Origin of the sequence: Rhodococcus sp. NJ-530, from assembly GCF_003860625.1 — a bacterium.
GTDB classification, from domain to species: domain Bacteria; phylum Actinomycetota; class Actinomycetes; order Mycobacteriales; family Mycobacteriaceae; genus Rhodococcus_F; species Rhodococcus_F qingshengii.
Map to the genome: position 1 here is coordinate 4,102,059 of NZ_CP034152.1, position 230,686 is coordinate 4,332,744.

Below are 230,686 nucleotides of genomic sequence, written 5' to 3' on the forward strand. Positions count from 1 at the left end.
CTGGGTCCGGGGTTCGAGTCCCTGTGGGCGCACTTGCAAGAAGGCCCCCACCTCACCAGGTGGGGGCCTTCTTCATGTTCTGTCTTCGACAACTCGGGTCAGCGAATGATCTTCCGGACCACGAGTATTCCCACCACTGAACCGACTGCGATCAGCGCGTACTTCACTGCCGGCTCGTTGAGCTTGGCGAGCACCGTCTTCTTGGTGTTCTCGACCAGCCGCTTCGGGTTGGTGCGGACCGTCAGTTCGTCGAGTGTGCTCGCGAGCTGGTTACGCGCCTTCTCGATCTCGCGTTCGATGCTCTCGGTGTCCCTGGGCACGTGTCCTCCAACTTGTCTGTGTTCTGCTGCTCTGTGTGCGGGTCTGCTGTGCGGACGCAGCGCGCCGACACTTCGCTCTACCGTAGAGGAGCAGAATGCCCTCGCGCCCACCTGCCGCGCAATTTCTCGACTAACCTCGATTCCCGTGACCGAGAACAGTAGATTGTCCGCCGGCGACGTCGCGCCGGATTTCACGCTCCCAGACGCCGATGGCAACGAGGTTTCCCTTCACGATTACCGCGGCCGCAAGGTCATCGTGTACTTCTACCCGGCGGCCAGCACCCCGGGGTGCACCAAGCAGGCCTGCGACTTCCGTGACAGCCTCGCCGAGCTGAACGGCGCCGGCCTCGAAGTCATCGGAATCTCGCCGGACAAGCCCGCAAAACTCGCGAAGTTCCGCGATACCGAAGAGTTGACCTTCCCGCTGCTCTCCGATCCCGAGAAGGCGACGCTCGAAGCCTGGGGCGCGTTCGGTGAGAAGAAGATGTACGGCAAGACCGTCCAGGGCGTCATCCGCTCGACGTTCCTCGTCGACGAGGAAGGCAAGATCGAGGTGGCCCAGTACAACGTCCGGGCCACCGGCCACGTCGCCAAGCTACGACGCGATCTGTCGGTCTAACTCCCGTACCGGCTCAAGAACAGAGCCTCCGCGAAAGCGAGATTCTCGATCTCCGACGGGTCGACGCTTTCGTCGGGCGCATGAATGCGGCATTGCGGTTCCTCGACGCCGATCAACGCGATCTCCGCGTCGGGGAACTGCTCGGCCAGTGCACTGCACAGCGGTATCGATCCCCCTTGGCCGGCAAATCCGACTTCGCGGCCGTAGGCATCGGTGAGCGCGGACTTCAGCTGCGCGAAACCTGCACCCTCCGTCGAGGACGAGAACGGCGATCCCGTCGATTCCGGAACGACCTCGATGTGGACGCCCCACGGCGCCGCCGCGCGGAGGTGGTCCGTCAACAACTTCTGTGCCTGCGCCGGATCCGTGCCAGGCGGGACACGAAGATTCAGGCGCGCCGACGCGCGGGGCGTGATCGCCGCCGCCGAACCCACGACCGGCGGGCAGTCGATACCCAGGATGGTCAGCGCCGGACGAGCCCACACCTGCTCGGCGACCGAACCGGAACCAGTCAGCTGCACCCCTTCGAGCACCCCGGCGTCGGAGCGGAACTGATCGCCGTCATAACTGACACCCGCCCATTCCTGGTCGTTGGTCAAGCCTTCGACAGTGGTGTTTCCGGCGCTGTCGTGCAGCGTCGAGAGTATGTGCACCAGCGCGGTGATCGCATCGGGCGCCGGTCCACCGAAGACACCGGAGTGAATCTCACCCTCGAGCGTCGACACGTGGACCACAACGTTCGCGATCCCGCGCAATGACGTCGTGATCGTCGGCTCCCCGACTTCGGTGTTGCCGGTATCGGCGATCAGGATCATGTCGGCTGCAAAAAGTTCGGGCCGCTCTCGCACCAGATCCTCGAGACCGCCAGTGCCCATCTCCTCGGATCCTTCGGCGACGAGCGTCAGGTGGACGCTCGGATCCACACCGGCTGCGGCGAGCGCTCGCAGAGCTGTCAGATGCATGACGACGTTGCCCTTGCAGTCGGAAGCGCCCCGTCCGTACCACCGTCCGTCGCGCTCGGTGAGCGTGAAAGGCGGGGAGCCCCAGAGCTCTTCGTTTCCGGGCGGCTGAACGTCGTAGTGGCAGTACAGCAGAACGGTCGGAGCACCGCCCGGGCCTGGTCGACGCCCGACAACCGCGGCCGAACCGTCGGAGGTCTCGATCGCCTCGATATCGGCGAAACCCTGAGCCCGGAATGCCTCCAGGACCCAATGCGCAGCGGCCGCGCATTCTTCCGGCGGGTACTGCCGTGCATCGGCAACGGACTTCATCGCCACAAGTGCACTCAGATCCTCACGGGCACGCGGCATGAGTTCACCTACCGCGGTTCGCAGTTCTTCCGTCATCGTCTCCCTCTCCTCGGCATCGAATCTCGGTGTGCCCGAAGAATCTCAGTCTGCCCGAATCGGACGTAGGCAGGCGCCAGGATCGCCGTTGCGCCACACCGCGCAGCAACCTCTTCGGCTACTGGACAGTTGGTCACCTAGTATCGAGGTGTGGCAACAGCATCGGGACTCGTGTGCGCGCACCTGCGCGGTGCGTTTCGACCGATCACGACCGCCGAAGTAGGTGGCCGATGACACCGGATAATGCACAAGTCCCAAATTCGACAGAAAACACCGATAGCCTGGAAGACGTGCAGCCCACGACTCGTCACCGCGCGCGGCGACGAGTCGACCCAGCACTGGAGAATCCCCAGAGCCTCGAAGAACCGCAGGAACTGCTGCCGCGCAAGCGTCCGACGCAAGAGCGCAGCCAGCGTAAATTCGACGCACTCCTGGCTGCGTCACGGGAACTCCTCACCGATGTCGGTTTCGAATCGTTCACCTGTGAAGAAGTCGCGGCACGTGCTGACGTCCCGATTGGGACGCTTTACCAGTTCTTCGCGAACAAGTACGTCATCGTGTGCGAATTGAACCGCCAGGACCTCGTCGGGGTCCAGCACGAGCTTGCTCAGTTCGGCGGCGAAGTACCCTCGCTCGACTGGTTGCGGTTCCTGAACAGTTTCGTCGATCACATGGCCGGGCTGTGGACGTCAGATCCGTCGCGCCGCGAGGTCTGGCTGGCGATGCAGTCGACGCCGTCCACGCGGGCAACCGGAGTCATTCACGAAAAGCAGTTCGCCGAGACCGTAGCGAAAATGCTCGGCCCGTTGACGCCTCGTACGCGGCGAGATCGTCGCCTGATGATGGCGGAAGTTCTTGTCCACGTGGTGTATTCGATGCTCAATTTCTCGGTTCAGGACGGTCAGTCGCATGCCGACGCCGTCGCCGAACTGAAAAGGTTGATGATCGCGTATCTCCTCGTCGCCGAGAAGGAATCCCGCACGAAGGACTAGTCGAACGACAAAGAGCCGGTCTCCCCTTGGGAGACCGGCTCTTTCGTGTGCGGCAGTGCTACTCCGGGTCGGATTCGATGACCGCGAAAGCGCCCGCCATGTCCCCGTCGTGGGTGAGCGAGATATGAATCTTCACTCCGGTCAGGTGTTTGGCCACGTCACCGCGAAGCCGGATGCCGGGGCGCCCCCAGGCGTCCGAGACGACCTCGATCTGATTGTGGATCATTTCCCCCAGCACCGGTGGGCCGGCGAAGAGAGCAGTTGACCATGCCTTGATCACTGCTTCCTTCGCAGCCCACCGGGCGGCGAAATGTCGTGCCGGTTCGGAGCTCCGGGTAGCGGCGTCTCGACGCTCGCCCGGTGTGAAGTTGTCGAGCATTGCCGTTCCCGGCCTGTTCAATTGCTCGGCGAACTCCGACACCGTCACGAGGTCGAAACCGATACCCAGAACTCCCATACCGTGACTACTACTTGCAGCCGGGCAGATTCGCGCGGTACACCTGGTCTGCGCCGAGTCGTGCGTCCTCGCTCAGCAGCATGTCCGCTTCGAGCTGACGCGACGCCTTGGCCGGCGTTCCGTCGGCACCGAGGCGACGATCCGCCGGGCGCTCGTAGAGGCTGTCGCCACCGCACATCGCCTTCGCGAGGCGACGCTGACCGTCGATCGTCCGCTGCTGGGCCGCAGCAACATAGGCGTCACGCTTGTCGGCCGGAACCGACTCGACGAATGCCTGCGGGTGCACGACTGCGATCAGTCCGGAGACGTGACCGAAGCCGAGGCTGGTCAGCAGGCCCGCGCGCAGCGGAAGATGCTCACCGAACTTGAGCGGCTGACGTGCCCACACGAGGTGCTCGAATTCGGCCATCTTGTCGTCGACGCAGTCGAGGCTGCGGTTCGGCGGGACGATGCCCTGGCTCAGTACCTGGCAGAGCCCGATCAGCTGGAAGGCTGCGGCACCACCCTTGGCGTGACCGGTCAGGCTCTTCTGCGAGACCACGAACATCGGCGCGCCTTCACTGCGTCCCAATGCCCCGGCGAGGCGCTCGTGCAGCTCTGCCTCGTTGGGATCGTTGGCGGCAGTGGAGGTGTCGTGCTTGGAGATCACGGCGATGTCGTCGGCGCTCACGCCGAGTGCGTTGAGCGAGAGTGCGAGCTGCGAATCCGCTCCCCCACGTCCGGCGCCCAGTGCTCCGAGTCCCGGTGCCGGGATCGAGGTGTGGACACCGTCGGCGAACGATCCGGCCCAGGCGACCACACCGAGGACGGGAAGGCCCATCTCGAGTGCCAGGTCACCGCGAGCGAGGAGAATCGTTCCGCCACCGGCCGACTCGACGAATCCGCCGCGGCGACGATCGTTGGCCCGCGAGAAGCGGCGATCCTCGATGCCCTTGGCATGCATGTCCCCGGTCTTGGCAGTGGCCGACATGTCGCCGAAGCCGATGATGCCTTCCGTGCTCAGATCGTCGAACCCGCCGGCAACAACCAACTGCGCCTTGCCGAGTCGGATCTTGTCGACGCCTTCTTCGACGGATACCGCTGCCGTGGCGCAGGCGGCGACGGGGTGAACCATCGCGCCGTAACCGCCGACGTACGACTGAACGACGTGCGCCGCAATGACGTTCGGCAGCGCTTCCTGCAGGATGTCGTTCGGACGGTTCTCGCCGAGCAGCGTGTCGATGTACAGGCTCCTCATGGAGGTCATGCCGCCCATGCCGGTGCCCTGCGTGTTGGCGACCAGGCTCGGGTGTACCCAGCGGAGCAGTTCGCTCGGAGTGAAGCCGCCGGTGAGGAAGGCGTCCACCGTTGCGACGATGTTCCAGAGGCCGACGCGGTCGACCGAATCTGCCATGTCGGCGGGGATGCCCCACTTGGTGACGTCGAAGTTGGTCGGAATCTGACCGCCCACACTACGAGTCAGCTTCATCTTGCGCGGGACGCGGATCTCGGTGCCTGCGCGGCGGGTGACCGTCCAGTCGCCGGACTCGGCGGAAACCGTCGCCGTCGTGTTCTCCGGATCGGATTCGACGAAGGCCTGAGCCTCTGCCTCACTGCCGACCACGAAGCTCAGATCCTTGTCCAGGAACACGGAGGTGAGCAGCGGAGCGGTGTTGTCGATCATCGCGCCCTCGTCGACGTAACGACGGATGCCGCAACGCTCGACGACTGCGTCGTGGTACTTGTCGGCGATTTCCGCCTCGGGTACCAGGTCACCGGATTCGACGTCGTACCAGCCCGGCCTGGGGTCGTTCTCCCAGACGATGAGTCCGGTGTTCCACGCCAATTCGAGAACGCCTGCGGCAGAGAGCTGCTCGTCGACCTCCATCTCGAAGCGGGTACGCGAGGAACCGTAGGGTCCGAGCTCTCCGGCACCCACGATGACCACGAGGTCCGCGGGGGTGACGTCCAGTTCGGGCCAGCTCGGAGCCTTGACCGAGTCGTCGATGCGAGCCGGCGCGGGCAGCGCCAGGATGCTGGACTCGTCCACTGCTTCGTCGACAGCCTCGGCGATCTCGGCCACCTCGGCAGCTTCCTTGGCCAGTGCGGCGAGGTCGAGGTTCGCCTCGGCGAGCCCACCGGTCAGGTCGACCTCGAGCGGAGCCTCGGCAGCAGCGCGCCGCGACTCGCGGGTTGCCGTCTTCAGCAGTTCGGTCGCCATCTCCTGGGTGGACCAGGTGCGGACGCCCGCAGCTTCGACTGCGTCGACGATCGGATCGTTGTGACCCATGAGTCCGGTTCCGCGAACCCAACCGATGACCGCATGTGCCAACGTGACCCGCTCGGCCCAGTTGCGCTCGGCCTTCCAGCGATTGACCACGGCGATCAGCGAAGCCTTGGCCTCGCCGTAAGCACCGTCGCCGCCGAACGTTCCGCGGTTCGGCGAACCGGGCAGCACCACGTGCAGGTGCGTGTCGACGTCGCTGTCGTAACCGATCTTCGACAGACCGCCGATGAGGCGCTCCACCGACCAGAGCAGCACGCGCATTTCCATTTCGGCGCGAGCGCCGGCGTCGGAGAGTTCGCCGCCGACACGGGGAGCTGCGAACGGGAAGAGCATCGTCGGCGTCATGGCCGGCTTGATGAGCTTCTTTGCGCCGCCTGCGTTCTCGGTGGCTTCGTTGCCGATCCAGTCGATCAGTGCGTCGACGTCGGTGTACGACGCCATGTTCGCGGGAACCACCCAGAGGGCGGCACCGGCGCGAGCATTCTCGCGGTACAGGTCGCGGTAGAAGCCCAGACGCTGACCGTCGAGTCGCGAGGTGGTCACGAATACCGTTGCGCCACCGGCAAGGAGCTTGCCCGTGACCGCTGCCGCGATGGAACCCTTGCTGGCGCCCGTCACTACTGCGACCTCGCCTGCCCACTCGGGTGCGTCGGATTCTGCCGCAGCAGCCGCATCAGCGATGCGGGTGTAGACCTCGGCGAGTGCGGTGCGGCCTTCGTCGGTCGCACGGGTGGCCCACCACTTCGCCTGTGCGGCGACGGTGGAGCCGGCACCGATGAAGTTCTCGACCGACAACACGGTGTCACCGAGCCAAATGCGAGCGAGATCCTCACGCGCACTTGCCCAGCGGTCGTCCAGCAGAACGGCCTTCTGCGCGTCGAATGCCGGAGCAACCAGACGCGGCCAGTCGGAGCCGAGTTCAGCCGAGACCAGGTCGACCAGTTCGGTGTCCTCGACCGTCGCGACTGCCGTTTCTTCGTTCAGTCCGAGCTGCTCGAGTACCAGGCGTGCGGCCGAGGCCAGAACGCCGTTGCGACCGGTGATGTTCTCGGTGAACTCACCCAGAGCGGCTGCGTCGACGGTTCCGCCGCTTCCGCCGCCGGTAGCCGGCAACGAGACGCTGACTCCGCGAGCAGACCCGACCGAGGCAACTGCGCTGTCGATGACTGCGTCCACTGCTGCCGCGTCGGCCAGTGCGCCGGAGCTCAGGCCACCGAGGTCGCCGCCGCGGATGCTGGCGCCGTCACGGGTACCGAGAGCCACTGCTGCGGTGACGTGATGTGCCCAGCCGTCGCCCAGCTCCCAGACCTTCTTGACGCGGTCGGCGATGTAGCCGGGACGCTTGCCCGAGGGGCCGAAGACCTTACGCAGGTGATCGTTGATCGAATCGGAGAGCACCGGTCCGAACGGCTTGTACGTACGGGCGAGCTTGTCGACGGTTGCCCCCAGGGAGCCCATGTCGGCGTCTGCGGCCCCGTCGATGGCACCGAGGGAGAGCTCGGAGCCGAGGTCGACCAGAAGCTGGTTGCGACGCGAGGAAACGCCGTCGCACAGTGCCTCGATCGTGTCCGCGGGGCCGACCTGATCGGGACGGAGCTTGGTCCACAGGCTGATCAGGACCTTCGTGGCGTCGGGCGCCTTGAAGGTGAGGTCGTCCGGACGCGGTCCACCCGAAGGTGCAGCCGGCGCGGCAGCGGCAACCGGAGCAGCGGCCGCGGCGGCCGGAGCAGCCTGCGCGGCAGGCGCTTCGATCTCGTCGTCGTCATCGACAGCGGGGTCGACGTCGGTGCCGTAGACGATCGCGGCTTCGCGCTCGACGTTGAGAACCTCGACCGGGTAGCCGAAGCGGCCCGGCAGCTTGAGGGTCTGCGACGCGAGGTTTGCAACGGTCGGGGCAGCGCCGAGACCGATCTCGACGAAGCGTTCGACCCCGAGTCCACCTTCGGACTCGTCACCGAAGAGCAGGTCCTGCGTCTCGATCCAACGGACCGGGCTGGCGAACTGCCAAGCCAGCAGCTCGATCAGGATGATGCGGGACAACTCGTGAGTGCGCGTTGCGTAGCTGTCGAAGTCTGCGAGGACTTCCTGCAGCGGCTCGGACGGCACCAGGTCGGCGATTTCCTGAACGAAGTCACGACGCAGCGAGAACGGCTTCGGAACCAGGTTCGGGATGTAGCGGCCGATCAGGATGTCCGGATCGATGTCGTGCGGGAGCAAGTCCTGCAGGCACACGCGGAAGTCCGCCACGCCACCGCGAAGGACGGTGGAGTGGAACGGCACGTCGATGCCGGGAACCTGGATGTATGCCCGCTTGCCACCGAATTCTGCTCGGCGACGATCGATTTCGACCTCGAGTGCGTCGAGACCGGCTACCGAACCGGCAATGGCGTACTGGCTGCCGCGCAGGTTCAGGTTGACGATTTCGAGGAACTCACCGGAAGACTCGGCGACACCGGCGACGAAGCCCTGCACGTCGTCGTCGGAAACACCGATCTGCGACGGGCGAATAGCGGCCATGCGGTAGTCGGAGCGTCCGGCTTCGTCACGGGGAACGAGCTGGTGCATGGCGGAGCCACGCTGGAAGACGACCTCGAGAAGTGCTTCGAGCGGGAAAACCTCGGCGACAGCAGCGAGTGCGTTGTACTCACCGACCGAGTGACCGGCCAGAAGGGAATCCTCGATGAAGGTTCCGGATTCGCGCAGCTCGGCAACCTGGGCAACACCGAGAACGGCCATGGCCACCTGGGTGAACTGAGTCAGGTGCAGGACACCGTCGGGATGCCTGTGCTCCACACCACGGGCCTTGACGGTCACCGGGTTGTCGCGCACGACAGCGAGAATCGAGAATCCGAGTGCCTTACGAGTGTGCTTGTCCGCGCGCTCCCAGACGTCGCGGGCGGCCTTGGAGCGTGCGCGAGCGTCGAGGCCCATGCCCGGGCGCTGAATGCCCTGGCCGGGGAAGGCGTAGACGGTCTTCGGTGCGGCAGTGCGGCCGGTGGCGACCATGACCAGTTCGCCGTCGATGCGGCAGCCGACCTCGACGATTTCCGCGCCCTGGTCGATGCCGACACGGTCGACGCGGACGTCGATCTCGGCGCCGGGGCGAACCATCCCGAGGAAGCGGGCGGTCCAGGCGGTCAGGCGGCGCGGCGGGACGCGGGTCTCGGCCGGGTCGACTGCGGTGACTACCTGCTGCGCTGCGGCGGAGAGCCACATGCCGTGCACGATCGGGGTTCCGAGGCCGGCCAGCAGAGCGGCGTTGTCGGAGGTGTGAATCGGGTTGTGGTCACCGGAAACCTGAGCGAACGCGCCCATGCTGACCGGAGCGAGGATCTTCGCGTCACGGCGACGACGACGCGAGGTGTCGACAGCCGCATCGCTGATCGATCCACCGGCGCGAGCCGGGTCGGCGAGTTCGCCTGCACCGGTGCGTCCGCGGATCGCGAAACGCTCGGTCATGGTGACGACTGCGGGGGCGTCGAGGCCCTCGCCGAGCATGGCACCGACCTCGACCTTGACCTCGACGACACGACCGAGGTCGGTGTCGAGAACCGAGGCGACCTCGGCATTGACCACGAGAATGCTTGTCTCGGAGGGAAGTTCACCGACGAAGTCGACGGTGTGGTCGAGGTGGACCAGGTCGAGCATGCCTTCGATAACGGAAAGACTGTCGAGCTTGGCTGCGCCGAGGACTGCGAACACTGCAGGCCAGCATGCTCCGACGACGACGTCCGGAACAGCCTTGCCGCTGACACTGAGCGTGGTGGGCAGACCCGAACCGGTGACACCGGCGTGATCGGCGATGCGATCGGGAACCCACGCGACGTTGAGGCGAGCCTTGCCGTTCTTGACTGTCGGAAGTTCCTGTCCGGCAGCAACTGCCAGGAGCGCGGACATCGCACCTTCGGCATCGGCTTCGGTGACAACCGGAGCGCCGCCGTCGACGACGGACTCGGGGATCGTGATCGTGATGTCGACGGACTTGCCTGCCACCAACGGAACCGAAAGCAGCACGTGCGAGGAATCGACGACGGTCAGACTGGAACCGGTGGTGCCGTGAACTGCCTTGTCGGCAGACTCTGCACTCCACTCGTCGAGGTCGCCGAGACGACGGACGGGGTTCTGGGTCAGGCGGCCGGCCCACTGGAGGTCGGGAGCCGAGAGAACGGCGTCGAGAAGTCCGGGTGCGGAATCCTGGTGGCGACGGCTCGCAAGTGCAACCGGAGTGGTTCCGGCAGCAACCAATTCGTCGTAGGTCGCCTTCTCGAAGCGATCGAGCAGGTCACCGACCGGCTCGTCGACACGGGTGATGCCGGCGACGGCAACGGTGCCGGGGATGACGCAAACCTGATCGGCGGTGTAGCGGGGGTCGTGTGCCTGCCACAGGGAGTCGCTGCGCCACCAACGACGCACGTCACCGTCGACGACGGGAACGAAGTTGACCGGCTTGCCCGTCGTCTTGCACAACGAGATGAAGAACGAGACGTCTGCGGGATGCAGAACGGTGGTCGAGTAGTCCGGGTACGACGCCTGCAGTGCGCAGATTGCAGCCTCGGGGCGCTCGAGGGTCTCGGCGTCAGCGAACAGCGTGGGGATCGGGCCGCGGTCGACCGGGTGCAGACGCGCCTCGGTGCGCTGGAGCATCTCGCCGAAGCGAGCACGCCAGGTGATGTCGAGCCACGGGCTCGACGTCGCCTCGACGATGGCGTCCTGAAGATCGGCGCCGCAGTCGAATTCCTTCGCCGCGTCGATGCCGACGGTCAGCTCGAGGTAGCGGCGCAGCCACTGTGCGTACGTCATGGTCTCGACGTCGCCGAAGTACGGCTTGGCGGTGACGTCGAGGGCGGCGATGATCTCGTCACGGCGCTCGGCCACTGCCTCGGAATCGCCGGCAACCTCGTCGAGGAGGCGCCCGGTACGCGAAGCCGCGTTGTCGATCTCGTGGATGTCGGCACCGAGCTGGCTACGGCCGGAGGCCATTCCGCCTTCAGCGGTACCTGCACCGACCCAGTCCGGCGTACCGGGTGTGTCGACGAGGAGCTGCTTGACCTCGGGAGAGGTGGTGGCCTCGAGAGTCGCCATGGCTGCGGTGCCGACCAGGATGCCGTCGACGGGCATGGCCGGGAAACCGGCTGCGGCAGACCAGCGACCGGTCAGGTAATCGGCTGCGCGCTCGGGTGTTCCGATGCCGCCACCGACGCAGATGACCAGGTTCGGGCGTGTACGCAGCTCGGCGTACGTGTCGAGGAGCAGGTCGTCGAGGTCTTCCCACGAGTGGTGTCCGCCGGCGCGGCCGCCTTCGATGTGGACGATGACCGGGAAGTTCGGAACCTCGTTGGCGATGCGGATCACGGAGCGGATCTGCGCCACGGTGCCGGGCTTGAATGCAATGTTGGTGATGCCGATCTCGGACAACTCGTCGATGAGAGCAACAGCCTCTTCGAGTTCCGGGATACCGGCGGTGACGATGACGCCGTCGATGGGAGCACCGGCGGTACGGGCACGCTGCACGAGGCGCTTGCCACCGAGTTGCAGCTTCCACAGGTACGGGTCGAGGAACAGGGAGTTGAACTGGACCGCGCGGCCCGGCTCGAGCAGCATCTTCAGCTCTGCGACACGGTCTTCGAAGATTTCTTCGGTGACCTGCCCGCCACCGGCAAGCTCGGCCCAGTGACCGGCATTGGCTGCCGCGGCAACGATCTTGGCGTCGACCGTCGTCGGCGTCATACCTGCGAGCAGGATGGGTGAACGACCGGTCAGCTTCGTGAACGCGGTCTCGACGCCGATACGGCCGCCGGGAAGCGCAACGGGCTTCGGCGCGAACTCGGACCACGAACGTGAGACCTCAGGTGCTGCACCGGGGGTGAGCAGATTGCGGTGTCCGCCGCGGGTGGCTGCGGCAATGATGCCGATGCCCTGTCCACGCAGCGAAGATGACGTCATACGGGTCAGCTGATCGCTGGGTCCGAGATCGAGAATCCACTTGGCGCCGGCGGAGATTGCGCCGTCGACAGCCTCGACCCAGTCGACCGGATCGACGAGGACACCCTGCGCAAGTTCGCGCGCACGGTCCGCGTCGAGACCGCAACGGGTCGCCCAGCTGCCGACGAGTTCGACGGCCTCGGTCAATGCGGGGTGATGGAAGCCGATTTCGGTGTCGAGCGGATCGAAGGACGGCGCGAAGACGGAACCGCCACGCTTCTTACCCTCACGCTCGCGGGCTTCCTCGGCTTCGATCTGCTCGCAACGCTCTTGCACGCGTGCCAGCTGAGCGGGCGGCCCGGCGAGAACGACGCGGCGACGGCCGTTGCGGATAGCGAGGACAGCCGCGCGCTCAGGCGCCACACCCTCGGCAAGCTCGGCGACGATGGCCGCGAGACGCTCGGGATCGACGCCCGAGACCGCAACCATCGGCTTCGCGGAGGCGCCGGCGATGACGCCGCGGCGACGGCCGACCAAGCTGGCAGCAGCACCGACGAGCTGTGCGACGGCGAGGAGTTCACCGTCGTCATTGCCCTGCGCGGCTACGGCAGCCGTGGCCAGAAGGCCCTGCGAGTGGCCGATGACGGCAGCCGGCGGGTTACCGGCTACATCCAGACCCTGAGCGGAGAGTGCACGCAACGCCGCAAGCTGCGTGAGGAAGACGCCGGGGAGTGACACCGGAGCTGCGGTGAGCGCGGCAGCGGAAGGCCCGGCCGACTTCTCACCTTCTTCTTCGTCGACGATCTCGGCTTCGAGCATCCACGCGATCGGATCGAATCCGACCGGGCGAACCACGAGGAGATCCTGCGCGACGGGCGCGAGGCGTGCTGCTGCGTCATTGACCAGATCGGTCAGAACGGGCTCCAGTCCGTTGTCACGGCTGAGCTCCTCGAGCGAGGTGAGCCAGGGAGCGCCCTGTCCACCGAAAGCGATTGCGTAGGAAACGCCGTTGTTCAGCGAATCGACGAGGGCACCTTTGCTGGTCGTGCGGGACTGTCCCCCATCGACGCCGAAACGGCGTCCACCCTTCGAGTCGCGTCCGTTTCCTGTAGGTGTCGTGTCATCGATCGTCACGCGTACGTCCTCTCCTGGTCACCTCTGCGGCGAGGTGGGATTTGCGGTGTGCTGCCCGGCTGAAGTGCTCGCGAATTCGTCGAGAGAATCGACGGAGTCAGGGCGTTCGTGCAAGACAAGGTTTACACAGAATCATGAGGATTTCCTCACGTTTGTCGGCACCCTGGAAATCTGGACTTTCGGGGCCGTGATCTTCCTCACGAGACTTCGAGAAAGTGACTCGCGAGTAGGTCGCGAACGCCCTGCCTGGGACTGTTACCGGGATTTTCAGAAACCTGAGGAACCCCTCATATTTATTGTTACCAATTCGTGACCTCCTTGACGGACGGTCGATCCCGTGCGTCCGGGCCACAATCTGTCGGACCCCCTCGCTACGTTCAGCGCGTCCACACCGGACAACTTCTCGGGGGGAGAAATCATGAAAGACACAGACGTAGTCAGAGCGGCCGAATTCATCGGCGCCGAGCTTCCGTGCGAGGCGTGGCCGCATTGGAACCAGGGATGGCCGCGCGAGTCCGAAGCCGCCCTTCTCGATGCGATCTTCTCGTCGCGCGCCGCCTATGGAACACCGAAGACCGGAGTCCGCGCCGTCGTCGACCGTTGGCGCACACACCGCTCGGTAGCCGCCGACGATCGCCTCGACAGCTTGCCCGCTCTCGCCGCCTTCACCGACCGTGGCGACGAGCTCGCAACGATTCTCGGCAATCGCCAGCGCGTGCCGGGCAACTACTTCACCAAGGCCGAGGGTGCGGCTCGTGCGGCCAAGGCGCTCGTCGAATCCGGTTGCCGGTCCAGTGCCGACGTCGAGGACACCGAAAGCCTCCGTTCGGCAGTCGTCTCCGTTCCGGGGCTCGGCCCCAGGACCTTCGAGACACTGATGTTCCTGTCCGGGAGGTTGACGGTAACTTCGATCGACCTGCTTGCACGGTTCGCCACCGAAGCAAGCAGTAGCGAGAAATTGTTGTCGAGCACCGACGCAGCCGAGTTGCTCGTTGCGGTTGCCGAACATCTCGATGTCGATGTTCAAACGCTCACCCACGCTGCGTGGCGATATCAACGCACCGCTGAGCAACCGCGCCGATCGGAGAGATCCGCTACGCCGCCGGCAGCGGATCCACTTGCCACAACGGCGTGAGAGCGCCCGGGCACATCCCGACCAGGGTGGTGTGCCCGCGAGCGATTCCACTCGCGTATCCTTTGAATTCCGCGCGCGAGTGGCGGAATTGGCAGACGCGCTGGATTTAGGTTCCAGTGTCTCAGGACGTGGGGGTTCAAGTCCCCCCTCGCGCACAACGAAAAGCCCCGCCGGATCAGATCCGGCGGGGCTTTTTCGGTTCTAGATCAGGCTCAGCGCTTTCGAGCCTTGACCGGCGGGGTCATGTATGTCGTCCGGCTCGGCGTCAGCCCCAAACGGACCGAGCTCTCCAACCACGTGATCGCCGACGCCGTCGGATCCACAACCGGAACGTGAATCCCTTTGCCATGCAGCCTGTCTCGGACTGCACTGGTCACACCGAGCATCCCGGTGCAACCGAGAACGACGGAATCGGCCTCGCCGTTCTCCACTGCCACAGACGCCTGAGCGGCCAGTCGATCGATCAGTTCCTCCCGATCGGTGAGGCCCAGCACCGGCATGTCCACGACTCGAATACTGCCCAGCCGACTATCGAGCCCATACCGCCGAGTGAGCGATCGCAGCATCGGCACGACGTTCGGCAGGATAGTCACGACACCGACGCGATCGCCCAGACTCATCGCTGTCAGAAATGACGGCTCGAAGCCGCCGACCACCGGTGCGTCGATGATCTCTCGGGCGGCATGCACTCCGGGATCGGCGAAACACGTGATGAATACACCGTCGACGCCGTCGACTGCCGCCTCTTCGACCCTCTGCACGATCCCGGGGCCGGCAAGTGCCTCGTCGTACTCGGACTCGATGCTCGCCGTACCGGTAGGCAGCGAAACGACGTCGACCGTCGTGCCGGGCGCCGCCCAGTGCTCCACCTCGGCTGTCACCGCCGGAGTCAGTGTGGTGTCGATGACCGGGCGAATCACTCTGATGTGCATGAAACACTCCCCTGCTTTCGGATACGCGCCGAGGTTATCGATGCAGCACAGCCGGGAGAATGTGTTCAGTGCCCTGGCGTTGCGGGTGAGGATGGGCATAGCGCACAGGTGCTGTGGGACGCCCTCTACGACACGCCGTGGCACGGCCTCTACGACACGCCGTGGCACGGCTCCTACGACACGCCGTGGCACGGCTTCTACGACACCGTGTCGGAGATCGCAGGGCGAGGCACTATAGCTCTCAGGTACCGTCTTAGTGTGTCCAAGAACGCTACTAAACGCCGACCTGCGCTGATTCTGCTGGTCATCGTGTCAGCTGCCGGCTGCCTCGCGCTCGGCTGGTGGCAGTGGGAGCGCTTCGAAGCCGTCGGAGGCTCGGGACAGAATCTCGGGTACGCGTTCCAGTGGCCGCTGTTCGCGGCGTTTGTCGTGTACGCGTATCGCAAGTTCGTTCAGCTCGAAGACGTGGACCCCGAAGAGGCCGAAGCCGAGGAAGCCGCCGCGGAGCCGCGTGAGATTCCCGTCGACCTCTTGCCGCAACGCCCGCGGGCCGAGTTCGACGATGTGAACCTCGACGTCGACGACCCTGAAGCCCGCCAAATGCTGGAATACAACGACTACCTTGCGCAGCTCGCCGCTCGCGAGTCCGATAGGAGCACGACGTGAGTACCGGTTCGGAAGCGAGCATCGCTACCCCCGCAGTCAACGCAGACAAGCAGAAGAAGGTTGCGTCGGCGCTGGTCCGATACCGCGTTCTCGCCTGGATCACCGGCCTCTGGCTGCTGTTCCTGACCGGTGAGATGGTCTACAAGTACCTGATTCTCGACAATTCGGCGGACGCACCGTCGTGGTTGTTCTACATCGGCCAGATCCACGGCCTGTTCTACATGCTCTACCTCGTGTTCACGATCGACTTGGCGATCAAGGCCCGGTGGAAGCCCGGTACGACGGTTGCCACCGCGCTTGCCGGCACGATCCCGTTCCTGTCGTTCGTGTTCGAGCACAAGCGGACTGCCCAGGTGAAGCAGGCTTATCAGCTCTGAGAGTTCCGAAAAGTGGAGCCCTGAACGCAGACGCGTTCAGGGCTCTACTTTTCGGATTCGGTTCAGCCGGCCAGCGCCGCCAGAGCGGGAACGAGCTGTACGAGCGCGCGCCCTCGATGTGACGCCGCATCCTTCTCGGCCGGGGTGAGTTCTGCGGCCGAGCGGGTGTCGCCGTCCGGACGGAAGATGGGGTCGTATCCGAAGCCGCCGTCGCCGGCTGGTTCGCGGCCGATCACCCCGCGCCATTCGCCGCGCACGACGGTCTCGTCGCCGCCGGGGATCACCAGTGCACAGGCGGAGACGAATGCCGCGCCTCGACGCTCGTCCGGCACGTCTCCCAGCTGAGCCAGGACCAGAGCTGTGTTGGCGCCGTCGTTTCCGTGAGTGCCCGACCATCGCGCGGACAGCACACCCGGCATTCCGTTGAGTGCGTCGATCTCGACACCGGAATCGTCTGCGATGCAGGGCATTCCGGTTGCAGCTGCTCCGTCACGCGCTTTGGCGAGCGCATTCTCCTCGAACGTCGCTCCGGTCTCGGGGGCTTCGGCGAACGGCGGGACCTCGTCGAGCCCGACCAGTTCGATTCCGTTCACTCCAGCGGCGTCGAGCACCCGGTGAAGTTCCTTCAGTTTCTTGGCATTTCGGCTGGCAACCAGTACTCGTACGCTCACAGCTCAGGCACCGAACTTCTTCTTGGGTTCCGGATTCTTCGGTTCGGGTAGCACCCCGGGATACGGCTCGGCCAACGCTTGACGCTGGATCTCGAAAAGTTGCTCACAACCAGCCAGAGCGGAGTCGAGCAGCTTGTCCAGCGTCGAGCGTGGGAAGGTGGCGCCCTCACCGGTTCCCTGAATTTCCACCAGCGTGCCGGTATCGGTGGCCACGACATTCATGTCGACCTCGGCACGCGAATCCTCTTCGTACGGAAGATCGAGGCGCACTCGTCCGTCCACGACGCCGACGCTGACGGCCGCTATGCCACACGAGATGGGCTGAGGGTCGGATAGCAGGTCGGCTGCGCGCAGGTACGTCACGGCGTCGACCAGGGCTACGTATGCCCCCGTCACTGCCGCGGTGCGAGTGCCACCGTCGGCTTGGAGGACATCACAGTCGAGGGCGATGGTGTTCTCGCCGATCGCAGCGAGATCGATGCAGGCCCGAAGTGATCGGCCGATGAGTCGACTGATCTCCTGCGTGCGGCCGCCGACCTTGCCCTTGACCGATTCGCGGCCACTGCGTGTGTGCGTGGCGGCGGGAAGCATCGCGTATTCGGCTGTCAGCCAACCCAAGCCGGAGCCCTTGCGCCAGCGGGGTACACCCTCTTCGACGCTGGCGGTGCACATGACGCGAGTGTTCCCGAACTCGACCAGAACGGATCCGGCCGGGTGACTGGTGAACCCGCGGGTGATCTTGACCGTGCGGAGCTCGTCGTCCGCCCTACCGTCTTCTCGTGTAGTCACCTTCGTGAGCCTAGCGGTCGCCCGGTGAGCGCTGCACCGAATGTGAGGGGAATCAGATGTCGTAGACACTTCCGGCGGAGACGGCATGCACTGGTCCGGAGAATTCGGATTTCGCTTCGGCGATCACGTCTTCACGCGATGTCCACGGCGGAATGTGGGTGAGGAGAAGTTCCTTGACGCCGGCGAGCGCAGCCACACGGCCGGCTTCCTTGCCGGAGAGATGGACTCCCTCAGGTCGATCGGGGCTGTCGGTCCACGACGCTTCGGAGAGCAACACGTCTGCACCACGCGCGAGTTCGACGACGTTGTCGCACATTCCGGTGTCGCCTGTATAGACGAGGACGCGGCCGTCGGCGCCGGTGATCCGGAAACCGTAAGCCTCGGGTGGATGATTCATACGGCGGGCGACGACGCTCAGTTCACCGAACGTCACCGGCTCGTTCTCGGCCCAGAGCCGGACGTCGATGGTGTCGGAGATGTCGTCCATCTCGCCGGCGCACTCGGCGGAGGACACTCCGATGCGGCACGCGGTGTCGGTGGGGCCGTAAACCAGAGCCCTACCGACCGGCGGGTTGGGGTGATAGCGACGCCAGACGAGCAGGCCGGGCATGTCTAGACAGTGGTCCGCATGAAGGTGCGAAAGCAGGATCGTCACCTCGCCCGGATCGGCGTATCGCTGCAACGCCCCAAGAACTCCCGGGCCGAAGTCGATCACGAGCGGCGGAGTTCCCGGTGCCGTGAGCAGGTATCCCGAAGCCGGTGAATCCGGACCCGTGACGCTGCCGGAACACCCCAGGACGGTCATGCGCATACCGGTCATGCTGCCACGTCTACCCGTCTGGGAAAAAGCTCTTGGTGGTTTTGGCGCGTCGAAGTCACACCGCAGTGAGGGTGTGACCCACGTCCGTTCAGAAACTCGGTGGTCGAACGGCCGGCGCCGACCCGGCGCGCTTGGCCCTCTCCCCCGACGTCAACGCCCAGGCGGCAACCACGCCGCCGATCGCTCCGAACAGATGCCCTTGCCAGGAAACCCGTGGATCGCTCGGCAGAACGCCCCAGAGCACTCCGCCGTACACGACGAAGACGGCAACGCCGATCAGGATCTGTGTGAAGCTCCGCGTGAAGAACCCGCGCACCAGCAGGTAGGTGACCCAGCCGAAGATCAGCACGGACGCACCGACGTGATTCGAGTTCGAGCCGGCGAACAACCAGGTCCCGACGCCGCCGATCACCCAGATGATGCCGGTCGCCGCGAGTCCCCGCGCAATTCCCGACACCAGCACGAGGTATCCGAGGATCAGCACCGGAATGGTGTTGGCGATCAGATGACCCCAGTCGTCGTGCAGCACCGGGGCGAACAGGATTCCCCACAGGCCGTCGAGCGTGCGCGGGGTGACGCCGGCGTTCTGGACATTCTGACCGGAGATGACATCCACGATCTCGATCACGTAGAGCAGGATCGCGAAGCCGCCCACCAACACGGCCGACTGCTTCCACACCGAGGGCGGACCGGATTTCGGTGCCGGCGTCCGGGTGCCGAAGTCCGGACTGTTGAAATCCATCGTCATCGTGTGCGTCCTCCACCGTCGATCCGGTTTTCTGATCCGGTCACTCGCGACCAGGCTCAATTCGAGATTACCGCCGATTCCAGGAGTGCTGCCTAGAGAAATGCGGACGGGAAGAGTTCGCGGTAACTCGGGATTCCGGCTACCGACGTGGCGTCGAGAATCGCTGTGACGATCGCACGTTCGACCACCTGGGCCGAAGCCGCGCACACCGCGTCGAGTATCGGCAGATCGTTCGGGAAAGCGTCCGGAACCGTGATCTCCGAATTCGGAGTGTGATCACCGGTGGCGAGCGCAAAGATCGTGTCGCCGTCGAGCGGCGAATGTGCGGGCCGAATCGCTCGGGCCAGGCCGTCATGACCTGCGACGGCGACGCGTCGGCACCCGGCTTTCGTCAAGGCGGCGTCAGTGGCGACCACACCGATCGTGGTGTTGAGGACGGTTCCCTTGGCTGCAACGGCGTTGGCCGCCGCGAGTTCGGACGCGTCGGGGAGCCTGAGGCCGAACGACTCCGCGCCGTCCGAGCCGACGCCCCACGGCAGGCCTGTTCTGGGGTCGAAGACCGAACCCACCGGATTCGCCACGATCAAGGCGGAGACCGTCGTCCCCTCGGCGGGGCCGTCGGCGATCACGACGCTGGCCGTTCCCACCCCACCCTTGAGCGCTCCGGCTCTGGCACCTACCCCCGCGCCGACCGTGCCCGTGGCGAATTCGCGCGAAGCAGTGTCGGCAGCGAGGAATCCGAAATCGCCGGTCGGACGAACGGTCCAGTCCCCCACCGGCAGATCGAAGATCACGGCACCGGGCACGATCGGTACCACCTGGCCGGGAGCGCCCATCGCGATCCCGTGATCGTGTTCCTCGAGCCAGCGCATCACTCCGTCGGCCGCGGCAAGTCCGTAGGCACTACCGCCGGTCAACAGCACGGCATTGACCTGCTGGACCGAATGGCTCGGGTCGAGCAGATCGGTCTCGCGGGTACCCGGACCGCCGCCCCGGACGTCGACTCCGGCGACCACACCGGCCGACGCGAGCACGACCGTGCAGCCGGTGGCTGCGCCGCTTCCGAGAGTGGCTCCCTCGTCGAGCTTGTGGTGATGACCGACGGCGAGGCCGGCGACATCTGTCAGTGAATCAGTGGGCCCGGTCCGCGTTGTGGTCATGGCATGAGCGCCTGGACGAGGGAGTCCTGCATCCACGTCAACCAGTGATAGACGTCGAGATGCGGGGCTCGCGGGTCGTCGGGTTCGAGGCTTTCCGGTGTGTCGGCGTCGATGCCGAGATTGGTTCCGAGCGCGAGACGGACGTCGTTGAGCGAGGACAGCCAGGCGTCGGCCTGTTCCTGCGTGAGAACGACCTTGCCGCCGGCCTCCGGAAGCGAAGCCAACAACATGCGAGCGGACTCACGCTTGGCGTCGATGATCTCGGGTTCGTGCAAACTGCGCAGCGCGCCGTTGACATTGGCGCCGGCGTCGTCGAGATCGTCACTGTCCGGAGCGACCTTGTCCGGATCGGTGCGCTGGAAGTCGGGAAGCAAACGCGCCAACACCGGATTGTCGGGCGGCTCCGAATTTCCGGTACGAAGACCCGTCAGCGCGGCGAGCTCGTCTTGCGGCGCCGAAGACGCGCGCTCGTCGAGAAGCCCGGTCACCGACTCCACGAGCGAGCGCAGAACCGCCGCCTCGTGGCCGTCCATCTCGGATTTGAACTTCACTCCGCCGAGTGAACTCTTCCTACTCCACGTCCGCACGCGTCGGACTCCCGTCTACGAGTTAGGCGAACAAATCGGTCGAAAAAGTGCTTTTCTCAGGTGTCGTCGCGTTGCATCGTGGCCCAGAGACCGGCAGCGTGGAGGCGACGAACATCGGCCTCCATCTTGTCGCGCGAACCGCTCGAGACCACGGCCTTGCCCTCCGAATGGACCTGCATCATCAGGTCGGTGGCCTTGGCTTTGCTGTAGCCGAACAACTTCTGGAACACGTAAGTCACGTAATGCATGAGATTGACCGGGTCGTCCCAGACGATGGTCACCCAGGGCCGATCTGCGGCTTCGATGGTCGCAACAGCCTCCGACTGCTCGGGCGTGGCTTGAGGAGAAGAGGCCGTAGCGCCTCTCATCGTTACGTTCGCCGAGTAAGTGCCGGACACGGTCGCGCCGCCGAAAACCATGTATCCAGGGTACGGCGCGACGAGAGGCGACAACACCCACCCACGTCGTCTCGCGCATAGAGTTGTGTGCGTGCCTACGCAAATTTCCGACATCCGCGACGCCGGTGCCAGCACCGCACTGCTCACCGATCAGTACGAACTGACCATGCTCTCGGCGGCTCTCGCCGACGGATCTGCCTTCCGCAACTGCAGTTTCGAGGTATTTGCACGGCGGCTGCCAGACGGTCGTCGCTACGGCGTCGTCGCCGGTACCGAGCGCCTTCTCGACGCACTCGAGCAGTTCCGGTTCGGTGAACCGGAACTGGCGATCGTTGCAAAATTTCTCGACGACACGACCGTCGAGTGGCTGCGCAACTATCGATTCTCCGGTGACATCGACGGCTACCGCGAGGGCGATTTCTACTTCCCCGGATCACCGATCCTTTCGGTCCGCGGAACTTTCGCCGAGTGCGTCATCCTCGAAACCTTGATTCTCTCGATCCTCAACCACGACAGCGCGATCGCTTCGGCCGCTGCCCGCATGGTGAGCGCAGCGGGCGGTCGACGGATGATCGAGATGGGCTCGCGTCGTACACACGAACAGGCCGCCGTCGCCGCTTCACGTGCCGCGTATCTCGCCGGCTTCGACGCCACCTCCAACCTCGAAGCCGCGCGGCGTCACGACGTACCCAGTGCAGGTACCAGCGCGCACGCCTTCACTCTCCTGCACACCACCGAAGACGGTCCGGACGAGGCAGCGGCATTCCGCGGTCAGGTCGCGGCACTCGGCGTATCCACCACGTTGCTCGTCGATACCTATGACATCACCGAGGGTGTGAAAACGGCTGTCGCCGTTGCCGGTCCCGAGCTGGGCGGGGTTCGCATCGACTCCGGCGATCTCGGCGTTCTTGCTCGTCAGGTACGCCAACAACTCGACGATCTCGGTGCTACCAAAACACGCATCGTCGTCTCCGGCGACCTGGACGAGTACGCGATCGCGGCTCTGCGCGCCGAACCCGTCGACTCGTACGGCGTCGGCACTTCCCTGGTCACCGGATCAGGCGCCCCCACCGCCGGCATGGTCTACAAACTTGTCGAGGTCGACGGAATCGCGGTCGAGAAGAGAAGCACCAACAAGGCATCTCGCGGCGGCGCAAAGAAGGCACTGCGCGTAGTGCGTCCGACCGGCACGATCGTCGAAGAAGTCATCTACCCCGCCGGATCACCGTCACCTGTCTCCGAGGCGGACGGAGCGACCGAACTGCTGATCCCGCTGGTTCGCGAAGGCAAGGTCGTCGACAGCGCGCCGACGCTCGAAGAGAGCAGAGCGGTTCTGAAGGCAGGGCTCGTGAGCCTGCCGTGGGAAGGCCTCAAGCTCTCGCGCGGAGACTCGGCTGTGCCCGTTCGATTCACCGGAGGTGAGCACCAGTGAGTGCAAAAGCACTGATAATTGTCGACGTTCAGAACGATTTCTGTGAAGGTGGCGCTCTTGCAGTCGACGGCGGTGCTGCGGTTGCGGGAGCCGTCAACGATTTCGTCAACTCCCACGAGTACGACGCCGTAGTCGCGACTCGCGATTTCCACATCGACCCTGGGGCGCACTTCTCCGAGAATCCCGACTTCATCGACAGCTGGCCGGTTCACTGCGTCGTCGGGACAGCCGGCGCCGAGTTCCATCCGGCGTTCGACGCTTCCGTCGCCGGGTCGGCGATCTTCTCCAAGGGCGCCTACAGCGCGGCCTACTCCGGTTTCGAAGGAGCAGCCGAGGACGGCACGACGCTCGAGGACTGGCTCCGCGCCCACGAGATCACCGACGTCGACGTGATCGGAATTGCCACGGATCACTGTGTCAAGGCCACGGCCGTCGATGCCGCGCGCGCGGGGTTCGCCACGACAGTCCTTCTCCCCTTCACCGCTGGTGTGTCGACCGCCACGATCGAGTCGGCATTGGTGCAGATGCGGGAGGCGGGAGTGCAGCTGATCGGGCGAGACGAGGCCTCGTCGCAAGAAGACTCGAATGCCGGGGAACCACCCCGGGAATCATCCGTGGACGTTTCTGACGTAGGGATCCATTAACCTTCGTGGGTGGCCGATCAACTCCCGAACGTTCCCGAACTGCTCCAGACAGCGGTGCGGTCGCTCGGCGGTGCCGAACGAACCAGTCAGCTGACGATGGCGTCCGCCGTGGCGCACTCGATCGACACCGGTGAGCATCTGGCCGTCCAGGCCGGCACCGGTACCGGTAAGTCGCTCGCCTACCTCGTTCCGAGCCTGCGCCACGCGGTCGAATCGGGACGCACCGTGGTCGTGTCCACCGCCACCATCGCGCTGCAGCGTCAGCTCGTCGACCGAGATCTGCCTCGACTCGCCGATGCCCTGAAGAAGCCACTCGGCCGACGCGCAGAGTTCGCAATCCTCAAGGGCCGCAACAACTATCTGTGCATGAACAAGATCCATACCGGCGCGTCCGAGCAGCCACCCGAGGACGAGTTGTTCGATCCGTTCACGGTCTCGCGTCTCGGCCGGGAGGTCGTCCGCCTCACCGAATGGTCCTCCGACACCGAAACCGGTGATCGGGACGAATTGGTGCCGGGCGTATCCGATCAGGCGTGGCGGCAGGTCAGTGTCACCTCCCGCGAATGCATCGGTAAGAACCAGTGCCCGGTCGGTGAGGACTGCTTCGCCGAGCGCGCCCGAGTCGAGGCGTCGAAGGCCGACGTAGTGGTCACCAACCACGCACTGCTCGCGATCGACGCCATCACCGGCATCCAGATCCTGCCTGACCACGATGTCGTGGTGATCGACGAGGCCCACGAGTTGGTCGACCGCGTCACCGGCGTCGCCACGGCCGATCTCACAGCTTCGTCGATCAGTGCCGCGGCCCGGCGTTGCGGCAAGATCGCCGAAGAGCAGGACGCCGACCGACTCGAAGCTGCCGGCGAGGGGTGGGCTGGACTCCTCGAGGAATTGCGCCCAGGTCGCTGGGAAGGCCTCCCGGACGGGGCGGCACCCGCACTGGCTGCGATCCGCGACGCGGCCTGGTCGCTGCGCACCGCTATCGGTCCGGCCAAACCGGGAATGGCTGCTGCAGATCCCGAAGCCGCTGCGGCCCGCAACGCCGCACTCTCGTCCGTCGACGACGTCCACGACAGTGCCGTGCGTATTCTCACCGCTTTCGACGAACCCGACCCGGCCAAGCGCAAGGACGTCGTCTGGCTGTCCTCGGACGAGTTCCGCGGATCGGTGCGGCGCTCCGTCCGGATGGCTCCGCTCTCGGTCGGCGGATTGCTGCGCTCGCGACTGTTCGCCGAATCCACCGTCGTTCTCACTTCCGCGACACTGACCGTCGGCGGATCGTTCGACGGTCTCGCCGTCAACTGGGGTCTTCCTGCGGAATCGTCCGCGCGCCCCGACTCGGGTACCGCCATCGGCACCGAAGCACCTTCTGACGCTTCGGCTTTCCGCTGGAACTCACTCGACGTCGGGTCGCCCTTCGACCATGCAAAGGCCGGCATCATCTACATTGCCCGCCACCTGCCCACGCCCGGCCGCGACGGCCTCTCCCCGGTCTATCTCGACGAGATCGCCGAACTCGTCGAGGCTGCGGGCGGACGCACCCTCGGCCTGTTCTCGTCGATGCGCGCCGCCAAAGCCGCCTCGGAGGCGATGCGTGAACGCCTCGACACCCCCATCCTGTGCCAGGGCGACGACGCCACCGGCACCCTCGTCAAGGCCTTCGCCAAGGACGAACCCACGTCACTGTTCGGCACGTTGTCCCTGTGGCAGGGCGTCGATGTTCCGGGTCCGTCACTGAGCCTCGTCATATTGGACCGGATTCCGTTCCCGCGCCCGGACGATCCACTGTTGATGGCTCGCCAGCAGGCTATCGAATCCCATGGCGGTAACGGCTTTCTCAGCGTCTCGGCCAATCACGCGGCGCTGCTCCTGGCACAGGGCGTGGGTCGCCTGCTTCGTAGCACCGACGACAAAGGTGTGGTGGCCGTGCTCGATCCGCGTCTGGCCACGGCGAGATACGCGGGTTACCTTCGCGCATCACTGCCTCCGTTCTGGGAGACGACCAACCCCGAAGTCGTCCGCAAGGCACTCACCCGCATCCGCGACTCACGTCCCTGACCCAGTTCTCACGCGGGCACAATTCTGCCCCGGTACCGACCGAGGCAGAATGTATTACGTCAGACGCTCGGAGTGGTCACCAACCCGAGTTCGGACGCATCGACCAACAACCGGTGATGCGGCAACACCCGCACGGTGTAACCCACGGAGCCGGAGACCGGAAGCGCAACCTCGGCTTCGAAGATCTCGGCTCCGTCCTCGGTTCCGAAATGTGTCATCGGGAACGTCACCACGTCGGTGAGTTCCTCGCCTGGGCTGACGCGTCCCAGGACTGCCTGAACCTCCACATCCGAGACCGACAAGCCGCCGAGGCGGACCTTGGCTTTCAAAGAGATGGTCGCACCGATCTCCGGAGTGTCCGGCAGGCCGGAACCGTCCACCTGCTCGACGGCGACCGACGGCCACTGCGACTCGATACGGCGACGGAACTCGGCCACCTCACGCGCGCCGGCAAAATCATCCGCCACTACCGCTCGAGCTGATTCCGCCGAAGGGGCGTAGTAGTCGACGGCGTAGTCACGAACCATGCGTGATGCCAACACCTTCGGGCCCAGATTCTCGAGGGTGTGGCGAACCCTCTCGACCCAGCGCGTCGGCAGATCGGCTGCATCACGGTCGTAGAACGTCGGCAGTACCGCGTGCTCGAGAAGTTCGTAGAGGGCGCTGGCTTCCAGATCGTCACGCCGCACGTCGTCGAGAACACCGTCGGCCGTCGGAATGGCCCACCCGTTCTCGCCGTCGTACATCTCGTCCCACCATCCGTCGCGAATGGAGAGGTTGAGGCCGCCGTTGAGCGCGGATTTCATGCCTGAAGTACCGCACGCCTCGAGGGGGCGAAGCGGGTTGTTGAGCCACACGTCGCAGCCCCAGTACAGGTAGCGGGCCATCGACATGTCGTAATCAGGCAGGAAGACGATGCGGTGACGCACATCCGCTTCGTCTGCGAACCGCACGACCTGCTGGATGAGTGCCTTACCGCCGTCGTCGGCGGGGTGCGACTTGCCGGCCACCACCAACTGCACCGGACGTTTCTCGTCGAGCAACATCGCACGCAGACGCTCGGGATCACGCAGCATCAGCGTCAACCGCTTGTACGTCGGAACGCGCCTCGCGAATCCGACTGTCAAGACGTTGGGATCGAATACTCCAGTGGTCCAGCCGAGTTCGGCCTCGGTCGCGCCGCGTTCGAGCCAGGACGCTCGGACACGACGACGAACTTCGTCGACCAACTTGCCGCGCAACGCATTACGTGTTTCCCACAGTTCGGTTGCCGACAACTCGTGCAGGCGCTCCCACCCGCGTGCTTCTTCGAGTTGCTCCTGACCGACGATCCGCCTGGCCACGTCCATCCACTCCGGCGCCGCCCACGTCGGCGCGTGAACACCGTTGGTGACCGAACCGATCGGCACCTCGTCGGCGTCGAAGCCCGGCCAGAGACCGTTGAACATGTCGCGACTGACGATGCCGTGCAACTTCGAGACGCCGTTGGCTCGCTGGCCCAAGCGAAGACCCATGTGCGCCATGTTGAAGATCGACGGATCGGCTTCGCGCCCCATCCCGACGATGCGGTCTACGGTCAGGCCGGGAAGCAAACTCGATTCGTTCTCGCCGTTCGCTCCGCCGAAGTAGTGACGGACCAGATCCGCCGGGAAGCGGTCGATTCCGGCGGGAACCGGAGTGTGCGTCGTGAAGACCGTTCCGGCACGGACCGCGGCCAGAGCCGAATCGAAGTCCAGACCGCTGGTGGTGACAAGTTCCCGAATCCGTTCGATGCCGAGGAATCCGGCATGCCCCTCGTTCATGTGGAACACCTCGGGATCGGGCAATCCGTACGCCGCGGTGTAGGCGCGCACCGCGCGGACGCCGCCGATACCCGCGAGGATCTCCTGCTTGATGCGGTGATCCTGGTCCCCGCCGTAGAGACGGTCCGTGACGCCGCGCAGATCCGCGTCGTTCTCGGCGATGTCGGAATCGAGCAGCAGCAACGGCACTCGTCCGACCTGAGCGATCCACACTCGCGCACGCAGCACCCGGCCACCGGGCATGGCGACGTGAATGACGACCGGCGATCCGTCTTCGGAAGCCGGGCCTGCGTCCGTCAGCAAACGAAGAGGCAACCCTTGAGGGTCGTGCGGCGGGTAGTGCTCGGCCTGCCAACCGTCGGCGGTCAGCGACTGGCGGAAGTAGCCGGATCGGTAGAGCAGTCCGACGCCGATGAGCGGCAGCCCGAGGTCGGACGCGGCCTTGAGGTGATCGCCCGCGAGGATGCCCAATCCGCCGGAGTAGTTGGGCAGAACTTCGCTGACTCCGAACTCCATGGAGAAGTACGCAATTCCGCTGGCTAACGATGTGCCCTTGGCCTGCTGGGATTGGTACCAGCGCGGGGTGCTCAGATAAGCATCGAGATCGGCTGCTGCAGTGTCGAGGTCACCGAGAAATGCCTCGTCACTGCTGAGTTCGTCGAGACGGGTGGGGTCGACTTCCCCGAGCATGCGGACCGGATCGAACTGGACTGCTTGCCAGAGTTCGGGGTCGAGTCGCGAGAACAGATCCTGTGTCTCGGGATGCCACGACCACCGAAGGTTGGTGGACAGGGGGCCGAGCGCGGCGAGGCGCTCCGGAAGGTGGGCTCGGACAGTGAACCGACGCAAGGCTTTCACCCCGCGAACCCTAGTCGAGTTCCTTGCACTCTGTCCGGTGGAACCGAACGCCCGAGCCGACCTGACCACCGACAGACCCGAATTCGTCGTTATCAGCACTCCAGCGCCGCACCCACTACGGTTGAACCCGGCGAAAGAAAGTTTTACCGCGATCCATCACCAGAAATGGAGCTTCCCGTGTCAGGACGCCTCGGTATCGACGACGTGGTACCCGAGATCTCGGGTAACTATCCGGCAAAGGCCGTGGTCGGTGAAGTCTTCCCAGTGCACGCCACCGTGTGGCGAGAAGGCCACGACGCCATTTCCGCCACTCTTGTCGTGCGTGGTCCGCGCGGTACCAAGCCGCTGCGCATTCCGATGGATCCCGGGACCGAACCGGACACCGTCGACGCGGTGTTCACGCCGTCCGCCGAAGGCATGTGGTCGTTCCGGATCGAGGCGTGGAGCGATCCCATCGCCACCTGGAAGCACGCCGTGGAAGCAAAGCTCGCCGTCGGGCAAGGGGCGGCCGAGTTGGCCAACGACCTGGAAATCGGTGCGCGCCTGTTCGAACAGGCCGCGCACGAGGTACCGCGGGGCAACAGGTCCAGGCTCGAGGCCGTCACGGCGTCGCTGCGCAGCGATCAGGCGCTGACGGCTCGCGTCGCGCCGGCCTTCGCCTCCGACGTCGCCGAACTGCTCCGCGCCACTCCGCTCCGTGAACTGGTCACCAAGGGCGAGTCCCACCCCGTCGTCGTCGATCGCAACCGTGCACTGTTCGGATCGTGGTACGAGTTCTTCCCCCGCTCGACGGGCGGTTGGGACGAGAACGGGGTGCCGCAACACGGTACTTTCCGAACCTCGGCCGAAGACCTACCCCGCATCGCCGCAATGGGTTTCGACGTCGTCTACCTTCCGCCGATCCATCCCATCGGCGAGATCAACCGCAAGGGACGCAACAACACTCTCACTCCCGAACCCGGTGACGTCGGCTCGCCGTGGGCCATCGGCTCGGTCGACGGCGGGCACGACGCTGTTCACCCGCAGCTCGGCACGCTCAAGGACTTCAAGGCGTTCGTCGCTGCGGCCCGCAAGCTCGATCTCGAAGTGGCACTGGATCTCGCGCTGCAGTGCGCCCCGGATCATCCATGGGCCAAGAAGCATCCGGAGTGGTTCAACGTCCTTCCTGACGGCACCATCGCCTACGCCGAGAACCCGCCCAAGAAGTATCAGGACATCTACCCGATCAACTTCGACACCGATCCTCGCGGTCTGGACAAGGAAATCCTGCGAGTCGTCCGACACTGGATCAGTGCCGGCGTCAAGATCTTCCGGGTAGACAACCCGCACACCAAGCCGCCGAACTTCTGGGAGGCACTCATCTCGGAGGTCAAGAAAACTGACCCCGACGTCTTGTTCCTCGCCGAGGCTTTCACTCGTCCGGCGCGCATGTACGGCCTTGCCCGGCGCGGGTTCACGCAGTCGTACACGTACTTCACCTGGCGAGTTGCGAAGTGGGAGCTCACCGAATTCGGTAACGAGCTGGCGGCGAAGGCCGACGAAGCCCGACCGAACCTCTTCGTGAACACGCCGGACATCCTGCACGAGTCCCTCCAGCACGGTGGGCCCGGAATGTTTGCACTGCGAGCAGCTCTCGCCGCCACCCTGGCGCCGACGTGGGGCGTCTACTCCGGTTACGAACTCTACGAACACCAAGCCGTTCGCCCCGGCAGCGAGGAATACCTCGACTCCGAGAAATACGAACTTCGGCCGCGCCGTTTCGCCGAAGCAGCAGCGCGAGGCGAGTCTCTCGAGCCGTGGATCACCGCGCTCAACCGCATCCGGCGTGCACATCCGGCCCTGCAACAGTTGCGGAACCTGCACTTTCACCACATCGACAACGACGCGTTGATCGCCTACTCGAAGTTCGACGCCTCGACCGGTGACGCCGTCCTGACGGTGATCAACCTCAACCCGTTCGCTGCAGAAGAGGGCACCGTCTGGTTGGACATGCCGGCGCTCGGACGCGAATGGCACGACCACATGACCGTGCTCGACGAGGTAACCGGTGAGCAGTTCAATTGGGGCCAAGCCAATTTCGTCCGCCTCGAGCCCTGGCGTTCGGTGGCGCACATCCTCGCGCTCCCACCCGTTCCGTATCCGGCCCGGATCTCTCTGGCCTATCAAGCACGCAATGCGCACCGCGCAGGTGGAGGCAAGTGATGTCAACCGAGAAGTTCCGTTCGGGTATCGCACCGGACAATCACGATCTGGAGCTGTTGGCGCGCGGTGAACATCACGATCCGCACAGTGTCCTCGGCGCCCATCCCCACGCCGACGGCACCGTTCTGCGTGCGTTGCGTCCCAACGCCGAGTCCGTCAGTGCCGTCATCGGCGGCAAAGACTTTCCTCTCGAACATGTTTCGAACGGAATCTTCGTGGCTCTGGTCCCCTACCCCGACCTGATCGACTATCGCTATTCCGTGACGTACCCGGGTGGACACACGGTTCTCGCAGCCGACCCTTACCGATTCCTGCCGACTCTCGGTGAACTCGACCTTCACCTGTTCGGCGAAGGTCGGCACGAACGACTGTGGGACATCCTCGGTGCACATCCGCGTTCTTACGAGACACCGGATGGACCCGTCGACGGCACCTCGTTCGCCGTCTGGGCTCCGGCCGCCCGCGGCGTGACCGTCGTCGGCGACTTCGACGGGTGGAGTGGGCAATTCGCCCCCATGCGAGTCCTCGGATCCACTGGGGTCTGGGAACTCTTCCTGCCCGACATCGCAGTCGGTTCGCTGTACAAGTTCCGGGTCCACGGCCACGACGGCTCCGTTCGCGACAAGGCCGATCCCATGGCATTCGGTACCGAGGTCCCGCCGGCGACTGCATCGCGAGTGACCACCAGTTCGCATGAGTGGAACGACGCGGCCTGGCTCGAAACCCGCGCCGGTGTCGATCCTTCGCAGTCCCCGATGAGCGTGTACGAGGTGCACCTCGGATCGTGGCGTCCGGGACTCGACTACCGGCAGATGGCCGAGCAACTCGCCGTCTACGTCACCGAAACCGGATTCACCCACGTCGAACTGCTGCCCGTCTCCGAGCATCCGTTCGGTGGATCGTGGGGATACCAGGTCACCTCGTACTACGCACCGACCTCCCGCTTCGGCACCCCGGACGACTTCCGCTGGTTCGTCGACCACCTGCACGCCGCAGGGATAGGTGTCATCGTCGATTGGGTGCCTGCACACTTCCCCAAAGACGAGTGGGCCCTGGCTCGTTTCGACGGAACTCCCCTGTACGAGCACGCCGATCCGCGTCGCGGCGAGCAGTTGGACTGGGGCACATACGTATTCGACTTCGGTCGCCGCGAGGTGCGGAACTTCCTCGTCGCCAATGCACTCTTCTGGCTCGAGGAGTTCCACATCGACGGACTTCGCGTCGACGCTGTCGCATCGATGCTGTACCTGGACTACTCACGCCCGGAAGGTGGATGGACTCCCAACATTCACGGCGGCCGCGAGAATCTCGAAGCCGTTGCGTTCCTGCAGGAGATGAACGCCACCGTCCACAAGAACCATCGAGGAGTCGTCACCGTCGCCGAGGAGTCGACGGCGTGGCCCGGAGTCACTCGGGCGACCAATGTCGGCGGCCTCGGATTCAACATGAAGTGGAACATGGGGTGGATGCACGACACCCTCGGGTTCCTCGGTCACGACCCGGTACACCGGACCTACCACCATCACGAGATCACGTTCTCACTGATGTACGCGTGGAGTGAGAACTACCTGCTACCGATCAGCCATGACGAAGTGGTGCACGGCAAAGGAACTCTGTGGACCCGGATGCCCGGGAACGACTTCGCCAAGGCGTCCGGCCTGCGCTCACTGCTTGCATACATGTGGGCGCATCCTGGCAAGCAACTGCTGTTCATGGGACAGGAGTTCGGTCAGAGTGCGGAATGGTCCGAAGAACGCGGCCTCGACTGGTGGCAGCTCGACGATCAGTACACCGGCACTCTCCATCGCGGCGTCCAGCGACTGGTCGGCGATCTCAACTCCGCGTATCGACGTCATCCGGCCATGTGGACCCTCGACACCTCGCCCGGTGGATACTCCTGGATCGACGCCAACGACACCGAGAACAACGTCCTCAGTTTTCTGCGTTACGGTACTGACGGTTCGATTGTCGCCTGCCTGTTCAACTTCTCGGGCAGTGAGCACTCGAGCTACCGCGTCGGGCTACCAGAGCCCGGCCGATGGGTGGAAATTCTCAACACCGATGCCGAGGTGTACGGCGGCTCCGGAGTCGGGAACCTCGGAGCGGTCACAGCAACGTCGCATTCGTGGCACGGTCGGCCAGCCTCCGCACAGGTGGCGCTGCCAGCTGCTGGAGCGATTTGGATAAGTCTGGAGCGTTGATGGTCGGCCGGCGAGTAGTCATTGTCACGTCGTCATTGTTGGCAGTGGCCGCACTGCTCGCCGGTTGTGCCCAGGGAACGAGTGGCCACGCCGTCTCGATTTATCACGATCCCTTCCGCGTCGCCGGACTCGACGCAACGGCAGGACCAAGTGGGTTGCGTCCGGGAGCCCCCAACGCCGACCGAGCAATCACCGGCACCGACGGCGGGGACATCGACGCGCTGGCAGCCAACGCCATCACAGACATCGAAACCTACTGGGCCGCCGAGTACCCGGCTCTGTTCGACAAGCCCTTCGAACCGGTCGACGAGCTGATCTCGTGGGACCCCACCGAATCGAACGGCCCGGACTTCTGTGAGGAGACCACCGAAGAACTCATCAACGCCGGGTACTGCAGCATCGATCACACCATCGGTTGGGATCGTGAATTGCTGCTGCCCGAGGTGCGGGAGAAGTTCGGTGACGTGGCCGTCGCGTTCATCTTTGCGCACGAGTACGGCCATGCCGTTCAACGCAAGGCCGGGATCGTCGGCGGTAAACGAGACGCAGCCCTGGTGCGCGAACAGCAAGCCGACTGTTTCGGTGGCGCCTTCTTGCGGCACGTCGCCGAGGACAAGGCCGCGCACTTCACGATGAACACCTCCGACGGACTCAACAAGGTGTTGGCGTCGGCGGTCGCCATCCGCGACGAAGACCCTAATGATCCTGAGAGCCACCATGGTTCGGCGTTCGAGCGCGTCACCGCCACTCAGATCGGCTTCACCGACGGCGCCGGTGCGTGCGCGAAGATGGACGCCGACGAAATCGAGTCACGACGTGCAGACCTCCCGCAGCAGTTCGCCGAGGGCAACGATTCCGGAGAACTGCCCGTCACCGAGGCAACTCTCGACGAGTTCGTGAAGACCTTCCAAGCGATCTTCGATCTACCTCAGCCACCGAAGGTCGTGTTCACCGGCGCAGACACCGGGTGCAGCGATGCCGTTGCGACCGAACCCGTCTCGTACTGCCCGTCGACGAACACCATCGGAATCAGCGTCGACGACCTTGCCGAGCGCGGCACGCCGGGTCGCGTCGGGCGACGCGAGTTGATCCAGACCAACATCACCGGTGACTACAACGCCTATGTCCTGCTCGCGTCGAGGTACACCCTCGCGATGCAGAAGGAGAACGGCCAATCGCTCGACACTCCGCAGACTGCCCTGCGCGCGGCCTGCTTGTCCGGCGTCATCACCGCAGCACTCAGTCCCACCAACGCCGCGGCGTCCGGAGCACAGGTCACACTCTCCCCCGGCGACCTCGACGAAGCCGTATCGGGGCTGCTGACCGACGGCCTGGCTGCCAGTGACGTCAACGGTGAGACGGTTCCGAGCGGGTTCGCACGTGTCGACGCGTTCCGGACCGGCGTTCTCGGTGGTCGGGAAGTGTGCGACAGCCGCTACACGGAGTAGCGACTGCCGGTCCACACGTCAGTAGAGAGCGGAAGCCAACTTACGACGGGCCGCGATGACGATCGGTTCTGCCGGGTCGAACAGTTCGAACAGTTCGAGCAAGCGCGTCCGAGCGGCAGCCTTGTCGTCGCCGGCAGTTCGCGAGACCACCGAGATCAAGCGGGCGAACGACGCCTCGGGTTGCTGGGCGAACATTTCCAGGTCGGCCGCAGCGAACTGCAGTTCGAGATCGGACGGATCAGCATCCGCGGCCGCAATCGACTCGGGATCGACACCCTGAACCCGAGCCATGAACTTCACCTGGCGGACAGCGCTCTTGGCCTCCGCATTGTTGGGTTCGGCGTCGAGAATTTCCTGGTACGCAGCGATGGCGGCGTCGAGATCGCCCTCGTCCAGCGCGGTTTCAGCGGCCACGAAGCGAGGATCCTCGACCTCCTCCGCCGGTTCGTCCGCGTCGGAGACCGGCCCACTCAACTTGCCCTCGACAGCTTGGAGGACTGCGTCGAACCACTGGCTGAGCTGCGCCTCTGGCTGAGCGCCCTGAAAATCGGCCAACGGCTGACCAGCCGCGACAGCAACAACCGTCGGAACCGACTGGACACCGAATGCCTGCGCGATACGAGGGCTCACGTCGACGTCGACGTTGGCAAGAATCCACTTGCCGCCGGCTCGCGCTGCAAATGATTCGAGAACTTCGGTGAATACGACCGAGGGCTCGTATGCGCGGCCACCGATGTTGACGATCACCGGCACCTGGCTCGACTTCAGCAGGACTTCGCTTTCGAAGTTCTCCTCGGTCACCTCGATCACTGCCCCGGAGACAGCAGAAACGGCCCCGTCGCCGCTGGTGTTACGCGGCGGTGGTGGGGCCGTGGCCCGCTCTTTGAAGGCGGACAAGTCGACTGCGCCGCTCATGGCGGCAGCAACTGCGGACGAACGCGCGGGGGGCCTGGAACCTGGTCGAGTCACGGCTCCCAGTTTGTCACGAGTTGCGAGAAGCTACGTAGAGGGATGCAGCACTCAGACGAGCGCCGCGTTGCCCTTGGACGCCTCGAACTCCGTGGACAGCTCACCGAGCTTGCCGTTTCGCACTGCCCAGCGTTCGAAGATGACGGTGCCGAAGGGCGGAACGCTCGAGATCAGCGCAAGGATCGTGGTCTTGACGTCCCACTTGAGCGACCACGCGGTCAGGAGTGCAACAACGATGAACACCAGGAAGCCGGCGGTTCCGTGGACCATTCCGGGGATGCGAATCGCTTCTTCGTGTCCGAGGACCCACTTGAAGAACATGGCAACCAGCAAGGCCGCCCAGGTCACAGCTTCCCACCACGCCACCAGACGGAAGCGTTTCGCGGGAGTGGATACGTCAAAGATGTTCGCCATGAGGCCATTGTGCCCGAACAACTACGACGCCCCGTAGTTGTGTGAGGAAAACCACGGGGCGTCGCAGAGCGAGAGCGCTCGTTCAGGTGTATTTAGACACTCACGCCTTGGGGACGCGGACGATGAGTGCGTCGCCTTGTCCGCCGCCGCCGCAGAGTGCGGCTGCGCCGATGCCGCCGCCGCGGCGTTGCAGTTCGAGGGCGAGGTGCAGGGCGATGCGGGCGCCGGACATGCCGAGGGGGTGGCCGACGGCGATGGCGCCGCCGTTGACGTTGACCTTGGCGGGGTCGAGGCCGAGTTCGCGGGTGGAGGCGATCCCGACGGCGGCGAATGCTTCGTTGATTTCGACGAGGTCGAGGTCGGTGGGGTCGATGCCTTCCTTCGCGCAGGCTTTGGCGATGGCCCGGGCGGGTTGGGACTGGAGGGTGGAGTCGGGTCCGGCGACGACGCCGTGGGCGCCGATTTCCGCGATCCAGGTCAGGCCGAGTTCTTCGGCTTTGGTTTTGCTCATCACGATCACGGCGGCGGCGCCGTCGGAGATCGGGGAGGCGGAGCCGGCGGTGATGGTGCCGTCCTTGCTGAACGCGGGACGCAGTTTGCCGAGGGATTCGGTGGTGGTGTCGGCGCGGATGCCTTCGTCCTGGGCGAAGACGATGGGCTCGCCCTTGCGTTGGGGGATGGAGACGGGGACGACTTCGTTGTCGAAGAGGCCGTCTTTCCAGGCGCGGGCCGCGTTCTGGTGTGAGGCGGCGGCGAAGGCGTCCTGCTCGGCGCGGGTGATGTGGGTGGTTTCTTGTTGGTTGACCTGTTCGGTGAGCAGGCCCATGGCCTGGTCGGTGAAGATGTCGTGGAGGCCGTCGTAGGCCATGTGGTCGCGGAGGGTGACGTCGCCGTATTTGAAGCCTTCGCGGCTTTTTTCGAGCATGTGGGGTGCGCGGGACATCGATTCCTGCCCGCCGGCGACGACGATGTCGAATTCGCCGGCGCGGATGAGTTGGTCGGCGAGGGCGATGGCGTCGATGCCGGAGAGGCACACTTTATTGATGCTCAGGGCGGGGACGTTCATGGGGATGCCGGCGGCGACGGCGGCTTGGCGGGCGGGCATCTGGCCGGCGCCGGCGGTGAGGACCTGTCCCATGATGACGTAGTCGACCTGTTCGGGTGCGACTCCGGACTTGTCGAGGGCGCCTTTGATGGCGATGCCGCCGAGGTCGGACCCGGAAAGGTCTTTCAACGATCCGAGGAGTCGACCCATCGGGGTACGAGCTCCCGCAACAATCACAGAACTGGTCACGATTTCCTCCGGCTGCAAAAGAGAGATAGTCGTCGGTTCCGTGCGGCCTAAGAGCCAAGTCACATCCCGACGTGTACTCCTCAAACGGTAGCGCTACCGTGAAAGGTATGACACAGACCTCCCCCAGTTCTGCACTCGCACCTTTGTCGTCCGACCTCGTCGTCGCGATCGATCACGTCGGGATCGCGGTGCCCGATCTCGACGTGGCAATCGAGTGGTACACGCAGCACCTGGGCATGGTGTCGACCCACGAGGAAATCAACGAATCGCAGGGCGTGCGTGAGGCCATGCTCTCCGTCGTCGGCTCCCCCGCCGGATCCACTGCCGTTCAGCTGCTCGCGCCTCTGGACGAGAATTCGACCATCGCCAAGTTCATCGACCGAAGCGGCCCCGGACTCCAGCAGCTCGCCTACCGGGTCACCGACATCGACGCCATCTCCGCCGAGCTTCGCGACCGCGGGGTTCGGTTGCTGTATGACGCTCCCCGACGCGGTACGGCCAACTCGCGCATCAACTTCATTCACCCGAAGGACGCCGGCGGCGTCCTGGTGGAACTGGTCGAACCCGACGCGAGCCACTAGCAGACCCGACTCCAGCTCGTATGCCAGGTAGATTGTCGCCATGGCATACGAGCAGGACCGCGGTTCGATCCAACTTCCGTTCCAGATCGCACGGAAGGGATACGACCGCGACGAGGTACGCAACTACTTCGAGCGATTCGACGCGGAGCTGCGAGTTACCGCGGCTGATCGTGATGCTGCCGCTGCGCAGGCCCGTGACCTCGCCAAGCAGCTCGACGATGCACGCGACGACATCGACGACCTCCGCAAGGACGTCGACCGCCTCTCGGTACCGCCCACCACTGCGGAGGGCATGAGCGATCGCATCAGCCGCATGCTGCGCCTTGCCTCCGACGAGGCCTCGGAGGTGCGCGCGAAGGCCGAGGCCGACGCAGCCGAGATGACCTCCATCGCCGAACAGGACGGCGCCCGCCTTCGTGGGCACTACGAGTCGCTGATCGCCGAACTCGAGGACCGTCGCAACGCGATGGAAACCATGCACGAGCAGACCATGGCGCAGGCCCGTACCGAAGCCGCCCGGATCGTCGAAGCCGCGCAGGCCGAGCGGGATCGACTGGCTGCCGAGTCCGAGGCCAAGCGCACTCAGATCCGCGAAGACTTCGACATCTCGATGTCGGAGCGCCGCGCCAAGGTCGTCGCCGCCGTCAACGAGCTGGAGTCGTCGAGCAAAGCAGAGGCCGAGCGTCGACTCGCCGATGCGTCGCACGAGGCCCAGCGCAGGCTGCAGGCCGCCACTGATCAGTCAGAGCGCAAGATCGCTCACGCGAAGGAACTCACCGAAGAACTGCGCGTTCTCCGAGGCCGAATCCTGGCTCAGCTCTTGGGTATTCGCGGACAACTCGATTCGGTTCCGGCTATGCTCGCATCGGTCAACCGGGAGAGCGAACTCCTCGATGCACCGCCCGCTCCGGTCATCGTCGAAGCCGAGGAAGATCTCGAGATCGAAGACAAGAAGGCCGACGCAGATCCGGTCGACTCAGATAAGGTCAAATCAGAACCGAGTATCGACGAAGACGACGTTCTCGAGGACTCGGACGAGACGAACACCGCCGAGATCGACACCCGCGCCGTCGAGCAGCGAGCCCAGTCCAGGAACTGATCGACGCTCAGGACCACCGTCTGGTCAGGCTGCGCGTACCGCGGCCTGACCAGCATCCGGTGTGCCAGTGTCGACGCTCGTTCGCGCCGCCCGGTTCCGAAGGCCACGTCACCACGTGAGCGACGCCGGGTCTGATGTCGTGATCACAACCGGGGCATCGATAGAACTTCGTCGCGTTGGAGCCGGGTATCGGCCTCACCATGTACATTTCACCGCCCGGCCCGGGTTCCTCCCGGACCAGCGCTCCGCCGAACAACACGCCGCTTGGTGACGCCGACTCCGCGCTCGAATCCCGAGCACGCCGAGTATCCGTTCGACGGGTTTGCTTCGGCGAAGGTTTGCGGCGCGGCATGGTTCGAGTCTAAACAGCGTCAGAAGAGGCGGAACTCGGTGCTTTCGGTGCCCCGCAAGGCCTCGTAGTCAAGGACCAGGCAACGGATCCCACGGTCGTTGGCCAAAGTCTTTGCCTGCGGCTTGATCTGTTGCGCTGCAAAAACTCCCGTGACCGGCGCGAGCAGCGGATCGCGGTTGAGCAATTCGAGGTAGCGCGTCAACTGCTCGACGCCGTCGATCTCACCGCGACGCTTGATCTCCACCGCCACCGATGCACCGTCCGCGTCTCGGACCAGAAGATCGACCGGCCCGATGGCCGTCATGTACTCACGCCGCACCAACGTGTAGCCGGGGCCGAGTGTCTCGACATGCTCCGCCAGAAGTTCTTGAAGGTGTGCCTCGACACCGTCCTTGATCAATCCCGGATCGAGACCGAGTTCATACGACGAATCGTGCTCGACCTCTTCGAGAGTGATCCGCAGTTCCTCGCCCGCCTTGTTGGTGACGACCCACAGGATGTCGTCGCTGTCCCCGGTGGTCTCGACCAACCAGCACGGCGGACTCATCCAGTTGAGCGGCTTGTACGCCCGATCGTCGGCATGGATACTGACCGAGCCGTCGGCTTTGACCAACAGCAGTCGTCTTGCGGTAGGGAGGTGGGAGGTCAGGCGTCCCACATAGTCGACACGGCAACGAGCAATAACTAGGCGCACCGGACCACCCTAAGCGATCATTACGACTACTCTCGACACACTATGCAGCGAAGCCGTGTCCCGAGTGCGCCCCTGGGGTCGTGGCTGCTCGGATCCACCGACGAAAGCCCCAGGCGCCGCCGAATCCGCGTCCAGGCACTACTCACCGCCCCCCTCCTGGTCACAAACCTGATCGGAGCGGTACTGGCGATCGTGCTCATCGGATTCGTGGTTCCCGGACCCGCGATCATCCACCCCGAATTCGCATGGATCAACTTCATTGCCGTGCCCGTCTTCATCGGGTGTGTCTTTCTCATCGGACTGCTGTGGGGCACCAAACGGCTGATGCGGGATCTTCGATGGGCCACCGAGGATCACCCACCGACAGAGCAGAATCAACGCGCGGCGCTGCGCGGGCCGTGGCGACTGACCCGAGTGCAAGCCGTCCTGTGGACGGCCGCGCTCATCACCTTCACGACCATGTACGGAATCGTCGACCCCGACACCATTCCGAAAGTTCTGTTCACCGTGGCTTTCAGCGGTATCACCACGTGCGCCTTCTGCTACCTGCTCAGCGAGTTCGCACTCCGCCCGATTGCCGCGCGTGCACTCGAATCCGGAGCACCCCGCAAGGCTGCCGTTCTCGGACTGACCGGCCGAACAATCCTCGTCTGGCTGCTCGGAAGCGGAGTCCCCGTCACCGGTTTGATGCTCGTAGCGGTCTTCAGCTTCATCCGGCCTGCTTCGTGGCAAGCCCTCGCGACCGCGATCCTCGTCATCGGCGGGATCACTCTGTGCGTCGGACTCGGGCTGACATACATCAACATTCGGTCCGCCGCGGCCCCCATTCGGTCCGTGCGACGAGGAATGGAACAAGTCACCCGTGGCGACCTCACCGCGTCCGTCGTCGTGTACGACGGAACGGAACTGGGACTACTGCAGGCCGGCTTCAATCGCATGGCCGAGGGTCTGCGCGAGCGAGAGCGAATACGCGACCTCTTCGGGCGCCACGTCGGACACGAGGTTGCCGCAAACGCGGTTCGCCGAAACCCGGAACTCGGCGGTGAAGAACGTGACGTTGCCGTACTCTTCGTCGACGTCATCGGATCGACCACCATCGCGGCCACCAACTCCCCTACGGCGGTGGTCGCTCTACTCAACCGTTTCTTCGACGTCATAGTCGACGAGGTCGACGCACACGGCGGATTCGTCAACAAGTTCGAGGGCGACGCAGCGCTGGCGATCTTCGGAGCGCCGACGACACTCGACGATCACGCCGGCAGCGCACTCGCCGCTGCCCGCAAGATTCAGCAGCGCCTGCGTGCCGAGGTTCCGGAAGTGAGCGCGGGAATCGGCGTCGCCGCAGGTGTTGCCGTAGCCGGGAACGTCGGTGCGCGAGAAAGATTCGAGTACACCGTCATCGGTGATCCCGTCAACGAAGCGGCGCGACTGTCCGAAGTTGCCAAGACGGTTCCGGGTAACGTCGCCGCATCCGGTCGGGCTGTGGCTGCCGCTGACAGCGCCGAGGCTGCACAGTGGTCGATCACCGAGAACATCACCCTTCGCGGCCGCCTCGAACAGACCGAGCTCGCGATTCCGTGCGACGCCCTGGAGTCCGAGACCAGCCCGTCAGACTCCGTGCCCGTTCAGCCCTGACCCCACCTCCCCCCCTGAGCGAACGGCACGTTCGGTCGGTCCAAGGCGATCAACGCCACGTTCGCTCGATGACTTTCCCGCTTCTCGACGGTCTATATCGGCACAGCGGAAATCCGACGACGCCTGGGAGATGGGTACGACTATGAAACTGACGACCTTTACCATCGCCACTCTCGACGGGGTGATGCAAGGACTCGGTGGGCCGGACGAAGATCGGCGAGGTGGATTCGAGCGGGGCGGCTGGTCCGCGCCATTGGTGGACACCGAAGCCATGGATTACCTCGTCCAGGTCTACCAGCGCGCTGACGCGTTCCTGTTCGGGCGACACACGTACGAGATCTTCGCCGGCTATTGGGGCGCGTTCGAGAATCCCGACGTCAACCCCATTGCAAGCGCACTGAATTCGCGGCCCAAGTACCTTGCGTCGACGACGCTCACCGATCCGCAATGGAAGAACACCACGGCCCTTTCAGGTGACACCGCCACAGCGATCGGCGAACTGAAAGCCAGACCCGGCGGTGAGCTTCAGGTGCACGGCAGTGGCAACCTGTGCCGCTGGCTTTTCGCGAACGATCTTGTCGACGAGATGATCCTGCTGATCGTTCCGGTGGTGATAGGCCAGGGCACGCGACTGTTTCCCGACTCCGGACCGGACATCGCACTAGAGCTGGCCGAATCGCGAGCCACATCAAAGGGCGTGACGATTCAGAGGTATCTGCCGGCTGGCCGGCCGAAGTATGCGACTGCCACCGCCGACGGCATCGACTGATCCGGGCAAAGTGCCTGTCGTCCTCAGTCGTGTTCCCGCCCCTGATGGTGTGAACGTACCGTTCCCCTCGCCCAAGAGGGTGAGAGTGCCGTTCACTCGGTCCCGGACGGGGTGGTGAGTCGGCGGCGTGCCCGCCCCTGATGGTGTGAACGGTACGTTGGGTCGATCTGAGGCGACGAACGTACCGTTCGCTCGAAGTCGGGGGTGCCGGCGGGGGTGCTTTCGGGTGTTGGCGGGGTGGGGTGTTTTGGGTACGAGAAAGCCCCCCAACCATCACTGGTTGGGGGGCTTCTCTAATGTGTGTTCGGCGGTGTCCTACTCTCCCACACCCTGTCGAGTGCAGTACCATCGGCGCTGAAGGGCTTAGCTTCCGGGTTCGGAATGGGACCGGGCGTTTCCCCTTCGCTATGACCGCCGTAACTCTATGAAACTGTCACAGTAACCTTCTTCTGATCACCTGGTTTCACCACCCGTCAACACCAGTTTCTGGTGTTGGGGGATGGAGAAAACAGGGTTTCTCATCAGTATCTGTGTGTTGTTTCAGATACCGCACAGTGGACGCGTAGCTTCTTTGTGGTAAGTCCTCGGCCTATTAGTACCAGTCACCTGCATGCATTACTGCACTTCCAGTTCTGGCCTATCAACCCGGTGGTCTGCCGGGGGCCTTACCCCCTCGAGGGGGTGAGAAACCTCATCTTGGAACAGGCTTCCCGCTTAGATGCTTTCAGCGGTTATCCCTTCCGAACGTAGCTAACCAGCGGTGCTCCTGGCGGAACAACTGGCACACCAGAGGTTCGTCCGTCCCGGTCCTCTCGTACTAGGGACAGCCTTCCTCAAGTTTCTAACGCGCGCGGCGGATAGAGACCGAACTGTCTCACGACGTTCTAAACCCAGCTCGCGTGCCGCTTTAATGGGCGAACAGCCCAACCCTTGGGACCTACTCCAGCCCCAGGATGCGACGAGCCGACATCGAGGTGCCAAACCATCCCGTCGATATGGACTCTTGGGGAAGATCAGCCTGTTATCCCCGGGGTACCTTTTATCCGTTGAGCGACACCGCTTCCACTTGCCGGTGCCGGATCACTAGTCCCGACTTTCGTCCCTGCTCGACCTGTCAGTCTCACAGTCAAGCTCCCTTGTGCACTTGCACTCGACACCTGATTGCCAACCAGGCTGAGGGAACCTTTGGGCGCCTCCGTTACATTTTGGGAGGCAACCGCCCCAGTTAAACTACCCACCAGGCACTGTCCCTGAACCAGATCATGGTCCGAGGTTAGAGGTCCAATTCGATCAGAGTGGTATTTCAACAACGACTCCACGATAACTGGCGTCACCGTTTCACAGTCTCCCACCTATCCTACACAAACCGAACCGAACACCAATACCAAGCTGTAGTGAAGGTCCCGGGGTCTTTTCGTCCTGCCGCGCGTAACGAGCATCTTTACTCGTAATGCAATTTCGCCGAGTCTACGGTTGAGACAGCTGAGAAGTCGTTACGCCATTCGTGCAGGTCGGAACTTACCCGACAAGGAATTTCGCTACCTTAGGATGGTTATAGTTACCACCGCCGTTTACTGGGGCTTAAATTCTCAGCTTCGCTCCCGAAGGAACTAACCGGTCCTCTTAACCTTCCAGCACCGGGCAGGCGTCAGTCCGTATACATCGTCTTACGACTTCGCACGGACCTGTGTTTTTAGTAAACAGTCGCTTCTCACTGGTCTCTGCGGCCCCACCCAGCTCAGACAGTAAATGTCGTCACCAGACAGGGCCCCCCTTCTCCCGAAGTTACGGGGGCATTTTGCCGAGTTCCTTAACCATAGTTATCTCGATCGCCTTAGTATTCTCTACCTGACCACCTGTGTCGGTTTGGGGTACGGGCCGTGTGAAAGCTCGCTAGAGGCTTTTCTCGGCAGCATAGGATCACTGAATTCGCCTCAATCGGCTACGCATCACGTCTCAGGCTATGTGCGACCCGGATTTGCCTAGGTCACGCCCTACACGCTTACACCAGTATTACCACTGACTGGCTCAGCTACCTTCCTGCGTCACCCCATCGCTTGGCTACTACCAGATCAGGTCCCATGCATCCACCAACTCGAGACCCGAAGGTCTTCTCGTGGCTTCAGGATGGTTAGTATCACTGATTCACCATGGGCGCGTTCACACGGGTACGGGAATATCAACCCGTTGTCCATCGGCTACGCCTGTCGGCCTCGTCTTAGGTCCCGACTCACCCTGGGCGGATTAACCTGGCCCAGGAACCCTTGGTCATTCGGCGGACGAGTTTCTCACTCGTCTTTCGCTACTCATGCCTGCATTCTCACTCGTGTGGCCTCCACGGCTAGGTCACCCTGCCGCTTCCATGGCCACACGACGCTCCCCTACCCATCCACACACCTGCCAGAAAATCCCTGGATCAACTGGGGCTATTGCGTGAATGCCGCAGCTTCGGTGGTGTACTTGAGCCCCGCTACATTGTCGGCGCAGGATCACTTGACCAGTGAGCTATTACGCACTCTTTCAAGGGTGGCTGCTTCTAAGCCAACCTCCTGGTTGTCTTCGCGACCCCACATCCTTTTCCACTTAGTACACGCTTAGGGACCTTAGCTGGCGATCTGGGCTGTTTCCCTCTCGACTACGAACCTTATCGCCCGCAGTCTCACTGCCGCGCTCTCACTCACCGGCATTCGGAGTTTGGCTGATTTCGGTAAGCTTGTGGGCCCCCTAGACCATCCAGTAGCTCTACCTCCGGTGAGAAACACGCGACGCTGCACCTAAATGCATTTCGGGGAGAACCAGCTATCACGGAGTTTGATTGGCCTTTCACCCCTACCCACAACTCATCCCCTCAGTTTTCAACCTAAGTGGGTTCGGTCCTCCACGACGTCTTACCGTCGCTTCAACCTGGCCATGGGTAGATCACTCCGCTTCGGGTCTAGAGCATGCCACTACGATCGCCCTATTCGGACTCGCTTTCGCTACGGCTACCCCACACGGGTTAACCTCGCGACATGCCACTAACTCGCAGGCTCATTCTTCAAAAGGCACGCCATCACCCCCAGCAGTAAACTGCTCGAAGGCTCTGACGGATTGTAAGCGCACGGTTTCAGGTACTATTTCACTCCCCTCCCGGGGTACTTTTCACCTTTCCCTCACGGTACTAGTCCGCTATCGGTCACCAGGGAGTATTCAGGCTTATCGGGTGGTCCCGACAGATTCACACCAGATTTCACGGGCCCGGTGCTACTTGGGTTTCCATTACAACAGTCACAAAGTTTTCGTGTACGGGATTCTCACCCTCTACGACAGGCCGTTCCAGACCACTTCCACTAACCCTGTGATTTCTTACTGTTGGCCTGCTCGGCAGAACAGACAAAATGAACCCCACAACCCCACGAATGCAACACCTGCCGGCTATCACACACCCATGGTTTAGCCTCTTCCGCTTTCGCTCGCCACTACTCACGGAATCACGGTTGTTTTCTCTTCCTGTGGGTACTGAGATGTTTCACTTCCCCACGTTCCCTCCACACGCCCTATATATTCAGGCGCGGGTAACACGACATCACTCGTGCTGGGTTTCCCCATTCGGACATCCTCGGATCACAGCTCGGTTGACAGCTCCCCGAGGCTTATCGCAGCCTCCTACGTCCTTCATCGGCTCCTGGTGCCAAGGCATCCACCGTACGCTCTTCATTACTTACAACAAAGATGCTCGCGTCCACTGTGCAGTTCTCAAACAACACACAACACTCAGGCTCCAAGCAGACACCAACAAGAAAAAATTCTTGCGGTATGACCGCGCCTGAACATTGTCGTTACTTCCTAGAGAGGAAACACTCGCGTGTTCTCTCAGGACCCAACAGTATGCCGATATAATTTGTTCTCCCACCAGCACTGAGGCCGGCAGTAACGAAAACGAATGCTTGTCAGCGTCCACCCATGAGCAACCACCGTTCCACATACGGGAACGAAATGGCCTCTGCTTTCCTCAACCACACCTGTGTGCAGCGAGCGAAAGAGATGCTCCTTAGAAAGGAGGTGATCCAGCCGCACCTTCCGGTACGGCTACCTTGTTACGACTTCGTCCCAATCGCCGATCCCACCTTCGACGGCTCCCTCCCACAAGGGGTTAAGCCACCGGCTTCGGGTGTTACCGACTTTCATGACGTGACGGGCGGTGTGTACAAGGCCCGGGAACGTATTCACCGCAGCGTTGCTGATCTGCGATTACTAGCGACTCCGACTTCACGGGGTCGAGTTGCAGACCCCGATCCGAACTGAGACCAGCTTTAAGGGATTCGCTCCACCTCACGGTCTCGCAGCCCTCTGTACTGGCCATTGTAGCATGTGTGAAGCCCTGGACATAAGGGGCATGATGACTTGACGTCGTCCCCACCTTCCTCCGAGTTGACCCCGGCAGTCTCTTACGAGTCCCCACCATAACGTGCTGGCAACATAAGATAGGGGTTGCGCTCGTTGCGGGACTTAACCCAACATCTCACGACACGAGCTGACGACAGCCATGCACCACCTGTATACCGACCACAAGGGGGGCCACATCTCTGCAGCTTTCCGGTATATGTCAAACCCAGGTAAGGTTCTTCGCGTTGCATCGAATTAATCCACATGCTCCGCCGCTTGTGCGGGCCCCCGTCAATTCCTTTGAGTTTTAGCCTTGCGGCCGTACTCCCCAGGCGGGGCGCTTAATGCGTTAGCTACGGCACGGATTCCGTGGAAGGAACCCACACCTAGCGCCCACCGTTTACGGCGTGGACTACCAGGGTATCTAATCCTGTTCGCTACCCACGCTTTCGTTCCTCAGCGTCAGTTACTGCCCAGAGACCCGCCTTCGCCACCGGTGTTCCTCCTGATATCTGCGCATTTCACCGCTACACCAGGAATTCCAGTCTCCCCTGCAGTACTCAAGTCTGCCCGTATCGCCTGCAAGCCAGCAGTTGAGCTGCTGGTTTTCACAAACGACGCGACAAACCGCCTACGAACTCTTTACGCCCAGTAATTCCGGACAACGCTTGCACCCTACGTATTACCGCGGCTGCTGGCACGTAGTTAGCCGGTGCTTCTTCTGCAGGTACCGTCACTTGCGCTTCGTCCCTGCTGAAAGAGGTTTACAACCCGAAGGCCGTCATCCCTCACGCGGCGTCGCTGCATCAGGCTTTCGCCCATTGTGCAATATTCCCCACTGCTGCCTCCCGTAGGAGTCTGGGCCGTGTCTCAGTCCCAGTGTGGCCGGTCACCCTCTCAGGTCGGCTACCCGTCGTCGCCTTGGTAGGCCATTACCCCACCAACAAGCTGATAGGCCGCGGGCCCATCCTGCACCGATAAATCTTTCCACCACCCACCATGCGATAGGAGGTCATATCCGGTATTAGACCCAGTTTCCCAGGCTTATCCCGAAGTGCAGGGCAGATCACCCACGTGTTACTCACCCGTTCGCCGCTCGTGTACCCCGAAAGGCCTTACCGCTCGACTTGCATGTGTTAAGCACGCCGCCAGCGTTCGTCCTGAGCCAGGATCAAACTCTCCGTTGAAGACTCTAGATATCACAGCCGAAACTGCTAATCAGTCATAGACAAAAAGAGTCAAATCACTAGCAAAAAAACTCAACTAGCAAAAAATGTGTCGGCAACCATTCAGACGGAAGAATGAACAATCACCGACGAAAAATACTCACACCACACACAAACCAACCAAACCCCAAGAGGCGGTTGATCATTCGCGGATGTGAAGTACCAAAAAAATTTTGGCACTGACATTCATCGACACACTGTTGAGTTCTCAAAGAACACGCACACACCATCACCACGACCCTATGGCCGCCGCTCCGGGGCAACTTTTCCAGCCTATCCCAACCTGGCCACCGGCGCAAACCGGAACCCCGAGAAGAAAAACTGGATTGTGTTCGCCAGGCACTTCGTACAACCTCGTGTCCCTCACCCTCGCAGGTGGGAGTCGGTGTCCGTGTCGCTCTGACTTGGAATAAGTTACGCGAACCTTCAATCAATTCACAAATCGCCTGGTCACCACACCGAATTGGCCGATTAAGGCCAGGTCAGACCGTTGAGCCTTTCCGCCAACTGCGAATAGGCCCGAGTGTGACGCCGAGCACCGAAGCTATTCGGAGCCCACCCGCTCGATCACTCCCCCGAGTCCACGGAGATTCTCGACGAATCGCGGGTACCCACGGTCGATGTGGAAGATGTCGTGAACTTCGGTGGTTCCGTCCGCAACCAACCCCGCAAGCACGAGCCCGGCGCCGGCCCGAATGTCCGAAGACCACACCGGTGCACTCGACAACACCGGAACTCCGCGGATCACCGCATGGTGACCGTCAGTACGAGCGTCGGCGCCGAGTCGGATCATTTCCTCGACAAATCGGAAACGCGATTCGAATACGTTCTCGGTGATCATCGACGTGCCTTCGGCAACCGCAGCCAAACCGATTGCCATCGGCTGCAGGTCGGTCGGGAATCCGGGGTACGGCAATGTTGCGAAATTGACCGCTTTAGGCCGTTCACGCTGAATGACGCGGAAACCGTCAACCTCGGGAGTCACCTCCGCGCCGGCCGTCCGAAGCTTGTCGAGGACCAGTCCGAGATGCTTGTGGTTCACCCCACGAACGCGGACGTCACCCCTGGTCATGGATGCCGCGACACCCCACGTTGCAGCGACGATCCGATCGCCGATGACACGGTGCGTAGTCGGTTCCAACTTGCGGACGCCTTGAATGGTGAGCGTCGAACTTCCGCCGCCAGATACCTTGGCGCCCATCTCGTTGAGCATGTTGCACAGATCCACGATCTCGGGCTCACGTGCAGCGTTGTCGATCACTGTCTCACCACGGGCGAGGACCGCTGCCATCAAGATGTTCTCGGTTGCACCCACAGACGGGAAGACCAGGCGGATGTTCGCTCCATGCAGGTCGTCTGCCTCGGCAACTACACATCCGTGTTCGATCTCGCTGCGCGCACCCAACAGGCGGAGCCCGGATTGGTGCATGTCGAGGGGCCGAGAACCGATGGCGTCACCGCCAGGCAAGGCAACAACAGCGCGTCTACAACGCGCGACCAGCGGACCGAGAACACACACTGACGCTCGGAACTGTTTCACCGCATCGAAGTCAGCGTGATACTTCGGCTCGGCCGGCGTCGTGATCCGCACTTCGGAATCTTCGAGTTCGACTTCGCAGCCCAGACCTCGCAGAACGTCCGCCATCAGCGGTACGTCGAGAATGTCCGGGCAGTTGGTCACGACAGTGGTGCCTTCGGCCAACAGCGCCGCGGCCATCAGCTTCAGCACACTGTTCTTGGCCCCTCCCACCAGTACTTCACCTTCGAGGCGGTTACCCCCGGTCACAAGAAAGTGCTCACTCACGGTTCACAGCCTAGAGCCACAACCTCGTCGGCACCGCGCCGGTACCGTAGCCCTATGTCTGTTCACCTGACGAAGATCTACACCCGGACCGGCGACGACGGGACCACGGGCCTCAGCGATTTTTCCCGCGTGTCCAAGAACGATCCGCGTCTGATCGCCTACGCGGATTGCGACGAGACCAATGCAGCGATCGGTGTGGCCGTTGCCCTCGGCACTCCCCCGGAGAATCTCCTCGCAATGCTGCGCCAGATCCAGAACGACCTTTTCGACGCAGGGGCCGACTTGTCCACCCCCGTGGTCGAGAACCCGAAGTACCCGCCGCTACGAGTGACTCAGTCCTACATCGATCGACTCGAAGGATGGTGCGATGAACTCAATGAGCAACTGGCACCGTTGAATTCGTTCATTCTGCCGGGCGGAACCGCCTTGGGAGCCCTGCTTCACGTAGCAAGAACCGTCTCGCGGCGTGCTGAGCGTGCGGCTTGGTCCGCCATCAATGCGAACCCGGAGGACACGAGCGTGCTCCCCGCGAAATACCTCAACAGATTGTCGGATCTGCTCTTCATCATGGGAAGAGTGGCAAATCCTGAAGGCGATGTGCTCTGGAAGCCCGGCGCCGGGGCTTGAGCGGGACCGGTCAGGCGGTGCGTCGCCTACGGGCGCGCCCGTCCGGCCGAGATTCCACCCAGGACAGGAACGCTGTCAATGCTCCACTGTCCAAAGCGATTTCGTAGGCCGACGAGCCGTCATTGACCTTGACCACGACGATGTCGTCGCTCATGATGTCGAATTCGGTACCCGAGGGAGAACGACGGCTCTCGACCTCGATACCTTGACGATCGATCCTGGAGTCCGGGCCCGGCCGCAGACTCGACAGTTTGAAAAAGACAAAGGTGCTTTCGCCGTAGCGAATGATTCCGTGACGCCACCCGCTGTCCCCCGGAGATGGCAGAACACGAAGCAGTGCAGCGGTACCGCCGCGACGCAGAACCAGCAGACGATACAGAAAAGCCGCGACGAGAACCGCGAGCAGCACAACCAGAATGATCAACACAGTCATTCCGAATGTCACTGTTCGTCGGCTCCCGTCGCGGCTTTACTCGAGTAACTTACGCGCGCTCGACGGCCCGGAGCTGACCCTTGGCGACCGCAATCGCTTCGAGGTCGCCCGAGTTCTCGGCCAAGACAGCCTTGGCTGCCTCGACGTCGATGTCCTGTGCCATGTCCGCGGACTCGGCAAGGATCGTCACCGTCGTCGCAGTGACGGAGAGAAATCCTCCGTGTACCGCAGCAACGATACGCTCGCCGTCGACCGAGGTGATCGACACGGTTCCGCCCTCGATCAGCTGGCCGAGGACCGGCTCATGCCCAGGCATGATTCCGATTTCACCCTCGGTGGTCTGAGCGCTGACCAGCGTCGCCGAACCAGACCACAAGCGCTGCTCGACGGCAACGAGTTCTACGGTCATCTCAGCCATCGTGGACTACTTCCCGGCCATCTTCTTGGCTGCAGCCTCGACGTCGTCGAGTCCACCGCAGCTGTTGAATGCCTGCTCGGGCAGGTGATCGAACTCGCCCTTGCAGACGCGGTCGAAGGCTTCGATCGTGTCGCGGAGCGGCACGACGGAGCCGGGCTCACCGGTGAACTTCTCGGCAACGATGAAGTTCTGGCCGAGGAACTTCTGGATACGACGGGCGCGGCCGACGAGGACCTTGTCCTCTTCCTGAAGCTCGTCCATACCGAGGATGGCGATGATGTCCTGCAGTTCCTTGTACTTCTGCAGAATGCGCTTGACCTCGTTGGCGACGCGGAAGTGCTCGGCACCGACGATGCCGGGCTCCAGGATGCGGGAGGTCGAGCTCAGCGGATCCACAGCGGGGTAGATACCCATCTGCGAAATCGGGCGCGAAAGCTCGGTGGTGGCATCGAGGTGCGCGAAGGTCGTAGCCGGCGCGGGGTCGGTGTAGTCGTCGGCGGGCACGTAAATAGCCTGCAGCGAGGTGATCGAGCGACCGCGAGTCGAGGTGATGCGCTCCTGGAGCTCACCCATCTCGTCCGCCAGCGTGGGCTGGTAGCCCACTGCCGAAGGCATACGGCCGAGGAGGGTGGAAACCTCGGAGCCTGCCTGCGTGAAGCGGAAGATGTTGTCGATGAACAGCAGAACGTCCTGGCCCTGGACGTCGCGGAAGTACTCCGCCATCGTCAGTGCGGACAGGGCGACGCGCATACGCGTTCCGGGCGGCTCGTCCATCTGGCCGAAGACAAGGGCGGTGTCCTGGAGGACGCCCATCTCTTCCATTTCCAGGTGGAGGTCGGTGCCCTCACGGGTACGCTCACCGACGCCTGCGAACACCGAGGTGCCCGAGAACTCGCGAGCGATACGCGTGATCATTTCCTGGATCAGAACGGTCTTGCCGACGCCGGCGCCACCGAACAGGCCGATCTTTCCACCCTTGACGTACGGGGTGAGAAGGTCGATGACCTTGATGCCGGTCTCGAGGATCTCGGTCTTACCTTCGAGCTGATCGAAGGCTGGTGGCTTGCGGTGGATGCCCCACTGCTCGCCGTCGCGGCCGAGGCCGGGGGTGTCGAGGCAATCGCCCAGGGCGTTGAACACGTGGCCCTTGACGACGTCACCGACGGGAACCGAGATCGGCTTGCCCGAGTCGGTCACTGCAGTGCCGCGGACGAGGCCGTCGGTGGGCTGCATGGAGACGGTGCGGACCAGGTTGTCACCGAGGTGCTGTGCAACCTCGAGCGTCAGCGTCTTGGCGACCGAGGGAAGCGTGATCTCGGCGTTCAGGGCGTTGAACAGTTCAGGAACAGCGCCACGCGGGAATTCAACGTCCACGACGGGACCGATGACCCGCACGACGCGGCCGGCTACGGCCGAAGCCGAACCTGCCCCGTTGTTTTCGGTTACTGCTGCGGTCATGTGCTAGTCACTTCCTGCGCTCGAGGCGAGCGCGTTGGCGCCGCCGACGATCTCGCTGATTTCCTGGGTGATCTGGGCCTGGCGAGCCTGGTTGGCCTGACGGCTCAACGTGTTCACCAGTTCGTTTGCGTTGTCCGTCGCGGCCTTCATGGCAGTACGACGGGCTGCCGACTCCGATGCCGCAGCATCGAGAAGCGACGAGAAGATACGAGTGCTGACGTACTTCGGGAGAAGAGCGCCGAGAAGCTTCTCGGGCTCGGGCTCGAAGCTGAAGTCCGCGACGGGGCCATTGTCATGGTCGTCGTCGTGGCCGTTGGTCAGCATGTCGTCACCGAGTTCGATGCGCTCTTCCGACACGAAGACCTCGAGAGGAGCCATACGGCGAACCTCGGGAGTCTGCGTCAGCATCGACACGAAGCGGGTGTAGACGATATGGAGTTCGTCGACGCCCTCGATCGTGCCTTCACCGTTCGGAGCGGCAACCTGGTTACCCGAACCAGCCATGAACAGCTCCACCAGGTGGCGGCTGGCCTTCGCGGCATCCGAGTAACCCGGATCCTGCGAGAAGCCCGTCCACGCAGCACCGATGTCGCGGCCGCGGAACGTGTAGTAGCCGAGCCCCTTGGAACCGAGCACGTACACGACCGGCTCCTTGCCCTCGCTGCGGAGGAGAGCCATGAGCTCTTCTGCCTGCTTGAGGACGTTGGAGTTGTAGCCCCCACACATGCCGCGGTCACTGGTGACAACGAGGACCGCTGCCCGCTTGGGCTCCGGACGCTCGTTGAGCAACGGGTGATCGAGCGAAGCAGACGCACTCGCCAATTCGGTGAGTACCTTCGTGATCTCCTCGGCATACGGCTTGGACGCGGCGACGCGAATCTGAGCCTTGGTGATACGCGAAGTCGCGATCAGTTCCTGTGCCTTGGTGATCTTCTTGGTCGAGTTGACCGACTTGATACGAGACCGCAATTCGAGAATGCTCGCCATCGATCAATCACTCTCCCTTCGGAATTCGCAGTGTCATGGGCGCGTACGTCACTTGCTGACGGTCTTGCGCTTGACGTTGATCTGCTCGTTCGCGACCTCGTCGGCGCCCAAAGCGTCAGCCTCGGCTTCGTTCACGACCCGGCTTCCGTCGGATGCGATGAAGCCTTCCTTGAACTTGTTCGTTGCAGCGATCAGCTCAGCAGCGTTGTCGGCATCGAGTGCCTTACCGCCGTTGATGCTGGAGTAGACGCCTGCAGCCGAGTGCTTGAGGTCTTCGAGCAGTTCCTTCTCGAAGCGACGGACGTCGCCGATCGGAACGCTGTCGAAGATGCCTTCGCCGGCGAGGTAGATCGAGACGATCTGGTCCTCGACGGGGATCGGGCTGTACTGATCCTGCTTGAGCAGCTCGACCAGGCGGGCACCGCGCTCGAGCTGAGCCTTGGAGGCAGCGTCGAGGTCGGATGCGAAGGCGGAGAACGCTTCGAGCTCACGGAACTGAGCCAGTTCCAGACGCAGCGAACCGGAAACCTTCTTCATGCCCTTGGTCTGTGCAGCGCCACCGACGCGGGAGACCGAGATACCGACGTTGATCGCGGGGCGAACGCCCTTGTTGAACAGGTCGGACTCGAGGAACACCTGACCGTCGGTGATGGAGATGACGTTGGTCGGGATGTAAGCCGAGACGTCGTTCGCCTTCGTCTCGATGATCGGCAGAGCCGTCAGCGAGCCACCGCCGAGTGCGTCGGACAGCTTCGCCGAACGCTCCAGCAGACGGGAGTGCAAGTAGAAGACGTCGCCGGGGTAAGCCTCGCGTCCCGGCGGGCGACGCAGCAGGAGCGAGATGGCGCGGTACGCCTCTGCCTGCTTGGTCAGGTCGTCGAACACGACCAGAACGTGCTTGCCCTGGTACATCCAGTGCTGGCCGATGGCCGAGCCGGTGTACGGTGCGAGCCACTTGAAGCCTGCGGAATCAGATGCCGGGGCAGCAACGATGGTGGTGTACTCCATCGCGCCCTTCTCCTCGAGGGCAGCCTTGACGCCCGCGATGGTGGAACCCTTCTGACCGATGGCAACGTAGATGCAGCGCACCTGCTTGTTGACATCGCCGGAATCCCAGTTGGCCTTCTGGTTCAGGATGGCGTCGATGCAGACCGCGGTCTTGCCGGTCTTGCGGTCGCCGATGATGAGCTGGCGCTGGCCGCGGCCGATCGGGGTCATGGCGTCGATAGCCTTGATACCGGTCTGGAGCGGCTCTTCGACCGGCTGGCGCTCGAGCACCGAAGCGGCCTGGAGCTCGAGTGCACGGTTCTCGGTGCTCTCGATCTCGCCGAGGCCGTCGATGGGCGCACCCAGCGGGTCGATGACGCGGCCGAGGAAAGCATCGCCGACGGGAACCGACAGAACGTCGCCCGTGCGCTTTACTTCCTGGCCTTCTTGAATGTTCTGGTAATCGCCAAGGATGACGGCACCGATTTCGGTGGCATCCAGGTTGAGCGCGACGCCGACGATTCCACCGGGGAACTCCAACAGCTCGTTGGACATAGCCGAAGGCAGGCCAGAGACGTGCGCAATGCCGTCACTGGTGTCGGTCACTGTGCCGACCTCCTCACGGGAGGCCTCCGGGGAGTAGCTCGCGGTGTAGTTGTCGATCGCGCTACGGATCTCGTCGGAGGAGATCGTCAGCTCCGCCATGTTTTTCCTGCTCTCGGTGTCTGGTCTTCGAAAAGATCTGGAGTATGTGTTCGGCTGAAGGACTACTTGAGGTTCTTCCGCAGTGCTGCGAGTCGACCCGCTGCGCTGCCGTCGATAACCTCGTCGCCCACCCGGACGACCAAGCCGCTGAGGAGTTCTGGATCGACCTCGACGTGCACTGCTACCGGCTTCCCGTAGGTGCGGGTAAGAGTGCTCGCCAAGCGATCCGACTGCTCCGAGCTCAACGCCGAGGCGCTGCGAACGTGAGCAACGGTGGTATCGCGCTGCGCTGCGGCAAGATTCGACAGCTGATCGAAAGTGTCTGCGGGTGCAGACTTCAACCGGCCGACAGCCTGTCCGGCGAGTGCCTCGGTGACCGCGGTGACCTTGCCGTAGAGCAAGCGGGAGAGGAACTCACGCTTGCGGGCTGCGGGAACCGACAGATCCGAGAGCGTCTGCTCCAGGCTGGGATCCCCTGCCACGATGCGACCGAGACGGAAGAGCTCGTCCTCAACGGTGTCCAACTGGCTCTGATCGGCTGCGGCGCGGAGCAGAGCTTCGCGTCCGAGCAGTTCGAGCGAGTTGACCAAGTCGCGGGCCGCAGACCAGTCCTGGCCTGCAGCTGCCTTCACGGTGGCGAGCGCCTCGGCGCCGACCTTTCCGGAGAACAACTGCTCTGCCAAAGCCTGGCGACCAGCGGCCGGTGCCGAAGCGTCAGCCAGCGCGCTGCGAAGAGCGCGCTGGCCGTCGAGTACCTCGACCACCGAGAAGAGCTCGGACCCAGCCTGAGCAGAAGCAGCAGTTGCGGCTCCTGCAGAGACGGCGCCCAGGGCACTGCTCAGCGCAGAACGAGTCTGCGCCAAGGCTTCACGGCTCGCTGCGTACATGTTGCTCACTTCCTGGCTGAATCAGCGCTGACGGTGTCGAGCTCGTTGAGGAAACGATCAACCGTTCCGGCGCGCTTCACGTCGTCGGCGAGGGACTCCCCGATGACCTTCTCGGCCAGGTCTACAGCGGTCTTGCCGAGATCCGAGCGGAGCTCAGCGACGATCTGCTGACGCTGGGCGACGAGCTGGCTGTGGCCTGCGGCCACGATGCGGTCGCTCTCGTCCTGCGCCTGAACCTTCATGTCAGCGATGATCTGCTGACCCTGGGTACGCGCTTCCTCACGGATCTGCGCTGCCTCGGTACGAGCTTCGGCGAGCTGCGCGCGGTACTGCTCGAGCGCTGCTGCTGCCTCTGCCTGTGCTGCTTCGGCCTTTTGTATACCGCCCTCGATCTGCTCGGTGCGTTCGGCCAAGACCTTCTGGAACTTCGGAAGAACGAGCTTCCAGAAGACGAAACCGACTACTACGAGCGCGACCGCGGACCACACGATGTCGTATGTCTCGGGGATGAGGGGGTTGTGTTCAGTCGTCCCCTCCGCCGCGAGAATTGCGATGGTGGCTGCCATGTCGGTCTTAGAAGATGAAGCCGGCGACGAGGCCGATCAGCGCGAGGGCCTCGGTGAATGCAATACCGAGGAACATCGTGGTGCGAACCTGTCCGGCCATCTCGGGCTGGCGGACCATGCCTTCGATTGCCTTGCCAACAACGATACCCACGCCGATGCCGGGGCCGATCGCTGCGAGGCCGTAGCCGATGGCTCCGAAGCCCTTGGAGCGAGAGACAGTCTCGGCAGTTTCCTGTGCCAGGTATGCGAGGCTCATGGTGTTCCGTTCCCTTTCTGTTGACCTCCGCCGGATTCGGCAAGAGGCTCAGTTCTTGGTGTAGCTGGTGAGGAGGTAAAAGGTCAGTGCTCGTCGGCGTGGAGCGCCAGATCGATGTACACCGCGGTCAGCAGCGCGAACACGTAAGCCTGCAGGAAGATGACCAGCAGCTCGAAGAACGTGAATGCGATACCGGCAATGATCGACGGAACACCGAAGATCGCCTGGAATCCGCCGGACACGAAGAGGAAGTAGTTCGTCGCGCTGAAGAACAGCACCAGCAGGATGTGGCCGGCCAACATGTTGGCCATGAGACGAACCATCAGCGTGAACGGGCGCAGGATGAAGGTCGAGATGAACTCGATGGGCACCAACAGGAAGTGCAGGGGCAGCGGGACGCCGGGAACGACGATGCTGCTCTTGACGTACTTGAAGAAGCCGTACTTCTTGATTCCCACGTAGTTGAACACGATGTAGGCGAGCGCTGCGAGTACCAGCGGCATACCGATTCGTGCGTTCGGCGAGATGTTCAGGAAGGGAATGACGCTGGCCAGGTTGCTGGCGACCACGATGAAGAAGATCGTCGTGATGACCGGCAGGAAGCGCTTGCCCTGTTCCTTGCCCAGGATCTCCTCGGCGATGTTGATACGAACGAAGTCGAGCGCGAGCTCAGCTGCGTTCTGCAGTCCACGGGGAACCAGTCGAGGGCTGCGCATTGCGATCACGAAGAAGGCTGCGACCAGCACCGACATCAGCAGACGAATCAGCATCAGACGGTCGAGCTCGAAGGGGCCCGCGTGAATCAACACGGAGGGCGGGAAAAAATCGTCTAGTGACGGCGCATGGAATTCATCCGCGGCCAGGGTGGTGACGCTCAGCGTTCTCTCCCGTAGTCGGTCCGCAGCCATCATTGACTGCGGTTCGATCGGACATTGACGATCTACAAGTCGACAAGTTCGACTCGCGCATTCGTCAGCAGCTGGAGAACCCTAGAGGGGCCTGGCGTCTGTCGGTGTCGGCGACTCTCGTCGACTCAGTGGTCAGAATTTCGACCACCTGCGAGCACATGGCATCGTCGGCTGAGTGTTACTCGGCCCACCATTGCTCTCGCTTGAACCGAACCTTATCAAGTCATCTACGACATTGTGTAGATGGGGTACCTGGAAGTCCGATTAGTTACCTCTTGTAGTACTACTCGTCGTCGTCGACGTTGCTGCTGGGAGCGGGATCGACGTACGGAGTTTTGGTTCCCAGGACGCCGTAAGTCTCCGCACCGAGCACCACGACCAGCGACATGATGATGACCAGGACGAGGGCGGTCTTGTTGTAGAAATCCATGTCCGAGAGGACAAAGAGAACAACCATCGCGAGAATCATCTTCAGCAGCCACGTGCCGAGAAGAACTGCACCGGCCGTGAGCGCAGGCAACTTCGCTGTGAGCAGCACGCCCAGCGCCGTGAACAGGATGAACCCGCCGCCGACGGCTGCGCCGATCAAAGCGCCGTAGACGCCTTCCTTACCGGCGAAGAGCCCGCCCAGGAGCGCGCCGACCACGGCCAGCGCGATCAGCCCCATCACACCCCACTTCACGGCCGACTTCATGGCGGCGGTCGAATCAGGGATGGGTTGCGAGGCAGGTACAGGCTGCGGCGTGTTCGTCACGATGCCCAAGGGTAATGGATCGGAAAACTTGGCTAGCGACGCTGCTGCTTGCGATCGATCAGGGAAGGCACCGCAGTGAAGAACAACGCAAGAACCAAACCGGCCGCGACGAGTACAACAACCAGCTGACGATTGAGCAGCGAGGATCCGACGGCACCGAACGCCAGGACGCTGACCCACAGGTAGATGACCAGCACAACTCGTCGGTGCGTGTGTCCGATCTGCAAGAGGCGATGATGCAGGTGCATCTTGTCCGGACTGAACGGACTGACGCCCGCTTTCGTCCGGCGGATCACGGCCAGGAGCATGTCCAGCATCGGGATGAACATCACAGCCCCGACCAGCAACAACGGCGCGAGGAGGCCGACGAGGTCGCGGGTTCCGTAGGCAGTCAGCGGAATACGACCGGATGCACTGGTGGAGATCGCGGCCAGCATGAGACCGATCAACATCGACCCGGAATCGCCCATGAAAATGCGCGCTGGATTGAAGTTGTGTGGAAGAAAACCGAGACAAGCGCCTGCCAAAGCCGCCGCGATCATCGCCGGCGGGTAGACACTCGCGTCGCCGCCCTGATCGTGGAGAAGACCGATCGAGAAGATGAGGATGGCGAGCGCCGCGATCAGACCCAACCCGGCGGCCAATCCGTCGAGACCGTCGACAAAATTCATGGCGTTGATGGTCGCGACGGCAACAGCAACGGTGAACAGTCCGGATTGAATCTGATCGAGGATGATGGTGGACCCACCGTCACCGCCGAACGGGTTGTAGATGATGAACCAGCTGACGCCCATCACCACGAGAACGCCGGCAGCAGTCACCTGACCGACAAATTTGGTGAGGGCGTCGAGGCCCCACCTGTCGTCGATCACACCCACGAGGACGATGACGGCGCCAGCTACGAGCGCAGCGTGTACGTCAGGACTGCCGAAGCCGAAACCTCTTGTGAGCGCGGGTAATTGCTGCGCGAACAGCAGACCGACAGCCATGCCGACATACATTCCGACGCCACCGAGGCGCGGAATCGGCTCGACGTGAACGTCCCGATCACGAGGAATCGCGACAGCGCCGAACCTCAGCGCCAACAACCGGACTGCGCCAGTCGCCAGGTAGGTCACCACCGCCGCCGTACACAGCACGAGCAAAAGTTCACGGATGGGAACACCCGCTCCCCCGCCACCCTGTGCCAGATACGTGGTCGCCTCGTAGGAAGTGATCACTGCTCGAGATCACCCGTCTGGCGGGCATAGGCAGGCTTTGCCCGGACCAGTTCGCGAACGCCGTCGGCAACTGCTGCCAACTCGGCCTCTCCTGACGTGGTGGCGGGGTCCGCGACAACTGCGCGCGCGATCAACTCCCCCACCACGCTCATGTCGGAGCGGTTGAAACCCTGGGTCGTCACGGCCGCGGACCCGACGCGGATTCCGGACGTGACGGCGGGCGACTGCGGATCGAACGGAATCGCGTTCTTGTTGAGCGTGATCGAAGCCAGTCCGCACCTACGCTCGGCGTCGACTCCGGTGACACCGCTTGCGCGCAGGTCGAGAAGCGCCAGATGTGTGTCGGTTCCACCGGACACGGTGCGCAGGCCGCGAGCTTCCAACGACTGCGCGAGTGCCGATGCGTTGGCAACCACTTCCTGTGCATACCAACGATATTCCGGCGTCGACGCTTCCTTGAAGGCAACCGCCTTCCCGGCGATCGCATGCATCATCGGGCCGCCTTGAATGAAGGGGAACACCGCGCGATCTACAGCCGAGGCGTGCTCGCTGCGGCACAGGATCATTCCGCCGCGCGGGCCTCTGAGGACTTTGTGCGTCGTCGCGGAGACGACGTCGGCGTACGGAACGCACGAAGGTATCGCCCGGCCTGCCACCAGTCCGATGAAGTGGGCGGCGTCGACCCACAGGATCGCACCGACCTCGTCTGCGATCGAGCGGAAGGCTGCGAAGTCGATGGTGCGGGAGTACGCGGTCGCGCCGGCGACGATGATTTTCGGCTTGTGCGCCAGAGCCAGGGTGCGAACCTCGTCGTAGTCGATCAATTCGGTGGCCGAATCGACGTGATAGGGAACGGTGGTGAACCACTGCCCAGAAAAGCTGACGCGAGACCCGTGAGTCAGATGCCCACCGTGCGGCAGACTCATCGCCAATACGGTGTCGCCGGGCTTGGCGAATGCGGCGTACACCGCGAGATTCGCAGTGGCCCCCGAATGCGGTTGGACGTTGACGTGCTCGGCGCCGAACAGCGCCTTTGCCCGATCGATCGCCAGATTCTCGGCTACGTCGACGTACTCGCACCCGCCGTAGTAACGCCGACCCGGATAGCCCTCGGCGTACTTGTTGCTCAGGGTCGAACCCAAGGCAGCCAGTACGGCAGGGCTGGTGAAGTTCTCGCTCGCGATGAGTTGAAGTCCGTCGCGCTGACGCTCGAGTTCGGCCAGCGCAACAGCCGCGATCTCGGGGTCTGCCGTGGCAAGCTCACCGAAATCCGGTCCCCAATACGTGGATTCCCCCGCGCGCTCGCCGCCGGCGCCGACCATCGTTACGAAACTCCCTCTACGAGACTTTCCGGACTGGTGCCCAATACCTCGGCGATGGATTCTGCCGAGACGGCACCCACTCGCAAGATACGCGGTGAATTGCCGGTCAGGTCGACGATCGTGGAAGCAACGGCGTGTTCGGCCTTGCCCCCGTCGAGATACACGCTGGCAGATCCGCCGAGCTGATCTCGGGCTTCCTCGACGGTAGTTGCCGGCGGACGCCCCGAAATGTTGGCGCTCGAGACGGCAAGCGGTCCGACATCGCGCAACAGTTCGAGAGCAACCGGATGCAAGGGCATGCGGAGCATGACGGTTCCGCGGGTATCACCGAGGTCCCAGGCAAGTGAAGGCGCCTGCTCGACGACCAGGCTCAGTCCGCCGGGCCAGAATGCGCGGATCAGATCCCGTGCCTGCGGGCGCACGCTGTAGACGAGCCCGTCGATGGTGTTCCACGATCCGACCAGAACCGGGACGGGCATGTCTCGCCCGCGTCCCTTGGCGCGCAAAAGACTCGTGACAGCTTCGCTGTCGAACGCGTCGGCGGCGAGTCCGTAAAGGGTGTCGGTAGGGAGAACTACGAGTCGGCCGGCCTTGAGCGCGTTCTTCGCGGCGGCCAAGCCTGCGGTTCGGGAATCTGTCTGACTGCAGTCGTACACGGTGCTCACTCAGCCATCCTTTCACTCTGCGCTTCGGGCGTTCGATTCCGCTGTGCTTCGACGTCGGTGGCGACACGTCTGGCGACGACGAATCGCGGACGACCGGCAAGATCTGGATGCTGCGCGACCTCGCCGAATACCCGGCGCGCCGAGAACAGCGCAGCGACGCCGTCCCCGTTGGTGTCGTCGTGCTCGATGCCTGCCGCGCCGCCGATTCGAAGCCACCGCGCGATGTTGCTGATCATGGGTTTGATGACGGACAGACCGTCGACGCCACCGAACAACGCGGTGTGCGGGTCGTAATCCATGACCTCAGGCTGCAATTGCACGCCTTCGGGGATGTACGGCGGATTGGAAACGACCAGATCGACGCCGCCCTCGAGCCCTGGCAACAGGTTCCGATCGGTGACATCGCCCTGATGCAGATGGATCGGTGTATCACCGGCGGCCTCGCGGTCGGCAGCATTACGACGCGCCCACGCCAACGCGGCGGGCTCCTTCTCCACGGCGTGAACGACGGCGTCCGGACGGGCCTCGGCGATGGACAGCGCGAGTACACCCGATCCCGTACACAGGTCCAGAACTACCGGCGGCTTGCTTCCGCAACCTTCGAGGAACGAGAGTGCCCAACCCATGAGCAGTTCGGTTTCCGGCCGCGGAATGAAGACACCCGGCCCGACAGCGACGTCGATGTTGCCCATCGACGCGACTCCGATGATGTGCTGCAACGGAATCCGCTTCACCCGTTGGGCAACCAACTCGTCGAACGCCGCGATGACCTCGGGATCGACCAACGGAATCAGTCCGAGACGCGTGCGTTCGACCCCGAGCAGGTGGGATGCCAACAACTCGGCGTCGGTGCGTGGGCTGGGCACACCTGCGGCGTCGAGCTGTTTTGCAGCTTCGATCAGCGCCAAACGAAGTGGAAGTCGACTCACGGGTACAGCCTGCCACGCTCGACCGACACGCGGTTCACCGAGTTCCCGGCGGGATGGAGGTCAGTCATGGTCTGCATCTACTCGGCCGCGAGACGCGCCTCTCGGTCCGCCTTGCCCAATGCATCGAGAAGTGCGTCGAGCTCACCGTCGAGCACCGCGTCGAGGTTGTGCGACTTGAATCCGATGCGGTGATCGGTGATGCGGTTCTCGGGGAAGTTGTAGGTGCGGATGCGCTCCGAACGGTCCACCGTCCGAACCTGACTCTGGCGACCTGCCGACGCTTCAGCGTCCGCGGCTTCCTCGGCGACTACCTGCAAACGGGCTGCAAGGACCTGCATGGCGCGCGCCTTGTTCTGGAGCTGCGAACGCTCGTTCTGGCAGGTGACGACGATGCCGGTCGGAAGGTGCGTGATTCGGACAGCAGAGTCGGTCGTGTTGACGCCCTGACCGCCCTTGCCGGACGAACGGTAGACGTCGATACGCAGGTCACTTTCGTCGATCTGGACCTGCTCGACCTCTTCGGGCTCCGGGTAGACCAGAACGCCGGCAGCCGAAGTGTGAACGCGTCCCTGGGATTCGGTGACGGGCACTCGCTGGACGCGGTGAACGCCGCCCTCGAACTTCAGCCGCGCCCACACTCCGTCCGGGGTGTCCGACTTGCTCTTGATCGACAGCGTGGCTTCCTTGTATCCGCCGAGATCGGAGACCGTCGCGTCGAGAATCTCGACGCGCCAGCCATGCCGTTCCGCGTAGCGGACGTACATGCGGGCCAGGTCCGAGGCGAAGAGCGCGGATTCTTCGCCGCCCTCACCGGACTTCACTTCGAGGACGATGTCGTCGCCGTCATGCGGATCACGCGGCGCCAACTGATCGGTAAGCGTCTGCTCGAGCTGCGCGACCTCGGCTTCGAGATCGGGGATCTCGGCGGCGAAGCTGGAATCGTCGGCGGCTAGTTCGCGCGCGGCTTCCAGATCGTCCTGCGCAGCGGTGAGCTTGTTGTACGTCGACATGATCGGCGAGAGCTCGGAGAACCGCTTACCGACGCGCCTGGCAGCGGCAGGGTCGTTGTGCAGCGCCGGATCGGACATCTGTGCTTCGAGACCGGCGTGCTCCGCCAAGATGTCGTCGATGGCCGAGGGCTGGGTTGCGCCTGCCATGGTTCGCTCCGCTCTGAGTTTCGATTCCTACGGTGCGCGCTTGAAGGTATTTCGACGCCGGGACCCGGGAAACGCGCAAACCGAGTGCAGGCACAAAAAAGCCGACGCCCGATCTGCGCATGGCAGATCGGGCGTCGGCGGAACAGCTAGGACTCGGTGGCCGGGACCTTGCTGTCTGCGCGCTTGCCGTAGCGAGCCTCGAAGCGAGCGACGCGTCCACCGGTGTCGAGAATCTTCTGCTTGCCCGTGTAGAACGGGTGGCACTGCGAGCAAACCTCGACGTTGATGCGTCCGGACTCCTTGGTGCTGTGGGTCTCGAACGTGTTACCGCAACCGCAGACGACGGTGGTCGCTACGTAGGTTGGGTGGATTCCTGCCTTCATGGTGTCCCTTTCAATGGTCGCCGGGTCGACGTCGCCAATCGACATCGTGAACCGGAACCGGACTCGGCCGTTCAGTATGCCAGATGCGGTACCTCACCGGATAATCCGCGTCTCGCACGCCTCGGGGTGGCTGTACGAAGTTGTCAACGCACTGCCCCTCGGTTTTGTTCCGCCCACGCAAAAGGCCCACAACCAGCTGGTTGTGGGCCTTTGACGTCGAGTCGATCAGTCGTCGATCGCACCCGGTGCGGTCTTGGAGACCTGCATCAGGAACTCGAGGTTGTTCTTGCTCTTCTTCAGTCGATCGATCAGCAGATCGATGGCCTGATGCGAGTCCAGACCGGACAGGACGCGACGGAGCTTGTGCAGCACCGCAGCTTCGTCCGGGCTCAGGAGCAACTCGTCCTTACGCGTGCTGGACGGGTTGACGTCCACGGCCGGGAACACGCGGCGTTCGGCGATCTTGCGATCGAGCTTGAGCTCGGCGTTGCCGGTGCCCTTGAACTCTTCGAAGATCACGGTGTCGCCGGTGGATCCGGTCTCGACCATTGCGGTAGCGATGATGGTGAGCGATCCACCGTTCTCGATGTTGCGGGCAGCACCGAGGAAACGCTTCGGCGGGTAGAGCGCCGTCGAGTCGACACCACCGGAGAGGATGCGTCCCGACGCCGGCGAGGAGTTGTTGTACGCACGACCCAGACGCGTGATGGAGTCGAGCAGTACGACGACGTCCTTACCCATCTCGACCAGGCGCTTCGCACGCTCGATTGCCAGCTCGGCAACTGCGGTGTGATCTCCCGGCGGGCGGTCGAAGGTGGAGGAAATGACCTCACCCTTCACGCTGCGCTGCATGTCGGTCACTTCCTCGGGACGCTCGTCCACGAGGATGACCATCAGGTAGCACTCAGGATTGTTGGTGGCGACGGCATTCGCGATCGCCTGCAACACGCTGGTCTTACCGGCCTTGGGCGGGCTCACGATGAGGGCGCGCTGGCCCTTACCGATGGGCATCACCAGGTCGATGACACGCGTGGTGAGAATGTGCTGCTCGGTCTCGAGGCGCAGACGCTGGTTCGGGTACAGCGGCGTGAGCTTGTTGAACTCGGGGCGCTTCTTCGCGGCCTCGACGTCGCCGCCGTTGACCGTGTCGATACGGACCAGCGGGTTGAACTTCTGACGCTGGCTACCCTGCTCACCGTCACGCGAGACGCGGACGGCACCGGTGATGGCGTCGCCACGGCGAAGGCCGTTCTTGCGGATCAGGTTCATGGAGACGTAGACGTCGTTGGGGCCGGCGAGGTACCCGGACGTACGCACGAAGGCGTAATTGTCGAGGACGTCGAGGATGCCGGCGACCGGCTGCAGGACGTCGTCCTCACGAATCTCGGTCTCGCGTGAATCGTTGGGTGCGCCACCCTCACCGCGATCGCGACCACGGCCACGGCGCTCGCGGAAACGGCGTCCGCGGCGTCCGCGTCCACCCTCTTCGTCGTCGTCCGGCCCGTTGTTGCGGTTGTCCGTGCGAGGACCGGCGTTGTTCTGGCCGGCGTTGTTCTGATTGCCGCGATCCTGACGGTCCTGGCGATCCTGGTTACCCCGGTTGCCCTGGTTCTCGCGCTGGCCCTGGTTGTCCCGCTGGCCCTGGTTGTCCCGGTTTCGCTCGCGGCGGGGACGCTCGTTGCCCTGCTCGGCAGGAGCCTGATCAGCGTCGGACTTGCCCTCGGTGCGCGCAGGACGCTCGGCCGGAGCCTCGGCCTTGGCGGTCTCGGCGACCTTCGAAGAATCGGCGGCCTTCGCGGTGTCCGCGTCGGACTTCGCCGAAGGAGCTTCCTGCTCGATGCTCAGTTCGCCCTGGTCGGGTGAACCTGCACGACGAGCGGCGCCACGACGCTGACGTCCGCGACGGGGTGCGCTCTGATCGGAATCCTCGGCGGATTCGGTACGCGCAGGCGCGGCCTCGGCAGGAGCCGATTCGGCTGCCGGAGCTGTTTCGGCTGCGGGGGTTTCGGTGCGTGCGGCGCGAGTGCTCTTGGCACGAGTGCGCGCAACGGGTGCGTCGTCGAGAGTGAGTTCACTCTGTGCGGGTGCAGCCTTTGCGCTGCCGCCCTGGCGCTCTTTGATGGCTGCGATCAGGTCACCCTTGCGCATGCCGGAAGTGCCTTTGATGCCCAGTTCACCCGCAAGAGTGCGGAGTTCGGTGAGCACCATGCCGGAGAGTCCGGCACCACGGCGCGTTTCGGCACGCTTCGTGGAGGTCGCCACCGCACCGTTCGATGCTGAAGATGACGCCTGAGAATTGTCGCCTGATTCCGACCCGGCGGGTGCAGAAGTGGCGATGAGGTCCGTATCGGTCACGGAGGTCCTTTCCTTCCCTCACTCGCACTGCGCAAAGTCGAGGGTTCGTCCCGCAGTTCGATTGAATACCGAACTCGGTGGTGCCGTACGTGGTTGCTGTCCAGAACTGCCGGCTTGTCCGCCGTCACATGATTGTCGGAAACTCTCGCCTCAAACTTTTCATGCGCTCGCAAACCTGCCCAACGCGCCTTCGTCGACGATTCACTCCCCCGTGTGTTGAACCCCAGAGTGATGGAACCTCTGAGTGTTCGATCCGCGGAGGATTCAAACCTTCGGAGAAGGTACAAGCGTGAGGATCATGCCTGCGAGAATCATGCCAAGGACTGTGGACCCCGATTGGGAAGGAGTTTTGCCCCCTGGTGATGCACCGGCGACTGACGCGCACGATGTACGGACATAGCCCAGGATAGCGCCCAAACCTGAGTCCGGCAAGAATTTGGACGACTGGGTGTGTCAGTTCACTACCGATCGGTAGTGGGCGATCACCTGGACCAAGGCAGGGATCAGACCGTCGTCGTGGATACTTCGACGCCGTCGGCGATGTCCAATTCGAGCACACGTAGTCCGTCTGCCCGCGCCGCTTCCGCGAGTTCGTCGGGGAAAGGTTCTGTGCTGAGCGCCAACACGGTGGGGCCGGCTCCCGAAACGGTCGCAGCAATACCCGCCTCGCGCAGGATCCCGATCCATCGCGTCGTGAGCGGAAGCGCGGGTGCGCGCTGTGCCTGATGCAGGCGATCCTCGGTGGCCGCCATCAACAGATCGGGCCGAGCAGTGAGCGCAACGACGGCGAGCGCGCTGCGGCTCGCGTTGAACGAGGCATCCTGGTGCGGAACCAATTCGGGCAGGAGCCCGCGAGTGTGTGCGGTGGACGACCGCTCCTCGGGAACCAGTGCCACAGCACGGATGTCGGGATGGACGTCGAGTTTGGCCGCGGAGTAGATCGGCTCGTCGCCTTCGACGGCCGGTGGGCAACTCCACGAGACGACTGCGCCACCGAGAACACTGGCAGACGCGTTGTCCGGGTGACCTTCGAACTCGGACGAGAGTTGAACCAACTGCTCTTCCGTCAAGCCGATCTCGGCATCGAGAGCGCGCGCCAGACCGTTGGCTGCTGCCAATCCACCGACAGCCGCGGAAGCCGAGGATCCCAACCCGCGCGAATGTGGAATCGCGTTGCGACACAACACGTCCAGGCCACTGGCCCACACTCCGGCCGCTTCGAGACCACGCTCGATGGCGCGGACCACGAGATGCGAAGGACCCCAGGGTACGTCGGCAGCGCCTTCACCTTCGACGCGGATCTGAAGGCCTGAATCCGTTGTGGTGACTACGATTTCGTCGTACAACCCCAACGCCAGGCCGAGGGTGTCGAACCCCGGCCCCAAGTTCGCACTCGAGGCCGGGACGCGAGCAGTCACCGAAAGGCCGATAGGCAGGGTTATAGTCATGTCAGACACCGGATTCCGCGGAGTGGTCGATGAATCCACGGACACTATGCAAGCTCGAGGGCAGCCGCGACGGCAACGGGATCGACACCGATCGGCTCGACGTTCGGCATACCCTTCAAAGCCGTGTCAGGATCCTTGAGACCGTTACCGGTCACCGTGCACACGACGGTCAGGCCCGGCTCGAGCCAGCCCTCTGCACGTGCGGCGAGCAGGCCGGCGACACTGGCTGCCGACGCCGGTTCGACGAAGACGCCCTCGGTGGCGGCGATCAGACGGTAAGCCTCGAGGATCTTCTCGTCGGTGGCGGCACGGAATGCACCGTTCGACTCTTCCTTCGCGGCGACAGCGCCGTTCCAGGACGCGGGAGAACCGATTCGGATTGCGGTGGCGATGGTTTCGGGATCCTTGACGGGTGCACCGTTGACCAGCGGAGCCGCTCCGGCTGCCTGGACACCGAGCATGCGGGGCTTGACCGTGGTCAGACCGTCCGCGTAGTACTCGGAGTATCCGCGCCAGTACGCGGTGATGTTACCGGCGTTTCCGACCGGGAGTGCGTGCACGTCGGGAGCCTTGCCGAGGACGTCCATGATCTCGAATGCCGCGGTCTTCTGGCCTTCGATGCGCACCGGGTTGACCGAGTTGACGAGACCGATGGTGGGGAATTCGGCCGTGGTCTTGCGTGCCAGCTCGAGGCAGTCGTCGAAGTTGCCCTGGACCTGAATGATCTTGGCGCCGTGCATGACTGCCTGCGCAAGCTTGCCCATGGCGATCTTGCCCTGCGGGATGAGCACGGCGCAGGTCATGCCGGCCTTGGCTGCATACGCAGCGGCCGAGGCGGAGGTGTTGCCGGTGGACGCGCACAGAACTGCGCGCTGGCCACGGGCCAAGGCGTCGGTGACGGCCATCGTCATGCCGCGGTCCTTGAAGGAACCGGTGGGGTTGAGGCCCTCGACCTTGAGGTAGACGTCGCAGCCGGTGATCTCGGAGAGGTGGCCGGCCGGCAGGAGCGGGGTGCCGCCTTCGCGCAGGGTGACGGTCTTCCAGTTGTCACCGATCGCGAGACGGTCCCGGTATGCCTCGATGAGACCCGGCCATGCCTTGTGGACGGGGTTGACGATGCCGGTCATTGTTCAGTGCCTTCCAGTCGCAGCACGCTGGTCACAGCGGTGACGAATTCGAGTTCGTTGAGGGCCGCCACGGTCTCGGAGAGAGCCGCGTCGGTTGCTACATGAGTGACGACCACCAGACGCGCGCCGGCGCCGGCGCCCTCCTGGCGGACGACGGAGATGCTCACGCCGTGCTTGGCGAACTCGGCGGCGACTGCGGACAGCACACCTTCCTTGTCCGCGACCTCCATGTTCACGTAGTAGCGCGTGAGGATGTCGCCCATCGGGGCGACCTTGAGCTTGGCGTACTTGGACTCGCGGGGGCCGCGTCCGCCGTGAACCTTGTTGCGCGCAGCCATCACCAGGTCACCCATCACCGCGGAAGCGGTGGGGGCGCCGCCTGCACCCTGGCCGTAGAACATGAGCCGGCCGGCGTTCTCTGCTTCCACGACAACGGCGTTGAACGCGCCGTTGACCGAGGCCAGCGGATGGCTGAGCGGAACCAGCGCCGGGTACACGCGAGCGGAAATCCGCTCCTTGCCCTTGGGCGTGACGATGCGCTCGCAGATCGAGAGCAACTTGATCGTGCAGTCGAGTGCCTTCGCCGAAGCCAGGTCGGCGGAGGTGATCGTGGAGATTCCTTCGCGGTACACGTCCGCGGCAGTGACGCGGGTGTGGAACGCGATCGACGCGAGGATCGCTGCCTTCGCCGCGGCGTCGTAGCCTTCGACGTCCGCGGTCGGGTCGGCTTCCGCGTATCCGAGGCGTCCGGCTTCGGCCAAGGTCTCTTCGTAGTCGGCGCCGGTCTCGTCCATCGCCGAAAGGATGAAATTGGTGGTGCCGTTCACGATTCCGGCGACCTTGTTGACACGGTCTCCGGCCAACGACTGTGTGAGCGGGCGGATCACGGGGATCGCGCCGGCAACAGCGGCCTCGAAGTACAGGTCGACAGAGTTGGCCTCTGCAGCCTCCGCCAATTCACCGGTGTGGTCCGCGAGCAGCGCCTTGTTGGCGGTCACGACCGACTTGCCGGAGTTGAGCGAAGAGAGAATCAGCTTGCGAGGGAGCTCGATTCCGCCGATCACCTCGACCACGATGTCGACGTCGTCACGACCGACCAGGGACTCGGCGTCCGTCGTCTGCAGTTCCTCGGGAATTCCGCGGTCCGAGCCGATACGGCGGACGGCAACCCCCCGCAGTTCCAACGGGGCGCCGACGCGAGCTTCGAGTTCCTCGGCCTGCTCACGAATGATCCGGACGACCTCGCTCCCGACGTTGCCGAGGCCGAGAACGGCCACACCGATAGCGCGATGCGCCGATTCGCTCGTCACTGCGATACCTCCAAGCTGAGCAGATCTTCCACTGTTTCCCTCCGCAGAATCACGCGTGAGACTCCGTCACGCACCGCCACCACGGCTGGGCGGGTGAGCAGGTTGTACCTGCTCGACATCGAATAGCAGTATGCACCGGTCGCTGCTACCGCTAGTAAATCACCGGGCCCGACGTCCTCGGGCATCCAGGTGTCCCGAATGACCACGTCACCGGACTCGCAGTGCTTACCGACGATACGTGCAACGACGGGATCAGCCTCGGAAGTTCGCGAAACCAACTTGGCTTCGTACTCCGCACCGTAGAGGGACGTGCGGATGTTGTCGCTCATCCCGCCGTCGACGCTGATGTAGCGGCGTGTCAGCGAGCTACCCACCGTGACGTCCTTGATGGTGCCGACCTCGTAGAGCGTCACCGTGCCAGGTCCGGCGATGGCGCGGCCGGGTTCGACGGCAAGCGTCGGCTCCGGCAATCCGGCCAGTGCTGACTCGTTGCGCACGATGTGGCCGAGCTTTGCTGCCAGTTCGTCGACGGGCGGCGGGTCGTCGGAGGGGATATACGAGATCCCCATGCCGCCGCCGAGGTCGATGATCGAAATCTGCTTGGTCTTCTCGACTCCGAACTCGGTGACGACGTCGCGGAGCAAACCGATCACACGGTGCGCTGCCACCTCGAAACCGTCGACGTCGAAGATCTGCGAACCGATGTGGCTGTGCAGGCCGACCAGGCGCAAGTTGTCGGCAGCGAAGACGCGACGGACCGCGTCGATCGCCGCTCCCCCGGCCAGCGAGAAACCGAACTTCTGGTCCTCGTGTGCGGTGGAGATGAATTCGTGAGTATGCGCTTCGACGCCGACGGTCAGTCGGATCAACACGTCCTGAACGACACCGGCCTCACCGGCGACACGATCGAGTCGGTCGATCTCGATCGACGAGTCGAGCACGACGTGTCCGACGCCCGCGGCGACACCAGCGGCCAGTTCGGCGACTGACTTGTTGTTGCCGTGCATGGCAATTCGCTCGGCCGGGAAGTCCGCGTGCAACGCGATCGCCAGTTCGCCGCCGGAGCAGACGTCGAGCGAGAGGCCTTCGTCGGCGACCCAGCGTGCGATCTCGCCACAGAGGAATGCCTTGGATGCGTAGTGCACCTTGGCATCCGGGCCGAAGGCGCGGGCCATGTCACGGCAGCGCGAGCGGAAGTCGTCCTCGTCGATGACGAACAGCGGGGTGCCGTACTTCTCGGCAAGTTCACCGACCTTGACACCCGCGAGGGTCACTTCACCGTCGTCGCCACGAGAAGCGTTGCGCGGCCACACCTGCGGTGAGAGTTCGCCGAAGGCTTCGGGGCTGGTCGGACGGTCGGGCAAGCCGGGGGCCTGCAACTGCTCGGCGTGCTTGGGGCCGGCGGGGTGCGCGTTCACATTTGCTCCGGTGCGGTGACGCCGAGCAGTTCGAGACCGTTGGCCAGGACCTGTCGGGTGGCGGCGCAGAGAGCCAGACGCGCGCGGTGCACGTCGGTGGCGTCTTCGTCGCCTTGCGGAAGGATGCGGCACGCGCCGTAGAAGCGGTGGTACGCACCCGCGAGTTCTTCGAGGTAGCGGGCAATACGGTGCGGCTCACGCAGATTCGCAGCGCTCGACACGACGCGTGGATACTCGCCGATCGTGCGGATGAGGTCACCCTCCTGCTCGACGGTGAGCAGGGCGAGGTTGCTCGCGTCGGCGGACAGACCGAGGTCTGCGGCGTTGCGGGCGATCGCCGAGAGGCGTGCGTGCGCGTACTGCACGTAGTAGACGGGGTTCTCGCTGCTGGTCTTGGTCCACAGGTCGAGGTCGATGTCGATGCTCGAGTCGACCGACGAGCGGATCATGACGTAACGCGAGGCGTCGACGCCGATTGCCTCGACCAGGTCGTCGAGGGTGATGACGGTGCCTGCACGCTTGCTCATCTTGACGGCAGTGCCGTCCTTGACGAGGTTGACCATCTGGCCGATCAGCACCTCGACGGTGTCCGGATCGTCGCCGAATGCGGCAGCGGCAGCCTTGAGACGGCCGATGTAACCGTGATGGTCGGCGCCGAGCATGTAGATACAGAGGTCGAACCCACGGGCGCGCTTGTTCTGGAAGTAGGCGATGTCACCGGCGATGTAGGCGGCGTTGCCATCGCTCTTGATGACGACGCGGTCCTTGTCGTCGCCGTAGTCGGTGCTCTTGAGCCACCACGCACCGTCTTCGTGGAAGAGGTTGCCCGAACCCTTGAGGGATTCGACGGCCTTCTCGACCGCACCGGATTCGAAGAGCGAGTTCTCGTGGAAGTAGACGTCGAAGTCGACGCCGAAGTCGTGCAGGGTCTGCTTGATGTGCGTGAACATCAATTCGACGCCGATGGCGCGGAAGGTTTCCTGCTGCTCGTCGGCAGGCAGATCCATGACGTCGGGACGCTGCTTCAGAACCGAGGCGGCGATGTCGGCGATGTATGCACCGGCGTAACCGTCTTCGGGAGCAGGTTCACCCTTCGCTGCAGCGATCAGCGAACGCGAGAAGCGGTCGATCTGGGCACCGTGATCGTTGAAGTAGTACTCACGTGTTACCAAACCACCCTGCGCGGACAGAATGCGTCCGAGCGCGTCTCCGACTGCGGCCCAACGGGTTCCACCGAGGTGAATCGGTCCGGTGGGGTTGGCGGAGACGAATTCGAGGTTGATCTTCTTGCCGGCGAGGGAGTCACCCGAGCCGTACGACGCACCGGCTTCGAGAACCGACACGACGATCGCGCCCTGGGCGTCCTTGTCCAACCGAATGTTGAGGAAGCCGGGCCCGGCGATCTCGGCGGATTCGATTCCGTCGGCAGCGGTGAGGGCTTCGGCGATCCAGCCCGCCAGCTCGCGGGGATTCGTGCCGACCTTCTTGGCTACCTGCATGGCAATGTTGGTGGCGTAATCGCCGTGCTCGGGGTTGCGTGGTCGCTCGACGGTGAGGGTTTCGGGTAGCACGGATACGTCGAGGCCACGATCGGCAAGGACGCTCGCTGCGGTTCCGCGGAGCAGTTCGGCAAGGTCAGCTGGAGTCACAGGTATTCATCCTATTGCCTGCACACCGGAAGTGGAGACTCGCCTCACGCCTCGCTCTCCGTGAACGTGCGCGGGGCCGCTGTGGCGTGTCGCACGCCACTCTCAAAGTTTGCCCTCAGACTCGGAAAGTACAGTGGTAATGCCCGAGCTACCACCGCGTACCTTCATGCGCGGGCGCGCCACACCTCAAGCCCACACACCGAAAGAGCCCAATCGATGCCAAGCGGTTCCGATAGTCGCGGTCCCAACAAGAACTCCGGGGCCAAATCAGCCAAGGCCATCAAGGCCGCCAACAAGAACAGTCGGCCGGCCAAGAAGGGCAAGGGCGGCGTCCCCGCTCCCCGCCAGATCCCCTGGCTGTCGATCGGCGCCGGTGTGGCTGTGCTCGCACTCATCGCCGTGCTCGGTATCAATCTGTGGCCCAAGGTCGAGGAGCGGCAGGCCCTCGAGCCGTACAAGTACAGCTCCGAGAACAAGGATCCGTCCGACAAGATCGACGGCGTCCTCAAGATCGAGTACCCGGCCGGCCAGCACGTCGATTCCACTCAGCGCGTGGCGTACGACCAGACCCCGCCGTTCGGTGGCCCGCACGACGCCACCTGGGCTAACTGCACCGGAACCGTGTACGCCGACCCGATTCGCACCGAGAACGCCGTCCACTCGCTCGAGCACGGCGCCATCTGGATCACGTACAACCCCGATCTCGTCGACCAGGACCAGATCGACAGTCTCGCCGGACGCGTGAACGGCAAGTCCTACATGCTGATGTCGCCGTACCCCGGTCAGAGCAGCCCCATTTCTCTGCAGTCGTGGGGCCATCGCCTCGAGATCGACAAGGCCGACGACGATCGCATCGATCAGTTCATCACTGCGCTGAACCAGAACCCGAACGTCTACCCCGAGGTCGGCGCGAGCTGCACCAACCCGCTGTTCACTCCGTCGACGTCGCCGTTCGATCCGACACCTCCGGGCGCCGACGCCATCCAGATGGACGGCACGGGCGCTACCCCGGCCACCGACGAACAGATTCCCGCCGGTGGATAGTTCGACGAACACCGATCAGTCTTCGAAGCCGAGTCAGCGCACCGCACTGCTGATCATCGGTCTGATCGGCGCGATCGCCGTCGGTTTTGCGCTCGGCGCACTGACCAACCTCCTCGGACCCGATGCGAAGTCGTCACTGACCGTTCCGGCTTCGGATTCGGTGGACGTGGGCTTCGCGCAGGACATGAGCGTGCATCACAGCCAGGCCGTCGACATGGCGTCCATCGCCCTGACGAAGTCCACCGACAACGACGTACGCACGCTCGCGTTCGACATCTTGACCACGCAGCAGAACCAGCTCGGTCAGATGCAGGCGTGGCTGACTATGTGGGATCAGCCGCTGTCCAAGGTGGGCCCGTACATGGAGTGGATGTCGTCCGATTCGGGCTCCGGCCATGGATCGCACGGGACTTCGGCCACGATGGACATGAGTCATTCCGGGCCGGTCGACACGATGCCCGGCATGGCGTCCCCCGAGGACCTTGCGGCTCTCCGCGCAGCGGAAGGTCTGCAACTCGACACTTTGTTCCTGCAGCTGATGCTTCGTCACCACGAAGGTGGGCTTCCGATGATGGAGTACGCAGCAGCCGACGCCACCGAGGGGCCGGTGCGCAGCCTGGCGCAGACGATGGTCAACACGCAGCAGAGCGAGTCCAAGCTGATGACCGACATGTTGGCAGCTCGCGGCGCAGTGCCACTGCCCATGAACTGAGCTGCACTGCACTGAGCCGAAATTGTTCAGACCCAACTGGGCCTGGTCCTGAATTTCAGGACCAGGTCCAGTTTTCTACTTCCGGCATGTCTTCGAGGTGCTCGACGATGTAACGCGAGTGCTTTTCGAGCTGTGTGCGGCAGAACTCCGCCAACTCGGACGCCCCGGCCGGCCGACGCTTGGAGCGTCGTAGCGCCTCGATCACCAGGTGGTAGCGGCTCATCTTGTTGAGGACAACCATGTCGAACGGTGTTGTGGTTGTTCCCTGTTCACTGAATCCGCGAACGTGGAAGCGCTCGGGACTCGGACGCCCGTGAATCAGTTCGTGCACGGCACGCGAGTATCCGTGGAATGCGAACACGACGTCGGTCTGCGCGGTGAACAGATCGAGGAAAACCCGCTCCCCGAATCCGTGGGGATGCTCGGTGGGGGTCAGCAACGCCATCAGATCGACGACGTTGACGACGCGGGTGATCAGTTCGGGTGTGTGATCGCGCAGCAACTGTGCAGCAGCCAGGATCTCCTGCGTCGGCACATCTCCCGCGGCGGCCAGGACCACGTCCGGTTCCTGTCCGCGAGCCTCGGTTCCGGCCCATTCCCAGACCGAAGCGCCCGCCGCGCAGTGCTCGTGCGCTTGCTCGAGCGTGAGGTACTGCAGGTGCGGTTGCTTGTCCACGACTATCAGGTTGACGTGGTCGGTACTACGCAGGCAGTGATCCGAGATCGAGAGCAACGTGTTGGAATCCGGCGGCAGCCACACGCGGATCACACTGGGTGCCAAGGGAATAACGGCGTCGATCATGCCGGGGCCCTGGTGACTGAATCCGTTGTGGTCGTTGCGCCAGCACGTACTGGTCAACAGCACGTTGAGCGAAGCAACAGACGCCCGCCACGGCAGGTCGACGGCATGTTGGAGCCACTTGGCGTGCTGGATGAGCATCGACACGCTCACCATCGCAAATGCTTCGTAGCTCGCGAACATCCCGTGTCGGCCCGACAGCAGATAGCCCTCGAGCCATCCCTCGCAGAGGTGCTCGCTGAGGACCTCCATGACACGACCGTCCGCGGACAGCCCGTCGTCGTAGTCGGTGATCGGCAGTTGCCAGCAGCGATCGGTTGTCTCGAATACGGCGCCGAGGCGATTGCTCGACGTCTCGTCCGGACAGAAGAGTCGGAAGATCCCGCCGCTGTCCTCGGTTTCCGTGGCGGCGTAGATGTCGCGCAGAAGCTCGCCGAGAACTCGCGTCGTCTCGTGGAAGGTCGAACCCGGGGATTGGATGGGAAGCGCATACTTTTCGAGCGGCGGCATCGGGAGATCGACGCGAAGTCGTCCACCGTTCGCGTAGGGAGTGCTCCCCATGCGCTTGTCCCCCGTCGGCGAGAGCGCCGCCAGTTCCGCGGCCAGTGATCCGTTGGCGTCGAACAACTCGTCCGGACGGTACGACCGCATCCACTCTTCGAGTTGCCGCAGATGTGATTCGTTGCTTCGCACGCCGGACAACGGCACCTGGTGCGCACGATGTGTGCCCTCGACCAAGATTCCGTCGACGGTGTGTGGACCGGTCCATCCTTTCGGCGTCCGCAACACGATTGCCGGCCACGAACCCGTCCACTCCTCTCCGCGGCGTGCGGCACCCTGCATCTCGCGGATCTTCTCGTGCGCCTGCGAGATCGCTTGATACAGCTGAGGAAACACCGCGTCGGGGTCGTCACCGGAGACGACGATCGGCGCCCACCCCTGTCCACCAAGATAGGCCTGGATGTCTTCGTCGCTGCTGCGTCCGTAGACCGTCGGCCCGGCGATCTTGGCACCGTTCACGTGCAGGATCGGCAGTACCGCGCCGTCGCGTCGTGGATTCAGGAACGCCGGGAGCTTCCACGAACCGGACAACGGCCCGGTCTCCGCTTCGCCGTCGCCGATCACACAGGCCACCACGAGGTTCGGATGATCGAAGGCAGCGCCGGCCGCATGGGCAAGGGCGTAGCCGAGCTCGCCGCCTTCGTGGATGCTTCCGGGTGTCTGCACACTCACATGGCTGGGCACTCCGCCGGGAGCGGAGAATCGCCGACACATCCGGTGGATGCCCTCGGCGTCGTCCGAGACTTCCGGATAGATCTCCGAGTACGTTCCCTCGAGATACGTCGACGCGACCAGCGCCGGACCGCCGTGCCCGGGACCGGTCACGTAAAGCCAGTCTGCGCCGGTGGCGACGATGTGCCGATTGAGGAGCGTGTAGATCATCGACAAGCCGGGGCTGGTCCCCCAGTGCCCGAGCAGTCGGGGCTTGATGTGCTCGGCACGCAACGGTTCCCGCAGAAGCGTGTTGTCCTTCAGATAGATCTGCGCGACGGTCAGGTAGTTGGCCGCTGCCCACCACTTCAGGTCGAGCGCGAGCTGGTCTTCGGAATAGTGGTGATCGGTCATCAACGACTCCCGTACCTCACGAGGGTGCCCGAGCGGTCCGCCCGAGCCTGTGCTCAGAGCCGAGCCTAGGCGTAAAAAGCATCCGAGTCAGTCGGTACAGATGATTCGACGACCATGGTCCCGGCCGCATCCTCGACTACCTCCCGCGAGGACGCCATGCCGAGACGGGTGCCGGTTTGGTCTTGTCCCCCCGTGATGCGCTACGCTAACGCAGCCCAATCGGCACACCGAAAGTTCGGTGCGCCCCCGTAGCTCAGGGGATAGAGCGTTCGCCTCCGGAGCGAAAGGTCGCAGGTTCGAATCCTGCCGGGGGCACCACGAAGACGCAGGTCAGCGATTGATCGTCGACCTCTTCACGGTGCCACACCAAAATATTCAGGGCAATCTACCCGACTACTGTCGATCTCATGCCTCGCATCGATCCTGCTCCCACGTACACGATGCGTCAGCTGGCCGCGTTTGTCGCGGTAGCCGAGACCGGAACGATCAGTGCCGCGGCCGAGCGCCTGCACCTCTCTCCTTCCGCCCTGTCCGCGGCGCTCACCGAACTCGAACGCGCGCTCAAAGTTCAACTGTGCGTTCGCCGTCGCTCATTCGGCATTCAACTGACCCGCACCGGCGAATCCGTTCTGGTGCGCGCCCGGGCGCTACTTCAGCAAGCCGGGGAACTCGAATCCGATGCGCTCGGAACCGGCGGAAGCGTGTCGGGGCCCATCGCGATCGGCTGTTATCCCGCTCTGGGGCCGACGGTATTGCCGTCGATGATCGCCGGGTTCACCCGTGAGAATCCTGACGCGCAGGTGGAGTTCCGCGAGGACACTCAGAATCGGCTCCAGACACATCTCGAGAACGGCGAGTTGGACCTCGCAATCGCTTACGACCTGGACCTGTCTCCACAATTGCGCACAGTTCCGTTGGCCATCCGCGAACCCTTGATCGTCCTGGGTGCAGAACACCCACTCGCGCGGTCCGAGCGACCGATCCATCTTCCGGACCTCGCGGAACACCCGATGGTTCTCCTCGACGCGCCGCCGAGCACCAAACACGCGCTCGACGTCTGTCGCGCAGGCGGATTCGCCCCGAAGGTTGCCTACAGAACTGCGAACTTCGAGACGGCGCGAGCATTTGTCGGCCGTGGCCTCGGCTGGACGCTGCTACTCCAGCGGCCCAAGATCGACGTCACGTACGAGGGGCTCGAGGTGGTCGTCAAGACCATCGCTTCCCCCGCCGTGCCGTCGGTGCACGTAGTTCTCGCTTGGCACCAGAACACTCGCCTCAGCCGCGTCGCACGCGCTTTCATAGAATTCGTTTCACCCTCAGAACCTGCCCAATAGTCCCGCTACCAGGCAGCGGAGCTGGTTCCACGTATTTTCCGTGCAAGAACCTCCAATTCTTTCGCTTTTCAATTGTTGTGGCGCACGTCATTGTTTCTTCAAGCCACATTCATCTCGAAAGGCACTTCATGACCTCCATCGCCTCACCGACCGCAACGCGCGCCGCCGCGACGGTCAAGGCGCGTAAGGCCGCCCTCGGCAGCTTTGTCGGCACCGCCATCGAGTGGTACGACTTCTTCATCTACGGCACCGCCGCCGCACTCGTGCTCGGCAAGCAGTTCTTCCCCGGCACGTCCGATCTGGCCGGCACCCTCGCCGCCTTCGCCACCCTCGCCGTCGGATTCGTCGCGCGTCCCATCGGCGGAATCGTGATGGGCCACTTCGGCGACCGCATCGGACGCAAATCCATGTTGGTCACCTCGTTGATGCTGATGGGCTGCGCCACCGTTGCCATCGGGCTGCTACCCAACTACGCCGCTATCGGCGTCTTTGCCCCCATACTCCTGGTGACCTTGCGATTCGTTCAGGGACTCGGTGTCGGCGGCGAGTGGGGCGGCGCAGTTCTGGTCGCCACCGAAAACGCACCGGAGGGCAGGAAGGGGCTGTACGGCAGCGCACCACAAATCGGTGTTCCCGCAGGCGTACTGGTGGCCAATCTCGTCTATCTCCCCCTCGCCGCCTTCATGGACGACGATGCATTCAACTCCTGGGGATGGCGAATCCCGTTCCTGCTCAGCGCAGTTCTGGTGGGCGTTGCGATGTGGATCCGTCTCGGCCTCGAGGAAAGTGACGAGTTCACCGCGTCGAAGTCCGAGGCACCGGCGGAGTCCATGCCGATTCTCGAGGTTCTCACCAGACACTGGAAGACTGTGCTCCTCGCCGGTGGAACCTTCATCGCCACCAACGGAATCGCGTACGCGTACATGGTTTACGTCCTCAAGTACGGCGAGACCGAACTTGGCTTCAGCAAGACCACGATGCTCTTTCTTCTCATCGCGTCCTGCCCGTTCTGGATGGCGGGAATGGCTTTCAGCGCTCACAAGTCGGACACTCTCGGACGCCGGACCGTCTACATCCGCAGTTCGATCACCCTGGTAGTGGCGGCAGCGGTGTTCTTTCCGCTGATCGACACAGCGATCGTTCCGGTGATGCTCGTATCGATGATCGCCCTCGGCTTCACGCTCGGCTGCTGCGCCGGCCCACAAGCGGCACTGTTCGCCGAATTGTTTCCCGCACACATCCGCTACAGCGGAGCGTCACTCGGCTACCAGATCGGCGCAATCCTCGGCGGCGGTCTGGCCCCGATGATCGCCACCGCGCTCTACGCCGCCTTCGATACCTCGTTCGCCATCACCGCCTACTTCGTGATCATTGCCGTGATCAGCCTGGTTTCCATCCTGCTGCTCCCGGAACCTCAATTGATCCCGAAAAACACTGCCGCACAGAAAGCCTCGTGACCATGTCGACCTACTTTCATCCGAAGAAGTACGCACCCGAGGACTTCGCCTCCCTGGCGCCTTCGGCCGACGCACTTCCCGTCGTGATCGTCGGAGCCGGCCCCGTCGGCATGGGCGTAGCCATGGGCTTGGCGCAGCGCGGCATTGCCGTCACGATTCTCGAAGCAGCCGATCAGGTCTCGTTCGGCAGTCGCGCGATCTGCGTGTCACGCCACAGCCTCGAAGTTGCCGAACGCCTCGGCTTCGGTGCCGAGCTCGAAGACATCGTTCTGCCGTGGGTGGGTGGTCGGAGTTACTACCGCGATCAGGAAGTACTGCAGTTCCGCATGGCATCCGCCGAGCACGACGCGCGTGGACCCATGGTCAACGTCTCGCAATCCGAGTTCGAGCAGATCATGACCGACAAGCTGCTCGCTTACCCACTGGTGAACTTCCACTGGTCGTCGTCGATCGCCGGCATCTCCGTCGGTGACGACGAGGTGACTCTGACCGTCGACACCGCGTTCGGAACCCGCGAACTGCGCGCGGCGTGGGTCGTTGCCGCCGATGGTGGACGCAGCAAGATGCGCGAACTCAGCGGAATCCGCTTGCAGGGCAACAGCTACGAGGGCAACTACGTCATTGCCGACATTCATTGGGAATCGGAACTCCCGGCCGAGCGTCTGGTGTGGTTCGACGCACCCAGCAACCCGGGGTCCACGATCATCATGCATCGCCAACCACGGGACATCTGGCGCATCGACTACCAGCTCGACGCCTCGGACGATCCGGAAGCGGAGACGCAAGAAGATCGCATCCGTGACCGCATCACGCGTCACCTCGAATGGCTCCAGAGCGACATCCCCTGGACCCTGGAATGGTTCGGCTTCTACCGCGCCCACGCACTCGCTCTGGAAGATTTCACTCACGGCCGTGTGCTTTTTGCCGGCGACGCCGCGCATCTCGTTCCGATCTTCGGTGTTCGCGGCCTGAACTCGGGCATGGAAGACGCCGAGACCTTGGTGTGGCAACTAGCCGCCGTCATCAACGGAGCTGCCGATTCCACCATCCTCGACGCGTATTCGAAGGAACGTCGCAGCGCGTGGCAGCAGAACGTCGACAACGCAGGCAAGTCGACGCTCATCATGTCGCCGGGAAGTCACGGCTACCGGACCACCCGCGATGCCGTACTCGAAATCGCCACCAAGCGAAGCGAATTCGCGCACCTCATCAACCCGCGCCAGTCGAGTGCGACGCACGCCCGGCTCTCCCCGCTGACGTGGCCCACAGCTGCGGGCGCCGAGGGCGTACTACCCGGCGATCCGTTGGAAGACAGGGTCGTCCAGGTCTCGGCGGACGGTTCATCTACCTCCTTGAACAGTCTGCGCGGTACTGGATTCGGCCTGCTGGCTTTCGGACTGTCAGCTGAGCTGGTATCCGAACTCGACACGCAAGCCGAAATCCTTGCTCAGGCCCTTGCACCGGAAACCGTACGCGTGATCACCGTGGGAACTACCGACTCCACGGTTCCCGATGCCGAAGGCAATCTCGCATCTGCCCTCGGCGCACGTGTCGGCGAGATCTTCGTGATTCGGCCCGACGGACTGGCGCTGTGCCGCATCAGCGATCCCACGCAATTGAACGACGTGGCCAAACACCTCACCGCCGGCACTGCGCCGACGCACTTCGATACGGCACAGTCGGCGACAACTGCGGTGGTCGACGACGAGGGCCATCGCGAGCACGTCTGGTTGGCACTGTCGAACGCACTCGATCAGGCTGATCCGTCCGACCGCGAAGCCATGTTGGTGCGCCTTGCCTTGATTCTCGGTTCGCAAGCTACGTCGACGAGCTTCGACGTAGCACTGAAAGACGCTGCCCTGAAAGACGCTGCCCTGAAATCTGCCACCCGATAGTTCAGACACAGCAACTCGGCCGCGCAGGATTGTCTCCTACGCGGCCGAGCGCATTCGCGGATGAAGCAAGTATTCAGTTGACCTCGGCCAATTCCTTTTCTTCCTCAGCGCGCCTTTCACGCACGGATCTTCCCCGCTGCGACCTTCCACGTAACAGCGGCGAGACGGTGATCGCCAACCCCACCAGCGCGACTCCGGTAACCAGGATCAGTCCGGGATGGAACTGCTCGAATCCGGCGGTACCGGCGCCGGACGCGGTGTGCGATCCAGCGGTCACGAGGGCAGTGGTCAGAGCGAGCACGAGCGCCGCACCGACCTGAGCGGAGGTGTTCACCAGCCCGGACGCCAAACCCTGCTCCGAGTCGTCGACACCCGAGGTGGCCTGGGCCATGATCGAGGTGTACCCCAGCGCGAATCCGAGTCCGAGCAGGATGACGCTCGGCAGAATCGCCACGACGTACGACGGTGAATCGCTGCCCGCGAAGAGGAACCAGAGGTACCCGACGCTGAGCGAGGTCAGTGCCGCGATGATGAGCTTGGCACTGCCGTACAGGTCGACCAGCCGTCCGACGAACGGCGATCCGAATGCGACGATGATGCCCGCGGGCAGCAGTGCCATCGCCATCTTCAGGGGCGACCAGCCGAGGGCCGACTGCAGGAAGATCGTCATCATGAACTGGAAGCTCAGGTAGGAACCGAAGAGCGCGATGATGGCCAGATTTGCACGAACGATGGTGCCGACGCGCAGAAGCCCAAGTCGCACAAGCGGATGCGCCACCTTCTTCTCCACGAAGAAGAACGTCGCCAGAAGCACGGCTGCGACAGCGAACGAACCCAGCGTCATCGGGTGTGCCCATCCACGGGTCGGAGCCGAAACCATCGTGTACACCGTGAGAAGCATTCCCGTCACCAGGGTGACGGCGCCGACGAGGTCGTGTCCCCCGGTATCTGCGGGACGGTCCCGCGGAATGAGGAAGTACCCACCGATCAGCGCGAGGACGGCAAACGGAACCGGCATAAGGAACGTGAATCGCCAACCGGCACTGGTCAACAGCCCACCGAGGATCAGACCGGACGAGTAACCACTGGCGCCGAACACGGAGAACACCGACAGCGCACGGTTACGGGCCGGACCTTCCTTGAACGTCGTGGTGAGAATGGACATTGCGGTCGGAGCGGTGAAGGCCGCGGCCAATCCCTTCACGAATCGTGATGCGATCAGCAGTGTTCCGTTGTCGACAAGGCCACCGACCAGCGAGGCGATTGCGAACACGGTCAGTGCGATCAGGAAGACCTTCCTGCGCCCGAGAAGATCGGCGGTACGTCCACCGAGTAGCAACAGGCCGCCGAATCCGAGGACGTAGCCGTTGATGATCCACTGCAGCGAGGTAGTGGACAGGCCCAGTTCATTGCCGATGGACGGAAGCGCGACGCCCACCATCGACACATCGAGACCGTCGAGGAACAACACGAGGCAGAGCACCGCGAGGATGCCCCACAGCTTGAGGGACCAGCCCTCCCCTGTGGCCGGATCCGAGGATTCCGTAGAAACCGGGGCGTCCGGCGAATCGAATGGTTTGAGTGTCGAGTCTGTGCAAGTCACGTCAGCGAGAATAGATGCACATGCACATAATGCACAAGCATTTAATGCAATTGCACGTAATCGAGTCTTCAACTAGAATGCGGTCGTGACGTCGGAATCCGAATTGCGCAACACCTGGCGCTCGCTGTCGACCAGCTACAACGACATCGCGTGCGAACTCGATCGCCAGATGCAGTCGGCGCATGGGCTGAGCATGAGCGACTTCGAGGCTCTCGACCGACTCATGGACGCCACGTGCGAACGTCCACGCATGCAGGAGCTTGCCTCGGAGATGTACCTGAGTCCCAGCGCGCTCTCCCGTAGCGTGGCCCGTCTCGAGAAGGCCGGACTGGTTCAGCGAGCACTGTGCGAGGCCGACCGGCGCGGAGTCTTCGTCGACGTCACCGACAAAGGACGTCAGGTACACGCGGACGCCAGCAAAATTCAACTGGCCGTACTGGATTCACGCCTGCGCGAGCAGTAGCCACACGTCAGCGGAGCACAACACAGCGCCCGGCCACCGGGCGAGGGCCGTTCCGGACTAGACTGAGCACATACCGACGCGCCTTTCTGTTGCCGTCGGCGATCGACAGCAGCGCAGCCAGCACGCTTTCACGCGGTCCTGGCCGAGGCAATCTGCCAGCGTTCCTGCGGCTTCTGCTAGTCCCTCAGGCTCCTGCCTGACATCTCTACCTGCTCCTATCGAGAGATACACAATTGAACAACGCACGCACCCTTGGAGTCATCGGACAGTCGAGCAAACCGGCAGAACGCCGGTTGCCGATCCATCCTGCGCATTTCGATCGCATCGATGCCGAACTACGTTCTCGGATCTACCTCGAAGAAGGCTACGGTCACCCCTTCGGCTACTCCGACGACTACCTCTCGCGCCTCGTTGCCGGAATCCGCACGCGCAAGCAGATTTTGGCGGAAACCGATGTGGTTCTGCTACCGAAGCCGTTGGTGCGTGACCTCGCCGAGCTACGATCAGGTCAGGTTCTCTGGGGCTGGCCGCACTGTGTCCAGGACACCGAACTGACACAGATCGCGATCGACAAGAAACTGACTCTCATCGCCTTCGAGGCCATGAACTTCTGGCACAGCGACGGATCGTTCAATCTGCATGTGTTCCACAAGAACAACGAGCTCGCCGGTTATTGCTCGGTACTGCACGCCCTGCAGTTGATCGGTTCCACCGGTGACTACGGCCGGCGTCTCACCGCTGCCGTGATCGGTTTCGGAGCCACTGCACGCGGCGCGGTCACAGCACTCAAGGCGCACGGTATCCACGAAGTGGACGTCCTCACCCAGCGTGGAGTCACCGCCGTCAGCTCCCCCATCCACTCGGCGCGCATGGTCTCGTTCGACAACAACAACGGTGACGTCCGTGGCAGCCACGTCATGCTCGACAACCACAGCGTGCCGGTGCCCGGTTTCTTGGCCGAGCACGACATCGTCGTCAACTGCGTACTGCAGAACACGGACGCCCCACTGACGTTCCTGACCGAGGAAGACCTCATGGACTTCCAACCCGGCAGCCTCATCGTGGACGTATCGTGCGACGAAGGCATGGGCTTCAGTTGGGCTCGCCCCACCTCGTTTGCCGAGCCGACCTTCATCGTCGGTGACAACATCACCTACTACGGTGTCGACCACAGTCCGTCATACCTGTGGAACTCCGCGTCGTGGGAGATCAGCGAATCACTTCTTCCCTACCTGCCCACTGTGATGGCAGGAGAGACGGCCTGGAAGGCAGACGAGACCGTCGACCGCGCCATCGAAATCCGTGACGGCGTCATCGTGAATCCCGCCATTACGCGTTTCCAGCACCGTTCGGCGGACTACCCGCACGCTGTCATCGCGGAGTAGACGCCCCGATCAGGCCTGGCCGGCTGCCGCGTTGATCGGTGCCATGTCGAAATAGTCGCGCCAGGCTTTGATCTTTCCGTCCTCGACTTCGAACACCCCCATGACCGGGAGCGCTACCTCGGCGCCGTTGATGGTGAAGACGTCGATGCGCTCGTTCATGACGGTGTTGCCGTCCGCGACCTGACGCTTGATCTGAAAGTCGATGTTGCCGAAGGCACCGACAAACTGCTCGATGAACGCCCGGACGGCCTCGCGACCGACCACGGGCTCCATCGGGATGTTGTGATAAACGACGTCATCGGTGAAGTAGTCGACAATTTTCGCGACATCGGCATTTGCCCACAGTGCGCAGAATTCGGTGACCAGCTTGTCCGGTGTCATTGTGTGCCAGCCTCTTTCGAATCGTCTTCGTGGGGTTCGATGATTGCCAGGATGCTTTCGATCTCGCCTGCCGGTATCCCGAAGTACTCGGTCACGAAAACCGTGACGGCCGGTGCCTGGCCAGGTGTTCCGAGGTCGAGCAGATACCGGGCTACGACGCTCTCGCCCCACTCACGCAGCGCGAGTTCACGTATCGCCACGATTCCGCGATATTGCTGGCCTTGTTCGAGCTCGTTGCTGATGAAGGCGCCGCTGTCACCGGTTCGCTGACCGTTCTCGACCCGCCAGGCGTCGGCGGCGAAGCGGACCTTCGTTGCGTCATGAGTGAGCAATGCGTTCACGTATTCACGCGCCATGGCGACGCGTCCGCTGACCGCAGACTCCGTGGAGTGCTTGGCAATTGCGCCCAGGATCGACTCCGACAACTCCGGTCGGCAGATCACGAGATCCGGCAGGTACGGATGAGATTCGTTGTAGAGCAGCGGCGAACCGTCGATGCGGCTGCAATACAGTCCCGCCGCCTGTGCGACGCCGACGGGTGCAGCCGAATCCCATTCCCACTGCCCACCGGCGTGCAGGTACGCGTCGACCTCGCCGCGCACCACCGCCATCGCCTTGGCGCCGGCCGATCCCATGTGCACCACGTCGGCGCCGAGTTCGGCTGCCACCGCTTCGGTGAATGCGGGTGGTCGCGATCCGCTGACTACTACGCGGAGCGGCGAGTTGGCGACAACCGAAGCTGCCTCGTCGCCACTGGAGTACACCGCTCCGAGCGCCGGCTGAGCAACCGCGGCTGCGGTAATTCCGCTACCGCGCTCCCAAAGCGCCACGTGCACTGCCCAATCCGCATGATTCGGCAAGCCGTATTCCTTGGAGCCGTCCAGCGGATCGATGATCCAGACCCGAGCTGCATCCAGACGACTGCGATCGTCGGCAGATTCCTCAGAGAGCACGGCATCGCCCGGCCGCTCGGCAGCCAACCGGTCGAGGATGTAGGAATCGGCGGCCTTGTCGCCCCGGCGACCCAGTTCCCGACCGTCGTCGACACCCAGACCCTCGGCTCGGATCCCCAGGAGGATCGCACCGGCGGCCTGCGCCAATTCCGCCGCGAGTGCCTCGTCGGCGATTCTGCTGTGTGTGGATTCGCTCACCGGTCCAACACTTCCATAATTCGCAGCGCAAGTTCGGTAGGCGTTCCGTCTTCGGGTCTGATCACCAGCTCGGGACTTGTCGGAGCTTCGTAGGGATCGTCGACTCCGGTGAATCCCGTGATTTCCCCGGCCCTGGCCTTGGCGTACATGCCCTTGGGGTCTCGGGCTTCACATTGCTCGATCGGGGTGTCGACGTAGACCTCGACGAACTTCAGCCCGGCGGCCTCGTGCGCCGCCCGCACTCGATCACGATCTTCGCGGTACGGGCTTATCAGGCAGGCCACTGCCACTGCACCTGAATCAGCGAACAACTGCGCCACCGAGCCGACTCGGCGGACGTTCTCGGCGCGGTCATCGGCACTGAATCCCAGATCCGCGTTCAATCCGTGCCGGAGGTTGTCGCCGTCGAGGCGGTACGCCGGGATACCCGCGGCCACCAACCGCCGCTCGAGTTCCACCGCGATCGTCGACTTACCCGAGGCCGAGAGACCGGTGAGCCAGACGGTGGCGCCGGCAGTCGCACGTTCCTCGCGAGAAACCTCCGAACTGTGCCAGACGACGCGCGATTCCTTGAGTGTCGGACCGTTGATCATTCCGGCGGCGACGGTATTGCCCGTGGTCTCGTCCACGAGAATGAAGCTGCCCGTCACGCGGTTGCGGCGGTAGGGATCGAACATCAACGGCTGCTGCGTCTTGATCGAGATGCGGCCGATCTCGTTGAGGGACAAAGATTCTGCCTTCTCGTCGCGGTGCAGAGAATTGACGTCCAGCCGGTAGTCGAGCTTGACGATCTGCGCTTTCGTGGAGCGCGTGGTGTGCAGCAACGAGTAGCGATTGTTCTCCGACAGAGTTGTCTGTTCGGTCAACCAACAGACCATCGCATCGATTTCCTGCCCGACCTGCGGCCGGTTGTTGAGCCGACACAATTGGTCCCCGCGGCTGACGTCGAGATCGTCGGTCAGCTCGATGCATACGGCCGAGGGCGCAAACGCTTCGTCGATCACGTCACCGCCCGGCCCGTGGACTGCCTTCACCGTCGAGGTGAATCCTGAAGGCAAAGCCACGATTTCGTCGCCGGGCTTGAAGACGCCACTGGCCACCGTTCCGGCGTATCCACGGAAATCGTGGAGGTCGGCGTCGGTCTGCTTCTGCGGACGGATCACGTACTGCACCGGGAAACGCGCGTCGATCAAATTGCGATCCGACGCGATGTGCACCTGCTCGAGATTGTGCAGCAGAGAAGGCCCGTCGTACCAGGACATGTTCTCGGTCCGGGCAACGATGTTGTCCCCCAACAGCGCCGAGACCGGAATGAACGTCAGGTCGTGGACGTCCAGTTTGATCGCGAACTGTCGGAATTCTTCCTTGATCTCCTCGAACCGTTCCTGAGACCAGCCCACGAGGTCCATTTTGTTCACACACAGCACGAGGTGGGGTATCCCCAGGAGAGTGGACAAGAAGGCGTGCCGCCGCGTCTGTTCGAGCACCCCTTTGCGAGCATCCACCAGGATCAGGGCAAGATCGGCCGTCGACGCGCCGGTCACCATGTTGCGGGTGTACTGCTCGTGCCCGGGAGTGTCCGCGATGATGAACTTCCGATGAGGGGTCGCGAAATACCGGTGGGCCACGTCGATCGTGATGCCCTGTTCACGCTCGGCGCGCAATCCGTCGGTCAGTAGCGCGAGGTTGGCGTACTCGTCGCCGCGTTCTCGGCTGCTCCGTTCCACGGCCTCGAGTTGGTCCTCGAAGATCGACTTGGAGTCGTAGAGCAACCGGCCGATGAGTGTCGATTTTCCGTCGTCGACACTGCCCGCTGTAGCGACTCTCAGCAGTTGCGGCATCAGAAGTACCCCTCTTTCTTACGATCTTCCATGCCAGCTTCGGAAATCCGGTCATCAGCTCTGGTTGCGCCACGCTCCGTGATACGGCTCGCCGCAACTTCTTCCACGACAGCGCCCGGTGTTTCGGCCGACGATTCGACACATCCGGTACACGTTGCGTCGCCGACCGTACGGAAGCGCACCAACGCCTCGTAGGACTCTTCGCCGGCGCGAAGCTCGAGGAAACGGGTGCGTGCCAACAACATTCCGTCGCGTGGAACCACCTCGCGACGATGGGCGTAGTAGATGCCGGGGAGGTCGATCTGCTCGCTCTCGATGTACTGCCAGATGTCGAGCTCTGTCCAGTTCGAGAGCGGGAAGATCCGAATATGTTCGCCCTTACAGTGTTTGCCGTTGTACAGGTTCCACAGTTCAGGTCGCTGCACCTTCGGATCCCACTGCCCGAATTCGTCCCGGAAGCTGAACACCCTCTCTTTGGCGCGCGCCTTCTCCTCGTCTCGGCGAGCACCACCGAATACGGCGTCGAACTTGTTGTCGCGAATTCCGCGCAGCAACGCGTGCGTCTGCAGGCGATTGCGACTGGAACCGACTCCGGTGTCCTCGATGACGCGTCCGGCGTCGATGTCGTCCTGCACGCTGGAGACGACAAGACGCAGGTTGAAGCGATCGACCGTCTGGTCGCGGAATTCGATCACCTCGTCGAAATTGTGACCGGTGTCGACGTGCATCACAGCGAACGGCAGTGGGGCAGGCCAGAATGCCTTGGCCGCTACGTGCAGCATCACGACGGAATCCTTACCTCCGGAGAACAGGAGGACCGGCTTTTCGAAAGTCGCTGCGACTTCGCGGAAAATATGGACCGCCTCCGCTTCGAGTGCTCGCAGATGCGACAACTCGTAGGCGAGCGGGGTCTGGAGTGTTGCCATGTCTTTCGCTCCTGAGCATCACGTACTCCGTGCGGAACACCATTTCCGCATCGGTACATTTATGTACCGGACTGGTTCTAAATTGAACGCAATCACAGAATAGAACTCGTTCTACCCAAAGGTCAATGACCGGCAATAAGACGTCACAGACCGCGAACCGGACTCCTGCCACCAACTTCCGCCGTCACCGCATCCGCCGCCGCAACCAGCACCGCGGCGCGGCGCTCGATCTCGGCGCCCGTGATCGCCCCACCCACATAAAGTGTCAGCACAAGGGCCTGATGCCCCTCGGCGTCGTAGGTCGGGGCCGCGATGAGACTGACGGGATGCTCGTCGTCAGAGCTGATGTCGCGCCCGAGATACACCCTCTCGCCCAGGCTCGACACCATCTCACCGAGCAGTTCACGCACCTCCGGCGGAAGATCGTGCGTCGCAACGCCCGCCATCAGCGTGTGCAGTCGCTGCCCGACGGGATCCAGACTCTCGACCAGATACCCCGCAGCCCGACACTCGCGGACCACGTTCCACAGACGCTCGCGATCCAAGCGCACCGGCAGGCTCGGCTCTTTGCTCAGCCAACTGTCCATGTCGTGATCCGAACCCCAGAGGACGTACATCAGTCCGACCGGTGGAGCGAACGGGTACACCTGACCGACCTTGGCGGCGCGACGCGCGCCGATCGGTCCGGTCACTTCGAGAACGCTGATCTGATCACCGATCACACCGGACGCCGTGCACGTCGTCCCGAACTCCGTGCTCACTTTCTCCAGATGGGTGCGGGCAATGGGTCCGACGGCAAATCCCCGCTGAGCTGCACGTCCGGCTGCGATCAAGGCCGGACCGAGCCCATAGGTCTTCGACACCTCGTCCCGAGTCAGGTATCCACGATCAGCCAGCGCCGTGAGGATTCCCAAGCAGGTGGGCTTGCTGATCTCGAGCGCGCGGGCCAGTTCCGACAGCCCGAACCGCTGATCAGGGCGACCGACGAGGTAGTCGAGCACCTGAACCACCCGTTCGGTGGGAGGCGATTGTCTCCCCCTCGGGCGTCCCTCTTCAGGCGTCTTCTCCGGTCCACCCATTGACCACTCCCTAGAACGCGTTCTATTGTCGAAATACCCAACATCTACCAAATAGGTACATATTTGTACCACGACGCTCTGGACCGGCGACATAGTCGGAACTGTGAGGAGCCAGCGTGCTGACGGACCCGTTTGCCGAGGCGATCGCCGAAGCCGAGAAATTGATCGAGACTGCGCCGCACATCAGATCCGAACAGGATCTACTGGAGGGATACCAATATCTGGCCGGCGGAATCATCGCGACGACGCATGCCGCCTGGGCCGGCGAAAAGACCCATCCGAGTTTCATCCAGGGCACCGGACCATTCACCAAGATGGGCCTCGACAACCCCGACACTCTGTACTTCGGCGCCCGAATCAACGACGACAAGGAATACAAGGTCACCGGAAAGCGCGGCACCACAGCCGATCTCAGCTTCCAGGTGTTGAGTGGGAACTACACCAACTCGAACGTTCCCGGCAGCGAAATCGCCTTCGACGACCGCGAGCTGGAGATAGACGACGACGGTAACTTCGTCGCTTGGTTCGGCCCCGGCCCTGCCGACGGCCGAGCCAACTACTACACCCTGGCGCCCGGATCCTCGCAGCTGGTTGTTCGCGAGGTCTACAGCGACTGGAGTCAGCAGCGCGGTGTGATCCGCATCGAGCGCACCGATTCGATCGGGATAGCGCCGCCACCTCTCACCGCCGAAGAGACCGAGAAGCGTTACGTCCGGGCTGGGAAGGCACTGGTCACGCGGGTCAAGACGTGGCTCCAGTTCCCGGAGTGGTTCTACCTCAAGCTCGCGGTCAACACCATGACCGAACCACGCCTGACACCGGGCGGGCTGGCAACGCAGTACTCGTCGGTGGGACATTACGAACTCACCGACGAGCAGGCGATGATCATCACCGTTCCCGCCTCCGACGCACCGTATCTCGGCTTCCAACTGGGGAGCCTCTGGTACATCTCACTGGACTACGTCAATCATCAGACCTCCCTCAACAACGGCCAGGCACAGGTCGATCCGGACGGGATGGTTCGAATGGTGGTCAGCGAGAAGAACCCCGGTGTCACCAACTGGATCGAAACCGTCGGACATCCGCGCGGCATTCTGCAGTTCCGTTGGCAGCGCGTGTCCCGCGAGCTGACGCCGCAGGACGGTCCCACCGTCGAAATCGTCGCCGTCGCAGATATTGCGAAGCACCTGCCGCATTTCGACACCAACGCCATCACCGCCGAGGACTGGGCAGCGCGCATTGCCCAGCGCCAGGCCGCCATCGACAACCGAATGCTGGGGTAATCATGACCGCCTTGCTCGAAGACCGTGTAGTAGTCATCTCCGGAGTCGGCCCGGCACTCGGCCGCGCTCTGGCCCTTCGATGTGCGTCGGCCGGCGCGAGTCTTGTTCTCGCAGCACGTACGCAATCGCGACTCGACGACGTTGCGAAGGAAATAGTCGATGCCGGTGGGCGCGCCGTCACCGTTGCCACCGACATCACCGACCAGGCTTCCGCCGAGAATCTGGTGGCCGAGTCCATTGCCGCCTACGGCAAAGTGGACACTCTGATCAACAATGCATTCTCGATTCCGTCGATGAAACCGTTGGCTCGCACCGATTACCAGCACATCCGCGACAGCATCGAACTGACCGTGCTGGGTGCGTTGCGCCTGACTCAGCTGTTCACGCCAGCACTTGCCGAGTCGGACGGCTCCGTGGTGAACATCAATTCGATGGTGTTGCGGCATTCGCAAGAGCGTTACGGCAGCTACAAGATGGCGAAGTCGGCCCTGCTCGCCATGTCGCAGTCCCTGGCCACCGAACTCGGCCCGCAGGGAATTCGTGTCAATTCGATTGCACCCGGCTATATCTGGGGAGACACCCTCAAGGGATACTTCGCGCACCAGGCGGAGAAGTTCGGCATGACCGTCGAGCAGATCTACGAGCACACTGCGTCGAACACCGACCTCAAGCGCCTGCCGACGACGGATGAAGTATCCGATGCGGCGATCTTCCTGGCGTCCCCGATGGCCAGCGCGATCACCGGCCAATGCATCGACGTCAACTGCGGCGAATTCCATCACTAGGAGCACCATGACTGAACGCACTCACGTCGGCACCGTCGAGGATCTCCATGCCTCGGCGACGCGGATGACCGGCCTGACGGACTTCGGCGCCGACGATTACACCGAGGCTCTGTCGGTCCTCCTCGAGTCTTACGACCGGGACGAGGATCTGACGCCGTTCGGCAGCAAGATCTCTCGGGTATTCCTTCGCGGCGCCCTGGTGGCCCGTCTGCTCAGCGAATCGGCGTGGAGGGAGCATCCGGAACACGCCGACGTCAAGATCGAGCGGCCGATCTTCGTCACCGGATTGCCGCGCACCGGCACCACTGCCTTGCACCGCCTCCTCACGGTCGACCCGGCTCACCAGGGCCTCGAGATGTGGCTGACCGAGTTCCCTCAGCCTCGCCCGCCTCGCGATACGTGGGAATCGAACCCGGTCTTCGCCAAGATCGAGGAGACATTCGGTCAACACCACGTCGAGCATCCCGAATTCATGGGCGTGCACTACATGTCGGCCAGCGAAGTCGAAGAATGTTGGCAACTCTTGCGTCAGACGTTCAAGTCCGTGTCGTACGAGTGTCTGGCCAATCTACCCACGTACTCCGCATGGCTGAAGGACCAGGAGTGGTCGAACGCCTATGCACGACACAAGAAGAACCTGCAGCTGATCGGTCTGCCCGATCAGGATCGACGGTGGGTCCTCAAGAACCCGAGCCACCTGTTCGCGCTCGACGAATTGATGGAGGCGTACCCCGACGCGCTTGTCATCCAGACTCACCGCTCCCCTTCGACGATCATTCCGTCGGTATGCAGCCTGGCCGCCCAGGCGACAGAGGGTTGGTCGAACACGTTCACCGACAAGGTGATCGGCGAAAGTCAGCTCGAATTGTGGGCCAGGGGGCTCGAGCAGTTCGACAGTGCACGCGCACACCATAATCCCGCGCAGTTCATCGACGTCGACTATCAGGACTTCGTCACCGATCCGCTGGGAACCGTCGAGAACATCTACACGCATTTCGACATCCCGTTGACATCTACCGCCCAGCAGTCGATGGAGGCCATGCACGAGGAAAGCCGCTCGGGTGCTCGCAAACCGTCGCACAAGTACACGCTCGAGGAGTTCGGCCTGACGAAGGAGCAGGTGGAACAGCGATTCGGAGCTCGCTGACCACGGTTGGTCGACGACCTTGCTGACGACCTTGCTGACAACTGAAGCCCCGCCGAACGGCGGGGGCTTCAGTACGAAACTCGGTCAGCTACTGAAATGCTCACCGAGCAACCGATCCAACTCCGTCGGCGCCTCGTCGGGGATCCAGTGGCTCACACCCCGGAGAACTTCGAACCGGTACGGACCGTCGACAAACGCGGGGGTGAGCGCAGACCCCTTGGGTCCGATGGCGGCGTCGCCGTCACTCCAGACGTGCAGGGTCGGCACGGTGACCCTGGCAGTTGCGGGGTTCGGCTTGGTCATCCACATCGCGCGGTACCAGTTCAGACCGCCGCGTAGCCGACCGGGAGCCAGCATGGCGTTCAGATCGCGCCGCGCGTTCTCCGGCGTCTGCCCGCTCGAAATCAGGAACTTTTCACCCGCCGACGTGGAGGACAGAATCTTCTCGGGGACGAAGGGCAATTGGAACGCCCCCATGTACCACGACTTCAGTCCCTGTGTGCTGGTCACCATCGCCTTGATGAACGCCAGTGGGTGCGGAACCGACACCGCGGTCACGGTATCGAGCAAGTCCGGCCGTTCGGCGGCCACCTGCCATGCGACTGCGGCACCCCAGTCGTGGCCGACCAGGTGCACTTTGCCCACCCCGAGTGCGTCGATCAGTGCGACAGTGTCAGCGGCGAGTTCGGACCCGCGGTACGCCCAGCGCGCTTTCGGCCGCGCGCCGGGTGAGTACCCTCGCTGATCCGGTGCGACGGTCCGGAAGCCGCGGTCGTGCAGTAGCGGTGCGAGCTGATCCCACGAGCTCGAATCCTGCGGAAATCCGTGCAGGAGAACCACCACCGGACCGTCTGCCGGACCTTCGTCGCGTACGTCGAAGGTCAGCCCGGTCCGGGAGTACGAGGTGAGGCGATCCGCCGGTGTAGTCATAGCGCCACGCTAGTCTTCGCGGCCCTGGTAACCGGAGCCTTTTCACCGGCACGCAGGAACTGACCTGTCTTTTCGATTCCGAATCCGGGGGCGAATTCGCCGTCGCGGTAGACGAGTCGGCCGTTGATCACCGTAGCGACCGCTGCGTCGTCGCTGCGGTTGACCATCCGGCTGATCCCGCCGTACTCGGGCACGTTTGCCTCGAACAACCCGTCGACCGACTCGTCGAGGCCGGCCGGGTCGATGACAACGAAGTCCGCGCGGTCACCCTGGCGCAGATGTCCGGCGTCGATGCCGTACCAGTCCGCCAGTTCTCCGGTCAGTCGATGGATTGCGCGCTCGATGGTGAGGAACGGCTTGCGGTCACTCTGAGCGTCCTTGACGCGCTTGAGGAGCCGCACGGGGTAGTTGTAGAACGCCATGTTGCGCAGATGTGCGCCGGCATCGCCGAAGCCCATCTGCACACCGGAACTCGCGGCGAGTTTCTTCGCGAACTTGGGCCGGTGATTGGCAATGGTGGTGCGCCAGCGAAGATCTCGCCCGTACTTCACCACCAGGTCGAGGTACGCGTCCACCGGGTGCACTCCGCGGATGTCACCGACCTGACCGAAGTTCTTGCCGATCAACGTCTCGTCCGGGCATCCCACGATGACCGCATCGTAGAAATTGCGATGCCAGATGCGGGGTGAGAACTTGTTGTCGTAGTCCTTACGAAATGCGCGACGGTACGACTCGTCCTGGAGCAGTTCGTTGCGCTCCACCTGGTCCTTGAGGTGCAAAGCGGCGGCGCCAGCACCGAACTCCTCGAACACGACGAGGTCGATTCCATCCGCGTAGACGGTCAAGGGAACCGGAAGGTGCTGCCACTTGAAATCGGTCTTGGCGAAGCGATTGAGCAGTGGGGCCGCAGCGAGCATGAAGTACACGATCACCGGGTAGGCCTTCGAATCCGCGCCGGAGAGCAGCGACGTCTTGAGCGGCTTCTTGCGTCCGATCGCGGAGCTTTCGGCGAAGAACGCCGCGACGTTCGGATGCAGGTTGATGGTCGGAGCGCTCTGCAAGATCTTGCCGCGATCGCGAAGGATGCGGTTGAGGAATCGGAACTCTTTCCACCGTGCATACGTCGACGGCAAAGAGCGAGAACGATATTCGTCGCCGTCGATCTTGTCGAGGGCATTGGTCATCGACGACAGGCCGAGCATCCCAGCGTCGATGGCATCCTCGAGCATCGAGCCCATCCGGCCGAGTTCCGAGCGAGTCGGCTTGACCTTCTTGTCGGTGCCGCGCCCCAGTCCGAGTACGTGCGTGCGGATGTCGGAATGACCGATGAAGGCCGCGACATTGGGTCCGAGGGGAAGGGCTTCGAGGGCGGCGGTGTACGCCGCGGGACCGGTCCAGGTCTTGTTCGCTTCGAGGATGCGCAGCACCGCGTCGTGGGGAACTGCTTCGACCCGGCTGAACAGATCCGCGATCTCGCGCGGCGTCGAATACACCGTCGACAGCGAGCAATTGCCGAGCACGACCGTCGTGACGCCGTGGCGAACCGATTCCGGAAGCCCTGGACTGACCAAGGCTTCGGCGTCGTAGTGCGTGTGGACGTCGACAAAGCCGGGGAGAACCCATTTGCCGGCCGCGTCGATCACTTCTGTGTCCGGCCCGATCTCGAGGCGCGTCGTGGACACCTCCGCGACCACGCCGTCTCGAATTCCGAGATTACGACGCAGACCTGGAGCCCCCGTCCCGTCGAACCACAACCCGTCGTTGACCACGATGTCGAAAGCAGACACTGTCGGACTCCTCGCCTCACGTATGTGTTACCTCACGTTATAGACAGCGTTGAGTAAAAGTCAATGAACCTTCCGAACCAATACATAAGATGACGGAATGGCTGCAGTCCCCCGCTCCCCCGAAGACCGTCAGAGGCAAATCCTCGAGGTGGCAGTACAGATGCTGCGGACCGAGCCTTTCGACCAACTGTCGATGGATCGCGTCGCAGCCGAGGCCGGTGTCTCGCCGCCACTGCTGTTCCACTACTTCAAGAACAAGAAGGGTTTCCAGAACGCCATCCTCGAGGCCGCCTCGGCCGATCTCGAAGATCGAATGCGACCGGATCCCGAGCTACCCATCACGTCCCAGCTGCGCTCAGGTATCGAGACATTCGTCGACGCCGTTATCGAGCACCCCACCATTTACCTCGCCGTGATGCGTATGGCCGGCAGTGGCGACGTTCGAATGCGCACGATCTACCGAGGCATGCGCCGCACTTTCACCACGTGGATCGTCGCTGCGCTGACGAATCTAGGCATCGAATCGAACGCGACCGTGGAGGCGACAATCGCCGGGTGGCAGGCATTCATGGAGGAAATCGTCGTCAACTGGATCGACGAGCCGACGCTCGAGCGAGGCGAAATGGTCGACCTTTGCGAACGAATCTTCTACCACTGCCTACCGGCAGCGGGCATCAGCGTGGAGCAAATAGTGGCAGCCACCGTTGCCGCGACGGCCAGTGAGTCCGGCGCAACACAACTGTGATCTTCGTGCCGGGGTTTCACAGGTGGTCACGATTGGGTATCTTGCTTGCAGTGGCACTGGACCACGACCCCAACACATGAAGGATCCAACATGGAGTCTGTCGAAAACGTATTGCCCGAGGGTGTCAAGCTCGAAGACGTCTTGAGTGTCCTCAAGGTCGCAGTTGCGGGCATCGGCCTCATCAGCGCACTTTCGGCATTCAGCTGATCGCAAAGCGTCATCGACAGGCCGGACTTCGGGGAGTCCGGCCTGTTTTTTGTTTACGTTCCTGAACAATCCGTGAACTTTTCAGCAACTTCAGCGCAAAGCGGTCATTTCGACCCAAACAAGCGTCCAGTTTGCTACCTTGTGTCTGCGACACAAGGTCGTACAGAAACACCACGCAGACACAACCTTGTACATACACACCTGTACATACGACACGGAGGACCGAAACATGGGTTCCATCAACACCCTCAGCGCCGTCATCGACATCATCAAGGTCGTCCAGCCGTTGATCGCCAAGCTCAACCTCAGCTGATTCGCTTGCACCACACCCCTGCCAGGGCGTAACTCGAAATGGGGCCGACATCGTCGGCCCCATTTTCCGTAGGTGCTCTATCTCAGCCGAGTGCCTTCTTGATCTCTCCTGCCAGTACCGACGCCAGCTGCGGCGGCACCGCATTGCCGATCATCGTGCGCACCGCTCCCCACTTGCCCTCGAAGACGTAGTCGTCGGGAAAGGTCTGGAGGCGAGCAGCTTCTCGAACGGTCAACGATCGCGTGTGTTTCGGATGCACGTTGCGTGAAGCCGAGATCATCCCGAAAGTGGTTCCGACCGTGGACGCCGGCTCGTCCCACCGGAGGCGCTTGTACGTCGTGTTGTACCCGGACGACGGTCGCATGGCCGGATCTTCGTTGTCGTGCGCCGACATTCCTTCCGGTACATCACGCAGCCACCGCAAGACGTGCTCGGGATGCTCGACGGCCCAGTGCAGCGGGTCCGTCTCGCAAGCCTGCCCGGATTCCAGCGGGGCCAGGTCGACGGTGGCATCGCGAAAAGTCCTAAGCGGCGCAACACCATTCACGCCGTGAGTCTTCGGCGGAAAACGCAGCGGCCCGATACCACTGTCGCGGCGGGTCGCCACGATGAACACTCGTTCCCGGAACTGCGGGACGCCGTAATCCTGCGCATTGACCGTGTTGACCGACGCGTCGTAACCGCATGCAGCCATCTCGCCGAGAATCCGGTCGACGACCATCCCACCGTCCGGGTCTTTCATGCTCAGCAGCAGCCGAACATTTTCCATCACCACGACCTTCGGCCTCACCAGATCGGCGAGCTCGAGTAGGTTCCGGAAGAGATGGTTACGCGGATCGTCGCGGTCTCGCCGGCCGGCGAGACTGAAACCCTGACACGGCGGCCCCCGGCCAACACATCGATATTCACCTGTGCCAGAAGATCTTTCACACAGGCTTCGTCGATCGCCCGGATGTCCTCACCGAGGCACTTCGCGCCGGGGAAGTTCCGATCGAAGGTCGCGCGCGCCTCCGGCACGACTTCGATGTATCCCTCCACCGAAAACCCCGCCATCCGAAAGCCTTCGGCCATACCGCCACAACCGGAGAACGCCGTCAATACGGTGGGGCCACCGTTTCCTGCCCCCGCGACCGCACGCCTGGCCACCGAGGCGGGGTCGTTGACCGGTGTCGCTCGACGCGCACGGGTACTACCGCTCGATCGCTTCCGGGGGGCCGCGTACGTGCCCTCACGCTTGGCTGCTTCCAACGCGGAGAGGGCCGTGAGGACTGCTCGCTCAACCGGTGACTTCGGATATGCCTTGTCGAGTTCCCACGCGGAGACGACTGCTGACGAGACTCCCGCCTGGCGGGCGAACTGGAACTGACTGATCCCCACGTGCAAGCGCCGCGATCGCAGGTCCTGTCCCGAAATCAATTCAGTGCCTCACTCATGTGGTCCGCTCGCTCCGGCAGCCCAGACTATCGCAGCCGACCCCGCGAACCGGGACCACACAAGAGAGACCGGCAGGCGATATGCCTGCCGGTCTCCGACACGAGCGGATGACGGGACTCGAACCCGTGTGAACGGCTTTGCAGGCCGGTGCCTAGCCACTCAGCCACACCCGCGTCAGTGAGTAACTCTGCCCTGAGTGACGATCTCGAACCACAGTTCCGCTCAGCATGATTCGAGTGCGTTCTCGCCAAGCGTTCCAGTCTCTGGGAAAAGTGCGGGCCTTTCGGGAACAAATCGGTCAGTCTCGATGCTGACTCCCTCGGTGGGCGCAGGTCATTCGATTGCGGCCCGAATTTCGCCCGAACGACCGAGCAGTTCGCCAGACCCAGACAACCCAGAAGGTTTCATGAGTGCCGAGAACACCGCCATCGCCCCGCTTGTGAAGGCAGCCCCGCCCGTGAAGGCAGCCCCGCTGGAAACGAGCAGTATCGACCGTAAGCCGAGCGTCGGGAAGATTCTTGCCCTCGGTTCCATGACTGCACTCGGGCCCTTCACCATCGACATGTACCTGCCCGCGCTGCCGGATATCGGTGCCGATCTCGGGGTCTCGTCGTCAACGGTTCAGCTGACCATCACCGGAACTCTCATCGGCCTCGCACTCGGCCAGCTGTTGGTCGGGCCGCTCTCGGACACTCTCGGCCGCAAAAAGCCGCTGCTTGCCGGAATCGGCGTCCATATCCTGGCTTCGCTGCTGGCGGTCTTCGCACCGAGCATCGCGGTCCTCGGCATCCTGCGGGTTTTCCAGGGCATGGGCGCGGCGGCCGCGGCAGTGGTGACCATGGCGATCGTCCGCGACCTCTACAGCGGTAACACCGTTGCCGTTGTGATGAGCCGGCTGATGCTCGTGCTCGGCGTTGCGCCGATCCTGGCGCCCAGCATCGGTGGCGCCCTCCTCGTCGCCCTCGACTGGCGCGGGATCTTCGTCGTACTGGCACTGATCGGCGTCGGCACAGCGATGATCGGTGCGTTCGGACTGTCCGAAACACTGCCGAAGGAAAAGCGTCGCCCGAGCGGATTGACGTCGGTTCTCCGCACCTACGGTTCGCTGCTCGGCGACCGCACGTTCATGGTCCTGACGCTTGTCTCCAGCGTCGGCATGGCGTCGTTGTTCGCGTATGTCTCGGGCGCGTCGTTCGTCTATCAGGATCAGTACGGCCTCAACGAGCAGGAGTTCGCACTGCTCTTCAGTGCGGGCGCGATTGCGTTGATCGGCGCTTCGCAGGTCAACGTCCGACTGCTCGACCGGTGGACTCCCCAGCAGATCACCAAGTGGGCCCTCGTGGCTGCCGTTGTCTCCGGGGCCGTCGTCATTGCTGTCGCGGTCCTGGAACTGGGCGGGCTCGCCGGATTCGTGATCGCACTGTGGGTCATGGCCGGTGCCATCGGGTTCGTTCTGCCCAACGCCCCGGCACTGGCGCTCGCTCGTCACGGCGAAGCGGCCGGTACTGCCGCCGCAATGCTCGGTGCATTCCAGTTCGGCGTCGGTGCGGCCATCGCGCCGGCCGTCGGCCTAATGGGAAACACGAGCACAGCCCTGGCCGTCACGATGACGACGTGTGTGTCGCTCGGTCTGATCGCTCTTCTGGCTACGACCCGAAAGAGTGAATCGGTCTAACCGGCAGCGGAGAACCACTCGCTGTAGAAGGTGGCAAGTCCCAGGACGCACGAGATCGCGACGAAGATCCAGAATCTTGCGATCACGACGGTTTCCGGCCAACCGAGTAACTCGAAGTGATGATGGATCGGGGCCATCTTGAATACGCGTCGACCGGACGATCGGAAGACCAGAACCTGGATGATCACCGACAGGATCTCAGCGACGAACAGGGCGCCGATGATGACCATCAGCAGCTCGGTGTGCGTCGTGACGGACAGGCCGACAACCAGGCCGCCGAGTGCCAAGGAGCCGGTGTCGCCCATGAAGATCTGAGCCGGGGCGGCATTCCACCAGAGGAAGCCGAGGCACGCCCCGCCTGCTGCGGCAGCGACGATCGCTAGATCGAGAGGGTCACGAACGTCGTAGCAACCGGCGGCAGGCTCGAGGACACACGAGTTCCGGTACTGCCAACCGGCGATGACGACGTAGGTCCCCAGGATCATGCCCATCGAACCGGCCGCGAGACCGTCGAGGCCGTCGGTGAAATTGACGGCGTTGGACCAGGCGAACACCAGAATGCAGAAGAAGACCACAAAGCCGATGGCACCCATGGAGAACACCGAGATGTCACGAACATGGGACAGGTACTGGCTTCCGGGAGTGACTCCGTTGTTGTTGGAGAACTGCAGGAACAAAATGCCGAAGATGATGGCACTCGCCAGCTGACCGACGGTCTTCGCTGTCTTGTTGAGCCCGAGATTGCGCTTCTTACGGATCTTGATGAAGTCGTCGAGAAAGCCGACGATTCCCAGTGACGTGGCGAGCGCGAGAACCAGCCAACCGGATGCAGACAGCCGCGGTAGCCGCGAGCCGAATCCGATGATGTGTGCCGCCAGGTAGCCCGCCCACATACCGGCGATGATCGCGATCCCGCCCATCGACGGGGTGCCACGCTTGCCCTGATGACTCTGCGGACCCTCGATCCGAATCTCGTGCCCGAGCCCCTGCCGCGAAAGCACACGAATGAGAAACGGAGTCAGGAAGAGCGCGACGAACAACGAGACGCCACCCGCTACGAGGATTGAAATCACCCGTGGGACTCTACAGACGTAAGCGGCTGCGACACACAATCAGACAAGGCACCCGACCGCTTGCCAGCATGGGATGATCGAACTTATGTCTCCCCCCGCGCCGCTCCCCCTCGACCCCATCGAAGAGGCGCATCGTCAGTGGACGAAGCACGGTTGGAGCGATGTCGCCGACGGTATGGCTGCGGTCACGTCGGTGATGCGTGCGCAGCAGATCATGATGGCGCGGGTCGAAGAGGTACTCAAGCCTCTCGGGCTGACCTTCGCCCGCTACGAACTGCTGACGCTTCTCACCTTCACCAGGTCGGGCGCACTCCCGATGGCCAAGGCAAGTGCCCGACTCCAGGTTCACCCCACCAGCGTCACCAATGCCGTCGACCGTTTGGAGAAAGCGGAGTTGGTCAGGCGGGTCCCGCATCCCAGCGATCGCCGTGCAACGCTCATCGAGATCTCGGACGCCGGTCGCGCACTGGCCCTCGAAGCGACCGAAATGCTCAACAGCAAGGTGTTCGCTCACCCCGGACTCCAGCAGGACAAGCTCGAGCAATTGGTGACGATCCTCACTGAACTTCGCAAGACTGCGGGTGACTTCGACACCGGCGGCGCACCGACCAAGTGGTGAACCGACCACCCGTACACACAAAGAAACTGCCCTCACACTCTCGACGAGTGTGAGGGCAGTTTCAGCGCTGTTGAAATTCAGCGGTGCTTGAATTCTGCCGACCGCTTCTCCACGAACGCGGTCATGCCTTCCTTCTGATCCTCCGTCGCGAAGGTCGAGTGGAACACCCGACGCTCGAAGCGGACGCCCTCGGCGAGGGTGGTCTCGAAGGAGCGGTTGACTGCTTCCTTGGCCATCATCGCAATCGGCAGCGACATCTCGGCGATGGTGGTTGCGGTCTTCAAGGCATCGTCGAGCAGATCGGCAGCCGGAACGATCCGGGCAACCAGGCCTGCACGTTCGGCTTCTTCTGCGTCCATGTTGCGGCCGGTGAGGCACAGCTCCATGGCCTTGGCCTTGCCCACGGCGCGCGTAAGGCGCTGCGAGCCACCGATACCCGGAATGACACCGAGCTTGATCTCGGGCTGGCCGAACTTCGCGGTATCCGAAGCGATGATGAAATCGCAGAGCATCGCAAGCTCGCAGCCACCACCGAGCGCGTATCCGGAGACGGCGGCGATCAGCGGCTTACGAGCTGCTGCGACGCGATCCCACGGGGTGAAGAAATCCTCGACGTATGCGTCCATGTACGTCTTGGACTGCATTTCCTTGATGTCGGCACCGGCGGCGAAGGCGCGCTCGGAACCGGTGATCAGGATGGCTCCGATGCCGTTGTCCGCTTCGAGGTCGGCAACCGCGGCGACGACCTCGTTCATCAGCTCGGAGTTCAGCGCGTTGAGAGCCTTCGGGCGGTTGAGCGTGATGACGCCGACGCGACCCTTACGCTCGAGGATGATGGTGTTGAAGTCGGTCACTACTGTCCTTCGGTCGAACGGTCACGGATGTCGTTGATGATGGCAGAGAAGTCCTGACCGCCACCGCCCGCGGCATGGAAGCGACTGTAGAGTTCGGCGGCCTTGAGTCCGATCTCTGCATCGACGCCGTTGTTGCGCAACGCATTTGCTGCCAGACCCAGGTCCTTGTCCATCAGTGCAACAGCAAAGCCGGGCTGGTAGTCGTTGTTGGCCGGGCTGGTGGGCACAGGTCCCGGAACCGGGCAGTTGGTGGTCAGTGCCCAGCACTGTCCCGAGGCGTTGGACGCCACGTCGAAGAGCGCCTGGTTGCTCAGGCCGAGCTTTTCGCCCAACACGAACGCCTCGCTGATCGCGATCATCGAAATGCCGAGGATCATGTTGTTGCAGATCTTGGCTGCCTGGCCGACACCGGCGTCGCCGCAGTGAACGACCTTGCGGCCCATCACGTCCAGCAACGGTGACGCGGCTTGGAAGTCAGCCTCGGAACCGCCGACCATGAATGCCAGCGTGCCTGCGGTAGCTCCGACGACTCCACCGGAGACCGGAGCGTCGACGCTGCGGTGACCGGCCGCTTCGGCCTTGTCGTGTGCCTCGCGGGCGTCGGCGACGTCGATGGTGGAACAGTCGATGAACAGGGTGCCCGGTGTTGCCACCGGCAGCAGCTCTTCGTACAGACCCAGAACGTGCTTACCGCTCGGCAGCATCGTGATCACGACGTCGGCACCGCGAACGGCGTCGACCGCCGAATCCGCCACCGATGCACCGTCTTTGACTGCCTGCTCCAGCGCCGCAGGTGCCAGGTCGAAACCGACGACCTTGTGTCCGGCCTTGACAAGATTGGCCGCCATCGGGCCACCCATGTGACCGAGTCCGATAAATCCAATGGTGCTCATTAGTGATGCTCCTTCGGCGGTGATCAGTTGCCTTGCGGTTGAGGGGCGAGTCCGAGCTCGTTGTCGCCCAGCCGGGCGAAGTAGGCGTCGACGGATTCTGCCGTGACGTCGTCGAGAGTTGCCGGCAACCACTTCGGGTTTCGGTCCTTCTCCACGACCTGGGCGCGAATGCCCTCGACCAGATCGTGTGAGGCGAGCGCAGCGGTCGAGACCCGGAACTCCTCGTTGAGGACTTCTTCCAAGCTTGCTGCTTCCTTGGCATGCCGCAGAGATCGCAGGGTCACCGACAGTGCAATCGGGGACTTGCCGAGAATCTGCTCCGCTGCCTTCTCAGCTTCGGGGATTCCACTTGCGCGAAGACGCTCGACGATGGTGGATACGTCGTCGGCGGAGTACGCGGCGTCGATCCAGCTCTGCTGGGCCAACAGTTCCGACACCGGAGCCGGCTCCGCGTACTGCGCCACGGCGTCGGCAACCGAAGACGACGCGAGTGCGGCGATGAACGTCTCGATGTTCTCCGACGGGATGAAGTGGTCAGCGAAACCTGCTGCGATGGCATCGCCGGCGCTCAGTCGCGCCGTGGTGAGCGCGATGTGCGTCCCGAGTTCACCGGGAGCACGCGAGAGCAGGTAAGTTCCGCCCACGTCTGGAATGAAACCGATTCCGGTCTCGGGCATTCCGATCATCGAGCGCTCGGTCACGATGCGAATGTCGCCGTGTGCGGACACTCCGACGCCACCGCCCATGACGATCCCGTCCATGATCGCGACGTACGGCTTCGGGTAGTTCGCGATCTCGGAGTTGAGGATGTACTCCTCACGCCAGAAGTCGAGCGAACCGGTCTTGCCGTCCTTGGCGTCATGGTAGATCGAGACGATGTCGCCGCCGGCGCACAGACCACGCTCGCCGGCGCCCGTGAGTACGACTGCCTTGACGTCGTCGTCGGACTTCCATTCCTCGAGGGCCTTGGCCATCGCCTTGACCATCGAGTGGTTGAGGGCGTTGATCGCCTTGGGACGGTTGAGAGTGATGAGCCCCAGTCCGTCACGCTTTTCGATCAATACCTCGAGCTCGTCGCTCATGCTGCTCCCTGCTTTCCCTGACCTGATGCGACCACGCTGCGGGCGATGACCACCCTCATGATCTCGTTGCTGCCTTCGAGGATCTGATGAACCCGAAGATCGCGGACGATCTTCTCGATCCCGTACTCAGCAAGATAGCCGTACCCGCCGTGAAGCTGGAGGGCCTTGTTGGCTACGTCGAATCCGGTGTCGGTGGCAAAGCGCTTGGCCATCGCACACAACTCCACGACGTCGGACGCTCCGTCTTCGAGTGCGGCAGCGGCGCGCCACAGCAACGTCCTGGCCGCTTCGAGTTCGGTACGCATGTCGGCGAGCTGGAACTGCAGGGCCTGCGACTCGATCAGTGCCGAACCGAAAGCTTTGCGGTCCACCAGATATGCGACTGCCTTCTCCAGCGCTGCCTGGGCCCCACCAACCGAACAGGCGGCGATGTTCAGCCGGCCGCCGTTGAGACCTTTCATGGCGATGCGGAATCCGCTGCCCTCTTCACCGAGCATGTTGGCGGCAGGAACTCGCACGTCTTCGAAGATCACCTGACGGGTGGGCTGCGCGTTCCAGCCCATCTTGATCTCGTTGGCACCGAACGACAGTCCGGGCGAATCCTTGGGCACGATGAACGCCGAGATCCCCTTGGCACCGGCAGATCCGGTGCGTGCCATCACGACGTACACGTCGGAAGTGCCTGCGCCGGAAATGAACTGCTTGACGCCGTTGAGGATGTAGTCGTCGCCGTCACGAACGGCCTTGGTGCTCAGGCCCGCAGCATCGGAGCCAGCGCCGGGTTCGGTGAGGCAGTAGCTGCCCAGTTGATCCATCGAGCAGAGTCCGGGAACCCACTTGTGGCGCTGTTCGTCGTTGCCGAACTGGTCGATCATCCACGTGACCATGTTGTGGATGGAGATGTACGCGGCGATCGACGGATCGCCCTTGGCCAGCTCTTCGAAGATCCGGGCAGCGTCGACGCGACTCAGCTCACTGCCACCCACGTCTTCACGAATGTAGATACCGCCCATTCCCAGGGACGCCGCCTTACGGAGGACGTCCACCGGGAAATGCTTGGTCTGATCCCACTCCACTGCGTTGGGCGCCAGATGCTCGGCCGCAAAGTCGCGGGCAGTGTCACGAATCGCCCGCTCGTCATCGGTCAGAGTAAACATGGAAAGTGTTCCGATCAGTTCATCGTGGGGATGACGAAGTGGTTGGTCTCTTCCTTCTTGCCGGAAGGCCAGCGCTGCGTCACGGTCTTGGTCTTGGTGTAAAAGCGGAAGGAGTCGGGACCGTGCTGGTTCAGGTCACCGAATCCGGAGCGCTTCCAGCCACCGAAGGTGTGGTACGCGATCGGGACCGGGATCGGCACGTTCACGCCGACCATGCCGACGTTGACGCGAGCGGTGAAGTCACGCGCGGTGTCGCCGTCGCGGGTGAAGATGGAGACGCCGTTGCCGTACTCGTGTTCGGTCGGAAGACGCAGTGCCTCTTCGTAATCGGCAGCGCGGACCACCTGAAGGACGGGTCCGAAGATCTCTTCCTTGTAGATGCGCATGTCCGAGGTGACGTTGTCGAACAGGGTTGCGCCGGCGAAGAATCCACCTTCGTGGCCTTCGAGGGTGAAGCCGCGGCCGTCGACGACTGCCGTTGCGCCCTCGTCGATGCCGATCTGCACGTAGTTGTTGACGCGGTCGAGGGCATCCTGGCAAACGAGCGGTCCGAAATCGACGCCTTCGTCGTCACTGCGACCGATCTTGAGCTTCGCGACGCGCTCCTTCAGCTTCGCAACAAGAGCGTCCGCGGTCTCCTCGCCGACGGGAACGGCAACCGAGATGGCCATGCAACGCTCGCCGGCGCTGCCGTAGCCTGCACCGATCAGGGCGTCGGCAACCTCGTCGAGGTCGGCGTCCGGCATGACGATCGCGTGGTTCTTGGCGCCACCGAAGCACTGTGCGCGCTTGCCGTGAGCTGCGGCCGTCTCGTAGATGTACTGAGCGATCGGCGTGGAGCCGACGAAGCCGACGGCTTTGATGCGGTCGTCGGTGAGCAGGACGTCGACAACTTCCTTGTCACCGTTGACCACGTTGAACACACCTGCGGGCAGTCCTGCTTCGAGGAACAGCTCGGCCAGGCGCAGCGGGACGGAGGGGTCACGCTCGGAGGGCTTGAGGATGAAGGCGTTACCGGCGGCGAGGGCGGGGCCGGCCTTCCACAGCGGGATCATCGCGGGGAAGTTGAAGGGCGTGATGCCGGCAACGACGCCGAGCGGCTGACGCATGGAGTACACGTCGATGCCGGTGCCGGCACTCTCGGTGAATTCACCCTTGAGCAGGTGCGGAGCGCCGACGGCGAACTCGATGACCTCGAGGCCGCGCTGGATGTCACCCTTGGCGTCGGCGACGGTCTTGCCATGCTCGGACGAGAGGAGGCGGGCCAGAGAATCCATCTCGGCCTGAGCGAGCTGCAGGAACTTCATCAGCACGCGGGCACGCTTCTGCGGGTTGAACGCTGCCCACACCTGCTGCGCCTCTTCGGCATTGGCGATGATGGCTTCGGTCTCGGCCTTGCTCGCGAGGGGAACGCGGGCCTGCACCTTGCCGGTGTTGGGATCGAACACGTCCGCAAATCGATCAGATGTCCCGGGAACACGCTTGCCACCGACGAAGTGCGTCAACTCGTGAACCGTCGCATTTTCAACCATTGTGCTAACCCGTTCCTTGCTCGTATGGACCGCCCAGGAGGCAGCAGTGAATATGTCTACCATCCTATAGTTGGATGTCCATGTATGTCTAGAGCCCAAGGGCTGTGCGCCTTTATTAACCGCGGGGGTTAATAAAGGCGCACAGCGCGGAGCGCGGCTGCCGCTTCCTGCGCGACTACTGCATCGGTGACGTCGTATCCGTCCGATCCCCCACCAGGTCCGCCGGAAACTGCGACAACCTTGCGCGCCGAGAGATGCACCGCATCGACGCCGACGGCAGCGATTGCCGGGATGTCGTCGACGGTTATTCCGCCACCGGCCATGATCTGGATCCGGCCCGCGGCATGTTCGACCATTCGACCGATCTCGTCGAGTCCCTCATTGCAAGTGTCCGCACCCCCGGACGTCAGCACGCGGGTCACGCCCAGGTCGATCAGTTCGTCCAGCGCGGTCAGACGGTCGGTCACCACGTCCATCGCACGATGTACTGTCACCTCGACTCTCGCCCGGTCCACGCATCCGATGATGCGGCGCAGCACGACGGTGTCGATCGAATTGTCTTCTGTCAGCGCGCCGATCACGATGCCGGAAGCTCCACCGGCCACAGCAGCATGTACGTCGTGCTCCATCACCCACACTTCGTCGGGTGAGAACACAAAACCTCCGGCGCGCGGACGGATCAGCGGGTGAACCGCGATCCCCACGTCCGACACAGCCTCGATCACTCCGATGCTGGGCGTCAATCCCCCCGTCGGGCCGAGTGCCGCACACAACTCGACTCGAGTCGCTCCCACCGAACGCGCGATCCTCGCCCCCCGCACGTCCTGCACAGCCAGCTCCAGAACCGTCATGTCAGAAGGACTGCCACGACGGCTTGTGTTCGAGCGCATACCGGTAGTAGTCGGCAAGTTTGAGTGAACTGGCCGCAGCTTCGTCGATGACGACGGTGACATGGCGATGCAATTGCATCACCGAAGCCGGGCAGAAAGCAGACAACGGACCTTCGACGGCAGCGGCGATCGCGTCAGCCTTGCCTTCTCCGGTCGCGATCATCACCAGATGCCTTGCATCGCTGATGGTTCCGAGCCCCTGGGTGAGCACGTGATGTGGGACGTCGTCCACACCGTCGAAGAAGCGTGCGTTGTCGATCCGGGTCTGCTCGGTCAGCGTCTTCACGCGGGTTCTCGAGGTCAACGACGATCCGGGCTCGTTGAAGCCGATGTGGCCGTCGGTACCGATGCCGAGCAACTGCACGTCCACTCCCCCGGCCGCCGCGATGCTCTGGTCGTACCGGGCGATCTCCTGCTCCGGGCACGGCGCTTCACCGTTGGGACTGGACACCATCGCGGGATCCAGGTTGACGTGATCGACGAACTCCGACCGAATCACCGAGTAGTACGACTGCGGATGGCGTTTCGGCAATCCCAGGTACTCGTCGAGCAGGAATGCCCGAGCCAGCGAGAAGTCGAGTTCGGCGTCGCGATGCCTCGCTGCCAGTTCACGATAGGTTCCGATCGGCGACGACCCCGTTGCGAGACCGAGCGTCGTCGCCCCGGCTCTGACGTAGCCTTCGACGATGTCCGCGACGGTCGAGTCGACCTCCGCGGGTGTCGGCTGAATTACGATTTCCATGATTTTTCCTCTCCGGCGGCTTTTCCGCCGAGTAGTACACGCCCCAGGCGCAATTGACGATCGGTGACCACGATGTCGGCCCGGCAGCCCACGGCCAGCGATCCGATCAGGTCGCCAAGTCCCAGCAGACGCGCTGGGCTCCGAGTTGCCGCTGCGACAGCATCTTCCAGCGCGACACCGCCGTCAAAGACAGTGCTGCGAAGCACGTCGAGCAATCTTGCAGTCCCTCCGGCGATGGCACCGGAACTGCCGTCGGTGGTCGCGAGTCTTGCTACACCGTCGGCAACCGTGACGTCGAGCGCACCGAGTTGGTAGTCGCCGTCGTCCATTCCCGCCGCGGCCATCGAATCACTGACCAAGGCGATCTGGTCCGGTCCGACAGCGTCGAAGACCATCGACACGGTCTCGGGCGCAAGATGCACACCGTCTGCGATCAGTTCCACCACCATCTCGCCTCTCGCGGCAGCCGCCAGGCACGCCGCGACGGGACCCGGAGATCGATGGTGCAGGGGCGGCATCCCGTTGAAGAGGTGGGTCGCGCTGATCTGTCCGGCCCAATCCCCGTGCACCGCAGCATCGATGCGCGCCGACGTCGTTGCCGCGTCGGCATCGGTGTGACCGAAACTCGGCACGATGTTGCGATGACGCATGATCGCGAGCAACTCTTCGAAATTCTCGGTCTCGGGCGCCAAGGTCATGGACCGCACGGTCCCACGCGCGGCGTCACACACGGCTTCGAGCAGATCCGGATCACCGGGAATGATCGCCGCCGGATCCTGGGCACCGCAGCGGACGCCGTTGATGAACGGCCCCTCGAGGTGGATACCCAGAAGTTCTCCGCGTTCGACCAGATCAGCGAGCATCGTTGCTTGTCGCACCAGATCTGCGCGCGGTGCGGAGACCAGGCTGGCCAGCATTCCGGTCGTGCCGTGCTCGCAATGGTGCGCCGCCGCGCGGCTCGCTCCATCGGCGTCGGTGTTCGGGAAACCAGCACCCGCGGCGCCGTGGCTGTGGACATCGATCAAGCCGGGCATGATCACCGCGTCGGTGCGTTCCGGAATGACGACGACGGGTGTGGACGCCACATAGTCCGCAGCCGAGCCGACCCAACTGATCTTTTCGCCGTCCACGACGACGACTCCGTCGTGAATCTTCCCGGCCGGAGATCCGATCACAGTTCCCCGCAATACGATCGGATCGCCGACAGCAGCCGAGCCTGATGTACTCATGCCGACTCGCGAATCCGCGCGACGGCCGCTCTACCCTCGATCGGGTTTCGCGCGCCCCGCGCCGCCGCGGCCATGTCCTTGCACACCGCCAGATCGAGAGAGGCCAGTTGCGCGCGAACTGCGCCCAATGCCGGGACCGACATCGACAGACTCGTCACGCCCAAACCGACCAGAACCGGAGCCAACAGCGGGTCAGACGCGGATTCTCCGCACACACCAACAGGTTTTCCGGCATCGGCGCCCGCCTGACCGACCATCGCGATCAGATCGAGGACCGCCGGCTGCCACGGATCGAGCAGCTGCGCCAGACCTCCGGCCATACGATCCACGGCGCAGGTGTACTGGCTCAGATCATTGGTCCCGATACTGACAAAATCGAGGTGCTCGAGGATATCCTTCGCCCGCAACGCTGCAGCTGGAACCTCGATCATTGCTCCGACCTTGCCGATCCCCCGCGAACGCGCAAGTTCTGCAAAGTCTTTCGCCTCGTCGGCCGTAGCTACCATCGGCGCCATGACCCACAGATCGGCGCCCGTCGCATTGCCTGCCGCCGCGAGGGCGTCGAGCTGGCAGATGAGTGTGTCGGGATAAACCGTGCCGACACGGAGCCCGCGGATACCAAGGGCCGGATTCTCCTCGACCCCGAGATCGAGAAACGGCAACGGCTTGTCCGAACCCGAATCGAGAGTGCGGACCACCACCTTCTGTCCGGCGAAGTGCCCGAGCACCGACGCGTACGTCTGTGCTTGCTCCTCCACCGACGGTGCGTCGTGACGCCCGAGATACGAGAATTCGGTACGGAACAGTCCGACGCCCTCGCAATCCGCCGCTCCGGCCCGCGCGGCGTCCTCGAGGGTTCCGATGTTGGCCGACAACCTCACCGCGAACCCGTCACGCGTGCGTCCTGGACCCTGTGCCGAAGCCGACTGCTCTGCCACGAACGATGCTTCGAGGACTGCGCGCTCGCGCGTTTCTGCCGAGGGATCGATGGTGACCGTCCCGGTGGTGCCGTCGAGGATGAGAAGTTTCCCCTCCGCCAGCAGATCGGTTCCCGAGCAGTTGACCACGGCCGGGATTCCGAGCGACTTCGCCAAGATAGCCGTATGGCTGGTCGGACCTCCTTCGGCAGTCAACAATCCGACCACGTCACTGGTGCCCAGCGTCGCCGTATCCGCCGGAGCGAGGTCGCGCGCCACCAGTATGTACGGGTAACCGGGAGTGGGGATTCCGGGCATCGGCTCCCCTCGAAGAACGGCCACGGCTCGCTGCCCGAGATCGCGCAGATCGGTTGCCCGTTCGGCCATGTACCCGCCGAGCGCCGTGAGCTTTTCACAGAAGGCGTCGAAGGCGACTGCGACGGCGTGTGCGGTCGGCAGCCCCGATTCCAGGTTCGCCTTGGCCGCCTTCACGATGCCCGCGTCGCGCGCCATCGCAGCCGACGTCGTCAGGATCTCCGCGGAGACGCCCTCGACTGTCTTTGCACGCGAGAGCAGTTCCTCCGCGACGGCGTCCAGTGCCTCACGGATCCTGATCAGCTCTGCCTCGGGACTGCCCGTGATCGGGTCCGCCGCCGAGGTCGGCTCAGGCGTGGAGAATCGCAACCACGGCGCGCAGACCGAACCCGCGCTCACTCCGATACCCGCGATGCGGTTGTCCACACTCGCCGTCATCAGGCTTCGTCCAGTTCGGATGCGAGAAGCTCTGCGAGCGAACCGACCGCAGCGTCGGCGCCGTCACCGTCAGCACGCAAGGTCACCGAATCCCCGAATGCTGCACCGAGAGTCATGACAGACAACATGCTGGAGGCATCGACGGGTTCGCCGTCGCCGAGCGCGATGGTGACGTCTACCGGTAGATCGGCTGCGGCGCGCGCGAAGAGCGCTGCGGGTCGTGCGTGGAGTCCGACGCGGGATCCGATTGTCGTGGTTGCGATCGCCATGTTCAGCGTCCTTCCAGTTCCTTGTCGAGCTTGTTTTCCAGTTCGGCGACGAGCGGGGCGTCGGTGCGGCTGTCACCTTCGGCAGCCAGTGCCAGTTCGGCCTCGAGCAGCGCTGGGTCGGGCTCACCTGCGGCCACCTCGACCTCTTCTTCTCGTCCTGGCGTGCGCAGATTCCACTTCTTGATGACGAAGCTGAAAAGGAAGTAGTAGATCACGGCGTAGCCGAGTCCGATCGGGATCAACATCCATGCGTTGGTTGCCTTGCCGAAGTTCAACACGTAGTCGAAGAAGCCTGCGGAGAACGTGAATCCGTCGTGAATCCCGAGCGCATTGACCAAGGCCATCGACGTTCCGGTCAGGAGCGAGTGGATGACGTACAGGGGCCACGCGACGAACATGAAGGAGAATTCGAGCGGCTCGGTGATACCGGTGAGGAATGCGGTCAGGCCGGTGGAGAGCATGATGCCGCCGACGAGCTTCTTCTGAGAAGGCTTGGCGTTACGCCAGATTGCGAAGGCTGCAGCGGGGAGGGCGAACATCATGATCGGGAAGAAGCCGGTCATAAACGTACCGGCGGAGGGGTCGCCGGCGAAGAACCGGTTGAGGTCACCGCGAACGATTTGACCGCTCGCGTCCTGGTAGTCGCCGATCAGGAACCACACGGCGGAGTTCAAGATGTGGTGCAGGCCCGTGGGGATCAGGAGGCGGTTCGCTGCGCCGTAAATGCCGCCGCCCACAACGGTATTGGAAGCAACTGCTTCACCGACCCAGTTGAGGCCGGAGTTGAACAAGGGGTACACGAATGCCATCAGGACACCGACCACAAGACCGGTGATCGCTGTCAGGATGGGAACGAGCCTGCGCCCGTTGAAGAACCCGAGATAATCGGGAAGCTTCGTTCGATAGAACCGCTGCCACAAGATCGCCGACAGCAAGCCCATCACGATACCGGCGAGCACACCGTAGTTGATCAGGGATTGATCCCCGTTCGGGTCCGTCTTCCCTTCGAGGACGATCGGCGACATCGCCTTGAACACGCCGTCGATCACCATGTAGCCGACGACGGCTGCCAAGGCAGTCGATCCGTCGGCCTTCTTGGCCCAGCCGATCGCGATACCGACGGCGAAGATCAGCGGCAGCCACGTGAAGACTGCTTGTCCTGCCGCAGAGATCACTGCAGCAGCACTGTGCATCGAACTGAATCGCCCGAGCAGGTCGTCCTGGCCGAGGCGGAGCAAGATTCCCGCAGCCGGCAGAACGGCGATCGGAAGCATCAAGCTTCGGCCGAGGCGTTGAACCCCGGCGAACACTTTCGATTCCTTCTTCGGGGTGTCTTCGAGAGTCATCAAGGACCTTCTTCGTTCGCCGGGCCGCGTCGCGATCGGCCGCTGGTTCTGGAAATTCGGGTGTCGTACACGTGCAGGTTTCGTGAAAATGCAGGTCACGGTTCTTGCTCGGAAGTGAGGCCGAAACCGTTTTGTAGAAACTGTTGTGGAGCCGGACTTCCAACGGGTACTGTCCGGTCATAACCAGTTGTAGTTTTACCTGGTGGAGGCGAGTTGTCAACACCCAAATGTGACATACGTAACCGGGATAGCCTTGACCAGCAACTAGTCAGCCCACCTGTACGACCGTTCAACGATCACGACCAACCCGACAATCAGGAGCAGCAAATGTCGAAAGCGGAAGCAATCATCAAGGGCCTCGGCGGCGCAGAGAACATCGTCGAGATCGAGGCTTGCATCACCCGCCTGCGTACCGAGGTCAAGGACGGAGCGAAGGTGAACGAGTCCGCTCTCAAGGCTGCCGGCGCACACGGCGTGCTCAAAGCCGGCACGGTTGTCCAGGTCATCGTCGGGCCCGAGGCCGACACCCTTGCCGAGGACATCGAGGACATCCTGTGACGGTCGTCCTCGCCCCGCTCCCCGGTCGGGTCGTCGCACTCGCTGACGTACCGGACCCGGTGTTCGCTCAGCAGATGGTCGGCTCGGGCGTCGCGATCGAACCCGCTCGCGGTCAGGGCCCACTCACGGTCGTGGCGCCGATCAGCGGAAAGATCCTGAAACTTCACCCCCACGCGTTCGTGATCTTCGGCGAGAAGGCCACCGGCGTGCTGGTCCATATCGGCATCGACACGGTCAAGCTCGAAGGCGACGGATTCACCCTCATCGCCGCCGAGGGTGACACCGTCAATGCCGGTGATCCCGTCGTCAGCTTCGATCCAGCGCACATCGACACGACCGGTTACTCGGCGATCTGCCCGGTAGTCGTGATGGATTCCAAACCGGACACCGTCGAATCCCCTTCCGTCGGTGGGGACGTCGCCACTGGCGACACTCTGTTCGACTGGTCGGCGTAACGCAAAGGGCGAGCACACCGGAAGGTGTGCTCGCCCTTTCGCTTCGAACGATGACTATTGGTCGCCGCGCGTTTTGGGCCGCGCTTGGCCCTGGACTTCCATCTGCAACTGGTAGCGGTCGGATCGGTACCAACTGCGAGTGTGCTCGACCGGTGCGATCTCGCTGAACGACACTCGATCGAAGTACAGAACCGGAGCGCCCTTACGAGTGCCCAGGAGAGTCGCGATCTCCGTACTGGCACCATCGGCACTGACTGTCTGCTCTGCCCGATCGATCGGCTTGTCGTACTTGTCGGCGGTTGCCCGATAGATCGAACCCGTCAAGTCCATGTCGAGTAAACCCGGCAACAGTTCGGGATTGAACCAGCCGTCGTCCACGCTCACCGGCTCGCCGTCGGCAAGGCGCAAGCGCTTGACGTGGTAACCGTCGGAACCCGGTCGCATATTCAGTGCGGCAGCAGTGTTTTCGGGGACCGGCCCCTGTTCGCTGACCAGGACCACCGTCGTGGGGTGATGCCCCTGGGCGCGCATTTCCTCGGTGAAGGATGCAAGGTGCAGCTTGGATTGGACAGCACGGTGCGCAACGAAGGTTCCCTTGCCACGCACGCGAACGAGGTGTCCGTCATTGACCAGTTGCCCGATTGCCTCGCGAACGGTGATCCGACTGACGCCGTAGTCCTGCATCAGGTTTCGCTCGCTGGTCATCAAGTCGCCAGGCTGGAGCTCTTGGGTGCACTTGCGCAGGAGAATGGTGCGCAACTGTTCGTGTTTGGGTATTGCGCTGTCGCGCAAATGAACGGGCATCACAGCGACTGTCCCTCCGAGAAATGAATAGTCGTCTATTCGCCGACGACAACGACCTGAAATCGCAGGCAGGTCCCGACCGGACCGGTCCAATTAACGATACTGGAATTTACGACAGGAAACTAGCACCAGTCCGGAGTTGTCCGATTTCAACCATCCAACCGTCGGTAGATGGACCGTATTTCGTCCAAGGCGACGTTCTGCTGAGCCATGTCCAATCCCAATGCCGCAACCGCCTCGCGCAACCGCCTGATATCCAGATCGTCGATCGCCGCGCGAAAAGGCACCTTCGGTAGCGCAGGGAGGGCAGCCGCGATTCCGAACCAATTCTCGACGTCCACCGAAACAGTCGACTCGTCTTCCACTCCCCCGATCAACTGCTCCAGGTCGACCCCGCGAAGTCTCAGCAACCTGAGCGGATCGGTGTCGATTCGCTCCGCGGTCAAGAACGCCACGGCCGCAGCATGTTTGCACGGCCAACCGACATCGGGGCAGGTGCAGTCGAAGCGAAACGCCGACGGACCGTCCGGTATCAGTTGAGCAGCAAGCATGTCCGGCACAACGCCGGACACCAGTGCGGCAAGACTTCCCGGCACTCGGCGGATCTTGGTGATGATGTCGTCGATATCCGATTGATCAAGGGTGTCGATCGACAGCGTGGAAACGAACGGTTGAAGTTGGCTGCCCTGAACCTCGGCCGTCACCACTCCTGGTTCGATGTCGAGCGCCAAGACCTGACCCGAACGCGCATACGTACGCCCACGCGTGACACGAGGTTTGTCGCCGATCTCTTCGACGACCCGAACAAAAGCCTTGCCCCAGAACGTCCTCCCGAACGCTGGACGAGGCTTGACCGGCGCGGGTGCTCGCCGTCGAGGCCCGGTGTACTCACTGAAATCGGGGCCCTTACCGCGCGGACTCATTCGCCCACCGCGTCGTCGCCGAGTCGCAACAACTCGTCCAGTTGCTCGACGCTCATCTCCGTCACCCAGTTCTCACCCGTCCCGACTGCAAGTTCGGCGAGTTCACTTTTACTCGCGATCATCGTGTCGATTCGCTCTTCCAAGGTTCCGACGCACACCATCTTGCGTACCTGAACGTTCTTTCTCTGACCGATGCGGAAGACACGGTCCGTCGCCTGGTTCTCTACCGCCGGGTTCCACCATCTGTCGAGGTGAACCACATGGTTGGCCGCCGTGAGATTCAGACCCGTGCCGCCGGCCTTGAGCGAGAGCACCATGATGGGCGGGCCGCCTTCACCTTGGAATGCCTCGACCATTGCGTCGCGCCCGGCTTTCGACACTCCGCCGTGGAGAAACGGAACTTCGGTGGTGAACCGGTCGGCCAGGTACGGCACCACCAATTCGCCGAACTCACGAAACTGTGTGAACAACAGAACCTTCTCGTCGTCGCCGATGACCGACTCGACGATGTCCTCGACCAGTCCGAGCTTTCCCGAACGGTGTTGCCCGCGGCGCATCACCGGCGAACCGTCGCGCAGGAAGTGCGCGGGATGATTGCACACCTGTTTGAGTTTGGTCAGCGCAGACAGGACGGCGCCCTTGCGCTTCATCCCTTCCGTCCCCTTGATCTGCGCCATCATCTCGTCCACCACGGCGCGGTACAACGCGGCCTGCTCTTCGCTGAGATTCGCTCGAACCGTCATCTCCAACTTCTCCGGGAGATCCGCGATCACGGCGGGATCGGTCTTCACGCGCCGCAGCACAAAGGGGGACGTGACGGCTCGCAGTCGCGAGACGGCAAGCTGATCTTTTTCCCGCTCGATCGGTACGACAAACCTTTTGCGGAACATCTGCTCCGAGCCGAGTACACCGCGATTGGCAAAATCGAGGATTGACCGCAGCTCGTCCAGTCGGTTCTCCACCGGCGTTCCGGTCAGAGCAACGCGATGATCCGCGGGGATGCTGCGAGCAGCTCTCGCCTGAGATGTCTTGGCGTTCTTGATGTGTTGAGCCTCGTCGAGCACTACGCGCCGCCAGTCGAGATCCTTGAGCGCCGCGACGTCGCGGGTCATGAGCGCGTAGGTGGTGATCACCAGATCACTCTCACGAACTGCCTGTTCCAACTCCGCCCCGGTAGCGCGATCCGAACCGTGATGAACGTAGACGCGCAAGCTCGGTACAAATCGCGCCGCTTCACGCTGCCAGTTTCCCACGACCGACATCGGGCACACCAAAAGTGTTGCTGTCTTGGACTTCTCGTGCGCAAGTAACGCCAACAGTTGCAGCGTCTTACCCAGACCCATGTCGTCGGCCAGAACAGCGCCGAGCCCGAGAGCACTCATGTACGCCAACCAGTCGAGACCGCGTCGTTGATACGGACGCAAAGTCGCGTTGACCGTCGACGGTACCGCCACCTGCCGCGGAGCCACCGACTGGTCGAGCAGTGCAGAGGCCCATCCAGTTGCTTTCACTTCCTCGACCGGCAGGTCTTTGAGGTCGTCGGCGATCAAGTCCTTGATCAGATCGACGATCGCTCGGTCCCCGCTCGAGTGCCGCTGACTGACAAAACGAGCCGCGCGGGCCAGGACGTCTTTGTCCGCCTGAACCCACTCGCCGCGCAACTGGACCAGATCGGACTTCGCATCGACGAGTCGGGTCATTTCCTCGGCGGTGAGTACCTTGTCTCCGAGCGCCAATTCCCAATCGTATTCCAGCAATTGGTCCATACCGACCGTACGATTCTCCGCAACGATCGGAGATGCCGCCGAGGTCACGCGCACACGCAGGGATGGAGACACTACGTTCCATGCGCGAGGAAGCAGCAGCGTGATCCCTCGCTCTCGCAGGACAATCGCGCCGTGTCCGACCAGGTCCATCACGACAGGTGTGGGCAGCAACAGGTCGAGGCTGTCCTCGTCACGCGGCACGTCGCGAAAACGTGGGTAAGCCTTGATTGCGTCTTCGAGCTTGCGACTGCCGAGCTGGATACGTTTGGGATCTGCCCGGTGCAGTCGAACACGTTCGGGCGCTTCACCTTCGGGACGCAAACACACTTGCAGACGCCACAGCGCGTCGTCGTCCGGATCGGAATTGTCGTCGAGTTCAGGCTCGATCAGCCGCAGAACCAGGTCCGGCTCTCCGGCTGTGAACGTCGACCCCCATTCGGCGAGTCCCTCGGCCGCTCGTACCGACACGTCGTCGAAAGCATCCCCGGACAATACGGCCTGCCACAGCGGGGTCTGCACCACCGGATTTGAGTCACCGAGAACACGACGGACGATCGGGTCCGTGAGTTCGTTCGTGATGTCTTCGATCGTCGCCCTCGGCGAGCCGACCGCCCGCTGCACCGGCGGCATGGCCACTACCAATTCGCCGATCCAGGCGCGCTGGCGTTCCCCCACAGACAACTGCCACCGCGGCCACCAACTACCCTCGGCTCGCGTCAGCGCCGGCACCACCCTCCCGGCGCGCACCCAACGGTCGATACCTCGCGCCACATGTACGAGAAAGTGCAGGTCTCCCGCAATTCGCTGATCGTCGGCCTTGAACCGCAGCAGGAGATCGACTGCGTCCGGCGGCGCCAACGCAACAGCTGCGTACTCACTCTGCAAAGGCCCGCCAGGTACGGGCGGCATAGCGACATTCACACGATGACGGAACTTGCGATGCAGGACAGCACTGACCGGATCACGGGGATCGTCGGTCCCGGCACCCTCGTGCCCGTCGACCCACAGTTTGAGCCCCGATCCCGGTGACCAGAGTCCATGCAGCATCCGACCATCCAATCAGGTGCCACCGACACCACTTCCCGCCTACCGGGCAATAGGCTGGCAGGCATGACGACGGCATACGGCTTCACCGAGTACGGCGGACCCGACACACAGTCCTACTTCGACGTCACCTTGCCCCCGCCCGGTGCCGGCCAACTGCTGGTGTCGGTCCGAGCGGCGGGCGTCAACCCCGCTGACTGGAAAGTTCGCGCGGGTACTCGAAAAGATACTGTCCCGGTGACGCTGCCTGCGGTTCTGGGCCGCGAAGTGTCCGGTGTTGTCATCGGAGTAGGTCCGCGGGTCACCGAGTTCGAGGTCGGCGACGAAGTGTTCGGCGCTACCGCGACCGGCTTCGGCGGCTACGCCGCGTCGACATTGCTCAACGTCTCCTCGACAGCACACAAGCCGCCTACCGTGTCCTGGGCCGATGCCGCAGTGCTGACGGTTGCGGCAGGAACGGCCTACGACGCACTCCACGATCTCGGTCTGAAACCCGGGGCGACACTCCTGCTGCTCGGCGCCGGCGGCGGCGTTGGTCGCAGCACGATCGCGCTTGCTCTGGCGCGGAGTATCAACGTGATCGGTGTCGCGAGCGAGTCCAAGAGAACCGCGATCGAGGAAGCGGGAGCACGTTGGGTTGCGTCGGGGGACGGCTTCGCAGACGACGTGTCCGCGTTGTCCCCAGTCGGAGTGGACGCGGTTTTCGACCTGGTCGGCGGGGACACTCTCACTCGCGGCGCTGAGCTCGCCCGACCGGACGCACCGATCCTGAGCATCGCCGATCCTCTGGCGGCGAGCCGACTCGGCGGCGGTGGTGTCGAACGCCGAAGAACTACAGCAGTATTCACGGAGATCGCGGCGCTCGTGGCCGACGGGATCCTCGACCCGTCCGTGTCCGGGCGGTACCCATTCTCCCGCGCTGGGGAAGCGCTCGCTGCAGTCGAAGACGGCCATGCCGCCGGCAAAGTGGTGATCGAGTTCGGCTGATTCCTGTCGGCCCCCGATGGTTCAATCACCGTCTACGACGGAAGGCGTTGAATCACCGTCTACGACGGACGGGGGCACAGGTGGTTGCACGGTTATCTGCGATCCTGTCGACGCTCGCGCTCGTATGTCTCGTCGCGTCCTGCGGATGGTTCGGGGACGAGCGTCTCGAGTCGGCCCCGGGCAGCCCGACACGATCGGAGCTCGAATCGCTGCTGTCCCGGACCGCGATTGTCGACAACCGCCCACATCCGGGTGGATACGAGCGCGGCTGCGGTAACGGCGAGGCCCCGTTGACTGAACTAAATGCCGAATGGTGCAGGTCTGAAGGGGTGGGGTCGATGTGGGTCGGTAGCTTGCGGACATGAGCGAAGGGGAAAGTTCGAGAGATCTGTCGGGGCTTGTGGTGGCCCGAGTGGGTCGGTTGATAGCGACAGGTCAGGCGGCGGAGCCTTACGTCTTGCAGGGCAGCGACGGTGAACGAGTGGAGTCCGTCGAGGTGTTCTTCCGGGAGCTGATCGCTTCCGGGAGGTCGGTGGCGACGGTGCGTTCGTACGGTATGGATCTGCTCAGATGGTGGCGGTTCCTTCACGCTGTGGACGTGGCGTGGGATCGTGCCGATCGGGTCGATGCCCGCGATTTCAGTTGTTGGATCCAGTTGACGGCGAAGGCACGACAAGGATCAGTGGTGCCGGCCAGCGCCGAGGCGGCTGCTACTGCTGCGGCATCGCCGAATCCTGTCACCGGCAAACCGGCTCTGGGGGCCGGGTACTCGCCGGCGACAGTGGCGCACAGTGAGACGGTGCTGCGAAGTTTCTACGATTTTCATCGGGACGCGGGGACTGGCCCGCTTCTGAATCCGTTCCCTCTCGATCTCTCTCGCCGGTCGAGACGGGCTCATGCGCACCACAATCCGATGGATCATTGGGCACCTGAGCGTGTGGGGCGCTACCGGCCTCGGGTCTCGCAGCGGATTCCCCGAGCGATTCCCGAGGATCTGTTCGATAAGTTGTTCGCGGCGTTGTCGTCGGATCGGGACCGGGCGTTGGTGGCGTTCTGGATTTCATCGGGGGTGCGAGCGTCGGAGCTGTTGGGAGTCCGCGAGTGCGATGTCGACCCGGGGCAGCAGTTGATTACTGTGGTGCGCAAGGGAACACGTGCGGTGGAGCAGGTACCCGCGTCGGCGGACGCGTTCGTCTGGTTGCGGTTGTATCAGGAGCAGTTGCGGGGCGAGGTGCCACTCGGACGGATGCAACCGTTGTGGTGGACACTGCGAAGGCCTCGCCGCCCGTTGAATTACCATGCGGCGCATCGGATGTTCGAGCGTGCGAATGCTACCCTCGGTTCGGATTGGACTCTGCACGACTTACGTCACAGTGCAGCGAGGCGGATGGCCAACGACCCGCACTTGTCCTTGGTGGAGGTCAAAGAGGTGTTGGGGCACGCCCATTTGTCGACGACCGAAATTTATCTGACACCCGATAAGGACGAGGTGATCGCCAGCGTCCTGGCCCACCACGCTCGTACTGCTGATCAGCGGGAACATCCGCGGGCTCCGTCGCCGCCTCCTGCTCCTGGATACGATCCGGCAGCGTTGAGCGTGCTGTTCGGGAGGCCGTTGTGAGCACTGCCGTCAAGCACATGACCCGCCCGGAACGCTTCGAGGTCACACCGGTGCCGCATTCGAGGATTCGCCAACTGCACAAACAGTTTCCACCACGCGAAGGTGAACTCTGGTGGCCGCACACCGCTGCCTCTGCTGAGGAGGTCGAGGCCCGACTGAACTGCTCGGTGCTTGCTGAGGCTGCGGTCACCACCCGAGCCGGACGGCACCGGGGCGTGATCAAGATACTGACCTGGTTGGCTTCGGTGCCAGGCGATACCTGGCAAGCCCGGTGGCTCGCCAGCGGCGCCGAGAACATCCGCGGGTCTCGTTACGGCGCGACAACCTCCTGGGCCGATCTCCCGGTGGAATGGATTGCCGGACACGGGCGCCCTGTCAGACATGATCGCAACGACCTGGCTGCAGGACTGCTGATGTTGCTGTGCCTGGACGTGATCCGGCCGCAGTTGCCGTGGATGCTCTCCCGGGCGCACCCGTTTCTCGCGCCGATGATGGCAAAGCTGCGAGATCCGGACGGATTCGCGCGGTTGGACGAGCTTGCTGCCACTCAGCCGGATACCTCGCGAGACGATGCACGAATCGCAGCGACCAGAATCGCGACCCTGCTGGTATCCAAAGGCGGGACGGTCGCGGAGATCACTGTCGGCGATTGCGTGGAGCTGATCGAAACGATGGCGCAGGTGCACTCCCGCCGCGGTCAGAAGAAGATCGATTTCTACCTGCGACTACGTGCGATGGGCATCTTTCCCGAGGATGCACCACACAGCATCCGTGCGTTCGGCGCTCCGGTCGGACAGTTGACGATCGAACAACTCGTCGACCGCTACCCGATCGAGAACCAACCGATCCGAGCTCTGCTCATCGACTATCTGCGCGAGCGTCAACCCGCGCTGGACTACACCAGTCTCAACTCTCGTGCCCGAGGACTCGCCGGGCTGTTCTGGAGCCGCGTCGAGACACTCGCCCCCGGTATCGACACCCTGGCGCTGCCGCCTGACGTTGCCCGAGCATGGAAGGACGACCTGAGATCGATCACACGCACCGCCGTCGACGCGGCGGGACGAAAGCACGAAACAACTTCGCCCCGAAAGAATTACAAAGACAATCTGTTGCAAGTGCGTGCGTTCTATCTCGACCTCGCGCACTGGGCCGTCGAAGATCCGGCACGCTGGGCGCAGTGGGTGGCGCCCTGCCCGATCAGCGACGCCGAGGTCAAAAGAGGCAAGGAACTCAAACACCGTAAAGCGCGGATGGATCAGCGCACTCGCGAGCGATTGCCTGTCCTGTCGCAGTTGGTTCGGTCCGCAGCTGACCGCCGCGCGGCCGCAGCGGCTCTACTTGTTGCGGCGCAGAACACCGAACCAGGTGAGGTGATCGCGGGAACCGACGGAGAACTGCGACGATCCTTGATCCGTCGGGGAACTGGCCGCGTCGTATGGGCCGACAATACTGTTACCGGTGTTCGCCGCGATCTCACCTACGAGGACGAGGAAGCATTCTGGGCATTCGCCACTATCGAAGTGTTGCGGCTCAGCGGTATCCGTCATGAAGAGCTCCTCGAGCTCAGTCACCACAGCATCACCGAATATCGACTACCTAGTACCGGTGAACTGGTTCCGCTGCTGCAGATAGCTCCATCGAAGACCGATACCGAGCGGCTGATCTTGGTCAGTCCCGAGCTTGCGGAAGTCCTCAGTGCGGTAGTTCAGCGTTCGCGGCAACCCAACGGATCGATACCGCTCGTGGCTGCCTACGATACGCAGGAGAAGCTGTGGAATCCGCCGATGCCGCTGCTCTTTCAGCGGGGAATCGGAAACGAACGCCGAGCGATCCCACCGAGTTTCGTCCGCAAGCTCCTCATCAATGCGCTCACCGTGGCAGCTCTCACCGATGCCAGTGGCGATCCGTTGATGTTTCAGCCCCACGACTTCCGGCGAATATTCGTCACCGACGCGATCATGAACGGCCTGCCACCCCATATCGCACAGGTTATTTGCGGGCACAAGACAATTGACACGACGATGGGCTACAAGGCCGTCTACCCCTCGGAAACGATCGAAGCGCATCGAGCGTTCATCGCGCGTCGTCGTTCGATGAGACCCAGTGAGGAATACCGGACACCGACCGACGAGGAATGGGATGCGTTCTTGTCTCATTTCGAGAAGCGGAAAGTATCGGTCGGGACCTGCGCACGGTCGTTCGGCACACCCTGCATCCATGAGCATGCTTGCGTCAGATGCTCACTCCTGCGGCCGGATCCAACGCAGCGAGGCAGGCTCGAAGAAATCCGAGACAACCTCGAAGCCCGCATCATCGAAGCCAAACAGGAAGGCTGGCTGGGTGAAGTCGAAGGACTGCAGGTCAGCTACACCGGAGTCAGGGACAAGATCGCACAGGTCGATGCCACGATGAAACGAGGATCGGCAACAACTGACCTCGGAATGCCTGGATTCGGATCGATCTCGGGAAGGACTTCCACATGATTACCAAGCTTGAATTCTTGTTCAGAGAAGCTTGCGTCTTCGGCCCCGCTTGGTCCGACGACCAGGACGCTCCAGGTGGCCACGACGGGTGCGATACCCGCAACAACGTCCTGGCCCAAGATCTCTCGGACGTGGTGTTCAAACCAGGAACACGTGACTGCGTCGTACTGTCCGGCGCGATGACCGACCCGTACTCCGGAGATCGCATCGAATTCGAACGCAGCCAGGCCAAGTCCGTCCAGATCGACCATGTCTTATCAGCAGCTTTGTCAAGGAGTCTTCCTCTTTCTGCTGGTTACTGTGTCGATGACATGCTGCTGAGTGCTGTGGTGGCCTTGTGATGCGCCAGCGCGTGACCGGGGTCGCGGTGGCGGCTGCGGCGTTCGTTGTCGCTGTGTCTGGTTGCTCGGTCCATCGGCCTGATGGCGGGGCGGTATTCGCAGCTCCGGTGTCGGGAACTTCTGCGCCGGGTGCGCAGGTCGATGAGGCACTGTCGGCGCTGGAGGAGCTTGCGGTGAAGGGGCGTGCGCCTAAGACGGGTTATGCGCGAAGCGAGTTCGGTATAGCGTGGACTGATACGAATACCGTTATGTGGGGCGGGAACTCGCTGAGCACACGCGAGGACATACTCTCCCGTGACCTTGTGGACATCACGTGCAAGGACCGCTCGGGTGTGGCCTCGCCGCCGTGCGTGGTGCAGTCGGGAGTCCTTCACGATCCGTATACCGGGACCACGGTGAATTTCGTTCGAGGGGAGACGACTTCGCCGCTCGTCCCGATCGAGCATGTCGTTGCACTTGGTGATTCGTGGCAGAAGGGTGCGCAGCAGTTGTCGGTCGCCGAGCGGGTCGATCTGGCTAATGATCCGCTCAATCTCATCGCTACTACGCAGGCTCCGAACTCGGCGAAGAGTGACTCCGATGCCGCCTCGTGGCTTCCTCCGAACAAGGCGTTCCGATGTGCTTATGTGGCTCGTCAGGTCGCGGTCAAACTCCGGTATCGGTTGTGGGTGACCAATGCGGAGAAAGACGCGATCGCCGCGGTCTTGTCGACGTGTCCCGGCCAGGGGCTTCCCTCCAATGCCGAGGCGGCGGGTCGTGTTTCGTGAACGAGCGGTGAATTCGCTTACCTGCAGGGCGCTAGTTGGAGTCGGCGAGTCGTCGCCGCAGTGCGAGGTTCTCACCGTGGGCGACCGCGAGCGCCGTGCGCAACTCGCCGATCTCTTCGGCGTGTCGGCGTTTGAGGTCCTTGAGCTGCGCGGACAGCGCCCTGACCGCGGACGATGCGGACTGCTGTTCGGGTTCGGCAATCTGTTCTGGAGTGGTTCGGCGATGCGGCCGCTGGGTGCGGAGGTCGTTGATCTTTGTGCGCAGGTCGGGCTGGTTGTAGAGGAAGTCGGTGGAGACCTTGGCGCGGCGAGCGACGGCCGCGAAGGTGACCGGTTCGCCTGCATTGCTGAGTGCCAGCAGCGCCGCGTCCGCGCGGGCTCTGGTCTCGGTGTGGCGCGCTCGCGCTGCGGCGGTGAGATGTTCGGGCACGGGCTGGTTCTCCTTGCTCTAGGTGGTGGTTCCGGGACCGCGAACCGCTTTGTCGGCGGCGGAGACATCGTTGATCGAGAGCAGGATCCGGTTAAGCGAGTCGACCTCGATCTGGCGGCCTTGCAGCCAGATGTTCGTCTCGTCCATCGGGGCGCCGTACTTCGCGGTGAACACTGCTTGCCGGTGTTCGATCAGTGTTTCCGTGTCGGCGAGCTGGGTCCGCAACTGCGGGGCATGAGTGGAGTCGGTGACGAATTTCGAGCAAGACAGGCAGGCGTTTCCCTTATCGCACAACTGTTTCGGTGGGAGCGCGCACCAACCGTTGGGCAAGATGCGATCAGCTCGCTTGTCGAGCTGGATCAGGTCGTAGAGGTCGGAGCTGTCGATCGTGGCGGTGCGCCCGTCACGGGTGACCTTCTTGTAGCGGAGGAATTCCTCTTCCATGGTCTGCGCAGAGGTCACGGCGTAGTGCAAGGTCATGTCCGGCGAAACGTGCCCGAAGTAGCGCATCACGACGTGAAGCGGCACTCCGGCGTTGATCAGGTTGGTCGCCGCGGTGTGCCGGAACTGATGTGTCTTGGAGACAGCGACGCGTCGGCCGACGGAGTCGCTGATGTCGAGCAGACTGGTGAGCCTGCTGAACCGCAGATGCATTGTCGTCATCGGGTAAGGCTTGTCGCCCATCCGGTTTCGGGTCGTGCGGAGGAACAGGTACTTCGGCGTCACACCAGGGTTTCCGAAGTGTGCCATCATCTCGCGGGCATGCTTTTGCTGCGCTCGGATGATCGTGACGATCTCGTCGTCCACGGGGATCGAGGGTGCGACGTTCGGTTCGACCTTGGTCTGTTGATACCGCATCCGGGCGACGAATCCAGCGCCGTCAGGATCGCCAGCCGCGGAATTGCGCAGCATCGGTTCGAGCGGGTCGAAGTCCATCATCAGCACCTCGTTGGCGCGACGGCCGGTGCGCAGCAGAAGCATCATGATGTGGAAGGCCTGCAGATCGCCGAGCCCGCCCTCCTGCACTGGCTGCGCGAGCAGCCCACTGCCCTCGGCGATCTGCTGCATGACACCGTCTTCGAGGACCATGTCGTGTGCCTTGACGTTGGTGAGGCGGGGCTTGTCCTCGGGGCGGAACAGCACGCAGTGCTCGGGCCGCAGAGTGGCCCAGGCACTGATACCGAGTTCGGTGGCGGCTTCATCCCGGTGGTCATACATGAACTGGTAGAACTGCTCGATGGCGGTCATGATCTGGCGGCGTGGGTTCTTCGCCAGAGGGCGGCCTGCGCGCGGTCCGGACTCGATGCGGTGCGCAAGGAGCATGTCGCAGAACCCTCGGATGAAGCCCCGCAGTCGGTGTGGATCGGTAGTCAGACACGGGCCCTGGTCGGCGGTGGTGTCGATGTAGCGTTGCAGCCATTTCAGGGCATCCAGGCGCGACTTGATCGTGCTCCACGAGTACCTCTCCGCGCTCAGGCCCGCCGAGAGCCAGTACTTCGCTCCCTCGCGCATCCAGAGGCTGGTCAGGTTGGTGAAGTGCATCGTCGTCGATCCGATAGGCTCGTGGTCTCGCTGAGGCACCCTCGGGTCGAGGCTCGGATTCCAGACGTTCAGCTCCCACCACGGGCCGCGGTGATAGGCATATCCGAGTACTGCGACCATGTGTCCAAGACGGTAGGTACCTTCTTTGAAGGCGAATTCACCGATCTTCTCGCCGAGCATCTGCGCCTTCCGCGCGGATCGCACCCACTCGTCGGGCGAACGGTGCAGCAGCGATTGCGCCGACCGACATTCGTCGTCCCCGTGGCGGATCGCGGCGCGCAGCAAGATGAAGACGGCGTTCGCGTCGACGATGCGAATGAACCGTCCCAACTCGATGTACCGGTGAATGATCCAGGCAACTTCCCAGGTCATAGGTTCAGGGAGACCCCGAAAATTCAGGTAACAGGCGGTCCAGTCGCTGCCGCTGCTGCTGCCCGCACTGACTTCGCGGATCGCCGGTCGGTAGTGCGCCGGCATCGTCTTCTTGTCGAAGTGATCGCTGCGGCATTCTTCGGGCAGAGAGTCCCAGAGCCTGCGGGCGATTGCGGGGTCGAACATGTCCGCTAGTGCCAAGCCCGGATCGATCTGGTGCAGTCTCTTGGGGCTGCGCGGCCAGGATGTGAACGCGGGATCGTTTGCGGGGCTAGACATTCGGATACTCCCATCCGGCGACGTATTCGCGCCAGTTCGCTACCGACGCCAGCTCGGCGTCCTCGGTGACATGGCCGTAGATGTTCATCGTGGTTTGCACGCTCGCGTGGCCGAGGCGGCGGCTGACGGTGTGGACGGGGCTCCCCGCCAGCAACAGTGCAGTGGCATGGGTGTGCCGAAACCAGTGCGGTGTCATCAGGTTCGGGAGATCGGCGTTGCGATGCTTCATCGAGCGCAAGTGCGCATAGACCGACTCGGTGCGCAGCGGCGCGAACAGCGGGTTCCGCAGCACGTTGCAGAAGATGTAGCTACTGTCCCAATCGCCGAGGGCGACATCGGCGCCTCGGTCGCACAGCCACCACACGTAGTCGGCATAGAGCCGGTCGAGCCGAGACCCGATGTGGACCTCGCGCTCCCCGGACTTGGCGGACAGGCCGTGCGGGTGCGCCCTGCTCACGATCGCGACCCGGGCGCTCTTGCCACCGATCCCGGTAATCCAGTCGCGGTGCTGCAACGAGAGGGCTTCACCGATCCGCATGCCCGATTCCGACAGGACTGCCCACAGGAACCGATATCGCAGGTCACCTCGCCATTCCACGAGTGTTGGGTCGTAGGTGGCCTCGGCATCTTGGAGGGCGTCGATCGTGGTCGGCGTCAGAATCGGAATGGTCTTGCGGGCGGCGCGGATTCGGATGGCGGCGCGCTTCCGCGGCGCTCGCCGGGTGACGTGCTCGAGGAACGAGAGGTAGCGTCCCGATCGGACCTGGGCTTGTTTCCACAGGAACGGCGCAGCGTCCGTTCCGCTGTCGGCCTGGTAGCGGTAGAAACTCATCACTGCACGCATGCGGAGATTCACCGTGCTGTCGCTGAGCGTCGGATGGGGACGCAGTTCGCGGATCGGAGAGTCCAGCTCGCCGTAGCGCAGAGCCGAGATGAAGTCGCCGAAGTCGTGCAGCTTCACCGCATCCCACGACCTGCCGGTCACCTCCAGGAACGACCACCACTGGGCCAAGCTCTGTGCGTAGGCCCGGGTCGTGTTCGGCCGGAAGTCGACTTGCCGCCCGTACTCGAGGTATGCCTCGACCGGCTCAACGAGACCAAACGATCTGTCGATCACCGTCCAGGTCGTTGCACCGTCGCTGAGAGTGACACGTTGCGCTCTAGCCATCAGCCCGCTCCCGTTCGTCTGAAGTCGAAGCTACGCCCGGCCCTGCCTGATTCGATGCACCCGAACGGTGCGTGTCGGCGGTGTCATCGGCATGCCTCGCTGCCTGCAGATAACACCGTCGCCCACATATCCCGGATCCGTGGACGGAGACCCAGGATGATGTCAACGGCACTACCTACTAGTTACGGATTACACGTCTTCCCGCTCGCCGCGGCCTGGGACTTCGGCGCGAACTCCTGGACTCCTGCGTTGCGGATGAGGTTCGCGAACGACATGTCTCTGAACCTGTTGGCCGTCAACGGTCCCGACAACCAGGCGAAAGGCGACAGCACGCCCAGTGACTGGTTGCCGCCCGATCCTGCTTACCGATGCTTCTACGCCGGCAAGTACCTGACCGTCGCGATTTCCTATGGCTTACCAGTCAGCCGAGCTGATCATTCGGCCCTGACGGACCTCGCCACTCGCTGCTGATCTAGCGGCAGTCCTTCACCACTCGCACACTCTGGATGACGAGTGCGATCCGCTCACGATCGGCAAAGATCGAGGGATCCGTCAACGGATTGCCGCGGAAGGCAACGAGGTCGGCGAACTTACCGACTTCGATGGTGCCGACCTCGTCGGCGATTCCGAGAATGTCGGCGTTGATCCGGGTAGCGGAAACCAGTGCATCCATGGGTGTTTCGATCTTGGCGCGCAGGACCAACTCCATCCCACGGCCCGTTTGATCGGTACCGATGAGGTCCGATCCCAAGCCCACTCTGACGCCGGCATTTCGAGCAGCAAGAAGCCCGTCGATCTGACCTTGCATCATCTGGCCGATCCGAGCCGAAATCGATTCGGGTAGACCTGCTGACGCCGCGCTGTCCGAGAGCGCCTGCACCACAGCCAACGTCGGCACCAAGGCGACGTCGTGCTCGGCCATCAACTTGGCGGTCTCGTCGTCGATATCAGAGCCGTGCTCGACGCATTTCGCGCCGGCAGTGACAGCGTTACGGATTCCCTCGTTGTTGTGAGCATGCACCGTGACATAGGTACCGCGCGCATTGGCTTCCTCGACGGCAACTTCGATCTCGTCGACCGTGAACTGGGTATCGGTGAGCTTGTCATGAGTGGATACCACTCCCCCGGTAACACACAGTTTGAGGAAGTCCGCACCCCTGCGGAACGTCTCGCGAACGTTCTTTCGCATTTCGTGCGGACCGTCGGAAAGCAGAGACATACACCGTAATCCGGGGATGTCATGATCGGACCAGTCCGAAGTCGGCTCCCATTCGGCCGCCAGGTGTCCGTGTCCACCGGTCTGGCACTGGATCGGGCCGCACTGAATGATCCGCGGACCCGGGATCTTGCCCGAGGCGACAACTCCGGCGAGTCCACCGTCGATTCCGCCGCAGTCACGAACAGTGGTGAATCCCCCGTCGAGGGTCGATGCGCAGGTCGCGAACATGTCTGCAGCGAGCTCGGCTACCGAGATCTGACGCCGCAGGCTCGGTGCGAGATCGCTCGATCCACCGAGATGAACGTGTGCGTCGATGAGGCCGGGCGTGATTGTCAACCCAGTGCAGTCCAGCACCTCCGCCCCGTGGGTGGCGTGCCACCGAGTGCACTGATGCGCCCGTTTTCCACAGCAACAGCGCAGTTCTCGATCGGGTCGGCGCCCGTCCCGTCGATGATCGTTGCACCGGTCAGCCATACGACAGACATATTAGATGTTCCTCCGACGTGTACCGATCGCCGGAAGATTCCGCCGACATACCGAATAGGGTTCGGTTAGTATGATGCATACCGGCTCCCGAAATCAAGGAGTTGTCATCACTCGATGAAGTCCGAGATTGCTGACGAATCCCTCACCAGGAGAATCGATGCCGCGTCCCACCCAGCCAATACTGTCCACGCGAAACATCACCGACGCGGCTCTGGATGCTGTCGACGCGACCGGCGACTTCACCATGCCCGGGATCGCCAAGCAACTGAACGTGACTCCGTCTTCGCTCTACACACATATTTCGGGTCGATCCGAGATCGTCGAACTCATGCGCATCCGCGTGATGTCGTCGATCTCTGTCCCCCACCCACCGGCAGGGTGGAGCGAACGGATCAGCGCGTGGGGGTGGGCCTATCGCCGAGCTGCGGTCGAGCACTGGCGCCTCATCCCGCTGCTCATGACACGAAGCGTCCGCACAGAGGTAACTTTTGCTATCGATACTGCACTGGTTCAAGCATTTTCGGACGGGGGTTTCGATTCGGCCGACACTCGTCACGCAATCTCCACGCTGGACAGTCTGGTTCTCGGATCCGTCGTGAAACTCTCGACGCCGGATGTCGCGTGGACTCAATCCTCCAACCCGAGCGAGATCACGCGCGAGGCTACGACCCCACTGCGAACCGACGACACGTTCGACTTCGGCCTGCGAACCCTGATCGCCGGATGGATGGCTCAGCGCGTTGTTCGTCTGTATACCGAACCTCATTCGGATTCCGACGTCACTTCACGGTGAACGACCTGGTGTGCCATCCCGTGGCTCCACCGGGGATCGGCGGAGTGCGCTCTTCCACCTGAACGTTCCCGTCCAAATCCGTCGCTCTGACCTGCACGGTGTGCAAACCTGAGCCTGCATCCCACATCCACGACCATTGACGCCACGTGTCGATCGAGTACTCCTGCGCCAGTGTCGCCGGTTGCCATTCACCGTTGTCGACGCGAACCTCGACCTTCTCGATCCCGCGATGCTGAGCCCAGGCCGTTCCCGCCACCAGCACCTGGCCCGGCTCGATCGGCGCCAAAGCTGCCGGCACCTCGATACGCGACGACGTCTTGATCGGTGCCTGCGCACCCCAACCGCGCTGGGTCCAATAGGCCTCGACCTTGTCGAAACGCGTCAACTCCCACTCCGTCACCCACTTGGTGGCGGACACGAAACCGTACAGCCCCGGAACCACCTGCCGAACGGGATAACCGTGCTCGAACGGCAACGGCTCACCGTTCATCGCCACGGCGAGAATCGCGTCACGGCCGTCGGTGACTATCTCGACCGGGGTGCCGACTGTGAAGCCGTCGACGCTGGTCGAGAGGAGCATGTCGGCGTCGGGATGGACACCGACTTCGTCGAGCAGGTCCTTCATGGGATAACCGATCCACTTCGCGTTCCCGGCCAGAACGCCGCCCACCTCGTTCGAGACACACGTCAGCGTGATGACTCGCTCGATGGGCGTTCGCGCCACCAGATCGTCGAACGACAACGTCATCTCGCGGTCCACCATTCCGTGAATCCGCAGTTCCCACGAATCCGTCGTCAATTGCGGAACGAGGAGAGCCGTGTCGATTCGGTAGAAGTCGTCGTTGGGCGTGATGTACGTCGATGCACCCGAAATCCCGATGTCCGCACCCGCCGGAATCGGCGGCGCCGGGTCAGCGGCGGTGGGCACGACAAAATCTTCACGATTCGCTACTGCTCCGGCGATTCTCTGCCCACGAACTTCCCGGCCGCACCCGCTGCCGCAGCCACTGCCAACGCCGCACCTGCCAGCAGAAGGAACTGACGACGAGGCAACCACGAGTCGGCGACGCCAGGCGAGAGCGGCACCTCCAGCTGTGTGATCAGCAAACGCAGTGTTGCGACGCCCGCCACCACACCGACCAGGGTCGGGAACACGTACATCGCGTCGGCAGTCGGCCGCTGCATCGCCGCATACACACCAACCGCGCCCAGAAGAACGAGAATGACGCTGCCGATCGGGCGGCGTCGCCGTTCCAGGAGCCCGGCCACCGCACCGAGCAGAACGATCAAGATCGACATTCCGATGAACAGCGCCGGCTTGTCATTGGTACCGAAAGTGTCGATCGCGAACTCGCGAGCCCACGCCGGCGTTCGGTCGACGGTAGTCGCACCTACCGCGTAGAAGGGCGACGCGTCCGGGTTGATCGGCAACGCAACCAGTTCACCGACGCCCAGGACGACAGCCGCGGCCAAGACCCCGGAGATCGCGTGAGCAGCCCATCTACGACGCGGTGGACGAGATTCGGTGCTCGGGTGCTCGTCGATGTTCTGTGTGACCATGTCGTCTCGGCTCTGTCGGTGCGAGTGGTGCTTCGATCGGATACCCGACATTCGGCGCTGCGGGCCATCCGGATGGGTGCACTCCTCCATCAAGAACTACTCCGAACTCGCGATTAGAGTGGGAACGATGACCGTCGACCTCAACAAGGACACGCTCCTGTGCATGTCGCTCTCCGGGCGACCGAGCAACATCGGCACCAGATTTCACAATTACCTCTACGAAGAATTGGGCTTGAACTTCGTCTACAAAGCCTTCACCACCGAAGACGTGCCAGCCGCGATCGCCGGCATACGAGCACTCGGGATTCGAGGCTGTGGGGTGTCGATGCCGTTCAAGGAACAGGTCATCGAGCACATCGACGTCATGCATGATTCGGCCAGCGCCATCGACTCCGTCAACACGATCGTCAACGAGTCCGGAGTGCTGCACGCCTACAACACCGACTATCAGGCGGTGGCCGATCTACTGCGTGACAACAACGTCGACACGAGCCTGTCCGTCGCTGTCGCCGGCAGCGGTGGCATGGCAAAAGCAGTCGTCGCCGCGGTGCGCGACACCGGATTCACCGACGTCACCGTGATCGCCCGCAACCAGCAAGTGGGGTCATCGCTTGCGAAGCAGTACGGCTTCGACTGGCAGGCCGAACTCGGTGAGCTTCGTCCCGGTGTGCTGATCAACGCCACCCCGATCGGTATGTCCGGCGGCGCAGAAGCAGATGCACTGTCGTTCCCCGAGCACGCAGTGCGCGCCGCCGATGTCGTCTTCGACGTCGTCGCGATGCCTGCGAAGACGCCACTGATCGCGTTGGCGACCGAACTCGGCAAAACGGCGATCACAGGAGCGTCAGTCATTGCCCTTCAGGCCGCCGAGCAGTTCGTGCTCTACACCGGCGTGCGTCCGAGCGCGGAGCAGATCCAGCGAGCGTCGGAATACTCACGGGCGTAGGAACCACGTCGCCGTGAACGAGACCGGGGAGACTCCACCTCAACAACTCGCGCGGAACTTCAACGAGTTGTTGCAAGAGCTGCGCGTCGCGCTCTCTGGTGTGCAGATCCTGTTTGCCTTCCTGCTAGCCGTGGCATTCACCGAACGCTACGAGGAAGCGTCGGCGTACATCCGCGGCATCCACTTGGTGACGGTGATCCTTGTTGCCATCTCGTTCGGGTTCCTGATGGCACCCGCGGTCTGGCATCGCATGCTTTTCCGCCGTGGGCACCGCGAGAACATATTGCCCGTGGCCAACCGATTCGCCCTGTGCGGCATAGCCTTTCTGGCCGCCTCCATGACCGGCACGGTCCTGTTGATCGCCGAGGTCGCCGTCGGCGGAGTTGCCGCAAAGGTTTTGGCAGCGTGCGCCGCGATCATGTTCACGGCACTGTGGTTTCTCGTGCCGTCATTCATCGATCGCACCAAGAGCTGACTCAGGCTCCGGTGTCGACGGCGCGAGTGCTGTCGTTGGACCACTGTGACCACGAGCCCGGGAACAGCGTCGCGTCGTAACCAGCGATCGCGAGCGCCGCGATCTCGTGCGCGGCAGTCACTCCGGATCCGCAGTACACCGCCACCTTGTCTCCGACGCCCAGTCCGGCGAATCGCTCACGCAGGTGGGTCGTATCCAGGAATCGCCTGTCGCCGGTGATGTTCTCGGCGGTCGGCGCGTTCACCGCACCGGGGATGTGCCCTGCGACGGGATCCATCGGCTCGACCTCGCCGCGGTACCGCTCCCCGGCTCGGGCGTCTAGAAGGACACCGCCCTCGCTCGTCCAGTTGCCGACACGGTCGATGTCGACAGTCGGCATGTTGCCGCCGGTGAAAGTCACGTCGCCCGGGCTGACGGACTCGCCGATACCGGCCGCCAACGGCAGTCCTGCGGACTCCCAGGCCTGCAGCCCGCCGTCGAGCAGTCGGACATCCGAGAGTCCGGCCCACCGCAGCAGCCACCAACCACGGGCAGCGGCCGTGTTGCCGGTGGCGTCGTAAAGCACCACCGAATCACCGTCGTCGATTCCCCAACGACGCGCCGCGTCCTGCAGGTCTTCGAGACTCGGCAGCGGATGCCTCCCCTCGTCCGGCGACGGCGGCGAGGCAAGTTCCTCGTCGAGGTTCACGAATACCGCACCGGGAATATGGCCGTCGCGAAAATGCTGCTCGCCGTTCGAATCACCCAGCGCCCATCGGACATCGAGCAATCGCGGCGCAGCGCCGGCCTCGATGAGAGCGGACAGTTCTTCGACGTCGATCAGCACGGGAAGTGTCATGAGCCCATCCTGACACGACCACTCATGCAACCCCGAAGAAGGCACCGAGACCCACCAACAACACTCCCGTCACCACGTCGATTCGCTTGCCGACGCCAGGGCGACGCAGCTTCTTGCCGGCTCCGGCTGCCAACACCACCACGATCGCCCACCACAGCGCCGCGGCGACCACCGTCGCGCCCGCCAACATCAACGTGCGCAGCCCTGCGCCTTCACCCGGCTCGATGAATTGCGGGAGTAGCCCGAGAAAGAACAACAACGCCTTCGGGTTCAGCAGGTTCGAGAGGAAGCCGTAACGAAATGCTGTGGTGACCGCGATCGGTTCTTTCGCTGCCGGAATTCCCTCGTCCGAGGCTCGGGCCTTGAAAGCACTTCGAATCGCGGAGATGCCGAGCCAGGTCAGATATGCCGCCCCGGCGTATGTGAGCGCGGAGAGCAACTGTGGCCGTGTCGCCACAAGTGCGGAGAGACCCAGTGACGCGGCAGCGGTGTGAACGAAGAGCCCGGAAATCACACCGGCGGCCACCACCGCGCCGGTCCGACGATCTGCTAGAGAATGACGCAGGATCAGGACAAAATCCGGTCCCGGCGTGAACAGGACGATGGATAGCAGGGAGCCGAAAGCGAGCCATTGACCGACACTCATCCGAAATACCTCACACCCGAGCTGATTCGAGACACATGTTCATGCCAGGAGTGTGCAACTGGATCCGGGAAGTTCAAAACGACTCCGGATATAGTTCGGCAGATGACGAAGAATGAGCCTCTGGATCCGGTGGACTGGAAGATTTTGGCCGAATTGCAGAACGACGCGTCGATCACCAACAAGGTGTTGGCCGATCGAGTCGGCTTGGCGACGTCCTCGTGCCACGAGCGCGTACGACGCCTACGCGCCAACGGCACGATCAGCGGCATCCATGCGGTTGTCGATCCGGCAGCCGTTGGCCGGTCGATGCAGGCGATCATCGCCGTTCAATTGCGACCACACCGCCGCGACCTCGTCGACCGGTTCACCGCCGACGCGCTAGCGCTGCCGGAAACGCTTGCGCTCTTCAACGTCTCGGGGCCCGAGGACTTCTTCCTCCACGTCGCGGTCCGTGACAGCGCTCATCTACAACGGGTATTGATCGACCACCTCGCCGCACATCCCGAGGTCTGGCACGCCCAAACGCACCTCATCTACGGCAAAGCGGTCACCTCACCCATCCGACCGGACAGGTAAATCGGGCCTCGAGCGGGTCGGGCAGAATCACTGACCATGTCGGACTCCACAGATACCACCGAACCGGAAGCCGTTCGCAGCAACTCGCAACCGATGAGCGCAGGCATCGTCACGGCCCTCGTCGGCTTCACCAGTTCGTTCGCGGTGGTCCTCACCGGCCTCGCCGCTGTCGGCGCGGACGCGACCGAGGCGGCGTCCGGACTGCTGGTTCTGTGTGTGACCCAAGCGTTGGGAATGCTCTGGCTCTCACGCCGGTATCGGATGCCGATCACCCTGGCCTGGTCGACGCCCGGTGCCGCTCTGCTCGCCGGCGCCGGAGCCGTCGAGGGTGGGTGGCCGGCGGCGGTCGGAGCATTCATCGTCGTCGGAATCGCGATTGTTCTGACCGGACTGTGGCCGACGCTCGGAAGGATCATCTCGGCAATCCCGACGCCCCTCGCGCAGGCGATGCTCGCCGGGGTTCTGATGCCGTTGTGCCTGGCGCCGATCATCGCCGTCCGGGACGCCCCCGCAGCGGTCGCGCCCGTCATCCTGGTTTGGCTTGCCGCGCAGCGCTTCTCCAAGCGATGGGCGGTTCCGCTCGCGTTTCTCACAGCAGCGGTCGTGATCGGGATCAGCCTCGTCACGTCGGATCGAGTGCTCGACGCCGGCGCCATGATTCCCCGCATTGATCTCACCGCGCCGTCGTGGACCTGGCAGGCAATGATCGGCATTGCGATTCCCCTCTACATCGTCACGATGGCTTCGCAGAACATTCCCGGTGTGGCCGTGATGAATTCGTTCGGATACACCGTTCCCTGGCGACCGTCGATGATCGTGACGGGTATCGGCACCATCGTCGGCGCACCGGCCGGTGGCCATGCGATCAACCTCGCGGCGATCAGCGCAGCCCTGGCCGCCGCCCCCACCGCACATCCGGATCCCAAACGTCGATGGATCGCTGCCTTCACCGCAGGCTGGGCGCATCTCGTTCTCGCTGCCGGCGCGGCCGCGGTGGCCGCTCTGGTAGCCGCCGCACCGGCCGGAGTCGTGGAAACTGTTGCCGGACTGGCGCTCCTGGCAACGCTTGCCGGCGCCCTCACGTCGGCGCTGAGCGAGGCGAGTGAACGTGAAGGCGCCGTGGTCACGTTTCTGATCGCCGCATCCGGGGTCAGTATCCTGGGAATCGGATCGGCATTCTGGGCACTGTTGGTGGGGCTGATCGTGCGTGCAGTCCTACAGGGCACCACCCTGCCCCCACTCTCGCGAAAGTCCTCACTACAGTCGAAGCCGTGAGCACAGCGCAGACGCCCCCGTCGATCAGCGAGTTTCCCGTTCTCTGGCCCGTCCCGACGCGGTGGGACGACAACGATCACTACGGCCACGTCAACAACGTGACCTACTACTCGTACTTCGACACCGCGGTCAACGCCTGGCTGATGTCTTCCACTGGAACCGACATCCGCACCCTGCCTGCCATCGGCGTCGTCGCCGAGACGTCGTGCCGGTACCTGAGCGAACTGTCGTTCCCCGAGCAGTTGCAGGTGGGTATCTCCGTCGAGAAGCTGGGCACCAAGAGCATCGTCTACGCCCTGGCGATATTCCACGAGGTCGACGGTGGCAATTGGGAACCCGCTGCCACCGGCCGCTTTGTCCACGTCTACGTCGACGCCGACACCCGTAAGCCGGTGGAGATCCCGGCGGCCATCAGATCGGCAGCCGGGACCTTGACCGAAAACTAGCTCAGACCGAGCTGATCTGCCGTCAAGACGGCGCGTGCAACGATTCCGTCGATCAGCGCGACCGTCGGGCCGCCGTGCTCGGCCTTGTTGCGCGGATCGTCGAGGATACGTCGCAGCACGCCCTCCGCGATGATCGAGAGCTTCCACAGAGCGAGTACGTGCCAGTATCCGACCGCTGACACGTCGCGGCCAGTCGCCTCGACGTAGGCAGCGACCAGCTCGTCACGGTTCGGGAAGCCTTCCAGCGTGGACGCCATGAACGGACCGGCAACCTTGTCACCGGCTTCCGGCCAGTACGCGAGTAGCGCACCGAGGTCCGCGAGCGGCTCCCCCAACGTGCACAGCTCCCAGTCGACGACGGCAACGATGCGCCCCTCGGCCGGATCGGTGATGACGTTGTTGAGGTGGAAGTCGCCGTGAACCAACGTCACTTCGTTCTGTTCCGGAATGTTTCGGTGCAGAATCTCGGCCAATCGGTCGACATCCGGAACATCGCGGGTCTTCGACTTCTCCCACTGCGCCGACCACCGCTTGAGCTGACGCTCGGCAAAGGGCTTGCGGCTGGCCAGGTCGTCCAGCCCGGTCTCTTCCAGGTCAACTCCGTGGATGCTGGCGAGGGTTTTGGGCATCGCCAAGCCGACCGCGCGACGCTCGTCCTCGGTCAACTTCTGAGCCACCGGAACGCCGTCGATCACAACGCCGTCGATGTAGCTCATGAGGACCAGCGGAGCGTCCGTGATCTCCGGATCTTCCGTGATGCCGAGGATCTTCGGAACCGGCACTTTGGTTCCCTGGAGCGAGGACAGGATGCGGTGCTCGCGAACGACGTCGTGCGCGGACGCCAACAACGTGCCGAGTGGAGGTCTGCGCAGTACCCACCGTCCTCCGCCCGCATCCGTCACGGAGTAGGTCAGGTTCGATTGCCCGTTACCGATCCTCTCGAAAGTCAGTGGTGTCGTGGCGCCGACCCCCAGTTCGGCGATCCACGCGGAAACAGCTTCTTCGTTCAAACCGACTGCAGTCACCGCACCGATGCTAGCGGTTGAAGTCCGATCGGTTGGCCGTACCGACACGTTTGTTACTCGTCAGTTCGCAGCTCAGGTCTTGATACGGCAGTGAAAATACTTGCGGATTTCCCAATCAGGGGATCCTGATGGTAGAGCGACAACTGCATACGACACATCGGGATTGTGCGGCGTACTCACGAGGCGCGCCGGGCATGAGCAGAAACCGAGGTGAGCGAAGATGGTCGACAACCTCGATTATCCGGTCCAACTCATCCAACCGAACGGCGCACGGGTGTGCCGTCCCGAATTCGACCGCCTGATAACGGACATCGGGCCTGACGAACTGCTGTCGTTGTATCGCGATCTCGTCGTGAGTCGCCGCATCGACACCGAAGCTGTTGCCCTGCAGCGTCAAGGTGAAATCGGGTTGTGGGCTCCGATGCTCGGTCAGGAAGCCGCCCAGGTCGGTTCCGCGAGAGCGCTCGCCCCAGACGACTTCGCGTTCACCAGCTACCGCGAACATGCCGTCGCGTACTGCCGGGGTGTTCCCCCGAATTGCTGACCACCATGTGGCGAGGAATCTCCCATTCCGGTTGGGATCCAGAACAATTCAACGTCACCAACCCGGCGATCGTCGTCGGCTCCCAAGGGCTGCACGCCACCGGATACGCACTCGGCGCACACCTGGACGGCGCCGAGATCGCAACGATCGCGTACTTCGGCGACGGCGCCACAAGTCAGGGCGACATCGCCGAGGCGATGGGATTTGCCGCCAGTTTCCGTGTCGGCGTTGTCTTCTTCTGCCAGAACAACCAGTGGGCAATCAGTGAACCGGTATCCCTCCAGTCACGCACGCCCATCTCACATCGGGCAATCGGTTACGGCATCCCCGCGATCCGCGTCGACGGTAACGACGTCCTTGCCGTGCTCGCCGTGACGCGCTCGGCGTTCAATCGCGCACGCGAAGGCAGCGGCCCGACGTTCATCGAGGCGATCACCTGCAGAATGGGCCCGCACACGACCTCCGACGATCCGAGCAGGTACCGCACCGATACGGATATGTCGGAGTGGAGAAGCCGCGATCCGCTCGAGCGAATGCGTCTGCTCCTCGGCCGTCGCGATCTTCTCGGAGAAAACGAACTCAGCACCATCGCGGCAGCCGCCGACGACGTCGCCGCTGGACTGCGACGCGCAACCATCGCGCTCGCCGATCCGCCCCCGTCAGCGCTCTTCGATCACGTCTACGCCGAGGCACACCCACTGATCGACGCTGAACGCGAAGAGCATCGCGCGTATCTCCGTAGCCTGGAAGGGGCTTCGTCATGACCGTCATGAATCTGGTGACCGCGCTCAACACCGGCCTTCGACGCGCACTCGAAGACGATCGTCGCGTTGTCATCATGGGCGAGGACGTCGGCCGTCTCGGCGGCGTATTCCGGGTTACCGACGCCCTGCAGAAGGACTTCGGCGACACCCGGGTGATCGACATGCCCCTCGCCGAATCAGGGATCGTGGGAACAGCTTTCGGTCTTGCATTGCGCGGATATCGTCCGGTCTGCGAAATTCAATTCGACGGGTTTGTCTACCCGGCTTTCGATCAGATCGTCTCGCAGGTGGCCAAGATCCAGTACCGCACCCGAGGCGCTGCCTCTGCGCCACTGACGATTCGGATTCCCAGTGGCGGCGGAATCGGTGCGGTGGAACATCATTCGGAGTCGCCGGAAGCGTACTTCGCTCACACCGCGGGACTGCGGGTGGTGTACCCGAGCAATCCGATCGACGGTTTTCACATGATCCGCCAATCCATTGCGGCCGACGACCCGGTGATATTCCTCGAACCCAAACGGCGCTACTGGGATACCGCCGACGTGAATACCGATGCTGCGCCCGAGCTTCCGCTCCACCGTGCTCGCGTCGCCCGCTCGGGGAACGACGCGACAGTGGTTGCGTACGGATCCATGGTCACCACCGCACTCGACGCCGCGCGGATCGCCGAAGAAGAGGGGCATGATCTGGAAGTGGTGGATCTGCGTTCACTCTCCCCCGTCGACTTCGACACGATCGAGGCGTCGGTGAACAAGACAGGCCGGCTTGTCGTCGTCCATGAGGCGCAGAAGTTTCTCGGCGTCGGCGCCGAAATCGCAGCACACGTCGCGGAACACTGCTTCTATCAGCTGGAGTCACCGATCCTGCGGGTCACCGGATTCGACATCCCCTACCCGCCCGCCAAGCTCGAGCGATTTCACCTTCCGGACGCCGACCGGATCCTCGCAGCACTCGACCGGACGCTGGCAGCATGAGTACAGGGCACGAATTCCGGTTGCCGGATCTCGGCGAGGGCCTGACGTCCGCCGATCTGGTCGAGTGGACGGTCAGCGTCGGCGACACGGTGGCACTCAATCAAGTTCTCGCCCAGGTAGAGACAGCCAAAGCTCTTGTCGAACTGCCGTCGCCCTACGTCGGCGTTGTCAGAGAACTCCTCGTCGAACCCGGCACTACCGTTCCGGTGGGTACTCCGATCATCCGTATCGAGGAGCCTGCAGATTCACCGTCTCCAAGTGATTCACAGTCTCCGAGCGTGCTGGTCGGATACGGACCCGCGGCGGAGAGACCGAGCCGCCGACGGAGCAAGATCACGCCGTACTCGCAATCCGCGGCGAGTACCGAGCGTCGGCCCGCAACCCCCCCGGCGCGGCGCGCGGCCCGCGAAGCCGGCATCGATTTGAGCGAAATCACCGGCAGCGGATTCGACGGTGCCGTCACCGCGGCTGACGTCGCAGACGCGCTTACCGTGCAGGCGCCTTCGGATAACGCGACACGCCTGGCCCCGTCCGGCGTACGAAAACAGATGGCGTCGGCGATGGTTGCCAGCACCCGCGCTCCGCAGGCCAGCGTCTTCCTCACCGCTGATGTCACGCCTTCGATGGAACTGCTCGGCAGGCTCCGTTCCTCGGAGGCGTTCACCGGACTGTCCCTCACTCCGCTGACTCTCGCTGCCAAGGCAATGGTGGCCGCCATCGCCTCGCACCCGATGGTGAACGCGCATTGGGACGAGGCCCGCGGCGACGCCGTCATCGACGATCACGTGAATCTCGGCATCGCCGTCGCCTCCGAACGTGGACTGTCCGTGCCCAACATCAAGAGCGCCCAGACCCTGAGCCTGGTCCAGCTCGCACGCGCGGTGACCGAACTGACCGTCGCTGCCCGTGAGGGAAAGACGGACGTCCGTCACCTGACCGGTGGCACCGTCACGATCACCAATGTCGGAGTCTTCGGCGTCGACGGCGGCATTCCGCTTCTCAATCCGGGAGAAGCCGTCATTCTCTGTCTGGGCTCGGTGAGCGAGCGTCCGTGGGTGATCGAGCGCAAGATCGAAGTGCGGAGCGTCGTGACACTGACGTTGACGTTCGACCACCGCGTGCTGACCGGTGAGCAGGCCGCGAGATTCCTCTCATTTGTCGCAGAGATGCTCGCGAACCCGGACCTGTTGCTGACTCACCTGTAGAAAGGAACGAGTGAGCGTCAACCCCACCGACCGCGCAGTCCCCACCTCCGCCCTGGTGCGCGCCCGCGCCGGCATCTTCGGCATTTTCGGCATCAACGGATTTCTCCTCGCGATGTGGGTCGTCCACATCCCGTCCATCGAACACCGAGTGGGGATCAGTCACTCGACGCTCGGCTCACTTCTTCTCCTTCTTGCAGTCGGAGCCATTGCCGGCATGCAGTTGAGCGGCCCGCTCGCAGATCGATACGGCAGCAGACGCATGGTCGTCCTGGCGGGTAGCGGGCTGGCATTCGCCACTCTCGGCCCGGGGTTTGCCACGAACACCTGGCAACTGGGCGCTGCACTTGTCGTGTTCGGCTTTGCGAACGGCGCGTTGGACGTGTCGATGAACTCGCAGGCCGTCGAGGCCGAACAGCTGTACCGGCGCCCGATCATGGCGGCCTTTCACGGCATGTTCTCGGTCGGTGGCGTATTGGGCTCTGTCATCGGATTCGGCACTCTCGCACTGGATCTTCCGCCGTACGTCACGCTCAGCATCGCGTCGGCAATCGGCTTGCTGGCAGTCTGGTTGTGCTCGCGACCCCTTCTCCCTCACGTCGACGTGCATGCCGAAACCGCGTCGACTACCGGAAAGACACACGGCAGATTCTCGGCTCGCGTACTTGCCCTCGGAACCCTCGCCTTTGTTCTGATGCTGGCCGAGGGAGTGGCAAACGACTGGAGCGCGCTGCAGGTCAAGGAAGATCTCGGTGTTTCGAATGCCGTTGCCGCACTGTCGTTCGGCGCATTCTCCGCCATGATGACCGTCGGCCGGTTCACCGCGGATCGGATCAGCGCGGCGGTAGGCCCGGTGGCAGTGGTTCGCTACGGTGCGTTGCTGTCGTCCGTCGGAATGCTGACCGTCGTGGTATCCGGCTGGCTACCACTGACGTTGCTCGGTTGGGCCCTGTTCGGCGCCGGCCTGTCGGGATGCATTCCGCAGATCTTCACCACGGCCGGAAATCTGGGCTCAGGTTCGGCCGGCACCAACATGTCTCGCGTCGTCGGCATGGGATACATCGGATTCCTCGCCGGTCCGGCAACCATCGGCTGGGTCACCAAGCTTGTGCCTCTCACCACAGCAATGTTGATCCCGTTTGCATGCGTCCTGGTCGCAGCGGGTTGTGCGGGTGTCGTTCGGCGCGATTCTCCGACCGCCTACAGACCTCACAGCTGATCCTCACGATCGGCACAGACTCAACAGGGATGCTGGTACTCGTGACCGTCTCGACCTCCACCCAGCACCCCGCTCCCTCCACAACCACTCGCTTCCTCGTCCTTGCCGCGATCGCCGTCGTAGCGCTGGGCGTCTTGTATTTCGTGCGACCCACCTCGCCCGGTTTGAGCGTCCCGGAACAGGTGCGCGCACTTGCCGAGTGGACGGTAGGCCGATTCGACGTCACCGCTGTACTCGCAGCCACTACCGCTCTGGCCGTCGTCTCGATGGTCCGCGGACTGCCATACGGCATCGGCGCGATCCTGCTCCTCGGAATGGGCGCCAATCTCACCAACGCGGCATTCGGTTCCTGGCTCCCCGATGTTCCCCAGGACCTATTGCCCAGCGGTCACGTCGCAGCGGCGACCGCGCTGTACTGCTCGGCGATCTTGATCTCCGCCCCGCAGTGGCGTCCGGTGGTCGCCGGGCTCGGATTCGTCGGAGTTGCTGCGATCGGTGCCAGCGCGCTCGCCGCCGAGCTGAGCGGCCTTTTCGGAGTGATAGCTGGCATTCTGATCACCCTGGTATGGGCCTGTGCCGCAGCCATTTTGATGGCACGATCGCCCATCGCCGCGAAACGTGAAGAGCTGCGCCCAGATACGGCAGCCATCGCGTTCTCCAGGCACCGGAGCATCCGACTTTAGTCCTAAATCTTTGGGATTCAGAGATTTTCGCCGATAGCTCTCCCGCCACGGTTGGACATGACGTATGTTCTGAAATGTCCGAATCAAGTAGTTCCACAGCGAAGGAGTCTTTACCGTGAGCCTCGAAGATCTGAACCCGCTCGAACTGATCCAGAAGTTGATCGAACTACTTTCCGGCTTCTCTTCCGACCCCGAAACCCCCGAGGTTCCGTAAAACGTCGCCAGAGGCGCCTGTTCCGAGTTTCGTCTCGGAGCAGGCGCCTTTGTCGTTTCAGCACAAGAAGTCGTTTCAGCACAAGAAGTCGTTGCAACACACGACATCTTTGCAACACACGGCCACGAAAAAGGCGTCCACTCGCAGCTGCGAGTGGACGCCCCTTCCGAGTACCAGCGCTAGAGCGCCTTGAGTTCCTCGGTTACTTCGGAGACCGACTTCTTGGCGTCACCGAAGAGCATCGAAGTGCCCTCGGCGAAGAAGAGCGGGTTCTCGATACCGGCGAAACCGGAGTTCATCGAGCGCTTGAGCACGATGACGGACTTCGACTGGTCGACGTTGAGGATCGGCATTCCGTGAATCGGTGAGCTCGGATCGTTGCGCGCCGCCGGGTTGGTGACGTCGTTCGCACCGATCACCAAGGTGACATCGGTACGAGAGAACTCGTCGTTGATGTCGTCCATTTCCTTCATCGCGTCGTACGAGACATCCGCCTCTGCGAGAAGAACGTTCATGTGACCGGGCATACGGCCGGCGACCGGGTGAATGGCGTACTTGACCTCGACACCCTTCGACTCGAGCAATTTCGCCATGTCCTTGACCGCGTGCTGAGCCTGCGCGACGGCAAGTCCGTATCCGGGTACGACGATGACCTGGTTGGCGTAGGCCATCTGGATAGCCGCGTCGGCGGCCGAGGTCGCCTTTGCCGTGCGCACGACGCCGTCGGAGGATGCGGCTTCACCGCCACCACCACCGAAGCCGCCGGCAACGATGGCCGGGATGGACCGGTTCATGGCCTTGGCCATGAGGTTGGTCAAGATGGTGCCCGAAGCACCGACGATCATGCCGGCGACGATCATCGCCTGGTTGTTGAGCGCCAAACCTGCAGCAGCAGCTGACAAACCGGTCAGAGCGTTGAGCAGCGAGATGACGACGGGCATGTCCGCGCCGCCGATGGGCAGCACGACCATCAGTCCGAGGATGCCCGAGAGCACGAGCACGCCGACGATCCACAGTGAGCTGGTCGGGCCTTCCGGTGAGATCGCCTTGATACCGATGATCACCGAGAACGCGACGGCGGCAATGAGCAGCAGAGCATTGAGCGGCTGCTGGAGCTTACCGATTCCGATCGGACGACCAGGCAGAGTTTCCTGCAGCTTCAGGAACGCGATCACGCTGCCCCAGAAGGAGATCGATCCGATCACCGCGGCAAAGAGCGAAGCGATGACGATGTGCACCGTCGGCGACTCGCCGTGCTGGAAAGCGGTGAAACCGTCCGAGTCCAGGAACTCCGCGTACGCGATCAACGCGACCGTGCCGCCGCCGACACCGTTGAACAGTGCCACCAACTGCGGCATGGCCGTCATCTTCGTCCGGAGCGCCGGCGGAACGCCGAGCACGACACCGATGACAAGGCCGGCAGCGATGAGGATCCAGTTCCCCATCTCCGCATCACGAATGGAGATCAGAGTGGCAACGACGGCGATGAGCATGCCGACCGCGGCGATCTGGTTGCCGCGGACTGCGGTCTTCGGGCCGGTAAGACCCATGAGGCCGTAGATGAACATCGAGAACGCGACAATGTAGAGCGCATTGACCAGGTATTCCATTACTGGTCACCATCCTTCGACACAGACTTGGCGGCCGGCTTGGCCTTGAACATCGCCAACATGCGGTCCGTGACCACAAAACCACCGACAACGTTCACGGTTCCGAAGACGAGCGCGACGAACAAGATGATCTGCAACCCGATCGAGGGATCGTGCACCTTGCCCAGGACGACCAACGCACCCAGGACGACGATGCCGTGGATGGCGTTCGTACCGGACATCAACGGGGTGTGCAGGGTGTTCGGAACTTTGGAGATCACAGCGAAACCGACGAACCCGGACAACACCAGGATCGCGATGTTCGCCAGAAGTGATGTGTACATCAGGCGCCCTTCTCTTCACGGGTGACGCACGCACCGGCCAGAACCTCGTCGGAGAAATCAGGCGCCAAGGCACCTTCCACCAACATGAGTTCGATCAGCGCGGAAATGTTCTTCGAGTACAACTCGGACGCATGCTCCGGCATGGACGCCGGCAAATTCAGCGGAGAGCAGATGGTCACGCCGTGCTTGACGACGGTTTGACCCGGCTCGGTCAGCTCGCAGTTACCACCGGTTTCACCCGCGAGGTCGACCACGACACTGCCCGGCTTCATGCCTTCGACCGCGGCAGCGGTCACCAGGCGCGGCGCGGGACGACCCGGAACCAGAGCTGTGGTGATCACAACGTCGAAGCCCTTGATCGCATCTTCGAGTGCTTGCTGCTGCTTCGCTCGCTCGTCGTCGGTCAACTCGCGGGCGTATCCACCCTCGCCCGCCGCATCGATTCCGAGGTCGAGCCACTGTGCACCCACCGAACGCACCTGGTCGGCGACCTCAGGACGCACGTCGTACCCGGTAGCGCGGCCACCGAGACGCTTGGCTGTCGCCAGCGCCTGCAGACCTGCCACACCCACTCCGAGGACCAGAACCGTCGCAGGCTTCACCGTGCCCGCAGCGGTGGTGAGCATCGGGAAGAACCGCGTCGACTCCGATGCTGCCAACAGAACAGCCTTGTACCCGGACACGTTCGCCTGCGAGGACAACGCGTCCATCACCTGCGCGCGGGAGATACGAGGAATCGCCTCCACGGCGTATCCCTCGATGCCGGCGGCCTTCAACTCGGCGATGCGGTTGTCCGCATTACGCGGATTCAGGAAACCGATGAGCTTCGCGCCGGTACTGATCCGGGCGATCTCTTCTGTCGACGGAGGCGCAACCTTGACCACCACGTCAGCAGTCCACGGATCGCCGATCTTCGCGCCGGCAGCGGTGTACAACTCGTCGGGAATCAACGCCCCGAGACCGGCCCCGGACTCGACGACCACGTCGACACCCTTGCCGATCAAAGCGGACACAATTTTCGGCACCAATGCGACCCGACGCTCACCATCACTCGATTCTCGAGGGACGCCGACCGACGGACGCACTTGTGCGCTCTTCGATGTTTCCATTTTCCATTACCTTCTGCGGTTGGTGGTTCGCCTGCTGCGACGAGCGGCAACCAGCATGTGATGAGCGGAAGATGACCCGCTTTTGGGTGAATGGTGACTGATAGTAGCCAGAGTTAACGCGGCGTAGGGAAACCGACGACGCACTTTCTCCATCTGAATCGAGTCCGAACAGTATGTTTGGACATACCTGAAGAAGCCTACTGTGAGGCCGATCACACCGGAATGGCGGACTATTCCACTATTTGAAACGGCCGAAAGACGTAAAGGCATCAGAATGACGCGCCGAATAATCACCGTCGAGCGAGTTTACGAACCAGCTTCCGAATGTAACGCCGTCCGACTCCGCGTAGACCGACTCCGGCCACGCGGCCTCAAACGTGAAAACCTGCAGTACGCCTCGCACCGGCCTCGGATGCTCGACCCGTTGTTCTACTGACAGCAAGCAAGGACCTGCCATGCAGTCACGCGCAGGTCCTTGCCGACTATCTCGCAGAATTACTCTGATGTCCTAGTATTTCACTAGAGCATCAATTGCTCACATATTGAGACCGCAACTTGTGCTTGACGAGCTTTCCTGTAGCGGTCCTAGGCAATTCGTCGGCAAAGTCAATGCTTCTCGGAGCTTTGAAATGTGCGACCTGACTGCGAACGTATTCCAGCAATTCCTCGGCGACATGGGCACCAGGCTCGATTCCCTCCGCTAGTTGGACAACCGCCTTGACCTGCTCACCCATTTCCTCGTCGGGAACACCGATGACCGCCACGTCGAACACCTTCGGGTGCAAAGTAAGGATGTTCTCGGACTCCTGTGGGTAGATATTCACACCACCGGAGATAATCGTGAACGCGGCGCGGTCGGTCAGATAAAGGAAACGCTCGGAGTCGATATAGCCGATATCTCCACTCGTCGTCCACGTCGGATGATCCGGATGCTGCGCGGCAGCCGTTTTCTCGGGATCATTGTGGTACCGGAACGGCAAAGTCTCCCGCTCCCAGAACACGGTACCGATCTCGCCGACCGGAAGATCGCGCCCGGCGTCGTCACAGATGTGCACGATCCCCATCACTCCGTCACGCCCGACGGAACCCGGATGCGACAAGGCCTGCTCACTGTTGATGAAGGTAGCGCCCGAACCCTCGGTCGAGGCGTAGTACTCGTAGATCACCGGCCCCCACCAGTCGATCATTGCCGTCTTCACTTCGGGCGGGCAGGGAGCAGCAGCGTGAATGGCGACCTTCACCGTCGAGACGTCGTAACGATCACGGGTCTCCTTCGGAAGTTTCAACATTCGAACGAACATCGTCGGTACCCACTGACTGTGCGTCACAGCGTATTTACCGATCAACTCCAGCGCGGTTTCGGCTTCGAATGCATCCATCAAGATCACGGTTCCGCCGACCGAATTGATCACGCCGCAAAAACGCAGGGGCGCCGCGTGATAGACCGGAGCCGGGCACAAATAGACTGTGTCGGAATCGAACCCGTACATCGGTGCGAACACCGCGGTGTACGGATCCATGGTGGTGTTCACCTCACCCTCCGGGAGATCTCCTTTGATCCCCTTCGGCCTGCCGGTGGTTCCCGACGAATACAGCATGTCAGCCCCACGCGGCTGCGAGTCGAGTGGAGCAGTGGACTGCGCATCGACCGCTTCTTCGTAGTCGTCGAAGCCCTCGAGGGCGCCGCCGTACACCAATCGGTGCCGCACGCGTGGAATCAGCTTCTCGTCCAACGGAACTGCTGCGGACGCCTGCCCCGACGCCACCAGAATTGTCGCCTCGCAGTCGTCGACGATGTAGGCAGCCTCCGAAGCCGTGAGATGCCAGTTCACCGCGGTGATGTAGAGGCCGGATCTCAACGCTGCCCAGTACACCTCGAACGCCCGGAGATCGTTGTTCGAGATGAGAGCGACGTGGTCCCCAGGCTTGGCACCGACACTTCGGAAGTATCGCGCCAACTGCGTCGACCGTTCGTCGAGTTCCCGATAGGTGATGGACTCACCCGTCGCAGGGCGAATGACGGCGGGCTTGTCCGGCGTGGACTGGACAAAATTTCCTGGAAACACGAAGACTCCTCTGTCGGTGACGACAACGCCGCGTGAGCCTGCTTCGGCGTCGACAATCCTGGTCTACCACAGGAACTCTGCCTCCCTCGGAGGTTTGACGACACCGACTCGAAGCATGGGAATGCCCGCTCACTTATCCGCCGGGACATACAGTGAGGAGAACCGCACCGTCCGAAACAGGAGATGTCCACATGAGTGGTTGGCCCCAGGACTCAGTAGTCGACGCATTGACCGAGGAATGGAGAGTCATCGACGCACTGCTGGCCGAACTCGACGGCGATCAGTGGTTGGCACCGTCGAACCTTCCGGGGTGGACGGTTCACGACATCGTGTCCCATCTGATCGGTACGGAATCACTGCTCTCGGGCATCAATCCGCCGTCGATCAATCTGGACGTGCACGCATTGCCCCACGTCCACAACGAGATTGCGGCGTTCAACGAGCGCTGGGTCGAAGGCCTGCGGCGGACACCGCACTCGGACCTGCTGACCCGATATCGCGAGATCACCGCCGAACGAACCGAAGCGCTGCGCTCGATGACCAGCGCGGACTGGGACGCCGAGACACAAACACCGGTCGGTCTTGCGCCCTATGGCCGGTTCATGCGTATTCGGACCTTCGACTGTTGGATGCACGAACTCGACATCAGAGATGCAGTTGGCATTCCGGGTGAGGAAGGCGGATTGCGCGCGGAGACTGCATTCGGCGAAATCACCAGCGCGCTCGGATTCGTCGTCGGAAAACGAGGAAAGGCGCCAGAGGGAGCACGGATCACTTTCGAACTCGAAGGGCCACTTGCCCGTTCACTTCACGTCTCGGTCGACGCGCGAGCAACACTCGTCCCGGAGCTGGACGGTCCGGCGACCACAACCATCTCGATGAGCTCACCACTCTTCACCCGAATTGCCGGTGGCCGCGTCCACGCTTCGGATCACCGAACCGACATCTCGCTTCGCGGTGACACCACGGTGGGCACACGCGTCGTCGACAATCTGGCGTTCACGATTTGAGGGCTGGGTGGGTAGGTCGCGAAGGTACTGAGAAGTGAAACTGTTTCTCTCGTCCTACCGATTCGGCGACCACCGCGAGGCTTTTGTCGATCTCGTAGGCCGTGGCGCTCGCATCGCGGTCATCGCCGCGGCTGCAGATTCGTGGCCCGCCAATGCCCGCAGTTCAGCAGTCACCAGCGAATTGACTCCGCTACGGGCAGCGGGCTTCACCGCAGAGGAAGTGGATGTCCGAGACTTCCTGGGTGCATCGGAAGCGCTGGAACTCCGGCTCCGCGAATTCGACTGCCTGTGGGTTCGCGGCGGAAACACGTTCGTCCTGCGAGCTCAGCTAGCTCGAAGTGGCGCTGACAGGGTCATCGAGATGCTGGTTCGTTCAGGCGTCGTGGCCTATGCGGGATACAGCGCCGGAGCGTGCCTGGCGACTCCGACTCTGATCGGGCTGGACGCGTCGGACGACCCCGCTGAAGTCATGCCAACGTGCGGTATCGACCCGATCTGGTCCGGGCTCGCGCTGATCGACTTCGCGATAGTGCCGCACGGCGGCGATTCGCTACTCGAAGATCCACAGGTGACTGCGCGGACGGTTGCGACCCTGACCACGGCGGGCGCGCAATTCACCGTGCTTACAGATCACGAGGTGATACTCGTCGACCGTTGATGTAACGCAGACGGTTGATCTTGACGCAGACTGAGCAGTCGACTCGGCCCGACCGGATCAGCCGTGCTCTGCCACCGCGGTTCCGGCTGCCGGCGACTGACGCTCGAGCCTCGTCCACGCGATCTCCCAGCGCTTGACAGAGACCTCGTCAGCGTCCTCGAGAAGGGCGTCGAGGAGCAGGCGTGGATTTTCGCGCCATGCCAGTTCAGCGGCATGGACTTCCGCAGCCGAGAACAACCCGGAAGCCTCGAGATCACGAATCCATTCGCAGATCTCGCCTCGGTGAATCCGTGCGATGGTCTCGTATCCCAGACCTTCGTCAAGGAAGTCGTACGAAAAAATTGCGGCAAAGTAACTGTTCGACTCACGCTGCCCGAAAATCATGTGCGTTCCTTCCTCGAAGTTGTCCGACGAAGACTCGAAATCGAACCGTTGAGCAGCGACGCCAAAGTTTTTTTGGCGAAGTTGTAACGCTTCTTCTATCCCCGACGATTCAAACGCTAACCCCCCGAGCGGGTCTTTGGGATCACGTCCGAGAAACGATCTGATGACCAACGCAATACCCCTGGGGTTTCCGGCCACTCGCACCCATCATCGACACGCAACCAGCGCGCCGCTGACCTGCAATTTGCCCGTTTCAGGCCCTCCACTTAATCCATCCGAACAGACGACAAAAAACTTTGTGACCGGTCCCACATATTGGGATAGTTACGATCGTGATGCATATGTATCACCCGTTGTGGGCACAAAAGTACGGGCAAATCGGCACGTACAGACCAGTTTTGTTCGTTCTCCATGGCGACGAAGGTCCCTTGAACGGTCGTCCAGTTGTAGTTGCGCTAAGTAACGGATCCCACGTCGGCAACCGATATTGCGGACGGCCTGCCAGGTAGCGTGCTCCAGAGAACGTAGACGCGGCGCGGCGCAACCGGCCGCCCTTTCGAAACGGAGCCCGAAGATGACCGAGACAGTGGCGCACAATCCCGCGGAAACGCGTTTCGAGATCCGAGTCGACGGCGAACTCGCCGGTTTCGCCGAGTACTCGGACCATTCCGGCGTCCGTGATTTCCACCACACGGTGACCTATCCGCAGTTTCGTGGGCGCGGGCTTGCCGCCATCGTGGTGCGTGAAGCGCTCGATCAGACCCGGAACGAGGGATTGAAGATCCTTCCGACGTGCTCGTACGTCGAGAAGTTTGTTGCGGAGAACCCCGTCTACCAGGCATAACCGAACGAGAACGGCCGGCGAAAAACCAGTCGCGAACCTGCAGACCCCGCTGCTAGCGTCGATGGTGCCGTCGTCGAAATCCTGGGCGGCACCATCTCGGGGAAGGAAAGAACGTGGTCGCCTCAGCAGATCGGCGTCCACCTGCGTCCACGGACGTAGCTATCCCCAGCTATCTCCCTCTCGTACTGGTCAATCTCGCGACGCTGTTCTCGGCGATCGGCAACGGTATCGCCATCGTCGTGCTCCCCTGGCTGGTTCTCGAACGAACCGGTAAGGCTACCGACGCGGCGATAGTTGCCGGCGCAGCAGCCATTCCGCTACTCGTGTCGAGCCTGTTTTCGGGGACATTCGTCGACAAGTTCGGACGCCGTCGAACGTCGATGATTTCCGACGCTCTCTCTGCGATGTCCGTTGCAGCGATTCCGATCATCGCGGCCACCGCGGGCTTGACGATCCCGGTGATCGCGGCGTTGGCCGCACTCGGCGCCGTGTTCGACCCCGCCGGAATGGCGGCGAGGGAGTCCATGCTGCCTGCAGCGACTCGGACCGCCAAGTGGAAGCTCGATCGAACCAACAGTGTGTACGAGGCCAACTTCAACGTCGCGTATCTGATCGGCCCTGGCATCGGCGGTGTCCTCATCGCAACGATCGGAGCGGTGAACACGCTCTGGGTCACGGCGGCAGGTTTTGTGTTCTCGATAGTCGTGGTCGCCTTCATCCGGCTTCCCGGCGCCGGAGTGCCCGAACACGAACACCGTCCGAAATCGATCTGGCACGGCACACTCGACGGTCTTCGGTTCGTCTGGAACAACAAACTGCTGCGCACCCTGGCGCTGATCGACATGGCAGTCGTCGCGCTCTACATGCCTGTGGAGAGTGTCGTATTCCCGGTGTACTTCACAGAGTTGGATCAACCGGCCCAACTCGGATCGGTGTTGATGGCCTTGGCGATCGGCGGCATCATCGGCTCTCTCGCGTACGCCCCACTGGCGCCGATCATGTCCCGGCGGCTGATCATGATTTTTGCCGTCGCCGTTCTCGGCATAGCGATGCTGGCCATGGCGCTCCTACCTCCACTGTGGGTGATCCTCGTACTTGCCGGACTGCAGGGCCTCGTCTACGGACCAGTCGGCCCGATCGCCAACTACGCCATGCAGACGCACAGCCCGGAGCACATGCGTGGACGCGTCGTCGGTGTCATGACGTCGACGGCCTACGCCGCCGGCCCGCTCGGCTACCTCGCGGTCGGCCCGCTGCTCGATCAACTCGGAATCGCGTCGACCTTTGTGGCCCTGTCGATTCCGATCATCCTGATCGCCGCAGTCTGTGCCTCTCTGCCGGTGCTTCGCGAACTGGATCGTCCGCGGCACTCGACCGACGTCAGTTGAACCCCATCACGTCGTTGCCCCAGGCGACGCGCAATCCGTGATCGGGGTCGCTGACGAGGGTGTCGGCGGAGTCGATCAACAGCGTCGACCGCTTCTCTTCCTCGTACGGCGCCCAGTGCTTCGAGCCGTCGAGGGCCGCCGGCACGGCATGCCTGGCGAAGGCCAACCATCGCCGTTGGATACGGCCGGCCACCTCCATCGCGGCCTTCCGACCGCCGAGCCAAAACGTGGGGTCGACGTTCAGGGTTCCGAAATTGCCGAATACATAAGGTAATTCGGTCGCGTGGCCCGCGCCGATCCGCGCCGCCTTGAGCATCGGCGTCGCGTGATCGAAGCGGTAGACCCATGTAGGGGAATGCCTGCAGTGCGCGTCTGCGATCCAGAGGGTCGGCATGCGAAACGCAGCGTCCCGTGACAGTGCCAGCGCGCCACTCGGTTTCGCATGGTCAGGGTAAGCCGACATGATCTCGGCAAGTTTGGTCGCGGAGATGTCGGGGTGATCGTCGGCCAGTAATTGGAGCATTGCCTCGACGGACTGCGCACTCACCGGCATCAGCGGAGACTTCATGAACTTGAAGATCGACGCCTCGTCCTTGTTGGAACCGATGATCAGTGGGATTCGGTGCGCGTAACCCTTCTGGAAAGCCGCAACCGGGTAGTGCGGCACCAGATCGCGATCGACAACGGGTGCCATCGCCAAAGTTCCCGGAATCCGGGTCGGAATTTCGTTGACCAAATCATCGCTTGCCTTGACGAGCAGTTCCAGATCCGTGGTCAGCAGATCGCCTGCGTCTTCGGGGTCGATCGAGAGCAGTTCGAGAAACCGCTCCGCCACGGTCTTGGCGCGCTCGGCCCCGTAGACGGAGGTCGCGGGCGGACTCTGGGCAATCGCACGATGGAACAGGCCTTCGGCGCTCGGACAGGTCATGAGCGTCGTGATGGATCCTGCGCCGGAGGACTCACCGAACACGGTCACCGCACTCGGGTCACCACCGAAGGCGTCGATGTTGTCTCGAACCCATTCGAGTGCCGCAATCTGGTCTCGCAGACCACAGTTCGATTCGAAAACAGTATCCGCGGTGGAGAATGCAGACAGGTCCAGGAATCCGAGTGCGCCGACGCGATAGTTGAAGGAGACGAGAACGACGTCGCCGGTTTCAGCCAGATGACGGCCGTCGTAGATCGTTTGGGCGGCGGATCCGAGGCAGTAGGCGCCGCCGTGAATCCACACCATCACCGGTCGCGGCGTGCCGTCGGGTCGCGGGGCCCAGACGTTGATCGACAGGCAGTCCTCGTCGATTTTGAAGGCCCGATCGATCGGAACCGCCGGACTCTGGCCTTGCGGCGCGATCGGCCCGAACTCACGACAGTCGCGCACCCCGTCCCACGGCTGTGCGGGTTGTGGCGCTCGGAACCTCCGCTCACCCACCGGCGCCGCTGCGTAGGGCATGCCTTTCCACGCGAATACACCGCCATCCGGATACCCGCGGGCTTCTCCGCCTCGCGCCCGGATCACCAGAGTTCCGTCCTCGCCGAGATTTGGTCGAACGTCGGTCTCCATGTCTGAATCCCCTCCCGACCCGCGCGTGTGGCAATCAAGACCAAACCTACCAATCTCGGACGGGTGTGCGCCGAGTACGCAACCCCTCGGTGTTAAGGTCGCCTAGTTCTGACACGGGGTGCTCCGCATGGGCGGGGCTGAGAACACACCCGGGAACCTGATCAGGTAATGCTGACGAAGGGATGTCATGGCTACTACGCAGCCTGCATACAATTCTGCCGAAAACTCGGTGGCCACAGCGCCGTCGACGGATCGGTTCACAGATCGACTCTGGGCCGAGACGAAGGCCCTCCGCGAGTCGATCGACTCACTGGAGTTCCTCCGCCGCCTCGGCGACGGAACATTGCCTCTCGACGCGTTCCGCACGTACATCGAGCAAGACAAGCTTTATCTCGAGGGGTATTCGAAAGCGTTGTCCCTGGTCGCGGCCCATGCCCCGGATCCGCAGTCCGCGGGCTTCTGGTCGAATTCCGCGTCCACGGCAGCGACAGTGGAATCTGCGCTTCACGACGGACTTCTCACCGGTGGAATTCTTCCAGCGGGATCGGGAAGGCTCGAGCATTCGCAGGCCTGCCTGGGATACGTCTCGTATCTGACGGCGACTGCAGCAACTGCGCCTTACCCGGTCTCCGCAGCGGCAGTACTCCCCTGCTTCTGGATCTACGCCGAGGTCGGCCGCGATCTTGCCGCTTCAGCGCGCGAGGTACTCGACGCCGATCCGTCGCATCCGTACGCACAGTGGGTCACGACCTACGACGCACCCGAATTCCACGAGTCGGTGGCGCAGGCCCGCGTACTGGTCGATGCTGCGGCCGAAGCTGCCACCGAGGCAGAGCGTGAGGCGATGAGTGAAGCATTCCGCATCGCCAGCCGCTATGAGCTGATGTTCTGGGATTCCGCACTCCACCAGCAGCCTTGGCCGGCGTCGTGATGTCGTTTGCGGCGCTGCGCCGCACGCTTGCCACGTCTGCCGCGATCGCAGCCGCGTTCACAGTTCTGACCGGATGCGCCTCTGACACCGGCTCTTCCGACGGGACCATTCGGTTCGCACTCGACTGGACACCGAACACGAACCACACCGGTTTGTACGTAGCACTCCAAGAGGGCTACTTCGAGGACGCCGGCCTGGACGTCTCGATCCTGCCGTACAACAACACCTCGCCCGACACCCTGGTCGATGCCGGCAATGCGGAGTTCGGCATCAGCACACAGAGTCAGGCCACGTTCGCCCGTGCAGCCGGCGCCGCCACGACGTCCGTCATCGCGCCACTTCAGCACCGCGCCACCGGCATCGGCGTGAAGGCGGATCGTGCGGACATCACGCGCCCACGTGATCTCGACGGGAAGACGTACGCCGGGTTCGGTGATCCCGGCGAAGTCGAAACGCTGCAGCAGATCATCCGCAACGACGGCGGGACCGGGAACTTCACGACGGTCACGCTCGGAACTTCCGCGTACGAAGCCGTGTACTCGGGCCAGGCAGACTTCACCGTCTCCTACTTTGCGTGGGAAGGCCTCGAAGCGGAGCGAAACGGAACTCCGATGCGGTACTTCCAGTACACCGATTACGGCTTCCCCGATGCATATTCGATCGTGATCAACGGCAACCAGCAGTGGTTGAAGGACCATCCCGACGAGGCACGCAAGTTCGTCAAAGCCGTTCAACGCGGATATCAGACTGCTGCCGACAACCCGGACCAGGCCGCGCAGGATCTCATCGACGCGAACCCCGGAGCATTCACCGACGAAGACCTCGTGCGTGAGAGTCAGCGGATGCTCGCCGCCGACTACATGAAAGACGCCAACGGCGTTGTGGGCGCCCAGAATCTCGAAACCTGGTCGGGCTACTCGGGATTCCTCTTCGAGAACGGATTGCTCGCCGGACCCGACGGGAAGCCGTTGACCCAGAAGCCGGACTGGTCGGAGTACTTCACCAATGAGTATCTCGACGCGTCCTGACGTGAGCGAACGGTTGGTCTCGACCATGCGGCGGGCGCTTCCCGCGCTCGCCGTGGTGGTGCTCCTCGTGGCGGCGTGGCAGATCTACGTCGAGATCAGTGGGATTCGGCCGCAAGTACTTCCGTCTCCGGGGCGCGTTCTGTCCCAGGGGTGGGACAACCGCGAGATCATCTCCGGCCACGCCTGGTCGACATTGCAGGTCACGTTGGTCGGCTTCACTGTTTCATTGGTGTTGGCCTGGATTCTTGCCGTGGTCGTGGACTTTTCGCCGTGGTTGTCACGCGCGCTGGTACCACTTTTCGTCGTCTCGCAGACGCTGCCGATCATCGCCATCGCGCCGCTGATGATCATCTGGTTCGGCTTCGGGTTGTTGCCGAAGGTGTTGGTGATCGCCCTTGCGACGTTCTTCCCCATGACCATCGGACTCATCGAGGGATTTGCCGCGGCCGACCGGGAAGCGGGCGCTCTCCTGCGCAGTATGGGCAGCACTCGCTGGCAGGAGTTCCGATACGTTCGCCTTCCTTCGGCAATTCCGCGATTCTTCACTGCCCTGCGCATCGGCATCACGTATGCGGTCGTGGGTGCGGTGTTCTCCGAATACGTCGGCGCTACTTCCGGTTTGGGTATCTACATGAGCACCCAGAAGAACTCCTTCCGCACCGACCTGGTGTTGGCGGCCGTACTGGTGACCGCGTTGATCAGCGTCACGCTGTACTTGCTGACGTTCGCCATCGAGCGCATCGTTGCACCATGGGCGATGAACGAAAGGTCGCGGACATGACTGACCCGATGGTCGAGGATGCAATGGTCGAAATCCAGGACCTGACCAAGAGGTTCGACACGGCCGGAGAATCGCGTCTCGTGCTCGATTCGGTGTCCTTTGGCGCCGACGCGGGCGAATTCGTGTCGGTGATCGGGCCGAGCGGCTGCGGCAAGAGCACGATCTTCAACGTCCTGGCCGGGCTCGAATCCCCGACCGCGGGTTCGGTCCGTGTGGGCACGCGCGCAACGGAATCCGAACCAGCCACCGAGGTGCATACCGCGTACATGCCGCAGAAGGATCTTCTGTTCCCTTGGCGTTCGGTATTGGACAACACGGCCCTCGGTTTGGAAGTGCAGGGAGTCGGCAAGAAGGAAGCACGCGAGCGCGCTCGCGAGTTGTTCCCGGCGTTCGGACTGTCCGGATTCGAGGACGCCCGGCCGTCACAACTGTCCGGCGGCATGCGCCAGCGAGCGGCGATGCTGCGCACCGTTGTTCAGGGCAAACCTGTCCTGCTGCTCGACGAGCCGTTCGGCGCACTGGACTCGTTGACCCGCACCGAGATGCAGGCCTGGCTACAAGACGTGTGGCAGCAGTACCGGTGGACCGTGCTGATGATCACCCACGATATTCGTGAAGCGATCTATCTGTCCGATCGCGTGGTCGTTCTGTCGGCGAGGCCGGCAACGGTCAGGTGCGTCGTCGACGTTCCCTTGCCGAGGCCACGCGAACTGGACATGATCACCTCGCCCGAGTTCGCCGACGTCGAGCGTGAGCTGCTTGCCGTACTCCACGACGAGACTCGCAAGTCGCTACAGCCCTAGCGGTTACTGACAATGCGCTGAGAGCGCGCCGATTTCACCTGCCGTTCAAGAGAAAGTGCATCGCAACGGTGCAACTTCGCGTAGGATGTCGCGGCGCGTTCGCCCAAAACGCCTTAATATCAGCAAGATCCGAACGCTCGACACGCAATCCGTCAACGCTGCACAATTCTCTGTACTCTTCGGTAACGTACACTCGGTCGCCTACGAGACCAACGGCCAGAAGGTAACTGGACGGTAAAGCGGAATCGTGGAGGCACAGTCATCGCAACAGATTTGGAAAGGGACAGCGTGAGCACACTGCAGTCAGGTCAGAGCCTCGGAGTCGGCCAGGAACTCAAGTCCGACAACGGCGCATACACCCTCACCTTGCAGGACGACGGCAACCTGGTTCTGTCCGAGGGCGGACAGGCTGTTTGGGCCGCAGGCACCAACGGATCCGGCGCCAACCGCGCCGAGGTGCAGGCTGACGGAAACTTCGTCATCTACAAGGACTCCGACGCCGTGTGGGCATCGCAGACCGCAGGCAACGACGGTGCCTCCCTCTCGGTTCAGGACGATCGCAACGTCGTTCTGTCCGCCGGCGGAAATGCTCTGTGGTCTTCGGACACTGCAATCGCAGCGCCGGCCGCCGAGGCTGCCCCGGAGCCCGCTCCGGCACCCGAGCCCGAGCCTGCCCCCGCCGCTCCGGCAGCGCAGAGCTACACCGTCGAAAGCGGCGACACCCTGTGGGCGATCGCAGAGCGTTTCTACGGTGACGGCAACCAGTACCAGCGCATCGCGGATGCAAACGGCATCCCGAACCCGGATCTCATCAACGCCGGTCAGGTACTGACGATCCCCGCCTGATTCACTGCTTGACCTGGCCCTGGGTGCCGACGTCCGCGTCGGCACCCAGGGCCTTTTGTGTTCTACGCCACACAGATTCGCGTCCCGCCCAGCAGACCCTGATACTCCATTGCGGCATCTTTTCGCCTACAGTACTTCCGTACTGCTCCCGAAGGACAGGTGTGCATGAAAGACAGAACAGTCATGATCGGCGCTGTCGCAGTGGCCGCTCTTTCTCTGACATCAGGCCTCGTTTTCGGCGGAGCAGCCGGCGCATTCGGTGCCGGCGGCCCTGTGGTGAAGCCTCCCACTCTGGTCTCGTCGGTTTCCGTGGAGTCCGTCGCCGGGATCGAACCGGCCGCGTTCTACAGCTCGGTTGCAGTCCCCACGGTTGTCATCCCGCCGACGCCGACCTGGCGAATCGCCGACGAGACGACCGCTCCTCGCAATCAGCCGCTTGTGGTGACCGCGACAAGCACGAGCTCCGCCACCTCGACTACGACGGCCACCAGTACGACAACACCCGTCTCATCCACCACAACTGCGTCGGCTACCGCGACCTCGTCACCGACCGCGACGGCCACAACCACCAAGACCAGCACCACCCCGTTGTCACGACCGGGTCCACGCCGCCCGTCGTCGAGGTCTCGCCCGTTCTCGCCGGATAACCCTCGCTCTTTCGCCCGCACACCGCCTGGCGTGACGGCGGTTACAGGCACACTTCAGTCGCCGCTCTCGAATAACCGATCTACCTGCGACTACCTTCCTCGCCGTCACGGTTCGTGGTCCGCTGCAATCCGGTCGACCGGAAAAGGACAGCAGCATTGTCGGAGCCTCGCGATACCGTATAGGTCTGAGCTTTTGCGGAAGGAGGTGGCTGATGAGCGCAATGGGCTTCGATCTCGATGTCAGTGTCGACCGGGCGTGGGCAGAATTTCAACGTCGCCTCGGCGATCACATTTCCATCATGGTCGACGGCGACGTGCTTGCCGTGGAATCGTCCACCGGCGACTTCGATCCAGCTGACGGCGCAGCGCCATGCGTTCAGTTCCTCGTGTGGGACGAGAACACAGTCCGCTGCGAGGTTCCTTCCAACGACTTCCTTCATCCGCGCTATCGACTCGAAGATGCCGACGAACAAAAGTTGATCGCACTCGGCTGGAATCCGCCTTCCGAGAATCTGGAGGATCCGAACAACTCCCCCGCCTTCTGCGTCGACAAGGCGCAGAACTGGGCCGATCAGCTCGCAGCGATGACTGTCGCTGCATTCCGTGATGTGTTCGGTGTGCACCACCCGGCTTTTCTATCCAGCGATCTCACCGGCAACGAGCAGACTCCGGATTTCGATCCGTCGGTCGTCGAGTCGACAGAACTTCCGACCCTCGACCCCACCGCGGCCTACATGCCCAACGACATCGACCATCTCAAGGAGTTGGTCACTCTCGCTTTGCTTCCCATGCTCGGCACTCTTCCCGAGCGAGACAGCGACGGCGACATACCCATTCGTGTCGGTTCGACTGTCATGTTCGTCGGTCCACTTTCCGAGTCCATGGACGTGCAGTTGTTCTCGCCGCTCGTTCAGGACATCAGCAACCGCACCCGTGCAGCCGAGGTCATCGCCGATCTCAACCGCAAGTGGTCGCGCATCAAGTTCGTCTTGATCGACGACCGTCTGTCGGTGTTCCTCGAGGTGGCGGGTTCGCCATTCGTTCCCAAGCAACTCACCGATACGTGCGCCGCCCTGACGTCGTTCCTGCGTACCGTGGACGACGAGTTCGCCGCACGCGTCGGCGGAGACCTCTTCTTCGCGAACAAGAGCGGTGATTCCTCCTCTCTACAGCCCGATCTGACAGCCGAGGACCTGCCTCCCGAACTCGAGACCCTGCTGCACCTCGATCTGGATGTGGCCGAGGATCTCGACGCGGTAGCCGATGTCTGCGGTCGTGATCGCGATCTGATTCTTCAGCTCCTCCACATCAGCAACGAATGGCAGATTCAGCTGCGTAGTCAGGCTGTGGACGCCCACAGTCGCGGGGACGCCGAAGAGGCGGCGGGCTACGAGGATCAGGTCGGCGGGTGGGAACTCATGGTCGACCGTCTGCGCGGGGCTTTGCGACTGGTGGTCCTGCCCAATTCTCGGACCGAGACGCCGGCAAAGCCGCAACCTGAGCAGATGGGCTTGTTTGCCGATCCCTTGCAACAGAGCCTCTTCGACGATCCGTCCTGATAACACGGATCGCCTTTCCCGCTATTCGAAGTGGGATTTGACGATCTGTCCGTGGACGCCCACGGTTCGATCGACTACCTGCGAGACCGTGAAATCGGCTGCGGCAGAAAGATAGGCGTAGGCCGTCGCTCGATCCATTCCGCGATCATGCTCGAGGAAGTCGAGCGCGTTGACCACCGCGCGCCGCATGGCGCCGTTGAGGTCACTGTTCTGCCCATCGACCGAACCGTTGGGGTCGGACAGGCCGATCGGAATCCAGGCCTCCTCGGTCTCAGCGAACGGGTATCCGAAAGCCACCGATGGAGCGTCACCGGAATCCTTCTTACACACGCTGAGTCGGAACGTGCCGCGCAGCGATCCTTCCATCGCGGTCAACGCTGCCTCACCGTCTCCCATCGCCATGTGGGGGTCACCGACGTAGAACAGGGCGCCTTCGGCAAAGACCGGCAAATAGAAGGTTGATCCAACACCGAGATGCCTGATGTCGATGTTTCCGCCGCCCAGCGTCGGAGGAATGGAGTTCGACGACGGGGATGTCGGGTCGGCATCCGAGGAATAGGCAACTCCCATCATTCCCATGAAGGGCCGCAGGGGAAACCGCACCTTCGACTGTCCGAAAGGCATCACGCCCTTGCCGTCTTCGATCGCCGTGAAAGTGGAAACACCGCCGTACTTCAACGGGTCCTTTGTTGCGCGCCCGTCTGTGGCGACCGGCGGCATGACTTCGTCCAGAGTGATTCCCGCTGGAACGGTTCCGTCTGCTGTGACGGCGAGAGCGCCCTTGCCGTGTCTGCTCGACACAACGCCGTACGGCACGCGGGGAATGGCTTCGAGAGTCTCGATCTTGAGTACGTCTCCAGGCTGGGCGCCTTCGACGAAGACCGGGCCGGTGACGACGTGCGGTCCGTCCTTGTCGAAGTTTCGTTCGGTTCGGTTGTATTCGGCCGCAACGGCAATCGCATCCTCGAGCACGTCCTTCTCGGAAACGCCTTTGCTACCGAAGTATTCGAGAGGATTGCGCCCTTGATCCTCGAGAATTCCCTCGTGCGAGAGGGCGTCGATCGTGACGGTCTGGCCCGACTTCATCCGCATCACCTCGCGGGTGTGGATGCTGGGCACATAACCCCACATGACGTCCGACGGATCCGAACTCAGATAGTGATCGCCACTGACGTTTCCGCTGCCCGGTTGCAGAATCGGAATGCCATCGGCGAACGGTAGTGCAGAGGAGGACGATCCAGCCGGTGACGCGTTCGAGTGCGCGCATCCCGAAGCCACACCGGCAACTCCTACGCCCGCACCGAGGGCAGCGACTGCCCTCATGAATCCGCGTCGGCCAAGACCTTTCGTCAGGTCTTCGGCTGCGTTGCGGGCAAGAGTGTATTCCATCGAGATTCCTCCGGAGTGCGTGACGATGTGCGACTGCGAAGAAAGCTAGACCCGATTTGTTACTCGTTCATTACCATTTCATGGCAAGGAAATACCGCTGACTGAGAATGAATTCAGCGACGGCGAAGCCGCCAGAGCGAGGTCGTCTCTCGTGCCCGGGCGGCGTGAAGCGCATCGGTTCGGTCACTGACCTTTGCGTGCGTCGGTTTGACGTCCATGCGATCGACAACAGTGAGTCCACCGGCCGCAATCAGGTCGTGTAGTTCGGATCGCGTTCGGAGACCGAGGTGTTCGGCAATGTCCGAGAGGATCAGCCACGCTTCTCCCCCGTCGTCCAGATGCGCTGCGACACCAGTCAGGAAGCCCTTCAGCATCGCTCCAGCGGGGTCGTAGACGGCGTATTCGATGGGCGAGGTGGCCTTGGCCGGAATCCAGGGAGGATTGCAGACCACCAACGGAGCGGTGCCTTCGGGAAAGAGGTCTGCTTCCACCACGGTCACCTGATCGCCGTAGCCAAGCCGCGAGAGGTTGCTACGAGCGCATTGCAGTGCCCGGGGGTCCTGGTCGGTGGCCGTCACTGCCTTGACACCGCGCTGCGCCAGTACGGCAGCAAGAACGCCGGTGCCGGTGCCGATGTCGAAAGCCGATTCCGTCGACGGCAGTGGCGCAGACGCGACAAGATCGACATACTCCCCGCGGACGGGTGAGAACACTCCGAAGGCGGGATGCACTCGTGCGTCGAGAGCCTCGATGAAAACACCTTTGCGGTGCCACTCGTGAGCGCCGATCGCGCCGAGGATGTCACGCAACGAGCGAACCGAAGGCTCACCGGTAATCCCGAAAGCTTCGGTCAACGCGACTTGCGCGTCCGGGGCTCGCCGGAGTGGAATCGACAGATCTGCATCCAAGGGAATGAGCAGCATGCCGAGGATCTGCGCGCGGCGTCCTTGGGTCTGCCGGTGGAGATGGAAGGCTTTGGCTGGGTCGTCGGACGCTCGGCGCGGCTTGCGGTCGATGCGCGACGCGACGGCCTTCGACAGTTGGCGAGCGTTCTGAAAATCTCCGCGCCACAACAACGCCGTGCCTTCGCATGCCAAGCGATAGGCGTCGTCGGCCTTCATCGTGTCGTCGGCGACGACGATGCGCTTGGGCGCCGGGGCGTTGCTCGTCGAACCCCAACGGGCCGATTGCTCGGCGTCGTTCTCGGTCCACACAGCGAATTGTTCAGTCATGTAAGCCCTTCCGGCGTCCGACGCATAGCGGCCGGTCTACCGGCTGATGTGGTCCAGATCTGCAAAATCTGCTCGTCTGGTGTCCACACTAGTCGGGACCGGCCGCGCTACATGACTGCGAGAGGGATGTCAGCCCTTGGCGACGCGAGCTGCCTCGGCGATCCGAGCCTCGACGACCGCGTCAGCAGCCTCGCCGGCGAGGATTCCGTCCTTCTTCGACTTCGCGAAGATCTCGGTGACCGTGTCGAAGATCTTCTCGACCTTGAGCTTGACCTCTTCGGCCGAGTTGCCCTTCAGCTCGCCGGCGACCTGGATGAGGCCGCCGCCGTTCGCCACGTAGTCAGGGGTCCAGGTGATGCCGCGGTCGCGGAGGATGTTCTCGACCTCGGGGACGGTGAGCTGGTTGTTGGCAGCGCCGCAGACAACCTCGGCCTTGATCGAGCGTGCGGTCGTGTCTGTGAGGGTTGCGCCCATCGCGCAGGGTGCGTAAACGTCGAGATCGGCGTCGATGATGCTGTCGACGATGCTCACCTGCGGGAAGTCAGCCTTGACACGGTCGAGCGCTGCGGCGTTGACGTCGGTCGCGAGAACGGTTGCGCCGTCTGCGAGGAGGAGCTTGATCAGCTCGTAGCCGACCTTGCCTGTGCCTTCGACACCAACAGTCTTGCCTGCGAGCGACGGAGTGCCCCAATGCGACTGTGCCGCGGCGCGCATCGACTGGAATACGCCGAGGGCCGTCATCGGAGCGCTGTCGCCGGAACCGCCGACCGTGGCGTTGCGGCCGACGACGTAGTCGGTGTTACGACCGATGATGTCGAGATCGTTGGAGTTGGTTCCGACGTCACCAGCGGTGATGTAGCGGCCGCCGAGGGTCTGGACGAATTTTGCGTAGGCGCCGAGCAATTCGTCGGTCTTGGCCGTTGCGGGGTCGCCGATGATGACAGCCTTGCCGCCGCCGAGGTCGACGCCGGCAACCGCAGCCTTGTAGGTCATGCCGCGCGAGAGGCGCAAAACGTCTGTGACTGCGGCGGATTCGTCGGAGTACGGGTAGAAGCGCGTTCCGCCGAGCGCGGGGCCGAGCGTCGTGGAGTGGATGGCGACGATGGCCTTGAGGCCGCTCGCGGGATCCTGGAAGAAGCTCACCTGCTCGTGGGGTAATCGCGCAGGTAGTCGGCGCGATCGAACACGCCCGCAGTGTCGTCATGGGAAACAACGGAGTTCACGGGCTCGGCGGTGAGAGTCATTGTGGGATAGACCTTTCCGAAGGATAAACGGGGCGCAGTCGAAATATTGGGACGAATTGGCCATTGGGTACTATTAGGGACAAATAACCCAAAGAGAATCCCGCTGAGCAATTCGTGGAACCAATGCTCTGCCTGAGTTACGATTTGGTCAATGCAAATCTCTTGAACTAGTCAATTCGATCATCCAGTGACTCATATCACTGAGGAGAGGTTCACAAAGTGCTCAGCATCGACAAGCTCGACGTCCAGTTGCTCGGTCTGCTCAGCAAGGACTCGAGGATGAGTGTGGCCGAGTTGGCCAACTCGTTGGGCGTCGCCCGCAACACCGTCCAGTCGCGAATGAAGCGCATGGAATCCAACGGACTTCTCACCGGGTTTCGGCCGAATCTCAATCTCCCCGAGGTCGGTATCCCGATTCAGGCATTTGTCGGTCTGGAACTCGAGCAGGGCAAGATCAGCGCAGTCGCGCGGAGTCTGACCGAGTTGCCCGAGGTGATCGAAATTCACGCGACGACCGGTCGCGAGGATTTGCTCGTTCGCGTCGCCACCTCGACGCACGCGGCCCTGCAGAAGTTGGCCGAGCAGATCGTGTCACTTCCAGGCGTCACGCATTCGACCACGACCATCGCTCTGACCAATCCCCTTCCGTATCGAATTCAGCCTCTCCTCGAGCACCTCACCAATGACGCCGGCTGGGGTCGTTCGACCGCCTTCCCCCGTCAGCAGGACTAGGACGGGTGGTCGCGTCGATGCTTCCCAGTGCGCTAGTTTCATGGTTATGAGTGAGATCCAGGGACAGCGCATCGCGTTCATTCAGGCGACGTGGCATCGCAACATCGTCGACCGTGCACGCGACGGATTCACCGACGCGATCGTCGAGCTCGGCTACCCCAAGGACACGGTTGATTTCTTCGAGGTACCGGGAGCTTTCGAGATCCCGCTGCATGCTCGGCGGTTGGCCAAGACCGGCCGCTACCAGGCGATCGTTGCCGCAGGTCTGGTCGTCGACGGCGGTATCTACCGGCATGACTTCGTGGCAACGGCTGTCATCGACGGTCTGATGCGCGTGCAGCTCGACACCGACGTTCCGGTCTTCTCGGTGGTCTTGACGCCGCATCACTTCCACGAGCACGCCGAGCACGTCGACTACTTCAGCACGCATTTCGTGAAGAAGGGCGCCGAGGCTGCTCGCGCGGTCGACGCCACCGTCAAGTCGTTGAAGGCCCTGCCCACCAGCTAGTCGTTACCCAAGTCTCGCTGAGTCGAATGCCATCGACTCAGCGAGATTTTTTGTGTCTATCGAGGGGTCTCGACGCTTGCCAGTGCGGAGGCATTCGAGTCGTCGACTTCGCCGTAGCGGTCGACGCATTGTTGGAAGAAGTCCCGCATCTCGGTGACCACCTGGATGTGGCTGTTCAATGACTTCTCCAACGAATCTTCACCATCCTTAGCTTTCTTGGAGAACTTCTCGGCCAGGTTGATTCCAGATTGGAGCGTTCCCATTCCAGAAACATTCGCAATCACGAACAGATTTCTGCGCATCTGATCGAGTTCGCCAAGAAACCCTTCGCATGCCGCAACCACATCACGTGCGATGTCTGGCTCAACTTCCAGTCGCGAGTCGTCAGACCCATTGCTTCGATCAGACCCACTCACCGAGACCTCATTTCGGTAGCGTCGGTTCAAGATTGACCGACAGACGCTGCACAACAACACAACTGGACTCTTGCCGAGCCTCAGACAGCTTTCGTTCTACGTTGAACCAGATTGAGCCGTGTTCGACCGAGAAAGCAAGGTAGCAACCATTGTTGTCCTCGTCGTCGACGCGCTGATACTCGATACCACGCCGCCCACCGACAGTGAGTTCCTCGAAACCTCGGAAATCAGGATTCCGTCGAACATCGTCGACGGTGTACGACGATGAATACACGGTCAAGAAATACCAGGACCCGCTCCACCCACAGATCTTCCATCCTGGCTGCTCCACGCCCGCCGCACCAGCTTCCTCGGTAGCCGGATCAAGCCCCACTTCCTCCAGAACCGAGTCCGGAATGTCCTTGCACGGATCGAACAATCCCTCTTGGCCGGATGCAGGCTCAGCCGCCCCCTCCACGACTGAGCTGCATCCTGCCGCAGCCCACACCAACACCCCAGCCATGAGCAGTCGCCCAACCCCCACCGACCCCCGCATGACACCCCCCGTTGATGTGGACCCACTGTATTGGATGCACCGGAGGCTCGATCGGTTCCCGCAATCTTGAAATTCCGGGTCTGTCCAGAAAACGGTGTAATTGATTGGTTTCTAACTACTTTCGTCCGGCAGACAGCCGTCCGTCGAACGTTATCTCGAAGGCATTCAGTGCTGCCTTCCATCGGTTGGACCAGCGCCTGCGGGCGGTGCCTTTGGGATCGAGGCTCATGATGGCCAGATACACGCATTTCAAGGCCGCGGCCTCGGTCGGAAAGTGTCCACGGGCCTTGACAGCCCTGCGGATTCGAGCGTTGACACTCTCGATGGCGTTGGTCGTGTAAATGACCTGCCGGATGGCGTTGTCGAATTGTAGGAACGGCACGAACTCAGCCCAGGCGTTAGTCCAGAGCCTGATGATCGCGGGATAGCGTTTCTCCCATTTGTCACTGAACTCTGCGAATCGGTCGAGCGCGGCCTGCTCCGACGGAGCCGTGTAGACGGGTTTGAGGTCCTTGGCGATCTCGGACCAGTCCTTGCGGGAGGCATAGGCGTAGGTGTTACGGAGAAGATGGACCACACAAGTCTGCACGATGGTCTGTGGCCACACTTGCTCGATCGAGTCGGGTAGATGCTTGAGACCATCGCACACGACGATCAGAACATCTTGCACACCACGGTTTTTCAGCTCGGACAACACCCGAAGCCAGTACTTCGCTCCCTCCCCGTCGCCGTGCTCACCGACCCACAGTCCGAGGATGTCGCGGGTGCCGTCGACAGTCACCCCCATCGCGACGTAGATCGGCCGGTTAGCGACGTTGCCCTCGCGGATCTTGACGTGGATGCAGTCGATGAACAACACCGGGTACACAGGATCCAACGGCCGGTTCTGCCACTCGGCCATGCCTTCCATCACCCGCTCGGTGATCGTCGAGATCGTCTGCTTGGACACATCAGCTCCGTACACCTCGGCCAGGTGTGCAGCGATCTCACCGGTCGTCAAACCCTTGGCCGACAATGAGATCACCATGTCCTCCACGCCTGAGAGCCGACGCTGCCGCTTGGCCACGATCTTCGGCTCGAAGGAGGAATCCCGGTCACGGGGCACCTCGAGTTCGACCGGGCCGGCCTCGGTCAACACGTTCTTGGCTCGTCTGCCGTTGCGGGAGTTGCCGCTGCCCCTCCCTGCCGGGTCGCTCTTGCCGTATCCGAGGTGGTCGTCCATCTCGCCTTCGAGCGCGGACTCCACGACTAGCTTGGTCAGCTTCGACAGCAATCCACCATCTCCGGTCAACTGCAGCCCTTCGGCTCGCGCCTGCTCGACCAGCTCTTTGAGCCGCGCATCGCTGATACCCGGCTGAGCCGAGTTCGTCTCTGTCTCACGTTCAATCACGTCAGTCATAGTGGCGTATCTCCTTTCAGAGTTACACCGTTGTTCTTACAGTCCCGAAATTCCCAGTTCAGGTTCGCCGGTTCACTCAGAGCGCATCGTCAGCGATTGACGCTCAGCTCAGCAGTCGCATACTGGAGAGGTTGACTACGACTTCGGGAAGGCACCGAGTGAGCGCACCGAAAGCCCCGGCCAAACCAGCGATCCTCAGCGTCGACGACGATCCTGGTGTTTCGCGTGCCGTCGTTCGAGACCTTCGCAAACGGTACGGCGAGAAGTACCGAATCATTCGCGCGGAGTCCGGCGACCAGGCTCTCGAAACCTTGCGTGAAATGAAACTTCGCGGCGATGCAGTCGCTGTGATCGTCGCCGATTACCGCATGCCTGGTTTGAGTGGAATCGAGTTCCTCGAACAGGCAATGGACCTGTATCCCGTAGCTCGGCGCGTTCTACTGACCGCGTACGCCGATACTGATGCTGCGATCGACGCCATCAACGTCGTTGACCTCGACCACTACCTCCTCAAGCCGTGGGATCCCCCGGAAGAGAAGCTGTACCCCGTCATCGATGCGCTGCTCGATGCCTGGGCAAGCTCGAGTCATCACCCCGCCGAGGAAACAAAGGTGATCGGCCATCGTTGGTCCGAGCGATCCTCCGACGTTCGAGAGTTCTTGGCACGCAACCAACTTGCCTATCGCTGGTACATGTCGGACGAGCCGGAAGGCCAACGACTGCTCTCGGCTGCCGGTACCGACGAACTGCGGCTTCCCGTCGTCATCGCACCCAATGGAGATGTACTCGTCGAGCCCACCGACGCCGAACTCGCCGACAAGCTCGGGTTGAGTACTACTCTCTCCGAAGACTTTTACGATCTCGTTGTCATCGGCGGCGGCCCTGCGGGTCTGGGAGCTGCCCTGTACGGCGCTTCGGAGGGACTTCGGACGGTCCTCATCGAACGGCGAGCGACCGGCGGTCAGGCCGGCCAGAGTTCACGAATCGAGAACTACCTCGGCTTCCCCGACGGAGTTTCCGGCGCACAGTTGGCCGATCGCGCAAGACGCCAGGCAACCAAGTTCGGCGCCGAGGTCATCACCGCGCGAGACGTCACCGGTTTGGAAATCAACGGCTCGGCCCGCACCGTGCGTTTCGACGACGGTTCGTCGGTCGACGCCCATTCGGTCATCTTGGCGACAGGTGTTTCCTATCGCCAACTGTCGGCGCCGGGGCTCGATACATACACCGGCCGAGGGGTCTACTACGGGTCAGCCGTCACCGAAGCCGCTCGGTGCAGCGAACAAGATGTGTACATAGTCGGCGGCGCCAATTCGGCAGGCCAAGCTGCGGTCTATCTCTCCCGCGGAGCTAGGTCCGTCACCATTCTCATTCGCGGCAACTCGCTCGAAGCCTCGATGTCCTACTACCTGATTCAGCAGATCGAAAAGAATCCGAAGATCACCGTGCGCACGTGCACGGAGGTAGTTGGCGCTGAGGGTGACGATCACCTCGAACGAATCACACTGCGTAACAGAGCCACCGGAGAAGAAGACACCGTCGATGCTCAGTGGTTGTTCATCTTCATCGGAGCCGCTCCCCTCACCGACTGGCTCGGCGACGTGGTGGTCCGCGATGGGAATGGCTTCGTTCTTGCCGGCCCGGACCTTCCGTCCGAAGGCGTCACCCCGGACGGGTGGCCGCTCGACCGCGCACCACATCATCTCGAAACCAGTGTCCCCGGAGTGTTTGTCGCCGGGGACGTACACGCCGAATCGGCCAAGCGCGTCGCGTCGGCCGTCGGAGAGGGCGCGATGGCCGTGATGTTCGTCCACCGCTATCTCGCTCAACAATAGGGAGATTCGATGTCCATTCCTGAATGCAGCCCAGACTTGCTTCGCACCCTGTTCCTGTTCGAGAAGCTCACCGACGATCAGCTCGAATCACTGTGCCAGGCAGGTCATATCACCGAGATCGATCGAGGTCAGGTCTACCTCGAAGGTGAGCCTGCCACCTGCTTCTACGTCCTCATCGAGGGCGAGGTGGTGCTGTCCAAGCTGTCGGGCGGCGAAGACATCGAGATCAACAGGACCACCCAGCGCGGCGTCTACTCGGGAGGCTGGACGGCGTATCTCGGCGATCGTGTACCGCAGGTCTACGCGGGGTCGATGCGAGTGACGACTCCTTCGACGTTTTTCGTCCTGGACGCCGACAAGTTCGGCAACGCGATGCGCGAGTGGTTTCCAATGGCGGTTCATCTACTCGAAGGTGTTTTCTTCGGCAAGAAGAACACTCAGCAGATCATCGATCAGCGAGAGCGACTCCTTGCACTCGGATCACTGTCGGCCGGGTTGACTCACGAGCTCAATAACCCTGCAGCCGCGGCGGTTCGAGCGACAGCCTCTTTGCGCGAGCGTGTCGCAGGCATGCGTCACAAACTGGGAATGGTCGCATCGGGCACCTACGACCGCGATGCCCTCGTCACTCTCATGCGACTTCAAGAGGAAGTTGCAGAGGTTGTCGCCAAGGCGCCGACGCTCACTCCCCTCGAAGCCTCGGATCGAGAGGATTCGTTGGGTGAATGGTTCGAAGATCATTCGATTCGAGAGGGTTGGGATCTGGCTCCGACCTTCGTGCAGGCTGGTCTCGACACCGCTTGGCTCGAGAATGTTGCTGCAGCCGTAGACGAGTCGGTGCTAGAAGGCGCAATTCGCTGGCTGAATTACACCATCGAATCCGAACTCCTGATGAACGAGATCGCCGACTCCACAACGAGAATCTCGACGCTCGTCGGTGCGGCGAAACAGTATTCTCAGATGGACCGCGCTCCCTTCCAGACCATCGATGTCCACGAATTGCTCGACAGCACGTTGATCATGTTGGGGCAAAAGATCGGAAGCGGAATCGAAGTCGTCAAGGAATACGACCTCGCGCTGCCACCGATCGACGCCTACGCCGCCGAACTCAATCAGGTGTGGACCAACCTGATCGACAATGCGGTGTCTGCCATGGACGGATCGGGAACACTCACCGTTCGGACAAGCCGCGATGGCGACCGCGTGTGCATCGAGATCTGCGACACCGGCGCCGGGATTCCCGATGACGTCATCGACAGGATCTTCGAACCCTTCTTCACGACTAAGCCTGTTGGTGAGGGAACCGGTCTCGGCCTTGATATTTCGTGGCGAATTGTGGTCGGCAAGCATCGTGGTGAGCTTCGGGTCACGTCGGAGCCCGGTAACACCCGGTTCAGAGTTTTGCTGCCCATCGCGGGCCCACCGCGGGATACGCGCGACGACTAGCCACCTTGCACGGCCGGTAGGCAAAGCGCACGATGAAATGACCGACTTCAGTCAGCGAGAGGGTGGACCATGACCGACGGACTTCCAGCGGGGATCGATCCGAGTGTGCCGCCCAGTGGCGCGGGATGCGTTGAATGCGATGCGAGCGGCGGTTGGTGGGTGCACCTGCGTCGATGCGCGCAATGCGGTCACGTGGGGTGTTGCGACTCCTCACCGTCACAGCACGCGAGCAAGCATGCGGCCTCGACAAAGCATCCGTTCATGCAGAGCTACGAACCCGGTGAGGATTGGTTCTGGAGCTTCGAAACCAACGAGGCGTACGACGGACCTGAATTGGCTGCGCCCACTTCACATCCCGTAGATCAGCCGACGCCGGGGCCTAAGGGTCGTGTCCCGGCCGATTGGCAGCAACACATCCACTGACTCAGTTCGGTTGGTCGATCGACCTCAAAGTCGAGACGTTCGACGACTCCTGATCCAATGCGTTGTCGATGCAGGCTTGAAACTGAGCCTGCATTGCCTCCACGACCGCGATATGACTCGCCAACACATCGACGAGCGCATCGTGGCCACCGACGGCCTTCTCCTCGAACTTAGCCTGTAGTGCCTGTGCGGATCCTAGGGTTCCGAACCCTGTCAATTGACCGAGTAGTGCGGCGGAGTTCAGTGCTGCCTCGAACTGCGCGCGGAGTTCAGCGCAAGCCGTGATCAGCTCGCCGGCGACTTTGGCATCAAGATACAAATTCGACATGTGACTCCTGTGTTCGAGGGTGTAGCTGCAATCAGGACCGCTGTCACGGGAGCAATGGAATCACTGTCTCGGCAATTCGTTCCACCAGCGTGCACGGCGTCTCGGCGCGCGCCGCACCGACCTTGGCGCCGACGCGGATCACCGCGGTGGATTGAGAGGTCGCGAACGCGACGTTGCAAGCAGAATCTGTTTTGTCATTGCGTTCCTGGTATATCAGGACTTCGCGCCCGGCGATTTGGGCTCGATGAAGGTCGCGCATGACTGGATTCTGTTCGACCTCTACGAGCGGATGATCGGTCGATGTCAGAGACAAGAAGTACCACCCACCGTTCCACGAGCAAATGTTGAAACCATCGATATGCGTGTCAACGATGTCAACCTCTTTTGTTGCCGGGTCGACTCCGACTTTCTCCAATTCCTCATTGCCGAGAACCTCACACGGATCAAACATCCCAATCACATCGACAGGGAAAGCCTCACCGTCGACCGTCGACGAACAACCCCCAACCAACAGCGCGGCCGCGACCAAGACCACTGCACCCCTCACTCCCACAGCACTCCCCCTCATTCGCTGCCCGGACACTCCAGCGACACTTCGCTGCCTCAATTTGGCAGGTCGACCGACCTCAAAGTCGAGACGTTCGACGACTCCTGATCCAATGCGTTGTCGATGCAGGCTTGAAACTGAGCCTGCATTGCCTCCACGACCGCGATATGACTCGCCAACACATCGACGAGCGCATCGTGGCCACCGACGGCCTTCTCCTCGAACTTCGTCTGAAGCGCTCGACCTGATGCGAGCGTCCCTAAACCACCAACCCAACTCAGTTTCGCAGCAGCAACAGACAAATGCACCAACGTCATTTGGTATTCGCCGCATGCCGTAACTAGCAATCGCGCCGTGTCCGGATCCAGCGAGAACGAAACCTCGGCCCCGGAGTCCTCATTTGAACTCATGCGTAGCACCACCTTCATCAAGCGAGCGATTCATCTGGGGAGCTCCGGGAAGAGTTTGTCGGTAATCGTCGACGCGAGGCCACACGGGTCGATCGGCGTCTCACCGAAATCTGGGGCGATCCGAACGATCAGCACCCCCTGATTGGTCGTCCAAGCTACTGAGCAAATCTGTCCGGTCGCATCGTCACGCTGCCCGAACTTGATAGCAGGGCCGCCATGAACATTCGCAGCCCTTACATCGGCATTGTTGGTGTTCGCTTCGACTTCGTCGAGAGTGTGGTCTGTTGACCAGACGCTCAGCGAAATTCCCGTCCCATCCCATGAGCAGATTTCAAATCGTGGAATCTGAACTCCAAGAATCCCGCGTTCCTCAGTCGCCGGATCAACGCCGACATACCGCAAGGCGCTGTCGCTAATGCCGCTACAAGGGTCAAATAGCCCAACAGCCTCGTCGGCTCGTACTGCATGCCCCTCGACCGTCGAGGAACAACCCCCAACCAACAGCGCGGCCGCGACCAAGACCACTGCACCCCTCACTCCCACAGCACTCCCCCTCGTTCGCGGCCCGCTCACAGTATTGGACGCTCACCAGCACCGATCGGTTCCACCCCATTGCATTCCGTTGCAACCCTTCACCCACGCCGATAATCGGCCTAGCGTCGATCTACCAGGGGATTCACAACGAAGTGAGGTGCGGATCAATGAAGGCAGCACGGTTCCACGGGCAGAAAGACATCCGGATCGAAGAGATCCCTGAGCCCGAATTGCGGCCAGGAACAGTCAAGCTGAAGGTCGCATGGTGCGGAATCTGCGGCACCGATCTCCACGAGTACCTCGAGGGACCGATCTTCATCTCCGCACCGGGCCACCCGCATCCACTCTCACACGAGAATGCGCCGGTCACGATGGGCCACGAGTTCTCCGGCACCGTCGAAGAGGTCGGCGAAGGTGTCACGGACGTCGAGGTCGGTGAAAATGTTGTCGTCGAGCCGTACTTCGTCTGCAACGAGTGCGCCCCGTGCAAGGCGGGCAACTACCACCTGTGTACGAAGATGGGGTTCATCGGCTTGGCCGGCGGCGGTGGCGGACTCAGCGAGAAGGTCGTCGTCGACCGTCGCTGGATCCACAAGATCGGCAACATCCCGCTCGACGAGGCAGCTCTCATCGAACCGTTGAGCGTCGCCCATCACGCCGTCGTACGCAGTGGAGCCGAAAGCGGCAACGTCGCCATCGTGGGCGGAGCCGGACCGATCGGACTCCTCGTTGCGGCAGTCCTCAAGGGTCTGGGTGTCACGACGATCGTCACCGAACTCAGCGAGGCCCGCAAAGCCAAGGCCCTCTCCAGTGGAGTCGCCGACTACGTCATCGATCCCACCACCGAAGACGTCAAAGCGCGCGTCCTCGAACTCAGCGGAGGCATCGGCGCAGACATCGGTTTCGAGTGCGCAGGCGTCAACGCAGTACTCGACACCATGCTCGACACGGTCAGGCCTGCTGGAGTTGTTGTCAACGTGTCGATTTGGGGCAAGCCCGCGACCATTGACATGCAGAAGCTGGTCCTCAAGGAAATCGACCTACGCGGAACCATCGCGTACGTACGCGACCATGAAGCGGTCATCAAGATGGTCCAGGACGGTGTCGTCGATCTGGCGCCATTCATCACCGGTCGTATTCAGCTCGAAGAATTGATCTCCGAAGGATTCACCACTCTGATCGAGCACAACGACACTGCAGTCAAGATTCTCGTCAGGTCGTGACCGGACGGGGCACCTCCGGGCCCACCGCAGTCAGCGACCCAGGTGCCCGCCCCTTGCCCCATCCGATCTTCTCTCGGTAGCGGCCGATGTGATCGTCCTCGATCACATCGGCCGTTTCCAATGGTGTGGATTGCGGATGCACATACAGCGCATCCGTCGGGCAATATGCCTCACACATGAAGCAGGTCTGGCAATCCGATTGGCGCGCAATCACCGGGACGCCCGAGGGCGTCCGGTCGAAAACATCTGTAGGACAAACGTCTACGCACTTGTCGCAACCGATGCAGTCAGGCGCGGACACCAGCTCGATCATGACGCCACCAATGCAGACCCGACAGGTTCCGACGTTCGGGTCCACACCGAATCCAAACCTCCGGTGAGAACGTGATGATGCTGCGTTCCATCGAGTTCGGGATAATCGTCACGCTTGCTCATTCCCCGAGTCTCGGTCCGCGCCAACGTCGAGTGGTACATCCAGCGACCGACGGCCGTGATCGCGGCAGCCTGCCGCGCCGCCATCCGACCTGCTGGATCCGCGCCCAGATCCGCACTCACTGCACCCCACAGCGATTCGAGCTCACCGAGCGCTGCGGATACTCGATCACCGCTGCGGAGGTAGTTCTTGTCGAAGGGAATGAGCTGCGCCTGAGCAGCTTTCACCACATCGTCGGCAGCAAACCCGGTTCGTACCGGATTACGCAATCCGACGGTTCCGGCTCCGCGAAGACCACTGGTAGACCCACGTCCGACCGACAGCGCATAGCGCGCAGCACCGGTTCCCGCCCACGAACCAGAAGACATCGCCCACGCGGCGTTGTGACTTCCCCCGCCGGTAAACCCTCCGCAGATTCGCTCGCGGGTCGCAGCGTCCCCGGCGGCAAACAGTCCTGGAACGGATGACGCGCAATCGTCATCGACGACGTTGATTCCCCCAGTGCCGCGCACCGTGCCTTCAGCGAGCATGCCGACCTCGAATTTGTCGGTGAAGGGATCGATTCCGCGGCGATCGAATTGCAGGAAGAAGTTGGGTTGCCCCAGCCTCATTCGACGCTGCACCTCAGCGTCGGCTCGATCGATCTGCGCGAAGACGGGCTCGTTCCGCAACGTGCTGGCGATGACGGACCTCCCCTTCGCCGAACCGGCCCCTTCGAGCACTCTTCCGTCTGCGTGGAAGAACGTTGCGAACGCGTAGTAAGCCGTCTTGGTGATCGTCGATCCGGCCGCTGCGATTCCGTACGCGTTGGAGAACTCCATGCCGGAGAACTCGGCTCCGACTTCCGCTGCCATCAATGCACCGTCACCGGTATCGACGTTGGTGCCCAGCGCACCGGACAGAAACGCACAACCTCCGCTGGCGACCACTACCGCGCCTGCCGAGACGCGGTAGTCCTGATGTTCGTGACGCTGGTATCCGGCGACTCCGCGAACTCGGCCCTCACCGTCCACCAACAACTCCAGTGCCGGCGAATGGTCGAGGATCCGCACTCCGGCTCGACGAATCCAGGTGCGCATCCGTCGCATGTACTCAGGTCCCTGCAAGCCGGTGCGGATCTGCTTGCCCGTGCTGGGGTCGACGGGGAACGGATATCTGCCCTCCACCGCGAGGAGATCCATGTTGGAGTAGGTCTGCTCGAGGACGCGGTCCATCCAATGGTGGTCGGCAAGATATCCGCCGAGCGCCTCACGACCGGCCTTTGCCCGCTCACGGGCAGTCGTATCCGGTTCGACGTACCAAACACCCGTTCCGGAGGGGCCGTTGCGCCGCTCGTTCCGCAGTAGCCCTTGTCGACCAGGACGACGTCTGCACCGGCTTTGGCCGCGCGCAACGCTGCCCACGCGCCGGCGGGCCACCACCGATCACCAATACATCGGTGGAGAGTTCGAGGACGTCCGTCACTGGCCAGCTCCTGTCAGAGGTCTACGCAACACTTCTGTTGCCGTAATATTCCTCGGACGAACTACCCAGCGCCACAGTCAGAATCACTGTGAACTCAACCGGTCACCATCGCATCGACAGATGTGCTACGACGCTTCCCGCTCCTCGTCGGTGCACAACGCGGAGTACTTGGCGAAGGCTTCCTGCAAGGTCAGCGATTTGCGTCGCTCGGCGATGTCGCGGGGCTTTCCCTGTGCAACGCATCGACGAGCATGCTCGATCACAGCTTCACGAATGACGCTGGAAATGTCCGCGCCCGTGAGCTCTTGGAGGGTCTCTAGGGCCCTCAGTTCCTCTACGTCGAATCTCACCGTTACCGATCGTCTAGCCACGCTCAGGATGTTACTTGCGGGTACACCAAATTTGGTGAGTTACATATGCGTCGAGTCGAATATCTTTGGGCGCCAAACCCTTCGAATTCCGATCTACGTGGGTAAATAGTTTTCCACTCACGGCACTCATGTAATGCAACGCACACGGCGCTAGCCAGCGTGCCGACGGACACTGTCGCTGTCTATGCTTGCGAAACACTGCCTTCGATCGGAGATAATCGCGTGAGCATCGACCACATTGTTTCCGCAGTCGACGGCGACGCTGCCGAGCGGATCAAGACGGCTCTGGCCCAGAGAGCTGAAACCTCGACGGACACGACCTCGCTGGTGTTCGACGGCGTGAGCATCGAGATTCCGCCGTCGGTCGGCGACGCCGTCGTGCAGCTCCTGACCTACCTCGCTGCCGGAGACAGCGTCGCCCTCGGGCCAGTCGCAGAGCTCCTCACCACCTCGCAGGCAGCAGAGATCCTCGGCGTTTCGGACACGTATGTACGCAAACTCGCCGACGCCGGGAAACTTCCGATCGAACTACGCGGCACCCACCGCAGGTTCCGCCTCGATGACGTGATGGCCTACCGCGAGCAGTTCCCCAAACGCGCCTAGCTCTTCGCGTACATTCCTTGGATCTCTTTCGAGAACCGATCGACGACGACATTGCGCTTGATCTTGAGCGTCGCTGTCATCTCACCGTCTTCCTCGGTCAGATCGCGATCGAGAATGACGAACTTCTTGATCGACTCCGCATGTGAGACAGCGGCATTGGCGTCGTCGACGGCCTTCTGCAGCTCCGCTCGAAGGTCCTTGTCGTCACGTAGTTCGGCGACGGTGGCACCAGAAGGCTTGCCGTTCTCGGCCTTCCACTTCTCGAACACCTCGGGGTCGACGGTCAGCAGCGCCGTGATGTAGGTCTTCCCGTCACCGACGACGACTGCCTGCGAGACGATGGAATGTGAACGGATACGGTCTTCCATCGGGCCGGGCGAGACGTTCTTGCCGCCCGCCGTCACCAGTAGATCCTTCTTGCGTCCCGTGATGGAAAGGTAACCGTCGCTGTCGAGTTCACCGAGATCCCCGGTGCGCATCCAGCCGTTGACAAACGACTCTTCGGTGGCCTTGTCGTTCTTCCAGTAGCCCTTGAAGACAACCCCGCCGTTGAGTTCGATCTCGCCGTCCTCGGCGATGCGAACCCCGTTGCCGCCCATCGGCTGTCCGACGGTTCCGATCTTCTGAGCACCCGGGACGTTGACGCAGTGCGCCGCAGTGGTTTCAGTGAGACCGTAACCCTCGTAGATCGGAACTCCGAGCCCACGGAAGAAGTGCCCCAGCTCAGGAGTCAGGGCGCCGCCGCCGGAGATCGCGAACCAGCACTCGCCGCCGAGAGCCTCACGAAGCTTCGAATACACGAGCTTGTCTGCCACTGCGTGCTTCGCCTTCAAGATCAGCGAGGGACCGCCATTGTCGAGCGCTTGGCTGTATTCCTTGGCGGTGGCTTCGGCGAAAGCGAAGATCGCGCCTGGGATCTTTCCACCGGACTCCGCCTTGCGTGCTGCGCCGTCACGAACTTTTTCGAAGACACGCGGAACACCGAGGATGGTGTTGGGCTTGTATCGCTCGAATTGGGTTGTGATGGTGGCAAAGTCGGACCAGTGGGCCTGCGACGCACCAGCTTCGAACGTCGCGAGGGACACCGCGCGGGCCAGTACGTGAGCGAGCGGCAGGAAGGTCAGGACTCGGTTTCCCGGAACCGCCACCTTGCCGATCGATGCCGTGAGAATCCCGCGCACCTCGGACAGGAAGTTGCGGTGCGTGAGGATGCATCCCTTGGGACGGCCTGTCGTGCCGGAGGTGTAGACGAGTGACGCCAGATCGTCGGCCTTGATGCCCGCGAGTCGCTTCTTCAGCTCGGTGTCGTCGACGTCGGCACCCTGTGCGGTTAGCTTCTCGACTGCTCCGTCGTCGATCTGCATGACGGCTTTGAGAGTGCTTGGCGCGTCCTGGAACAGCTGCTCGTGCGCGCCGGTTTCGACGATTGCGATGACGGCCTCGGAGTCTTCGAGGATCCAGCTGACCTGCCCCTGAGACGACGAGTCGTAGATCGGGACGGTAGCGGCGCCGGCCGCCCAGATGGCGAAGTCGAAGAGCGTCCACTCGTATCGGGTCGCGGAGAGGAGTGCGACGCGGTCGCCTGCCTGCACGCCAGCGGCGATGAGACCGTTTGCGACGCCGGTGACCTGCTCGGCGAACTCTTTGGCTGTGACGTCTACCCAACCCTCGCCCTTGGGGCGGGAGAACACCGTCAGTTCGGGCGTGCGCTCGGCGTGAGTGAAGACGGTGTGCACCACGGACTCGTTGTCGGAGATGGTGAACTGGGCTTTGGCGCTGTACTCACTCACAGGGTGTCATCTCCGTTGGTCTGCGATTCGATGCTGGTTCTGAAGCGGTGGAGTGCGCGGGCGAAGTCTGCGACCTCGGACTCGGTCCAATCGTGCAGCCTGCCGGCGACTTGGTCGAGCCGACGCGCGTCGGCGGCGTCGAGGTATTTGCGGCCAGCCTCCGTGAGGTGCAGCGGATTGCCCTGACGAACGGATCCCGGATCGGCATATACCCAGCCTGCCTCGATGCACCCGCGCACTTGGCGCGAGATGGTCGAGCGGTTGACGCCGAAGACTTCGGAGATCTCCGTGGCCTTGCATCCGTCATTGCGGCCGATGAAGGAGAGGAACGAATGCTGGGCGATCGACGGGTGGTCATCGGAATGCCGATCCCCCGTCATCAACTGCCGCGTCAGGTGCACCAGCTCGTCATGAACGGCTGGTGGACCGGTGAGCGCCATTGCTCCGTCGTGTTGCACTGGGCAACTATAACGCTGCCCCCAGTGTCCGACGCAATATGACCGCCGCCACCGACAAGAAGTCCGTCGGTGGCGGCGTGAAAAGTTAGACCAGATCCTCACCGTTGCGGCGAGCAGTTGCCCAATCCTTGAAGAATCCCTTGCTGATGACTCCCAGCACGACCAAGACCAACGCCGGCCAGATCAGAACATAAATGGTCAGTAGAGCTGTACTCATTCGTATTCCTTCCACTTGTCTCGACGGTTACTTTCCGGACGCTCCCACGGCAGGAAGCTCGTCATCGTCGAAGTCTCCCGTCCGCTGCTTGATCAGTTCGAAATCGAACGTCTCACGCTGATTGACGGACATCGCAAAGCACACGACGGTACTGACGGCATAGGCCACCAAAGATCCGCTGAGCGTTGGGTAGTCGTGCAGGAAGCCGATCGCGAACGGCGCGGACAGCACGATCGCCAGGCCACCGACGATCTGCGCAACCTTCAGACCGAAGAATCCAAATACCATGAGTCCCAGCACCACTCCGATACCGATAACGGCAACGATGTCGGAGAAGAGCCCGAACATCCCATCCATCGGCACCCAACTGAATCGGACGGGCAAGAAGGCGGCAAGCGCCACCAGAACCGACACAGTGAAGGCCTTGTTGGTGACCTTTCCCCAATAGAAGCTCGCGATAACCGGGAACACCAGCGCGCCCCACAGCGCGCCGACGAACACCAACAGATCAAGAATGCTCAGTTGCAGACTTGCCAAGGAGATAGCCGCCGCCGTGGCAACTATCATCGTTACTCGGCCGATGAGCAGCATCCGTCGAGGGTTCGCATTGGCCTTGCCTGCGACGGCTTGGCCGTAAACGTCGGTCATCACGATGGACGAGAGCGCAGCAAGGTCCGAGTCTGCCGTCGATGACAGCGCGCCGATGATCATGACAAAGAAGACGGCCAGCAAAATTCCGGGCAGGTACGACGCGGCCATCTGCGGAATCAGGTTGTTGACGTCACCATCCATCGGCTCGATTCCGAGGTACAGAGCGAGAACACCCAGCATTCCGACACCAATGACCGTTGCGCCGTATCCGACGGTTGCGGTGATGAAGGTGGGCTTGATCAGGTCTTCGCGGACCGCGAACAGACGTTGGGCAATGGTCTGGTTGCCGATTGCGTAGGCAAGAACTGCCGCGATGTACGGCGCGCCCTGCTCGAAGAAGGCAACGCTCGAGAAGAAGTTGCCCTGCTCAGCAGTAAGGTTGCCTGCCCCGGATTCGAAGGCTGCCGGGAACCCTGCCGCACAGAAGATGAACGGCACCAAAACCGCTACCGCACCGAGCATTCCGATCAGCTGAACGAAGTCGGTCAACACCGAAGCGCGGAAGCCCGACCACAACGTGTACAGCAAAACGCCCAGCGCAACGACGAACACACCCTGGATGAAGTTGAACGGCGAAAGCAATGCGATCAGCAGACCACCGGCGAGGAAGTTCGACATCAAACTGATGAGACTGCCGACGATATTGGAGCCCGCGAGCATCAGCTGACTCGAGCGTCCATGCCGCGCGTACATGACCTCAGCCAGCGTGTGGGCTTTCGGCGCTACTTTGCGAATTCGCTGGCCAAACGGATAAATGAAGAGAATCATCAACGCGCCCCATAAACCGTAGTGAATGGGGCCGGAGATTCCGTAGGTGTAGCCAGAAGTGGCGGATGCATACATCGACGACGCCCAAATCCAGGTGGCCGTCATACTCGCGGCCGAAACACCAAATCCTAACTTGTTTCCGGCGGTCATAAAACCGTCGGCATTTTCCTTCCTCTTACCAATACGAAGAGAAATCAGAAAAGTTCCACCATAAAAAGCAACAAGCAGTGAAACGATTACCAAGGTACTGAACTGGACCATGTCGGACCCCGTCACATGCCACATCCTTCGCACATAATCGGCAGAGCAAAGCACAAAACCCCTGTTCAGGATCTTTGCGCTTCGTTTCTGCACGCCCTAGGAGCGACCGCCATACCAACACCGGTCACATATTCAATTGACTAGCAACACGCACTTCGTCTTTTCGGAAACCCAACCTCCACAAAATAAATCTTCTGCGCAAGCTTTTGGCTCTACCACGCAATTCAACAACTGAGAATCGACCATAGCATGATGGCAATTTCGAACAAAAACTCCGATATTTTCCCACCCGAAAATATTCATGATTCCGCCGCGGAAAAATCGTGCGCTTCCAGCGCATATAACAACTCCGCATCGATTGAAATCGATGCTGGATTCGAGCGCTCAGCTACTTCGACAGGACCATCCTGGCAAACCGTCGACCCCACTCGGGATCGGCGGAAACATGCTGGTCCAGCGGATTGGAGACAATCGCCCCGATCATTCGCAGGTACACAAGAGTGTCTCGCACCATCCACGTCCAATCGTCGTCCCCGAGTCGTGTTCCGTCTGTTGTCGACCAACCCAATGCCGTGAGGCCTTCGATCATCACTTCACTACGTTCGGACTCCGACAAGCCGGCAGCCAACGTAAGGAACAGAATTCGGCCGGCTTCCTGCGCCAACTCACCCTTTCCCAACGGCATGGCCGTCACGATGTGACGCCACAGCTCGCCTTCATATGCAAGCACTGACGCTCCGAGTCGAGTCAGAATCAAAGTGCCTCGGAGTTTCCGGACAAATCCCAGTGTCTTGGCGGCTTCAACGAGTACTGCCAATTGCGAGTCACTCCCTGCCGTGACATCGATCCAGTCACTGCCCCAATCGAGTTCGTCTCGGGCGTCCGCAACATGGTCCGAAGGAAGTGCCCCGGACGCCGTCAACGCAATCCCACCGACTCGCGCGGAGTTCAGCAGCCACAGCAGTTGGCAGGTTGCTCCCTCACGCATCACCTCGAAATAGTTGTCATATCCGCCACGAAACTCCGATTTGGCAACTGCGGCAAACAGTTTCGGCGCGGAATGAACCGACAGTCGGCGCAAGAAGTTCTCGAACAGCGAGCTTTCCACGGGCGGTGATTTATGCAATGCCACTGCAATGGTGACTGCTGCATTGGACTCTGCGGAAACAAAACGTTCGGGATCGAACAGTCCGGTACTCGCCTGCACGTTCAGGAACTCGCGATACCCGATCGGACCGCCAGAATCCTCCGGCGGGCACGCTCTCTCGCCGTCGAGACAGGATGGCTCAGGAATCGGCTGGTCTTCGACAATCTGCTCGAGAACCAACGTGTGACTCCACCTTGCGCGGGCGTTGTACTCATAACGGACGTACTCCCCTACCGCAGTAACTGCCTCGTCGATCCGGACTTCATCCTCACCAAACTCGTCTTCCTGGTATCCGTCGCGCTCGATCACCTCTGGCGCGATATATCGATCTGGGCCATTGTCCGTTGAATGATGGACACTCACCCACTGATGAGCGTGTTGATCTCCCCACCCCATCACCGCCTGCACAATCGAATGAAGTTGGTCCAGTTCGGTATTCGACGGAACCGAAAACCGTCTCCAAATAGGCGGCGTGATGCAATCGAGTTCGATCCGCATGACAAAGTTCGCCACCTCCGGCCGTCGACGCTGATTCCGCATCTGCCTCGGCGTAAGGACCTTCATCTGGCTTTGCGCCGCTTGATATTCAGCTACCAAACGCAGATGTGAAGCTCGCCGAACTCTCTGACCCGTCATGCATGGAGGCTAGATCTACCTACCTACAGCCGAGATACTCACTGCCACAAGGTTGCCCGATTTGTCGGGGCTCGCACGACGTCGTTGGTCGGCTGTCAAGTCCTGATCAGCGCGGACCTGCGCAGGCATTATTAATCATCCACTGCGCGGACAATAGTGTGCGCCGATTACCGTAGACCTGACAGCTACCGCACGAAAACAGTGCCCAGCGCCTGCTCGGACTGGCACAGAACATGAGGATCCATGAGCGACCAAGACACGACCGCCGACCAGCCCCTCCACATCAACGGCGCAATTGCCTTGGTGACGGACGAGCGCGACGAATTGGTTCGCCTGTGCGTTCAAACTCTCGCCGAACTACTGGGCAGTGAGCCTGCCACCGATGACGACGGCGACATCGTCGTGCCGGTTCACGGGTTTGTCGTCTACGTGACAGTTGCGGATGACGGCCCTCAGATCAACGTCTGGTCTTCGGTTCTGACCGGCCTCGGCAATCCCTCGCATGCTGCGACTCGACTGATCGAACTCGCGCAGGAATGGCCGCGCCTGCGCTTCGCCTTCAGCGGCGACCACCTACTGGTCTCCACGATGCTCGACGCCGATCCCTTCGCGCCGCAGCATCTGCTGAACCTGATCGACGAGGTTCACGACTTCACTCACGAACTCGACGACGATTTTGCTGAATCCTTCGGAGGGTCCCTCGACTGCGACGCGGATGACGACAGCTATGCCGGAGACTGCAATCCCGGCGGTTGCGACGGAGACTGTGACTGCGCATGCGGCGATGAAGCAGACGGCGAGCTCAGCATCAGGGCGGTCACCTCGACGCCCAGCAAGTAAGCAATAACCCACGGCTAGTATTGCGTACGTGCATCTCTGCGATTGCGGAGATGCACGCACGCTGACGTTTGTCGTCGCTTCGCGGGACGCCGGAAGCCTTCGACGGCGAACGCCAGTTCGGACAATTGAGCGAAGTGCGAGCGCGGCTATACCGCTACGGTCGCGAAACGTGCCGGGATCGCCACATACCGATCGAAGACGCTGGATTCGAACCGCCAGAGGCACGCGTTTACTGGTGCCAGTCAAGAATTTATGATCTGCACATTCTCGACGACGAAGCCAGCGTCGACCTCGACTGCTGGAACTCCACCTGCGCGATTCCGAGCACGAGATTCAGCTACGCGGTCGAAACGACGCTGGAAGAATCGTCACCGAGGGATAGCAACCGGGCAGCGAAATGACCTTCGGCCTGGCAGCGAACTCATTATCGCGACCCACGACGGTCTCGGACTGCTATTTCTCTGCGGCGTGGCAAAGCGCTCATCCGGGACGCCGCTTTCCGACGTATTCGGCGCACCAGTCCGAAGGGCGAGGATCCGCTACAGCCGATCAAGTCCATCCTCGATTACTGCTTGAAAACTCGCACGTTGCCAGCCATCCACCGCGGCACCTGGTCAGGGCGACCCGTGACGCCTGGTGTAGGAGTTTCTCTCCTTGCTGCATTCATGTGGGCCGCTGAGGTCTCAGAGGCAGATAGCCGTGCCCAGTTGATCGACCAATTCGGTGCCTCGACCCTGATTCACGAAGGCTGGCTGGAAGATCCAGCGGTCAGCGGTTTGACACTTCGCAGGTACCACCGTTACACCCAACTGCTCAGTTCGTGGGCAACCACTGCCCAAACCCGCCCCGAGCTGATCGAAATGTGGCTGATCAAACGCTGGATGGCTCGGGTTCAAGAGGCTCGGCGGGGCGGACGCGCGATGCCCACGCAGTTCTGGACTTCTAGATGACGTCATCCCAATGCCACGCCCCTCTAGCAACGATTCGAGCAGGCTAGTGATCGTCGCAAACACCCGAACGCGGCAGCTGAACCCGACAGGTCGGACACAAGGCAGCAATTGGTTCTGGTTGAGGTTTCGCTCTCCGCCGCTGGGCAATGATCGCCGGCGGTAGAGCCGGGACGCCGCCCTCTGCGGGGATAGCAGCACCGAAGTACTTGTAGCACTCCAGTCGCGCCTCAGCTGCGTGTTGATCGAGGTCTTCAGGGACCTCGAGTCCAGCGACTTCGAGTACGTAGCGGTACCCATCACCAACACTCTGATCCTGCTTGACACATAATGCAGTCAGCGATGGTAGCTCCTCGGCGGCGGTTCGGTCGACGACCTGACCGAGCACACCACCGATCCAGTTCCGCATCTGCGAGCGGCTCCGAATACCGGTGCTCGCCTGAACTTTTTCGGCAAGATCCTTGTAGGTAATGAACGAGTGATAGTTCGACGCAACGTCCACGAGAACGTCAAAAGCAGCATCAGCCCACGCCGACGTGGCGTCCTTGAACTGGACAGCAGTACCGTCCGAAACTCGCCAGGTTCCTGGAGTCTGCACACCTTCTAGCTCCGGACTCAGTTCACTCACAATGCTTCTCCACCAAGTCGGAAATCTTCCCTGTGCCGAACAGTGCCAGTTGCTCCCGAGCACGCGAGCCCGCGACATAAAGAATCCGGCGCAGCTTTAGTTCCCCTTGAACCCGATCCACCCCGGTCAATCTTTTGACGTAGAACGGCGGGAACTCGCCTTCGCCGAGCCTGCACATTGCAACTGCACGGAACTCCAGCCCCTTCGCCCGGTGCATCGTCATCACTCGGACTGCGTCTCCACTCTTGTCCTCGTCTGACCGGTCGGTCACGATGACGCTCTGGATGCCCGAGGATTGGAGAGATTCAGCTAGGTCTTTAACGCTGTCTTTGTCCAACGCGAAGACTGCGATGTCGGAGAGATTCAAGCCTTCGCCGACCCATTTCTGAACCTGGGCAGAAAGACCCTTGTTCTCATCCGCGATGTTTTTACGTACGAGGACCTCAGGCGCAGGCCCGCCGAAGACTGACCGCGCACCCGCGAGGGTGTCCGCTGCCAGATCGAGGTCGTCGACTTCAGTGTCTGCGACGCCCAAGCACCATTGCAGAATTTCTTTCGATGTTCGGTAGTTGATCGTGAGGCGACGCGATCGGCCCCTCGTCTCAATTCCGTAGCGAGAGAGCGGCGCCGGGCGGCCGTAGATGCGTTGGTGGGCATCACCAACGATGAACATGTCGTCGCTATCGGCAGGCACCAACGCTCGCAGCAGCTTCCAATGGGCAGGATGAAGATCCTGCGCCTCGTCAACCACTACATGTCGATACCCCAGTTGGTCGCGAAGCGTCGTGTCGGACAGCAATATTGCGGCTGCTTGAGAGGCCAGCTGAGTGAAGGTCATCAGACCCTGGGACCGCATCAAGCTTTCGAATTGCTCGATTACCTTCCAGACATCAGCGCGCTGAGGCCGGCTCAGACGCTGACTCCGACCACTTCGGGGCACTCTGAGATAGCCGGCTTCATCGACAATCGCATTGCCCAAGACAACCTGCGACCATTCATCGGCCAAGAAAGTGGCGTCCCAGGTTCCCGTGGCAACCAATGCCGCGGAAGACCACAGTTCTCTCACCTCGGAACTATCGGACGACACAAACTTCGTGTTTGCGACTGCAATTCGTCCGGCATCCGATGCGGTGACAACCCGTCGGGCCAAGGCGTCGATGTTGACCACATCAACTCGATCCAGGACCTTGGGTCCGGCCAGCTGCTTGAGTTGCGATTCGATCGTCCGCGCAAGGTTCTTGGTGAATGTAGTGAACAAAACCTTCGTCGCGGCTTCTTGCGAATCGAGCTGTCGAGCAAGGAATCTCGCGCGGTGAATCGCCGTTACGGTCTTGCCTGTGCCAGCTCCACCCGTAACACGGAAGGGGCCATTCCAACCCTTGTGGGTCGCGAGTTTGCGCTGAAGTGGATGCAGCCACACGCGCCATTTCGCGAAGTCTCCTTCAAGAACAGCTCGAAGCTCGTCTTCATTTTCACCGTCGAAGCTTGTGAAGCTCAGTCGTGACAGCGGTCGTTGCAGTGCAGCGGAGAGATCCTCGACGTCGACTTCACCAGGCTCGTCAACCACGAGGTCTGCCCACACATCATCCGGGCTCTTGCCGTACACCAAATCAAGCACAGCACTGCCTTGCGACGAAGGTAGTGCAGTGACAATGGATTCCAGGGTGTCCTCGTCCGACACCTTCTTCAACTGCTCGGCAATCTCGGATTCGACGCCAAATCGTTCCAGGTCCTTCTGACTGACCTTCGCAGGCATCAAAGGTTTGACGGTATCGGTCGACTGCTGAACCTGTCGCGCTTTGTCCACGGCTTCGTCAAGAGCCAATGAGTCGAACAGCTCGGCCGCACCAGTCTTCGGGTTTACCTGAAGCGTGAGCTTGCTGGCGTACTCGTACGCGTCATCATGTTTCTTCACTGCGACGAGGTACAGGGTGCTGGTTTCCGAATCCTCGCCTGCAGCAATAAGAACAGCACGATAGTTGTCAGTAACTCGAGCGGTACGCACGTGTTTGGTTTTTGCGAGCTTCGGGATCTTGAAATCCAACCCGGTTGCATCCGGGTCCTGCTGCAACTTCACCATGAAACTGAGTACGCGACTGCGTACGCTGCCGTCGAGGCTGTCATAGGAGTCTTGAAACAGGTCATGCATCAGGACGTGTGTCTTCACTTGCTACTCCCATTCACGGCATTCTCCAGATCACGGGCAAGCGTATCCGGAACGTTCTCGTCCTCGACGGTTTGTACTGTCCATCCGTCCTTCGCGAGCCATTGGTCACGGTCGTGGTCGATATCAACGACGACGGCAACCTTTGCAGCGGGCCACGCAAGTTCTACCTGCCAGATACTTTGATCTGGGCCCACTTCTGCACCAGCTTCTGGCACATCCATGGCGGCTGCTGCCATGATCTCGATCAGCTTCGCAAGGACTGGATCTGTGTAGTCCCGAACTACAGCCCATTCAGGCGCTAGCTCGGCGCTCTGTCCGGCGGTTGTGGACTGCGCAGGCGCCGACAGAGGAATGTGCGACTGAGCCAACGGATCAACGGAACGTCGAGTCCAAATCTCCACCATCCGCATCGGCATCTGATGTCCAAAACGCGGAAGAGTCAGGAATTGCAGAACGTTCGCCCACCGTAGCCATTCGCGCCATCGCGCTGCATGCTCAGGACCACCAATCTCTGTGTGGCGGTCGTCCAGCACGCTGAGTACTCCCGTTGTGGCAACGTGGTCCTTGGGATCGGCAACGACGATCAGCGGTAATCCACTCAAGCCGTTCCGGGGTACCAGCATTACGGTTCCGTCTGATTCTAAATCGGCTTTGGTGCCACCGAGGAATGAATTCAGGCTCGTCTCAAAGCTTCCCGGCTTCACCATAATCGGTGCATCCGATCCGTGTCTTCCCGGATTCACAATGGCCAATACGGTCCCTTGTGCGCCATCACCCCACACTTCTGCGTCGGGATCAGCCAGGTACTCGATCAGGAAGTCGATCGGATTGCCCCACAACAGTTTCAAACGGGGATCGTCGATGCCAACACTCGCAGCATTCTGTACCTGTTGGTGGACGAGGTCCGGCACCGCAGCCTTCAGAGAATTCGAGATAAAGGCCTGGACATCGTCCCAAGATATCGACCACACTCGCCGACCATCACGGCGCAATGCATCACGTTTCACCGCATCGTCGTCGGTTCGGTTGTGCTCAACACTCGCATGGAATTTCGCGCCGTCCAGGTACACCGCAACGTCGCACCCCTGTGCGTCGCTTCGTGTCAGGAGGAAGTCCGGTTGCGTCGCAATCGATCCTGCCCTGACGTCAACCAGTGGTCGCATTCGCCACCGCCGGGGCTCTCCGTCGGGATTCGCGAGTCGCAGGTCAAGCTCTTCGCCCTTGGACCCGATAGCAGCTTCGATTGACCATCCATCTCGAGACGCGATCCTTTCCTTGAGCGCCTCACGGAACTGCAGTTCCAGTTCGCTGAGCTGAACTTTGGCTATGTCGACTGTGCTGACGGTCGGAATCTTCTCGACATCCCAATCTTGAAGGAAGTTTTCGAGCAGTCCCAATGCCGATTCTCTTGACGCATTGGGCATTTCACGAGACTGAAGCACTCCGTACAAGCATCGGTGGCATGCTGCACGGCCTTCTAGTCTGCACGGGCATGCTGCAAGAACGTCCCGCGCGAGGGTGAGAATATGCCGCAACCGTTCAGGCTGCCCGAAGCGGTCGAGGTAGCCGGTGCCACCGGGGACGGTGTCGTGCAAGACGAGGAAGCGCCTCACCGAACCCATCCCGTCACTCATACTCGAGGCGACAACCGCAAGGTGCTGGGGGTCGCCACCGAAATCTCGCCGCAGTCCGAGTAGCAACGCGCCCTTGAAGGACGTCATCGTCGTCTCGAAATGCAGCAACGAAACCGGCAGCAACAGCCGGACAGCCTGCGTTTTCAGTTCATGGGAGAGCAGCAGCTTCTCCCATCTTTCAGCTGTGCCTCGCCTAGTCGCGCAGTAGCCCCTGTGACGGGCCTTATCCTTTTCGGTCGCCTTCTTAGCCACGACGCCGCAGTGGGAACACGTGGTAAATCCGGCTGCCGACAGTGTCTCTCCGGCGATGATCGTCTCATTACCGGGCACGTCGCCTAGACCGACATTGATCGAACGAATCACCGCGGAACGTGCGTACTCGGCGCCGAAGACGGTCTCTTTCAACTTCCATGCGTCGACGATGTCCGCGGGGTCTATGTCAACCCCTGTGACACGGCCGAAGTATGTCTTGGTTCTGTCGTCAGCGTCCTCGTCGATCAGTACATCATCGAGACGATGTACTGCGGAAACTCGCCGCAATGGCAGAACCTTGTGTACCGCACCGGCATCGGTCACTGCCGAGCTATGGCATCGCGGACATGCGGCCAGCGGCGCCGAAGGGTTGGTTGTCCCCCAGCCACACGACGGGCACAGCCTGGTATTCGCCCACAGTGGTTGCGAAAGCGGCCCGACGTCGACGGCATCGACCTCCACTCGTTTGCCGCTGGCATAGAAGTACGCTCCCGGCGCCAACTCGGTGAGTGCGCTACTGCTGCTTCGTTCGTAGGTGAGGTCGAGTGCTTGCGGTTCTGGAGAATCGCCTTCGTTTGCGGTCCACCACAGATGGACATCGAGCGTGGTGGAATCGTCGAGCAGGTTGTAGTTCGGCAGTAGGCCCACCCCACTCAAGCCTGTCAACGTCTCTTGACGTCCGCGCTCACGTAGTTGATCGCCAAGTGCTCGCGACTCCCCCATACAGCGCTTTCGGTCATCCTTTTGCTTGTCGTCGAGATGACCGTGCTTGTCGATCTCCGCCACAGTTTTGGCGAGATCGTTGAGACGGCTGCGAATTTCGTCAGAATCCGTTTGCCACGCCAGCGCTACTCGCGCCGCGCTCTCACGGAGCCCTCCGCCAGCGAAGTCCTTCACCGCGGACTGCGCTTCCGGCACAAGCTTCTTACCGAACAGCCCAAGGAACTCTGAGCTCAGAGAGTCAGCGTCCGCAGTCGCAGCGTCGACCACAGCACGCAACCACGCTCCATCCGCCATACCTCCGCTCAACGCTGCGCTGAGCTTGGGTGGCATCACAGGTACGACGCCGAGACCACCAGTTGCGAGGCGGTCCAACGCGAATGCGAAGAACTGGCGGTAGAGCAACTCCGTCGCATTGAGGTATGCACCAGGTGGCAGCACCTCCCCGGCGAGCAGGTGGCCTGGCTGGGCAAAGTAGTAGAGGTCCCGCGGCGAACTAGGCACGGCCGCGAGAACGAACGCATTACCTGTCGAACGGCCGGCACGTCCGATCCGCTGAAGATAGCTCGCGGTGGACCGTGGCAGCGAGGCTAGCGCGACGGTACTCAGATCGCCGATGTCGATACCGAGTTCCAATGTCGGTGTACACGCGAGGATGTTGGGGTCAACAGGCGAGCCGCCGCTCTTGAAGCGCGCCTCCACTTCCTCTCGTTCTTCCCTGTCGAGCAGTCCGGTGTGCTCCGCACTCACGATGCGGCGAATACGTCCCGACTGATACATCTTCCGGTAGAAGTTTTCGGACTCCATCTCGACTAATGCCAGAGTGCCCGGGCACCGCATTCGTGGGCACGACGCCCCGGTCCACAGTGACTGCCGCTGCTTCGAGCTCGGCTGCACGTGATGACAGATCGGGCACTGCAACCGAGCAATGTCATTGGGGTCCAGAATGATCCGGTCCGGAGTGATGCCGTAAACCTTGGATCCCTTTTCGCCACTGCGTCGTTCGAGTGGCCCGTCTTCGCTTGAGAGAGAGTCGATCACGTCTGCGAGTAGCGCTCTAGCTTCTGGCGCCGTCACTCCAAGGCACCGCCTCGTCCAATCGGTCAGCCAGGACTCACCCCGAGGATTGACCGCCATGAAGTCTGTGTCACCAGCCGCACCGGTGGTCAAAAAGCCGGGAGCCGGTCGCCCAAGCGGGAATTTAGGCATTCCCTCAGCGCTACCGCCCCAAATCGACCAGCGCCTGCCTTCATCACGGATGTAGCGCGTAAGCCATTGGTGGTAGACGCCGCCGTTCACCCGAAGATGCTCCAACAACCCCAAGATCCAGATGTCGTAGCGAGGGCCGCCCACGGACTCAGATTCAAGCTCGAGCTGTTGTGGCCTCTGGTCAGGTACCTCAAGACTGAGCTGACCTGACGGCCCCCCGCTCAGATTCAGGCTCAGCTGTGGCAGGTTCTGGTGAATGTCGTGAGCGCGCTGCGAAAACAGAGTCAGGTCGACGTCAACATCGACGGCCATCGCGCCAGTGAGCTCGAGCGTACGACCCACGCGGGCATTCAGCCCTGCTTCCAGTTGCGCTTGGAAGGCGATCCGCACTCCCAACAGTTCACGCATCCACCCTCTAGGATCGTTCTCCAACCACGCGCCATCGACTCCCGTACGACGTACAAAGTCCGGCGGAGTGATCGAGTAAAGCTGATCGACGGGAATGTCGGCGACAAGCCGGTCCGACGTTTCCTTGAGAGTTGTCCGTTCGCCGTGAGTCGCGCCCAGCAGAGCGGATCGAAAGTTGAATTGGAACGCGCGCCCCTCAATGAATGCCGCACGGTGTGCGGCATCCTGCACCGAATCGGTGAAGACGAGGGTCTTCTTCTCGCTATCGGCTAGAAGAGTGGATCCGAACTCACTGGTGAGCCCAACACTCAGGAGCGTGGCAACACTCGATCCCATGAATCGGATTGCGTTCTTCGCGCCACACGAGGGGCATGTCTGATCGAATGCCGCCTTTTCATCTGGAGTGCAATGGACCGCAAGAGAATTCGCACTCGGGACCGACCCGATCTCAAGCGTATCTGGGTCGATGTAGCTGACGCCTTTGTCACTTTCATCAGCGAGGAGCAGAGCACGTGTTTTGAATCGGGTGGTCAGCCGGGCACTGTCTCGCCAGATTGTGACGGGATCATGGCCGAGCTCATCACCGAGCTCTGTTGTCGTTGCAATCCATCCGGAGTGTCCGCACACGCGGCAATGTGCCGCGGGCAGAAACGTGCCTTCCGTTGGTAACCCGTCGTGCCACCAGTCGAATCTGGTTTCGCGACTGAGACTTCGGAGCATGCGAGTCAGTTCCCGTACCCACAGCTGAACCTGGACGTTGATCATCGGCCGCAGGTTGCCGTTGTCATCCTTGATTCTCGCAACGGACATCAACGCAAGGAACTTGAGCAGCGCCTGCTGCACCTCGAGAGGTTTCGTCGAGTTATGCACCCCCCACGGGAGGACACCGGCCTGAGTGATCCTCGTGACCGCATCAGCCGGTGTGAGGGGCTCACCACCAAGAGTGTCAATTATGACTCGAGTCAGGAAGTGTGTCCGGAGAGTTTCGCCAATTTCTACCGGGTCGGCATAGTCAATCTCAGCCGCGTGCGCGCCAGGTTCCGCCGAGGGCTGGAGGACGGCTCGCGCCAACGGTTCCCATGATCCGGTGACTGAGGCATCTACCTCCGGAGCATCCAGGATCGCGTCGACCGAGGGGATCTCAAGCCCAAAGTCGACGTGCGGCACAACATCTGCAGCAGACAATGAGGTTTCGGTGATCAACGATTCGAGGGCGAACTCAGTGCCGAAGATCGTTTCAGCGAACTCTCGCAGTTCATCCGACCGAACACCTCCACCAAGTGTCGCGGAAGTTGCGACAGGAGTGATACGCCCCAGCGGCCGTCCGTCCTCAGCCACTCCAGTCCGCGCGCCGAGCCTACGAATGAGCATCGCTACATCGGTTCCCTGAGCCCCGTCGTAGGTGTGAAACTCATCGAGCACCAGGTATTGCAGCGTTGCAGCAGCGTTGTCCCACAATGGTTTATCGCCTGAGCGAACCAGCAGCAGATCGAGCATCTTGTAGTTGGTCAGCAGAATGTCGGGCGGGTTCTTCCGTAGCTCGTCGCGGTGGTCGATCAGCTGATTTCGAGTGCGAGTCCTTCGCCTGCCCTCGCCACCGATGTAAACACCTGCGGTGACCTCACTGAGCAGAGGATCGTCGTGGAGATAGTTTGCGAGTCGACGAGCCTGGTCAGTGACCAGTGCGTTCATCGGATACAGGATGACCGCTTTGATCCCCCGCTCGCCACGAGCGGCCGACCGCCGAGCATGGTCAAGGAGCGGGACGAGGAAAGACTCGGTTTTACCTGAACCAGTTCCCGTGGTCACGATCGTCGGCTGCGCGGCTCGTCCATGCGTCGAGAGCCGATCGAATGCCTGCGCTTGATGCTGAAAGGGCTGGAATCCCTTCGGCATCCATTCCAGCGGCGATTTCCAACTCTTCGCCACTTGTTGGTACGGCGTGCGCAGCTTAAGGTAGGGCCCCCGAAAAATCCCGGTCTCGGGATCTCGCAGGAACTCGCTGAGCGCCTTACCCGCGTTGGCATCTGCCAGCGAGAAGGTGGTGGAGAGGTACTCGGTGATTGAGTCCCGCGTTTCCTCCGCCAATAGCGACGGAAAGGTCGGGGAGGATTCCTTAGCCATTCAGCCCAAGCCTCCGCTCAAATTCGGCGTAGGCAATACGCATCTCGGCTTCACGGTTGGGCTTGTAGAACCACGGTTCATCGTGGTTCGCATCCGCGGGGAAGGGTACATAGCGATCGAGAAGGTCACCACAGTCTTCCTTGTCGAGATATGCCTGAAGGAGTTTGTAGTCTTCCTTCTGTTGCTTAATACCTTGCGCGTGATGGTCCTTCGCGATCTTTCGCCCCTTCGCATCGAAGTACATCTCGTACTCGTACTTGCGCAGCACGGGGAATTGTGCTCGGTACAGCAAAATTAGATGCTCCGAAGAAATTCCTAACATCAAGGCGGCCAATGCATCGATCTCAACTAAAGCGGCCCGTCGATCAATTTCCAATCTAAGCGGAGATTCTTTCGTCCAAATCCTGCCTGTCGCCCCCAGACTGCAAGTATTTGGAATACTGGCTGCCCAGAAATCGTCATCGAAAGACTCAAGATAAACAGATTCCCACAGCTCTGAGTAATCTCTTGTTAGACAGTTTAGGCGAAGAGACCTCAACATCAGCATTGGAGCCGCGGCATGCTCCAGGGGCGCCGGAAATTTATCAATCAATTCGGCTTGAACACCGGTTCGTCCACTAACTTTCACCATGTAGTCATAGGGTAAGGATGCCCACAGCCCCGCAACAATTGAGGTCATTCGAAGATTCTCATGCGCATATTCAGCCCCGCCATCAGGCTTTCCCACCTGCATTGAATGAACCGTGTGCGTATGCGCAGCACCTGGAGGAATAATCGCAGCATGTAAAGACCTTTCAAGTCCTGGCTGCGTCATACGGCGCCATGCAATCCGCCAAAAATCTGTCGCTGCCTGACCCCCCACTTCGGAACTGCATCGTCGTACCTTTCACGGCCCGCCGCTCGTCTATAGTTCGTTCGCGGTATGACAGATTCCGGCAGTGCAGCAAGATCCCAACTAGAATAGTCCGACTTGCTCCTACACGGATCATTCGGCTCCTTCGCAAATGGATTAGCTACACTAAAGTGTGGACCTTGAAGTATGACCTCTGACCAATTATTAGGACGTTCAGTCTTCCATTCGATGTATCCGTCCTTCTTGGAACTCTTCTCATTCCATAAGAACACCCAACGGTACCCAATGTCAGACATTCGCGTGGTTTGGTTTGAAAGAATTGACAACAATGAGACCTGTTCAACTGTCAAAGGCCTCAAAAGCCGTGATTCCAGTGCAGGTGTTCCATTTTCATCAAATATTCGCGCCCAATCCGATAAGATCTCCTGATCAATCCAGGTAATTCGAGATGCGTGCGGTCGCAAATCGCGGCCACCCCATTCATACTGAATTCCGGGAAGTTCCCCCATGCCGTCATGTTCAAAAGAAGAATCGATTGTAGCTGGATCCGCCAATGAACTCATTTGAGCAAAATTGACATCAGAAATGTCACCGTACACGTGTAGGCCAAACACCGCCATGCCTCCGACGCCTTCAAAAAGACCCAGCTCATTGAAAAACTGAAAATGCCGACGCAGCCGGCGATAGGTATGGCTTCGAAACTCCCCGGCATTCGGATCGGAAAAGTGCCCTTCAGGGTGAATTAAGCCGGAGATCCCCCCCGCGGCACCATTTCTCCATACCTGCTCCATGAAATTCGTATAGAGGTTAGTCCGAATTCCAGACAGCTTTGGATATCCAACGGTGGAACTAAGATGCTCCGCGGTACCTGCCCACTCCACAAGGTCTGCCAAGTATTTATTCGATACATGCCGGGAGCGGAGCAAATCATCGCGCCGCACAGAAAGTACCTTTTCCGGAATCTTATCCTGCAACAAGAAATATGGATCAAAATCGGCCAAGATCGGCGATTCCCACCAATCTGGCCGTACCCATGGCGGGTTTCCAACTTGAAGAGTGAACCCGCCCTCGCGAAATACATGAGCAAAATCGAGCTCCCAGTGAAAAAATCCTTGGTCGTCTGCGATGCTGCGCGCCGTTCCGAGCCATTCATGCTTCGAAACTAACTGCCACACAGGCCGCATCCCGTAGAAGCCGCGCTCAAGTTCATCCATCTTCGACAGCTGATCGAAGCTCTCGACCGTCTCGTGGAACATGCCCTGGTCCTCTACACCCTTTCGCACGCCATCGGCGCCTAGGTGTATGAGGCACGGACGTTAGTTACGCGGTGCCGGCGGTAAGCGGCAGGCGGTCGTCCTCCGCGTGCTGAATGCGGTCGGTGATAATTATAGTGAATGTTCCACACCTCGACGGCAGTGCGCCGCTCGGCTTCGCTGATGTATTCGCGGGAGTACAGCAGTTCTTCGGCGAGGATGCGGTTGTAGCGCTCCACTTTCCCATTGTGTTTCGGCGTGTACGGCTTGATCCGGTAGTGCCGCGCTTCCCGCAGTGAAGCAGTGAAATCTGCTGCCCGATAGCATGATCCGTTGTCGGTGATCACGCGCTCGATCCGGGTGATGCCGTGCGCCGCGAAGAAGAGTCGGGCGTTGTTCATGAAATCGATGGCTGTCGCGGCAGTTTCGTTGTCTCTGGCCTCGGTGTACGCCAAACGGGTGTTGCCATCGATCGCGGAATGCAAATAGGTGTAGCCGACGCGGCCCTGCTTGTTCTTCGTTTTCCGACGTTGTGATCGTTTGGCCTGCTCGGAACCTCGCCCGTGGACGCGCCAACCTCCGCCGTCAGGGATGCGGCCGACCTTCTTCACGTCGACGTGCACCATCTGACCAGGCCGTTTCGCGGCGATGACCTGGGGTTTGCGGTTCGTTTCGCCGTTCGGGTCGATGAACCGGCGGCGATTGAGACCAAGATCCCGCAGGAGTTTCGTGACCGTCCGGCGAGCGATGACCGTTCCGTCCATTCGGAGTTCGAACGTGATGCGCGCGGCCGACCATTTCCGGGTCCGGCGCATCGCTTCGATCTCGGCCACGATCTCTGCGGCGGTGGCGGTGGGTTGATGGTTCGGTGCGCTGGATCTGTCTTGTAATCCCAGTTCACCGTATTTGCGGTACCGGTTGACCCACGTGGAGGCGCATTGTCGGGAGATGCCCATTTCGGCGGCGACGTGGGCGATCGGACGAGTGCGGCACCGCTCGATGAGTCGTCGTCTTCCCTCCACAGTCAGCGGAGCATTACGGTGTGTCACAGGGCTGGTCCCTTTGCTGTTGATGGTCTGTTTCGCAACTTCCATCCTGCCGCGAAGGGCCAGCCCGTCTACTTCAATCCAGCGTCAGCAACGTCCATACCCACAACACCTAGGAGACCTTCGAGCGTCTTTATCCACTCATCCAGATCTGGAGGACCAGGGTGGTTGTCGTCGTCGTAGTCGGAATCCTCAACCGACCCAGTCAAAGGCCAGAACCACATCGCACACCAGGCGTCCATCGCCAACCGAAGTCTCAGGTAGGGTCCCTCCGGATCATGCAGCTCAGATTCAACTTGCTCACGACTTACCGCTGCAGTGATTGCTGGAAGGTCAGCTCCCCACACGTTAATCTGCCGCGATACCTCTCGTTCACTAATCTGTAGGCGACGCAGTGCTAGCTCCCACAGCCGTTCCACACGACGCGACAGCGCTCGAAGGCGATCGAGTTGCTTCACGCTCGGCTTCTTCGTCGCCTCTGCACGCCACTTCTTCAGTGCTGCAGCGGCTTCCGGAGCCAATTCCTTAGCTTGCTTTGCGTCAGCTACCGCCGCCCATCCGTCAGCGGGCAGAAGGAAATGATGGATTTCACCGTCACCGATCGGCCCTTCAGGCAGCGGCCTATCCGTCGGCGGTGTCTTCAACCAGCTCTTCTTTGCCCGCCCAAGCGAGGCGAAGTCGTAGGTTGCACGCCTCGCACCAATCAACGAGTTGCCTCGGCGAAGGTGCAGACCAAACCACGGCGCCTGCAGTCCCTTGTGCATCACATTGAGCCAGAGCGAAACCTCGGCAAGTTCAACAGCGGTGGCGTTAAGGTCCACACCGTATGCGCGATGAAGCGCCAGGTACGCCTTGACCTTCTGCAGCTCGGTCGCATAGTTCTCCGGCTGAATGCGGTCGCCGAGTTCATTCTGGCGACGGGTCAGATACTCAGCAGAAAGCTGATTGATCGCCTCGTTCAGGAACGCGCCACTGCCGAGCGCTGGCTCACAGATCCGGTACTCAAGGATCTCGGCGGCAGTTGTTTCGTCCGTGATCAACTCGGCCAGCGAATGCTTGACGACAGTCTTGGTCAACACTTCTGGGGTGTAATACGATGCACTGCGCTGGCGATCACGGCCGGACAGCCGAAAAACAAAGCTCCCTTTCGGATGTCGGACGATATCCTTGCGCCCTGTCAGTCGATCCTCGCGCCAAACAATATCGTCAGCGTCGTAATCGCCCGACTTGGTGGATGGCACGAGCCATGAGCCCTTGTCCGCGTTGCCGTCCTTCGCTACCTCGACCATGTCGTCATCGGCAATCAGGCCTGAGTAGGACATCAACCCCTCGTAGACGGCACCCAACTGGTTGATGCCGAGCTGCGCATATGAAATGTAGCCACGCTGCTTGTTCTTGTTCTTCGAAGGCTTCGACAGCAGAAGGAGGGTCAGCACTTCCTGCAGTACTTTGTTGCTGATCTTTACGTCATCAATCAACGGCGTACGAGCAGGATCGAAGAGGTCCGAACGCATCGCTTCGAACACGAGGCCGTCGCCATTTCGATTCTCAGCGCCATGCCCATCGTTGACGAGCCTGAATAGCAGGTTCAGAGATTCATGCAGGTGATGTCCGCCAGCCGATTTCCCTGTCAGCGGTACCTGGGTGATTTCGCGCAGGCGGTCAAGGCCATAACCGGATCCGTACTCGGGTGCTCCGACCGGCAGAATTCCAAGCTCTGGTCGCGCTTCAGCGAAGAGTAGGAACAAGATTCGATACAGAAAGCGCAGCGACTGGATAGTCAATTCCTTAGGAAGCTCAGGAATGCCATTGACCGGCCTGCCCGCCCCACGACGCTGATCAAGAACTTCGTTGGCGATCTTCTCGATCGAAATACGAAGTCCCTCACGAAGGTCCTCGCTGACACCTACTGCGTGTTTCTCGGAGTCTTCGGTAAAGGCATCCAGCGCCGTCTTGCCGTCATCGTTCGGGAGCAATACGTCTGCAGACCAAAGACCAGCATGGTGTGCGAGTTCGCCCGTTGCTTTCTCATCGCGACGGTCCAATGCCGTTGCAACATCGAACGCCAGGTACCGGCCTTCAGACCAGCGGGCGGCATCAGTCAGGAGCACGACGCTGCCCGCAATCACGAGCAGATATCGCGGAGCATGGTCACTGACGAAGAGCTGAGTGACAGCCTTCGATACCGATCCCAGCAGCTCGGTCTTTGCACCTGTAATCGACAGTTGCAGAGGGGAAATCAGTTCTGCATCCGCCGAGAACAGAGCATCGGCGTCGATAGCCGGTACGGCCTGCAGGATGTGCAGCGCGTCCGTCGCAGAAGCACTGGCGAAGCGCCCCAACAATGGGACGGCGATCGGTGTTTCACCCTGGAAGGTTTCGAGAACAGTTTCGGTGCTGTCGAAACCGACTGCGCTGAGCAGCATCCGATGAAGGTCGGTCACCGATTCGACGAAATCCGCCTGACTCGGTTCGGGTAGCTTTCCTAGCGCCGTCAAATAGCTACCGCTGATGGCCGACAGCCCCTTAACAGGAGTGTTCTTGCCCTGGGAATCGAGTTCCTTCCAGCCTTTCGCAAGATCCTTCAGCTTGTTGGGGAAGACTTCGGCGAGCCAATGCTCAGATAGATAGTCATTGACGTTGGAGACTGAATCGAACATTGGTTACAGACCTGCTTTCGGCACAATCACAGCAACAACGCGAACAAAGGGGTCACCGCTCGCAGCGAGTGAGTCGATGAGAGCGGAAGATTCGTCGAGGGTCTCGGAGATCTCAAGCTTCGATCCGGTTCGCCGTCCCGATTCCGTCACTATCTCGAGAACTGTTTGTTCCCAACCTTTCAGGCTCTTCCGATACTCGTCGATACGCCGGAGCAAGTCAGCTTCGAAGTCGTCGCGGCAGTCACGAAGGTGTTCAGTCGCAGCATCTACCGCAGCGGCGACCAGGGCCTGCAACACTTCCAAATCCACGTCGCCAAAACCAGCATTCGCGGCGCCTTCCCTGATGCCCGCTTGATCCAATGTCTCGTCGAAATCGCCGACTTCGGGATTGCCAGGCAACCCACGAACTGCGCCCCAGTGCGCAATTGCCGGTTGCCCCTTGGCATTCGACCAGACTGCCTGAGTTAGGAAGACTGGCTCGCTGACACCTCCTGACAGAACTGGTATCTCGTTGCGTCCGAACCGAGACACCGATCGGTCAGCCGCCCAATCAAGAACTGGGTGCACCGGAGCAAGGAAATGAACGTCCGGCCACGCACTGTCAGTTGACTTCCGAGCTTTATCGAGCCGGCCTTCGGCGAATTCAACACTCCCCGATACTCGGAGACGTTTGTCAATCTTCTGCTCGTCAAGGTATTCAGAGGGCAGATCACGAAACCGCGGCACAAGATCTGCCGGCGGGTTGAATGCGATCATGTCTGTATCTTCGTCGCGAGCGATATCCAAGCCGTGGCCGCCGGGTTCCGCCGCGACGTCCTTCAATGCGTCCGCGAGGAAATTGTCGTCGTCCTGGAACAACGAACGCTGTGGAGCGCGCTCGGGTGTCGGGTCGCCGGTATGGCTGCCGGCCGTTACTTGGAGTTGCGCAAACGGATTCAAGGCTGCAGGCGTCGGCTCCGGAACGACGTCATCCAGATCCTTCCCTTCACGAATCGCCTGGATAACAGTCTTCTCTTCGATGTCAGCGTCATGCACATCAAGGAGCACTCCGGCGTCACCCAACGCGAGATTGGCTTCGTGTTCCTTCAGAAGGAGCTTGGTGACCACGCGCAAATCGCTCGGCACGTCATCGGAGTCGCTGGTGAGTGCTAATGCCGCAATCTGCGGTTCATGCATTTGCCCATATCTGTCGATGCGGCCGTTGCGCTGCTGAATTCGAATGAACGACCATGGGAGGTCGTAGTGAACGAGCTGGTGACATTCCTTGTGCAGGTTCAGTCCTTCGGAAGCCATGTCGGAAGCGAGTAAGACTCGAATTTCAGAATTAGCCTGGCCGAATCCCTCCACTACCGACTGAACCTTCTCGTCAGGAAGTCCAGCGTGCAGCACCTGCACTGCCTTGACTGGAAGTTTGAGCGCCTTCGAGACCTCAGCCCCCAGCCACGTCAGGGTGTCGATTCGCTCCGAGAACACAACGACGCGGGTCGTAGATCCCTTCCCTACTCCGACAGACTTCAGATGTTCGACGAGCGATTTGAGCTTCGAAGATCCTTGTTGATCAGCGTCTTCGGCGAGAGCATCCAAGCGCACGAGCGCTTTTGCCTCTGGAGATGATGCGGAGTCGAGAGACTTCAACCGTCGACCGACACTTGCGCGGAGGGCCTTGGGGGACGAGAGAAATGCCTTGAACAGTGTCCAGGGAAAGAGCTGACGTCCTTGCCCCGTGACAACAGAATCGCCCGCCGGGTGAAGCCATACGTCCTCGAGTTCGCGCAACACAGCTACCTCGGCCGCATTGGGAACAACCTCAATCACGCGTGGGGTACGTCGTTGCTTCCACCGATGCGCGACATCCAACTTGACGTCGGGCGAATTGCGGTGCCTTCGGACGTAAAGGTGCTCGATGTCCTTGGCCGTGTATTCGGTCCGATCCGAAATGGCGGTGGGATCGAGAAGATTGATCAGTTCCGCGAACGACTCAGATTTGCCATTGTGCGGCGTGGCACTGGCCAGAATCAATGCATCAGTCTGTGCTGCAAGCAGTCTGGCAAGTTCGTTGTTCTGGGATGTGCGGTTGATCAAGTTGTGGCACTCGTCAATAACGACGGCGTCCCACTGCTGATCCTTCAGGTGGTGCTTGTACTTGGCAGGGTTCTTGAGCGTGTCGATCGAGACGATGACCCGCTTGTAGTAACTGAATGGATTTCGCGAACTCGGCAGATCGCGCTTGACCTTCTGAATGCCGTTCGAGTCCAGGCGCACCAACGGTATTGCGAACCGCGTCCACAGCTCATGCTGAAACTGTTCGAGCACCGCCCTGGGCGTGACAACCAGGATGCGCTCGCCACGACCACGCCGGATTAGCTCCGACAGCAGGATACCGATCTCGAGTGTCTTGCCGAGGCCCACCGCATCCCCGATCAGGATCCGGGGCCGGAGATTCTGCAGTGCTTGCGCGGCCGGACGGAGCTGGTAAACCATGCGATCAAGTAGTGCCCGGTCGCCAACGGCGATACGGGTGTCGCTGGTGGGAACTGGACTACCCCGTCGGACAGACTCAAGCCAAAGCCTCGAACGGCGGAATCCGGCAGATTCATCGATGACAAGCTTGCCGTCCCGCGGATCCAGTCGGTCAATCTTGTCGAGAGCTCCGAAGAACACCGCGTCCTGATCTCGAACCAACTCACTGACCCCAGTGACCTCGACGCGAGCCCCATCGCTTTCGGTGTTCCGGACTGCTCGAACGAGCCATTCCTCGTCACGAACAACTACGCGTTCACCTGCGGCAATATCAGCCACGTGTCACTCCTCATATCGGACAGCCAGATCAGATTAGCTCGCGAAACAAACTCGTCTCCGCAGTACTCCAGGCAACAGCCAGACACATCACATGGTGGGATGACATTCAGCACCCCTCCACGTGATGGCAGACCTAGACGGCAGCGACAACGGCGGTGAACAAGCCTTCATTCTCCTGATTGTTTTCGGGAGAACCGAACAACAACGCACGATCCAAAAAGGTGTTGTTCAGCTCGCACGATGTCTCAGGAACCAACACACAGGCGTGACACGCTGCCAGGTTGAGCGCGTCAGTTCCGGATGCACCTGCCTCGACACAGACTGGGTCAGCTGAGCACCACGACAGTCGGATCAACCCTTCATGGAGCGCACTAGCAAAGGTCTCGGATTCAGCCTGTGAAGCCACGCCTCCGAGACTGCCAGCCGAGTCAGAACTGGCCGTATAGATCAGCAGCCCTGCCATCTCGTCATCGACAAACAGCCGTTCTCGCAGCGATGCCGCCGGATACCCCGCATCGAGGGACAGCTGATCAATCAACACATGTGCGAGCGTATGAATCGCCACCTTCACGATGTCGACCTCTGCTGCCTCAGTTCGCCCAAATTCAACTGCCTGTCGATCTGCAGCTCGCTTCAGCAACTTGCGACGATCCTGAGCGAATCGCTTCTTCGCCCAATCATCGAGTTGAGCCCGATCAAACGCTACAAACACACCCTCGCCGATGACTTCAATCGCCGGAAGCCAGCTTTTCCGGCCATGCGACAGTTCACAGAGACCGTCGGCACCAAGTTCATTCACGCCGTTGAGCCGCGAAAAGCCGTACAGGGCACGAACTTCCCGAAGTCGGGTCACCTTACGCACTTCCATGACACAGTCCGGCAGTGACGAGTCACGATCCATTTTGATACTGACAAAGTCGGAGCCTTGACTCTCGTCGCGGCCATCGATCAGCGCCGAATACTCTTGCTTTCGGAGCGCGTCTTCCGTGAGTTCCTCGTCCTCGTCATCCCCTCGGCGACGTTCAGCCTCGGCATTGATCTGATCGACCGAGAACTTTCCATTCGATGAAGCCGCGATATTCGTTAAGAGTTTGTCAGTCACGGCCTCAGGGTCCGCCAGGGCGATCCAATGCCGGTCTACAAATTTCGCAAGTGCTTCCGAATATGGCGGAATCGAGATAGCAGATCGCACGGCAGGCAACCAGACGTTCGACGCACCGCGCTGAAGCACCCTCGGGATCTCCGCGCAATCCTGCTTGTGATCGAACCCCAGCCAAGGCCGCGCACCACTGCAGTGACCGTATTCGGCAAGAGCTTTAGGGCCGAAGGTTCCGTCCAACGACTTCGGATTCACGCCGCAGGTGCACGTCAGAACCAAGTCAGCCAGCGACGAAGTCTTACCAAGGGACTGCATACGCATCTCATGGTCTTCACCCTCACTGCTTTGTCCCTTGTGAAGCCAGCGGTAGTACGGAAATTCGTCAATGTGCCCCTTGTTGCATGCAGTGATCAGACGGAACGGTGCCAGGTCAGCCTTGTCCTTACATTTATTACATTTCGCGACGTTCCAATCCCCCGAGAGGTCAAAGATCGATCCGATCCTGCGGCAGGACGGGCATACCTGAGTGTAAGGAAATCTGATGACAGGGACATCTCGAGCTGTTCCTGCCGGCGGTGACTTCAACTCCCGAACCCGCAGCGAACGCGCAAGGCGTGGCTCGCTGACGATTGGCGCTCGACTCTCATTCCAGTCGTCCAAGCCTGTGATCATGAAACTTGTTGACTCTGAGGGGAATAGCCCGCCAATTCCGTAAGTGCTCAGGAGCTGGCTACGGCGTGCTTTGGCGCCAGTTGTCATTATTTTCTCCTCATCGGAATCTGGTACAGGCCAGTTTCTGCATCAACGTCGCGCATGCTCTGAAGGGTTGGCCAGGGAGCCTCGTCCTGGGAATACTCAATCGTGTCGTTGGTCAATGCGGTCGCGGGGTCCACCAATAGAGCCGCATCCAGATTCTTGGAATTTCGATACCTCATACGAGGCTTTTGTTCGCCGGCTTCGGCCCAAACTTCCAGCAGTTTGTCGATCTGGTCGCGCGTATCGTCAGATTCTTCCGAAGCCACTTCTGCGACCCGCCGCTCCAAGATGTCCGCCACCTGCCGGAGACCGTCCCAGTTGTCTTCCGCCAGATACGCAGAACCGTCGGTAGCAAGTCCTGGAACCAGCAGTCTCGCAAGTGAAACCAAAACACCGTGCAGCCCTCGATCTCGGGCACGCGCCGCGAAAGGAGTCGCACTTGTCGCCTCCACTGCCCGGTAAAGAGCTTGGTGGTAAGGAATGAAGCTCTCGTAATGTGAACGGTCACGAGATCTCGCGGAGTTGAAGATTGTGACTACCAGCCCCGGATACTTTCGGCCCACCCGGCTGGTGGACTGGATGTACTCGGCACTCGATTGTGGTTGGCCCATCACCGCCATCAATCCGAGGCGATCGATGTCGACACCCACAGAAATCATGTTGGTCGCCAACACGACGTCGTCTGGCGTTCCGTCGCTGACCGCTCTTTCCATCTGCTTCAACGCACCTGGAATTTCCGAGGATGGCACACGACTGGTGAGCTCATTCAGTCGACGAATCTCTCGTGGGTCTCCCTCGCTCCTATTGGCTACAACCCGTAGACGTTCTCTAACGTCTCCTTCGACCTGGAGATACGCACTTCCGAGAACACGCAAACTGTTGAAGTAACCTAGCAGGGTCCAATAGGGATCGCGTGTGTCGTCGTCTCCCTCGAGGTCCTTTGCCGCCTGTAGCAGCGCCGAATAGACACGTACCAAGAGCGTTGCGTGGCTTGTTCCCGGAGTCATGATGCCCACGTATCGACGTGTCCCGTGGGTGTCACGCGGCGCCGGTTCCGCAAAGAAGGACTGATCTGGGTCGATCCCTGGCGGCGGGAACTGCGCTGCCTCCCTGGCAAATACCGACCTGATCTGTTTCTCAGCACGCCTGATGGTGGCCGTCGATGCGATGATTTTGGCCCGGCCGCGAGTAGTCCCTTCCCCCAAATTCTTCACCTCGCAGGCAGCGTCAATCGCGGTTTCATACAGTCCCACCATCGAGCCCAACGGACCTGAAATGAGATGCAACTCATCCTGAATGATCAAATCCGGCGCATAGCCAACTCCATCACGAGCAAAAATCTTGCCTACGTTCTCATTCCATGCCATTGCCGCAAACTTGTCGACTGTACCCAGAATCAGCTCAGGGCGAGCCCGATAGATGTCCTCGTCGACAACGTGCACCGGTAGACCGTCCGCGAAGTCGCAACCCGCCGTTCCGCACGCAATATGCAAGTGCCGTTCTGGAGCAATTTTCACCGAATAGTTCTTGTAGTCCAATTCACTTCCACACCAAGGACACTGCGTCAGTTGAACGGGATTCTTTTCCGTCAACTCACGACCAGATTTCAGGTCGCGCAACGACTTCTTGGCTTCGTCCAGCTTATTGGGTGTGCCACCTGAACCAACCCAAAGGCCGATGGAGAATGCGCGCGATCCCAGTTCTGGGTTTGCCAAACGCACCGTTTCAAGAGAGCACACGAGCATGGTTGCGCGCTCGAACTGCTGAATTGTCAAGAGCCGCAGCGTGTAGCGCATGATGACAGCCACACCAACGGCCTTCGGATCTTTCAGACGCCGATGAAAGATCGAGAACGCAACCAGGCCGAGGTATGCCTCGGTCTTCCCTCCGCCTGTGGGGAACCACAGAAGGTCTGCGATGTCACGATCAGGATGGTTCGGATCACTGAGACCAGGCAAGTTAAGAAGAATGTACGCAATCTGGAAGGGGTACCACTGCTGGTTCAAACCCTCATCAGCTGTGCCCGTAGCTCCTGAACGAACCCAGACCTGCCTTGCACGCTGCAACTGCATAGCCTTGTTCGACAACCGAAATGCCCGCATCGTGTCAGCATCGTTCTGCAGACGGGAGATTCCCGCATCGATCCGATCGGCCGCTTGCTTCGCAGCCTTCATATTGTTGCGTGCGATGTCCACTAGATCCGTCTCGACTTCAGCGGTACCGTCGTCGAGCGTCGCCTCGAGGTTTCCAATCCACTGCCGATACTGCCGCGACATTGCGCGCAGGCTCCCAAGAACCTCCGCATCGGGTGCGTCGGAGAGGAAAGACATGCGCAAATTGATCGAATCATCAAGGATGCCCGGCCTCGCACGTGGGACTTCGTGTGTCGGGAGGAACGTTGTCGCAACTTGCGCGATGCACTCGCCGACGGCATCTGATCCCGCCCATTCGACCGCACAGCCGTGACCGATCGCGAAAGTCCGCATATTTCGGTACAAGAGAGCTGCGCCGTCAAGGTCAGGATCAGAACCAAGATTTCGCTGACGAGAGCGATCAACGATCGCCGGCGAATCGGTGTCAATGATCAACCCGACTTGGAACCACGCTTTCGCGTCGCGCAGTTCACCTTTCACGGATTCCTGGGTGTTGCGCAAGGCCACAGATACCGTTACTGAACCTTCGCGGACTGGTCGCACATACACATAAAGCTCCAGCCCTTCCGGCATTTCGGGCCGGTAAGTTCCTGGCACGTCAACTGCATGAATGACGGGTTCGATGTCGAGCTCATGACGCTGCCAATCACTTTCCCGGCGGCGTTTCGGCTTCTCCCCGCCGTCGTCTCGCGACTCCAACGGAAGGTAGTACGCGGCCTTGGCGGAGATCTTGACCGTTGTTGCGACATCCAACTTCACTGAGAAGGTGAGTCCCATCGACGACGGGAATCGCATACGAGCCTGAGCGACCGGGCTGTCTTCGGTCGCAGTCTGATCGCTTGGCTCAGTCCCGTCCGGCTCAGGTTCTTCTTGCAATACCTCATCAGCCGGCCACAAGACCCCGACGATGTACCGATCCAATGGCGCTTCCTTGATCACCTCAGATGCACCACCCCCCGGACCGATGACATCACGGAACAGTTCCTCGACCATCTCGTCGCGGAACCGATACTTTTCGTCAAGCGAGGAATCAACTGATGAGCTCACTCTATTTCCTCCATGTTCGACCAATCAGGTTGTGCCAGACCAAAAACTCGCGGAGCCAACCAGAATCCTGCAAAGCTGACATCCATCTTTTCCGACTTAGCCGGATCTCCCGCCACCGTCTCTACCGAGACAACCGACAATCCTGTCAACGATGCCGGCCACGACCCACCTTTGAGGTTGAATGCCTTCTTGAACTCCTCGTTGAAGGTCTCACTGGTCCGTCCGATCGTGTGACCGTCTTCCGTCGTCAGCAAGTACATCGGCAGTTCGGACGTAGAAACCTCCAGGTCCAGAGTCGCCTCGAGTCTCTGTCCCATCAATTTGTCGTCACGCAGATTCGACTGAATTGTTGCTGCACTGATCTGGCCTGCACTTACAGGAGCGTCAACGTCAGTATCGCTGTAGCGGAACTCCACGGATCTCGTTCGCTTGTACTTTGACTTTTTGCTCGACACTTTCTCCATCAGCCGATCCCTCATCCAAAACTCGGACTTGAAACTCGCCCAGGTCTTCGGGATCCTGCACAGAAAAAGATCATCGCGTGCCCGGCTCAGCGCAACGTACCGACCACGCATCACTACCCACGGGTCTTCGTCCTTACGAGAGAAATTCGGCTCGACAACGAAGACCCGTTCAAACTCGAGCCCCTTCGCTTTATGCACCGTCGAGACGATGACGTCGGCCGTGTCAGGTTCGGTCAAGGTCAATGGAATTGCGCCCGACCGAATCAACGTACGCAGACGAGAAAGATTGAGCTGATTATGGTTTCGCGAATCACCCTCTGCAGACTTCAATAGATACCACCGATCCTCCGCGATTTCCGGCGAGCAGAACTGCGACAGCGCCTCCTCGACCTCCGATCTGGGGATACGCTGACCGACCAATGAACCCAATGCCTGCGCGACCCACCTCGCGGCCCCAAATTCCTGTGCGGTTCGTCTAACAACATGGCGCACACCGGCTTCGCGCAGGTACCTCGACACACGAAAGACCTCAGCATTGGTGTTACACAGGATCGCAGTGCGCGAGCCTTCCTGTTGAACTGATGAAGCCCATTCCTCGATGTCTCCACGGTCGATGAGGTTCTGTTCAAATTCGTCGAGGACAGCTCGCCCTTCGTCTGCGTCTGCTACCTCACGCAGAACTTCCCCCAGCTCGATAACCTGCTTGGGGTCCAACCCACGTGCACGATAGTTGTCGCCTAGCCCAACTTGCTTGAGCCCGAATTCATCTCGCAGGGCTTCGAAGACAGCAGAGGACGGAGTCTTTGTCTTGGAATCCTCGAGTTGAAAATCGTAGATCCCTTGAAGCGGATCGCCGAGCGCAGTGATACCGACATCACGATCCAACTTGCGAAGCAATGCCAGCACAAAATCTGCGCGGTCCCCCACCAAATCCTGAACCTCGTCCATCACGATATGTCGAAGTGTCTCGACCTCGTACGGAACTTCGTCACTATCGATCAGCAACTTGGTTGCCTGCCGAATCCTTGCCTCGAAGGAACCGACAGGCTCGATATCTGCGTCCAGCAAGAGGCGGCCGGCCAGCGAATCAAATGTACGTACATTCGCGCGAGCTATGTCTCGTGCATCTAAACGTAGCTTGACCGCTTGTACCGCGGCGCGCGAAAAGCTCAACACCAAGATCTCGGTTGAAGCAGACAACTCTTCCTCGGCAACCAGACGGCCGATACGTGACGCCACCACTTCAGTCTTGCCTTGACCGGCCCCCGCAACGACGAGCAATCGCTCACCGATGGAAGCGTCTGAAACCTCGCGCTGTGCAGCATTCAATTCCAACGCACACTCTGGCCCACTCATCACTACCTCTTTCGCAATCACCGAAATGTGGATCGCCACTTCGGGTTCAAATGCGTCAATATTGTCATGTTCCGAATGGATCGCCCTCGCACCCTGCGCGCGATTCGTCGACCAAAGTAATGCCGCCACCACGGCAGAGCTTTCAATCTATATCGGTCAGTAATCGCTTACTGTTGCACCAACGCCAAACACCGGGTTCCAAGGAAAATCAATCACCGGCATCTCTCCGACAATTTCTCATCGCCTCGCTCGGCGTATTCCCTCCGAGCCTCAATAGACGGACAACCGTCGCCAAGCCATGCCGTCCCAGTCGGCGCTACCAGGTACTCTTCACCTGTGCGCGCGAACGAATCGACGATCCAGGTACTCGACCTCTTCGCAGGCGCCGGCGGGCTGACGCAGGGCCTCCACGAATCCAGCGCGAGATACCGAATCGCTGGCGCAGTCGAAATGGATCGAGCCGCTGCTGAAACGTACAAACAGGTCTTCGGGGACGTTATGCACCAAGGCCGAATCGAGGATTGGCTCGAGACCCACGCGGTCCCTGAAGTCGATCTCGTCGTCGGTGGACCGCCCTGTCAGGGGTTCTCTGCGCTTGGTCGTCAGGACGCAGACGACGCCAGAAATCAGATGTGGCGTCACTATGCAAAAACCGTGGCCCTTGCCGCCCCGAAGTACTTTGTCCTCGAGAATGTCCCGCAGTTCCTGAAGTCGCCTGAGTTTCAAATATTCTGCAAGATCACCGAGACAGGCGGCGAACTCGCCGACTATGTCTTGACACCTCACACGCTGAACGCTGCAGATTACGGCGCGCCACAAGCACGGAAACGCGTCGTGGTCATTGGGCGGCATCGTGACATGGAGGACCCTGGCGAACCACAGAAAACCCACGCGGACGCACATGTCACCGTTGGTGAAGCTCTCCGTGGGATCAAAGCCCATGTAACCGAACAACTCCTGCCAGAAGGTCGCTTCGTAGAATTGGAAGACGGCAAGATGCTGCCCGGTGAATTCAAAACAACCGAACTGCATCTAACTCGAAACTTCGAGCAGCTCTCGCTGGATCGATTCGCAAGCATCCCGATCGGCGGAAACAGATTCGATCTGCCCGACGAGCTGAAGGCGCCGTGCTGGCGAAGGCACACAACTGGTTCCGGCGACGTCATGGGACGGCTCCACTCGGACCGACCGTCGGTGACCATACGCACCGAATTCTTCAAGCCAGAAAAGGGTCGCTACCTCCATCCCACAGAGAACCGAGCAATCACCCACTTCGAAGCAGCTCGATTGCAGGGATTTCCAGACGATTACAAGTGGGTAGGCTCGAAAACCGCGATCGCGAAGCAGATCGGAAATGCAGTGCCCATCAAGCTCGCATCAGCAATCGGAACACTTCTCTCTCGGCATTTATAACTGTGCGACGGATAAGGTGTCGGTGAACGGGATTCGGCGACGCCAGTCTCGATACTGATCTTGGGGGAGGTGCTTCAATGGAGCAAGACAACATTCAGAAGCTCGTCGACGAGCTCTACCGGGGCCGCTCGCGAGCGTGGGACGCAGCGCTGGTAACCACTCAGACGTTTCTGGAAACACTGGCAGACGAGCTGTTGGACAACGTCGACCGTGACCGAATGAACGCCAAGAACGCGCGTATCAAGTCGCCCGAACGCGCCGCAGACAAAGTTCGTCGCAAGATCGCCGAAGCAAAGATTGCGGTGCCAACGACACCGGAAGCGGTGATTGACGCCCTCGGCGATCTGGTCGGCATCAAGGTATTGTGCAAAAGTCCCAGAGACCAGCTTGCGTTCAGTCAAGCACTCGAGACGTCCTGCCGTTCGTCTCAATGCTCGATGCGTTTTGCAGAAGAACCAATCGACTACGTCTCCAGCCCCAAGGACAGCGGATACCGCGCGTACCACGCCGTTCTCCTCGTTCGGGTCCCAACCCATCAAGGCGATCTCGATGTAAAGGTCGAAGTTCAGATCAAGACCAGACTCCAAGATGCATGGGGCGAGTTGACGCACGAAGACATGTACAAGCCTGGAGAGGCGCTGAAGCCAAACGAGTTTCACAATAACTACGCCAAACAAATGGCGGGATTGCTGGCGCAAGTTGACGAAATGGCTGACAGTCTCGCTGAAGAGCTTGATCAGCAGACTTCTCCATTGGCACCGTCTGAACGTGGGCCGGCCCCTGTCTCAAATGGGAATAGTGAGCGCCCCGCAACCATATCTGCGCGGGTCACGAAGACCGGGCCCAAATATGCCCTTGCTGTCGGTCCCGATGGGCGCCGTGGATTGATTCCTGCTCGCTCTGTTCGTGAAGCCGTCCGTGAGACAAAACGGATCGATGTTGATGCGTATCTCAGCATTGGCGATGAAGTGTCCGTCAATGTCGAGGAAACCGACGACGCTCTATATTACCACCCGATCAAAATCGGGTGATTCGCTCGTCCCGACTTGATCTTGGAGTGCTCACTTGTCGCTGATCGCCTGGCTCGACACGTCCGCTGAGGAAGAACGACGAATGCGCGAACTCGTTGCGCTCTTCAGCGAACCCGGAACCCTCGACAATCTCGGTATCGGTCAGATCCGAGACGGACTCGCAGACCGCCTGTTCCCCGGGATCTCCACCGTCCAGACGCGGGCCCGCTATCTGGTCCTGATTCCGTGGACATTCCAACGAGCAGCGCTGCGCAAATCAGGTGCAGCGCTGGTCAAAGCTGCAGACCGAGAACAACGCGAGGTACTGCTCGCACTCCGCGAGGCCGGCCACACTCAGGGGCTGATCGGACGGGTCGCCGGCGCAGCGGTGCGGGTACTCCCCTCCGCGATCTACTGGAATGCACTGCAGACCTACAGGATCCTTCGCCACGACACCCGCCCACAGCACCTGCCACAGTCGCGCAAGGGGGAGGCAAATGACGTCGAGATGCACGACACCTCACCGTGGTCGACGCTCCCTCTGCCTGAGTCATTCCCCGCGGATGTGACAGACCAGGGGTTTGATCTCTCTGTGGCGGAGGCCAACTGGCTTCGCGAGCGGATCGTCGTGACCTGCGACGGTTCCTTGCTCGCGCATTTACTGAGCCAACCGACGATGCCTGACCTCGACGTCGACTACCTCTGGGATCTCGATCTGGATGCAGCACCGCAGGAGCTTCACGGCCTGGTCGAAGACACCGAGCTGTTCTCGCTTGCCCTGCACGGCGCGTCGCTACTCTACAACTTGATGGTGGGCGAAGCGTACGAGCGCCACGAGCTGACAAGCGTGGAGGCACCCGCGCAGCGGTACCGTGACGAACTCGAGCAGTGGAGCGAGCGGTACTGGAATCATCCACTTGCCCCGACCTGGGACCGGTCGCGGTTGTGGAGCCGGTTCCCAGCACTGCCATCGCGAACGCGGCAATTTGCCGAAACCTGGATCGACGGCATCAATGACCTTGGAGCGGGCGCGCCGGCAGACTCCGTCGAACTGCGAAAACTCATCGGCGATCGTGAGTTTCAGAACAAGGGCGCGCAGTCGCGTCTGACAAACGAGAAACAACTGCGACTCTGGCAAGGCGCGTCCGGCGCCAGTCGACTCCAATTCCGTTGGCCACAAGCATCACAAATACTGAGCGACATCTCCGAAGGACTGAACAATGCTGGCGCCTGAAGAACGAGCCACACTGGTGGATCAACTGCGGCCACCGGCAGGCTCTCGGCTCGACCACCTGGTGGGAACTACATTCACCCTCGATTTACAGGCCGCGTTGGTACCTGCACTCGCCTTTGCGTCACCGTCCCATGCGACGGATCCCCTTGCAATGCTGGCGTCTATCCGCATCTGCGCCAACGCTATCGATATATTCCATCAAGCCGGACACATTCGAGTTCCTGAGCGAACGAATGCACTCATGGCCTTCCTCGAGCCCGCAGTCCATGCTGTGCGCAGCAGACCAGGGACACTCTTTCACCCCAAGATCTGGTTGGCCAAGTACATTGATGACGAAGGCGCGGTCAGTTTCCGACTCCTCGTTCAGAGCCGAAACCTGACGCGGGACAATTCCTGGGACATAGTTGTGGCACTCGACGGCACTATGGGGAGCGCGCGAAACAAGACCAACAAGCCGCTGAGGGCATTGCTTCAATACCTAGCTGACGATGCCACTGTCTCGCCGTTGGAGCCGACTCGACGCGGACGTGTGCATGCATTGGCCGACGACGTCAGGCTTGCCGAGTGGACTGCGCCGGAGGGACTCTCGGATATCGCCTTCCATGTGTTCGGCGTGCCAGGCCATAAACCATCACCAAACTTCGAAGGCACACGGCACCTCGCCATTTCACCGTTCCTGGGCGACGACGGCTTCGACGCTGTGATTCCGGGTGAACGGGTACTCGCGAATGTCATCAGCCGCGCAGAATCCTTGGAACAGCTCCGCCCAGACACCCTGAGCTGGTTCGAGGCGTCGTACGTGCTCAACTCTGACGCAGGAATTCCTGATCCCGAATCAGACTCGGCAAATGTCCTGGGCGGTTTACACGCTAAGGCCTATGTAGTTGAATACAACCACTCGGCAAGACTTTTCATCGGTTCTGCAAATGCAACCGCTGCGGCATTCAGCAAAAACGTCGAGATTCTGGTCGAAATGACCGGCGCAAAAAAGAAATTCGGAATCAATGCCATGCTTAGCAGCGGCGGACTCGGACCCATCATCAGCCCGTACGAAGCCACCGGTGGCGCAGAACCGGATGAAGCCGATGCCGTTCGCCGTGAACTCGACAAGACCTTGCGAGCTGTTGCATCAACTCCGTTCACCGCGACGGTCCAACCGGCCGGAGAATTCTTCGATTTGCTGATCGAAACTGCTGTAGCCATACAACTTCCCGATGGTTACACCGCCACGATCGAACTGACCACCCGCCCCGGATCGGCAGTTACCATGACGGCCGACAAACCCGTTGACTTCATCAGTCCCGGGCTGACGCTGGTCGACATCACGCAGTTCCTCGCAGTTCGTGTCACTGAACCTGGCGGATCGAGCGGCGGCACAGTGGTTGTTGCCAACCTGATCAACGAGCCCGACGAGCGCCTCGACGAAATCCTTGCATCGCAGCTGAAGAAGCCCGAGGATGTTTTGCGCTTTATTGCGCTAATGCTGTCCATCTCCAATGGCGGGGACAGTGCAGGCGGAGCATTCGACCAGATGATCCGCGGTCAAGGCTCCCAATCCGGACCGCTCCCCGGCATTCTCGAATCACTCCTACTCGCTCTGGCGACGGCCCCGGCCGTCCTCACCGATATGGACGGCTTCATTCGCCGACTCCATCGTGACGACACACGTCGCGACCTGCTGCCTCCAGGATTCTCCGCACTTTGGACGGATATTCACTCTGCCGCAACGGTTCTGAATCGGAGAAACGCATGAACAAGAAATTCCGCGCCGAAACAATACTCTCCGGACTACGCGACTTTCAGCGGGACACCGTTGACCATGTATTCGAGCAGTTCTACAAACCGGATCCCAGTCGCCACTTCCTCGTCGCAGACGAAACTGGACTCGGCAAGTCGATGGTGGCGCGCGGAATCATTGCGCGCACAATCGAACACCTTCAACAAGGCCCGCCCGGTACCGAGATCAACATCGTGTACATCTGCTCCAACATCGACCTCGCGCGACAGAATCTCGAACGTCTCAATGTCACCGACAACAAAGACATCACACACACCAGCCGGTTGACACTGCTCGCCACTCACAACCGCAGACTGGACTCCGTAGAAGACAACCTGCGCGTACCCGTCAATCTTGTTTCACTGACTCCGGATACATCATTCAAGACGGGACTAAGGACCGGCCGTTCCGATGAGAGGCAACTGCTGTTTCTGTTGCTCGATCGCGAGTTCCAGTTCTCAGCCACCCAACGCGTGGCTGCGCTGACGATCCTGCAGGGTTCCGTCGCTTCCTTCGATACCTTCGAAAGGGACGTCGCAGTTTTCGAGGAGAAATTCGGCGATTCGATTGATCCGTCGATCTTGGAAGCGTTTGTTGCCACGATTAACGCCGGCGAACCGTCCATCGCCGACAGGTTGTTCGACCTGATGAAAAAGCCGATCAACGATCCCGGTCGAAACTCCGCCATCACGACCCTCATTGCAGATTTGCGGTACGAACTTGCTCATGCCAGCGTAAATTCGCTGGCGCCCGATCTTGTGATCATGGACGAGTTTCAGCGGTTCACAGAGTTGATGGACGAGACGACATCCGCCGGCGAACTTGCGCGCCATCTGTTCGGTCACCACGGGACACGGGTACTTCTTCTGTCTGCAACGCCATACAAGCCTTATACCGAGGCCGACGATTCCGGTGCCGATCACTACTTCGATTTCACCAAGACGATTGATTTCCTCGCTGATGGTTCGAAGCTGGTGAAATCCAGTGACGTCATGGCGCTGCTAGAGCAGTTCCGCAATGCCGTTATCGAGGATCGCGAAGCCACGCAAACGATGTCAGACCTACGAAACCTCCTCTTGTCCTTGATGTGTCGCGTGGAACGCCCGGCCAATTTAGACAACACAATGGTTCGGGAACGCAGGTCCACGATCTCTGGAATCGAACCTCGAGAATTACTCGGGTACGCGGCCCTGCGCCGCCTCGCCAGGGAACTCGACGCCCAGTTCAGCGTGGACTACTGGAAGTCCGTTCCCTACTTCGTCAACTTCATGAGCAACTATCAGTTCGGTCGGAAGTACGCTGCAACCGTCGGCAGTAGCGAGTCGCGTTTACTCGACATCAGCAGAGTCGACGCCGCTGCTGTCAGACAGTTCGCTGAGATCGAAGCGGGCAACGCTCGGACTCGAAATTTCCGCGACGATACCGTCGATACGGGCTGGGAAAAACTACTGTGGATCCCGCCCAGCCTTCCGTACCTGACCCCCGGAGGTCCGTTTGCTGATCCCAATCTGGCACAGACAACGAAGCGACTGGTGTTCTCCAGCTGGTCGTCAACTCCTCCCGCCGTCGCATCAATTCTGAGCTATCACGCGGAACATCGCTTGATGCAAGGACATTCCTCGATAGTTCCCAACGATCCGGATAGTCTCCGAGCCATCGGTTCACCGCTCGAATACCGCGGATCCAATCCGCAGATGACCACCCTTGCCCTCTTCTGGCCGATGCCACATCTCGCAACAATGTCGGATCCACTCGCCCTTGCTCGAGACCACGTCGACCCGGTTGATACCGTGTCCTTCGAAGCCACTGTGGTGGAGCGACTTCAGTCGACCATTCCGCGTGGTCGCGAAACTTCGTCTGCGACCGGGGCACAACACTTCTATTGGTCGTGGCCGATGCATATCGATCGAGAGCAATTCGACGTGTTCGATTTCAGCTCGGACGATCAAGGATGGCTCCGCAATGTCTTACAGTCGCACCATGACTCAGATGCCGAGGCGGCTGACGAGGCAACTAGTCTCGATCCATTCCTGACCCTCGCCGAGAGCACCACAACGCTGACCGACGGTCGGATACCGCCCGACCTCGTCGAGGTAACTGCCAAACTGGCGGCGCGCTCTCCAGCGAATTGCGCGTGGCGATCGCTGAAACGATTGCGGATTGCCCCGAGCGTTGCAGAAGGCGACATCTGGGGAGCTGCTGCCACTATCGCGTCAGGACTCCGATCAACGTTCAATCGTTGGCAATCCGCAGTGCTTCTGCGGCAGCTCTATCCGGACTTACCGTATTGGCGACAGGTTCTGCAGTACTGCGCCGACGGTAATCTCCAAGCAGTCCTCGACGAATATCTCGGGCAATTGACACCGACCCACGACAGCGAGCCTCTCGACGTCGATCAGATCTACGCCATCGCCAATTCTGCAGCCGAGGCGATGTCACTTCGAGTGGGTCAGAGCCTGTCGCACGACCCCATAGACGAAGCCGATAACATCCGCTTCCGAACTCACCTTGCCGTTCAATACGGCGGTAAATCCGAGAGCGACGAGTCGTTTCGACCGGCCCTTATTCGCCGTGCATTCAACAGTCCGTTCTGGCCGTTCATCGTCATCTCGACCAGCGCCGGCCAAGAGGGAATCGACTTCCACCCTTGGTGTCACCATGTGGTGCATTGGAATACACCGTCGAACCCCGTTGACTTCGAACAACGCGACGGTCGCGTCAACCGGTTCCGTGGCCATGCTGTGCGGCGCAACCTAGTCGAGCGCCACCGGATCAGCATCTTGGGTGCTCACGACGTCCACCCCTGGACGGCCGCGTACGCCATCCCGGACGAAGAACTCGGCGGACTGGTACCGGATTGGATCTACTCTGGATCTCACAAGGTGATTCGCGAACTGATGCCCTATGAGTTGAGCATCGACGGCCCTCGACTTGAGAAATCCAAAGCCGGAGTTGCCCTCTACCGCCTGGCATTTGGGCAACCGCGACAAGAAGACCTGATCGAACTACTCCAGCATCGGGATGTAGACGCCGAAGCAGCCGCCGCAATGCGACTGGACCTCACTCCACCGTCTCGAGAAACAAATCGAGGTCAATCATCCACTTCGACACCGTAGCCGACAGCCATAGCACCGAGTCCGTGGTTATGCCCCTGACCTACCGCCCGAAGCCGCCAAACATTTCCGCGGCGGTAGATCTCGGCGAGAACCATGGTCCGCTCGACCGTTCCGAGATCGAGTACAAATGTGGCAAATGTTCCGTCAGGACCATCAATGCTGACCGAGACTGCTCCTAAGTCGCCGAACGTCTTGTCACCGTCGACTGCTGCTGCGATGACAACACGTTGACATTCCGCAGGCAAAGAGTCGAGATCTGCACGGACACTCTGCTCACTGTCACCGTCGACGGAGAGCTCGACTGCGCCGTCCTCATCCACGGTGTTGTTGTAGAAGACGAAATCTTGATCCGAATCGACCTTGTTGGTTCCGTCCAGGAGAAAGGCAACCACATCGACGTCGAATTCGTCTCCAACGTTTTCTGCCCGCCACGCAACATTGATCGACCACGACGACTGAGCGGCAGGAAGATCGACGACCTCGCCACGCATCAAAATCGGTGCAGACAAGCGTGATTCGAGCCTCATGTGGGCGGGAACTACACCCGAGACCAACGCCTCGTTGACGTCGGATTCCGTGATCTTAGGAAGCCCTCGATCCGTGACCCTCGCCATCCGCTTGTCGGATTCACCGCCTTCCAACACCAAAACCTCGGTGACGGCGGTTGTGAAGTTGAGAGACGGACGAGCACCGAGCTGCAGGATGCGCGACCGCATGATCACGCCGTCGAGATGGGTACCGCCGAGAATCAGAACGCGACGCCCCTGCCACGCCTTCGCCTTGCGATTCGCGAGCGGGGATGCAGTCGCGATCGATGATGGCCGTACCCCGGAGGTCGATTCGTCGGGACGAGGTTGCGCAGATACGATCATCTCCGGCACCAGAACCACCTCGCGCTGGACCTCGACTTCCGGCGCTGTCATCGTGTCAGGCACGGGTTCAACAGTGCTCACTCCCACGGAAGCGCCCTCAATCTTGATCTCACCCGGCACTGCACGTTCCAACAAGTGCTCCAACTGCTGCTCCGAGATCACGGGAATTCCATCCGACTCGGCCTTACGTACTTTCGAGCTTTGAGATGCAGTGTTGTCACACACCAGAACACTCGTCTGTCGGCTCACGGTATTTGTGAACTCGAATCCCGCGTCCGTGAGGCGGGCAGCCAGCGTAGCCCGGGGTGCGGATGTCGGACCACTGATCGCTATCTTCATTCCTTGGACCAAGCCGTGAGTCAGATCGAGGCGTCCGGGGTTGGTGAATGACGACGGCACTCGCTTGATCTCGCGAGAGTGGACCGTGGCCCGGCGGTCCTTACACCCCACCACTGGAAGCGGAAGTTGCAGCGTTTCCGCGAGAGATGCGCTCCTGCCGAAGACCTCGACGAGTACCCGCGCATCGTCGTAGGCGTCGTGCGCATTGACCTGTTCTATCTTCCAATACTCGGCCAGTGTTGCGAGCCTGTGATTGGGTACGTCGAGCTCCAGGCGTCGCGAGAGCGCCAAAGTACACAGCCGCTTCTCGATCGGGGTGCCAAAACCTGCGCGTTGAAACTCTGCGTCGAGGAAGCCGTAGTCGAACGACGCGTTGTGTGCCACCATGGTCCGGCTTGAGAGCAAGTCGGCGAATTCCTCAGCAATGTCTTCGAAACGCGGCGCACCAGCCAAGCGGTCGGGAGTGAGGTTGTGAACGTGGACGGGCCCCGGATCGCATCCTGGATTGAGCAGAGTCGAGAACTGACGCTCTACGGAACCATCCTCACGCAGTACTAATGCGGCGATACTGAGCACACGATGCGATGCCGACCGCATCCCCGACGTCTCAACGTCGAGAACAACCCAGCGGTGATCCGCAGGCAGACGAAGCGTCTCGGCGTGGCTCAACGCACTAGTCATTCGGTACCTCCCATAACGCCCATCAGCTGTTCGACTGCGGGCACCAATCTCACCTGGATATCATCGCGCATGGGGCCGACACGTCGGTTTTCGACCCGGGCCAGGCGCCAAATTACTCATCGTTAGCGCCCTTTGCCGACTGATTGTGCCAATGAAATTCCAGATCCGTCGTCAACTATCCAATCGATCCATCCATTGCATTCGACGTCGTCGCCGGCAATTACCGATTTGGCAGCAGTCGCCGCGCCACCCGGATCTGCGAACGTTCGCCCTTCCAGTACTTGGAACCCAGCAGCGCGTGTGACCTTTACTCCGCCCCCAACCTGGTCGTAGAGCGCCACGACACGGTATCCCTCAACATCCATATAGATGCGAATGCTGTTCTTGGTCGCCAGCGTCCGTACGACGACCTTCCGAGTGCTTGCTCTCAGCGACAATGAATTCTGGCCTACTGAATTCGAGTTGGTCGCATGCTTCGCCGGAGTTTTAGGCAACGGCGACGTCAGAGCAATTCGTGGGACTGCGATATTTGTCTTTGCAACACCACCAGTGCCACACCCAATGTAGTCCCAGCGATCGCGGCCGCTCACCACAATCGATCGCGGAATCGGATGCAGTTGACGTGTCAGTCCCGGATTCGCGATCATCCATTCGTCGATTTCGTTGCGGACCGACCGTGAAATATCGAAGGCCGAACATATGTAATGGGCCTGGGGCTGTTCAGAGGGATCGACAAAGATCCACGACGTGGCGTGAGTGTCATCAAGCGATCGATTTCCGTCATCTTTCGATGCGAACCAATCACCTGCTGTGGGGGCCAGCACTCGCGCAACGCGACGGATACCGTCTGAGCCAATGACAGTCAAAGCAGTCCGACGTGAGTTCTCGACCAAAGTGGCTCTACCGCCCTGCGCTTCGATTGCTTCGATCAGGGCGCGAAGTTCCTGATCACTTGGGGGCACGACTGCTTGCTTAGGAGGTTTATCAGCAACGACCTCGACGCCGGGCGCCGAATGGTCGACCCGTGATTCGAGTACCTGAGAGCTACTTCCTGCCAAAGACTCCCATAGTTCTGCCAACCTTTGAAGAGAAACACTCTCGAGCGGAGTGCCATTCGCAGCACAGCGCAGCTGCTTCAGTCCGGGATTGGGCGCGATAGCTGCTCGGGTATCCCTGAGCGCCCACAGCCGCGCAACACGATCTTTCCGACTCGTCCGGTCCTGCCCACCGTCACCGACCAACACGCCATCAACCAAGGTCCAGCTGACGCGTCCTTCCAAGTTTCCTGCCATAAGAGTTTTTCGGATCTCGTCATCAGGCAATAATTCAATCAGTTCATCCCAAGTTGCAAGCCCCTCAAAATCGTCGAAAACGTCGAGGATGGCTTCCTTCGTCCAGCTATTGGACTCCGACGCAGTCACGGCTGCATGATCCGGATCGAACTCGGTCGGATCGCTTTTCACAGCCGCATCTAGTACTTCTGCAGCAATGTTCATTTCTACGTCTTCTGGACGCTCCAACAACCAACGTCTCAGCAAAGCTGCTGCATCCGCACCGCTTACTGAACGTACCTCGTCGGCAATGTCCAAGATCTGTCTAAGAAACGTTTCATGCGCACCCGACGCCGGATCCTCCGAGGTACCTTCGACATACACAATTGCAAAGATCGCATGGCGGCCATCATGTTTGGGCCGAATGATCCGGCCCATCCGCTGGACCATCTGACGCCGGCTTCTACTTGCCGCGAGAATGAGCCCGAGTTCTGCTTCTGGTACGTCAATTCCCTCGTCCAAAAGCCGCGGCGTCGCAAGTGCAACCACCTCACCGACCCTAAATCGTCCCAGCAACGCTGCTCGTTCAGCAGGTTTCATCCCACTAGTCATCGCTTCCGCAGCAACACCTTGGTCTGCGATCATCGCTGCCGCCGCTTCAGCGGCCGCCACTGTCTCAGAAAAGAGAATCGACCGAGCAGGCCCCCGCATTGCGGAGCCAATCTGTCTGAGCAGATCCAGCTTTGCATGGCTCTGAGCGAGAATAGAGCGCCGATCATTGAATGCCTTCATGAACTTTCGCGCCAGAAATGTTGCAGGACCGGCATTTTCGTCATTCGATAGTCGATCAACTTCTTGCATGAATAGCCCGAACGGCTCGGCGGGGATGCCACAGTTGTTGATCAACTTCGTGCGCGCGGACCTTGCCCGCTCGTCAGCATCTTCGTAATCGTGACGCTCCTTCGGAGTGAACTGAACCGCTATGTTCACTACTCGGACAGGAGCGAGGATCCCCTCTTCGTAACCACGCCGGTAGTCACAACCGTCGATGGTCGATCCGAAATAGGGACTCAGTATTGTATCGATCGAATCATCACTGCGTTCATAGGTCGCCGTCAAACCGAGCCGCTCCTGAAAGTCATCGGTCAGGGCCCGCGCAAAAGCCGAAGCCCCGTAACGGTGCACTTCATCCGCCACCAGCAGACAACCGGAGGTAGCAGGGAACGATTCACCGCGAACTGCGGATTGAACGGTCGAGATCAAAATGCGATGCGAGTCAAGCGTATCCCTGAACTTGTCACCTCGCCGACCAATTTTTGTGTTTGGGACAGCTCGCTGAAGGACTGAATGCCATTGCTCCATCAGGTCTATTCCAGGCACTAGAACCAGGCTCCGGAGCCCTCTCGAATACGCATCTGCAATCGCAGCCACGCCGACGGCCGTCTTACCCGTTCCCGTGACAGCTTCTACAACGCCACCTCGCCCCGCCACAATCCACTCCTGAAGCGCATGTTCCTGCCACTTTCTTAGTGGCTGTTCAAGGTAGTTGCGTGCAATCGGGAACGCCCTCCCGCTCAGCACATGCCACTTGCGAGACATGCCGCCATCATGATCAAACACGTCCGGGTGGTCGAACAATATTCGCTCCACCAGACTGGCCGTGCAACTCGATTCCGCGAGCCGGCCTACCAATTCCTCTACCGAAGACTCGGGGACTTCCCGTAGCAAGTTCAGCACGCGCGACGACACGGTTAGCACTTGGCGCCCCTCCCTCATGTCAGACAGCTCGACTAACGTGTCATTTTGTTCCCTAGAGATATCACCACACACCGACACCAAGGATGCGCAATGGATGCTCGACCCCACACCATCCGAGAAATATTTGGTTCGGACGAGTGTCTGATCGTCCCGATCTTTCAAAGACCATACGTATGGAAAGAAGATCGTAACTGGGAACCTCTATGGAACGACGTCGCGAGCATGGTGACGCTGTTCGCGGATGACGACGACGCCAATCCTCACTTCCTCGGGGCGGTAGTTCTGGATCATCTCAAGGCCACGAAAGGCTCGATTCCGTCGCGTCAAGTTGTGGACGGTCAACAGCGCCTCACCACATTGCAAGTGCTACTTGCAGCAGTGAGAGATGCATTTACGACGCGAGGTGTTCCCGACCGATACATAAATGCACTGCGCCAGCTCACACGTAACCAAGACGAACTATCCACTGACCGCCATGCACGCTTCAAAGTCTGGCCGACGTTAACCGATCGTGGTCCGTTTTCAACCATCATCGTGGCGGACACTCAGCACCAGATCGACGAACTACTCACCAACAGCGACTCTGATTCGGTACTCCTTGACGCATACAGGTACTTCTTTCGACGTGCCCTCCAATGGCTCGAAGAGTTCGTTGGATCCGAGGCCCAAGATTCCGCTGCCAATTCGCTGGTAAACGTCCTCCGCGATGGGCTGCAACTAGTCGTCATCAATCTCAGCCAGCACGACAATGCACAAGTGATCTTTGAGAGCCTCAATGACCGTGGCACACCCCTGCTTCCGAGCGATCTCATCAAGAATCTCCTATTCCAACTAGCAGAGTCTTACGGCCATGACCCCGAAACCCTTTACAACCTCTACTGGCAACCGTTGGAATCGAAGGCATGGAAATCAGAGATCCGGCAAGGCCGACTGAACCGATCGCGGCTCGACGCCTTTTTCGCCCACTATCTGACGATGCGGCTGGGCAAGGAGATCCTGGCACCAGCACTCTTCACTCAATTTCGCACCTTCACAGCAACGCTTAGTCGCGAAAGAATTCCGGATCTGATGTCCGAGATCAAGCGATTCAGCAGCATTTACGAGAACCTCACGGAATCGAAGGGTGAAAGTTCCGATGAGACACTCTTCCTCTCCCACCTGAGCGTGCTTGATACAACCGTGATCACACCAGTATTGTTGTTCTTATTTGACAGCTATCCATCACACGAGAGAAGTGCAGCCCTTCAACTGCTCGAATCATGGCTGGTCCGCCGAATGGTATCCAGACTGACCAGCAAAAACTACAACCGCATGATGCTTGAGCTCCTCCACCTACTGAAGCGCCGAACAGAACCTCCTACCACGACGATCCGCGAGTACCTGCTAAACCAGTCCGCGGAATCCGGGTTTTGGCCGACCGACGAGGCCGTTCAAGATGTACTCCTTACGCAACCGATTTACCGCCAACTGACCCGAGCACGAATTCGACTCGTGCTGGGTGGATGCAATCGAGCGCTGGCACCCACGGAAGAGTCCGCTACCTCTGACCTGGCTATCGAATACCTTCTAGCACCCAATCTTCGGGACGCTCCAGACGAAATTCTCGACACGTTAGGCAACCTAACGCTATTGCCGAAAAAGCTTGGCGCAACAGCTTCCACTGCGTCTTGGGAGAAACGACGGTCATTGATTCTGGAGACCACCCCATCTGGAGTCAACCAACTGCTTCCACTCGATTTCGGGCCCCAGCAAATTCTGCAGCGGAGTGTCAGACTTGCCGATTCCTTCTGCAAAGAGTGGCCGCACCCGCTCTCCATCCCTGTTCCAGTCTCGGTCCCTTCAAGTCGACCCACGCCGACCGACCGACCTCGAATAACACCTCCTGCCCCGCCTCAGGTGGATATCGCCAGCCATGTCAACGAAGTGTTCAGATCGATGCCTATCGGCACTGTGCTGACCTCTGTACAAATTGCCAGTCTGCCGTCAGCTTTCTTCGGGCTAGGTCAGCTCAGGGCCGACCACGTTGAATCAGGTTTAAGACTGTTGCCGGGCTATCTCAACATTATCGAACGAAATCCTCTGACAATCGAAAAGATATATGTTGCAGCACTTGCCAAAGAATCTCAGCCTCCAGATCCCGCAATCAAGCGAAAACACTACACCGAAACAATTCAGGTCCTCCTCAATCAAGGATTGTTACAACCCGACGACGAACTCGTCTATCGCGAACCGAAGAAGAACCTTGTCCATCGAGCCCGCGTTCGACATGACGGTGCGATCTTCGCTGGTGGGCGCGAGTTTTCTTCCGTATCAGCAGCACTCACGCACTCAGTCGGCCGGTCGGCGAACGGATGGGAATGGACCGTTGTTCGGACCAACCTAACGCTGAGCGATATGCGAATCCAGGCTCAGGCACCGAAGCTCAGCAGCTAGCTGGTCATTTTTGCACCGTGCAAAAATACGCAAAGCCAGCGGACCAAGAACTACAGCCACAACCGACTTTCAGCAAGTGCATCACACCCACACCTCAGGAGCTAATGGTGAGTCAAAATTACTGGCACAAATCGGCTTTCATGAAGACTCGGCACGCCTGCACACTCGTCGCGCTTGCAGGTCTACTGGCGCTCTCAGCCTGCTCGACACCTCCAGCCGAAACCGCACCCTCGACGACCGCAGCCTCGTCCACTCCTCGATCGGAGGCTACAGCGAATCCCCTGACTACCCCAATCACATCCGACGTCGTGGTCACGTCAGTAAGCGCGACTGCTGTTCAATCCATTCCACCCACCACCGAAGCGCCTACTCCCGCGGCGCCGGTCGTGGTCGAATGTCTACAGGGCACACCCGGCCCTGCGCGGATGAGCGACGGAACGATGGCATTTTCACAGTGGTGCTTCGATCAACTCGGAGGAAACAAATACTTGGAGAGCGAGCGCCAGGCAAATACCTTCAATTGCGACGGGACTGTCTGCCGAAATCCGTACACGGGTGGTTCATATCCAGATCCGAATGCAACCGTGCCAGTTACTACCGTGAGAACCGCAACTCCGGCTGAAGTTATCCAAAACCAACAAGGCGTCGCCGAATCAGGATGCTCGACGTCGGGTTGCATTCAGACCTACTTCGGATGCCGCGATGGGTACATAACCGGAGAAGTTTGCAGTCGGTGGGGATTCTGAATCGGCCAGAGAGTCAAGGCGTCACCAGCCCCTACCTGAACGCACTCCCCTTCGAGGTAAGAGTCTTCACCCGCTCGACAGTCCAGATCGCAAGCACATCCACTTTGCGCTTGCGACCCGTCTCCTTGTGCGTATCCATTTCCTGCTCCGCGATGATGTCCTTGATCCCGTCGGCATCGAGGGCCGAAAGACGCTCCAAGAGAGCCTCTTCCCCATCAAGCTTGAAGACCTCGAACGGGTCGAAAGCCCCCGGCTCCCGTTTCACCTTCGGACCCGCAGCACGACGACGCGGCGCCGGCGCAGAAGCAGGTACCGCAGCGGCGGATCCATCGGACGGAACTGCGAAAGCGTTCTCAATTGCCTTCGCGAACCTCGGGGTACGGGCAGCTTCCTCTGCAACTACCTGAACCAGTTTGGCCAGCAACACCGATGCCGAGGCATTGGTTGCGCCCAACTTCAGGAGCGCAGCACCGGTCTCCTGCACCTGCACCCGTCGACGCGCTTCATCGATACCCGCACTCATAGCTTCGCCTGCGCTTCCGTGAGAATGTTCTGCGTGATCGCACGCATCTGATCGAACTGACCTGCGTTGCCGTACTTCACTTTCAAAGTGCTGTACGGGTGAAACTCCGCCGACGCCGCAATCTGATTCGACTCCGCGAGGTATTCCGGCAACACGTGTGGGACGTTCGGATCGCGCCGAAGGTTCCGCACAGTAGTGCGGTGCACCGCCGAGTTGGACTTGTATTTGGTGATCACCAACCCGAGTTCGAAGAGTTCACGGCCGAGTTCTTTGCCGAACTTCGCGATGTGCGTCTGGATCTGCGGAATGCCGTACGTGGAGAGCACATCTGGGATCGTGGGGATCACATAGCCGTCAGCCATGGCCAATCCGTTGAGTGTGATCGGCCCGAGATTCGGCGGGCAATCGATCAGAACGTAGTCGTAGTACGGCATCACCGGGGCGACGGCATCCCTCAACAATTCAACCGGCTTGGTGGAGTTCCGATCAGCAACCCGAAGGGCACTGATCTCCTCCTGCAGCTCGATCAAATCGAGAGATGAGGGAAGCAGATCCACACCCGTCACTCGCTTGACCGGCGAGACTCCGCGCTGAATCGAAGCTTCGAGATCG

At 61.6% G+C, this 230,686-nt stretch carries 183 protein-coding genes, 4 tRNA genes, 3 rRNA genes, 8 pseudogenes and 1 riboswitch (2 of these 199 only partly in view); of the genes and pseudogenes, 78 read left to right on the top strand and 120 right to left on the bottom strand.

What is annotated here, in order from left to right; genetic code table 11:
• Positions 1-32 (top strand) — tRNA-Lys (locus EHW12_RS19115) (it extends 41 nt beyond the left edge of the window).
• A 66-nt stretch (positions 33-98) separates the two neighbouring features.
• Here the strand turns inward: EHW12_RS19115 and EHW12_RS19120 are convergent.
• Entirely contained in the window at positions 99-320 is a 222-nt protein-coding gene (locus EHW12_RS19120) for a DUF3618 domain-containing protein (protein WP_007733292.1), read from the bottom strand.
• Positions 321-465: 145 nt separating this feature from the next.
• On the opposite strand from EHW12_RS19120, the gene bcp reads away from it, so the two are divergent.
• Entirely contained in the window at positions 466-939 is a 474-nt protein-coding gene (bcp, locus tag EHW12_RS19125; RefSeq protein ID WP_007733290.1) for a thioredoxin-dependent thiol peroxidase, read from the top strand.
• On the opposite strand, the gene EHW12_RS19130 is transcribed toward bcp, so the two are convergent.
• Positions 936-2,285: a dipeptidase gene (locus tag EHW12_RS19130; RefSeq protein ID WP_007733289.1), complete on the bottom strand. Its 1,350-nt coding sequence runs from the start codon at positions 2,283-2,285 to the stop codon at positions 936-938. The two genes, bcp and EHW12_RS19130, sit on opposite strands and share 4 nt — an antisense overlap.
• A 290-nt stretch (positions 2,286-2,575) precedes the next feature.
• On the opposite strand from EHW12_RS19130, the gene EHW12_RS19135 reads away from it, so the two are divergent.
• Positions 2,576-3,277, top strand: a complete 702-nt coding sequence (locus EHW12_RS19135) for a TetR family transcriptional regulator (protein WP_003945379.1) — start codon at positions 2,576-2,578, stop codon at positions 3,275-3,277.
• Positions 3,278-3,335: 58 nt separating this feature from the next.
• Here the strand turns inward: EHW12_RS19135 and EHW12_RS19140 are convergent, their stop codons facing one another.
• Together EHW12_RS19140 and EHW12_RS19145 are read right to left on the bottom strand one after the other, a co-directional pair.
• On the bottom strand, positions 3,336-3,734 hold the full coding sequence (locus EHW12_RS19140) for a holo-ACP synthase (protein WP_003945362.1): 399 nt from the start codon (positions 3,732-3,734) through the stop codon (positions 3,336-3,338).
• Between the two features lie 10 nt (positions 3,735-3,744).
• Entirely contained in the window at positions 3,745-13,056 is a 9,312-nt protein-coding gene (locus EHW12_RS19145; RefSeq protein WP_125051490.1) for a type I polyketide synthase, read from the bottom strand.
• A 418-nt stretch (positions 13,057-13,474) separates the two neighbouring features.
• Between EHW12_RS19145 and EHW12_RS19150 the strand changes: the two genes are divergently transcribed.
• Positions 13,475-14,191 (top strand): hypothetical protein, encoded by a 717-nt coding sequence (locus EHW12_RS19150; RefSeq protein WP_050656799.1) that lies wholly within the window; start codon positions 13,475-13,477, stop codon positions 14,189-14,191.
• Between the two features lie 73 nt (positions 14,192-14,264).
• Positions 14,265-14,346: transfer RNA gene (locus EHW12_RS19155), tRNA-Leu, on the top strand.
• Between the two features lie 57 nt (positions 14,347-14,403).
• Here the strand turns inward: EHW12_RS19155 and EHW12_RS19160 are convergent.
• Positions 14,404-15,123, bottom strand: a complete 720-nt coding sequence (locus EHW12_RS19160; RefSeq protein WP_125051492.1) for an aspartate/glutamate racemase family protein — start codon at positions 15,121-15,123, stop codon at positions 14,404-14,406.
• Between the two features lie 258 nt (positions 15,124-15,381).
• On the opposite strand from EHW12_RS19160, the gene EHW12_RS19165 reads away from it, so the two are divergent.
• Both EHW12_RS19165 and EHW12_RS19170 read left to right on the top strand, forming a co-directional pair.
• The gene (locus tag EHW12_RS19165; RefSeq protein ID WP_125052661.1) at positions 15,382-15,789 is read left to right on the top strand and encodes a transcriptional regulator; all 408 of its coding nucleotides are present in this window, start codon (positions 15,382-15,384) and stop codon (positions 15,787-15,789) included.
• Positions 15,786-16,166: a DUF3817 domain-containing protein gene (locus tag EHW12_RS19170; protein WP_125051494.1), complete on the top strand. Its 381-nt coding sequence runs from the start codon at positions 15,786-15,788 to the stop codon at positions 16,164-16,166. The genes EHW12_RS19165 and EHW12_RS19170 overlap by 4 nt, the downstream gene beginning before the upstream one ends.
• Before the next feature lie 62 nt (positions 16,167-16,228).
• Here EHW12_RS19170 and rdgB read toward each other — a convergent pair whose 3' ends face one another.
• The 7 genes from rdgB to clpS all read right to left on the bottom strand — a co-directional run bounded on the left by rdgB (position 16,229) and on the right by clpS (position 21,309).
• Positions 16,229-16,837, bottom strand: a complete 609-nt coding sequence (gene rdgB, locus EHW12_RS19175; RefSeq protein ID WP_064689269.1) for an RdgB/HAM1 family non-canonical purine NTP pyrophosphatase — start codon at positions 16,835-16,837, stop codon at positions 16,229-16,231.
• Between the two features lie 3 nt (positions 16,838-16,840).
• Positions 16,841-17,626 (bottom strand): ribonuclease PH, encoded by a 786-nt coding sequence (gene rph / locus EHW12_RS19180; protein WP_003945332.1) that lies wholly within the window; start codon positions 17,624-17,626, stop codon positions 16,841-16,843.
• Between the two features lie 52 nt (positions 17,627-17,678).
• Complete coding sequence (locus EHW12_RS19185; protein ID WP_007733274.1) at positions 17,679-18,437, bottom strand: cyclic nucleotide-degrading phosphodiesterase; 759 nt, start codon at positions 18,435-18,437, stop codon at positions 17,679-17,681.
• 97 nt (positions 18,438-18,534) lie between these two features.
• Positions 18,535-19,194, bottom strand: a complete 660-nt coding sequence (locus EHW12_RS19190; protein WP_007733273.1) for a rhomboid family intramembrane serine protease — start codon at positions 19,192-19,194, stop codon at positions 18,535-18,537.
• 92 nt (positions 19,195-19,286) lie between these two features.
• Entirely contained in the window at positions 19,287-20,354 is a 1,068-nt protein-coding gene (locus EHW12_RS19195) for a P1 family peptidase (RefSeq protein WP_003945309.1), read from the bottom strand.
• The gene (locus EHW12_RS19200; protein ID WP_042925785.1) at positions 20,351-20,941 is read right to left on the bottom strand and encodes a DUF2017 domain-containing protein; all 591 of its coding nucleotides are present in this window, start codon (positions 20,939-20,941) and stop codon (positions 20,351-20,353) included. The genes EHW12_RS19195 and EHW12_RS19200 overlap by 4 nt, the downstream gene beginning before the upstream one ends.
• A gap of 56 nt (positions 20,942-20,997) precedes the next feature.
• Complete coding sequence (gene clpS / locus EHW12_RS19205) at positions 20,998-21,309, bottom strand: ATP-dependent Clp protease adapter ClpS (RefSeq protein WP_029255695.1); 312 nt, start codon at positions 21,307-21,309, stop codon at positions 20,998-21,000.
• A gap of 121 nt (positions 21,310-21,430) precedes the next feature.
• On the opposite strand from clpS, the gene EHW12_RS19210 reads away from it, so the two are divergent.
• Genes EHW12_RS19210 through EHW12_RS19220 form a run of 3 tightly spaced genes read left to right on the top strand, consistent with a single transcriptional unit; the run spans position 21,431 to position 25,473 of the window.
• Positions 21,431-22,771: a nicotinate phosphoribosyltransferase gene (locus tag EHW12_RS19210; protein WP_030537905.1), complete on the top strand. Its 1,341-nt coding sequence runs from the start codon at positions 21,431-21,433 to the stop codon at positions 22,769-22,771.
• Positions 22,768-23,415, top strand: a complete 648-nt coding sequence (locus tag EHW12_RS19215; protein WP_042446164.1) for a nicotinamidase — start codon at positions 22,768-22,770, stop codon at positions 23,413-23,415. Before EHW12_RS19210 ends, EHW12_RS19215 begins: the two co-directional genes overlap by 4 nt.
• Positions 23,416-23,424: 9 nt before the next feature.
• Positions 23,425-25,473: an ATP-dependent DNA helicase gene (locus EHW12_RS19220; RefSeq protein WP_047270280.1), complete on the top strand. Its 2,049-nt coding sequence runs from the start codon at positions 23,425-23,427 to the stop codon at positions 25,471-25,473.
• A 59-nt stretch (positions 25,474-25,532) separates the two neighbouring features.
• Here the strand turns inward: EHW12_RS19220 and glgP are convergent, their stop codons facing one another.
• Complete coding sequence (gene glgP / locus EHW12_RS19225; RefSeq protein WP_125051496.1) at positions 25,533-28,133, bottom strand: alpha-glucan family phosphorylase; 2,601 nt, start codon at positions 28,131-28,133, stop codon at positions 25,533-25,535.
• Between the two features lie 177 nt (positions 28,134-28,310).
• Between glgP and EHW12_RS19230 the strand changes: the two genes are divergently transcribed.
• The 3 genes from EHW12_RS19230 to EHW12_RS19240 are packed head-to-tail and all read left to right on the top strand — an operon-like array spanning position 28,311 to position 33,984.
• Positions 28,311-30,335: an alpha-1,4-glucan--maltose-1-phosphate maltosyltransferase gene (locus EHW12_RS19230; RefSeq protein ID WP_125051498.1), complete on the top strand. Its 2,025-nt coding sequence runs from the start codon at positions 28,311-28,313 to the stop codon at positions 30,333-30,335.
• Positions 30,335-32,536 (top strand): 1,4-alpha-glucan branching protein GlgB, encoded by a 2,202-nt coding sequence (glgB, locus tag EHW12_RS19235; RefSeq protein WP_030537900.1) that lies wholly within the window; start codon positions 30,335-30,337, stop codon positions 32,534-32,536. Before EHW12_RS19230 ends, glgB begins: the two co-directional genes overlap by 1 nt.
• Positions 32,536-33,984: a neutral zinc metallopeptidase gene (locus EHW12_RS19240; protein WP_042446171.1), complete on the top strand. Its 1,449-nt coding sequence runs from the start codon at positions 32,536-32,538 to the stop codon at positions 33,982-33,984. Before glgB ends, EHW12_RS19240 begins: the two co-directional genes overlap by 1 nt.
• 18 nt (positions 33,985-34,002) lie before the next feature.
• Here the strand turns inward: EHW12_RS19240 and EHW12_RS19245 are convergent, their stop codons facing one another.
• From EHW12_RS19245 to EHW12_RS19255, 3 genes are all read right to left on the bottom strand, one after another.
• The gene (locus tag EHW12_RS19245; RefSeq protein WP_164490626.1) at positions 34,003-34,899 is read right to left on the bottom strand and encodes a tetratricopeptide repeat protein; all 897 of its coding nucleotides are present in this window, start codon (positions 34,897-34,899) and stop codon (positions 34,003-34,005) included.
• 105 nt (positions 34,900-35,004) lie between these two features.
• Positions 35,005-35,367, bottom strand: a complete 363-nt coding sequence (locus tag EHW12_RS19250) for a DUF3817 domain-containing protein (protein ID WP_003945330.1) — start codon at positions 35,365-35,367, stop codon at positions 35,005-35,007.
• Positions 35,368-35,467: 100 nt separating this feature from the next.
• Positions 35,468-36,661 carry an acetyl-CoA C-acetyltransferase gene (locus EHW12_RS19255; RefSeq protein WP_125051502.1) on the bottom strand — a complete coding sequence of 398 codons (1,194 nt, stop codon included), beginning with the start codon at positions 36,659-36,661 and terminating at the stop codon, positions 35,468-35,470.
• Positions 36,662-36,768: 107 nt separating this feature from the next.
• On the opposite strand from EHW12_RS19255, the gene mce reads away from it, so the two are divergent.
• Complete coding sequence (gene mce, locus EHW12_RS19260) at positions 36,769-37,242, top strand: methylmalonyl-CoA epimerase (protein WP_007733251.1); 474 nt, start codon at positions 36,769-36,771, stop codon at positions 37,240-37,242.
• 40 nt (positions 37,243-37,282) lie between these two features.
• Positions 37,283-38,341, top strand: a complete 1,059-nt coding sequence (locus tag EHW12_RS19265; protein WP_042452411.1) for a hypothetical protein — start codon at positions 37,283-37,285, stop codon at positions 38,339-38,341.
• Positions 38,342-38,348: 7 nt separating this feature from the next.
• Here EHW12_RS19265 and EHW12_RS35365 read toward each other — a convergent pair whose 3' ends face one another.
• Positions 38,349-38,693: a hypothetical protein gene (locus EHW12_RS35365; protein WP_054828484.1), complete on the bottom strand. Its 345-nt coding sequence runs from the start codon at positions 38,691-38,693 to the stop codon at positions 38,349-38,351.
• Positions 38,694-38,712: 19 nt separating this feature from the next.
• Positions 38,713-39,387, bottom strand: coding sequence for an endonuclease NucS (gene nucS, locus EHW12_RS19275; RefSeq protein WP_003945160.1), 675 nt, complete (start codon positions 39,385-39,387; stop codon positions 38,713-38,715).
• A 42-nt stretch (positions 39,388-39,429) separates the two neighbouring features.
• Between nucS and EHW12_RS19280 the strand changes: the two genes are divergently transcribed.
• Positions 39,430-41,022: an adenylate/guanylate cyclase domain-containing protein gene (locus tag EHW12_RS19280; protein WP_042452409.1), complete on the top strand. Its 1,593-nt coding sequence runs from the start codon at positions 39,430-39,432 to the stop codon at positions 41,020-41,022.
• A gap of 142 nt (positions 41,023-41,164) precedes the next feature.
• Positions 41,165-41,791: a dihydrofolate reductase family protein gene (locus EHW12_RS19285; protein WP_125051504.1), complete on the top strand. Its 627-nt coding sequence runs from the start codon at positions 41,165-41,167 to the stop codon at positions 41,789-41,791.
• A gap of 302 nt (positions 41,792-42,093) precedes the next feature.
• Here EHW12_RS19285 and rrf read toward each other — a convergent pair.
• From rrf to murA, 4 genes are all read right to left on the bottom strand, one after another.
• Positions 42,094-42,210: ribosomal RNA gene (gene rrf / locus EHW12_RS19290) — 5S ribosomal RNA — on the bottom strand.
• A 153-nt stretch (positions 42,211-42,363) separates the two neighbouring features.
• A 23S ribosomal RNA gene (locus EHW12_RS19295) occupies positions 42,364-45,497 on the bottom strand.
• Positions 45,498-45,825: 328 nt separating this feature from the next.
• A 16S ribosomal RNA gene (locus EHW12_RS19300) occupies positions 45,826-47,343 on the bottom strand.
• Together the 16S, 23S and 5S rRNA genes form the textbook arrangement of a ribosomal RNA operon.
• A 583-nt stretch (positions 47,344-47,926) precedes the next feature.
• A complete protein-coding gene (gene murA, locus EHW12_RS19305) occupies positions 47,927-49,186 on the bottom strand; it encodes a UDP-N-acetylglucosamine 1-carboxyvinyltransferase (RefSeq protein ID WP_003941314.1) in 1,260 nt (419 codons plus the stop codon).
• A gap of 54 nt (positions 49,187-49,240) precedes the next feature.
• Between murA and EHW12_RS19310 the strand changes: the two genes are divergently transcribed.
• Positions 49,241-49,813 (top strand): cob(I)yrinic acid a,c-diamide adenosyltransferase, encoded by a 573-nt coding sequence (locus EHW12_RS19310; RefSeq protein WP_030537338.1) that lies wholly within the window; start codon positions 49,241-49,243, stop codon positions 49,811-49,813.
• A gap of 10 nt (positions 49,814-49,823) precedes the next feature.
• Here EHW12_RS19310 and EHW12_RS19315 read toward each other — a convergent pair whose 3' ends face one another.
• The 22 genes from EHW12_RS19315 to argS form a co-directional block, all read right to left on the bottom strand.
• Positions 49,824-50,246, bottom strand: a complete 423-nt coding sequence (locus EHW12_RS19315; RefSeq protein WP_029255703.1) for a DUF2550 domain-containing protein — start codon at positions 50,244-50,246, stop codon at positions 49,824-49,826.
• 49 nt (positions 50,247-50,295) lie between these two features.
• Positions 50,296-50,664, bottom strand: a complete 369-nt coding sequence (locus EHW12_RS19320; protein WP_003941287.1) for a F0F1 ATP synthase subunit epsilon — start codon at positions 50,662-50,664, stop codon at positions 50,296-50,298.
• A gap of 6 nt (positions 50,665-50,670) precedes the next feature.
• Positions 50,671-52,122: a F0F1 ATP synthase subunit beta gene (gene atpD, locus EHW12_RS19325; protein ID WP_003941349.1), complete on the bottom strand. Its 1,452-nt coding sequence runs from the start codon at positions 52,120-52,122 to the stop codon at positions 50,671-50,673.
• 3 nt (positions 52,123-52,125) lie between these two features.
• Positions 52,126-53,109, bottom strand: a complete 984-nt coding sequence (locus tag EHW12_RS19330; RefSeq protein WP_003941320.1) for a F0F1 ATP synthase subunit gamma — start codon at positions 53,107-53,109, stop codon at positions 52,126-52,128.
• A 48-nt stretch (positions 53,110-53,157) separates the two neighbouring features.
• Positions 53,158-54,801, bottom strand: a complete 1,644-nt coding sequence (atpA, locus tag EHW12_RS19335; protein WP_007726218.1) for a F0F1 ATP synthase subunit alpha — start codon at positions 54,799-54,801, stop codon at positions 53,158-53,160.
• A gap of 62 nt (positions 54,802-54,863) precedes the next feature.
• Positions 54,864-55,688, bottom strand: a complete 825-nt coding sequence (locus tag EHW12_RS19340; RefSeq protein ID WP_003941304.1) for a F0F1 ATP synthase subunit delta — start codon at positions 55,686-55,688, stop codon at positions 54,864-54,866.
• A 5-nt stretch (positions 55,689-55,693) separates the two neighbouring features.
• Positions 55,694-56,254 (bottom strand): F0F1 ATP synthase subunit B, encoded by a 561-nt coding sequence (locus EHW12_RS19345; protein ID WP_042923197.1) that lies wholly within the window; start codon positions 56,252-56,254, stop codon positions 55,694-55,696.
• A 7-nt stretch (positions 56,255-56,261) separates the two neighbouring features.
• Positions 56,262-56,510 (bottom strand): ATP synthase F0 subunit C, encoded by a 249-nt coding sequence (locus tag EHW12_RS19350; RefSeq protein ID WP_042923194.1) that lies wholly within the window; start codon positions 56,508-56,510, stop codon positions 56,262-56,264.
• A gap of 83 nt (positions 56,511-56,593) precedes the next feature.
• Positions 56,594-57,421 carry a F0F1 ATP synthase subunit A gene (gene atpB / locus EHW12_RS19355; protein WP_125051506.1) on the bottom strand — a complete coding sequence of 276 codons (828 nt, stop codon included), beginning with the start codon at positions 57,419-57,421 and terminating at the stop codon, positions 56,594-56,596.
• Positions 57,422-57,701: 280 nt separating this feature from the next.
• The gene (locus EHW12_RS19360; RefSeq protein ID WP_007726213.1) at positions 57,702-58,112 is read right to left on the bottom strand and encodes a hypothetical protein; all 411 of its coding nucleotides are present in this window, start codon (positions 58,110-58,112) and stop codon (positions 57,702-57,704) included.
• A gap of 92 nt (positions 58,113-58,204) precedes the next feature.
• Positions 58,205-59,392 (bottom strand): MraY family glycosyltransferase, encoded by a 1,188-nt coding sequence (locus tag EHW12_RS19365; RefSeq protein ID WP_003941359.1) that lies wholly within the window; start codon positions 59,390-59,392, stop codon positions 58,205-58,207.
• Complete coding sequence (glyA, locus tag EHW12_RS19370) at positions 59,389-60,714, bottom strand: serine hydroxymethyltransferase (protein WP_047270157.1); 1,326 nt, start codon at positions 60,712-60,714, stop codon at positions 59,389-59,391. The genes EHW12_RS19365 and glyA overlap by 4 nt, the downstream gene beginning before the upstream one ends.
• Before the next feature lie 2 nt (positions 60,715-60,716).
• Positions 60,717-61,379, bottom strand: coding sequence for an L-threonylcarbamoyladenylate synthase (locus EHW12_RS19375; protein WP_003941345.1), 663 nt, complete (start codon positions 61,377-61,379; stop codon positions 60,717-60,719).
• Positions 61,376-62,308 carry a peptide chain release factor N(5)-glutamine methyltransferase gene (gene prmC, locus EHW12_RS19380; RefSeq protein ID WP_007726206.1) on the bottom strand — a complete coding sequence of 311 codons (933 nt, stop codon included), beginning with the start codon at positions 62,306-62,308 and terminating at the stop codon, positions 61,376-61,378. Before prmC ends, EHW12_RS19375 begins: the two co-directional genes overlap by 4 nt.
• Positions 62,309-62,385: 77 nt before the next feature.
• A complete protein-coding gene (prfA, locus tag EHW12_RS19385; RefSeq protein ID WP_003941341.1) occupies positions 62,386-63,465 on the bottom strand; it encodes a peptide chain release factor 1 in 1,080 nt (359 codons plus the stop codon).
• Between the two features lie 146 nt (positions 63,466-63,611).
• Complete coding sequence (gene rpmE / locus EHW12_RS19390; protein ID WP_003941310.1) at positions 63,612-63,848, bottom strand: 50S ribosomal protein L31; 237 nt, start codon at positions 63,846-63,848, stop codon at positions 63,612-63,614.
• A gap of 225 nt (positions 63,849-64,073) precedes the next feature.
• Positions 64,074-66,203: a transcription termination factor Rho gene (gene rho / locus EHW12_RS19395; protein WP_058227676.1), complete on the bottom strand. Its 2,130-nt coding sequence runs from the start codon at positions 66,201-66,203 to the stop codon at positions 64,074-64,076.
• A 503-nt stretch (positions 66,204-66,706) separates the two neighbouring features.
• Positions 66,707-67,651, bottom strand: a complete 945-nt coding sequence (gene thrB / locus EHW12_RS19400) for a homoserine kinase (RefSeq protein WP_054186746.1) — start codon at positions 67,649-67,651, stop codon at positions 66,707-66,709.
• A 44-nt stretch (positions 67,652-67,695) separates the two neighbouring features.
• Positions 67,696-68,778 carry a threonine synthase gene (thrC, locus tag EHW12_RS19405; protein ID WP_003941280.1) on the bottom strand — a complete coding sequence of 361 codons (1,083 nt, stop codon included), beginning with the start codon at positions 68,776-68,778 and terminating at the stop codon, positions 67,696-67,698.
• Positions 68,775-70,088, bottom strand: coding sequence for a homoserine dehydrogenase (locus EHW12_RS19410; RefSeq protein ID WP_007726192.1), 1,314 nt, complete (start codon positions 70,086-70,088; stop codon positions 68,775-68,777). Before EHW12_RS19410 ends, thrC begins: the two co-directional genes overlap by 4 nt.
• The gene (lysA, locus tag EHW12_RS19415) at positions 70,085-71,506 is read right to left on the bottom strand and encodes a diaminopimelate decarboxylase (RefSeq protein ID WP_003941384.1); all 1,422 of its coding nucleotides are present in this window, start codon (positions 71,504-71,506) and stop codon (positions 70,085-70,087) included. The genes EHW12_RS19410 and lysA overlap by 4 nt, the downstream gene beginning before the upstream one ends.
• On the bottom strand, positions 71,503-73,155 hold the full coding sequence (gene argS, locus EHW12_RS19420; protein ID WP_003941360.1) for an arginine--tRNA ligase: 1,653 nt from the start codon (positions 73,153-73,155) through the stop codon (positions 71,503-71,505). The genes lysA and argS overlap by 4 nt, the downstream gene beginning before the upstream one ends.
• Before the next feature lie 216 nt (positions 73,156-73,371).
• On the opposite strand from argS, the gene EHW12_RS19425 reads away from it, so the two are divergent.
• Positions 73,372-74,199, top strand: a complete 828-nt coding sequence (locus EHW12_RS19425) for a DUF3105 domain-containing protein (protein ID WP_003941378.1) — start codon at positions 73,372-73,374, stop codon at positions 74,197-74,199.
• On the top strand, positions 74,192-74,911 hold the full coding sequence (locus EHW12_RS19430) for a DUF305 domain-containing protein (protein WP_030537330.1): 720 nt from the start codon (positions 74,192-74,194) through the stop codon (positions 74,909-74,911). Before EHW12_RS19425 ends, EHW12_RS19430 begins: the two co-directional genes overlap by 8 nt.
• Before the next feature lie 55 nt (positions 74,912-74,966).
• On the opposite strand, the gene EHW12_RS19435 is transcribed toward EHW12_RS19430, so the two are convergent.
• Positions 74,967-77,336: a phosphoketolase family protein gene (locus tag EHW12_RS19435; RefSeq protein ID WP_118604354.1), complete on the bottom strand. Its 2,370-nt coding sequence runs from the start codon at positions 77,334-77,336 to the stop codon at positions 74,967-74,969.
• 242 nt (positions 77,337-77,578) lie between these two features.
• On the opposite strand from EHW12_RS19435, the gene EHW12_RS19440 reads away from it, so the two are divergent.
• From EHW12_RS19440 to EHW12_RS19455, 4 genes are all read left to right on the top strand, one after another.
• Positions 77,579-77,654 (top strand) — tRNA-Arg (locus EHW12_RS19440).
• 89 nt (positions 77,655-77,743) lie between these two features.
• Positions 77,744-78,670 (top strand): LysR substrate-binding domain-containing protein, encoded by a 927-nt coding sequence (locus EHW12_RS19445; RefSeq protein ID WP_030537328.1) that lies wholly within the window; start codon positions 77,744-77,746, stop codon positions 78,668-78,670.
• Positions 78,671-78,798: 128 nt separating this feature from the next.
• Positions 78,799-80,127 carry an MFS transporter gene (locus tag EHW12_RS19450; RefSeq protein WP_007726181.1) on the top strand — a complete coding sequence of 443 codons (1,329 nt, stop codon included), beginning with the start codon at positions 78,799-78,801 and terminating at the stop codon, positions 80,125-80,127.
• A 2-nt stretch (positions 80,128-80,129) separates the two neighbouring features.
• Positions 80,130-82,022, top strand: coding sequence for an FAD-dependent monooxygenase (locus EHW12_RS19455; protein WP_125052664.1), 1,893 nt, complete (start codon positions 80,130-80,132; stop codon positions 82,020-82,022).
• 73 nt (positions 82,023-82,095) lie between these two features.
• On the opposite strand, the gene EHW12_RS19460 is transcribed toward EHW12_RS19455, so the two are convergent.
• Complete coding sequence (locus tag EHW12_RS19460) at positions 82,096-83,625, bottom strand: MFS transporter (RefSeq protein ID WP_065352715.1); 1,530 nt, start codon at positions 83,623-83,625, stop codon at positions 82,096-82,098.
• A gap of 85 nt (positions 83,626-83,710) precedes the next feature.
• On the opposite strand from EHW12_RS19460, the gene EHW12_RS19465 reads away from it, so the two are divergent.
• Together EHW12_RS19465 and EHW12_RS19470 are read left to right on the top strand one after the other, a co-directional pair.
• The gene (locus EHW12_RS19465; protein WP_003941367.1) at positions 83,711-84,088 is read left to right on the top strand and encodes a MarR family transcriptional regulator; all 378 of its coding nucleotides are present in this window, start codon (positions 83,711-83,713) and stop codon (positions 84,086-84,088) included.
• Positions 84,089-84,321: 233 nt separating this feature from the next.
• Positions 84,322-85,473, top strand: a complete 1,152-nt coding sequence (locus tag EHW12_RS19470) for a N(5)-(carboxyethyl)ornithine synthase (protein WP_003941354.1) — start codon at positions 84,322-84,324, stop codon at positions 85,471-85,473.
• Between the two features lie 9 nt (positions 85,474-85,482).
• Here the strand turns inward: EHW12_RS19470 and EHW12_RS19475 are convergent, their stop codons facing one another.
• The 5 genes from EHW12_RS19475 to EHW12_RS19495 all read right to left on the bottom strand — a co-directional run bounded on the left by EHW12_RS19475 (position 85,483) and on the right by EHW12_RS19495 (position 90,851).
• Positions 85,483-85,854, bottom strand: coding sequence for a limonene-1,2-epoxide hydrolase family protein (locus EHW12_RS19475; RefSeq protein WP_054781941.1), 372 nt, complete (start codon positions 85,852-85,854; stop codon positions 85,483-85,485).
• Complete coding sequence (locus tag EHW12_RS19480) at positions 85,851-87,005, bottom strand: 3'(2'),5'-bisphosphate nucleotidase CysQ (protein WP_125051508.1); 1,155 nt, start codon at positions 87,003-87,005, stop codon at positions 85,851-85,853. Before EHW12_RS19480 ends, EHW12_RS19475 begins: the two co-directional genes overlap by 4 nt.
• Positions 87,002-88,846: an adenylyl-sulfate kinase gene (gene cysC, locus EHW12_RS19485; RefSeq protein ID WP_118604369.1), complete on the bottom strand. Its 1,845-nt coding sequence runs from the start codon at positions 88,844-88,846 to the stop codon at positions 87,002-87,004. The genes EHW12_RS19480 and cysC overlap by 4 nt, the downstream gene beginning before the upstream one ends.
• Positions 88,846-89,772, bottom strand: a complete 927-nt coding sequence (cysD, locus tag EHW12_RS19490) for a sulfate adenylyltransferase subunit CysD (protein WP_118604372.1) — start codon at positions 89,770-89,772, stop codon at positions 88,846-88,848. The genes cysC and cysD overlap by 1 nt, the downstream gene beginning before the upstream one ends.
• Before the next feature lie 143 nt (positions 89,773-89,915).
• A complete protein-coding gene (locus tag EHW12_RS19495; protein WP_047270168.1) occupies positions 89,916-90,851 on the bottom strand; it encodes a helix-turn-helix domain-containing protein in 936 nt (311 codons plus the stop codon).
• 116 nt (positions 90,852-90,967) lie between these two features.
• Here EHW12_RS19495 and EHW12_RS19500 point away from each other — a divergent pair, with 116 nt between their 5' ends.
• From EHW12_RS19500 to EHW12_RS19510, 3 genes are read left to right on the top strand one after another with little or no spacing between them, the layout of a single operon-like run.
• A complete protein-coding gene (locus EHW12_RS19500) occupies positions 90,968-92,134 on the top strand; it encodes a hypothetical protein (protein WP_125051510.1) in 1,167 nt (388 codons plus the stop codon).
• A 2-nt stretch (positions 92,135-92,136) separates the two neighbouring features.
• Positions 92,137-92,919, top strand: a complete 783-nt coding sequence (locus EHW12_RS19505; RefSeq protein ID WP_007726165.1) for an SDR family oxidoreductase — start codon at positions 92,137-92,139, stop codon at positions 92,917-92,919.
• 7 nt (positions 92,920-92,926) lie between these two features.
• Positions 92,927-94,066, top strand: a complete 1,140-nt coding sequence (locus EHW12_RS19510) for a sulfotransferase (RefSeq protein ID WP_125051512.1) — start codon at positions 92,927-92,929, stop codon at positions 94,064-94,066.
• Between the two features lie 84 nt (positions 94,067-94,150).
• On the opposite strand, the gene EHW12_RS19515 is transcribed toward EHW12_RS19510, so the two are convergent.
• Complete coding sequence (locus EHW12_RS19515; protein ID WP_063316882.1) at positions 94,151-94,996, bottom strand: alpha/beta fold hydrolase; 846 nt, start codon at positions 94,994-94,996, stop codon at positions 94,151-94,153.
• Positions 94,993-96,783, bottom strand: a complete 1,791-nt coding sequence (locus EHW12_RS19520; protein ID WP_125051514.1) for an amidohydrolase family protein — start codon at positions 96,781-96,783, stop codon at positions 94,993-94,995. The genes EHW12_RS19515 and EHW12_RS19520 overlap by 4 nt, the downstream gene beginning before the upstream one ends.
• A gap of 97 nt (positions 96,784-96,880) precedes the next feature.
• Between EHW12_RS19520 and EHW12_RS19525 the strand changes: the two genes are divergently transcribed.
• Positions 96,881-97,528, top strand: a complete 648-nt coding sequence (locus EHW12_RS19525; RefSeq protein ID WP_054186755.1) for a TetR/AcrR family transcriptional regulator — start codon at positions 96,881-96,883, stop codon at positions 97,526-97,528.
• A 394-nt stretch (positions 97,529-97,922) separates the two neighbouring features.
• On the top strand, positions 97,923-98,048 hold the full coding sequence (locus EHW12_RS35910; protein ID WP_003941303.1) for a hypothetical protein: 126 nt from the start codon (positions 97,923-97,925) through the stop codon (positions 98,046-98,048).
• 82 nt (positions 98,049-98,130) lie between these two features.
• Here the strand turns inward: EHW12_RS35910 and EHW12_RS19530 are convergent, their stop codons facing one another.
• The 3 genes and pseudogenes from EHW12_RS19530 to EHW12_RS19535 all read right to left on the bottom strand — a co-directional run bounded on the left by EHW12_RS19530 (position 98,131) and on the right by EHW12_RS19535 (position 99,655).
• Entirely contained in the window at positions 98,131-98,982 is an 852-nt protein-coding gene (locus tag EHW12_RS19530; protein WP_241199181.1) for a DNA cytosine methyltransferase, read from the bottom strand.
• Positions 98,983-98,990: 8 nt separating this feature from the next.
• Positions 98,991-99,119 (bottom strand): annotated as a pseudogene (locus tag EHW12_RS35370) (hypothetical protein); the annotation flags it as partial.
• Between the two features lie 465 nt (positions 99,120-99,584).
• Positions 99,585-99,655: transfer RNA gene (locus tag EHW12_RS19535), tRNA-Cys, on the bottom strand.
• 233 nt (positions 99,656-99,888) lie between these two features.
• Here EHW12_RS19535 and EHW12_RS19540 point away from each other — a divergent pair.
• Complete coding sequence (locus EHW12_RS19540; RefSeq protein WP_125051516.1) at positions 99,889-101,157, top strand: multidrug effflux MFS transporter; 1,269 nt, start codon at positions 99,889-99,891, stop codon at positions 101,155-101,157.
• Here EHW12_RS19540 and mraY read toward each other — a convergent pair.
• Positions 101,154-102,230: a phospho-N-acetylmuramoyl-pentapeptide-transferase gene (gene mraY, locus EHW12_RS19545; protein WP_003941316.1), complete on the bottom strand. Its 1,077-nt coding sequence runs from the start codon at positions 102,228-102,230 to the stop codon at positions 101,154-101,156. The genes EHW12_RS19540 and mraY overlap by 4 nt on opposite strands.
• An 85-nt stretch (positions 102,231-102,315) precedes the next feature.
• Between mraY and EHW12_RS19550 the strand changes: the two genes are divergently transcribed.
• Positions 102,316-102,849, top strand: coding sequence for a MarR family transcriptional regulator (locus tag EHW12_RS19550; protein ID WP_020970065.1), 534 nt, complete (start codon positions 102,316-102,318; stop codon positions 102,847-102,849).
• A 77-nt stretch (positions 102,850-102,926) separates the two neighbouring features.
• On the opposite strand, the gene EHW12_RS19555 is transcribed toward EHW12_RS19550, so the two are convergent.
• The 11 genes from EHW12_RS19555 to EHW12_RS19605 form a co-directional block, all read right to left on the bottom strand.
• Positions 102,927-103,703, bottom strand: a complete 777-nt coding sequence (locus tag EHW12_RS19555; RefSeq protein WP_003941374.1) for an enoyl-CoA hydratase — start codon at positions 103,701-103,703, stop codon at positions 102,927-102,929.
• Positions 103,703-104,596 (bottom strand): 3-hydroxyisobutyrate dehydrogenase, encoded by an 894-nt coding sequence (mmsB, locus tag EHW12_RS19560; RefSeq protein WP_003941308.1) that lies wholly within the window; start codon positions 104,594-104,596, stop codon positions 103,703-103,705. Before mmsB ends, EHW12_RS19555 begins: the two co-directional genes overlap by 1 nt.
• A gap of 23 nt (positions 104,597-104,619) precedes the next feature.
• Entirely contained in the window at positions 104,620-105,678 is a 1,059-nt protein-coding gene (locus tag EHW12_RS19565) for an enoyl-CoA hydratase/isomerase family protein (protein ID WP_125051518.1), read from the bottom strand.
• On the bottom strand, positions 105,675-106,835 hold the full coding sequence (locus EHW12_RS19570) for an isobutyryl-CoA dehydrogenase (RefSeq protein ID WP_064075262.1): 1,161 nt from the start codon (positions 106,833-106,835) through the stop codon (positions 105,675-105,677). The genes EHW12_RS19565 and EHW12_RS19570 overlap by 4 nt, the downstream gene beginning before the upstream one ends.
• 14 nt (positions 106,836-106,849) lie before the next feature.
• Positions 106,850-108,367, bottom strand: coding sequence for a CoA-acylating methylmalonate-semialdehyde dehydrogenase (locus EHW12_RS19575; RefSeq protein WP_003941275.1), 1,518 nt, complete (start codon positions 108,365-108,367; stop codon positions 106,850-106,852).
• Positions 108,368-108,495: 128 nt separating this feature from the next.
• Positions 108,496-109,218 (bottom strand): copper homeostasis protein CutC, encoded by a 723-nt coding sequence (locus EHW12_RS19580; RefSeq protein WP_007726141.1) that lies wholly within the window; start codon positions 109,216-109,218, stop codon positions 108,496-108,498.
• Between the two features lies 1 nt (position 109,219).
• Positions 109,220-109,999, bottom strand: a complete 780-nt coding sequence (gene nagB / locus EHW12_RS19585) for a glucosamine-6-phosphate deaminase (protein ID WP_007726140.1) — start codon at positions 109,997-109,999, stop codon at positions 109,220-109,222.
• Positions 109,987-111,228, bottom strand: a complete 1,242-nt coding sequence (locus tag EHW12_RS19590) for an N-acetylglucosamine-6-phosphate deacetylase (RefSeq protein WP_064444071.1) — start codon at positions 111,226-111,228, stop codon at positions 109,987-109,989. The genes nagB and EHW12_RS19590 overlap by 13 nt, the downstream gene beginning before the upstream one ends.
• Complete coding sequence (gene ptsP, locus EHW12_RS19595) at positions 111,225-112,898, bottom strand: phosphoenolpyruvate--protein phosphotransferase (RefSeq protein ID WP_125051520.1); 1,674 nt, start codon at positions 112,896-112,898, stop codon at positions 111,225-111,227. The genes EHW12_RS19590 and ptsP overlap by 4 nt, the downstream gene beginning before the upstream one ends.
• Positions 112,898-113,167 carry an HPr family phosphocarrier protein gene (locus tag EHW12_RS19600; protein WP_003941322.1) on the bottom strand — a complete coding sequence of 90 codons (270 nt, stop codon included), beginning with the start codon at positions 113,165-113,167 and terminating at the stop codon, positions 112,898-112,900. Before EHW12_RS19600 ends, ptsP begins: the two co-directional genes overlap by 1 nt.
• Before the next feature lie 2 nt (positions 113,168-113,169).
• Positions 113,170-114,513, bottom strand: coding sequence for a PTS transporter subunit EIIC (locus EHW12_RS19605; protein WP_003941307.1), 1,344 nt, complete (start codon positions 114,511-114,513; stop codon positions 113,170-113,172).
• Between the two features lie 327 nt (positions 114,514-114,840).
• On the opposite strand from EHW12_RS19605, the gene EHW12_RS19610 reads away from it, so the two are divergent.
• Together EHW12_RS19610 and EHW12_RS19615 are read left to right on the top strand one after the other, a co-directional pair.
• Positions 114,841-115,071 (top strand): PTS glucose/sucrose transporter subunit IIB, encoded by a 231-nt coding sequence (locus EHW12_RS19610; protein ID WP_003941324.1) that lies wholly within the window; start codon positions 114,841-114,843, stop codon positions 115,069-115,071.
• Positions 115,068-115,526 (top strand): glucose PTS transporter subunit IIA, encoded by a 459-nt coding sequence (locus EHW12_RS19615; protein WP_003941386.1) that lies wholly within the window; start codon positions 115,068-115,070, stop codon positions 115,524-115,526. The genes EHW12_RS19610 and EHW12_RS19615 overlap by 4 nt, the downstream gene beginning before the upstream one ends.
• A gap of 54 nt (positions 115,527-115,580) precedes the next feature.
• Here the strand turns inward: EHW12_RS19615 and EHW12_RS19620 are convergent, their stop codons facing one another.
• The 3 genes from EHW12_RS19620 to EHW12_RS19630 all read right to left on the bottom strand — a co-directional run bounded on the left by EHW12_RS19620 (position 115,581) and on the right by EHW12_RS19630 (position 120,066).
• On the bottom strand, positions 115,581-116,330 hold the full coding sequence (locus EHW12_RS19620; protein WP_007726130.1) for a GntR family transcriptional regulator: 750 nt from the start codon (positions 116,328-116,330) through the stop codon (positions 115,581-115,583).
• 149 nt (positions 116,331-116,479) lie between these two features.
• Positions 116,480-117,253 (bottom strand): SWIM zinc finger family protein, encoded by a 774-nt coding sequence (locus EHW12_RS19625; protein WP_047270178.1) that lies wholly within the window; start codon positions 117,251-117,253, stop codon positions 116,480-116,482.
• Complete coding sequence (locus EHW12_RS19630) at positions 117,250-120,066, bottom strand: DEAD/DEAH box helicase (RefSeq protein WP_125051522.1); 2,817 nt, start codon at positions 120,064-120,066, stop codon at positions 117,250-117,252. Before EHW12_RS19630 ends, EHW12_RS19625 begins: the two co-directional genes overlap by 4 nt.
• A 63-nt stretch (positions 120,067-120,129) precedes the next feature.
• On the opposite strand from EHW12_RS19630, the gene EHW12_RS19635 reads away from it, so the two are divergent.
• The 6 genes and pseudogenes from EHW12_RS19635 to EHW12_RS19660 all read left to right on the top strand — a co-directional run bounded on the left by EHW12_RS19635 (position 120,130) and on the right by EHW12_RS19660 (position 126,262).
• Complete coding sequence (locus EHW12_RS19635) at positions 120,130-121,050, top strand: NADP-dependent oxidoreductase (protein WP_042445331.1); 921 nt, start codon at positions 120,130-120,132, stop codon at positions 121,048-121,050.
• Between the two features lie 80 nt (positions 121,051-121,130).
• A pseudogene (locus tag EHW12_RS35375) lies at positions 121,131-121,337 on the top strand (deoxyribonuclease); the annotation flags it as partial.
• Between the two features lie 74 nt (positions 121,338-121,411).
• Positions 121,412-122,671 carry a site-specific integrase gene (locus EHW12_RS19645; protein ID WP_011133407.1) on the top strand — a complete coding sequence of 420 codons (1,260 nt, stop codon included), beginning with the start codon at positions 121,412-121,414 and terminating at the stop codon, positions 122,669-122,671.
• Entirely contained in the window at positions 122,668-125,154 is a 2,487-nt protein-coding gene (locus EHW12_RS19650) for a site-specific integrase (RefSeq protein ID WP_011133408.1), read from the top strand. The genes EHW12_RS19645 and EHW12_RS19650 overlap by 4 nt, the downstream gene beginning before the upstream one ends.
• A gap of 26 nt (positions 125,155-125,180) precedes the next feature.
• Positions 125,181-125,408: pseudogene (locus EHW12_RS19655) on the top strand (deoxyribonuclease); the annotation flags it as partial.
• 86 nt (positions 125,409-125,494) lie between these two features.
• Positions 125,495-126,262, top strand: a complete 768-nt coding sequence (locus tag EHW12_RS19660) for an HNH endonuclease family protein (RefSeq protein WP_042445334.1) — start codon at positions 125,495-125,497, stop codon at positions 126,260-126,262.
• Between the two features lie 31 nt (positions 126,263-126,293).
• Here EHW12_RS19660 and EHW12_RS19665 read toward each other — a convergent pair whose 3' ends face one another.
• The 3 genes from EHW12_RS19665 to EHW12_RS19675 are packed head-to-tail and all read right to left on the bottom strand — an operon-like array spanning position 126,294 to position 130,053.
• Positions 126,294-126,692 carry a DUF6262 family protein gene (locus tag EHW12_RS19665; protein WP_042445338.1) on the bottom strand — a complete coding sequence of 133 codons (399 nt, stop codon included), beginning with the start codon at positions 126,690-126,692 and terminating at the stop codon, positions 126,294-126,296.
• Between the two features lie 18 nt (positions 126,693-126,710).
• On the bottom strand, positions 126,711-128,885 hold the full coding sequence (locus EHW12_RS19670; RefSeq protein WP_080726510.1) for a tyrosine-type recombinase/integrase: 2,175 nt from the start codon (positions 128,883-128,885) through the stop codon (positions 126,711-126,713).
• Positions 128,878-130,053 carry a tyrosine-type recombinase/integrase gene (locus tag EHW12_RS19675; RefSeq protein ID WP_042445344.1) on the bottom strand — a complete coding sequence of 392 codons (1,176 nt, stop codon included), beginning with the start codon at positions 130,051-130,053 and terminating at the stop codon, positions 128,878-128,880. Before EHW12_RS19675 ends, EHW12_RS19670 begins: the two co-directional genes overlap by 8 nt.
• A 192-nt stretch (positions 130,054-130,245) precedes the next feature.
• Here EHW12_RS19675 and EHW12_RS19680 point away from each other — a divergent pair.
• Positions 130,246-130,524 (top strand): annotated as a pseudogene (locus EHW12_RS19680) (HNH endonuclease family protein); the annotation flags it as partial.
• A gap of 1 nt (position 130,525) precedes the next feature.
• Here the strand turns inward: EHW12_RS19680 and EHW12_RS19685 are convergent.
• Both EHW12_RS19685 and EHW12_RS35380 read right to left on the bottom strand, forming a co-directional pair.
• Entirely contained in the window at positions 130,526-131,608 is a 1,083-nt protein-coding gene (locus tag EHW12_RS19685; RefSeq protein ID WP_241199002.1) for an amidohydrolase family protein, read from the bottom strand.
• Positions 131,605-131,757, bottom strand: coding sequence for a hypothetical protein (locus EHW12_RS35380; protein WP_241199003.1), 153 nt, complete (start codon positions 131,755-131,757; stop codon positions 131,605-131,607). Before EHW12_RS35380 ends, EHW12_RS19685 begins: the two co-directional genes overlap by 4 nt.
• Positions 131,758-131,915: 158 nt before the next feature.
• On the opposite strand from EHW12_RS35380, the gene EHW12_RS19690 reads away from it, so the two are divergent.
• Positions 131,916-132,551 carry a TetR/AcrR family transcriptional regulator C-terminal domain-containing protein gene (locus EHW12_RS19690; protein WP_125051524.1) on the top strand — a complete coding sequence of 212 codons (636 nt, stop codon included), beginning with the start codon at positions 131,916-131,918 and terminating at the stop codon, positions 132,549-132,551.
• Here EHW12_RS19690 and EHW12_RS19695 read toward each other — a convergent pair.
• A pseudogene (locus EHW12_RS19695) lies at positions 132,538-134,111 on the bottom strand (molybdopterin-dependent oxidoreductase). The gene EHW12_RS19690 and the pseudogene EHW12_RS19695 overlap by 14 nt on opposite strands.
• A 127-nt stretch (positions 134,112-134,238) precedes the next feature.
• On the opposite strand from EHW12_RS19695, the gene EHW12_RS19700 reads away from it, so the two are divergent.
• The gene (locus EHW12_RS19700; protein ID WP_042447990.1) at positions 134,239-135,057 is read left to right on the top strand and encodes a shikimate 5-dehydrogenase; all 819 of its coding nucleotides are present in this window, start codon (positions 134,239-134,241) and stop codon (positions 135,055-135,057) included.
• A 13-nt stretch (positions 135,058-135,070) separates the two neighbouring features.
• The gene (locus tag EHW12_RS19705) at positions 135,071-135,532 is read left to right on the top strand and encodes a DUF6328 family protein (protein WP_003941357.1); all 462 of its coding nucleotides are present in this window, start codon (positions 135,071-135,073) and stop codon (positions 135,530-135,532) included.
• 1 nt (position 135,533) lies between these two features.
• On the opposite strand, the gene EHW12_RS19710 is transcribed toward EHW12_RS19705, so the two are convergent.
• Together EHW12_RS19710 and EHW12_RS19715 are read right to left on the bottom strand one after the other, a co-directional pair.
• Positions 135,534-136,370, bottom strand: coding sequence for a sulfurtransferase (locus tag EHW12_RS19710; protein WP_125051526.1), 837 nt, complete (start codon positions 136,368-136,370; stop codon positions 135,534-135,536).
• Between the two features lie 22 nt (positions 136,371-136,392).
• Positions 136,393-137,016, bottom strand: coding sequence for a LysE family translocator (locus EHW12_RS19715; protein WP_003941342.1), 624 nt, complete (start codon positions 137,014-137,016; stop codon positions 136,393-136,395).
• A gap of 102 nt (positions 137,017-137,118) precedes the next feature.
• Here EHW12_RS19715 and EHW12_RS19720 point away from each other — a divergent pair, with 102 nt between their 5' ends.
• The 3 genes from EHW12_RS19720 to EHW12_RS19730 are packed head-to-tail and all read left to right on the top strand — an operon-like array spanning position 137,119 to position 139,313.
• Complete coding sequence (locus tag EHW12_RS19720) at positions 137,119-137,592, top strand: Lrp/AsnC family transcriptional regulator (RefSeq protein WP_003941284.1); 474 nt, start codon at positions 137,119-137,121, stop codon at positions 137,590-137,592.
• 36 nt (positions 137,593-137,628) lie between these two features.
• Positions 137,629-138,867: a benzoate/H(+) symporter BenE family transporter gene (locus EHW12_RS19725; protein ID WP_125051528.1), complete on the top strand. Its 1,239-nt coding sequence runs from the start codon at positions 137,629-137,631 to the stop codon at positions 138,865-138,867.
• Positions 138,864-139,313, top strand: coding sequence for a thioesterase family protein (locus EHW12_RS19730; RefSeq protein ID WP_042447890.1), 450 nt, complete (start codon positions 138,864-138,866; stop codon positions 139,311-139,313). Before EHW12_RS19725 ends, EHW12_RS19730 begins: the two co-directional genes overlap by 4 nt.
• On the opposite strand, the gene EHW12_RS19735 is transcribed toward EHW12_RS19730, so the two are convergent.
• Positions 139,310-140,338, bottom strand: coding sequence for a phosphotransferase family protein (locus tag EHW12_RS19735; protein WP_003941376.1), 1,029 nt, complete (start codon positions 140,336-140,338; stop codon positions 139,310-139,312). The genes EHW12_RS19730 and EHW12_RS19735 overlap by 4 nt on opposite strands.
• 220 nt (positions 140,339-140,558) lie before the next feature.
• Between EHW12_RS19735 and pdhA the strand changes: the two are divergent.
• The 5 genes and pseudogenes from pdhA to EHW12_RS19760 all read left to right on the top strand — a co-directional run bounded on the left by pdhA (position 140,559) and on the right by EHW12_RS19760 (position 145,724).
• Positions 140,559-141,646, top strand: a pseudogene (pdhA, locus tag EHW12_RS19740) (pyruvate dehydrogenase (acetyl-transferring) E1 component subunit alpha).
• A complete protein-coding gene (locus tag EHW12_RS19745) occupies positions 141,643-142,620 on the top strand; it encodes an alpha-ketoacid dehydrogenase subunit beta (protein WP_054828116.1) in 978 nt (325 codons plus the stop codon). Before pdhA ends, EHW12_RS19745 begins: the two are co-directional and overlap by 4 nt.
• Positions 142,617-143,825 (top strand): dihydrolipoamide acetyltransferase family protein, encoded by a 1,209-nt coding sequence (locus EHW12_RS19750; protein ID WP_125051530.1) that lies wholly within the window; start codon positions 142,617-142,619, stop codon positions 143,823-143,825. The genes EHW12_RS19745 and EHW12_RS19750 overlap by 4 nt, the downstream gene beginning before the upstream one ends.
• A gap of 10 nt (positions 143,826-143,835) precedes the next feature.
• Complete coding sequence (locus EHW12_RS19755; RefSeq protein ID WP_064074723.1) at positions 143,836-145,041, top strand: MFS transporter; 1,206 nt, start codon at positions 143,836-143,838, stop codon at positions 145,039-145,041.
• A gap of 41 nt (positions 145,042-145,082) precedes the next feature.
• Entirely contained in the window at positions 145,083-145,724 is a 642-nt protein-coding gene (locus EHW12_RS19760) for a hypothetical protein (protein ID WP_003941332.1), read from the top strand.
• 393 nt (positions 145,725-146,117) lie between these two features.
• On the opposite strand, the gene EHW12_RS19765 is transcribed toward EHW12_RS19760, so the two are convergent.
• The 4 genes from EHW12_RS19765 to EHW12_RS19785 form a co-directional block, all read right to left on the bottom strand.
• Positions 146,118-147,548, bottom strand: a complete 1,431-nt coding sequence (locus tag EHW12_RS19765) for an NAD(P)(+) transhydrogenase (Re/Si-specific) subunit beta (RefSeq protein WP_003941368.1) — start codon at positions 147,546-147,548, stop codon at positions 146,118-146,120.
• Positions 147,548-147,871 carry an NAD(P) transhydrogenase subunit alpha gene (locus tag EHW12_RS19770; protein WP_003941319.1) on the bottom strand — a complete coding sequence of 108 codons (324 nt, stop codon included), beginning with the start codon at positions 147,869-147,871 and terminating at the stop codon, positions 147,548-147,550. Before EHW12_RS19770 ends, EHW12_RS19765 begins: the two co-directional genes overlap by 1 nt.
• Complete coding sequence (locus tag EHW12_RS19775) at positions 147,871-148,980, bottom strand: Re/Si-specific NAD(P)(+) transhydrogenase subunit alpha (RefSeq protein ID WP_003941381.1); 1,110 nt, start codon at positions 148,978-148,980, stop codon at positions 147,871-147,873. The genes EHW12_RS19770 and EHW12_RS19775 overlap by 1 nt, the downstream gene beginning before the upstream one ends.
• Before the next feature lie 527 nt (positions 148,981-149,507).
• On the bottom strand, positions 149,508-151,046 hold the full coding sequence (locus tag EHW12_RS19785) for an AMP-binding protein (protein ID WP_003941397.1): 1,539 nt from the start codon (positions 151,044-151,046) through the stop codon (positions 149,508-149,510).
• A gap of 191 nt (positions 151,047-151,237) precedes the next feature.
• On the opposite strand from EHW12_RS19785, the gene EHW12_RS19790 reads away from it, so the two are divergent.
• A complete protein-coding gene (locus EHW12_RS19790) occupies positions 151,238-152,056 on the top strand; it encodes a maleylpyruvate isomerase family mycothiol-dependent enzyme (protein WP_003941328.1) in 819 nt (272 codons plus the stop codon).
• A gap of 34 nt (positions 152,057-152,090) precedes the next feature.
• Positions 152,091-152,714: a Type 1 glutamine amidotransferase-like domain-containing protein gene (locus EHW12_RS19795; protein ID WP_050657071.1), complete on the top strand. Its 624-nt coding sequence runs from the start codon at positions 152,091-152,093 to the stop codon at positions 152,712-152,714.
• Between the two features lie 57 nt (positions 152,715-152,771).
• On the opposite strand, the gene EHW12_RS19800 is transcribed toward EHW12_RS19795, so the two are convergent.
• Complete coding sequence (locus EHW12_RS19800; RefSeq protein ID WP_003941297.1) at positions 152,772-153,098, bottom strand: hypothetical protein; 327 nt, start codon at positions 153,096-153,098, stop codon at positions 152,772-152,774.
• A gap of 574 nt (positions 153,099-153,672) precedes the next feature.
• Between EHW12_RS19800 and EHW12_RS19805 the strand changes: the two genes are divergently transcribed.
• Positions 153,673-153,942, top strand: a complete 270-nt coding sequence (locus EHW12_RS19805) for a GNAT family N-acetyltransferase (RefSeq protein WP_007726096.1) — start codon at positions 153,673-153,675, stop codon at positions 153,940-153,942.
• A gap of 161 nt (positions 153,943-154,103) precedes the next feature.
• A complete protein-coding gene (locus tag EHW12_RS19810; protein WP_039972654.1) occupies positions 154,104-155,330 on the top strand; it encodes an MFS transporter in 1,227 nt (408 codons plus the stop codon).
• Here the strand turns inward: EHW12_RS19810 and EHW12_RS19815 are convergent.
• The gene (locus tag EHW12_RS19815) at positions 155,323-156,891 is read right to left on the bottom strand and encodes a carboxylesterase/lipase family protein (RefSeq protein ID WP_007726092.1); all 1,569 of its coding nucleotides are present in this window, start codon (positions 156,889-156,891) and stop codon (positions 155,323-155,325) included. The genes EHW12_RS19810 and EHW12_RS19815 overlap by 8 nt on opposite strands.
• Before the next feature lie 104 nt (positions 156,892-156,995).
• Positions 156,996-157,091, top strand: a riboswitch (TPP riboswitch).
• Here EHW12_RS19815 and EHW12_RS19820 point away from each other — a divergent pair.
• The 5 genes from EHW12_RS19820 to EHW12_RS19840 all read left to right on the top strand — a co-directional run bounded on the left by EHW12_RS19820 (position 157,079) and on the right by EHW12_RS19840 (position 161,280).
• Positions 157,079-157,822 carry a TenA family protein gene (locus tag EHW12_RS19820; protein WP_064113006.1) on the top strand — a complete coding sequence of 248 codons (744 nt, stop codon included), beginning with the start codon at positions 157,079-157,081 and terminating at the stop codon, positions 157,820-157,822. It overlaps the preceding riboswitch by 13 nt.
• Complete coding sequence (locus EHW12_RS19825) at positions 157,822-158,850, top strand: ABC transporter substrate-binding protein (RefSeq protein ID WP_030536827.1); 1,029 nt, start codon at positions 157,822-157,824, stop codon at positions 158,848-158,850. Before EHW12_RS19820 ends, EHW12_RS19825 begins: the two co-directional genes overlap by 1 nt.
• On the top strand, positions 158,828-159,631 hold the full coding sequence (locus EHW12_RS19830) for an ABC transporter permease (protein ID WP_064113004.1): 804 nt from the start codon (positions 158,828-158,830) through the stop codon (positions 159,629-159,631). The genes EHW12_RS19825 and EHW12_RS19830 overlap by 23 nt, the downstream gene beginning before the upstream one ends.
• 8 nt (positions 159,632-159,639) lie before the next feature.
• Positions 159,640-160,434, top strand: a complete 795-nt coding sequence (locus tag EHW12_RS19835; RefSeq protein WP_064113009.1) for an ABC transporter ATP-binding protein — start codon at positions 159,640-159,642, stop codon at positions 160,432-160,434.
• 288 nt (positions 160,435-160,722) lie between these two features.
• A complete protein-coding gene (locus EHW12_RS19840; protein ID WP_003941373.1) occupies positions 160,723-161,280 on the top strand; it encodes a LysM peptidoglycan-binding domain-containing protein in 558 nt (185 codons plus the stop codon).
• Positions 161,281-161,708: 428 nt separating this feature from the next.
• Here EHW12_RS19840 and EHW12_RS34990 read toward each other — a convergent pair whose 3' ends face one another.
• Positions 161,709-161,978 (bottom strand): hypothetical protein, encoded by a 270-nt coding sequence (locus EHW12_RS34990; protein ID WP_206434750.1) that lies wholly within the window; start codon positions 161,976-161,978, stop codon positions 161,709-161,711.
• A 161-nt stretch (positions 161,979-162,139) separates the two neighbouring features.
• Between EHW12_RS34990 and EHW12_RS19850 the strand changes: the two genes are divergently transcribed.
• Complete coding sequence (locus EHW12_RS19850; RefSeq protein WP_003941353.1) at positions 162,140-163,486, top strand: hypothetical protein; 1,347 nt, start codon at positions 162,140-162,142, stop codon at positions 163,484-163,486.
• 21 nt (positions 163,487-163,507) lie between these two features.
• Here the strand turns inward: EHW12_RS19850 and EHW12_RS19855 are convergent, their stop codons facing one another.
• The 3 genes and pseudogenes from EHW12_RS19855 to EHW12_RS19865 all read right to left on the bottom strand — a co-directional run bounded on the left by EHW12_RS19855 (position 163,508) and on the right by EHW12_RS19865 (position 167,351).
• Positions 163,508-164,875 carry an acetamidase/formamidase family protein gene (locus EHW12_RS19855; protein ID WP_125051532.1) on the bottom strand — a complete coding sequence of 456 codons (1,368 nt, stop codon included), beginning with the start codon at positions 164,873-164,875 and terminating at the stop codon, positions 163,508-163,510.
• 113 nt (positions 164,876-164,988) lie between these two features.
• Positions 164,989-166,107, bottom strand: a complete 1,119-nt coding sequence (locus tag EHW12_RS19860; protein WP_003941398.1) for a class I SAM-dependent methyltransferase — start codon at positions 166,105-166,107, stop codon at positions 164,989-164,991.
• A 129-nt stretch (positions 166,108-166,236) separates the two neighbouring features.
• Positions 166,237-167,351: pseudogene (locus EHW12_RS19865) on the bottom strand (Glu/Leu/Phe/Val dehydrogenase dimerization domain-containing protein).
• 219 nt (positions 167,352-167,570) lie between these two features.
• On the opposite strand from EHW12_RS19865, the gene EHW12_RS19870 reads away from it, so the two are divergent.
• On the top strand, positions 167,571-168,083 hold the full coding sequence (locus EHW12_RS19870) for an Lrp/AsnC family transcriptional regulator (RefSeq protein ID WP_003941343.1): 513 nt from the start codon (positions 167,571-167,573) through the stop codon (positions 168,081-168,083).
• Between the two features lie 46 nt (positions 168,084-168,129).
• Positions 168,130-168,591, top strand: a complete 462-nt coding sequence (locus tag EHW12_RS19875) for a 6,7-dimethyl-8-ribityllumazine synthase (protein WP_003941401.1) — start codon at positions 168,130-168,132, stop codon at positions 168,589-168,591.
• 56 nt (positions 168,592-168,647) lie between these two features.
• Here EHW12_RS19875 and EHW12_RS19880 read toward each other — a convergent pair whose 3' ends face one another.
• From EHW12_RS19880 to EHW12_RS19890, 3 genes are all read right to left on the bottom strand, one after another.
• Positions 168,648-168,854, bottom strand: a complete 207-nt coding sequence (locus EHW12_RS19880; RefSeq protein WP_230793355.1) for a hypothetical protein — start codon at positions 168,852-168,854, stop codon at positions 168,648-168,650.
• A 160-nt stretch (positions 168,855-169,014) separates the two neighbouring features.
• A complete protein-coding gene (locus EHW12_RS19885) occupies positions 169,015-169,542 on the bottom strand; it encodes a DUF3558 domain-containing protein (protein ID WP_230793354.1) in 528 nt (175 codons plus the stop codon).
• A gap of 115 nt (positions 169,543-169,657) precedes the next feature.
• Complete coding sequence (locus EHW12_RS19890; RefSeq protein WP_075832375.1) at positions 169,658-170,941, bottom strand: IS256 family transposase; 1,284 nt, start codon at positions 170,939-170,941, stop codon at positions 169,658-169,660.
• A gap of 158 nt (positions 170,942-171,099) precedes the next feature.
• Here EHW12_RS19890 and EHW12_RS19895 point away from each other — a divergent pair, with 158 nt between their 5' ends.
• The 3 genes from EHW12_RS19895 (at position 171,100) to EHW12_RS19905 (ending at position 174,645) form a co-directional block, all read left to right on the top strand.
• Complete coding sequence (locus EHW12_RS19895; protein WP_007726067.1) at positions 171,100-172,776, top strand: FAD-dependent oxidoreductase; 1,677 nt, start codon at positions 171,100-171,102, stop codon at positions 172,774-172,776.
• Positions 172,777-172,785: 9 nt separating this feature from the next.
• Positions 172,786-174,222 carry an ATP-binding protein gene (locus EHW12_RS19900; RefSeq protein ID WP_003941311.1) on the top strand — a complete coding sequence of 479 codons (1,437 nt, stop codon included), beginning with the start codon at positions 172,786-172,788 and terminating at the stop codon, positions 174,220-174,222.
• Between the two features lie 69 nt (positions 174,223-174,291).
• Positions 174,292-174,645, top strand: a complete 354-nt coding sequence (locus tag EHW12_RS19905; RefSeq protein ID WP_003941317.1) for a UBP-type zinc finger domain-containing protein — start codon at positions 174,292-174,294, stop codon at positions 174,643-174,645.
• 1 nt (position 174,646) lies between these two features.
• On the opposite strand, the gene EHW12_RS19910 is transcribed toward EHW12_RS19905, so the two are convergent.
• The 4 genes from EHW12_RS19910 to EHW12_RS19925 all read right to left on the bottom strand — a co-directional run bounded on the left by EHW12_RS19910 (position 174,647) and on the right by EHW12_RS19925 (position 176,455).
• Complete coding sequence (locus tag EHW12_RS19910) at positions 174,647-174,973, bottom strand: hypothetical protein (RefSeq protein ID WP_054827361.1); 327 nt, start codon at positions 174,971-174,973, stop codon at positions 174,647-174,649.
• 43 nt (positions 174,974-175,016) lie between these two features.
• Positions 175,017-175,508 carry a DUF3558 domain-containing protein gene (locus EHW12_RS19915; protein WP_241199182.1) on the bottom strand — a complete coding sequence of 164 codons (492 nt, stop codon included), beginning with the start codon at positions 175,506-175,508 and terminating at the stop codon, positions 175,017-175,019.
• A 68-nt stretch (positions 175,509-175,576) separates the two neighbouring features.
• Positions 175,577-175,930 (bottom strand): hypothetical protein, encoded by a 354-nt coding sequence (locus EHW12_RS35385; protein WP_241199004.1) that lies wholly within the window; start codon positions 175,928-175,930, stop codon positions 175,577-175,579.
• Between the two features lie 30 nt (positions 175,931-175,960).
• On the bottom strand, positions 175,961-176,455 hold the full coding sequence (locus EHW12_RS19925) for a DUF3558 domain-containing protein (RefSeq protein ID WP_065455820.1): 495 nt from the start codon (positions 176,453-176,455) through the stop codon (positions 175,961-175,963).
• A 176-nt stretch (positions 176,456-176,631) separates the two neighbouring features.
• Between EHW12_RS19925 and EHW12_RS19930 the strand changes: the two genes are divergently transcribed.
• Complete coding sequence (locus tag EHW12_RS19930; protein WP_003941279.1) at positions 176,632-177,687, top strand: 2,3-butanediol dehydrogenase; 1,056 nt, start codon at positions 176,632-176,634, stop codon at positions 177,685-177,687.
• Here EHW12_RS19930 and EHW12_RS19935 read toward each other — a convergent pair.
• The 3 genes and pseudogenes from EHW12_RS19935 to EHW12_RS19945 form a co-directional block, all read right to left on the bottom strand.
• The gene (locus EHW12_RS19935) at positions 177,677-178,000 is read right to left on the bottom strand and encodes a ferredoxin family protein (RefSeq protein WP_007726052.1); all 324 of its coding nucleotides are present in this window, start codon (positions 177,998-178,000) and stop codon (positions 177,677-177,679) included. The genes EHW12_RS19930 and EHW12_RS19935 overlap by 11 nt on opposite strands.
• A pseudogene (locus tag EHW12_RS19940) lies at positions 177,997-179,584 on the bottom strand (FAD-binding protein). The gene EHW12_RS19935 and the pseudogene EHW12_RS19940 overlap by 4 nt, the downstream one beginning before the upstream one ends.
• Before the next feature lie 125 nt (positions 179,585-179,709).
• A complete protein-coding gene (locus tag EHW12_RS19945) occupies positions 179,710-179,955 on the bottom strand; it encodes a hypothetical protein (protein WP_020908376.1) in 246 nt (81 codons plus the stop codon).
• Positions 179,956-180,228: 273 nt separating this feature from the next.
• Here EHW12_RS19945 and EHW12_RS19950 point away from each other — a divergent pair, with 273 nt between their 5' ends.
• Entirely contained in the window at positions 180,229-180,558 is a 330-nt protein-coding gene (locus EHW12_RS19950; RefSeq protein WP_320443258.1) for a helix-turn-helix domain-containing protein, read from the top strand.
• On the opposite strand, the gene EHW12_RS19955 is transcribed toward EHW12_RS19950, so the two are convergent.
• From EHW12_RS19955 to EHW12_RS19970, 5 genes are all read right to left on the bottom strand, one after another.
• Positions 180,555-182,348 carry a long-chain fatty acid--CoA ligase gene (locus tag EHW12_RS19955; protein ID WP_125051541.1) on the bottom strand — a complete coding sequence of 598 codons (1,794 nt, stop codon included), beginning with the start codon at positions 182,346-182,348 and terminating at the stop codon, positions 180,555-180,557. The two genes, EHW12_RS19950 and EHW12_RS19955, sit on opposite strands and share 4 nt — an antisense overlap.
• Positions 182,345-182,806, bottom strand: coding sequence for a MarR family winged helix-turn-helix transcriptional regulator (locus EHW12_RS19960; protein ID WP_080726576.1), 462 nt, complete (start codon positions 182,804-182,806; stop codon positions 182,345-182,347). Before EHW12_RS19960 ends, EHW12_RS19955 begins: the two co-directional genes overlap by 4 nt.
• Before the next feature lie 85 nt (positions 182,807-182,891).
• Complete coding sequence (locus EHW12_RS35390) at positions 182,892-183,023, bottom strand: putative transporter small subunit (protein WP_003941363.1); 132 nt, start codon at positions 183,021-183,023, stop codon at positions 182,892-182,894.
• A gap of 27 nt (positions 183,024-183,050) precedes the next feature.
• Positions 183,051-184,718, bottom strand: a complete 1,668-nt coding sequence (locus tag EHW12_RS19965) for a sodium:solute symporter family protein (protein WP_125051542.1) — start codon at positions 184,716-184,718, stop codon at positions 183,051-183,053.
• Between the two features lie 373 nt (positions 184,719-185,091).
• A complete protein-coding gene (locus EHW12_RS19970; RefSeq protein WP_241199005.1) occupies positions 185,092-186,486 on the bottom strand; it encodes a plasmid pRiA4b ORF-3 family protein in 1,395 nt (464 codons plus the stop codon).
• Positions 186,487-186,729: 243 nt separating this feature from the next.
• On the opposite strand from EHW12_RS19970, the gene EHW12_RS19975 reads away from it, so the two are divergent.
• Entirely contained in the window at positions 186,730-187,326 is a 597-nt protein-coding gene (locus EHW12_RS19975) for a hypothetical protein (protein ID WP_125051544.1), read from the top strand.
• A gap of 626 nt (positions 187,327-187,952) precedes the next feature.
• Entirely contained in the window at positions 187,953-188,276 is a 324-nt protein-coding gene (locus tag EHW12_RS35395; RefSeq protein WP_241199006.1) for a hypothetical protein, read from the top strand.
• Between the two features lie 43 nt (positions 188,277-188,319).
• Here EHW12_RS35395 and EHW12_RS19985 read toward each other — a convergent pair whose 3' ends face one another.
• From EHW12_RS19985 to EHW12_RS20035, 11 genes are all read right to left on the bottom strand, one after another.
• Positions 188,320-188,901, bottom strand: coding sequence for a hypothetical protein (locus EHW12_RS19985; RefSeq protein ID WP_190287643.1), 582 nt, complete (start codon positions 188,899-188,901; stop codon positions 188,320-188,322).
• A complete protein-coding gene (locus tag EHW12_RS19990; protein ID WP_164490592.1) occupies positions 188,894-191,068 on the bottom strand; it encodes a UvrD-helicase domain-containing protein in 2,175 nt (724 codons plus the stop codon). The genes EHW12_RS19985 and EHW12_RS19990 overlap by 8 nt, the downstream gene beginning before the upstream one ends.
• Positions 191,065-197,415, bottom strand: a complete 6,351-nt coding sequence (locus EHW12_RS19995) for a DEAD/DEAH box helicase (RefSeq protein WP_125051546.1) — start codon at positions 197,413-197,415, stop codon at positions 191,065-191,067. Before EHW12_RS19995 ends, EHW12_RS19990 begins: the two co-directional genes overlap by 4 nt.
• A complete protein-coding gene (locus EHW12_RS20000) occupies positions 197,408-198,229 on the bottom strand; it encodes a hypothetical protein (RefSeq protein ID WP_125051548.1) in 822 nt (273 codons plus the stop codon). Before EHW12_RS20000 ends, EHW12_RS19995 begins: the two co-directional genes overlap by 8 nt.
• Complete coding sequence (locus EHW12_RS20005; RefSeq protein WP_125051550.1) at positions 198,226-199,524, bottom strand: hypothetical protein; 1,299 nt, start codon at positions 199,522-199,524, stop codon at positions 198,226-198,228. The genes EHW12_RS20000 and EHW12_RS20005 overlap by 4 nt, the downstream gene beginning before the upstream one ends.
• A 38-nt stretch (positions 199,525-199,562) precedes the next feature.
• The gene (locus EHW12_RS20010; RefSeq protein WP_125050546.1) at positions 199,563-200,570 is read right to left on the bottom strand and encodes an IS481 family transposase; all 1,008 of its coding nucleotides are present in this window, start codon (positions 200,568-200,570) and stop codon (positions 199,563-199,565) included.
• A 68-nt stretch (positions 200,571-200,638) separates the two neighbouring features.
• A complete protein-coding gene (locus EHW12_RS20015; RefSeq protein WP_241199007.1) occupies positions 200,639-203,227 on the bottom strand; it encodes a hypothetical protein in 2,589 nt (862 codons plus the stop codon).
• A gap of 3 nt (positions 203,228-203,230) precedes the next feature.
• Positions 203,231-206,026, bottom strand: a complete 2,796-nt coding sequence (locus tag EHW12_RS20020) for a DEAD/DEAH box helicase (protein WP_125051552.1) — start codon at positions 206,024-206,026, stop codon at positions 203,231-203,233.
• 133 nt (positions 206,027-206,159) lie between these two features.
• Entirely contained in the window at positions 206,160-207,884 is a 1,725-nt protein-coding gene (locus tag EHW12_RS20025; protein WP_125051554.1) for a DUF1998 domain-containing protein, read from the bottom strand.
• On the bottom strand, positions 207,884-211,081 hold the full coding sequence (locus tag EHW12_RS20030) for a helicase-related protein (protein WP_241199008.1): 3,198 nt from the start codon (positions 211,079-211,081) through the stop codon (positions 207,884-207,886). Before EHW12_RS20030 ends, EHW12_RS20025 begins: the two co-directional genes overlap by 1 nt.
• Positions 211,078-213,030, bottom strand: a complete 1,953-nt coding sequence (locus EHW12_RS20035; RefSeq protein WP_241199009.1) for a UvrD-helicase domain-containing protein — start codon at positions 213,028-213,030, stop codon at positions 211,078-211,080. The genes EHW12_RS20030 and EHW12_RS20035 overlap by 4 nt, the downstream gene beginning before the upstream one ends.
• A gap of 207 nt (positions 213,031-213,237) precedes the next feature.
• On the opposite strand from EHW12_RS20035, the gene EHW12_RS20040 reads away from it, so the two are divergent.
• The 5 genes from EHW12_RS20040 to EHW12_RS20060 all read left to right on the top strand — a co-directional run bounded on the left by EHW12_RS20040 (position 213,238) and on the right by EHW12_RS20060 (position 221,451).
• Positions 213,238-214,314 (top strand): DNA cytosine methyltransferase, encoded by a 1,077-nt coding sequence (locus tag EHW12_RS20040; RefSeq protein ID WP_125051556.1) that lies wholly within the window; start codon positions 213,238-213,240, stop codon positions 214,312-214,314.
• Between the two features lie 77 nt (positions 214,315-214,391).
• Positions 214,392-215,345, top strand: a complete 954-nt coding sequence (locus EHW12_RS20045; RefSeq protein ID WP_075833834.1) for a RelA/SpoT protein — start codon at positions 214,392-214,394, stop codon at positions 215,343-215,345.
• Positions 215,346-215,379: 34 nt separating this feature from the next.
• Entirely contained in the window at positions 215,380-216,558 is a 1,179-nt protein-coding gene (locus tag EHW12_RS20050) for a DUF6361 family protein (RefSeq protein ID WP_125051558.1), read from the top strand.
• Positions 216,545-218,311: a phospholipase D family protein gene (locus tag EHW12_RS20055; RefSeq protein ID WP_125051560.1), complete on the top strand. Its 1,767-nt coding sequence runs from the start codon at positions 216,545-216,547 to the stop codon at positions 218,309-218,311. The genes EHW12_RS20050 and EHW12_RS20055 overlap by 14 nt, the downstream gene beginning before the upstream one ends.
• A complete protein-coding gene (locus tag EHW12_RS20060) occupies positions 218,308-221,451 on the top strand; it encodes a helicase-related protein (RefSeq protein WP_125051562.1) in 3,144 nt (1,047 codons plus the stop codon). The genes EHW12_RS20055 and EHW12_RS20060 overlap by 4 nt, the downstream gene beginning before the upstream one ends.
• Here the strand turns inward: EHW12_RS20060 and EHW12_RS20065 are convergent.
• Both EHW12_RS20065 and EHW12_RS20070 read right to left on the bottom strand, forming a co-directional pair.
• Positions 221,427-223,343, bottom strand: a complete 1,917-nt coding sequence (locus EHW12_RS20065; protein ID WP_125051565.1) for a TerD family protein — start codon at positions 223,341-223,343, stop codon at positions 221,427-221,429. The genes EHW12_RS20060 and EHW12_RS20065 overlap by 25 nt on opposite strands.
• 122 nt (positions 223,344-223,465) lie before the next feature.
• Complete coding sequence (locus EHW12_RS20070) at positions 223,466-226,372, bottom strand: DEAD/DEAH box helicase (RefSeq protein ID WP_164490593.1); 2,907 nt, start codon at positions 226,370-226,372, stop codon at positions 223,466-223,468.
• A gap of 90 nt (positions 226,373-226,462) precedes the next feature.
• Here EHW12_RS20070 and EHW12_RS20075 point away from each other — a divergent pair, with 90 nt between their 5' ends.
• Positions 226,463-228,805: a DUF262 domain-containing protein gene (locus EHW12_RS20075; RefSeq protein WP_125051569.1), complete on the top strand. Its 2,343-nt coding sequence runs from the start codon at positions 226,463-226,465 to the stop codon at positions 228,803-228,805.
• Positions 228,806-229,582: 777 nt separating this feature from the next.
• Here the strand turns inward: EHW12_RS20075 and EHW12_RS20085 are convergent.
• Both EHW12_RS20085 and EHW12_RS20090 read right to left on the bottom strand, forming a co-directional pair.
• Entirely contained in the window at positions 229,583-230,074 is a 492-nt protein-coding gene (locus EHW12_RS20085) for a hypothetical protein (RefSeq protein WP_125051573.1), read from the bottom strand.
• On the bottom strand, positions 230,071-230,686 hold the 3' portion of the coding sequence (locus EHW12_RS20090) for a ParA family protein (RefSeq protein ID WP_003940667.1). Its footprint extends 239 nt past the window's final position; 616 of the gene's 855 nt are visible here — the last part of the coding sequence; its start codon lies beyond the right edge, outside the window — the gene reads right to left on this strand; the stop codon is at positions 230,071-230,073. Before EHW12_RS20090 ends, EHW12_RS20085 begins: the two co-directional genes overlap by 4 nt.

What these genes read in the sequence shown, in the direction of transcription:
- EHW12_RS19995 (WP_125051546.1), bottom strand. Translation starts at nt 197,415, where the DNA reads ATGGCTAAGGAATCCTCCCCGACCTTTCCGTCGCTATTGGCGGAGGAA.
- mmsB (WP_003941308.1), bottom strand. Translation starts at nt 104,596, where the DNA reads ATGAGCACCATTGGATTTATCGGACTCGGTCACATGGGTGGCCCGATG.
- EHW12_RS19745 (WP_054828116.1), top strand. Translation starts at nt 141,643, where the DNA reads ATGACCGTCATGAATCTGGTGACCGCGCTCAACACCGGCCTTCGACGC.
- EHW12_RS35380 (WP_241199003.1), bottom strand. Translation starts at nt 131,757, where the DNA reads ATGTCTGTCGTATGGCTGACCGGTGCAACGATCATCGACGGGACGGGC.
- EHW12_RS19725 (WP_125051528.1), top strand. Translation starts at nt 137,629, where the DNA reads ATGTCGGACTCCACAGATACCACCGAACCGGAAGCCGTTCGCAGCAAC.
- EHW12_RS20045 (WP_075833834.1), top strand. Translation starts at nt 214,392, where the DNA reads ATGGAGCAAGACAACATTCAGAAGCTCGTCGACGAGCTCTACCGGGGC.
- EHW12_RS19715 (WP_003941342.1), bottom strand. Translation starts at nt 137,016, where the DNA reads ATGAGTGTCGGTCAATGGCTCGCTTTCGGCTCCCTGCTATCCATCGTC.
- EHW12_RS20075 (WP_125051569.1), top strand. Translation starts at nt 226,463, where the DNA reads ATGGATGCTCGACCCCACACCATCCGAGAAATATTTGGTTCGGACGAG.
- mce (WP_007733251.1), top strand. Translation starts at nt 36,769, where the DNA reads ATGACACAGACCTCCCCCAGTTCTGCACTCGCACCTTTGTCGTCCGAC.
- EHW12_RS19280 (WP_042452409.1), top strand. Translation starts at nt 39,430, where the DNA reads ATGCAGCGAAGCCGTGTCCCGAGTGCGCCCCTGGGGTCGTGGCTGCTC.
- glgB (WP_030537900.1), top strand. Translation starts at nt 30,335, where the DNA reads ATGTCAACCGAGAAGTTCCGTTCGGGTATCGCACCGGACAATCACGAT.
- EHW12_RS19890 (WP_075832375.1), bottom strand. Translation starts at nt 170,941, where the DNA reads ATGACTGACGTGATTGAACGTGAGACAGAGACGAACTCGGCTCAGCCG.
- atpA (WP_007726218.1), bottom strand. Translation starts at nt 54,801, where the DNA reads ATGGCGGAGCTGACGATCTCCTCCGACGAGATCCGTAGCGCGATCGAC.
- EHW12_RS19790 (WP_003941328.1), top strand. Translation starts at nt 151,238, where the DNA reads ATGAGTGGTTGGCCCCAGGACTCAGTAGTCGACGCATTGACCGAGGAA.
- EHW12_RS19315 (WP_029255703.1), bottom strand. Translation starts at nt 50,246, where the DNA reads ATGACTGTGTTGATCATTCTGGTTGTGCTGCTCGCGGTTCTCGTCGCG.
- glyA (WP_047270157.1), bottom strand. Translation starts at nt 60,714, where the DNA reads ATGGTCGGCGCCGGCGGCGAGCGCGCGGGGGAATCCACGTATTGGGGA.
- rpmE (WP_003941310.1), bottom strand. Translation starts at nt 63,848, where the DNA reads ATGAAGGCAGGAATCCACCCAACCTACGTAGCGACCACCGTCGTCTGC.
- EHW12_RS20085 (WP_125051573.1), bottom strand. Translation starts at nt 230,074, where the DNA reads ATGAGTGCGGGTATCGATGAAGCGCGTCGACGGGTGCAGGTGCAGGAG.
- EHW12_RS19450 (WP_007726181.1), top strand. Translation starts at nt 78,799, where the DNA reads ATGACCTCCATCGCCTCACCGACCGCAACGCGCGCCGCCGCGACGGTC.
- atpB (WP_125051506.1), bottom strand. Translation starts at nt 57,421, where the DNA reads ATGATGGCTGCGGACCGACTACGGGAGAGAACGCTGAGCGTCACCACC.
- EHW12_RS19830 (WP_064113004.1), top strand. Translation starts at nt 158,828, where the DNA reads ATGAGTATCTCGACGCGTCCTGACGTGAGCGAACGGTTGGTCTCGACC.
- EHW12_RS19360 (WP_007726213.1), bottom strand. Translation starts at nt 58,112, where the DNA reads ATGAAGTCGGCCGTGAAGTGGGGTGTGATGGGGCTGATCGCGCTGGCC.
- EHW12_RS19185 (WP_007733274.1), bottom strand. Translation starts at nt 18,437, where the DNA reads ATGCGCATGACCGTCCTGGGGTGTTCCGGCAGCGTCACGGGTCCGGAT.
- EHW12_RS19875 (WP_003941401.1), top strand. Translation starts at nt 168,130, where the DNA reads ATGAGTGAGATCCAGGGACAGCGCATCGCGTTCATTCAGGCGACGTGG.
- EHW12_RS19240 (WP_042446171.1), top strand. Translation starts at nt 32,536, where the DNA reads ATGGTCGGCCGGCGAGTAGTCATTGTCACGTCGTCATTGTTGGCAGTG.
- EHW12_RS19825 (WP_030536827.1), top strand. Translation starts at nt 157,822, where the DNA reads ATGTCGTTTGCGGCGCTGCGCCGCACGCTTGCCACGTCTGCCGCGATC.
- EHW12_RS19435 (WP_118604354.1), bottom strand. Translation starts at nt 77,336, where the DNA reads ATGACCGATCACCACTATTCCGAAGACCAGCTCGCGCTCGACCTGAAG.
- ptsP (WP_125051520.1), bottom strand. Translation starts at nt 112,898, where the DNA reads ATGACGGCGAGTGTGGACAACCGCATCGCGGGTATCGGAGTGAGCGCG.
- EHW12_RS19905 (WP_003941317.1), top strand. Translation starts at nt 174,292, where the DNA reads ATGACCGACGGACTTCCAGCGGGGATCGATCCGAGTGTGCCGCCCAGT.
- EHW12_RS19190 (WP_007733273.1), bottom strand. Translation starts at nt 19,194, where the DNA reads ATGACGATGGATTTCAACAGTCCGGACTTCGGCACCCGGACGCCGGCA.
- EHW12_RS19605 (WP_003941307.1), bottom strand. Translation starts at nt 114,513, where the DNA reads ATGACTCTCGAAGACACCCCGAAGAAGGAATCGAAAGTGTTCGCCGGG.
- prfA (WP_003941341.1), bottom strand. Translation starts at nt 63,465, where the DNA reads ATGGCAGGCGCAACCCAGCCCTCGGCCATCGACGACATCTTGGCGGAG.
- EHW12_RS19285 (WP_125051504.1), top strand. Translation starts at nt 41,165, where the DNA reads ATGAAACTGACGACCTTTACCATCGCCACTCTCGACGGGGTGATGCAA.
- cysD (WP_118604372.1), bottom strand. Translation starts at nt 89,772, where the DNA reads ATGGCAACACTCCAGACCCCGCTCGCCTACGAGTTGTCGCATCTGCGA.
- EHW12_RS19855 (WP_125051532.1), bottom strand. Translation starts at nt 164,875, where the DNA reads ATGGAATACACTCTTGCCCGCAACGCAGCCGAAGACCTGACGAAAGGT.
- EHW12_RS19455 (WP_125052664.1), top strand. Translation starts at nt 80,130, where the DNA reads ATGTCGACCTACTTTCATCCGAAGAAGTACGCACCCGAGGACTTCGCC.
- atpD (WP_003941349.1), bottom strand. Translation starts at nt 52,122, where the DNA reads ATGACCGCAGCAGTAACCGAAAACAACGGGGCAGGTTCGGCTTCGGCC.
- EHW12_RS19425 (WP_003941378.1), top strand. Translation starts at nt 73,372, where the DNA reads ATGCCAAGCGGTTCCGATAGTCGCGGTCCCAACAAGAACTCCGGGGCC.
- EHW12_RS19700 (WP_042447990.1), top strand. Translation starts at nt 134,239, where the DNA reads ATGACCGTCGACCTCAACAAGGACACGCTCCTGTGCATGTCGCTCTCC.
- EHW12_RS19550 (WP_020970065.1), top strand. Translation starts at nt 102,316, where the DNA reads ATGTCTCCCCCCGCGCCGCTCCCCCTCGACCCCATCGAAGAGGCGCAT.
- EHW12_RS20005 (WP_125051550.1), bottom strand. Translation starts at nt 199,524, where the DNA reads ATGTTCCACGAGACGGTCGAGAGCTTCGATCAGCTGTCGAAGATGGAT.
- EHW12_RS19160 (WP_125051492.1), bottom strand. Translation starts at nt 15,123, where the DNA reads ATGCACATCAGAGTGATTCGCCCGGTCATCGACACCACACTGACTCCG.
- EHW12_RS19900 (WP_003941311.1), top strand. Translation starts at nt 172,786, where the DNA reads ATGTCCATTCCTGAATGCAGCCCAGACTTGCTTCGCACCCTGTTCCTG.
- EHW12_RS19575 (WP_003941275.1), bottom strand. Translation starts at nt 108,367, where the DNA reads ATGGTTGAAAATGCGACGGTTCACGAGTTGACGCACTTCGTCGGTGGC.
- clpS (WP_029255695.1), bottom strand. Translation starts at nt 21,309, where the DNA reads ATGAGAGGCGCTACGGCCTCTTCTCCTCAAGCCACGCCCGAGCAGTCG.
- EHW12_RS19310 (WP_030537338.1), top strand. Translation starts at nt 49,241, where the DNA reads ATGTCTGTTCACCTGACGAAGATCTACACCCGGACCGGCGACGACGGG.
- EHW12_RS19750 (WP_125051530.1), top strand. Translation starts at nt 142,617, where the DNA reads ATGAGTACAGGGCACGAATTCCGGTTGCCGGATCTCGGCGAGGGCCTG.
- EHW12_RS19320 (WP_003941287.1), bottom strand. Translation starts at nt 50,664, where the DNA reads ATGGCTGAGATGACCGTAGAACTCGTTGCCGTCGAGCAGCGCTTGTGG.
- EHW12_RS20065 (WP_125051565.1), bottom strand. Translation starts at nt 223,343, where the DNA reads ATGACTAGTGCGTTGAGCCACGCCGAGACGCTTCGTCTGCCTGCGGAT.
- EHW12_RS19970 (WP_241199005.1), bottom strand. Translation starts at nt 186,486, where the DNA reads ATGACGGGTCAGAGAGTTCGGCGAGCTTCACATCTGCGTTTGGTAGCT.
- EHW12_RS19350 (WP_042923194.1), bottom strand. Translation starts at nt 56,510, where the DNA reads ATGAGCCTCGCATACCTGGCACAGGAAACTGCCGAGACTGTCTCTCGC.
- EHW12_RS19510 (WP_125051512.1), top strand. Translation starts at nt 92,927, where the DNA reads ATGACTGAACGCACTCACGTCGGCACCGTCGAGGATCTCCATGCCTCG.
- EHW12_RS19475 (WP_054781941.1), bottom strand. Translation starts at nt 85,854, where the DNA reads ATGACACCGGACAAGCTGGTCACCGAATTCTGCGCACTGTGGGCAAAT.
- EHW12_RS35365 (WP_054828484.1), bottom strand. Translation starts at nt 38,693, where the DNA reads ATGCCGCGCCGCAAACCTTCGCCGAAGCAAACCCGTCGAACGGATACT.
- EHW12_RS19495 (WP_047270168.1), bottom strand. Translation starts at nt 90,851, where the DNA reads ATGGGTGGACCGGAGAAGACGCCTGAAGAGGGACGCCCGAGGGGGAGA.
- EHW12_RS19815 (WP_007726092.1), bottom strand. Translation starts at nt 156,891, where the DNA reads ATGGAGACCGACGTTCGACCAAATCTCGGCGAGGACGGAACTCTGGTG.
- EHW12_RS19850 (WP_003941353.1), top strand. Translation starts at nt 162,140, where the DNA reads ATGAGCGCAATGGGCTTCGATCTCGATGTCAGTGTCGACCGGGCGTGG.
- EHW12_RS19645 (WP_011133407.1), top strand. Translation starts at nt 121,412, where the DNA reads ATGAGCGAAGGGGAAAGTTCGAGAGATCTGTCGGGGCTTGTGGTGGCC.
- EHW12_RS19935 (WP_007726052.1), bottom strand. Translation starts at nt 178,000, where the DNA reads ATGATCGAGCTGGTGTCCGCGCCTGACTGCATCGGTTGCGACAAGTGC.
- thrB (WP_054186746.1), bottom strand. Translation starts at nt 67,651, where the DNA reads ATGACTATAACCCTGCCTATCGGCCTTTCGGTGACTGCTCGCGTCCCG.
- EHW12_RS19195 (WP_003945309.1), bottom strand. Translation starts at nt 20,354, where the DNA reads ATGACCACAACGCGGACCGGGCCCACTGATTCACTGACAGATGTCGCC.
- EHW12_RS19630 (WP_125051522.1), bottom strand. Translation starts at nt 120,066, where the DNA reads ATGCTGCATGGACTCTGGTCACCGGGATCGGGGCTCAAACTGTGGGTC.
- EHW12_RS19800 (WP_003941297.1), bottom strand. Translation starts at nt 153,098, where the DNA reads ATGATTTTCGGGCAGCGTGAGTCGAACAGTTACTTTGCCGCAATTTTT.
- EHW12_RS19590 (WP_064444071.1), bottom strand. Translation starts at nt 111,228, where the DNA reads ATGAGTACATCAGGCTCGGCTGCTGTCGGCGATCCGATCGTATTGCGG.
- EHW12_RS35385 (WP_241199004.1), bottom strand. Translation starts at nt 175,930, where the DNA reads ATGAGTTCAAATGAGGACTCCGGGGCCGAGGTTTCGTTCTCGCTGGAT.
- EHW12_RS19975 (WP_125051544.1), top strand. Translation starts at nt 186,730, where the DNA reads ATGAGCGACCAAGACACGACCGCCGACCAGCCCCTCCACATCAACGGC.
- EHW12_RS19600 (WP_003941322.1), bottom strand. Translation starts at nt 113,167, where the DNA reads ATGGCGATCGCAACCACGACAATCGGATCCCGCGTCGGACTCCACGCA.
- EHW12_RS19775 (WP_003941381.1), bottom strand. Translation starts at nt 148,980, where the DNA reads ATGGAAACATCGAAGAGCGCACAAGTGCGTCCGTCGGTCGGCGTCCCT.
- cysC (WP_118604369.1), bottom strand. Translation starts at nt 88,846, where the DNA reads ATGCCGCAACTGCTGAGAGTCGCTACAGCGGGCAGTGTCGACGACGGA.
- EHW12_RS19835 (WP_064113009.1), top strand. Translation starts at nt 159,640, where the DNA reads ATGGTCGAGGATGCAATGGTCGAAATCCAGGACCTGACCAAGAGGTTC.
- EHW12_RS19265 (WP_042452411.1), top strand. Translation starts at nt 37,283, where the DNA reads ATGGCATACGAGCAGGACCGCGGTTCGATCCAACTTCCGTTCCAGATC.
- EHW12_RS19150 (WP_050656799.1), top strand. Translation starts at nt 13,475, where the DNA reads ATGAAAGACACAGACGTAGTCAGAGCGGCCGAATTCATCGGCGCCGAG.
- EHW12_RS19250 (WP_003945330.1), bottom strand. Translation starts at nt 35,367, where the DNA reads ATGGCGAACATCTTTGACGTATCCACTCCCGCGAAACGCTTCCGTCTG.
- EHW12_RS19330 (WP_003941320.1), bottom strand. Translation starts at nt 53,109, where the DNA reads ATGGCGAGCATTCTCGAATTGCGGTCTCGTATCAAGTCGGTCAACTCG.
- EHW12_RS35390 (WP_003941363.1), bottom strand. Translation starts at nt 183,023, where the DNA reads ATGAGTACAGCTCTACTGACCATTTATGTTCTGATCTGGCCGGCGTTG.
- EHW12_RS19505 (WP_007726165.1), top strand. Translation starts at nt 92,137, where the DNA reads ATGACCGCCTTGCTCGAAGACCGTGTAGTAGTCATCTCCGGAGTCGGC.
- EHW12_RS20060 (WP_125051562.1), top strand. Translation starts at nt 218,308, where the DNA reads ATGAACAAGAAATTCCGCGCCGAAACAATACTCTCCGGACTACGCGAC.
- EHW12_RS19540 (WP_125051516.1), top strand. Translation starts at nt 99,889, where the DNA reads ATGAGTGCCGAGAACACCGCCATCGCCCCGCTTGTGAAGGCAGCCCCG.
- thrC (WP_003941280.1), bottom strand. Translation starts at nt 68,778, where the DNA reads ATGACCGGCATCGTCAACCCCGTCCACAAGGCATGGCCGGGTCTCATC.
- EHW12_RS19770 (WP_003941319.1), bottom strand. Translation starts at nt 147,871, where the DNA reads ATGTACACATCACTTCTGGCGAACATCGCGATCCTGGTGTTGTCCGGG.
- EHW12_RS19625 (WP_047270178.1), bottom strand. Translation starts at nt 117,253, where the DNA reads ATGAGTCCGCGCGGTAAGGGCCCCGATTTCAGTGAGTACACCGGGCCT.
- EHW12_RS19765 (WP_003941368.1), bottom strand. Translation starts at nt 147,548, where the DNA reads ATGGAATACCTGGTCAATGCGCTCTACATTGTCGCGTTCTCGATGTTC.
- EHW12_RS19860 (WP_003941398.1), bottom strand. Translation starts at nt 166,107, where the DNA reads ATGACTGAACAATTCGCTGTGTGGACCGAGAACGACGCCGAGCAATCG.
- EHW12_RS20025 (WP_125051554.1), bottom strand. Translation starts at nt 207,884, where the DNA reads ATGACAACTGGCGCCAAAGCACGCCGTAGCCAGCTCCTGAGCACTTAC.
- EHW12_RS19610 (WP_003941324.1), top strand. Translation starts at nt 114,841, where the DNA reads ATGTCGAAAGCGGAAGCAATCATCAAGGGCCTCGGCGGCGCAGAGAAC.
- nagB (WP_007726140.1), bottom strand. Translation starts at nt 109,999, where the DNA reads ATGGAAATCGTAATTCAGCCGACACCCGCGGAGGTCGACTCGACCGTC.
- EHW12_RS19445 (WP_030537328.1), top strand. Translation starts at nt 77,744, where the DNA reads ATGCCTCGCATCGATCCTGCTCCCACGTACACGATGCGTCAGCTGGCC.
- EHW12_RS19930 (WP_003941279.1), top strand. Translation starts at nt 176,632, where the DNA reads ATGAAGGCAGCACGGTTCCACGGGCAGAAAGACATCCGGATCGAAGAG.
- EHW12_RS19885 (WP_230793354.1), bottom strand. Translation starts at nt 169,542, where the DNA reads ATGCGGGGGTCGGTGGGGGTTGGGCGACTGCTCATGGCTGGGGTGTTG.
- EHW12_RS19345 (WP_042923197.1), bottom strand. Translation starts at nt 56,254, where the DNA reads ATGGCAGCCACCATCGCAATTCTCGCGGCGGAGGGGACGACTGAACAC.
- EHW12_RS20055 (WP_125051560.1), top strand. Translation starts at nt 216,545, where the DNA reads ATGCTGGCGCCTGAAGAACGAGCCACACTGGTGGATCAACTGCGGCCA.
- EHW12_RS19525 (WP_054186755.1), top strand. Translation starts at nt 96,881, where the DNA reads ATGGCTGCAGTCCCCCGCTCCCCCGAAGACCGTCAGAGGCAAATCCTC.
- EHW12_RS19660 (WP_042445334.1), top strand. Translation starts at nt 125,495, where the DNA reads ATGCGCCAGCGCGTGACCGGGGTCGCGGTGGCGGCTGCGGCGTTCGTT.
- EHW12_RS19340 (WP_003941304.1), bottom strand. Translation starts at nt 55,688, where the DNA reads ATGTACGCAGCGAGCCGTGAAGCCTTGGCGCAGACTCGTTCTGCGCTG.
- EHW12_RS19140 (WP_003945362.1), bottom strand. Translation starts at nt 3,734, where the DNA reads ATGGGAGTTCTGGGTATCGGTTTCGACCTCGTGACGGTGTCGGAGTTC.
- EHW12_RS19515 (WP_063316882.1), bottom strand. Translation starts at nt 94,996, where the DNA reads ATGACTACACCGGCGGATCGCCTCACCTCGTACTCCCGGACCGGGCTG.
- EHW12_RS19690 (WP_125051524.1), top strand. Translation starts at nt 131,916, where the DNA reads ATGCCGCGTCCCACCCAGCCAATACTGTCCACGCGAAACATCACCGAC.
- EHW12_RS19635 (WP_042445331.1), top strand. Translation starts at nt 120,130, where the DNA reads ATGACGACGGCATACGGCTTCACCGAGTACGGCGGACCCGACACACAG.
- EHW12_RS19805 (WP_007726096.1), top strand. Translation starts at nt 153,673, where the DNA reads ATGACCGAGACAGTGGCGCACAATCCCGCGGAAACGCGTTTCGAGATC.
- EHW12_RS19565 (WP_125051518.1), bottom strand. Translation starts at nt 105,678, where the DNA reads ATGAGCGACGAGCTCGAGGTATTGATCGAAAAGCGTGACGGACTGGGG.
- EHW12_RS19720 (WP_003941284.1), top strand. Translation starts at nt 137,119, where the DNA reads ATGACGAAGAATGAGCCTCTGGATCCGGTGGACTGGAAGATTTTGGCC.
- EHW12_RS19580 (WP_007726141.1), bottom strand. Translation starts at nt 109,218, where the DNA reads ATGACGGTTCTGGAGCTGGCTGTGCAGGACGTGCGGGGGGCGAGGATC.
- EHW12_RS19130 (WP_007733289.1), bottom strand. Translation starts at nt 2,285, where the DNA reads ATGACGGAAGAACTGCGAACCGCGGTAGGTGAACTCATGCCGCGTGCC.
- EHW12_RS19245 (WP_164490626.1), bottom strand. Translation starts at nt 34,899, where the DNA reads ATGAGCGGCGCAGTCGACTTGTCCGCCTTCAAAGAGCGGGCCACGGCC.
- EHW12_RS20015 (WP_241199007.1), bottom strand. Translation starts at nt 203,227, where the DNA reads ATGTTCGATTCAGTCTCCAACGTCAATGACTATCTATCTGAGCATTGG.
- EHW12_RS19675 (WP_042445344.1), bottom strand. Translation starts at nt 130,053, where the DNA reads ATGGCTAGAGCGCAACGTGTCACTCTCAGCGACGGTGCAACGACCTGG.
- EHW12_RS19620 (WP_007726130.1), bottom strand. Translation starts at nt 116,330, where the DNA reads ATGCCCGTTCATTTGCGCGACAGCGCAATACCCAAACACGAACAGTTG.
- EHW12_RS19910 (WP_054827361.1), bottom strand. Translation starts at nt 174,973, where the DNA reads ATGTCGAATTTGTATCTTGATGCCAAAGTCGCCGGCGAGCTGATCACG.
- EHW12_RS19880 (WP_230793355.1), bottom strand. Translation starts at nt 168,854, where the DNA reads ATGGGAACGCTCCAATCTGGAATCAACCTGGCCGAGAAGTTCTCCAAG.
- EHW12_RS20000 (WP_125051548.1), bottom strand. Translation starts at nt 198,229, where the DNA reads ATGACGCAGCCAGGACTTGAAAGGTCTTTACATGCTGCGATTATTCCT.
- EHW12_RS19710 (WP_125051526.1), bottom strand. Translation starts at nt 136,370, where the DNA reads ATGACACTTCCCGTGCTGATCGACGTCGAAGAACTGTCCGCTCTCATC.
- EHW12_RS19570 (WP_064075262.1), bottom strand. Translation starts at nt 106,835, where the DNA reads ATGTTTACTCTGACCGATGACGAGCGGGCGATTCGTGACACTGCCCGC.
- EHW12_RS19670 (WP_080726510.1), bottom strand. Translation starts at nt 128,885, where the DNA reads ATGTCTAGCCCCGCAAACGATCCCGCGTTCACATCCTGGCCGCGCAGC.
- EHW12_RS19820 (WP_064113006.1), top strand. Translation starts at nt 157,079, where the DNA reads ATGGCTACTACGCAGCCTGCATACAATTCTGCCGAAAACTCGGTGGCC.